Origin of the sequence: Streptomyces radiopugnans (genome assembly GCF_900110735.1) — a bacterium.
GTDB lineage: Bacteria > Actinomycetota > Actinomycetes > Streptomycetales > Streptomycetaceae > Streptomyces > Streptomyces radiopugnans.
The window spans coordinates 115,344-346,029 of record NZ_FOET01000001.1; the positions used below are offsets into that span (position 1 = coordinate 115,344).

At 73.4% G+C, this 230,686-nt stretch carries 183 protein-coding genes, 5 tRNA genes and 3 pseudogenes (2 of these 191 only partly in view); 93 read left to right on the plus strand and 98 right to left on the minus strand.

Annotation, left to right across the window (positions count from 1 at the left end):
* On the minus strand, nt 1-783 hold the 5' portion of the coding sequence (gene ehuB, locus BMY40_RS00505) for an ectoine/hydroxyectoine ABC transporter substrate-binding protein EhuB (RefSeq protein ID WP_093654193.1). 174 nt of this gene lie to the left of the window's left edge; only the first 783 of its 957 coding nucleotides appear in the window; the start codon lies at nt 781-783; its stop codon lies beyond the left edge, outside the window.
* A 133-nt stretch (nt 784-916) separates the two neighbouring features.
* Between ehuB and BMY40_RS00510 the strand changes: the two genes are divergently transcribed.
* Entirely contained in the window at nt 917-1,417 is a 501-nt protein-coding gene (locus BMY40_RS00510) for a DUF3830 family protein (protein WP_093654195.1), read from the plus strand.
* On the opposite strand, the gene BMY40_RS00515 is transcribed toward BMY40_RS00510, so the two are convergent.
* Nucleotides 1,398-2,966, minus strand: coding sequence for an amidase (locus tag BMY40_RS00515; protein WP_093654197.1), 1,569 nt, complete (start codon nt 2,964-2,966; stop codon nt 1,398-1,400). The two genes, BMY40_RS00510 and BMY40_RS00515, sit on opposite strands and share 20 nt — an antisense overlap.
* Entirely contained in the window at nt 2,963-3,985 is a 1,023-nt protein-coding gene (locus BMY40_RS00520; RefSeq protein WP_093654199.1) for a D-2-hydroxyacid dehydrogenase, read from the minus strand. The genes BMY40_RS00515 and BMY40_RS00520 overlap by 4 nt, the downstream gene beginning before the upstream one ends.
* A gap of 236 nt (nt 3,986-4,221) precedes the next feature.
* Here BMY40_RS00520 and BMY40_RS00525 point away from each other — a divergent pair, with 236 nt between their 5' ends.
* The 3 genes from BMY40_RS00525 to BMY40_RS00535 all read left to right on the plus strand — a co-directional run bounded on the left by BMY40_RS00525 (nt 4,222) and on the right by BMY40_RS00535 (nt 7,279).
* Nucleotides 4,222-5,166: a maleate cis-trans isomerase family protein gene (locus BMY40_RS00525; protein WP_093654201.1), complete on the plus strand. Its 945-nt coding sequence runs from the start codon at nt 4,222-4,224 to the stop codon at nt 5,164-5,166.
* Nucleotides 5,167-5,236: 70 nt separating this feature from the next.
* On the plus strand, nt 5,237-6,049 hold the full coding sequence (locus BMY40_RS00530; protein ID WP_177213817.1) for a maleate cis-trans isomerase family protein: 813 nt from the start codon (nt 5,237-5,239) through the stop codon (nt 6,047-6,049).
* 75 nt (nt 6,050-6,124) lie between these two features.
* The gene (locus BMY40_RS00535) at nt 6,125-7,279 is read left to right on the plus strand and encodes an LLM class flavin-dependent oxidoreductase (protein WP_093654203.1); all 1,155 of its coding nucleotides are present in this window, start codon (nt 6,125-6,127) and stop codon (nt 7,277-7,279) included.
* On the opposite strand, the gene BMY40_RS00540 is transcribed toward BMY40_RS00535, so the two are convergent.
* On the minus strand, nt 7,249-9,018 hold the full coding sequence (locus BMY40_RS00540) for a putative bifunctional diguanylate cyclase/phosphodiesterase (protein ID WP_425443044.1): 1,770 nt from the start codon (nt 9,016-9,018) through the stop codon (nt 7,249-7,251). The genes BMY40_RS00535 and BMY40_RS00540 overlap by 31 nt on opposite strands.
* Before the next feature lie 538 nt (nt 9,019-9,556).
* Between BMY40_RS00540 and BMY40_RS00545 the strand changes: the two genes are divergently transcribed.
* Nucleotides 9,557-10,774: a M6 family metalloprotease domain-containing protein gene (locus BMY40_RS00545; protein ID WP_425443045.1), complete on the plus strand. Its 1,218-nt coding sequence runs from the start codon at nt 9,557-9,559 to the stop codon at nt 10,772-10,774.
* Nucleotides 10,775-10,918: 144 nt separating this feature from the next.
* Here the strand turns inward: BMY40_RS00545 and BMY40_RS00550 are convergent.
* The 6 genes from BMY40_RS00550 to BMY40_RS00575 all read right to left on the minus strand — a co-directional run bounded on the left by BMY40_RS00550 (nt 10,919) and on the right by BMY40_RS00575 (nt 16,455).
* A tRNA-Lys gene (locus BMY40_RS00550) sits at nt 10,919-10,992 on the minus strand.
* Complete coding sequence (locus BMY40_RS00555) at nt 10,983-11,639, minus strand: hypothetical protein (protein ID WP_093654209.1); 657 nt, start codon at nt 11,637-11,639, stop codon at nt 10,983-10,985. The genes BMY40_RS00550 and BMY40_RS00555 overlap by 10 nt, the downstream gene beginning before the upstream one ends.
* A gap of 195 nt (nt 11,640-11,834) precedes the next feature.
* Nucleotides 11,835-12,197: a hypothetical protein gene (locus tag BMY40_RS00560; protein WP_093654211.1), complete on the minus strand. Its 363-nt coding sequence runs from the start codon at nt 12,195-12,197 to the stop codon at nt 11,835-11,837.
* 105 nt (nt 12,198-12,302) lie between these two features.
* Entirely contained in the window at nt 12,303-13,580 is a 1,278-nt protein-coding gene (locus BMY40_RS00565) for an AAA domain-containing protein (protein WP_093655618.1), read from the minus strand.
* A gap of 164 nt (nt 13,581-13,744) precedes the next feature.
* Nucleotides 13,745-15,280, minus strand: a complete 1,536-nt coding sequence (locus tag BMY40_RS00570; RefSeq protein WP_093654213.1) for a hypothetical protein — start codon at nt 15,278-15,280, stop codon at nt 13,745-13,747.
* Nucleotides 15,280-16,455: a hypothetical protein gene (locus BMY40_RS00575; protein WP_425443046.1), complete on the minus strand. Its 1,176-nt coding sequence runs from the start codon at nt 16,453-16,455 to the stop codon at nt 15,280-15,282. Before BMY40_RS00575 ends, BMY40_RS00570 begins: the two co-directional genes overlap by 1 nt.
* 337 nt (nt 16,456-16,792) lie before the next feature.
* On the opposite strand from BMY40_RS00575, the gene BMY40_RS00580 reads away from it, so the two are divergent.
* Nucleotides 16,793-17,401, plus strand: coding sequence for a histidine phosphatase family protein (locus BMY40_RS00580; protein ID WP_093654217.1), 609 nt, complete (start codon nt 16,793-16,795; stop codon nt 17,399-17,401).
* A gap of 22 nt (nt 17,402-17,423) precedes the next feature.
* On the opposite strand, the gene BMY40_RS00585 is transcribed toward BMY40_RS00580, so the two are convergent.
* Nucleotides 17,424-18,941 carry an NsdA family TPR-like regulatory protein gene (locus tag BMY40_RS00585; RefSeq protein ID WP_245769766.1) on the minus strand — a complete coding sequence of 506 codons (1,518 nt, stop codon included), beginning with the start codon at nt 18,939-18,941 and terminating at the stop codon, nt 17,424-17,426.
* Between the two features lie 185 nt (nt 18,942-19,126).
* Between BMY40_RS00585 and BMY40_RS00590 the strand changes: the two genes are divergently transcribed.
* The 3 genes from BMY40_RS00590 to BMY40_RS00600 all read left to right on the plus strand — a co-directional run bounded on the left by BMY40_RS00590 (nt 19,127) and on the right by BMY40_RS00600 (nt 21,570).
* The gene (locus BMY40_RS00590; protein ID WP_425443047.1) at nt 19,127-19,522 is read left to right on the plus strand and encodes a hypothetical protein; all 396 of its coding nucleotides are present in this window, start codon (nt 19,127-19,129) and stop codon (nt 19,520-19,522) included.
* Between the two features lie 57 nt (nt 19,523-19,579).
* Entirely contained in the window at nt 19,580-20,458 is an 879-nt protein-coding gene (locus BMY40_RS00595) for a spermidine synthase (protein ID WP_093655622.1), read from the plus strand.
* A 188-nt stretch (nt 20,459-20,646) separates the two neighbouring features.
* Nucleotides 20,647-21,570 (plus strand): FAD-dependent oxidoreductase, encoded by a 924-nt coding sequence (locus BMY40_RS00600; RefSeq protein ID WP_093654219.1) that lies wholly within the window; start codon nt 20,647-20,649, stop codon nt 21,568-21,570.
* A gap of 54 nt (nt 21,571-21,624) precedes the next feature.
* Here the strand turns inward: BMY40_RS00600 and BMY40_RS00605 are convergent, their stop codons facing one another.
* The gene (locus BMY40_RS00605) at nt 21,625-22,167 is read right to left on the minus strand and encodes a hypothetical protein (protein ID WP_093654221.1); all 543 of its coding nucleotides are present in this window, start codon (nt 22,165-22,167) and stop codon (nt 21,625-21,627) included.
* A 96-nt stretch (nt 22,168-22,263) separates the two neighbouring features.
* On the opposite strand from BMY40_RS00605, the gene BMY40_RS00610 reads away from it, so the two are divergent.
* From BMY40_RS00610 to BMY40_RS00620, 3 genes are all read left to right on the plus strand, one after another.
* Nucleotides 22,264-22,971, plus strand: coding sequence for a response regulator transcription factor (locus tag BMY40_RS00610; protein WP_177213818.1), 708 nt, complete (start codon nt 22,264-22,266; stop codon nt 22,969-22,971).
* 91 nt (nt 22,972-23,062) lie between these two features.
* The gene (locus BMY40_RS00615; RefSeq protein ID WP_093654225.1) at nt 23,063-24,481 is read left to right on the plus strand and encodes a HAMP domain-containing sensor histidine kinase; all 1,419 of its coding nucleotides are present in this window, start codon (nt 23,063-23,065) and stop codon (nt 24,479-24,481) included.
* Nucleotides 24,482-24,588: 107 nt separating this feature from the next.
* Nucleotides 24,589-24,801 carry a hypothetical protein gene (locus BMY40_RS00620; RefSeq protein WP_093654227.1) on the plus strand — a complete coding sequence of 71 codons (213 nt, stop codon included), beginning with the start codon at nt 24,589-24,591 and terminating at the stop codon, nt 24,799-24,801.
* Between the two features lie 186 nt (nt 24,802-24,987).
* Here the strand turns inward: BMY40_RS00620 and BMY40_RS00625 are convergent, their stop codons facing one another.
* The 4 genes from BMY40_RS00625 to BMY40_RS00640 form a co-directional block, all read right to left on the minus strand.
* The gene (locus BMY40_RS00625; RefSeq protein ID WP_093654229.1) at nt 24,988-26,439 is read right to left on the minus strand and encodes a GH1 family beta-glucosidase; all 1,452 of its coding nucleotides are present in this window, start codon (nt 26,437-26,439) and stop codon (nt 24,988-24,990) included.
* 76 nt (nt 26,440-26,515) lie between these two features.
* Nucleotides 26,516-27,448 (minus strand): carbohydrate ABC transporter permease, encoded by a 933-nt coding sequence (locus tag BMY40_RS00630; RefSeq protein ID WP_425443048.1) that lies wholly within the window; start codon nt 27,446-27,448, stop codon nt 26,516-26,518.
* Complete coding sequence (locus BMY40_RS00635; RefSeq protein WP_093654231.1) at nt 27,445-28,482, minus strand: carbohydrate ABC transporter permease; 1,038 nt, start codon at nt 28,480-28,482, stop codon at nt 27,445-27,447. Before BMY40_RS00635 ends, BMY40_RS00630 begins: the two co-directional genes overlap by 4 nt.
* 7 nt (nt 28,483-28,489) lie before the next feature.
* Nucleotides 28,490-29,773: an ABC transporter substrate-binding protein gene (locus tag BMY40_RS00640; protein ID WP_093655626.1), complete on the minus strand. Its 1,284-nt coding sequence runs from the start codon at nt 29,771-29,773 to the stop codon at nt 28,490-28,492.
* A gap of 337 nt (nt 29,774-30,110) precedes the next feature.
* Here BMY40_RS00640 and BMY40_RS00645 point away from each other — a divergent pair, with 337 nt between their 5' ends.
* Nucleotides 30,111-31,148, plus strand: coding sequence for a LacI family DNA-binding transcriptional regulator (locus BMY40_RS00645; protein ID WP_093654233.1), 1,038 nt, complete (start codon nt 30,111-30,113; stop codon nt 31,146-31,148).
* A 153-nt stretch (nt 31,149-31,301) separates the two neighbouring features.
* Here the strand turns inward: BMY40_RS00645 and BMY40_RS00650 are convergent, their stop codons facing one another.
* On the minus strand, nt 31,302-33,104 hold the full coding sequence (locus tag BMY40_RS00650) for a glycoside hydrolase family 6 protein (RefSeq protein WP_093654235.1): 1,803 nt from the start codon (nt 33,102-33,104) through the stop codon (nt 31,302-31,304).
* A gap of 727 nt (nt 33,105-33,831) precedes the next feature.
* Between BMY40_RS00650 and BMY40_RS00655 the strand changes: the two genes are divergently transcribed.
* Together BMY40_RS00655 and BMY40_RS00660 are read left to right on the plus strand one after the other, a co-directional pair.
* Nucleotides 33,832-36,690: a glycoside hydrolase family 48 protein gene (locus BMY40_RS00655; RefSeq protein WP_093655628.1), complete on the plus strand. Its 2,859-nt coding sequence runs from the start codon at nt 33,832-33,834 to the stop codon at nt 36,688-36,690.
* Between the two features lie 779 nt (nt 36,691-37,469).
* Nucleotides 37,470-38,072, plus strand: a complete 603-nt coding sequence (locus tag BMY40_RS00660; protein ID WP_093654237.1) for a M23 family metallopeptidase — start codon at nt 37,470-37,472, stop codon at nt 38,070-38,072.
* A gap of 114 nt (nt 38,073-38,186) precedes the next feature.
* Here the strand turns inward: BMY40_RS00660 and BMY40_RS00665 are convergent.
* The 3 genes from BMY40_RS00665 to BMY40_RS00675 all read right to left on the minus strand — a co-directional run bounded on the left by BMY40_RS00665 (nt 38,187) and on the right by BMY40_RS00675 (nt 40,302).
* Nucleotides 38,187-38,259 (minus strand) — tRNA-His (locus tag BMY40_RS00665).
* Nucleotides 38,260-38,414: 155 nt separating this feature from the next.
* Nucleotides 38,415-39,020, minus strand: a complete 606-nt coding sequence (orn, locus tag BMY40_RS00670) for an oligoribonuclease (RefSeq protein WP_093654239.1) — start codon at nt 39,018-39,020, stop codon at nt 38,415-38,417.
* 10 nt (nt 39,021-39,030) lie between these two features.
* A complete protein-coding gene (locus tag BMY40_RS00675; RefSeq protein WP_093654241.1) occupies nt 39,031-40,302 on the minus strand; it encodes a helix-turn-helix domain-containing protein in 1,272 nt (423 codons plus the stop codon).
* A 762-nt stretch (nt 40,303-41,064) separates the two neighbouring features.
* Here BMY40_RS00675 and BMY40_RS00680 point away from each other — a divergent pair.
* Nucleotides 41,065-41,586, plus strand: coding sequence for a universal stress protein (locus tag BMY40_RS00680; RefSeq protein WP_093654243.1), 522 nt, complete (start codon nt 41,065-41,067; stop codon nt 41,584-41,586).
* 257 nt (nt 41,587-41,843) lie between these two features.
* Here BMY40_RS00680 and glmS read toward each other — a convergent pair whose 3' ends face one another.
* The 4 genes and pseudogenes from glmS to BMY40_RS29030 form a co-directional block, all read right to left on the minus strand.
* Nucleotides 41,844-43,670 (minus strand): glutamine--fructose-6-phosphate transaminase (isomerizing), encoded by a 1,827-nt coding sequence (gene glmS / locus BMY40_RS00685; protein WP_093654245.1) that lies wholly within the window; start codon nt 43,668-43,670, stop codon nt 41,844-41,846.
* 100 nt (nt 43,671-43,770) lie between these two features.
* Nucleotides 43,771-44,046 (minus strand): hypothetical protein, encoded by a 276-nt coding sequence (locus BMY40_RS00690; RefSeq protein ID WP_093654247.1) that lies wholly within the window; start codon nt 44,044-44,046, stop codon nt 43,771-43,773.
* 167 nt (nt 44,047-44,213) lie between these two features.
* Nucleotides 44,214-45,140, minus strand: a complete 927-nt coding sequence (locus BMY40_RS00695; protein WP_093654249.1) for a DUF4429 domain-containing protein — start codon at nt 45,138-45,140, stop codon at nt 44,214-44,216.
* A gap of 494 nt (nt 45,141-45,634) precedes the next feature.
* Nucleotides 45,635-46,207, minus strand: a pseudogene (locus tag BMY40_RS29030) (N-acetylmuramoyl-L-alanine amidase); the annotation flags it as partial.
* Nucleotides 46,208-46,572: 365 nt separating this feature from the next.
* On the opposite strand from BMY40_RS29030, the gene BMY40_RS00705 reads away from it, so the two are divergent.
* Complete coding sequence (locus BMY40_RS00705; protein WP_425443070.1) at nt 46,573-49,191, plus strand: SpoIIE family protein phosphatase; 2,619 nt, start codon at nt 46,573-46,575, stop codon at nt 49,189-49,191.
* A gap of 145 nt (nt 49,192-49,336) precedes the next feature.
* On the opposite strand, the gene BMY40_RS00710 is transcribed toward BMY40_RS00705, so the two are convergent.
* The 4 genes from BMY40_RS00710 to BMY40_RS00725 are packed head-to-tail and all read right to left on the minus strand — an operon-like array spanning nt 49,337 to nt 55,282.
* Nucleotides 49,337-50,500 carry an acyl-CoA dehydrogenase family protein gene (locus tag BMY40_RS00710; RefSeq protein WP_093654253.1) on the minus strand — a complete coding sequence of 388 codons (1,164 nt, stop codon included), beginning with the start codon at nt 50,498-50,500 and terminating at the stop codon, nt 49,337-49,339.
* 5 nt (nt 50,501-50,505) lie between these two features.
* Entirely contained in the window at nt 50,506-51,522 is a 1,017-nt protein-coding gene (locus BMY40_RS00715) for a hydroxymethylglutaryl-CoA lyase (RefSeq protein ID WP_093654255.1), read from the minus strand.
* A complete protein-coding gene (locus BMY40_RS00720) occupies nt 51,519-53,636 on the minus strand; it encodes an acetyl/propionyl/methylcrotonyl-CoA carboxylase subunit alpha (RefSeq protein WP_093654257.1) in 2,118 nt (705 codons plus the stop codon). The genes BMY40_RS00715 and BMY40_RS00720 overlap by 4 nt, the downstream gene beginning before the upstream one ends.
* 14 nt (nt 53,637-53,650) lie before the next feature.
* A complete protein-coding gene (locus tag BMY40_RS00725) occupies nt 53,651-55,282 on the minus strand; it encodes a carboxyl transferase domain-containing protein (protein WP_093654259.1) in 1,632 nt (543 codons plus the stop codon).
* A gap of 87 nt (nt 55,283-55,369) precedes the next feature.
* Between BMY40_RS00725 and BMY40_RS00730 the strand changes: the two are divergent.
* The 3 genes and pseudogenes from BMY40_RS00730 to tesB form a co-directional block, all read left to right on the plus strand.
* Nucleotides 55,370-55,966: pseudogene (locus BMY40_RS00730) on the plus strand (SACE_7040 family transcriptional regulator); the annotation flags it as partial.
* 320 nt (nt 55,967-56,286) lie between these two features.
* Nucleotides 56,287-57,444 carry an acyl-CoA dehydrogenase family protein gene (locus tag BMY40_RS00735; RefSeq protein WP_093654263.1) on the plus strand — a complete coding sequence of 386 codons (1,158 nt, stop codon included), beginning with the start codon at nt 56,287-56,289 and terminating at the stop codon, nt 57,442-57,444.
* A 55-nt stretch (nt 57,445-57,499) separates the two neighbouring features.
* Nucleotides 57,500-58,423, plus strand: a complete 924-nt coding sequence (gene tesB, locus BMY40_RS00740) for an acyl-CoA thioesterase II (protein WP_093654265.1) — start codon at nt 57,500-57,502, stop codon at nt 58,421-58,423.
* A gap of 148 nt (nt 58,424-58,571) precedes the next feature.
* Here tesB and erm read toward each other — a convergent pair whose 3' ends face one another.
* The gene (gene erm / locus BMY40_RS00745) at nt 58,572-59,339 is read right to left on the minus strand and encodes an ErmE/ErmH/ErmO/ErmR family 23S rRNA (adenine(2058)-N(6))-methyltransferase (protein WP_218158207.1); all 768 of its coding nucleotides are present in this window, start codon (nt 59,337-59,339) and stop codon (nt 58,572-58,574) included.
* 507 nt (nt 59,340-59,846) lie between these two features.
* Entirely contained in the window at nt 59,847-60,641 is a 795-nt protein-coding gene (locus tag BMY40_RS00750) for a phosphatase (RefSeq protein ID WP_093654269.1), read from the minus strand.
* A gap of 191 nt (nt 60,642-60,832) precedes the next feature.
* Between BMY40_RS00750 and speB the strand changes: the two genes are divergently transcribed.
* Both speB and BMY40_RS00760 read left to right on the plus strand, forming a co-directional pair.
* The gene (gene speB / locus BMY40_RS00755; RefSeq protein WP_093654271.1) at nt 60,833-61,813 is read left to right on the plus strand and encodes an agmatinase; all 981 of its coding nucleotides are present in this window, start codon (nt 60,833-60,835) and stop codon (nt 61,811-61,813) included.
* A gap of 455 nt (nt 61,814-62,268) precedes the next feature.
* Nucleotides 62,269-62,556 (plus strand): hypothetical protein, encoded by a 288-nt coding sequence (locus BMY40_RS00760; RefSeq protein WP_093654273.1) that lies wholly within the window; start codon nt 62,269-62,271, stop codon nt 62,554-62,556.
* Between the two features lie 395 nt (nt 62,557-62,951).
* Here BMY40_RS00760 and BMY40_RS00765 read toward each other — a convergent pair.
* Nucleotides 62,952-63,368 (minus strand): annotated as a pseudogene (locus BMY40_RS00765) (ankyrin repeat domain-containing protein); the annotation flags it as partial.
* A gap of 185 nt (nt 63,369-63,553) precedes the next feature.
* Between BMY40_RS00765 and BMY40_RS00770 the strand changes: the two are divergent.
* Complete coding sequence (locus BMY40_RS00770; protein ID WP_093654275.1) at nt 63,554-67,414, plus strand: ABC transporter ATP-binding protein; 3,861 nt, start codon at nt 63,554-63,556, stop codon at nt 67,412-67,414.
* Nucleotides 67,415-67,471: 57 nt separating this feature from the next.
* Here BMY40_RS00770 and BMY40_RS00775 read toward each other — a convergent pair whose 3' ends face one another.
* Complete coding sequence (locus tag BMY40_RS00775; protein WP_093654277.1) at nt 67,472-67,693, minus strand: hypothetical protein; 222 nt, start codon at nt 67,691-67,693, stop codon at nt 67,472-67,474.
* A gap of 17 nt (nt 67,694-67,710) precedes the next feature.
* Entirely contained in the window at nt 67,711-68,253 is a 543-nt protein-coding gene (locus BMY40_RS00780) for an NUDIX domain-containing protein (protein WP_218158208.1), read from the minus strand.
* 173 nt (nt 68,254-68,426) lie between these two features.
* On the opposite strand from BMY40_RS00780, the gene BMY40_RS00785 reads away from it, so the two are divergent.
* Nucleotides 68,427-69,842 carry a S28 family serine protease gene (locus tag BMY40_RS00785; protein ID WP_093654279.1) on the plus strand — a complete coding sequence of 472 codons (1,416 nt, stop codon included), beginning with the start codon at nt 68,427-68,429 and terminating at the stop codon, nt 69,840-69,842.
* A gap of 128 nt (nt 69,843-69,970) precedes the next feature.
* On the opposite strand, the gene BMY40_RS00790 is transcribed toward BMY40_RS00785, so the two are convergent.
* Nucleotides 69,971-71,095 (minus strand): LacI family DNA-binding transcriptional regulator, encoded by a 1,125-nt coding sequence (locus tag BMY40_RS00790; protein ID WP_093654281.1) that lies wholly within the window; start codon nt 71,093-71,095, stop codon nt 69,971-69,973.
* 118 nt (nt 71,096-71,213) lie between these two features.
* On the opposite strand from BMY40_RS00790, the gene BMY40_RS00795 reads away from it, so the two are divergent.
* From BMY40_RS00795 to BMY40_RS00805, 3 genes are read left to right on the plus strand one after another with little or no spacing between them, the layout of a single operon-like run.
* The gene (locus BMY40_RS00795) at nt 71,214-72,383 is read left to right on the plus strand and encodes a Gfo/Idh/MocA family protein (RefSeq protein WP_093654283.1); all 1,170 of its coding nucleotides are present in this window, start codon (nt 71,214-71,216) and stop codon (nt 72,381-72,383) included.
* Nucleotides 72,380-73,549, plus strand: a complete 1,170-nt coding sequence (locus BMY40_RS00800; protein WP_093654285.1) for a dihydrodipicolinate synthase family protein — start codon at nt 72,380-72,382, stop codon at nt 73,547-73,549. The genes BMY40_RS00795 and BMY40_RS00800 overlap by 4 nt, the downstream gene beginning before the upstream one ends.
* Nucleotides 73,546-74,454, plus strand: a complete 909-nt coding sequence (locus tag BMY40_RS00805; protein ID WP_093654287.1) for a sugar phosphate isomerase/epimerase family protein — start codon at nt 73,546-73,548, stop codon at nt 74,452-74,454. Before BMY40_RS00800 ends, BMY40_RS00805 begins: the two co-directional genes overlap by 4 nt.
* Nucleotides 74,455-74,560: 106 nt before the next feature.
* Here BMY40_RS00805 and BMY40_RS00810 read toward each other — a convergent pair whose 3' ends face one another.
* Entirely contained in the window at nt 74,561-74,797 is a 237-nt protein-coding gene (locus BMY40_RS00810) for a hypothetical protein (protein WP_093654289.1), read from the minus strand.
* A 478-nt stretch (nt 74,798-75,275) separates the two neighbouring features.
* Between BMY40_RS00810 and recD2 the strand changes: the two genes are divergently transcribed.
* Complete coding sequence (recD2, locus tag BMY40_RS00815; RefSeq protein WP_093654290.1) at nt 75,276-77,498, plus strand: SF1B family DNA helicase RecD2; 2,223 nt, start codon at nt 75,276-75,278, stop codon at nt 77,496-77,498.
* A gap of 132 nt (nt 77,499-77,630) precedes the next feature.
* Nucleotides 77,631-78,935: a citrate synthase gene (locus BMY40_RS00820; RefSeq protein ID WP_093654291.1), complete on the plus strand. Its 1,305-nt coding sequence runs from the start codon at nt 77,631-77,633 to the stop codon at nt 78,933-78,935.
* A gap of 515 nt (nt 78,936-79,450) precedes the next feature.
* Here BMY40_RS00820 and BMY40_RS00825 read toward each other — a convergent pair.
* From BMY40_RS00825 to BMY40_RS00850, 7 genes are all read right to left on the minus strand, one after another.
* Complete coding sequence (locus BMY40_RS00825) at nt 79,451-81,295, minus strand: ABC transporter ATP-binding protein (protein WP_425443049.1); 1,845 nt, start codon at nt 81,293-81,295, stop codon at nt 79,451-79,453.
* 101 nt (nt 81,296-81,396) lie between these two features.
* Nucleotides 81,397-81,834 (minus strand): lasso peptide biosynthesis B2 protein, encoded by a 438-nt coding sequence (locus BMY40_RS00830; protein ID WP_093654294.1) that lies wholly within the window; start codon nt 81,832-81,834, stop codon nt 81,397-81,399.
* Nucleotides 81,831-82,082, minus strand: coding sequence for a lasso peptide biosynthesis PqqD family chaperone (locus BMY40_RS00835; RefSeq protein ID WP_093654296.1), 252 nt, complete (start codon nt 82,080-82,082; stop codon nt 81,831-81,833). The genes BMY40_RS00830 and BMY40_RS00835 overlap by 4 nt, the downstream gene beginning before the upstream one ends.
* Nucleotides 82,079-83,965: an asparagine synthase-related protein gene (locus BMY40_RS00840; RefSeq protein ID WP_093655634.1), complete on the minus strand. Its 1,887-nt coding sequence runs from the start codon at nt 83,963-83,965 to the stop codon at nt 82,079-82,081. The genes BMY40_RS00835 and BMY40_RS00840 overlap by 4 nt, the downstream gene beginning before the upstream one ends.
* A gap of 19 nt (nt 83,966-83,984) precedes the next feature.
* Entirely contained in the window at nt 83,985-84,104 is a 120-nt protein-coding gene (locus tag BMY40_RS27365; RefSeq protein ID WP_107436728.1) for a keywimysin-related RiPP, read from the minus strand.
* A 289-nt stretch (nt 84,105-84,393) separates the two neighbouring features.
* Nucleotides 84,394-86,694 carry a heavy metal translocating P-type ATPase gene (locus BMY40_RS00845; protein ID WP_093654298.1) on the minus strand — a complete coding sequence of 767 codons (2,301 nt, stop codon included), beginning with the start codon at nt 86,692-86,694 and terminating at the stop codon, nt 84,394-84,396.
* Nucleotides 86,695-86,780: 86 nt separating this feature from the next.
* The gene (locus tag BMY40_RS00850) at nt 86,781-86,999 is read right to left on the minus strand and encodes a heavy-metal-associated domain-containing protein (protein ID WP_093654300.1); all 219 of its coding nucleotides are present in this window, start codon (nt 86,997-86,999) and stop codon (nt 86,781-86,783) included.
* A gap of 380 nt (nt 87,000-87,379) precedes the next feature.
* Between BMY40_RS00850 and BMY40_RS00855 the strand changes: the two genes are divergently transcribed.
* Nucleotides 87,380-88,693 carry a cation:proton antiporter gene (locus BMY40_RS00855; RefSeq protein ID WP_093654302.1) on the plus strand — a complete coding sequence of 438 codons (1,314 nt, stop codon included), beginning with the start codon at nt 87,380-87,382 and terminating at the stop codon, nt 88,691-88,693.
* Here the strand turns inward: BMY40_RS00855 and nhaA are convergent.
* Complete coding sequence (nhaA, locus tag BMY40_RS00860) at nt 88,680-90,041, minus strand: Na+/H+ antiporter NhaA (RefSeq protein ID WP_093654304.1); 1,362 nt, start codon at nt 90,039-90,041, stop codon at nt 88,680-88,682. The genes BMY40_RS00855 and nhaA overlap by 14 nt on opposite strands.
* Nucleotides 90,042-90,432: 391 nt before the next feature.
* Between nhaA and BMY40_RS00865 the strand changes: the two genes are divergently transcribed.
* The 5 genes from BMY40_RS00865 (at nt 90,433) to BMY40_RS00885 (ending at nt 100,309) form a co-directional block, all read left to right on the plus strand.
* Nucleotides 90,433-91,539, plus strand: coding sequence for a PucR family transcriptional regulator (locus tag BMY40_RS00865; protein ID WP_093654306.1), 1,107 nt, complete (start codon nt 90,433-90,435; stop codon nt 91,537-91,539).
* Between the two features lie 279 nt (nt 91,540-91,818).
* Entirely contained in the window at nt 91,819-92,499 is a 681-nt protein-coding gene (locus tag BMY40_RS00870) for an OB-fold-containig protein (RefSeq protein WP_093654307.1), read from the plus strand.
* Nucleotides 92,500-92,570: 71 nt separating this feature from the next.
* Nucleotides 92,571-94,646, plus strand: a complete 2,076-nt coding sequence (locus BMY40_RS00875) for a flotillin family protein (RefSeq protein WP_093654309.1) — start codon at nt 92,571-92,573, stop codon at nt 94,644-94,646.
* 162 nt (nt 94,647-94,808) lie between these two features.
* Nucleotides 94,809-99,842 (plus strand): DNA repair ATPase, encoded by a 5,034-nt coding sequence (locus tag BMY40_RS00880; RefSeq protein WP_093655636.1) that lies wholly within the window; start codon nt 94,809-94,811, stop codon nt 99,840-99,842.
* Nucleotides 99,839-100,309: a helix-turn-helix domain-containing protein gene (locus tag BMY40_RS00885; protein ID WP_093654311.1), complete on the plus strand. Its 471-nt coding sequence runs from the start codon at nt 99,839-99,841 to the stop codon at nt 100,307-100,309. Before BMY40_RS00880 ends, BMY40_RS00885 begins: the two co-directional genes overlap by 4 nt.
* A gap of 138 nt (nt 100,310-100,447) precedes the next feature.
* Here BMY40_RS00885 and BMY40_RS00890 read toward each other — a convergent pair whose 3' ends face one another.
* Nucleotides 100,448-101,608, minus strand: coding sequence for a GGDEF domain-containing protein (locus BMY40_RS00890; protein ID WP_093654313.1), 1,161 nt, complete (start codon nt 101,606-101,608; stop codon nt 100,448-100,450).
* 214 nt (nt 101,609-101,822) lie between these two features.
* Between BMY40_RS00890 and BMY40_RS00895 the strand changes: the two genes are divergently transcribed.
* The 3 genes from BMY40_RS00895 to BMY40_RS00905 all read left to right on the plus strand — a co-directional run bounded on the left by BMY40_RS00895 (nt 101,823) and on the right by BMY40_RS00905 (nt 104,596).
* A complete protein-coding gene (locus BMY40_RS00895) occupies nt 101,823-102,311 on the plus strand; it encodes an XRE family transcriptional regulator (protein ID WP_177213821.1) in 489 nt (162 codons plus the stop codon).
* Nucleotides 102,312-102,482: 171 nt separating this feature from the next.
* The gene (locus BMY40_RS00900; RefSeq protein ID WP_245769768.1) at nt 102,483-103,334 is read left to right on the plus strand and encodes a phosphate/phosphite/phosphonate ABC transporter substrate-binding protein; all 852 of its coding nucleotides are present in this window, start codon (nt 102,483-102,485) and stop codon (nt 103,332-103,334) included.
* Nucleotides 103,331-104,596, plus strand: a complete 1,266-nt coding sequence (locus BMY40_RS00905; RefSeq protein ID WP_245769769.1) for a ferritin-like domain-containing protein — start codon at nt 103,331-103,333, stop codon at nt 104,594-104,596. Before BMY40_RS00900 ends, BMY40_RS00905 begins: the two co-directional genes overlap by 4 nt.
* A 79-nt stretch (nt 104,597-104,675) precedes the next feature.
* Here BMY40_RS00905 and BMY40_RS00910 read toward each other — a convergent pair whose 3' ends face one another.
* From BMY40_RS00910 to BMY40_RS00970, 11 genes are all read right to left on the minus strand, one after another.
* A complete protein-coding gene (locus BMY40_RS00910) occupies nt 104,676-105,992 on the minus strand; it encodes an SPFH domain-containing protein (protein ID WP_093654315.1) in 1,317 nt (438 codons plus the stop codon).
* The gene (locus BMY40_RS00915; protein WP_093654317.1) at nt 105,989-107,734 is read right to left on the minus strand and encodes an SPFH domain-containing protein; all 1,746 of its coding nucleotides are present in this window, start codon (nt 107,732-107,734) and stop codon (nt 105,989-105,991) included. The genes BMY40_RS00910 and BMY40_RS00915 overlap by 4 nt, the downstream gene beginning before the upstream one ends.
* 616 nt (nt 107,735-108,350) lie before the next feature.
* Nucleotides 108,351-109,463: a DegT/DnrJ/EryC1/StrS family aminotransferase gene (locus tag BMY40_RS00925; RefSeq protein ID WP_093655642.1), complete on the minus strand. Its 1,113-nt coding sequence runs from the start codon at nt 109,461-109,463 to the stop codon at nt 108,351-108,353.
* A 40-nt stretch (nt 109,464-109,503) separates the two neighbouring features.
* Entirely contained in the window at nt 109,504-109,956 is a 453-nt protein-coding gene (locus BMY40_RS00930; protein ID WP_093654321.1) for a nuclear transport factor 2 family protein, read from the minus strand.
* Nucleotides 109,957-109,989: 33 nt separating this feature from the next.
* Nucleotides 109,990-111,165, minus strand: coding sequence for a macrolide family glycosyltransferase (locus BMY40_RS00935; RefSeq protein ID WP_177213822.1), 1,176 nt, complete (start codon nt 111,163-111,165; stop codon nt 109,990-109,992).
* A gap of 49 nt (nt 111,166-111,214) precedes the next feature.
* The gene (locus BMY40_RS00940) at nt 111,215-111,817 is read right to left on the minus strand and encodes a dTDP-4-dehydrorhamnose 3,5-epimerase family protein (protein ID WP_093654325.1); all 603 of its coding nucleotides are present in this window, start codon (nt 111,815-111,817) and stop codon (nt 111,215-111,217) included.
* A gap of 13 nt (nt 111,818-111,830) precedes the next feature.
* Nucleotides 111,831-112,751 (minus strand): glucose-1-phosphate thymidylyltransferase RfbA, encoded by a 921-nt coding sequence (rfbA, locus tag BMY40_RS00945; RefSeq protein ID WP_093654327.1) that lies wholly within the window; start codon nt 112,749-112,751, stop codon nt 111,831-111,833.
* A 153-nt stretch (nt 112,752-112,904) separates the two neighbouring features.
* On the minus strand, nt 112,905-114,365 hold the full coding sequence (locus BMY40_RS00950) for a DHA2 family efflux MFS transporter permease subunit (RefSeq protein ID WP_093654329.1): 1,461 nt from the start codon (nt 114,363-114,365) through the stop codon (nt 112,905-112,907).
* Between the two features lie 40 nt (nt 114,366-114,405).
* The gene (locus tag BMY40_RS00955) at nt 114,406-115,431 is read right to left on the minus strand and encodes an MDR family NADP-dependent oxidoreductase (RefSeq protein ID WP_093654331.1); all 1,026 of its coding nucleotides are present in this window, start codon (nt 115,429-115,431) and stop codon (nt 114,406-114,408) included.
* Between the two features lie 121 nt (nt 115,432-115,552).
* A complete protein-coding gene (rfbB, locus tag BMY40_RS00960; protein ID WP_093654333.1) occupies nt 115,553-116,521 on the minus strand; it encodes a dTDP-glucose 4,6-dehydratase in 969 nt (322 codons plus the stop codon).
* A gap of 674 nt (nt 116,522-117,195) precedes the next feature.
* Nucleotides 117,196-117,271 (minus strand) — tRNA-Arg (locus BMY40_RS00970).
* Between the two features lie 310 nt (nt 117,272-117,581).
* Between BMY40_RS00970 and BMY40_RS00975 the strand changes: the two genes are divergently transcribed.
* The 4 genes from BMY40_RS00975 (at nt 117,582) to BMY40_RS00990 (ending at nt 123,366) form a co-directional block, all read left to right on the plus strand.
* Nucleotides 117,582-119,204, plus strand: a complete 1,623-nt coding sequence (locus tag BMY40_RS00975) for a dynamin family protein (protein ID WP_093654337.1) — start codon at nt 117,582-117,584, stop codon at nt 119,202-119,204.
* A complete protein-coding gene (locus tag BMY40_RS00980) occupies nt 119,201-121,195 on the plus strand; it encodes a GTPase (protein ID WP_093654339.1) in 1,995 nt (664 codons plus the stop codon). The genes BMY40_RS00975 and BMY40_RS00980 overlap by 4 nt, the downstream gene beginning before the upstream one ends.
* 161 nt (nt 121,196-121,356) lie before the next feature.
* Nucleotides 121,357-121,776, plus strand: a complete 420-nt coding sequence (locus tag BMY40_RS00985; protein WP_093654341.1) for a single-stranded DNA-binding protein — start codon at nt 121,357-121,359, stop codon at nt 121,774-121,776.
* A 156-nt stretch (nt 121,777-121,932) separates the two neighbouring features.
* Entirely contained in the window at nt 121,933-123,366 is a 1,434-nt protein-coding gene (locus BMY40_RS00990; RefSeq protein ID WP_093654343.1) for a Cys-Gln thioester bond-forming surface protein, read from the plus strand.
* Between the two features lie 264 nt (nt 123,367-123,630).
* On the opposite strand, the gene BMY40_RS00995 is transcribed toward BMY40_RS00990, so the two are convergent.
* The 10 genes from BMY40_RS00995 to BMY40_RS01040 form a co-directional block, all read right to left on the minus strand.
* Complete coding sequence (locus tag BMY40_RS00995) at nt 123,631-124,896, minus strand: tyrosine-type recombinase/integrase (protein WP_093654345.1); 1,266 nt, start codon at nt 124,894-124,896, stop codon at nt 123,631-123,633.
* On the minus strand, nt 124,896-125,102 hold the full coding sequence (locus BMY40_RS01000) for a helix-turn-helix transcriptional regulator (protein ID WP_093654346.1): 207 nt from the start codon (nt 125,100-125,102) through the stop codon (nt 124,896-124,898). Before BMY40_RS01000 ends, BMY40_RS00995 begins: the two co-directional genes overlap by 1 nt.
* Nucleotides 125,096-126,484 (minus strand): replication initiator protein RepSA, encoded by a 1,389-nt coding sequence (repSA, locus tag BMY40_RS01005; RefSeq protein WP_093654348.1) that lies wholly within the window; start codon nt 126,482-126,484, stop codon nt 125,096-125,098. The genes BMY40_RS01000 and repSA (BMY40_RS01005) overlap by 7 nt, the downstream gene beginning before the upstream one ends.
* Nucleotides 126,485-126,492: 8 nt before the next feature.
* Complete coding sequence (locus BMY40_RS01010) at nt 126,493-126,675, minus strand: hypothetical protein (RefSeq protein ID WP_093654350.1); 183 nt, start codon at nt 126,673-126,675, stop codon at nt 126,493-126,495.
* 95 nt (nt 126,676-126,770) lie between these two features.
* Nucleotides 126,771-127,088 carry a SpdD protein gene (locus BMY40_RS01015; protein WP_093655643.1) on the minus strand — a complete coding sequence of 106 codons (318 nt, stop codon included), beginning with the start codon at nt 127,086-127,088 and terminating at the stop codon, nt 126,771-126,773.
* Nucleotides 127,089-127,116: 28 nt separating this feature from the next.
* The gene (locus BMY40_RS01020) at nt 127,117-127,305 is read right to left on the minus strand and encodes a mobile element transfer protein (RefSeq protein ID WP_093654352.1); all 189 of its coding nucleotides are present in this window, start codon (nt 127,303-127,305) and stop codon (nt 127,117-127,119) included.
* A gap of 2 nt (nt 127,306-127,307) precedes the next feature.
* Complete coding sequence (locus tag BMY40_RS01025; RefSeq protein ID WP_093654354.1) at nt 127,308-127,487, minus strand: hypothetical protein; 180 nt, start codon at nt 127,485-127,487, stop codon at nt 127,308-127,310.
* Between the two features lie 15 nt (nt 127,488-127,502).
* Nucleotides 127,503-128,207 (minus strand): DUF2637 domain-containing protein, encoded by a 705-nt coding sequence (locus tag BMY40_RS01030; protein ID WP_093654356.1) that lies wholly within the window; start codon nt 128,205-128,207, stop codon nt 127,503-127,505.
* An 80-nt stretch (nt 128,208-128,287) separates the two neighbouring features.
* Nucleotides 128,288-129,628 carry an FtsK/SpoIIIE domain-containing protein gene (locus BMY40_RS01035; protein WP_093654358.1) on the minus strand — a complete coding sequence of 447 codons (1,341 nt, stop codon included), beginning with the start codon at nt 129,626-129,628 and terminating at the stop codon, nt 128,288-128,290.
* A 5-nt stretch (nt 129,629-129,633) separates the two neighbouring features.
* Entirely contained in the window at nt 129,634-129,984 is a 351-nt protein-coding gene (locus BMY40_RS01040; protein ID WP_093654360.1) for an SCO3933 family regulatory protein, read from the minus strand.
* Nucleotides 129,985-130,186: 202 nt separating this feature from the next.
* Between BMY40_RS01040 and BMY40_RS01045 the strand changes: the two genes are divergently transcribed.
* Together BMY40_RS01045 and BMY40_RS01050 are read left to right on the plus strand one after the other, a co-directional pair.
* Complete coding sequence (locus tag BMY40_RS01045; RefSeq protein ID WP_093654362.1) at nt 130,187-130,969, plus strand: GntR family transcriptional regulator; 783 nt, start codon at nt 130,187-130,189, stop codon at nt 130,967-130,969.
* A 2-nt stretch (nt 130,970-130,971) separates the two neighbouring features.
* On the plus strand, nt 130,972-131,634 hold the full coding sequence (locus BMY40_RS01050; RefSeq protein ID WP_093654364.1) for a 2'-5' RNA ligase family protein: 663 nt from the start codon (nt 130,972-130,974) through the stop codon (nt 131,632-131,634).
* Nucleotides 131,635-132,227: 593 nt separating this feature from the next.
* Here BMY40_RS01050 and BMY40_RS01055 read toward each other — a convergent pair.
* A complete protein-coding gene (locus tag BMY40_RS01055; protein WP_143071716.1) occupies nt 132,228-132,410 on the minus strand; it encodes a hypothetical protein in 183 nt (60 codons plus the stop codon).
* A 226-nt stretch (nt 132,411-132,636) separates the two neighbouring features.
* On the opposite strand from BMY40_RS01055, the gene ettA reads away from it, so the two are divergent.
* The 3 genes from ettA to BMY40_RS01070 are packed head-to-tail and all read left to right on the plus strand — an operon-like array spanning nt 132,637 to nt 135,479.
* Nucleotides 132,637-134,301 (plus strand): energy-dependent translational throttle protein EttA, encoded by a 1,665-nt coding sequence (gene ettA, locus BMY40_RS01060; protein ID WP_093654368.1) that lies wholly within the window; start codon nt 132,637-132,639, stop codon nt 134,299-134,301.
* A gap of 6 nt (nt 134,302-134,307) precedes the next feature.
* Entirely contained in the window at nt 134,308-134,748 is a 441-nt protein-coding gene (locus tag BMY40_RS01065; RefSeq protein WP_107436729.1) for an acyl-CoA thioesterase, read from the plus strand.
* A complete protein-coding gene (locus BMY40_RS01070) occupies nt 134,745-135,479 on the plus strand; it encodes a DUF8010 domain-containing protein (RefSeq protein ID WP_093654372.1) in 735 nt (244 codons plus the stop codon). The genes BMY40_RS01065 and BMY40_RS01070 overlap by 4 nt, the downstream gene beginning before the upstream one ends.
* Before the next feature lie 121 nt (nt 135,480-135,600).
* On the opposite strand, the gene BMY40_RS01075 is transcribed toward BMY40_RS01070, so the two are convergent.
* The 10 genes from BMY40_RS01075 to BMY40_RS01120 form a co-directional block, all read right to left on the minus strand.
* Nucleotides 135,601-136,005: a globin gene (locus BMY40_RS01075; RefSeq protein ID WP_093655645.1), complete on the minus strand. Its 405-nt coding sequence runs from the start codon at nt 136,003-136,005 to the stop codon at nt 135,601-135,603.
* A 73-nt stretch (nt 136,006-136,078) separates the two neighbouring features.
* Nucleotides 136,079-137,149, minus strand: a complete 1,071-nt coding sequence (locus BMY40_RS01080) for an ABC transporter permease (protein ID WP_245769771.1) — start codon at nt 137,147-137,149, stop codon at nt 136,079-136,081.
* Nucleotides 137,146-137,874, minus strand: coding sequence for an ABC transporter ATP-binding protein (locus BMY40_RS01085; protein WP_093654374.1), 729 nt, complete (start codon nt 137,872-137,874; stop codon nt 137,146-137,148). Before BMY40_RS01085 ends, BMY40_RS01080 begins: the two co-directional genes overlap by 4 nt.
* Before the next feature lie 133 nt (nt 137,875-138,007).
* The gene (locus tag BMY40_RS01090) at nt 138,008-139,201 is read right to left on the minus strand and encodes an FHA domain-containing protein (RefSeq protein ID WP_093654376.1); all 1,194 of its coding nucleotides are present in this window, start codon (nt 139,199-139,201) and stop codon (nt 138,008-138,010) included.
* 611 nt (nt 139,202-139,812) lie between these two features.
* A complete protein-coding gene (locus BMY40_RS01095; RefSeq protein ID WP_107436730.1) occupies nt 139,813-141,168 on the minus strand; it encodes a PP2C family protein-serine/threonine phosphatase in 1,356 nt (451 codons plus the stop codon).
* Between the two features lie 538 nt (nt 141,169-141,706).
* Nucleotides 141,707-143,032: a hypothetical protein gene (locus BMY40_RS01100; protein ID WP_093654378.1), complete on the minus strand. Its 1,326-nt coding sequence runs from the start codon at nt 143,030-143,032 to the stop codon at nt 141,707-141,709.
* 592 nt (nt 143,033-143,624) lie between these two features.
* Nucleotides 143,625-144,674, minus strand: coding sequence for an N-acetylglucosamine kinase (locus BMY40_RS01105; RefSeq protein ID WP_093654380.1), 1,050 nt, complete (start codon nt 144,672-144,674; stop codon nt 143,625-143,627).
* Nucleotides 144,665-145,960 carry a family 4 glycosyl hydrolase gene (locus BMY40_RS01110; protein ID WP_093654382.1) on the minus strand — a complete coding sequence of 432 codons (1,296 nt, stop codon included), beginning with the start codon at nt 145,958-145,960 and terminating at the stop codon, nt 144,665-144,667. The genes BMY40_RS01105 and BMY40_RS01110 overlap by 10 nt, the downstream gene beginning before the upstream one ends.
* Before the next feature lie 86 nt (nt 145,961-146,046).
* A complete protein-coding gene (locus tag BMY40_RS01115) occupies nt 146,047-147,345 on the minus strand; it encodes an ROK family transcriptional regulator (protein WP_093654384.1) in 1,299 nt (432 codons plus the stop codon).
* A gap of 147 nt (nt 147,346-147,492) precedes the next feature.
* Nucleotides 147,493-148,653 carry a mechanosensitive ion channel family protein gene (locus BMY40_RS01120; RefSeq protein ID WP_425443051.1) on the minus strand — a complete coding sequence of 387 codons (1,161 nt, stop codon included), beginning with the start codon at nt 148,651-148,653 and terminating at the stop codon, nt 147,493-147,495.
* Nucleotides 148,654-148,835: 182 nt separating this feature from the next.
* On the opposite strand from BMY40_RS01120, the gene BMY40_RS01125 reads away from it, so the two are divergent.
* Nucleotides 148,836-149,381: an HNH endonuclease gene (locus BMY40_RS01125; RefSeq protein WP_093654387.1), complete on the plus strand. Its 546-nt coding sequence runs from the start codon at nt 148,836-148,838 to the stop codon at nt 149,379-149,381.
* Between the two features lie 88 nt (nt 149,382-149,469).
* Here BMY40_RS01125 and BMY40_RS01130 read toward each other — a convergent pair whose 3' ends face one another.
* Nucleotides 149,470-152,712 (minus strand): beta-N-acetylglucosaminidase domain-containing protein, encoded by a 3,243-nt coding sequence (locus tag BMY40_RS01130; RefSeq protein ID WP_245769773.1) that lies wholly within the window; start codon nt 152,710-152,712, stop codon nt 149,470-149,472.
* A gap of 434 nt (nt 152,713-153,146) precedes the next feature.
* Between BMY40_RS01130 and BMY40_RS01135 the strand changes: the two genes are divergently transcribed.
* The 4 genes from BMY40_RS01135 to BMY40_RS01150 all read left to right on the plus strand — a co-directional run bounded on the left by BMY40_RS01135 (nt 153,147) and on the right by BMY40_RS01150 (nt 156,987).
* The gene (locus tag BMY40_RS01135) at nt 153,147-153,410 is read left to right on the plus strand and encodes a hypothetical protein (protein WP_093654389.1); all 264 of its coding nucleotides are present in this window, start codon (nt 153,147-153,149) and stop codon (nt 153,408-153,410) included.
* A gap of 36 nt (nt 153,411-153,446) precedes the next feature.
* Nucleotides 153,447-155,693 (plus strand): 4-alpha-glucanotransferase, encoded by a 2,247-nt coding sequence (gene malQ / locus BMY40_RS01140; protein WP_093654391.1) that lies wholly within the window; start codon nt 153,447-153,449, stop codon nt 155,691-155,693.
* A 10-nt stretch (nt 155,694-155,703) separates the two neighbouring features.
* The gene (locus BMY40_RS01145; protein WP_093654393.1) at nt 155,704-156,003 is read left to right on the plus strand and encodes a hypothetical protein; all 300 of its coding nucleotides are present in this window, start codon (nt 155,704-155,706) and stop codon (nt 156,001-156,003) included.
* Nucleotides 156,004-156,297: 294 nt separating this feature from the next.
* The gene (locus BMY40_RS01150) at nt 156,298-156,987 is read left to right on the plus strand and encodes an MFS transporter (protein ID WP_093654395.1); all 690 of its coding nucleotides are present in this window, start codon (nt 156,298-156,300) and stop codon (nt 156,985-156,987) included.
* Between the two features lie 32 nt (nt 156,988-157,019).
* Here BMY40_RS01150 and BMY40_RS01155 read toward each other — a convergent pair whose 3' ends face one another.
* Together BMY40_RS01155 and BMY40_RS01160 are read right to left on the minus strand one after the other, a co-directional pair.
* Nucleotides 157,020-157,226 (minus strand): DUF397 domain-containing protein, encoded by a 207-nt coding sequence (locus BMY40_RS01155; protein ID WP_093654397.1) that lies wholly within the window; start codon nt 157,224-157,226, stop codon nt 157,020-157,022.
* Entirely contained in the window at nt 157,223-158,056 is an 834-nt protein-coding gene (locus BMY40_RS01160; RefSeq protein ID WP_093654399.1) for a helix-turn-helix domain-containing protein, read from the minus strand. Before BMY40_RS01160 ends, BMY40_RS01155 begins: the two co-directional genes overlap by 4 nt.
* A gap of 699 nt (nt 158,057-158,755) precedes the next feature.
* Between BMY40_RS01160 and BMY40_RS01165 the strand changes: the two genes are divergently transcribed.
* Entirely contained in the window at nt 158,756-159,490 is a 735-nt protein-coding gene (locus tag BMY40_RS01165; protein WP_093654401.1) for a lytic polysaccharide monooxygenase, read from the plus strand.
* A 120-nt stretch (nt 159,491-159,610) separates the two neighbouring features.
* Here BMY40_RS01165 and BMY40_RS01170 read toward each other — a convergent pair whose 3' ends face one another.
* Together BMY40_RS01170 and BMY40_RS01175 are read right to left on the minus strand one after the other, a co-directional pair.
* Nucleotides 159,611-160,765, minus strand: coding sequence for a methyltransferase domain-containing protein (locus tag BMY40_RS01170; protein ID WP_245769774.1), 1,155 nt, complete (start codon nt 160,763-160,765; stop codon nt 159,611-159,613).
* 560 nt (nt 160,766-161,325) lie between these two features.
* A complete protein-coding gene (locus BMY40_RS01175; RefSeq protein WP_093654403.1) occupies nt 161,326-162,489 on the minus strand; it encodes an endo-1,4-beta-xylanase in 1,164 nt (387 codons plus the stop codon).
* Nucleotides 162,490-162,704: 215 nt separating this feature from the next.
* On the opposite strand from BMY40_RS01175, the gene BMY40_RS01180 reads away from it, so the two are divergent.
* Complete coding sequence (locus BMY40_RS01180; RefSeq protein ID WP_093654405.1) at nt 162,705-163,412, plus strand: AAA family ATPase; 708 nt, start codon at nt 162,705-162,707, stop codon at nt 163,410-163,412.
* Nucleotides 163,413-163,481: 69 nt separating this feature from the next.
* Here BMY40_RS01180 and BMY40_RS01185 read toward each other — a convergent pair whose 3' ends face one another.
* The gene (locus tag BMY40_RS01185; RefSeq protein ID WP_093654407.1) at nt 163,482-163,715 is read right to left on the minus strand and encodes a hypothetical protein; all 234 of its coding nucleotides are present in this window, start codon (nt 163,713-163,715) and stop codon (nt 163,482-163,484) included.
* 129 nt (nt 163,716-163,844) lie between these two features.
* Between BMY40_RS01185 and BMY40_RS01190 the strand changes: the two genes are divergently transcribed.
* Nucleotides 163,845-164,534: a hypothetical protein gene (locus BMY40_RS01190; protein WP_093654409.1), complete on the plus strand. Its 690-nt coding sequence runs from the start codon at nt 163,845-163,847 to the stop codon at nt 164,532-164,534.
* Between the two features lie 195 nt (nt 164,535-164,729).
* Nucleotides 164,730-166,052: a cation:proton antiporter gene (locus BMY40_RS01195; RefSeq protein ID WP_093654411.1), complete on the plus strand. Its 1,323-nt coding sequence runs from the start codon at nt 164,730-164,732 to the stop codon at nt 166,050-166,052.
* A 119-nt stretch (nt 166,053-166,171) separates the two neighbouring features.
* Here the strand turns inward: BMY40_RS01195 and BMY40_RS01200 are convergent, their stop codons facing one another.
* The 3 genes from BMY40_RS01200 to BMY40_RS01210 all read right to left on the minus strand — a co-directional run bounded on the left by BMY40_RS01200 (nt 166,172) and on the right by BMY40_RS01210 (nt 169,522).
* Complete coding sequence (locus BMY40_RS01200) at nt 166,172-167,902, minus strand: TIGR03767 family metallophosphoesterase (protein WP_093654412.1); 1,731 nt, start codon at nt 167,900-167,902, stop codon at nt 166,172-166,174.
* A gap of 239 nt (nt 167,903-168,141) precedes the next feature.
* Nucleotides 168,142-168,900 carry a Clp protease N-terminal domain-containing protein gene (locus BMY40_RS01205; protein ID WP_093654414.1) on the minus strand — a complete coding sequence of 253 codons (759 nt, stop codon included), beginning with the start codon at nt 168,898-168,900 and terminating at the stop codon, nt 168,142-168,144.
* 31 nt (nt 168,901-168,931) lie between these two features.
* Complete coding sequence (locus BMY40_RS01210; RefSeq protein WP_093654416.1) at nt 168,932-169,522, minus strand: DUF1203 domain-containing protein; 591 nt, start codon at nt 169,520-169,522, stop codon at nt 168,932-168,934.
* A 123-nt stretch (nt 169,523-169,645) separates the two neighbouring features.
* Here BMY40_RS01210 and pepN (BMY40_RS01215) point away from each other — a divergent pair, with 123 nt between their 5' ends.
* Nucleotides 169,646-172,225, plus strand: coding sequence for an aminopeptidase N (gene pepN / locus BMY40_RS01215; RefSeq protein WP_093655653.1), 2,580 nt, complete (start codon nt 169,646-169,648; stop codon nt 172,223-172,225).
* A 96-nt stretch (nt 172,226-172,321) separates the two neighbouring features.
* Here the strand turns inward: pepN (BMY40_RS01215) and BMY40_RS01220 are convergent, their stop codons facing one another.
* Together BMY40_RS01220 and BMY40_RS01225 are read right to left on the minus strand one after the other, a co-directional pair.
* Nucleotides 172,322-173,392 carry a TerC family protein gene (locus tag BMY40_RS01220; RefSeq protein WP_093654418.1) on the minus strand — a complete coding sequence of 357 codons (1,071 nt, stop codon included), beginning with the start codon at nt 173,390-173,392 and terminating at the stop codon, nt 172,322-172,324.
* A complete protein-coding gene (locus tag BMY40_RS01225; RefSeq protein ID WP_425443052.1) occupies nt 173,389-173,898 on the minus strand; it encodes a universal stress protein in 510 nt (169 codons plus the stop codon). The genes BMY40_RS01220 and BMY40_RS01225 overlap by 4 nt, the downstream gene beginning before the upstream one ends.
* 150 nt (nt 173,899-174,048) lie before the next feature.
* Between BMY40_RS01225 and BMY40_RS01230 the strand changes: the two genes are divergently transcribed.
* Nucleotides 174,049-174,444 (plus strand): helix-turn-helix transcriptional regulator, encoded by a 396-nt coding sequence (locus BMY40_RS01230; protein WP_093654420.1) that lies wholly within the window; start codon nt 174,049-174,051, stop codon nt 174,442-174,444.
* 51 nt (nt 174,445-174,495) lie between these two features.
* On the opposite strand, the gene BMY40_RS01235 is transcribed toward BMY40_RS01230, so the two are convergent.
* Both BMY40_RS01235 and pepN (BMY40_RS01240) read right to left on the minus strand, forming a co-directional pair.
* On the minus strand, nt 174,496-175,566 hold the full coding sequence (locus BMY40_RS01235) for a hypothetical protein (RefSeq protein WP_093654422.1): 1,071 nt from the start codon (nt 175,564-175,566) through the stop codon (nt 174,496-174,498).
* A gap of 102 nt (nt 175,567-175,668) precedes the next feature.
* On the minus strand, nt 175,669-178,281 hold the full coding sequence (gene pepN / locus BMY40_RS01240) for an aminopeptidase N (RefSeq protein ID WP_093654424.1): 2,613 nt from the start codon (nt 178,279-178,281) through the stop codon (nt 175,669-175,671).
* 257 nt (nt 178,282-178,538) lie between these two features.
* Between pepN (BMY40_RS01240) and BMY40_RS01245 the strand changes: the two genes are divergently transcribed.
* Entirely contained in the window at nt 178,539-179,186 is a 648-nt protein-coding gene (locus BMY40_RS01245) for a mycothiol-dependent nitroreductase Rv2466c family protein (RefSeq protein WP_093655656.1), read from the plus strand.
* Nucleotides 179,187-179,430: 244 nt separating this feature from the next.
* Here BMY40_RS01245 and BMY40_RS01250 read toward each other — a convergent pair whose 3' ends face one another.
* Nucleotides 179,431-180,864 (minus strand): amino acid permease, encoded by a 1,434-nt coding sequence (locus BMY40_RS01250; protein WP_093654426.1) that lies wholly within the window; start codon nt 180,862-180,864, stop codon nt 179,431-179,433.
* Nucleotides 180,865-181,221: 357 nt separating this feature from the next.
* Between BMY40_RS01250 and BMY40_RS01255 the strand changes: the two genes are divergently transcribed.
* From BMY40_RS01255 to BMY40_RS01265, 3 genes are read left to right on the plus strand one after another with little or no spacing between them, the layout of a single operon-like run.
* Nucleotides 181,222-181,824 carry a biotin transporter BioY gene (locus BMY40_RS01255; protein ID WP_093654428.1) on the plus strand — a complete coding sequence of 201 codons (603 nt, stop codon included), beginning with the start codon at nt 181,222-181,224 and terminating at the stop codon, nt 181,822-181,824.
* A 26-nt stretch (nt 181,825-181,850) separates the two neighbouring features.
* A complete protein-coding gene (locus tag BMY40_RS01260) occupies nt 181,851-182,339 on the plus strand; it encodes a ribose-5-phosphate isomerase (RefSeq protein WP_093654430.1) in 489 nt (162 codons plus the stop codon).
* Between the two features lie 25 nt (nt 182,340-182,364).
* On the plus strand, nt 182,365-183,201 hold the full coding sequence (locus BMY40_RS01265; RefSeq protein WP_093654432.1) for an Fpg/Nei family DNA glycosylase: 837 nt from the start codon (nt 182,365-182,367) through the stop codon (nt 183,199-183,201).
* A 61-nt stretch (nt 183,202-183,262) separates the two neighbouring features.
* Here the strand turns inward: BMY40_RS01265 and BMY40_RS01270 are convergent, their stop codons facing one another.
* On the minus strand, nt 183,263-184,492 hold the full coding sequence (locus BMY40_RS01270; RefSeq protein ID WP_093654434.1) for a GNAT family N-acetyltransferase: 1,230 nt from the start codon (nt 184,490-184,492) through the stop codon (nt 183,263-183,265).
* A 113-nt stretch (nt 184,493-184,605) separates the two neighbouring features.
* Here BMY40_RS01270 and BMY40_RS01275 point away from each other — a divergent pair, with 113 nt between their 5' ends.
* Nucleotides 184,606-185,760, plus strand: coding sequence for a PP2C family protein-serine/threonine phosphatase (locus BMY40_RS01275; RefSeq protein WP_177213824.1), 1,155 nt, complete (start codon nt 184,606-184,608; stop codon nt 185,758-185,760).
* On the plus strand, nt 185,753-186,553 hold the full coding sequence (locus BMY40_RS01280) for an endonuclease V (RefSeq protein ID WP_093654438.1): 801 nt from the start codon (nt 185,753-185,755) through the stop codon (nt 186,551-186,553). Before BMY40_RS01275 ends, BMY40_RS01280 begins: the two co-directional genes overlap by 8 nt.
* Nucleotides 186,554-186,572: 19 nt before the next feature.
* Here BMY40_RS01280 and BMY40_RS01285 read toward each other — a convergent pair whose 3' ends face one another.
* Entirely contained in the window at nt 186,573-187,793 is a 1,221-nt protein-coding gene (locus tag BMY40_RS01285) for an acyltransferase family protein (RefSeq protein ID WP_093654439.1), read from the minus strand.
* Between the two features lie 502 nt (nt 187,794-188,295).
* On the opposite strand from BMY40_RS01285, the gene BMY40_RS01290 reads away from it, so the two are divergent.
* Complete coding sequence (locus BMY40_RS01290) at nt 188,296-188,490, plus strand: hypothetical protein (RefSeq protein WP_093654442.1); 195 nt, start codon at nt 188,296-188,298, stop codon at nt 188,488-188,490.
* A 986-nt stretch (nt 188,491-189,476) separates the two neighbouring features.
* Here the strand turns inward: BMY40_RS01290 and BMY40_RS01295 are convergent.
* Nucleotides 189,477-190,214 (minus strand): GntR family transcriptional regulator, encoded by a 738-nt coding sequence (locus tag BMY40_RS01295; RefSeq protein WP_093654444.1) that lies wholly within the window; start codon nt 190,212-190,214, stop codon nt 189,477-189,479.
* A gap of 225 nt (nt 190,215-190,439) precedes the next feature.
* Here BMY40_RS01295 and BMY40_RS27830 point away from each other — a divergent pair, with 225 nt between their 5' ends.
* Genes BMY40_RS27830 through BMY40_RS01315 form a run of 4 tightly spaced genes read left to right on the plus strand, consistent with a single transcriptional unit; the run spans nt 190,440 to nt 193,964 of the window.
* Nucleotides 190,440-191,177, plus strand: a complete 738-nt coding sequence (locus BMY40_RS27830; RefSeq protein ID WP_177213825.1) for a helix-turn-helix domain-containing protein — start codon at nt 190,440-190,442, stop codon at nt 191,175-191,177.
* Nucleotides 191,174-192,610, plus strand: a complete 1,437-nt coding sequence (repSA, locus tag BMY40_RS01305) for a replication initiator protein RepSA (RefSeq protein ID WP_425443053.1) — start codon at nt 191,174-191,176, stop codon at nt 192,608-192,610. The genes BMY40_RS27830 and repSA (BMY40_RS01305) overlap by 4 nt, the downstream gene beginning before the upstream one ends.
* On the plus strand, nt 192,595-192,801 hold the full coding sequence (locus BMY40_RS01310; RefSeq protein WP_093654448.1) for an excisionase family DNA-binding protein: 207 nt from the start codon (nt 192,595-192,597) through the stop codon (nt 192,799-192,801). The genes repSA (BMY40_RS01305) and BMY40_RS01310 overlap by 16 nt, the downstream gene beginning before the upstream one ends.
* Nucleotides 192,801-193,964, plus strand: coding sequence for a tyrosine-type recombinase/integrase (locus tag BMY40_RS01315; protein ID WP_093654450.1), 1,164 nt, complete (start codon nt 192,801-192,803; stop codon nt 193,962-193,964). The genes BMY40_RS01310 and BMY40_RS01315 overlap by 1 nt, the downstream gene beginning before the upstream one ends.
* Before the next feature lie 65 nt (nt 193,965-194,029).
* Here the strand turns inward: BMY40_RS01315 and BMY40_RS01320 are convergent.
* Nucleotides 194,030-194,103 (minus strand) — tRNA-Gly (locus BMY40_RS01320).
* Between the two features lie 113 nt (nt 194,104-194,216).
* Here BMY40_RS01320 and BMY40_RS01325 point away from each other — a divergent pair.
* The 5 genes from BMY40_RS01325 to clpX all read left to right on the plus strand — a co-directional run bounded on the left by BMY40_RS01325 (nt 194,217) and on the right by clpX (nt 198,876).
* Nucleotides 194,217-194,293, plus strand: a tRNA-Pro gene (locus tag BMY40_RS01325).
* 98 nt (nt 194,294-194,391) lie between these two features.
* Nucleotides 194,392-195,792 (plus strand): trigger factor, encoded by a 1,401-nt coding sequence (gene tig, locus BMY40_RS01330; RefSeq protein WP_093654452.1) that lies wholly within the window; start codon nt 194,392-194,394, stop codon nt 195,790-195,792.
* Between the two features lie 254 nt (nt 195,793-196,046).
* Nucleotides 196,047-196,649, plus strand: coding sequence for an ATP-dependent Clp protease proteolytic subunit (locus BMY40_RS01335; RefSeq protein ID WP_177213868.1), 603 nt, complete (start codon nt 196,047-196,049; stop codon nt 196,647-196,649).
* Nucleotides 196,650-196,713: 64 nt separating this feature from the next.
* The gene (locus BMY40_RS01340; RefSeq protein ID WP_093654454.1) at nt 196,714-197,400 is read left to right on the plus strand and encodes an ATP-dependent Clp protease proteolytic subunit; all 687 of its coding nucleotides are present in this window, start codon (nt 196,714-196,716) and stop codon (nt 197,398-197,400) included.
* A 180-nt stretch (nt 197,401-197,580) separates the two neighbouring features.
* Nucleotides 197,581-198,876 carry an ATP-dependent Clp protease ATP-binding subunit ClpX gene (gene clpX / locus BMY40_RS01345; RefSeq protein WP_093654456.1) on the plus strand — a complete coding sequence of 432 codons (1,296 nt, stop codon included), beginning with the start codon at nt 197,581-197,583 and terminating at the stop codon, nt 198,874-198,876.
* 82 nt (nt 198,877-198,958) lie between these two features.
* Here clpX and BMY40_RS01350 read toward each other — a convergent pair whose 3' ends face one another.
* Nucleotides 198,959-199,936, minus strand: a complete 978-nt coding sequence (locus BMY40_RS01350; RefSeq protein WP_093654458.1) for a hypothetical protein — start codon at nt 199,934-199,936, stop codon at nt 198,959-198,961.
* A gap of 132 nt (nt 199,937-200,068) precedes the next feature.
* Here BMY40_RS01350 and BMY40_RS01355 point away from each other — a divergent pair, with 132 nt between their 5' ends.
* The 16 genes from BMY40_RS01355 (at nt 200,069) to obgE (ending at nt 222,462) form a co-directional block, all read left to right on the plus strand.
* Complete coding sequence (locus BMY40_RS01355) at nt 200,069-202,717, plus strand: valine--tRNA ligase (RefSeq protein ID WP_093654460.1); 2,649 nt, start codon at nt 200,069-200,071, stop codon at nt 202,715-202,717.
* A 102-nt stretch (nt 202,718-202,819) separates the two neighbouring features.
* Nucleotides 202,820-204,379 (plus strand): bifunctional tetrahydrofolate synthase/dihydrofolate synthase, encoded by a 1,560-nt coding sequence (folC, locus tag BMY40_RS01360; RefSeq protein WP_093654462.1) that lies wholly within the window; start codon nt 202,820-202,822, stop codon nt 204,377-204,379.
* A gap of 5 nt (nt 204,380-204,384) precedes the next feature.
* The gene (locus tag BMY40_RS01365; RefSeq protein ID WP_093655662.1) at nt 204,385-204,726 is read left to right on the plus strand and encodes a DUF4233 domain-containing protein; all 342 of its coding nucleotides are present in this window, start codon (nt 204,385-204,387) and stop codon (nt 204,724-204,726) included.
* 147 nt (nt 204,727-204,873) lie between these two features.
* Nucleotides 204,874-205,287 (plus strand): nucleoside-diphosphate kinase, encoded by a 414-nt coding sequence (gene ndk, locus BMY40_RS01370; protein WP_093654464.1) that lies wholly within the window; start codon nt 204,874-204,876, stop codon nt 205,285-205,287.
* Nucleotides 205,288-205,571: 284 nt separating this feature from the next.
* Nucleotides 205,572-206,591: a rod shape-determining protein gene (locus BMY40_RS01375; RefSeq protein WP_093655664.1), complete on the plus strand. Its 1,020-nt coding sequence runs from the start codon at nt 205,572-205,574 to the stop codon at nt 206,589-206,591.
* A gap of 129 nt (nt 206,592-206,720) precedes the next feature.
* Nucleotides 206,721-207,725, plus strand: coding sequence for a rod shape-determining protein MreC (mreC, locus tag BMY40_RS01380; protein ID WP_093654466.1), 1,005 nt, complete (start codon nt 206,721-206,723; stop codon nt 207,723-207,725).
* Nucleotides 207,726-207,734: 9 nt separating this feature from the next.
* A complete protein-coding gene (gene mreD, locus BMY40_RS01385) occupies nt 207,735-208,436 on the plus strand; it encodes a rod shape-determining protein MreD (RefSeq protein ID WP_093654468.1) in 702 nt (233 codons plus the stop codon).
* A gap of 49 nt (nt 208,437-208,485) precedes the next feature.
* A complete protein-coding gene (gene mrdA, locus BMY40_RS01390; protein WP_093654470.1) occupies nt 208,486-210,600 on the plus strand; it encodes a penicillin-binding protein 2 in 2,115 nt (704 codons plus the stop codon).
* The gene (gene rodA / locus BMY40_RS01395) at nt 210,597-211,790 is read left to right on the plus strand and encodes a rod shape-determining protein RodA (RefSeq protein ID WP_093654472.1); all 1,194 of its coding nucleotides are present in this window, start codon (nt 210,597-210,599) and stop codon (nt 211,788-211,790) included. Before mrdA ends, rodA begins: the two co-directional genes overlap by 4 nt.
* Before the next feature lie 200 nt (nt 211,791-211,990).
* On the plus strand, nt 211,991-213,919 hold the full coding sequence (locus BMY40_RS01400; protein ID WP_093654474.1) for a TIGR03960 family B12-binding radical SAM protein: 1,929 nt from the start codon (nt 211,991-211,993) through the stop codon (nt 213,917-213,919).
* Between the two features lie 85 nt (nt 213,920-214,004).
* Nucleotides 214,005-214,601 (plus strand): GNAT family N-acetyltransferase, encoded by a 597-nt coding sequence (locus tag BMY40_RS01405; RefSeq protein ID WP_093654476.1) that lies wholly within the window; start codon nt 214,005-214,007, stop codon nt 214,599-214,601.
* A gap of 152 nt (nt 214,602-214,753) precedes the next feature.
* Nucleotides 214,754-215,500, plus strand: coding sequence for a TIGR03936 family radical SAM-associated protein (locus tag BMY40_RS01410; protein WP_093654478.1), 747 nt, complete (start codon nt 214,754-214,756; stop codon nt 215,498-215,500).
* A gap of 414 nt (nt 215,501-215,914) precedes the next feature.
* Nucleotides 215,915-219,946 (plus strand): Rne/Rng family ribonuclease, encoded by a 4,032-nt coding sequence (locus BMY40_RS01415; RefSeq protein WP_425443054.1) that lies wholly within the window; start codon nt 215,915-215,917, stop codon nt 219,944-219,946.
* A 253-nt stretch (nt 219,947-220,199) separates the two neighbouring features.
* Nucleotides 220,200-220,523, plus strand: a complete 324-nt coding sequence (gene rplU / locus BMY40_RS01420; protein ID WP_093654483.1) for a 50S ribosomal protein L21 — start codon at nt 220,200-220,202, stop codon at nt 220,521-220,523.
* A gap of 14 nt (nt 220,524-220,537) precedes the next feature.
* On the plus strand, nt 220,538-220,795 hold the full coding sequence (rpmA, locus tag BMY40_RS01425; RefSeq protein WP_065959305.1) for a 50S ribosomal protein L27: 258 nt from the start codon (nt 220,538-220,540) through the stop codon (nt 220,793-220,795).
* A gap of 224 nt (nt 220,796-221,019) precedes the next feature.
* Nucleotides 221,020-222,462 carry a GTPase ObgE gene (gene obgE / locus BMY40_RS01430; protein ID WP_093654484.1) on the plus strand — a complete coding sequence of 481 codons (1,443 nt, stop codon included), beginning with the start codon at nt 221,020-221,022 and terminating at the stop codon, nt 222,460-222,462.
* Between the two features lie 94 nt (nt 222,463-222,556).
* Here obgE and BMY40_RS01435 read toward each other — a convergent pair whose 3' ends face one another.
* The 3 genes from BMY40_RS01435 to BMY40_RS01445 form a co-directional block, all read right to left on the minus strand.
* A complete protein-coding gene (locus BMY40_RS01435; protein ID WP_425443055.1) occupies nt 222,557-224,722 on the minus strand; it encodes an uS7 family ribosomal protein in 2,166 nt (721 codons plus the stop codon).
* Nucleotides 224,723-224,993: 271 nt separating this feature from the next.
* Complete coding sequence (locus tag BMY40_RS01440) at nt 224,994-226,133, minus strand: CDP-alcohol phosphatidyltransferase family protein (protein ID WP_093654488.1); 1,140 nt, start codon at nt 226,131-226,133, stop codon at nt 224,994-224,996.
* A 242-nt stretch (nt 226,134-226,375) separates the two neighbouring features.
* On the minus strand, nt 226,376-227,533 hold the full coding sequence (locus BMY40_RS01445) for an acyltransferase family protein (protein WP_425443071.1): 1,158 nt from the start codon (nt 227,531-227,533) through the stop codon (nt 226,376-226,378).
* 250 nt (nt 227,534-227,783) lie between these two features.
* Between BMY40_RS01445 and proB the strand changes: the two genes are divergently transcribed.
* From proB to BMY40_RS01460, 3 genes are all read left to right on the plus strand, one after another.
* Nucleotides 227,784-228,902, plus strand: a complete 1,119-nt coding sequence (gene proB / locus BMY40_RS01450) for a glutamate 5-kinase (RefSeq protein WP_093654492.1) — start codon at nt 227,784-227,786, stop codon at nt 228,900-228,902.
* A 262-nt stretch (nt 228,903-229,164) separates the two neighbouring features.
* Nucleotides 229,165-229,557, plus strand: coding sequence for a hypothetical protein (locus BMY40_RS01455; protein WP_093654494.1), 393 nt, complete (start codon nt 229,165-229,167; stop codon nt 229,555-229,557).
* Nucleotides 229,558-229,670: 113 nt separating this feature from the next.
* Nucleotides 229,671-230,686, plus strand: the 5' portion of a protein-coding gene (locus tag BMY40_RS01460; RefSeq protein ID WP_093654495.1) for a glutamate-5-semialdehyde dehydrogenase. Its footprint extends 262 nt past the window's final position; only the first 1,016 of its 1,278 coding nucleotides appear in the window; the start codon lies at nt 229,671-229,673; its stop codon lies beyond the right edge, outside the window.

Below are 230,686 nucleotides of genomic sequence, written 5' to 3' on the forward strand. Positions count from 1 at the left end.
GGCCGGCTCGCCGTCCACCATGGGCTGGAAGGGCTCGGTGGACTCGGCCCGGTCGCTGCCCTCCACCACCAGGCGGACGGTCAGCGAGGTGCCGGCGAAGACGTCCGCCCGGCCCTGCTCGACGGCGGCCAGTCCGGCGACCTGGTCGGGCAGGATCAGCATCTCGTCGCGGGGGACACCGGCGGCGACCGCGTAGTCGATCTCGGCGTAGGCGGTGCCGGTCGCCATCTTGGCGCCCGTCCGGACGATGTCCTCGTAGGTGTTCAGCCCCTTGGGATTTCCCTTCGGGACGATGAACGCGTCGAGCATCACGTACTCGGGGTCGGCGAAGATCACCTGTTCGCAGCGCTGGGGATTGATGTACATGCCCGCGGAGACCACATCGAACTGCTGCGAGCGGAGTCCCGGAATCAGCGAACCGAACTCGGTCGGAACGGGGACGACGTTCTCCACACCCAGCCGATTGAAGATGACCTTCGCGATCTCCGGCGCCTCACCGGTCAGTTCGCCCTGGTCGTTGATGTACCCGTAGGGGACCTCACCGGCGATGCCCACCCGCACGGTGTTCTGGGCCCGGATGCGCTCCAGCAGGTTGCCCTCGCCGGCCTTCCCGGTGGTGGGCACCCGGCTGCATCCGGCCACGCCGATCGTGCCCGCCGCGCCCAGCGCGCCGAGACCCGCCAGCATCGCGCGGCGGCTTATCCCCCGGGCGGGTCTCGTCCGGTTACCGGGGCTTTCCCCGATGCCTGTTTTTCCTGTCTCGTTCCCTTGTGGTGGAGCCATGGGCGCGCCACTACCCCGATCAAAGAAAAATATGCCCGCCGTTTCCGGCCCTTGATGCGGCCGTTGCGGTGTTGACGGCCGGGCCCGGCCGCTGCGTCAGTATTGAGAGGGAAATCGACGGACAGGAGCCGAAATGGCAGACCGTTTCATCGAAGTATCGCTCGACAAGCGAGGGGTGAGCTGCACGGCGAAACTGCTCGACGACCGCGCGCCCGTCACCTGTGACGCGGTGTGGAACGCCCTTCCGCTGGGCGGTGACGTCTACCACGCCAAGTACGCGCGCAACGAGATCTACACGCTCCTGCCGGCGTTCGCCCCGGCCGAACCGCCGCTGGAGAACCCCACCATCACGCCCATCCCCGGCGACCTGTGCTACTTCACCTTCACCGACGTCCAGCTCGGCACCTCCTCCTACGGGTACGAGGCGGAGGCGGGGCACCGGGGCAGGCCGACCGTGGTGGACCTGGCCCTGTTCTACGAGCGCAACAACCTGCTGATCAACGGCGACGCCGGCTGGGTTCCCGGGATCGTGTGGGGGGCGGTGGTGGACGGCCTGGACCGGATGGCCGACGCCTGCCAGGACCTGTGGCGGGCCGGGGCCCTGGGCGAGAGCCTCAACTTCCGGCGGGCCTAGGCACCGGGCCGGACACCGGGCCGGATGCCGGACCGGGCACCGAGCCGGGCGCCGGCTCCCGGCCCGCACCGGACGCGAGCGCCGGGGGCGGCGGAACGTCGGCGGCCCCCGCCTCGTACAGCGCGTGCGCGGCGCGCAGCACCAGCGCGTCCGCGTGCCGCGCGCCCACCAGCTGCACCCCGATCGGCAGCCCGCCGCCGTCCACCCCGCAGGGCAGGGACGCCGCGGGCTGCTGGGTCATGTTGAACGGGTAGGTGAACGGCGTCCAGCCCGTCCAGCGGGTGTACGGCGAGCCCGGCGGCACCTCCCCGCCCAGCTCGAAGGCGGTGACCGGCAGCGTTGGGGTGACCAGCAGGTCGTACTCCGTGTGGAAGGCGCCCATCAGCCGGCCCATCGACATCCGCACGTCCACCGCCGCCAGGTAGTCCAGCGCGCTGTGGGCCGCACCCTGCTCGCACACCTCCCGCAGGCCCGGGTCCAGCAGTGCGCGCCGCTCGGGGTCCAGGTGCTGGGTCACCCGGGCGGCGCCGCTGAACCACAGGGTGTGGAAGGCATCCAGGGAGTCGGGCAGGCCCGGGTCGCACTCCTCCACCCGCGCGCCCAGCCCCTCCAGCGCCTCCACGGCCCGCCGCACCGCCGCCGCCACCTGTGCGTCCACCTCCACCCGGCCGCCGAGGTCGGGGGAGTAGGCCACCCGCAGGCCGGCGACCCCGCCGCCGAGGCCGTCGCGGAAGCTGCCGGGCACCGGCCCGAGCTGCGACCAGTCGCGGGCGTCCGGGCCGGTGATCACGTCCATCAGCAGCGCCGCGTCCCGTGCGTCACGGGTCATCGGGCCGACGTGCGCGAGCGTCCCGTAGGCGCTGGCCGGATACAGCGGCACCCGCCCGTACGTCGGCTTCAGTGCGAAGATCCCGCAGAAGGACGCCGGGATGCGCACCGAGCCGCCGCCGTCGGTGCCCAGACTCAGCGGACCGGCCCCCAGTGCCACCGCGGCCGCGCTGCCGCCGCTGGAGCCGCCCGCGGTGCGCCCGGGGGCGTACGGGTTTCCCGTCGCGCCGTGCCGCGGGCTGTCGGTGACGCCCTTCCAGCCGAACTCCGGCGTCGTCGTCTTGCCCGTGAACACCGCCCCGTGCTCGCGCAGCCGCGCCACCGAGGGGGCGTCCTCGTCCCAGGGACCGTCCGCGGAGACCGTCCACGAGCCGCGCAGCGTCGGGCCGCCGCGCAGCAGCAGGATGTCCTTCACCGACACCGGGACCCCGTCCAGCAGGCCGGCCGGCTCCCCGCGCCGCCACCGGTCGGCGGACCGCCGCGCCTGGTCCATCGCCGCCTCGGCGTCGATGCGGACGAACGCGTTCACCGCCGGCTGGACGTGCTCGGACCGCTCCAGCACGGCGCGGACCGCCTCCACGGGGGTGAACTCCCCGCGGGCGTAGCCCTCGACGAGCCGGGCGGCGGTCAGGGACGTGAGGTCGCAGGGGCCGGCCGGGCGGGCGGAGCCGGCCGGGCGGGCCGGGGCGGTGGATCCGGTCGGGCGGGTGGGGCCGGTCATGGCGCGCTCCTGTCCGGGACGTAACCGAGCTGTTTGTCCACGACGTTGAACAGGGGCTCGCCCGCCGCCCAACGGTCGAAGTTGTCGCAGAACTGCCGGGCGAGGTCGTCGCGCCAGCCGACGGTGTCGCCGCTCATGTGCGGTGACACCAGCAGGCCGGGGACGTCCCACAGCGGACTGCCGGAGGGCAGCGGCTCGTCGGCGAAGACGTCCAGCGCCGCCGCCGCGATCCGGTGCGAGACCAGCGCCTCGACCAGGTCCTCCTGCACCACGTGGGCTCCGCGTCCGACGTTGACGAAACGGGCCGTCGGCTTCATCCGGGCGAAGGCGGCGGCGTCGAACATCCCGGCGGTCGACTCGGTCAGGGGCGCCGCGCACACGACCCAGTCGGCGGAGGGGAGAAGGGTGCCGAGCACTCCACTGGCGTGAATCCGGCCGAATTCCGGATCGCCGGACCGTTCCGTGCGCCCCACGAGTTCCACTTCGACACCCAGTGCCATGAGTGTGCGGCCGATTGCCCGGCCGATGGGACCCGAACCTACGACAATCGCGTGAGTTCCGGCCAGCCGCATTGTCTCCCGGTGCTGCCAGCGCCGCTGCCGCTGCAATTCCCAACTGCCGCGAAAATCCTTGGCCAAAGCCAGGACGAGACCTGCGACGTATTCGGCGATGGGCTGGTCGAAGACCCCCCGCGCATTTGTGATCACCGTCTTCGAGTCGACCAGTTCCGGACAGCTCAGCAGCCGGTCGACCCCGGCGCTCGCGGTGTGCACCCACTCCGGCCGCCGGCCCGGTCCGGGCCAGGCGCGGCGTACGGCGTCGGAGGCGAAGTCCCAGACCAGCAGCACGTCCGCGACCGGCAGCAGGGCGGCCAGCGAGTCCCCGTCGGCGTACTCCACCCGGGCGCGCCCCGAGAGGCGCTCCAGATTCGGCCGGTTCGGCAGGCCGCCGCCGGGAACGCCGGGGGAACCGAGAACGCAGAGAACGGGGACGCCGGCTCGAACAGTCGTTTCTGACATGGGCGGAAAACCGTTTCGCAACGAGGGGGCAACGAGGGCGGGGAAGTATCGGGGCCGGACAGGAAGAGGGCCGGAGCACCGTACGGACGCACGGATGGACGGAAGGATTGACCACGGTAGGGACCTGTAACTACCTTCGTCAACGAAGGCATCTGTCCCGGCGTCCCGGCTGTCCTCCGCCGGCTTTTCCCCCGTCAACGGCCCTTGGCCGCCCCTACCCTCTTCAAGGGGTGCTCATGGATGTCTCGTTCCTCGGCGGTCCGCATCCGCAGCGCGGAGTCGGTGTCGTCGCCCCCTTCGACTTCGCACTCGACCGCGAACTGTGGCGGTGGGTCCCCGACGACGTCTCCCTCCATCTGACCCGTACTCCGTTCGTCCCCGTCGAGGTGAGCCTGGACCTGGCCCGGCTCGTCAGCGAGCACGAGACGCTGCGGGAGGCCGTCCAGGCGCTGTGCGCGGTGGCGCCGGAAGTGGTGGCGTACGCCTGCACGTCCGGCTCCTTCGTGGGCGGCACGGGCGGGGAGAGGGCCATGTGCGCGGCCATGGAACTCTCCGGGGAGGTCCCCTCCCTCACCACCTCGGGCGCCCTGCTGGAGGCGCTGGAGGAACTCGGCGCGCGGCGGGTCGCCGTCGTCACCCCGTACACCCGGTCGGTGACCGACTCCCTGGAGGCCTTCCTGGGCGAGGCCGGGATCGAGGTCACCGGCCGCAGCTATCTGGGGCTGACGCGGGAGATCTGGCGGGTGCCGTACCGGGACGTGGTGGACATGGCCCGCGAGGCCGTGGTGGACGCGCCCGACGCCCTGTTCATCAGCTGCACCAACCTGCCGACGTACGACGTGATCCCGCAGTTGGAGGCGGAGCTGCGGATGCCGGTGCTCTCCGCCAACCAGGTCACCGTCTGGTCGGCGCTGCGCCGCATCGGCAAGGACGCGGTCGGCCCCTACCAGGCACTGCTCGACCCCGTGGCCCGGCGCGGCCCGGCGTCCATGTCGTCCCTGCCGCCCGGGCCGCCCGTGATCCCGGACGGCGCAACGGAGTTGGGGAGCGCCGCGGGGGTGCCCGGGCCGTCGGCCGAACGCGAGCCGGAGCCCGCGGTGGCCGGGACGGAGCCGGAGGCGGCCGAAGGCGCGGAGCCGCCGCCCTTTCCGGACGACCCGGGCGGACTGCCGCTCCTGTGACCCCTCCCCGCGGCCCCACCGCCGCGGGGAGGGGACCACCCCAGAGGAAACCGAGGAAGAGGAGGACCGGATGGACCGGACGGGCCGGACGGAAGAGGCGGAACGGGTGGAGCGGGCGGAACGGACCGCGGACGTCGTCGGTTTCCTCTATCCCGGGCACTCCGCCGAGGACGAGTACCCCCGGCTGGAGGCGATCCTCGGCGAGGTCGCCGCCTCCGTCCGGCTGCCGCTGGTCCACACCGACATCGGCGAGGACGCGCACCGCGTGGACGCGCTGCTGGAGATGGGGTCCACCGCCCGTCTGTCGGCCGGGATCGGGCGGCTGCGCGAGCACGGCGCCCAGGCGGTGGTGTGGGCGTGCACCAGCGCCAGCTTCGTCTTCGGCTGGGACGGGGCGCACGAGCAGGTGCGCGAGCTCTCCTCGGCCGCCGCGCTCCCCGCCTCCAGCACCTCCTTCGCCTTCGCCCACGCCGTACAGGCGCTGAGGGCCGAGCGGGTCGCCGTCGCCGCCACCTACCCCGAGGACGTGGCCGAGCACTTCAGGGCCTTCCTCAAGGCGGCGGGCGCCGAGGTGGTGTCGGTGCGCGGCGCCGGGATCGTCACCGCCGCCGAGGTCGGCACCTGGGGCCGCGAGGAGGTGCTGGCGCTGGCCCGCGCGGGCGACCATCCGGACGCCCAGGCCGTACTGCTGCCCGACACCGCCCTGCACACCGCCGCCTGGCTCCCCGAACTGGAGGCGGTGCTGGGCAAGCCGGTGCTCACCGCCAACCAGGTCACCGTCTGGGAGGGGCTGCGCCTGCTGGACCGCACGGTCTCCTGCCCGGCGCTGGGGGCGCTGTTCGACGGCCGGGCGCTCGCGGAACCGCTGCTCCTGCGGGAATAACGGGCGGGCCGTGCGGGCTGTGCTCTTCCGGCGCGGACGTTCCGCGGCACACGCACCACGAGGAGGCAGCCCGCGATGGACCCGGTCAAGGACGCGGACGCGAGGAACGGCGGACAGGCGGACGGACACGGCGGAGACCCGGTGAGGGGCACCGCGCGGGGTACCGCACCCGTCCCGCTGTCCGTACTCGACCTGGCCACCGTCGGCGCCGGCCGCACCGCCACCGACGCCCTGCGCACCTCCGTGGAGATCGCGAAGCTGGCCGAGAGCCGGGGCTACCACCGGCTGTGGGTCGCCGAGCACCACTCCATGCCCGGGGTGGCCAGTTCCTCGCCCGCCGTCATCCTGGCCCACCTCGCGGCCCACACCGGCTCCATACGCCTCGGCTCGGGCGGGGTGATGCTGCCCAACCACGCACCCCTGGTGATCGCCGAGCAGTTCGGCACCCTGGAGGCGCTCGCCCCCGGCCGCATCGACCTGGGCCTGGGCCGCGCCCCCGGCACCGACGGGGCGACGGCCGCCGCGCTGCGCCGCACCGACCGGCCGCACGAGGCGGCCGACGACTTCCCGCGGCAGCTGGCCGAGCTGATCAGGTTCCTCGACGACGACTTCCCCGACGGCCATCCCTACGCCCGCATCCACGCCGTCCCCGGCCCCGTGCAGGGCCGTGTGCCCGGCGGGGTGCAGCCGGCGGGCCGGCCGCCGGTGTGGCTGCTGGGCTCCTCCGGTTTCAGCGCGCAGCTCGCCGGGAGCCTGGGCCTGCCCTTCGCCTTCGCCCACCACTTCTCGGCGGCCAACACCCTCCCCGCCCTGGAGCTGTACCGCTCCTCCTTCCGCCCCTCGGACGTGCTGGACGAGCCGTACGCCCTGATCGGCGTCTCGGCCCTGGCCGCCGAGGAGGAGAGGGAGGCGCACCGCCAGGTGATGACCGGTGCGCTGTCGATGCTGCGGCTGCGCACCGGGCGCCCCGGTCTGGTGCCCACGCCCGAGGAGGCCGAGGAGTACGAGCGGGGCATGGGCGAGCTGGAGCGCGACTTCGTGCGCGGCTGGCTCGCCAACGTGGTGTACGGCACGCCCGGGCGGGTGCGCGACGGTCTCGACGCGCTGGCCAAGCGCACCGGGGCCGACGAGCTGATGATCACCTCGCAGTCCCACGGGGCGCCGGCGCGGCTGCGCAGCTACGGGCTGATCGCCGACGCCTACGGACTGCCGTCCGTCACCAGCAGCTGACTGATGCGGTCCGGGGGCACCGGCTTGGAGTAGTGCCAGCCCTGGCCGGTGTCGCAGCCGATCCGCCGCAGCCGGTCTGCCTGGGCCGGGCCCTCGACGCACTCGGCGGTGACCGTCAGCCCGAGGTTGTGGGCGAGCTGGACCAGCGAGGTGACGATCGTCTCGTCGGCCGGGTTGAGGGAGCGGGCGGTGCGGAAGCCGCGGACGAACGTTCCGTCCAGCTTCAGCCCGCGCACCGGGAGCCTGCTGAGATAGGCGAGGTTGGAGTAGCCGGTGCCGAAGTCGTCGATCGCGATGCGCACCCCCATGTCGGACAGCGCCTGGAGCGCCTTCAGCGGCCGTCCCGCCGAGCCCATCACCGCCGACTCGGTCAGCTCCAGCTGGAGCAGTCCCGGCGGCAGCCCCGTCTCCTCCAGGATCGCCGCGACGTCGGCCACCAGGTCCGAGTCCCACACCTGCCGCACGGCCACGTTGACGCTGACGTACAGCGGCCGGCCGGGCTGCTCCAGCTGCCAGCGGCGGGCCTGGCGGCACGACTCGGCCAGGATCCAGCGGCCCAGCGGCACGATGGCGCCGTTCTCCTCGGCCAGACCGATGAACCGGTTGGGGGCGAGCGTGCCGAGCCTCGGGTGCCGCCAGCGCACCAGCGCCTCCACCCCGGTGAGCGTCTCGTCGTGCAGGGAGACGATCGGCTGGTACTCCAGCGCGAACTCGCCGCGCTCCAGCGCCGGACGCAGGGTGCTGGACAGCGCCTGGCGGGTCATGCGGTGGGCGTTGCGCTCGGGGTCGAAGAGCGTCCAGCGGGCCTTGCCGTCGGCCTTCGCCCAGTAGAGCGTGGTGTCCGCGGCCTGCATCAGCTCCGTGGCGGTGGTCCCGGCAGCGGGCCGCTCCACCACCCCGATGCTCGCGGAGACCGCCAGCCGCTGCCCGTCCAGGTCGAACGGCTGCTGGAGGGCGGCGAGCACCTGCTCGGCCAGCTCGGTCAGCGGCTGGGTGCCGGTGGACGCCTCGGCGAGCAGGGCGAACTCGTCGCCGCCCAGCCGCGCCACCAGGTGCCCGCCCGGCTCGGCGCACCTGCGCAGCCGGTCGGCGACCGCGTCCAGGAGACGGTCGCCCACCCGGTGGCCGAGGGTGTCGTTGACGGCCTTGAAGCCGTCCAGGTCCAGGTAGCACAGCCCGATCCGGCCGGTGGTGGACTCGGCGAGCGCGGTGGACAGCCGCTCGAAGAACAGGGACCGGTTGGGCAGTCTGGTGACCGGGTCGTGCATCTGCAGATGGCGCAGCCGCTCCTGGAGGTCGCACCGCTCGCTGATGTCGGCGACGGACAGCAGAGCGGTGCCGCGGCGCCGCCCGGACCGTGCGGCGGGCTCGCCGGTGGGCACCACGGTGACCCTGGCCCACACCGAGCGGCCGTCCCCGTGCTTGAGGCGGCGGGTGCAGCTCATGGAGTCGCTGCGCCCCTCCAGCACGGCCTGGCACTCGTCACGGGCCCGGTCGTCGATGCCGAGTCCGGTCAGGGCGGCGACGGGGGTGCCGGCGAGCTCGGCGGCGGGGGAGCCCAGAAGCTGGCCGAGCGCGTGGTTGGCGGCCAGGACGCGCCCCTCGCCGTCGATCAACGCCATCGCGAGGCCGGCGGCCTCGAAGGCGGTGCGGTAGTCCGCCGGGCCGAGGGGAGGGCCGGAGGGGGGGCCGGGGGAGGCGGACGCCCGGAAGCCCGCGGAATCGTCACTCTCGGTCACGGCGGGGGTCGTCGTGCCCGGACTGTCACCCGGTTTCCTGCCCGGTCCGTCGAGTGGTCCATTCACCGATCGCTCCCGCGGGGGACTCGTCTCGTGTAGGTGGCCCGGGCGGCGGGCCGGTGGTCGTCGTGGGGGTGTCCGCCCTGGAAATGTGCCGATCATAGAGGCTTATCGGGCGGCCGAGCCAGTGTCGCGCGGAGTGTTCCGGATCCGTGCGGCGGACTCCTGGGACGCATTTTCGAGCGGCTGATCGTTCCTGCGCGGCAACTTCCCGCAGGCGACCGATGATGACCGATTGTTACGTACGGTGATCCTGTGGGGTCTCACTCGTACGGCTTAGCGGAACGGGGCACGCGGGCACAGGAAGGCACACAGTGGGTGCCGTGCCCCTCCCCGGGGGCACCGTGCCCCGACACCACCGCGGGAGGACGATGTGCGGCTTACGCGCAGGGCCGAGTGGACCGGAGGGGGGCGGAACGAGCCCGTGTTCCGGCCGGGCGGCTCCTGGCCGGGCCCCCGGTCCCGCAGGACCGGGGCGGTGCTCACGGCGTTCTCCGCACTGGTCGGCACCAGCCTGGTCACCGGACCGGTCGCCGTCGCGGCCGGCGCCGACTCCTGCGCCCTGGAACGCACCGCACTCCACCACTCCGAGGGCCTGGACACCTGGAACCCGGCCTACCCCCGGCCCCTGGGAGAGCTCGACGCGCTGATGGTCTTCCTGTCCTTCCCCGAGGTCCGGCCCGCCACCTCGCCCCGCGCTCTGGCCGCCGACTACTTCCCCGACACCTCGGACTTCTTCGAGCGCGCCTCCTACGGAGCGTTCGAGCTGCGCCCGCGCGTGACCCCCCGCTGGTTCGAGATGGCCGCCGACTCGCGGGCGTACGGGATACAGCGCGACTGGGAGCCGGACCTGCGCGGCGCCTACCTCCACGACGCCGTCGCCGCGGCCGACCCGCACGTGGACTTCGGCGACTACGACATCGTCTACCTCGTCGCCGACCCCGACGCGCCGGGCGTGAACTCCGACGCCACCAAGGTCGTCAACCTCGAGGAGCCGATCACCGCGGACGGCGTCGAGCTGCACCGGGTCGTGACGGTCTTCGAGAAGAACCCGCCGGACCGCAACGTCCTCGCCCACGAGACCCTGCACGTCTTCGACCTGCCCGACCTCTACCACCAGCCCGAGGACGGCGACGGCGACTGGGACACCCACGTCGGCGACTGGGACATCATGGGCAGCCAGTTCGGGCTCTCCCCGGATCCCTTCGGCTGGCACAAGTGGAAGCTGGGCTGGCTGGACGGCGGCCGGGTCGACTGCCGGGCCGAGGCCGGCACCAGCCGGCACACCCTGCGGGCGGTCAGCGCGCCGGGCGGCGGCGGGCCGGGCGGTTCCGACACCCGGCTGATCGCGGTCCGCACGGGGCGCGGCGAGGTGCTGGCGGTCGAGGCGAGGGAGCCCCGCGGCAACGACGTCACCTCCTGCACCAGCGGCGTACTGGTCTACCGGGTGCGCAGCGACGTCCCCTCGGCGCAGGGGCCCGTCAAGGTGGTCGACGGCCACCCCGGCACCGGGGCGTGCGACCGCGTCTCGGTGTACCCACCGCTGGCCGACGCGCCGCTGGGCCCGGGGGAGGCCGTGGACGTGGACGTGGACACGGGCACGGTGCGTGTGGAGGTCGTGGACCGCACCGAGCGGGGCTGGCGGGTGGAGGTCACCGTGCGCGGAGTGCCGGGCCCCGGCCCCGGGGCGGTGTGAGCGGGCCCCGGGATCCCGCCGTCCGGGCCCGGGGCCCTGGCCCTCGCCCTGGCGGCCCGGACGGCGGGACCCCGGGGCCGGAGGCCGGTACGCGAGTGCAACGCCGGAAGGCCCCCGCTTCCGCGGAGGCCTTCCGGTTGTCTGTACGCCGCCAGGGACTCGAACCCCGGACCCGCTGATTAAGAGTCAGCTGCTCTAACCAACTGAGCTAGCGGCGCCTGTTGACGTGGTAAACCTTAGCACCCTGGTCCGAGGGAGCGGAAATCGGTTGATCACGGCCGCCGGCGAGCCCCCGGCCGCCCTCGCGGACGGCCCGCACGCAGGCCCACAGCAGCGCCTCGGCGCCCGGCAGCCAGGGCTTGCGGACGTCCGGGGCGACCAGCCAGCGGGTGGTGGGCGGGCAGCCCTCGCCGGGCACCGGCGGAGGGATGGTCACGGCGTCGCCGAGGCCGTAGCACAGGAGCGGGGGGATCGTTTCCGCGGCGCCGTCCGTACCGTCCGCGCCGTCCGTGCGGCCGTCGGTCCCGGTCCCGCCGGCACCCGCCGGGGCGGACGAGCCCCGCCACTCCCGCCAGCGCAGCAGGGCCGGCAGCCGCTGGGCGGTGCCGGGCTCGGCGAACAGGAGCATCCGGCCCGCGTGGAGCGCCACCGGGCCGGTGCCCGGCCCGGAGGTCCACAGCCGGTCCAGCATCCGGCGGCCGAACAGCGTGCCGACGCTGACCACGTCGAAGGCGGTGCCGCAGGGCAGGGTGCTCGGGGCGCCGGGGCGCACCGCCCACAGGGCGTGGACGCTGCGCGGGAAGGCGCTCGAGGAGGCGAGCCACTCGGCTCCGGCAGGGGTCACATAGGCGGCGGGATCACTCATGCCCCCAACATCTACCGGCAACCTGTGTACCGTCCCTGGAAATCCGCGAAAACGGGACGCGGCGCGGCGGCGTCGGGTATCTTCCGCACCCGCATATGCCCCGGGCGTAGCCGTGGCCGCTGCCGTCACCACCTCCGTGGTTCACCGCACCCCGGCCGTCCCGCGCCCGCCACCCCGCGCGTCACCCCCGCGCCGTCACTCCGGGGTGCGGTCCCGCATCAGCTCGCGGCCGAACTCGATCATCTTGCGGGCGTAGTCGGCCGTCCACTCGGCCCGCTCGGCGATCGCCTCGTCCGGCAGCCGGTCGAAGCGCCTGGGGTCGGCGAGCTGCGCCGCCGCCACGGCCTGGAACTCCATGGCCCGGTCCGCCGCCGCGCGGAAGGCCAGCGCCAGTTCGGTGGCGCGGCCCAGCAGCTCGCGCGGATCCTCGATGGACTCCAGGTCGAAGAAGTGCTCGGGGTCCGCGGCGGCGTCCGGCGGCTCGAAGAGCAGCGGTGCGGGGCGCCGATGGCGCGGCTCACCGCCGCGCCGTTCCGGAGCCGGGTTCGGCTCGGGCATGGAGATACCTCCGTCGGTCGTGGGCAGCGTTCCATTGTCCACCCTCGTGCCCGCCCGGCGCGGGTCCGAGCGACCGGCCCCTCCCGGCCGCCCCGTGCGGGGCGCTCACCAGGGCACGGTGTGCTCCGCCAGATGGGCCAGGACCGCGTGGTTGGCCTCCCAGCCGTCCGGGAACTTGACCGTGACGCCGAGCTGGACCGGCTCGGCGGAGGGGTACTCGTCCAGCAGCTCGGGGACGCCCGCCCGGCACACCACCACACAGGCGTGCCGGTGGCGCGAGGCCAGCACGCACAGCCGCCCCGTCTCCAGGTGGAAGGCCGTGGCGTCCGGGCGGCCCGAGAGCGGATGGAGCACCACCGTCACGTCGAACTCCCGGCCCTGGAGCCGGTTGGCGGTGTCCACCGCGACATCCGTCACACCCAGGGAGGCCAGCGCCGCGCGGACGGCCGCCGCCTGGTCGCGGTGGGCGGTGCCCACCGCGATCCTCTCCGCCGTCACCGGGGAGGGCTCCCCGGAGCGCTCGCCGAACGCCTCGCCGCCTCGCTCCAGCAGCCGCCGTACCACCGCCGCCACGGCCGCGACCGCCTCCGGGTCGGTACGCGGGGTGTGGCGGGCGGGCAGCTCCAGCAGCCCCCATCCGGAACCGGCCGCCTCGTCCAGCACCCGGTCCACGCGGGAGCCGTCGGAGGGCACCGTGAACTCCAGGCGCCGCTCGCCCGGCCCGGTGCCGCTGCGGAACGGGGTGTAGGGGTAGAAAGCCCTCGACACCAGCGGCGCGGCCGAGGCGGGCAGCCGCCAGGAGACCGGCAGCCGGTGCACGGGAAGGCCCGGGTTGTGCGCCAGCAGCGTGGCCACGGCGCTGGCCGACGGGTCGTACGACAGCCCCGCCCACTGCTCGGCGCCGACCTGGCTGAACGGGTCGAGCTGGCCGGGATCGCCCACGAACAGCGCCCGCTCGAAGAGCCCGGCCACCGACAGCAGCGCGTCGGAGCGCATCTGGTACGCCTCGTCCACGATGGCCTGCTCCCACGGCCCGGCGCCCCTGACGTGGGCCCACTTGGCGGCGGTGGAGACCACCACGTCCAGCCCGGCCAGATCCGCGGCCTTCGACGACTTCACCACCGACGGGTGGCGGTCCAGCACCGGGGAGTAAGGCTGCGCCTCGCTGCTGTGCAGCCGGCCCACCGGCAGTTCCGGTTCGGCGGTCGCCAGCCGGTCCACGAGGTCGTCGACCTGGGCGTTGGTCTGGGCGACGATCATCAGCGGGCGGCCCGCGGCGGCCAGCTCCCGGGCGGCGCTCACCACCAGCGTGGTCTTGCCGGCGCCGGGCGGCGAGTCCACGACCACACCGCGGTGGGCGCCCGAGAGGACGTCGCGCAGGATCGCGCCGGTCGCCGCGGCGGCGGCCGCACCCGGGTCGGGCGCGGCACCGGTCCCGGACCCGGCTCCGGATCGGGCTTCTGTTCCGGCTCGGGCTTCTGTTCCGGCTCGGGCTTCGGTTCCGTCGAGGGACGCGGTGCCGGCGGGGGCGCCGGCCGGGGTGCCGCTCACAGCAGGTCCTCCGGTGTCACGGGGTCGGGCGCGTCCAGGGCGTCGGGGTCGGGCGGGCCGCCGTGCGTCCACGGCGTCTCCTCCGGGTCCGGCAGGTCCGGCCCGCCGCGCGGCGCGTGCTCGAACAGCGTCCAGCACACCGTCTCGCCCTTCTCCGGCACCGAGCCGGCCTCGGGCTCCCTGCCGCGGCCCATGCCGCCGGTCAGCCGTACCGTCAGCAGCCCCGGCGCGGGGGATCCGGCGAACGTCCCCGGCTGCGGCTTCCCGCTCTCCAGGGCCCGGTGCAGCCGCTCGCCCCCCTCCAGGTGCGGCCGGTCGGCGGTGCGGACGGTGACCAGCGGGCGCGGCATCGGGCGCTTCCCCGACGAGTACGCCATCTCCACCTCGATCACCTCGCCCTCGAACGCCTCCCCGGCCATCCGCCGCTCCGCCATCACCAGCGGGTCGTCCAGCGCCTCCTGGGCGGCCAGCTCCGCCTGGGCCGTCTCCCGGGCGGCGAGCTTGCGGGCCGCCGTCACCGCGTCGTCGCGCCTGGGCTGCGGCGGCTCTCCGGCGCGCACCCGGTCGCGGTGGGCGGTGTAGGACCAGCGGTCCCGCTTCCAGCGGTCCGCGACGTGCGCGCCCGGCGGCAGCGCGCGCAGCAGGTCCAGGCCCTGCCACACCGCGTCCCAGGTGGGCCGCAGCTGGGACGCGACCAGTTCGCGGATCTCCGCCTCGGCACCGGGCAGCCCCGCGTCGTACCGCGCGACGGCCGGAGCCAGCCTGCGGTTGTCGAAGGCCGGATCGGTGGCCGGGCCTGCGGGCGGGGTCAGCAGCAGTCCGTCGCGGTCGCGGGCCAGCTCGGCGCGGAGGGCGGCCTCCGCGCCCGACTCGCCGTCCCCGGCGGTGATCCAGGCCAGCAGGGCACCCAGGTGCTGGTCCTCCAGACGGCTCTGGCCCGTGGCCCAGTGGCGGCCCAGCACTTCGGTGACGGCCAGCAGCAGCGAGGAGCCCGGCACCCGGGCCCGCTCCCCGTAGTGCGTCAGCCACCGCCCCAGCAGCGGCAGCCGGGGCGGGGCGGGGTGGGCGGCCTCCGGGTCCTCCTCGGCGGTGCGGCGGAAGCGCATGGACCGGCCCAGCAGCCGTACGTGGTCGACGCCCGCGGCGCTGGGCACGACGAGCTGCGGCGCGTCCGCGCACAGCTCGACCTCGACCTTCGCCTTCCTCCCCGTCTCCGGGTCGGTCTCGGAGCGCTCCACGAGCTCCACCTCGTCCTGCGCGGACTCCAGATGGGGCAGTACGGCGTCGGCCAGTTCGGCGAGGAAGGCGAAGCGCAGCGTGCGGTCGCGCGGCTGGGGCACGACCAGCAGACGCGGCGCGTCCCGGTCCGTCCCCACCATCGCGCCCAGCGGGGCGCCGGCCTCGCCGGCGGTGGTCAGCGGCACCAGGACCAGGGGCCGCTCGGCCAGGTGCCGGTGACGGACCGTCGCCACGGGCTGTGCCCGGCCCGTGGCGGCGGCCTCGATCCGGGCCAGGGTGGTCACCAGCGACATCAGGACCTCCCCGCGGCCGCGAGGGCCTCGGCCCGCAGCCGGGCCGCGCGGCGCAGCGCGGCGGCGGCCGGGTTCACGGCGGCCTCTTCCGGGGGGCCGTCCGCGGTATCGCGCGCCTCGTCGCGGGCGGCCGCCAGGACCGCTCCGACCGTGGCCAGTCCGCCCAGCTCCCCGCGGACCTCGCGGCCCAGCACCTCCACCGCGCCCCCGCACCGGGCCCGGTCGCGGCAGTGGAAGGCCAGTTCGCAGGTGGACAGGCACTGCGGCGCGTAGGCGGCCGGAACCGACTCGACGGAACCGGCCAGTTCGGCGGGCGGGCGCGCCGGGTCGAAGGTGGCGCCCTCGGGCAGCGCGGCGGCGATCTCCTCCAGCCGCGTCAGCCGGGCGAGCTGCCGCCGGGTGGTGGCGATCTGCCTGCGCAGGTCGACCGCCTCGGCGGTGGGCAGGTTGGAGAAGTCCTTCGGGCAGACCAGCAGCGCACGCTCGTCCACCCGGCCGCCGAGCGCCTTCAGCGCCAGCGCGTAGACGGCCGCCTGCCGGGCCGCGGCGCCGACCTTGGCCGGATCGGCCGAACCGTCCAGGATCGGGAAGGACTTGATCTCCACCACCGTCCAGCGCCCGTCCGGGTGGACCGCCACCGCGTCGGGCTCCAGGTGGACGGGGGATCCGGCCACCTCCAGCCGCACCATCGGGTGGTCCAGCAGCGTCCAGCCGCCGTCGGCCGTCGCCCGCTCCAGCGCCTGCCGGGTGCGCTCCGCGCGCCCGGCGGGGCCGGGCGCCGACAGGTCGGGCACGGACACCCCGCCCGGTTCGGGGGCCGGGCTGTCCGCCGCGGCGGTGCGCGCGTGGACCAGGCGCATCAGTTCGGCGCCGCCGTCCCCCTTCACCCGCGCCTCGAAGGAGTGGCCGCGGACGAACGCGAACTGCGACTGCCCGAAGGGCGCGGGGGAGCCCAGCGCCTCCGCCAGCGCGCCCTTGTCCACCCCGGCGCCGTCCAGCAGCGCCCGGCGGCGGCAGCCCGGGTTGGCGGCCAGCGCGGCGAGCGCCCGCGCGTCCATCGGCCGGGGCGCGACGTCGGCGCCGCGCAGCTCGGCGAGCCGCCGGCGCAGGGCTGTCGTCGGTTGGCTGTCGGAGTTGTGGCTCACCCGCGGAAGTGTGACATCCGCCTGTGACACAGGTGGAGTTGAGGTCGCGCCGAACCGGTGGCGCGGACCGCCGCCCGGCGGCGTACGCGCCGTTGACCACGGCGGCCGGCGGCGGTTCGGCCCACCGCCGAAGCCGTGCGCGGGCGGTCGCGAAGGCCCCCCCGATTCCCGTGGCCGGCCGTACCGCACGACCCGCACGACCCGCACGACCCGCGCGGTCCGGACGGCCGTGCGGTACGGATGCGGGGAGGGGAGGGGAGGACGACACGAGGGGAGCGGCAGGGGGTCGAGCGGCGCGCGGACCTGGCGCGCGATGATGGCCGTGAGCCCGGCGGCGGCGCCGGGAGCCCCTTTCGAAAGGCATGGAATGGCAGCGCGCATCCTCGCGGTCCGGCACGGCCAGACCGCATGGTCCCGGTCCGGGCGGCACACCGGCCGCACCGACGTCCCCCTGCTGGAGGAGGGACGCGGCATGGCGGAGGCGCTGGGGGAGCGGCTGCGCGGCGCACCCTGGGACGGGCTGCCGGACGCCGAGGTCCGCACCAGCCCGCTGTCGAGGGCCAGGGAGACCTGCGACCTGGCGGGTTTCGGGGACCGGGCCGCCGACTGGGACGCGCTGCTGGAGTGGGACTACGGCGCGTACGAGGGGCTGACCCCGGCGGGCATCAAGGAGCGGGCGGGCCAGGACTGGCTCATCTGGCGCGACGGCGTGGTGGACGGCGAGCGCCTGGAGCAGGTCGCCGCCCGCGCCGACGAGGTGGTCGCCTGGGCGCGGTCGGCGGAGCGGGACGTGCTCGTCTTCGCGCACGGCCATCTGCTCAGGGTGCTGGGCGCGCGCTGGCTGGGCCTGGACCCGTCCTTCGCCGCGCGGCTGCGCCTGGACGCGGGAGCGCTGTCGGTGCTGGGCTGGGCGTACGGGGAGCCGGCCGTCGAGAGCTGGAACGACCGGGGCCACCTGGACCTGCCGGGGAGGTGAGGCGGGCCCGATCGGGTCGCCGTCAGGCCGGCCGGGCGCCCTCGACCGGCTCGGTCCGCCCCGTCCGCCCGGCCGGTCCCGTCCGCACTCTCCGCTCGGCCAGGCGGTCCAGGAAGTCCGCGACGGCCGGGACGCCCCGGTGGTGGCGCAGCCGCCGGGCGGTGCCGTCGAGCATCCCGCTGACGCGGGAGGAGCGCACCTGCCCGAGCAGGTCCAGCACCCGGCCCGCGGACCCGGCGGCCTCCTCCACCTCGCCTCCGCCGGCGAGGTCGTCCGCCAGTTCGGCGGTGAACAGGGCGGTGTTGCGGGCGAAGTGCGTGTCCTGGAGGGCCACCGCACGGCGTGCGCGGCGTGCCGCGCGTCCCCAGTCGCCCAGCGCGGCCCAGCACTGCGCCTCCAGCCCGTTCAGTTCGGCCTCGCCGTAGAAGGTCATCCACTCCGGGTCGGCGTCGCAGGCGCCGCGTTCGAACATCGTCCGCGCCCGGCCGATCGACTCCTCGCAGGCCGTGCGGTCGGCGAGGAGGGCCCAGCCGCCCGCCTCGCGCGCCGCCAGCAGCGACAGCAGCCGCGCCGAGCCCAGGTGGCGGGCGATGTGCTGCCCGGCCTGCGCGGCCCGTACCGCCTCCCGGGGGCGCCCGGCGTCGCGGGCGAGGAAGGAGGTGTTGCAGAAGGCGTGCGCCTCCAGGGCGGGGTCCCCGGCCACCCGGGCGATGGCCAGGGCCTCGGCGTAGTGCGGGCGGGCCTCGGAGAGACGGCCCGAGTCATGGGCCAGCCAGCCCACGGAGAGGGCCAGTTCACCGGTCCCGGAGTGCAGCCGGTCGGTGGTCGGCTGCCGCCGGGCGCCCGCGTCCAGCAGGTCGTACGCGGCCCGCAGCGCGCCGCCGGCCCGGCGGTAGAGGCCGTCGGCGCCGTACCGGTCGTCGAACAGCCGGATGTCGCGCACCGTCTCCTCGACGGCCGCGGCCTCGGCCCCGCCGGGCCGGCCGCTCCGGGCGGCGGCCGGGACCGAGACGGCGGCCGGGTGCGCCAGGGACTCCGGGGACTCCAGGCACACCGCCGCCACGGCGGCCGGGCCGCCGGTCATGAACGCGCGACGCAGCACGTCGCTCTCCTCGTCGGTCGGGCGATCGTCCGGGCTGTGGACCGGATCGCGGGTCGGGCAGGGCGGCTCCGAGCGGGTGGAGCCGGGGCGCATACGGGCGTCTTCGGGCGTGCCGGCGGCGTCGTACGCCCCCCGTCCGCGCGCGGTGCGCCCGCGAACCGCCTGACGGGGCTCGAAGCCCAGGTCGGTGAGCGAGTACCCCGGGTACATGTGCAGGAACACGCGCTCGTAGGCGTAGTTGGGGCAGCGGATCTCCCCGGCCTCCACCCGCCCGACGTACCGGGCGTCGCAGGAGACGTTCTCGCCTATCTCCCGGGCCGCCCGGCGGACGGCCGCCGCGAACTCCCCGGGCGAGAGCCGCCCGCGCAACCGCCGGAAGGCCAGATTGGGCTGGCGGCCCGGACCCGCCGGCGCTGAGGGTGACGGTGACGACGCCATGGCCGGGACCGTATCGGCTGCCTCACGGAAGATACGAGATGTTTTGCCGACAAACGGGATATCCAACACGTGATCTGCCATGAACTGCCATCCTTTGCGGCGGCATTGCGCCGTAGCGGTTGACAGACCGGTTCGTTGAGCCTCGTGTAGCGAACGTGGAGGACGACCCAGGAGGAGGTTCCCCCGTGCTGGACACCGGCTGCGAGACCGGCGGCGGCCCGCCGTCCGCCGGAGTGCCGGACGCGCCCTGCGAACTGGTGACCGTGCCCGCGCGGCACGGCCTGGAGGCCGTCGACATCCTGCGCCTGCGCGAGAGCGTGGGCCCGGTGCTGCACGACGGCGCGGGCGGCACCCTCGGCTTCCTGGTGCCGCCCGGCACCGCGGAGGGCTGGGACCTGCCGGGCAGCGTCTGCGCCCCGGCCCACCGCCGCTCCGGCCGCCCCGCCGACCTGCCGCCGGCCGGCACCGGATGGCTGGTGCCCCCGGAGAGCGCGCAGACGGGCACCACCGAGCCCGCGCGGCTGCGCGCCGCGCTGAGCGAGGCGGCCCGCACGATCGCCGCCGCAGAGGGCGGCGCCTGAGGGAGCGGGCGCGGTCCCACGGGGCGCGGGTGGGCCGCACGGGTGATACTGGACCGTGTGGCGAGGAACGGGCGGCGGCGCGAGGGCGGCAGGCGGACCAGGGAGCCGGTGAGCGAGCCGGTCGACGGCGGACTGGCCCAGCTCCTGCCGGACCCGGACCGGCCGCGCGCCTGGACGCTGCTGCTCGACGGCGCACCGCAGTCCCATGTGGACCTCGACGACCCGGCGTACCTGGAGTTCGAGTACCAGCGCAGGATCGGCCATCTGATCGACCTGGCCGCGCCGCCCGGGCAGCCGCTGCGGGCGGTGCACCTCGGCGGCGGCGGGCTCACCCTCGCCCGCTACACCGCCGCCACCCGGCCGCGCTCCACCCAGCAGGTCTTCGAGGCGGACGCCGCGCTGACCGCCCTGGTCCGCCGCGAGCTGCCGCTGGAGGGCGCCTGGCGGATAAGGGTGCGCGGCGGCGACGCCCGCGCCGGGCTCGCCAGGCTCCCCGAGGGCGGGGCCGACCTGATCGTCGCGGACGTCTTCGGCGGTGCCCGCACCCCCGCCCACCTGACCAGCGGCGAGTTCCTCGCCGAGGTCCGCCGTGTGCTGCGCCCCGGCGGACTCTACGCCGCCAACCTCGCCGACGGGCCGCCGCTGGCCCACCTGCGCGCGCAGGTCGCCACCGCCGCCGCGGTCTTCCCCGAACTGTGCCTGATCGCCGACCCCGCCGTACTGCGCGGGCGGCGCTTCGGCAACGCCGTCCTGGCCGCCTCCGACCGGGCGCTGCCCGTCGCGGAGCTCACCCGGCGCGCGGCGGGCGACCCGCACCCGGGCCGGGTCGAACACGGCCGTGCGCTGGCCGACTTCACCGGAGGCGCCGCCCCCGTCACGGACGCCACCGCCACCCCCTCCCCGCGGCCGCCCGCGCGGGTCTTCCACCGACGCTGAAACCCGGCCCCCGAACCCGGCCCCCGAACCCGGCCCCCGAACCCGGCCCCCGAACCCGGCCCCCGGATCCGGCCCCCGGATCCGGCCCCCGGATCCGGCCCCCGGATCCGGCACGGAACCCGCGCCCGGATCCGGCCCCGCGCGGCGAACCCCCGCGCCACACGGGGCTCCGGTGCTGGAATGTCCCCATGACCACCACACCGACCCGCACCGGCGACACCGACCTGGTCGTCATCGGCGGAGGCCCGGCGGGCTGCGCCGCCGCCCGGACGGCCGCGGGCGTGGGGATGCGCTCGGTGCTGGTCGAACCGGACGCCCTGTGCCGCACCCTGGCCCGCATCCCGGCGCTGGACAACGTCCTGGGCGGTTTCACGAGCGGCCCGGAGCTGGCCGGCGCCGTCACGGCGGACCTGGAGCGGACCGGGCCGTGCCGCCTCGAACTCGGCCGCCGTGTCACCCGGATCAGCGCCGGCGACGACCGGGTGACCGTCACCCTGGACTCCGGCGGCCGTCTGACGGCCCCGTACGCGGTCCTGGCCACCGGAGTCGGGCCGCTCCGGCCCGCGGACGCGCCCTGGATCACCGCCCCGGCCGGCCTCGCCCCGCCCCCGCTGTGGGAGGTGGAACCCGGGCGGGCCGAGGGCCGCACCCTGCTCGTCCTCGGCGGCGACCGCCCGCTGGGCACCTTCCTGCGCGCCCACCCGGACACCGGCACCCGTCTGCTGGTGGCCCACCCGCCGGGCGACGACTACAAGGTGGAGGAGATCCGCGACGACCCCCGCGTCACACTCCTGCCCGTCGGGCACCTGGTCCTGCGGACCGCCGGGGAGGCGGCGGTCACGGCCGGGACGACCGGCCGCGACGGCGGGCGGGCCGTGGTCCGCGCGGACGCGGTCGTCGCCAACATCGGCAGCGCCCCCGCCGCCCCGGCCGGCGACCTCGTCCGCGACGCGGCGGGCTACTGCCCGCCGGAGCGCCAGCACCCCCGCGTCCTGGTCGCGGGCGATGTGCGATCGGCCCGCTTCCAGCGGATCATGACGGCCATGGGCTCGGGCGCCGAGGCCGCCCTGCGCGCCTACTACGCCGGCCGGAATCCGCCCGCGGGGACCTGATGCGGCCCGGGCGGCACGCCGTGCGGAGTCCCGCCGCCCCGGCCCCCCGGGCGGTCAGCCCCCGTGCTCGTCGACCGTCACCTGCGGCCGGGAGCCGTGCCAGACGCAGAAGACCGACGACGACTCCTCGCCCCGGCTGAAGGTGACCCGTATCCACCCGCTCTCCTGCCAGACCCGCATCTCCCAGCCGGGATTGGGGGTGGCGGAGACCAGGCCCGCCGAGTCCCGGCCCAGGTCGAAGGCGACCCGGCCCCCGCGCACCTCGCGGCTCTCCACGTTCCCGGACCCGCCGCCGGCGCGCGTGGCGCCCCCGCCCGGCCCGGCGTCCCGGCGGACCCCGCCGGAGCCGCGCGAGACGGAGGGCCTGGACGCCCCGGGGGAGCGGGCGGTCGAGGAGGGCCTGGGCCGCCGGGTGGAGGCGGTCTCCGGCTCGGGGCGCGAGGCGGACGGCGCCGGTGTGCCCGAGGTGATCGGCAGCGCCCGCGGCAGGTCGTACGCGGTGCCCGACACCACGGTGTGCACGCCGAACCAGGACAGGGTCACCGCCGACCCGGTGGCCAGCACCCACGCGCCCGCGTGAACCAGTCCTCGTCGCATCCCGCGCACCCTAGCCGCTTTCGCCGCGCGCTCGCGGCCGTGCCGCTCCGTCCGGTGCCTCCTTGACGTGTCCGCGTATGCCGTAACGTGCCGCCCATGGCACGTGTACTCGTCGTCGAGGACGACCAGTTCGTACGCTCCGCCCTGATCAGGCACCTGACGGAGGCCTCCCACACCGTGCGCAGCGTCGGGACGGCCCTGGAGGCGCTGCGGGAGGTCGCGCACTTCGGGTTCGACGTGGTGATACTCGACCTCGGGCTGCCCGACCTCGACGGGGCCGAGGCGCTGAAGATGCTGCGCGGGATCACCCAGGTGCCCGTGATCATCGCCACCGCGCGGGACGACGAGGCGGAGATCGTCCGGCTGCTCAACGACGGTGCCGACGACTACCTGGTCAAACCGTTCTCCGTGGAGCACCTGTCCGCCCGGATGGCCGCCGTGCTGCGCCGCGCCGGCACGGGCGCCGCGGCGGGTGCGGAGGCGGACCGGGCGATACGGGCCGGGGGACTGGTCATCGACCCGCTGCGGCGGCAGGCCGAACTCGACGGACGCCCGCTGGACCTGACCCGCCGGGAGTTCGACCTGCTGGCCTTCCTCGCGCAGCGCCCCGGGGTCGTCGTACCGCGCAGGGAGCTGCTGGCGGAGGTCTGGCAGCAGAGCTACGGCGACGACCAGACCATCGACGTCCATCTCTCCTGGCTCCGCAGGAAGTTGGGCGAGACCGCGGCCAACCCCCGCTATCTGCACACACTGCGAGGTGTGGGCGTCAAACTGGAGCCCCCGCGGGAGTCCTCGCGGGGGTGAGCCCGGCCGGGGCCGCGGGGCCGTGGAGCCGCGGGGTCGTGGAGCCGCGGGGGAACGGGGCGGTCGCGGGAGAGGAGAGGGGGAGGGGCCCATGAGACGGGCGCTGGTCAAGGTGTGCATCGCCGTGACCGCGATGGTCGTGGTGGCCTTCGCCGTGCCTCTGGCCCTGGTGGTCAAGGAGATGGCCCGCGACCGGGCCTTCACCGGCGCCGAGCGGCTGGCCGCCTCCGTCACCCACCTGCTCGCCGCCACCGGGGGCGACCGGGGCCCGCTCCAGCGCGGGCTGGCCAGCATGCCGGCGCAGGCCGCCGGGCGGATCGCCGTGTACGCGCCCCCGGGCCGGGAGGACGGGAGCGCCGATATCGGTGAACGCCGGGTGGACGAGGGGAGGTTGCGGTCCATCGCCCCGCTGGAGGGGGCCACCGTCGTGCCCGTCGAGGGCGGCTTCGTGCTGCTCCAGCCGGTCGTCACCGAACGGTCGGCCGTCGTCGAGGTGTTCGTGCCCGAGGACGAGGTCACGGGCGGTGTCGCCACCGCCTGGCTCGTCCTGGCCGGTACCGGCCTCGCGCTCGTCGTGGCGTCCGTCGTCATCGCCGACCGGCTCGGCACCCGCATGGTGGGCGCCGCCGAGCGGCTGGCCGGGGCCGCCAGGGAGCTGGGCACGGGGCGGCTGGCGGTGCGGGTCCCGGTGGAGGGGCCCGCCGAACTGCGCCTGGCCGCGGCGGCGTTCAACTCCATGGCGGACCAGGTCGCCCAGTTGCTCGCCAACGAGAGGGAGCTGGCCGCCGACCTCTCCCACCGGCTGCGCACCCCCCTGACCGTGCTCCGCCTCAACACCGCCTCGCTCGGCGACGGCGACGCCGCCGAGCAGACGCGCGCGGCCGTCGCGCAGCTGGAGCGGGAGGTGGACCACATCATCCGCACAGCGCGCGAGCAGCGGACCCAGCCGTCGGACGCGCCGGGCGGCGGCGCCTTCTGCGACGCCTCCGAGGTGATCCGGGAGCGGATGGACTTCTGGTCCGCGCTCGCCGAGGACGAGGGCCGCGAGGCGGAGCTGGCCGGGGTCGGGGAGCCGGTGCGCGTCCCCGTGGCCCGCGCCGACCTCGCCGCCGCCCTCGACGCGCTGCTCGGCAACGTCTTCCGCCACACCCCGGAGGGCACCGCCTTCGCCGTGGACGTCCACCGCGCGGCCGCCGGCGACTCGGTGATCGTGCTGGTCTCCGACGCGGGGCCCGGCATCGACGACCCGGACGCGGCGCTGCGGCGCGGCCACGGCGACGGCGGTCCCGGTTCGACGGGCCTGGGCCTGGACATCGTGCGGCGGGTGGCGGAGTCCACCGGCGGCGACGTGCGGATCGGACGATCGGTGCTCGGCGGGACGGAGGTAAGGTTCCTGCTGTCCTCGGACGGGGGGCACGCCCACGGAGTGAGCCGCCGGCGCGGACACAGGGTGCGACGGGGCGTGCGCCGAAGGTGGCGGTTCCTCAGCCGTTCCGTAGACCGGCCTTAAGGGAGCCATAAGTTCCCGGACACCTGTCCGGAACGGGCGTTTCGCCGGAATCGCTCCCGCTAGCGTGCTCCCTGTCCACGTTCCCCACGGATCGAGGCAGGAGCGCAATGAGGAGCATCGCCGCACAGTGGCGCCGCCCGGGCGGGCGGCGGCAGCCGATCGCCGACGCGGCCGTGGCGGCGATCGTGGCGGCCGGCGGGCTGGTCCTGGCCGGTACGGCGACGGCGGAGCCGGGTCCCACACCGTCCGCCGCTGCGACCGCGCACCCTTCCGCCACGGCGGAGGGGGCGCGGCAGGGCGCCGCGCCGTCTCCTCGCTGACTCCCGGCCCGGTCCCCACCGGCCTTCACCGGCGGGCGGGGCCCCGGCCCGCATGAACCAGCCACCCCCCACGACAGGCGGGGCGCAGCGGTCTCCACCCCCACACCCGCTGCGCCCCGCCCGGTCCCCTCGGACCGGTCTGCCCCGGTCAGGCCCTCCGGTCAGACCGCCCGGCCACCGGGTGCCTCAGTCGGCCACCGGGTCTCCCACCGGCTCCCCCAGGGCGTCCAGCGCCGGGAGTGCGGGCAGTTCGCCGGTCCGGGCGACCTCGGCGTACCACCGGGCGCTGGACTTGGGGATGCGGGCCAGGGACTCGAAATCCACGTACACCGTGCCGAAGCGCTTGCTGTAGCCGTACGCCCACTCGAAGTTGTCCAGCAGGGACCACAGGAAGTAGCCGCGCACGTCGGCGCCGTCGGCGATCGCCCGCTGGACGGTGCCCAGGTGGCTGTGGAGGTAGGCGATGCGGTCGGGGTCGTGGACGGTGCCGTCGGGGGACGGCTTGTCGTCGCAGGCCATGCCGTTCTCGGTGATGTAGAGCGGGATGCCGCCGGTCTCGCGGTGGTAGCGCATGAGCAGGTCGTGCAGACCGGTCGGGTCGATCGTCCAGCCCATGTCCGTGGTCTCGCCCGGGGTCTGGTGGAAGGCGATGTCCTCCGCGGCCGGCCAGGGGGACTGCTCGCCGCCGCCGTGCCCGTCCCGGCGCGGCAGCTTCCGGTCGGCGGAGGCCGAGACCAGGGTGGGGGTGTAGTAGTTGATGCCCAGCGCGTCCAGCGGCTGGTGGATGTCCGCCAGGTCGCCGTCCTTGACGAAGCTCCAGTCCGTCAGGCGCGAGGTGTCCTGGATCAGGTCCTCGTCGTACACCCCCCGCAGCATCGGGCCGTCGAAGATCCGGTTGGCCAGGGCGTCGATGCGCCGCCTGGCGTCCAGGTCGTCCGGGTCGTCGGTGAGGGCCCGGACGGCGGCCGGGTTGATGCTGACGCCGATCTGCGCGCGGCCGGGGAGGGCGGCGCGGAGGGCCTGGGTGCCCAGCCCGTGGGCGAGGTTGAGGTGGTGGGCGGCGCGCAGCACGTCGGCGTGGTCGGTGCGGCCGGGGGCGTGGACGCCCGAGCCGTAGCCGAGGTAGGCCGAGCACCAGGGCTCGTTGAGGGTGGTCCAGCGCTCCACGCGGTCGCCGAGCGCGCCGGCGACCAGGGAGGCGTACTCCGCGAACCGCTCGGCGGTGGCGCGCTCCGGCCAGCCGCCGGCGTCCTCCAGCTCCTGCGGCAGGTCCCAGTGGTAGAGCGTGATCCAGGGGGTGATGCCCTTGGCCAGCAGCTCGTCGACCAGCGAGCGGTAGAAGTCCAGGCCGCGCTGGACGGCGGGGCCGCGGCCGGTGGGCTGGACGCGGGACCAGGAGATGGAGAAGCGGTAGGCGTTGAGGTTGAGGTCCGCCATGAGCTGTACGTCGTCGCGCCAGCGGTGGTAGTGGTCCACGGCGACGTCGCCGGTGTCGCCCCCGAGCACCTTGCCGGGGGTGCGGCAGAAGGTGTCCCAGATGGACGGTGTGCGGCCGTCCTCGTCGGCCGCGCCCTCGATCTGGTAGGCGGAGGTGGCCGAGCCGAACAGGAAGTTGGCGGGGAAGGAGGATTGGCTCATATGGGAGCGCTCCCATCGAAGGTTGTACGGAAGGGGGATGACGTGGGGGGCTGAGAGACGGGGAAAGGGCTGCCGGTCAGCCCTTGACCGCCCCCTGCATGATGCCGCCGACGATCTGCTTGCCGAAGACGGTCAGGATCAGCAGCAGTGGCAGGGTCCCCAGCAGCGCGCCGGCCATGATCACCGACTGGTCGGGTATGTAGCCGCGGCCCAGACCGGTCAGGGCGACCTGGACGGTCGGGTTCTGCTGGGTCAGCGCGATGATCGGCCAGAAGAAGTCGTTCCAGGCCATCACGAAGGTCAGCATGCCGAGCACGGCCATCGCGGGCCGGGCGGCGGGGAAGACCACGTGCCACACGATGCGCAGACTGCTGGCGCCGTCCACCCGCGCGGCCTCGATCAGCTCGGTCGGCAGAGCCTCCAGCAGGTACTGCCGCATGAAGAACACGCCGAAGGCGCTGACGAAGGTCGGCAGGATGACGGCCTGGAGCTGGTTGGTCCACTCCAGCTCCGCGATCGCCATGAACAGCGGTACCACGCTGAGCTGCGGCGGCACCATCATGGTGCCGATCGTCAGCATCAGCAGCAGGTTCCGGAAGCGGAACCGCAGTTTGGCGAACGCGAACCCGGCGATCGTCCCGAACAGCACGGTGCCGATCGCGATGGACCCGGCGACGATGGTGGTGTTGAGCAGTGCCAGGCCCATGTTGGCGTCGGTCCAGGCGATGCCCAGGTTCTTGAAGAGGTTGCCGCCGAACCAGAAGGGCGGCGGCATCTCCGCGAGCCGGGTGTTGTTGCGGGAGGCCGCGACGGCGGTCCAGAACAGCGGGAAGAGCGCGATCGCGGTGACGAGGATCAGCACCGCGTACGTCAGCTTGCCGCCGTGCAGCGTGCCGCCGGCGCCGCCGGCCCGCCCCCGCATGCGGCCGCGGCCGGTGCGGTGGCCCGCCCCGCCGGGCTCGGGCGCCGTCCGCGGGGACGTCGCGCGGTCGGAGTCCAGCACGCTCATGAGCGCCTCCTCGCGGTCTTGCGGCCCAGCTCCCGCTTCTGCATGCCGCGCGAGATCAGCCAGTTGACCAGCGCGATCAGCACCAGGATCAGGAACATCATCCAGGCGATGGCCGAGGCCCGGCCCAGGTGCAGGTTGACCCAGCCCTGCTCGTACAGGTAGAGGCCCAGGGTCTGGTACTGGTGGGCCGGACCGCCGTTCGCGCCGCCGCCGGGGTTGAACAGCAGGGGCTCGCCGAACAGCTGTGTCGCGCCGATCGTCGAGACGACGACCGTGAACAGGATCGTCGGCCGCAGCGCGGGGATGGTGACGTGGACGAACTGCTGCCAGCGCGAGGCGCCGTCCAGCGCCGCCGACTCGTACAGGTCCTTGGGCACCGCCTGCATGGCGGCGAGGTAGATGAGGGTGTTGTAGCCGGTCCAGCGCCAGATCACGATCGCGGAGATCGCGAGGTGGGAGGTCATGCCCTCGTGCCAGTTGACGGGGTCGATGCCGACGAATCCCAGGAACCAGTTGATCATGCCGTAGTCACGGCCGAAGAGCACGACGAAGACGAGGGTCGCCGCGGCCACCGAGGTGGCGTAGGGGGCCAGCATGGCAACGCGGTAGAACGTGGCACCGCGCAGCTTGTAGTTCAGCAGGTGGGCCAGCCCGAGCGCGATCAGCAGCTGGGGCACGGTGGAGATGATCCCGATGCTGAAGGTGTTGCGCAGGGCGTTCCAGAAGAACTCGTCCTCCAGCAGCCGGGTGAAGTTGTGCAGCCCGGCCCACTCCATGTCGGTGGGGGCCGTCAGCGACACCTTGTGCAGTGACGCCCAGCCCGTGTAGAGCAGCGGGAAGAGGCTGAAGGCCCCGAAGAACAGGAAGAACGGGGCGATGAAGCCGTACGGACTCCACTTCACGTCCCGCTGGTACCAGCGGCTGCGGCGTGCCCGCCGCCGGTCCTCGCGGGATGAGGGAACGTGTTTGTGGCGCGGGGCCGCGCCCCCCTGCTTGACGGGGGGCGCGGACACCGGCGAACCGGTAGTGGTCACTTGTTGATCACTCGTCCAGGGCGTTGTCGACTGCCTTGGTGGCCTCTTCCCAGGCCTTGCCGGAGGACAGGCCGCTGCGCTCCATCTGGAGGAGGCCGCTGCGGGTGATGTTCTCCTGGATGACCTGGTCCTTCGGGCCGATCACCTGGGTCGGGATGCCCTCGGCCGCCTTGGAGAAGATCTCACCGATGGGAGCGTCCGAGAAGTACTCGTGCGTGGCCTCGGCGACCTCGGGAGTCTCGTACGACTTCGGGGCGCTGGGGAAGCTGCCGCGCTCGGCGAAGAGCTTGGCCTGCTGGGTGGGAGCGGTCAGCCAGGCGGCGAGCTTGATCGCCTCCTCCTTGTTCTTGCTGCTCTCGGGCACACCGAGGAAGGAGCCGCCCCAGTTGCCGGCCTTGGGCGCGGGAGCGACGTCCCACTTGCCCTTGGCCTTCTCGCCGCCCTTGTCCTGGATGTAGCCGAGCATCCAGGCGGGGCAGGAGAGCGTGGCGAAGGTTCCGTTGTTCATGGCCTTGTTCCACGAGTCCGTGAACAGCTCGTGCTTGTCGGTCATGTCCTCGGAGGCGGCCTCCGCGGCGACGTCCCAGGCCTCCTTGACGTCCGGGTTGGTCTTGTAGACGACCTCGCCCTGCTCGTCGTAGTAGCGGGTGGCGCTGGAGGAGATGGCCGCGTTGTACAGGCCGCTGGCGGAGTCGACCCACTTGACGCCCTTGGGGGCGTCGCCCATGAACTTCTTGCCGGTGTCGAGGTACTTCTGCCAGTCGCCCTCCCACAGCTTCCCGACCGCGTCGCGCTCGGTGGGCAGGCCGGCGGCCTCGAAGTGGTCCTTGCGGTAGCAGATGGCCATCGGGCCGATGTCGGTGCCCAGGCCGATGGTCTTGCCGTCGGCGGTGGTGGCCTGGTTCCACTTCCAGTCGAAGTAGTCGTCCTTGGAGACTCCGCCGGCCTTGGACAGGTCGACGAACTTGTCCGCCTGGGTCTGGACGACCTCGGCGATGTTCGCCACCTCGATGCCCTGGATGTCGGCGAGGCCGCTGTTGCTGGCGAGGCGGGTGAGCAGCTGCGGGTAGTAGTTCTCGTTCCGCTCGACGACGGTCTGCTCGATCTTGACCTTCGGGTTAAGCTTCTCGTACTCCTCGTAGAGACCGGCCTCCTTGAAGCCGAAGGTCCCGAAGAGGCCGACGGTGATGACGGTCTTGCCCTCGCTGTCGGTTCCCCCGGCCTTGCTGCCCGAGTCCTCGTCGCTCGCGCATCCGGCGAGCAGGCCGGCACCGATGGCCGCGGCGGCCATGACGGCCACGGCCCGGCGGGTGGTGCGGGTCTTGCGCACTGCGTCCTCCTAGCGCCCTGACGTTTCACTCCCGGCCGTGGAAGGGTGTGGGGGACCGCGGTGACGGATGGTGCTGCGGCTCGGGTGGGAACGTGTGGCTTCTGTATGGGTCAAGTCCTTTGGGAGCGCTCCCAGGCGTGATGAGTTGAAGAGTCGCGGGTCCCTGGCGCGGGTGTCAAGGGAATGGACACACTGACCCGGCGCAGTTATCCGGCTGTTAGCTTCGGTGGCTGATCGATACTGGTGCAAGGGCCGACCGGCCCTTGCGGTCGAGCCCGTACACGCTGGGGAGGCGGTCATGACAGTGAGCGGAAGGCGGGGCCAGCGGCCCACTCTGGAGCAGGTCGCCGCCTACGCGGGGGTGGGCCGCGGCACCGTCTCCCGGGTGATCAACGGCGCCGCCAACGTCAGCGACCAGACCCGCACCGCCGTCCAGCAGGCGATCGCCGAACTGGGCTACGTGCCCAACCGGGCCGCCCGGGCGCTGGCCGCGGGCAGCACCGACGCGATCGCGCTGGTCATCCCCGAGGCCGAGACCAGGCTTTTCGCCGAGCCGTACTTCTCCGGTATCATCCGCGGCGTCAGCACCGAGCTCGCCGACACCGACATGCAGCTGCTGCTGACCCTGATCCGCACCCCCAAGGAACGCGACCGCTTCGCCCAGTACGTCACCGCCCACCGGGTGGACGGTGTGCTGCTGGTGTCCGTGCACGCCGACGACCCCCTGCCCGACCTGCTGGAACGCATCGAGATGCCCGCGGTCCTCAGCGGCCGCCGCAGCGGCGACGAGTCGGTGCCGTACGTGGACTGCGACAACACCGGCGGCGCCCAGGCCGCGGTGGAGCACCTGATCGGCCGCGGTCGGCGCGCGGTGGCCACCGTCACCGGACCACTGGACATGTACGTCGCCCAGTGCCGCCTCCACGGGTACCGCGACGCGCTGCGCGCCGCGGGCCTGGAGCAGGACGAGCGGCTGGTCGCCGACGGGGACTTCACCGAGGAGGGCGGCCGCCGTGCCATGCGGGAGCTGCTGTCGCGGCGGCCCGATCTGGACGCCGTCTTCTGCGCCTCCGACGTGATGGCCGCGGGCGCCCGCGCAGTGCTGCGCGAGTCGGGCCGCCGGGTGCCGGAGGACGTGGCCCTGGTCGGCTTCGACGACTCGGCCGTCGCCCGCCACATGGACCCGCCGCTGACCAGCGTGCGGCAGCCGCTGGAGGAGATGGGCCGGTCGATGGCCCGGGTGCTGCTGGAGCAGATCGAGGACCGCAAGGCGGGCCGGGACGACCGCGCCGGCCGGGTGCTGCCGACGGAACTGATCCGCCGCGCCTCCTCCTAACCCCCGGACGGTCCCCGGACGGCCCCCGGCCGGTCACGCGGGCACGGTGGCGCTGCGGGCACGGTGGTACCGCGGACACGGCGAAGGGGCCGGTCGGCGTACCGACCGGCCCCCTTTGAGCCGTCCTACCGCTGTCCGGCGATCACTCGGTGATCAGTCGACCGGCGGGTAGGCGTTGCGCAGCAGCTCCTCGAACTGGGCCTGGAACCAGTGGCCGGAGACCGGCGCGCCGGGCAGGGCACCGGACTTGCTGTTGCCGTTGCGGGCGTTGCCGCCGTAGTCCGGGTCGCACATCTGGTCGGCCTTCTTGCCCTCGTCGTTCGGGATGTCCTCGCTGGCACCGTCGGACTCACCCGGGGGCTTGATCCACGCGTAGGCGTCGATGCCCGGAGCGGGCGCGGCCTTCGGCCGCTCACCGAGGCCGGCGCCGGCCTGGTTGCACCAGTTGCCGGTGTGGATCCGGCGGTCGATGCGGCTGCCGTCGACGAAGGCGTCCAGGCTGGTCTTGGCCGCGGGGGCGCTGGGCCGGTTCGGGCCGCCCCAGCCGTTGCGGGAGGTGTCGATGATCACGCCGACGTCGGAGCGGAAGCCGGCCTTGACCGCCTCCTCGCGGAACGCCTGGGCGTAGGTCTGCTCGTCCACGTAGCGGTTCCAGTCGACCCACTTGGACTGGCGGACCGAGGTGCCGTTCACCGAGTCGTTGATGGTGAAGTGCGGCTCCTTGAGGGCGCCGTAGTTGGCGACGTTGGCGGCGAAGCCGGCCACGTGGTCGACCGTGGAGCCCTCGGAGGTGGCGGCCTGGTGGAGCAGCTTGGCGGTGGGGGTGAAGTTGTCGTCCCAGCCGAGCCAGCCGTGGTGGCCGATGTCGATGTAGTTGTAGACGTTCGGGATCGCGCCCAGCTTGGCCAGCGCGTAGCCGACGCCCTTGACGTAGTTGCCGTTCGCCAGCATCGTGTCGCAGTTGGCGGTGGCCGTCGGGCGGCTGCCGACGTTGGTGATCAGGTTCGGCAGCGAGTCGATCTCGACGATGTTGATGATGCGCAGGTCGGCGTACTTCGGGTCCGACAGGATCGCCGCGATCGGGTCGATGAACTCGCGCTTGTACTTGTCGATCTCCGTCGGTCCGAGCTCGCCCTGGGAGGCCAGGGCGGCGCAGTCGCGGCCGGGCAGGTTGTAGGTCACCATCTGGAGCGCGTCGGCGCCCTGGGCCAGGGCCTCGTCGAGGTGGTCGCGCAGGCCCATGGTGTTCTCGCCGGCGGAGCCCGAGGTGATGGCGGCGATGCGGTCCAGCCACACGGCGGTCGGCTGGTTGGCGATCGCCTGGCCGCCGCTCCTGGCGGCCTGCTCGGACCAGTCGGGGTTCACATAGAGCTTGGCGCCCGCGTACGGGTTGTCCACGCGGTCGCCGGGCTCGCCCGAGCCGCCGGTGGTGCCGCCGTCGGTGGTGCCGCCGTTGGTGGCCCCGCCGTTGCTGGTCCCGCCGTCGGTGGTGCCACCGGTCGTGGTGCCGCCGGTGCCGCCGTCCACGTTGCAGGTGGTGCCGTTCAGCTTGAACGTGGTGGGGGCCGGGTTGGACCCGGAGTAGGTGCCGTTGAAGCCGAACTCGGCGGAGCCGCCGGAGGCGAGCGTGGAGTTCCAGGACGGGGCGGTGGCGGTCACGTGCGCGCCGCTCTGGGACACGGTGGCGTTCCAGCCCGAGCCGGCCTTCTGGTTGCCCGCGTAGTCCCACTCCACCTTCCAGTTGCTCAGCGCGGAGGAGTCGTTGTTGGTCACGGTGACCGAGGCGGTGAAGCCGTTGCCCCAGTCGTTCGCGACCTTGTAGTCGACGGTGCACACGGGAGCGGCCACGGCGGTGCCGTGGAGCATGCTGCCCGCGCCGAGCGCGCCGACTACCAGCGTGCCCGCGGCGAGCAACGCCAGCCGGCGCTCACGCGATGGTTTTCTGGTGCCTGTCATGCGATCTTTCCTCTTCCTTCCGGTTGTGCCCCGGGTGACGACGGAGTCCGGCTCCGTGTTGGTTGGGGGGTTGTGGCCATGTCACGGGTGCGAACCCCGGACGGAGAGCTGTCTCCGTCGCGGTGGGGAACGACCGTTGTCGTGGCACGGAGCGTGACCACACTCCGCTCCTGTCCTCCGGCGGATCCGCCCGGAGCGTGCTCCGGGACAGGCGCCGGGGGAGGCGCCGGGGGAGGGCGGGGTGTACGGGAGGGAAACGGGCAGGCCGGCACCGCCGCGAGGGAACGCGGCAGGGAGTGCTGCGGTGCTGTCTAACGCCCGGAGGTGCGGTGGGGGGTGCATGAAGCGGCTCCTGGTCGGTCGAACGCGCCGTCCCTGGCGCACGACTGTGGAAGCGCTCCCACTGGTTGAAGGAGAACGTAGCGCCAACTTCCGGTTGTGGCCAGAGTGCGTTCAGTAATTGGCGGATCGAATTTCTTCGGCAGGGTCATCTCGTTCAGACTCTTGACAGGTGTCATGTCCACCTTGACCCTTGGGAGCGCTCCCACTGGTTTCAGTTCCTCAGCCCGTGCGCCTTCGGGCGCTGCTCTTCCCCACACCCCGAGCCGCGAGGAGGGAACCCCGCATGCGCGTGTTACCGGTACCGGAGGTGCCGCCGAAACCCCCCAGAGGCAGGACCAGGAAACTGCTGGTCGCGGCCACCGCCGCGATCTCCCTGCCACTGGGCATGAGCTCGGCGCTCAGCGGGACGGCCCAGGCCGCGGCCCTCCAGTGCAGCGTCGACTACACGAAGAACGACTGGGGCTCCGGCTTCACCGCGAACGTCACCATCACCAACCGGGGCTCCGAGGCCATCGAGGACTGGACCCTGACCTACGACTACAGCGGCAACCAGAGGCTCCAGCAGGGCTGGAACGGCCAGTGGTCGCAGTCGGGCAGGACCGTCACGGTCAAGAGCCCGACCTACAACACGAGGATCGCCTCCGGCTCGGCCGTCACCGCCGGCGCCAACTTCAGCTACAGCGGCACCAACGCCGACCCGACCTCCTTCTCGGTCAACGGCACCCGCTGCGGCGGCAACCTCTCCGCCCCCACCGCCACTCTGACCAGCCCCGGAGCGGGCGCGGTCTTCTCCGCGGGCGCCACCATCGCGCTGGCCGCCGACGCGCGGGCGACGGAGTCCGGGGCCACCATCGAGAAGGTCGAGTTCTACAGCGACACCGAGCTGCTGGGCACCGACACCACGGCCCCCTACTCCTTCGACTGGGAGGACGTCCCGGCCGGCAACTACTCGATCTACGCCGTCGCCCACGACTCCAACGGGATGTCGGCCGAGTCCACGCCCGTCGGCGTCGAGGTGACCGACGGCCCCGCGGTGGTCGTGACCCCGGCCCAGCTCGGGGTGCGCCAGGGGGAGACCGCCCGGTTCGCCGTGAAGCTCTCCGAGCAGCCGTCCGCGAACGTGACGGCGACGGTGGCGCGCACCGGCGGCAACAGCGGACTGTCCGTGGCGGACGGCGCCTCGCTCACCTTCACGCCCTCCAACTGGGACACCCCCCAGAACGTGACCATCGCGGCCGACGACACCGGCTCCGGAGCGGCGACCTTCACCGTCAGCGCCCCCGGCCACGACGCGGCCGAGGTGACGGTCACCCAGCTGTCCAACTCCGGTGACGCGGGCGAGTACGAGGACCGCTTCCTGGAGCTCTACAACAAGATCTTCGACCCGGCCAACGGGTACTTCTCGCCGGAGGGCATCCCCTACCACTCCGTCGAGACGCTGATGGTCGAGGCCCCCGACCACGGTCACGAGACGACCTCCGAGGCGTACAGCTACCTGATCTGGCTGCAGGCCATGTACGGCAAGGTCACCGAGGACTGGGGCCCGTTCAACGAGTCGTGGCAGATCATGGAGGACTACATGATCCCCACGAAGGCCGACCAGCCGACCAACAGCTTCTACGACCCCTCCAAGCCCGCCACCTACGCGGCCGAGCACCCGACCCCGGAGGACTACCCGTCGGCGATCGACGGCAACGTCCCGGTCGGCAGGGACCCGATCGCGGCCGAGCTGCGCAGCGCCTACGGCACCGACGAGATCTACGGCATGCACTGGCTGCAGGACGTGGACAACGTCTACGGCTACGGCAACGAGCCCGGCAGCGTCTGCCAGGGCGGACCGGAGTCGGACGCGCCGTCGTACATCAACACCTTCCAGCGCGGCTCGCAGGAGTCGGTCTGGGAGACCGTCCCGCAGCCCACCTGCGACGACTTCACCTTCGGCGGTGAGAACGGGTACCTCGACCTGTTCATGGACGACGACAACTACGCCGAGCAGTGGAAGTTCACCAACGCGCCCGACGCCGACGCCCGCGCCATCCAGGCCGCCTACTGGGCCGAGATGTGGGCCGAGGAGCAGGGTAAGAAGTCCGAGATCACCGCGACCCTGTCCAAGGCCGCGAAGATGGGCGACTACCTGCGCTACGCCTTCTTCGACAAGTACTTCAAGAAGATCGGCAACTGCACCGGTCCCACGTCCTGCCCCGCCGGCACCGGCAAGGACAGCGCGCACTACCTGCTGTCCTGGTACTACGCCTGGGGCGGCGCCACCGACACCAGCGCCGGATGGGCCTGGCGGATCGGCAGCAGCCACAACCACTTCGGTTACCAGAACCCGATGACGGCCCACGCCCTGACCACCGTCCCGGAGCTGCGTCCCAAGGGCTCCACCGCGGTGTCGGACTGGGAGAAGAGCCTCCAGCGCCAGGTCGAGTTCTACCGCTGGCTGCAGTCCGACGAGGGCGGCATCGCGGGCGGTGCGACCAACAGCTGGGAGGGCGACTACGGCACCCCGCCGGCCGGCACCCCCACCTTCTACGGCATGTTCTACGACGAGAAGCCCGTCTACCACGACCCGCCGTCCAACCAGTGGTTCGGCATGCAGGCCTGGTCGATGGAGCGCGTCGCCGAGCTCTACCACGAGACCGGCAACGCCACGGCCAAGGAGGTCCTGGACAAGTGGGTGGACTGGGTCCTGTCCGAGGTGACCGTCAACCCCGACGGCAACTACCAGATCCCCTCGACGCTCCAGTGGTCCGGAAAGCCCGACACCTGGAACCCGTCCAACCCCGGTGACAACTCGGACCTGCATGTGACGGTCCGCGACTACACCACCGACGTCGGTGTCACCGCGGCCCTGGCCAAGACCCTGATGTACTACGCCGCCAAGTCCGGCGACGAGGAGGCCAGGACCACCGCCAAGGCGCTGATGGACGCCATGTGGGACCACCACCAGGACGCCATGGGCATCAGCGTCGAGGAGACCCGGACCGACTTCGAGCGGTTCGACGACCCGGTGTACGTCCCCTCGGGCTGGACCGGCACCATGCCCAACGGCGACAGGATCGACTCCGACTCCACCTTCCTGTCGATCCGCTCCTTCTACCAGGACGATCCGCAGTTCAACAAGGTGGAGAGCTACCTGAACGGCGGCCAGGCGCCGACGTTCAACTACCACCGCTTCTGGGCCCAGGCGGACGCCGCTCTCGCCCTGGCCACATACGCGGACCTCTTCGGCGACGAGTAGCCGCCCGAGAGGGGTGAAGCCGGCCCCCCGGTCCGGTCTGGTCGACGGCGGCCGCACCGGGGGGCCTTCCAATCCGCACCACCGGCGGCACCGGCACGAGCGGTGCCGCCGGCCGGTGACGAGCCGGAGCGGTGGTCCGTCCGTCCCCCGCCTCTCCACCGCCCGGCCGCACCCGACGGCCGCGGCCGTCCGCACCGGCACCGGGATCGCCCCCGGCGCCGGTACGCCGGACGGCCGCGGCCCCGTCTGTGCCCCTCCGCCCGCCGTGGAGGCGGGACGCGGTCCGCCCCGGGCCGGCCGCCGGTCCGCCGGCCGTGACCGGTGGCCGGCGGCCGGCCCGGGGAGATCCCGGCCGCGACCACAAACCTCCTGCCGGGCAGGCTCGTTCGGCCCGCGCCGGCCGTCACGCCTCCCCGCGTCCGCCTCGGCAGCCCTCCCCCCGTGCTACCACCGCCTCCCCGCCGCCGTCCTCCCTCCACCCTCCCTCGGCATTCCGGCGCGGCAGGGCCGGAAGGTGACCGTGTGCCAGGCGGCCCGCCGCGGGCGCGGCGGACCGAGGGGGCACCTGCCGGGTGGTTTAGTCCATTCACCTGTAAGGGGATTGTCGCCCGACGGATCGTCCGGAACCGCAACCGCGCCCACCGGAAAGCGGGTTCGCACCCCCGGACCCGGCCGGCGCTACGCCGTTCGGCGGCCCCGGAGGCGGTCGCGAAGATGCGAGAAGGCCCCGGCTGACGTGTCCTCACATCTATGGCACCGCCGAATGGGAGGTCGAAACGATGGCTACACAGGGTGGACGTCGGCAGTGGACGCCGGACCGGCGCGGACTGGTGCTGCGCGGTGCGGCGCTGGCGGCGCTCGGAAGCGTCCCGTTCCTGGCGGGAAGGACCGAAGGGGCCGAGAGCGGGTGGGAGCGGTCGGGCGGCGACGCCGTCCCGGCGGCCTTCTCGGCCGGGCAGGAGGCGGTCCTGGGGCGCTGGGCCCGGCCGGTGGCGGGGGACTACCGGGTCTCGGCCGCCTACGGGATCCCCGGCAACTGGCAGGCGGGCCACCACACGGGCATCGACTTCGCGATGCCCGTAGGCACCCCCGTCTACGCGGTCGGCGCCGGCTCCGTGGTCTTCGCCGGTGAGGCCGGCGCCTACGGGAAGGCGGTGACGGTCAGGATGGACGACGGCTACTACGCCCTCTACGCCCATCTGTCGCGGATCTCGGTGAACGGCGGGGAGCGGGTGAAGGCGGGCAGCGCGGTGGGCAACTCCGGGGCCACGGGCCGGGTCACCGGCCCCCACCTCCACTTCGAGGTGCGCAGCAAACGCGGCTACGGCTCGGACGTCGACCCCGTCGCCTACCTCGCCCGGCGCGGGGTGCAGCTGCTGTGACCTCCGCCACGGCCTTCGGGGCGTGGTTCCCCGCCGTGTTCCCGCGGTGCTCCCGCGACCCGGCGGACGATCAAGGCCCGGCCTGCTTCCGCAGGCCGGGCCTTGATCGTTCAGGGTGAGTAACGGGACTCGAACCCGCGACATCCTGGACCACAACCAGGTGCTCTACCAGCTGAGCTATACCCACCATGACCGGTGCTCGTGGTGCTTTCCGCACCGGCCGATAAGAGTGTACAGGGTCGTGGACCATGCCCGCGCACCTTTGTCCCGCGTGGCCCCGCGGAGGGCTCCGCAGGGCTCTGCGGACGTTCCGCGGACGGTCCGCGGGGGCCCGGGAGCGCCTCAGCCCGCGGCGGGCAGCACGTGCCGGGCCGCGATCCTCCGCGCCGTCTCCGAGTCCGGACCGGGCGCCGGGACGAAGACCGCCTCGCGGTAGTAGCGCAGTTCCGCGATGGACTCCCTGATGTCCGCGAGCGCCCGGTGGTTGCCGCTCTTCTCCGGGCTGTTGAAGTACGCCTTCGGGTACCAGCGCCGGGCCAGTTCCTTGATCGAGGAGACGTCGACGATCCGGTAGTGGAGGTAGTCCTCCAGCGTCGGCATGTCGCGCATCAGGAAGCCGCGGTCGGTCCCGACGGAGTTCCCGCACAGCGGGGCCCGGCCGGGCTCGGGGACGTGTTTCCTGACGTACTCCAGGACCCGCTGTTCGGCGTCCTCCAGCGTGGTGCCTCCGGCCAGCTCGTCGAGCAGGCCGGAGGCGGTGTGCATCTCGCGGACGACGTCGGGCATGGTGTCCAGTGCCTCGGCGGGCGGGCGGATCACGATGTCCACCCCGTCACCGAGCACGTTCAGCTCCGAGTCGGTGACCAGCGCGGCCACCTCGATGAGAGCGTCTTCGGACAGCGAGAGCCCGGTCATCTCGCAGTCGATCCACACCATGCGATCGTTCATGCGCCCCAGCCTACGGGGCCCGGCCGGGCATGCGGCCCCGCTGGGAGGGCAGCCGGGGGGTGTAGGTGTCGGATTCCGGTTTGCCGTGCTCGCCCCGTACGCTCCGCTCCGTCCGGTCGGCGCGTTCCCCCCGCTCCCCCCGCTCCCCTCGGTCCCCCCTCTCCGCGCGCGCTGCGTGGGCCGTGCCGTGCGCGGCGGACTCGGCCGCGGCGTGGTCGGCGCGTGCCTCGGAGGCGCGCTCCCCGTCCCCGCCGCCCTCCGGTCTGCCGGTGCGCGCCCGGTAGGCCGCCCGGTACGCCGCCGGGGACGCGCCGAGCTGCCGCCGGAAGTGGCCGCGCAGCGCGACCGGCGAGCGGAAGCCGCAGCGTCCGGCGACCTCGTCGACCGAGTAGTCGGAGGTCTCCAGCAGCCGCTGCGCCTGGAGCACCCGCTGGGTGATCAGCCACTGCAGCGGTGCGCTGCCGGTCAGCGAGCGGAACCGGCGGTCGAAGGTCCGCCGGCTCATGTAGGCCCGCGCGGCCAGCGTCTCCACGTCGAACTGCTCGTGGAGGTGCTCCAGGGCCCAGGCCACGACCTCGGCGAGCGGGTCGGTGCCGATCTCCTCGGGTAAAGACCTGTCCAGGTAGCGCTCCTGACCGCCGTTGCCGCGCCGGGGCGGTACGACGAGGCGGCGGGCCAGGGCTCCCGCCGCCTCGGCGCCGTGGTCGGTGCGCACCACGTGCAGGCACAGGTCGATGCCCGCCGCGGTGCCGGCGGAGGTGAGGATGTCCCCGTCGTCCACGAACAGCTCGCGCGGGTCGACGTGGACCCCCGGGTAGCGCTTGGCCAGCGTCGGCGCGTACATCCAGTGCGTCGTCGCGGGGCGGCCGTCGAGCAGGCCGGCCGCGGCGAGCACGAACGCGCCCGTGCACAGGCCTATGATCCGCGCCCCCTCCTCGTGCGCCCGCCGCAGGGCGTCGAGGGCCGCCGGGGGCGGTGGCTGGGTGATGGAACGCCAGGCGGGTACGACGATCGTGCCCGCCCGGGAGAGCGCCTCCAGGCCGTACGGAGCGGTCAACTCCAGGCCTCCCGTGGTGCGCAGGGGTCCCTCTTCGCCCGCGCACACCAGAAGGCGGTAGCGGGGAACGCCGGCGTCCTGCCGGTCGATGCCGAAGACGGACAGCGGGATGGAGCTCTCGAAGATCGGGCCGCCGCCGAAGAGCAGTACGGCGACGATCTCGCGGCGGCGGCGCGCGGCCAGCTTGCGCGTCGTCCCAGGGCCGTGCGTTGGCTCCTGGCTCATGGAACTAAGCCCCCCTCAGTCGTCGCGTCCTTCCGGTCCTGCACGTTTCCCCCGCCGTGGTTAGCCAAGATCGAATCTACTGTGTCTGTCGAGGCTGACGGGACAAGTTCACCACTCGCCGCTATGTCGACATGACAACTTGGCGTGAAGCGTTCGATCACGAAGCGTTCCACTCGTCGGCGCCCCTGGGAAGAACGCCTCGCTTCGTGGCCGTCTGTCCGCGGGGTGCACTTGTTCGCCTCGATTCTCCCCGCCCTGGTGGGCGGTGCGGGGTCAGCCTCTGGCAAGTTGTGTACCACGGCTGGAAGTTGGCCGAAAAGCGCAGGGGCTCAGAAAGCAGCAACCGGAGCCTTGAGGGCGTACGCCGCGCACCGGGGGGCGGACTGCCGCCTGAGTCATTCGCCTCCGTGCGCCCCCGCGCCGGTACGGCGGTGACGACCCCGGTGCGGACCTGGCACGGATCTGGCGCCGGCCTGGTGCGGAGCCGGTGCGGGCCGCCCCGCACCGCCGCGGGCGGCGGCGCGGGGCCCGTGCGGCCGGGCCGCCGGAAGGGGATATTCCGGAAGCCCCGGGCGGTCCCGGGAGGGTGCGGAGGAGGGGGCCGGGGGCCGCCCCGGCATTGCGCAACGCTTTCCGCTCCGGCATGCTGCACCGGCAGTGACCGCAGCCTCTGGGCAAGGGGGGAGTGCCGTCGTACCCTCAGGGGTATGGGCTGAGGAACATGCTTCCAGGACGTATTCCTAGGCACACGTGACGTAACCGATGGCTGGACACGAGATCCCCGACCCCGCGGACCGCAAGCGGCTCGCCGATCCGGCGGCGACGCCCCGGGCGGCGGACGAGACGCGCCACTCCTGCGATCCGGCGTTCCGTCACGGGGTCGTGGTGGGATTCGACGGCTCGGTCTCCAGTGAGCGGGCCCTGGCCTACGCCATCGGCATGGCGAAGCGCTCCGACTCCGGGCTGATCATCGTCCACGTCGCCAACCGGCTTCCGACGACCGTGTGGGCGGGCTGCGAGCCGCCGGTCTTCGTCGACGTCCCCGACCACCGCACCGAGGTGCTGGGCCTGGAGCTCGCCTGCGCGGACCATCTGTCCGAGGTCCCCTGGATCCTCGTCGAGCGCGGCGGCGACATCTGCCACGAGCTGGAGGAGGTCGGCTGCGAGTACGAGGCCGACGCCATCGTCGTGGGCTCCACGCACGGCCTCGTCGGCCGGTTCTTCGGCTCGGTCGCGGGCCGCCTCGCCCGCCGCGCGCGGCGCCCGGTCGTCGTCATCCCGTAGCGGCCGCCCGCCGCGCCCTTCCAACTCGCCCCGGAAGAAGGGGAGTCGGCGAATCCACCCCCGCCCGGAGGTGGATTGTGCGCTTGTGACGGGCATACAGACAGCAGCGTGCCGCCGCGCGGGAGGTGACGGTCCCACGCCGCGGCCCACCGCCGGCGTGATGGGCGACGCCGGCACAGGGAGGCGGTCCCCTCGTGCGCCCGGTGGCACGTACGGGGGGACCGCCCGCGCCTTCCGCGGCCGGGAGCGCTCCCGGCCTACTCCACCGTCACGGACTTCGCCAGGTTGCGCGGCTTGTCGATGTCCCGGCCCAGGGCCAGGGCCGTGCGGTAGGCGAGGAGCTGCAGCGGGACGCCCATCAGGATCGGGTCCAGCTCCACCTCGTTGCGCGGCACCACGATCGTGCGGTCGGCCTTCTCCTGCTCGGAGTGCGCCACGGCCAGGATGCGGCCGCCGCGGGCCCGCACCTCCTCCAGCGTGGCGCGGTTCTTCTCCAGCAGCTCGTCCTCGGGCAGGACCGCCACGGTCGGCACGGCGGGCTCGATCAGGGCCAGCGGACCGTGCTTGAGCTCGGAGGCCGGGTACGCCTCGGCGTGGATGTAGGAGACCTCCTTGAGCTTCAGGGACGCCTCGCGCGCCACCGGGTAGCCGCGCACCCGGCCGACGAACATCATCGACCTCGCGTCCGCGTACTCCGCCGCCAGCTTCGCGATCTCCTCCTCCCGCTCCAGGATCTCGGCGATCTGGCCGGGCAGCCTGCGCAGACCGGCGATGATCCGCCGGCCGTCGGCCACCGACAGGTCGCGGATGCGGCCGAGGTGGAGGGCGAGCAGCGCGAAGGCGACGGCGGTGTTGGTGAAGCACTTGGTGGACACCACGCACACCTCCGGCCCGGCGTGCACGTACACGCCGCCGTCGGTCTCGCGGGCGATGGCCGAGCCGACGACGTTGACCACGCCCAGTACCCGCGCGCCCTTGCGCCGCAGCTCCTGGACGGCGGCCAGGGTGTCGTAGGTCTCCCCGGACTGGCTGACGGCGATGTAGAGGGTGTCGGGGTCCACCACCGGGTTGCGGTAGCGGAACTCGCTGGCGGGCTCGGCGTCGGCGGGGACCCGGGCCAGCTCCTCGATCAGCTGGGCGCCGATCAGGCCCGCGTGGTACGCCGAGCCGCAGCCGAGGATCTTCACCCGGCGCACCCCGCGCGCCTCGCGGGCGTCGAGGTTGAGGCCGTCGAGGCGGACGGTGGCGAAGCGGTCGTCGATCCGGCCGCGCAGCACCCGGTCCACGGCGTCGGGCTGCTCGGAGATCTCCTTGTGCATGTAGGTGTCGTGGCCGCCCATGTCGTACGACTGCGCCTCCCACTCCACCGTCGTGGGGACGGCGGAGGTGCGGCTGCCCTCGGTGGTGCAGGTGCGGTAGTCGCCGGCCTTGACGGTGGCCATCTCGCCGTCGTCCAGGGTGACCACCTGGCGGGTGTGGGAGACCAGCGCGGCCACGTCGGAGGCGACGAACATCTCGTGCTCGCCGATGCCGAGCACCACCGGTGAGCCGTTGCGGGCCACGACGATGCGGTCGGGGAAGTCGGCGTGCAGGACGGCGATGCCGTAGGTGCCCTCGATGTGGCGCAGCGCCTCGCGGATCCGCTCCTCCAGCGTCGGGGCCTGCGAGCGGCCGACGAGGTGGGCGAGGACCTCGGTGTCGGTCTCGGAGGCGAACTCCACGCCCTCGGCGGTCAGCCGCGCGCGCAGCTCCTCGGCGTTGTCGACGATGCCGTTGTGGACGACGGCCACGCGGCCGCCGGAGTCCCGGTGCGGGTGGGCGTTCTCGTCGCTGGGGGCGCCGTGGGTGGCCCAGCGGGTGTGGGCGATGCCGGTGGTGCCCGCGAAGCGCTCGGGCAGGCGCGCCTCCAGCTCGCGTACGCGGCCCTTGGCCTTGACCGTGCGCAGGCCCGCGGCCCGGCCGGTGCCGCTGCCGTGGACGGCGATGCCGGCGGAGTCGTAACCCCGGTACTCCAGGCGCTGAAGGCCTTCCAGCAGGAGCGGGGCGGCGTCGCGCCCGCCGATGTATCCCACGATTCCGCACATACGGGGTCCTCAAGGCTCTCGGTCGGTTCGTTCCGGATGCCCGGTCCGCGGGCGCCCGGTCCTTCGGCGGCCGACCGGCGCCGCGGGTGGCGGGCGGCGGTCAGCCGTAGACGATGCGGCGCAGTTGCCGCAGGGAGAGTCCGGGCGGGGCCACCGCGCGGTGCGGCAGTTCGGCCGTGATCCGCTCGAAGATCTCCTGGTTCGCCAGCCCCCGGGACTGCAGCTCGCGGTGGCGGCGGCGCACGAACTCCTCGACCGTCTCGTCGAAGTACGCCAGGACGTCCAGGACCACCCGGGCCGCCTCGCCGCGCCGGAGCGGCGTGGAGCGGACGAGGTGGTCCACGAGGTCGTCATGGGCCGAGGGGCGTTCGAGCACTCGTAGATACTGAGGCCCGCACTCGCCCTTGTGCAAGAAATCTGCCCGATATCGGGCAGGGTCGGGGCCGAAGGGGGGAAGTGGGGCCGAGGCGGCCCGGTCGCCGCTCCCCCTCACCCTCCGCCGCTTCCCCTCGCCTTCCGTCCCCTTCCACCGCTCTCCCGCTGTCAGAAGCGGCGCAGCACGGCCTGCTTGGCCGCGGTGAACTCCTCGTCGGTGAGCACCCCGTCACGGCGCAGCTCGCCCAGTTCGCGCAGCCGCCGCAGCAGGACGTCGTGGTCGGCCCCCTCGGAGCCAGGCCCTGAGCCGTGTTCGGAGCCGGAACCGGAGCCGGCCTCGGACCGCGGGCCGTCCGCGGGTGGCAGGGCGGGAGCGGACGCGGAGGCCGAGGGGTGCGGCAGCCGGGCGGTGACGGCGGCGGCCAGCAGCACCGAGCTGACGTCCTTGGCCTGCCGAACCCCCCACAGCACCAGGCAGTTGGGGTCGTGGTCGGGCTTGAGGACGGCGTGCGAGCCCTTGGGGTGGAAGCGCACGAAGCCGTTCTCCAGCCCGACCGCCGGGGACCACTCCACACCCGCCAGCTCGTGCAGCGCGAACGTCCGCGGTCCGGCGGAGGACTTGCTCCCCTCCGCCACCCAGTTCCAGTCGATCCGCACCCGGTCCCCGTCGAAGGAGGCCGTCCCGTCGGTGCCCTGCACCGTCAGCGGCACCGGCGGGCCGGGCAGCAGGTAGCGGTCGCACGGCTCGGCGACGGGCACCTGCTCCAGCAGCAGGGCGTTGCGCAGCTCGTCCGCGAAGTACTCGGCGACCCCGGCGCGATCCGGCTCCACCTCGAGGCTGTACGGGTCGGCGGCGTCGGGCAGCCGTCCGCCCGCGGCCTGGAGGAGCGGGTCGGCGCCGTGCCGCAGCCGCAGACGCAGCCGGCCGGCCTTGCGGCCGGGCTCGTAGGCGATCCCCGACACCGCCTGCAGCGGCACCGCCACCTCGCCGAGCAGCCTCCGCAGCCTGTGCACGCTCTTGTGGTGCCCGGGCACGATGCGCACCGTGCCGCCGTCGAACGTCCAGTTCCCCGCCCGCTGGAGTATCTCGGTCATGCGGTGATTGTCTCAGCCGCCGGACCGGACCCCCGCCCGTCGGCCCCGGTGCGCACCGGCCCCGGCGTCCGTCAGTCCCAGTAGAGGCCGCGCAGACGCGAGGTGACGATGGTCACCGGGGCGTCGTCGTTCGGATCGGCGGGGTAGTAGGCGGCCTCGAAGCGCAGCTTCTCGCCGCGCGCGATGCTGCCGGAGTGGTGGAAGTCGGCGTAGGTGTTCCCCGGGGTGCCGACGCGCTCGATGATCCCGGACTCCCAGCGGGTGCCGTCCGGCCGCAGGTGGTAGAAGCGGCCCTGGATCGTGGATCCGGCCGGGAGGGCGGCGGTGAGGTGCGCCATCACCTGGTAGCGCGTCGCGCCGGTCAGGATGTCGGTGCCCTTGATGTCGAGGGTCTTCCACTGCCGGGGAGCGAGCCGGATGTCGCTGGTCTGGTACTCGCCGATCACCTTGGGCACGTCGTCCTCCTCACCCCAGTCCCAGCCGGGGTTGTGGTTCAGGCGCTCGCGTACGCGGGCGCGCATCGTGTTCATGGAGAAACCGCGCGGGTCGACCTTGCCGGGCTGCCACTCCAGGTGCCCGATCACGGACTCCGCCTTCCAGCCGTGGTGGCGGCAGAGCGCGGCCGCGGCGCGTTCGATGGCGTCCAGCTGGGCCGCGGGCCAGGGGTCGCGGCCGTCGCCGAGGTTCTCGCACTCGAAGCCGTAGAAGTGGCGGTTGCCGTCGGTGTTCGCCTCGTTGTCCGGGGGGAGGGATCTTTCGGCGATGACGGCGCGCAGGACGTCGTCGTCGCCCATGCCGGCGTGGTTGGCGCGGCCGTGGCCGACCAGGTGGACCCGCCCGTCCTTGGTGATCACGCCGTGGCACAGCGGACCCGGCAGCGTCGAGTAGCCGGTGCGGCAGATCTCGACCGTCCGTGCCGACCCGGAGGTCACGGTGTGGTGGATCATCACGCCGTGCACCGGCCCCCACGGGCCCTTGTGGTTGCGGTTGTGGGTGCGCCAGCTACCGACCTCGACGACTCTGAGCCCCTCTTTCCTGAGCGCGGCGACGAATGCGCTCGCGCCGATGGGAGTAGCCATGTGTGTTCTCCCGGTTACTTCTGGTGAGGTGCCTGTTCTCTTTCCTTACCCACTCCGGCGGGTGCGCCCGAAGGAGTGGCCAAGATTTTTTGAAGCCCTTCCGCGCCGCTCGGGGCCATGGCTCTCCCTGGCCGCGGACGGGGGCTGTTCGCCTCGAAGCGGAGAACAGTGTTAAGAATGGGCATGTGATCGGACTTTCCGACCGATCTCGGGATTCACTGCGCCGACTGCTCGGTGCCCGGCGTTCACCAGCGGAACGGCATGAGGGCGGGAGAACGGAGGGCCGGGATCCCGGGGAGAGGGCGAGACGACCGCCGGAGCGGCACCCCGGCTCACTGCTGGGCGTGCGCAGTCTGGCGGGTCAGGTGTTCGTCCTCCAGGCCGTCCTCGTCCTCCTGCTCGTCCTCGCGGCCGTGGCGGCCCTGGTGGTGCAGGCGCGCAACGACAGCACGCGGGAGGCGCGCAACCGGTCGGTCGCGGTCGCCGAGACGTTCGCGGCCGCGCCCGGTCTGCCCGCGGTGCTCGCGAGCGACGACCCCACCACACGGCTCCAGCCGCTCGCCGAACGGGCCAGGGAACGCTCCGGTGTGGACTTCCTCGTGGTGACGGACACCGACGGGATCCGCTACACCCACCCCATGCCGGACCGGATCGGGAAGAAGTTCGTCGGCAACATCGAACCGGCGCTGCGGGGCGAGGTCGTCACCGAGGAGATCGTCGGCACCATCGGCCCCCTGGTGCAGGCGGTCGTCCCCGTCCGGAACGCGGGCGGCTCCATCGTGGGCCTGGTCTCCGCGGGCATCACCGTCGAGAGCGTCGAGGGCACCGCCGGAGGTCAGTTCCCGCTTCTCTTCGGCGCATCCGCGGGGGCGCTGCTGCTGTCCATGGCGGGCACGGCGGTGGTCAGCCGGCGGCTGCTGCGCCAGACCCGCGGTCTGGGTCCCGGCGAGATGACCCGCATGTACGAGCACCACGACGCCGTCCTGCACGCCGTCCGCGAAGGCGTGCTGATCGCCGGTGCCGACGGCCGGCTGGTGCTCGCCAACGACGAGGCGCGCCGGCTGCTGGACCTGCCTCCGGACGCCGAGGGCCGCCCCGTCGCCGACCTCGGTCTCCCGCCGCCCCTCGGCGGGCTGCTGGCGTCCGCGCGGGTGGCCGTCGACGAGGTCCACATGGCGGGGGAGCGGATGCTGGCCGTCAACCAGCAGCCCGTCGACCGCTACGGATCCCCGTCGGGCAGTGTGGCGACGTTCCGGGACACCACCGAGATGCGGTTGCTCTCCGAGCGCGCCGAGGCGACGGGCCGCAGGCTGCGGCTGCTGTACGACGCGGGCACGGGGATCGGCACCACGCTGGACATGGTGCGCACCGCCGAGGCGCTGGCGCAGGCCGCCGTACCCCGCCTGGCCGACTTCGTCACCGTCGACCTGGCCGAGCCGGTGCTGCGGGGCGAGGAGCCCACCGGCGAGGCGGTGGGCATGCGCAGGGTGGCCGCCGCGGGGATCCGTGAGGTCCCCTCCTTCTACGCCAGGGGAGACCTCATCAGGTTCGTCCCCTCCACCCCGCAGGCGCGGGGCTACGGGTCGGGGCAGGCGGTCCTGGAGGCCGACCTGACCGACGCACCCGGCTGGCAGGCACAGGACCCCGAGCGCAGCCGGGGGATCATGGCGGAGGGCGTCCACTCCCTGATCACGGCGCCCCTCCAGGCGCGCGGCATGGTTCTGGGACTGGTCAACTTCTGGCGCTCCGAGAAGCCCGAGCCGTTCGACGAGGACGATCTGTCCCTGGCCGAGGAACTGGTGGCCCGGGCCGCGGTCGCCATCGACAACGCCCGCCGCTACACGCGCGAGCACACCATGGCCGCCACGCTCCAGCGCAGCCTGCTGCCGCGGGCCCTGCCCGAGCAGGACGCGCTGGACGTCGCCTACCGCTATCTGCCCGCCCACTCGGGGGTGGGCGGCGACTGGTTCGACGTGATCCCGCTGTCCGGCGCCCGGGTGGCGCTGGTGGTCGGCGACGTGGTCGGCCACGGACTGCACGCGGCCGCCACCATGGGGCGGCTGCGGACCGCCGTCCACAACTTCTCCGCCCTGGACCTGCCGCCCGACGAGATCATCGGGCATCTCGACGAACTGGTGAGCCGTAGCGATCAGGAGGGGGACGGCGAGAACGGGACGCCGGACGGCACCCACGGAATGATGGGCGCCACCTGTCTGTACGCGATCTACGACCCGGCCTCCCGGCGCTGTGTCATGGCCCGGGCCGGGCATCCGCCTCCCGCGGTCGTCCGCCCCGACGGCGAGGTGGAGTTCCCCGACACGCCCGTCAGCGCCCCTCTCGGACTGGGCGCGCCGCCCTACGAGTCGGCCGAGATCGAACTGGCCGAAGGCAGCCGGCTGGTGCTGTACACCGACGGGCTGGTGGAGGACCGGGCGCGTGACATCGACGCCGGACTGGATCTGCTGGCGCAGGCCCTGACCGGGGCCGGCCGCTCCCCGGAGGAGACCTGCGACGCGGTGACCGGGGCGATGCTGGCCGGGCGCCCGCGCGACGACGTCGCCCTGCTCGTCGCCCGTACCAGGGCCCTGGCCGCCGACCAGGCGGCGTCGTGGGAGGTGCCCTCCGAGCCCGCCGCGGTCTCCGCCGTGCGCGAGGAGGTCGCGCGGCGGCTGGCCGACTGGGGGCTGGAGGAGACGGTGTTCACCACCGAGCTGATCCTCAGCGAGCTGGTCACCAACGCCATCCGGCACGCCACCGGGCCGGTGCGGGTCAGGCTGCTCAGGGTGGAGCGCAGTCTGATCTGCGAGGTCTCCGACACCAGCAGCACCTCGCCGCACCTGCGCCGCGCGGCGACGACGGACGAGGGCGGACGGGGGCTGTTCCTGGTGGCGCAGCTCTCCGAGAGGTGGGGCACCCGGTACACCGGGAGCGGGAAGGTCATCTGGGCCGAGCAGCAACTGCCCCCGGCCTGACCGGCTCGGCTGACCGGCCCGTCCGGCCGGCAGCCCTGCCGGGTGTGCGGGACCGGGTGTGAGGGGCTGGATGTGCGGGACCGGGGTGGGGCGCCGTCGACGGCGCCCCACCCCGCTTGCCTGCCCGTCGGCCCGGACCGCCCGGTCAGGAGGAGGCGACGCCCAGCTCGCGGGCGATCAGCATGCGCTGGACCTCGCTGGTGCCCTCGCCGATCTCCAGGATCTTCGAATCCCGCCACATACGGGCCACCGGGTACTCGTTCATGAAGCCGTAGCCGCCGTGGATCTGGGTGGCCTCGCGGGCGTTGGTGACCGCGATCTCCGAGGAGTACAGCTTGGCGATGGCCGCCTCCTTCTTGAACGGCTCGCCCGCCAGCAGCCGGGAGGCGGCGTCGCGCCAGGCGATACGGGCGGTGTGGGCGCGCATCTCCATGTCGGCCAGCTTGAACTGGATGGCCTGGTTGGCCCCGATGGGGCGGCCGAAGGCGCGGCGCTCCCCGGCGTACCGCACCGACTCGTCCACACAGCCCTGGGCCAGGCCCGTGGCCAGCGCGGAGATGGCGATGCGGCCCTCGTCCAGGATGCGCAGGAACTGGGCGTAGCCGCGGCCCTCCTCGCCCAGCAGGTTGGCGGCCGGGACCCGGACGTCGGAGAAGGACAGCTCGCGGGTGTCCGAGGCGTTCCAGCCGACCTTGGAGTAGGGCGCGGCGACGGTGAAGCCCGGGGTGCCGGAGGGGACGATGATCGAGGAGATCTCCGGGCGGCCGTCGGGCTTGCGGCCGGTGACGGCGGTGACGGTGACCAGACCGGTGATGTCGGTGCCGGAGTTGGTGATGAAGCACTTGGTGCCGCTGATCACCCACTCGTCGCCGTCGCGTACGGCGGTGGTGCGGGTGCCGCCCGCGTCCGAGCCGCACTCGGGCTCGGTCAGGCCGAAGGCGCCGAGCATCTCGCCCGAGCACAGCCTCGGCAGCCACTGGCGCTTCTGCTCCTCGGTGCCGAAGCGGTACACGGGCATGGCGCCCAGCGAGACGGCGGCCTCCAGGGTGATGGCGACCGAGGAGTCCACCCGGGCCAGCTCCTCCAGGGCCAGGCACAGGGCGAGGTAGTCGCCGCCCATGCCCCCGTACTCCTCGGGGAAGGGCAGGCCGAACAGGCCCATGCGGCCCATCTCGCGCACGATCTCGTAGGGGAACTCGTGGTTCTCGTAGAACTCCCCGATCTTCGGCGCGATGACGTCGTGTGCGAACTCCTCGACGGTGCGGCGCAGTTCCTCGTGCTCGGGGGAGAGGCGGTGGTCAAGGGACATGGCTGTCACTGCTCCTTGTGGGAGTCGCGGGAGACCTGGGTGCCCTGGGAGCCGCGGGTGTCGTGGGTTCCCTGGGAGGAGAGGGCGCGGACCGTGCGGGACGGGCTGGGCCGCCCCAGCCGCTCGGCCATCCACACGCTGGTGGCGGTGAGGCGGCCGAGGTCGACCCCGGTATCGATGCCGAGGCCGTGCAGCATCCACACCAGGTCCTCGGTGGCGAGGTTGCCCGTGGCGCTCTTGGCGTACGGGCAGCCGCCGAGGCCGCCGGCGGAGGCGTCCACGGCGGTGACGCCGTGCCGGAGGGCGGCCAGGGTGTTGGACAGGGCCTGGCCGTAGGTGTCGTGGAAGTGGACGGCGAGGCGGCCGGTGGGCACGCCCGCGTCGTTCAGGGCGGCCAGCAGGGCGGTGACATGGCCGGGGGTGGCCACGCCGATGGTGTCGCCCAGGCTCAGCTCGTCGCAGCCGAGGTCGAGCAGGCGGCGGCAGACGCCGACCACCTGCGCGACGGGCACCGGGCCCTCCCAGGGATCGCCGAAGCACATCGACAGATAGCCGCGGACCCCGGCGCCCGCCTCCTTCGCGCGGGCGGCCACCGGCTCGAACATCGCCAGGGCCTCGTCGACGGTGCGGTTGAGATTGGCCCTGGCGAAGGACTCGGTGGCGCTGCCGAAGACGGCGATCTCGCGGACGCCGAGGGCCAGCGCCCGCTCCAGGCCGCGCTCGTTGGGCACGAGCGCCGGCAGCCGTACGGCGTCGGCGCCCGCCCGGTCGGCGAGGTCGGCCACGGCCGGGAACAGCTCCTCGGCGTCGGCCAGTTGGGGCACCCACCTGGGGTGGACGAAGCTGGTCGCCTCGATGGTGCGCAGCCCGGCGTCGGCGAGCCGGCGGATGAACTCCGCCTTCACCTCGACGGGCACGGTCGACGGTTCGTTCTGCAGACCGTCGCGCGCGCCCACCTCGTGGATGCGGACGCGGTCCGGAAGCCCTTCGGCCGCAACGGCCATGGGCAGACCCTCGATCATCGCGCGGCCTCCTTCTCCGGCCCCGGCTTCTCCGACGGCGCCGGCGAATCGCCGTCCGGCGCGGAGCCCTTCGGCTCGACGACGGCGAGCACCTGGTCCATGGCGACCGTGCTGCCCGCCGTGACGTCCAGCTCGGTGACGACCCCGTCGTAGGGGGCGGCGATGACGTGCTCCATCTTCATCGCCTCCACCACCAGCAGGCTCTGGCCGGCGGTGACCTCCTCGCCGACGGCCGCCTTGACGACGGTGACCGTGCCGGGCATCGGCGCGGTCAGCGCGTCGGCGCCGTGCGCCCCCGCGCCGCCCCGCAGGGCCGCCTCGACCGGGTCGTGGTCGGCCAGGTGCCAACTCTGCCCGTCGCGGCCGAGCCAGCGGCTGCCGCCGAAGCGGGTGTGGGCGAAGGAGTGGGTCATCCCGTCCCAGGTCAGCAGCGCGCGGCCGGATTCCCCGCCGGAATCCCCACCGTCCTGCGGCCGCAGCGCGGCACTCACCGGCTCGGCGTCCCCGACGCGGACCTCGGCGCCGTCGGCCCGCCCGCGCACCCGCACGGCCACCGGCTCATGGCCCGGTGTCCGCAGGTGGTGGACCGTCCAGGCGGGCTCGCCGCCCAGCCGCCAGCCGGTCGGCGCGGAGAACGGGTCCGTCCAGCCGGCGGAGCCGTCCGCGGAGGCGGGGGGCGAAGGCTCCAGAGCGGCGTGCCGCAGCAGAGCCGCCGCCGCGTAGACCTCGTCCGGCACGGCCGACGGCAGCAGCGAGGCGGCGTCGCGGTCCACCAGGCCGGTGTCCAGCTCCCCGGAGACCACCGCCGGGTGGGCCAGCAGGGCGCGCAGGAAGGCGGTGTTGGTGTCCACGCCCAGCACGGTCGTCTCCGCCAGCGCGGAACGCAGCCGCCGCAGCGCGGAGGCCCGGTCCGGACCGTGGGCGATCACCTTGGCGAGCATCGGGTCGTAGACGGTGCCCACCTCGGTGCCCTGCGCGAGCCCGGAGTCCACGCGGACGCCCTCGCCCGAGGGCTCCGAGAGCAGGTGGACGGTACCGGCCGACGGCAGGAAGTCCACCCTCTCGCCGGTGGCGCGCGCCGTCTCCGCGCAGATCCGGGCCTCCACCGCGTGCCCGTTCAGGCGGACGTCCTCCTGGCCGAAGGCCAGCGGCTCGCCGGCCGCCACCCGCAGCTGCCACTCCACCAGGTCCAGGCCGGTGATCAGCTCCGTCACCGGGTGCTCGACCTGGAGGCGGGTGTTCATCTCCATGAAGCAGTAGGCGGCCGGATCGCCGCCGGGGACGATGAACTCCACCGTGCCGGCGCCCCGGTAGCCGCAGGAGCGGGCGGCGCGTACGGCCGCCTCACCCATCGCGGCGCGGGTGGTCTCGTCCAGCAGCGGGCTGGGCGCCTCCTCGATGATCTTCTGGTGGCGGCGCTGGAGGCTGCACTCGCGCTCGCCCAGGTGCACCACGGTGCCGTGGCCGTCGGCCAGGACCTGGATCTCGATGTGCCGGGGCCGGTCGATCCACCGCTCCACCAGCAGGGTGTCGTCGCCGAAGGCGCCGCGGGCCTCGCGCCGCGCGGCGGCGATCTCCTCGGCCAGCAGCGACTCGTCGCGCACCAGCCGCATGCCCTTGCCGCCGCCTCCGGCCGAGGGCTTGAGCAGGACCGGGGTCCCGATCTCCAGCGCCGCGGCGGTCAGTTCGGCGTCGGTCAGCCCGCTGCCGCTGCTGCCGGGCACCACCGGCACCCCGGCGGCCCGCACCGTCTCCTTGGCGCGGATCTTGTCGCCCATCAGCTCGATGGCGTCGGCGGGCGGGCCGACGAAGACCATCCCGGCCGCCTCCACCGCGCGGGCGAAGGCGGCGTTCTCGGCGAGGAAGCCGTAGCCGGGGTGCACCGCCTGGGCGCCCGTCCGCCGGGCGGCCCGGAGCAGCCTCTCGATCGACAGATAACTCTCGGAGGCCACCGCCGGGCCGATCCGCACCGCGGTGTCCGCCTCCCGCACATGGCGCGCGTCGGCGTCCGCGTCGCTGAAGACGGCGACCGAGCGCACGCCCAGCCGCCGCAGCGTGCGGATGACGCGGACGGCGATCTCGCCGCGGTTGGCGACCAGCACCGTGTCGAACATGGAACGCATCCCCCTCACATCCGGAAGACGCCGTAGCCGGGCGCCGCGGGGTCCTTCTCGGGCAGCGGCGCGTTCGCGCACGCGGTGAGCGCGAGGCCGAGCACCGTACGCGTCTCCAGCGGGTCGATCACGCCGTCGTCCCACAGCCGCGCGGTGGCGTAGTAGGCGTTGCCCTGGGTCTCGTACTGCTCGCGGATGGGCGCCTTGAAGGCGTCCTCCTCCTCGGCGCTCCACTCCTCGCCACGCGCCTCCAGCTGGTCGCGCTTGACGGTGGCCAGCACCGACGCGGCCTGCTCGCCGCCCATCACCGAGATCTTGGCGTTGGGCCACATCCACATGAAACGCGGCGAGTACGCCCGGCCGCACATCGAGTAGTTGCCCGCTCCGTAGGAGCCGCCGACGACGACCGTCAGCTTGGGCACCCGGGTGCAGGCCACGGCCGTCACCATCTTGGCGCCGTGCTTGGCGATGCCGCCCGCCTCGTACTGGCGGCCCACCATGAAGCCGGAGATGTTCTGCAGGAACACCAGCGGTATGCCGCGCTGGTCGCACAGCTCGATGAAGTGCGCGCCCTTCTGGGCGGACTCGGCGAACAGGATGCCGTTGTTGGCGACGATCCCGACCGGGTGGCCGTGGATGCGGGCGAAGCCCGTCACCAGCGTCGTGCCGTACTCGGCCTTGAACTCCGCGAACCGGGAGCCGTCGACGACGCGGGCGATGACCTCGCGCACGTCGTAGGGGGTGCGCGAGTCGACGGGGACCGCGCCGTAGAGCCCGGCCGGGTCGACCTTCGGCTCCTCCGCCGGCTCCACCGGCCACGGCAGCGGGCCGCGGCGGGGGAGGGTGGCCACGATGTCCCGCACGATGCGCAGGGCGTGGGCGTCGTCCTCGGCGAGGTGGTCGGTCACCCCGGAGGTGCGCGAGTGGACCTCGCCGCCGCCCAGCTCCTCGGCCGTGACGACCTCGCCGGTGGCCGCCTTCACCAGCGGCGGCCCGCCCAGGAAGATCGTGCCCTGGCCGCGCACGATCACGGCCTCGTCGCTCATCGCCGGCACGTAGGCGCCGCCCGCCGTGCACGAGCCGAGGACGGCGGCGATCTGCGGGATGCCCGCGCCGGACATCCGGGCCTGGTTGTAGAAGATCCGCCCGAAGTGCTCGCGGTCGGGGAAGACCTCGTCCTGCATGGGCAGGAAGGCGCCGCCGGAGTCCACCAGGTACACGCACGGCAGCCGGTTCTCCAGGGCCACCTCCTGCGCGCGCAGGTGCTTCTTGACCGTCATCGGGTAGTACGTGCCGCCCTTGACCGTGGCGTCGTTGGCGACGACCACCACCTCGCGGCCCGACACCCGCCCGATGCCGGCGATCACGCCGGCGGCCGGGGCCTGGCCGTCGTACATCCCGTCCGCCGCGAGCGGAGCCAGCTCCAGGAAGGGGGACCCCGGATCCAGCAGGGTGTCCACCCGGTCCCGCGGCAGCAGCTTGCCGCGCGCGGTGTGCCGCGCCCGTGCCCGCTCGCCGCCGCCCAGCCGTGCCGCGGCGAGCTTCTCGCGCAGTCGCGCGGCCAGCTCGCGGTGCGCGGCCTCGTTCGCCCTCGCCGCCTCTGACGCCGGATCCACGGCGCTGACCAGCGGAGGTGCCTGCTGCATGCCCTTCGAGCCCCCTTGCTCGGTTAGTGAGCGTTAACCTCGTCCATCAGGTTAACGCCCGCTAACCCGGCTGTCTACAATTCCCTCATGACCACCAGGACCGACGCCCCCACCCGCCGAGAGCAGATCCTCGGCGAGGCCGCCCGCCTGTTCGCCGAGCGCGGCTTCCACGGCGTCGGCGTGGACGAGATAGGCGCGGCGGTCGGCATCAGCGGCCCCGGCCTCTACCGCCACTTCGCGGGCAAGGACGCGATGCTCGCGGAGCTGCTGGTGGGCATCAGCGAGCGGCTGTACTCGGGCGGGCGCAGGTGCCTGGCGGAGTCCGGCGAGGCCGGCCTCGCGCCGGGGGCGACGCTGGACGCGCTCATCGGCCGCCACATCGACTTCGCGCTCGACGACCGCGCCCTGATCACCCTCCACGACCGGGAGCTGGACCGGTTGCGCGACAGCGACCGCAAGCTGGTGCGCCAGCTCCAGCGCCAGTACGTGGAGCTGTGGGTGGGCGTCGTGCGCCAGGTGCACCCGGAACTGCCGGAGAAGGAGGCCCGCGCCTCCGTCCACGCCGTCTTCGGCCTGCTCAACTCCACGCCCCACCTGAGCCGCCCCTCCTCGCTGCCGGACCGCGACGCGGCGGCCGCCCTCCTGCACAGGCTGGCCCGCGGCGCCTTCGCCGCGGCCGCGGCGGACGGCGGCGCGAGTGGCGGCGCGGGCGACGACTCCGGCGGCCCGGCGGTCGGCGTGTACCGCGTGGAGGAAGGCGCGGCGGACGGCGTGAACGGAGGCGGGGCGGGCGCCGAGGGCTGAGACCCCGAGCCGGGCCCCGCGCCGGGCCCTGCCCGAGCCCTGCCCGGACTCGCGCCGGTGCCCGCCGCGCGCGTACGACCGCGTATGACACCGCCCACAGCGGCGGACAACCGCCGGAACACCCCTGGACAGCCGATTCGACCCTTCGGTAGCTTGCGTCTGAGCAAGCGCTTAGTTTTCCGGCCCCAGGAGGCGATGACGTGCGTCGCACGGTGTTCAACGAGGACCACGAGGCGTTCCGCGAGACCATCCGCGACTTCATCGCCGCCGAGGTCGTGCCTTACTACGAGCAGTGGGAGAAGCAGGGCCACGTCCCCCGCGAGCTCTACCTCAAGCTCGGCGAGCTGGGCGTCTTCGGCATCGAGGTGCCCGAGGAGTACGGCGGCGCCGGCGAGACCAGCTTCAAGTACAGCGCCGTCATCTCCGAGGAGACCGCCCGCGCCGGCGTCAGCTTCGGCGGCTCCGGTGTCCACACCGCTCTGTGCCTGCCCTACCTGCTGAAGTACGCCAACGAGGAGCAGAAGCAGCGCTGGCTGCCGCCCTTCGTCACCGGCGAGATGATGACCGCCATCGCCATGACCGAGCCCGGCGCCGGCTCGGACCTGGCCGGCATGAAGACCACCGCGAAGCTGTCCGAGGACGGCACGCACTACATACTCAACGGCGCCAAGACCTTCATCACCGGCGGCGTCCAGGCCGACCGCGTCCTGGTCTGCTGCCGCACCGCCCCGCCGACCCCCGAGGACCGCCGCGGCGGCATCTCCATCCTGGTGGTGGACACGAAGAGCGAGGGCTACACCGTCGGCCGCAACCTCGACAAGCTGGGCCTGAAGTCCTCCGACACCGCCGAGCTGTCCTTCACCGACGTCAAGGTCCCCGTCGAGGACCTGCTCGGCGAGGAGGGCAAGGCGTTCTCCTACCTCACCCACAACCTCCCGCAGGAGCGCCTGGGCATCGCGATCGGCGCCTACGCGCAGTCCGCCGCAGCCGTCCGCTTCGCCCACGAGTACGTCAGGGACCGCACGGTCTTCGGCAAGCCCGTGGCCTCCTTCCAGAACACCAAGTTCGTGCTCGCCGACTGCCAGGCGGACGTGGACGCCATGCAGGCGGTCGTGGACCGCGCGCTGGACGCCCTGGACGCCGGGGAGCTGACCCCCGCCGACGCCGCCTCCGTCAAGCTGTTCACCACCGAGACCGCAGCCAAGGTCATCGACAAGTGCCTCCAGCTGCACGGCGGTTACGGCTACATGCGGGAGTACCCGATCTCGCGCCTGTATGCCGACACCCGCGTCACCCGCATCTACGGGGGCACCAGCGAGGTCATGCGGTCCATCATCGCCAAGTCGATGGGCCTGTGAGCGGCCGGGAACGAGGCGGCCGGGCACGGAACCGAGCGGAGGACACGCACCTTCCATGACGAACGACGGCACGGGCGCGGGCGCCGGCCAGGCGCCCCCGTCCGCCCTGCTGGACCTGGTCGGCCTGCTCGACCTGGAGCGGATCGACCGCGACATCTTCCGCGGCCAGAGCCGCCCGGCGGTCGTCCCCCGGGTCTTCGGCGGGCAGGTGGCCGCGCAGGCGCTCGTCGCGGCCTTCCGCACCGTCCCCGACGACCGGCTCGCGCACTCGCTGCACGCCTACTTCCTGCGCCCCGGCGACCCGGCCGCGCCGATCGTCTACACGGTCGACCGCATCCGCGACGGGCGGTCCTTCACCACCCGCCGGGTCGTCGCCGTCCAGCACGGGCAGCCGATCTTCCACCTGTCGGCGTCCTTCCAGGCCGGCGAGGACGGGCTGGAGCACCAGGAGCCGATGCCGGCCGCACCGGACCCGGAGACGCTGCCGGACTCCACCGAGCTGCTGCCGCGCCACGCCCATCTGTTCAGCGACCCCGGCGTCGCCGGCCGCCTCGCCGAGGCGCGGGCGGCGGTCGACCTGCGGTACGTCACCGAACCGCCGTACGCGACGGCCGGGCAGCCGCGCGAGCCGCGCTCCCAGGTCTGGTTCCGCACGGCAGGCAAGCTCGACGGCGACCTCGACCGGCCGGTGCTCCACCTGTGCCTGGCCGCCTACATCTCCGACATGAGCCTGCTGGAGCCCGTCCTCCTCGCCCACGGCCGCGGCGGCTGGACGGTCGGGGACGTGGTGGGCGCGAGCCTGGACCACGCGATGTGGTTCCACCGCCCCTTCCGCGTGGACGAGTGGCTGCTGTACGACCAGTCCAGCCCCACCTCCCAGGCCGGCCGCGGACTGGGCCACGGCCGGATCTTCACCGCCGACGGACGGCTGGCGATCACGGTGATGCAGGAGGGCGTGGTGCGGGTGCCGCGCGGCTGAGGCCCGTGCGGCGGGGCGCCCGTGCGGCGGGCCCGCCCAGGGGTTCCCGCCCGGCCCCGCATCCTCGCCGGCCCCGCGGAAACGCGGGCCCCGGTCCGGCGCGCGGGTGCCGGACCGGGGCGCCGAGGACGTCCCACAGGCCGTTCGTTCAACCCCGTCCCAGTTCGCCGAACAGCACCAGCCACTGACGCGGGGCGACCAGCCCCACGGGGGTGTCCGTGCCGACCCCCGCCGCCGCGCAGGCGGCCCGGACCCGGCGTGTGCGGTGCCGCCGCGCCAGCGTGGCCGCCAGCGAGCCGCCCACCCCGGTGAAACCGTGCTCCACGAAGGCCCGGTAGCCGGGGAGCCGGTCCGGGGGCAGCAGGGGCGTGGAACGGCGCTCGATCCGGAGCGCGGCCGAGTCGGTGCGCGGCACGGGCACGAAGCTCCCGCGCCCGACCCGGCAGCCCAGCAGCCAGTCGTGGCAAGGCCAGCTGAGCACCGTCAGCAGCGGCCAGCGGCCGTAGTCCCCGGTGTGCTTGCGCGCGTACTCCCGCTGGGTGAGCAGCGTCGCGGAGGTCAGCGCGGGGGCGGCCAGGCACCACCGCACGATGTCGGTCGTGCGCGAGTAGGGGATGTTGCCCACCACGGCGAACGGCTCGTGCGGAGGGGAGGCCCGCAGGAAGTCGCCCCGTACGGGGCGGACCTCGGGGCGTCCCGCGAAACGGCGCTCCAGCCGGGCGGCCAGGCGCGGGTCGATCTCGTACGCCACCACCTCGCGGCAGGTACGGGCCAGCGCGGCGGTGAGCGGTCCCTCCCCGGCGCCGGGCTCGACCACCAGGTCGCCGGGGCCGACCCGGGAGAAGCGCACCAGGCGGCGTACGGCGTCGGTGTCGTGCAGGAAGTTCTGGGAGAGCGTGATGCGGCGGCGTGCCACGGGCGAAGTCCTCTGTTCGAGGACAGGCCGGGGCCGGGCGCGGCGGAGCGCGTGCGTGGACGGTTCCACAAGGGTGTGGGCGCGCGGGGCTTCGGGCCTGTCCGGGTCCACGGGAGACACCGGGGCCCGGGCACGCATGCGGAAGGACCGCGCGAGGACGCGGGGAGCGCGGGGGAGCGGGCGCGTACGCGTGACGGCGTACGCGAAGGGCGCGTCCGTACGGAGGGGCGCCCGGGGGCGCCTGCGGACGGCTGCTCGGGGTCAGACGCTCGACGGGTCCCGGCGTGCCGGGGCCGAACGCCGACCGCGCGGGCGGCCGGTCGTCTGCGGACACCAGCCGGAGCGCCGCGCGACGGCGCCCGCACCGCTGGTGATCGCCATGAAGGCTGCGGAACCCATGGCCGCGACGCTAGGTGCCGCACCCGTCGGCGGGCAACCGGATTTACGGGCCGCCGGCAGCCCGCGGGCGCCCGCCGCCGGACGGCCCGGACGCCCCGCCCGCCCCCGCTACGCGGGCGTCAGCCCCGCCGCGTCCAGCAGGTAGGCGGTCATCGGCTCGTAGTAGCGCGGATTGATCACATGATCGTCCAGGGGGACGGTGACCGCGAGGGTGCCCTCCGCCTCGCCGAGGAAGAGCGCCGGGTCGTTGCAGTCGGCGAAGCCGACCGTGGTGATGCCGCGCTGCGCCGCGCAGCCCGCCCAGCCGTGGTCGGCGAAGACCAGGTCCGGCAGCGGCTCGCCCTCGCGCTGGAGGGCGTCGAGGATCGCGGTCATCGGCTCGGGGGAGTGGGTGTGCCACAGCGTCGCCCCGCGCTCGTGCATCGCGATGTCCGCGAGCTGCACCACCACGCCCTGGTCCGCGATCAGCCCCAGCGGCACCCGTACGATCTCGCACCCGGCCAGCCGCAGCGCGTTCGCCACCTTGCTGTGCAGATCGATCAGCGCGCCCGGGTGGCCGGTGGCGAACAGCACCCGGTGGCCGGCCTCCGCCGCCTTGCGCAGCTCGACCGCCGCCCGGTCCAGGGCGGCCACCGTCAGCTCCGGGTCGATGGTGTCCTGGCCCTGGCGGTGCCCGGGGTCGTCGACGACCCCGCAGCGCTCGGCCATCACCGCCAGTACGTCCTGCTCGTCACTCCAGCGGTCGCCCAGCTCCAGGCCCAGCCAGTAGTGCCGGTCGCCGTTGGCGAGCCGGCGGTAGTGGTCCAGGTTGTTCTCGCGCGGAGTGGCGACGTCCCCGGCGATACGGGTGCGGACGAGGTGGTCGATCAGCTCGGAGCGGGAGGGGGCGGCGGTTATCGGCATGGGGGCATTGTCCCCCGAGGGGGCCCGCCGGGCGATCGGCTTCGGCCCGTGGCGCCCCCTCCGTCTCCCGCCGTGCCCGCGCGGTGCCCCGTCGCGCCCGCCGCCTCCTGTACGGGCCGTCCAAAAGGGTGCGGGCGACTGTCGGATCCGTCCATGTCCGCGGGGAAGGGCCCCTGCCTACCCTCGGCCGCATGAGCAGCGACCAGCAGCAGCCCCGCGGACCCGTCGACTCCTCCCGCATCCCGCGCTTCGCGGGCCCGGCGACCTTCGCCCGCCTGCCCCGCCTGGACGAGGTGGGCCGCGCCGACGTCGCCGTCGTCGGGGTGCCCTTCGACTCGGGCGTCTCCTACCGGCCCGGCGCCCGCTTCGGCTCCAATGCCGTCCGCGAGGCCTCCCGCCTGCTGCGCCCCTACAACCCGGCCCAGGACGCCTCCCCGTTCGCGCTCGCCCAGGTCGCCGACGCGGGCGACATCGCCGCCAACCCCTTCGACATCCACGAGGCGGTCGAGACGGTGGAGCGGGCGGCCGGCGAACTGCTGGACACCGGCGCCCGGCTGATGACGCTGGGCGGCGACCACACCATCGCCCTGCCGCTGCTGCGCGCGGTTGCCCGTAAGCACGGCCCCGTCGCCCTGCTCCACTTCGACGCCCACCTGGACACCTGGGACACCTACTTCGGCGCCGAGTACACCCACGGCACGCCCTTCCGGCGCGCGGTGGAGGAGGGCATCCTCGACACCTCCGCGCTCTCCCACGTCGGCACCCGCGGCCCGCTGTACGGCAAGAAGGACCTCACCGACGACGCCAAGATGGGCTTCGGCATCGTCACCTCCGCCGACGTGATGCGGCGCGGCGTGGACGAGGTCGCCGACCAGCTCCGCCAGCGCATCGGCGACCGCCCGCTGTACGTCTCCATCGACATCGACTGCCTCGACCCGGCCCACGCGCCCGGCACCGGCACCCCGGAGGCGGGCGGCATGACCTCCCGCGAGCTGCTGGAGATCCTGCGCGGGCTCGCCTCCTGCAACCTGGTCTCGGCCGACGTGGTCGAGGTCGCCCCGGCGTACGACCACGCCGAGATCACCTCGGTGGCCGCCTCCCACACCGCCTACGAGCTGACGACGCTGATGGCCCGGCGGATCGCGGCCGAGCGGGAGTCCGCGGAGCGGTAGGCCCGGCCCGCACCCTTGGGCCACCGGCCGTCCGGGCGGTGACCCAAGGGGGCCACCGGTGGGACGCCGGCCCCGGGGGACGAGGGAGACGAGGGGGCGCCCCGGCGGTGGGCCGTCCCTCGCGGTGTAACGGTGGTTATTGCGGCTGCAATCGCTTCCGGAGGCGTGGTCGCGGCGCGTCCCCGCGCGGGTTCCGCTGGCCGGGACCCCCTGCTTTTCGGTCACGTTTGGAGCAGTGCGTATCCGGACGTAAGCACAGGGTTTCGAAGCCGGTGAAAACGATCGATCACATCGTCGCTGGTGACCGGCGCGCGCACCCTGTACCCCCGGGGGTTACAGCAGGCTACTGGTTTAACACGCAACGTTACTCGAAATGATCGTCGAAGGTGCATCCGACGATGCTTCCCGACAGACTCACGTTCGCTATCCGTTACACCCCGACGGAAGGACGCGTCATGCGGAACGCGGTGAAGTGCGCCCTGGTGAGCGGCCTGCTGGCCGCGGGCACGCTCGCCCCGCTGTGCGGCGCGGCGCTCGCCGCGCCGGCGCCCCAGGCGCCCTCGGCGCTGGTGCTCGCCACCGCGCCGGAGCGCACGGGGGAGGCGGACGGCGCGGGCGCGCCGGTCTGCGCCTTCGAGGGCTCCGGAAGCCCGGGGGGGTCCGGGAGCCGTTCCACACCGGAGATCCTCTGCGTGTGGCCGGATGCCGCGGAGGGAGACGGCGCGGAGGTGTTCGCCATCTGACGGAACCTTCCGGCGGAAACCGGGGTCCGCACCACCTGGGACCCCACTGAGACGGCCGGTCGCCGTGCACGCCCCGGACAGGCGGCGCGAGCGGTCCGGCGGGCCCCGCGGTCCCTCCTCACCGCGGGGCGGGCCGATCGAGCGGACGGGCGGGGAGCCGGTCCTGTGGGGGGTGCTGGCACGCACCGCCCGTCGACGCCGCGGCCCACCAAGGGCGCGGTCCGGAGAGAATGCCTGGCTCTCCGGGCCGCGCCCCCTGTCGTTCACCGGCCGTCGCCGACGCGGTCCTCACCACCGGCGAACCGGTCCGCCTCCGCGCGCACGGTTGCACGGTCGGCACGCGGCGGCTGCCGGTGCCGCGCCACCGGTTCCTCCGCGGTGAGCCGCCGCCCGCCCTCCTCCGGACGGGGCGCCGCGAGCAGCAGAGCGATCGTCTCGGCGTGGGACTCGCGCAGGGCCCAGTCGAGCGGGGAGAGGCCGGTGCCTCCGTCCTCACGGAGCAGGGGATCGGCGCCGTGGGCGAGGAGCGTCCGCACCGTTCCGGTGTTTCCCCGGCAGGCGGCGGCGCACAGCGGGGTGCCCTCCTGGCCGCGCCCGCTCTCGGTGTCCGGGTGGGCTCCGGCCGCCAGGAGCGCTTCCGCCACTTCACCGTTGCCCTGGACGGCCGCCGCGTAGAGCGGGGTGGTGCCCTCGGCGTCGGCGGTCTCGGCGGGAGCCCCGGCCCGCAGCAGCGCGGTCACCCCCGGGAGGTCCCCACTGCTCGCCGCCCACACCAGTCGCGCCGACAGCTTCTTGCGACGTCGCCTGTTCACGGCCGTCACCCTACGGTCCGGCGCCGGCCGGTGCCGGATCACCACGGAGAACGGGAAGCCCGGTCCGCCTCCCCTCCAGCGGGATGAAATACGGTCGCCCGCGCGTTGGTCCACTGGTGCAGTGGACACACAGGGCGACACACGGTCGCACACGGCGACGCACGGCCAGCGGGAGGTAACCGGAAGTGGCGGGTACGCAGGCGGGGGAGACCGGGAAAGCCGGGGACACGGGGGAGGCCGGCGACGCGCGGCAGCCGGGCTGGGCGCGGCGGCTGACCGCGTACTGCTGGCGGTACCGCCGCAACGTGCTGTTGTCGCTGGGCGCCTCGCTCGCCGGCATGGCCGTGATGGCGCTCGTCCCCCTGGTCACCAAGGTGGTCATCGACGACATCGTCATAGGCGGCGGTGACGGGCTCGGCCTGTGGATCGGGCTGCTGGTCGCCGCCGCGGTCGCGGTGTACGGGCTGACGTACGTGCGCCGCTACTACGGCGGCAGGCTCGCGCTCGACGTCCAGCACGACCTGCGCACCGAGATGTACGACTCCATCACCCGCCTCGACGGGCGGCGGCAGGACGAGCTGTCCACCGGCCAGGTCGTCGGGCGGGGCACCAGCGACCTCCAGCTCATCCAGGGCCTGCTGTTCATGACGCCGATGATGATCGGCAACATCCTGCTCTTCGTCATCTCGCTGGTCGTGATGGTCTCCCTCTCCCCGCTGCTGACGCTGGTGGCGCTGGCCGTCGCGCCCGCCCTGACGTTCATCGCCCGGCGCAGCCGCGACCGGCTCTTCCCCGCCAGCTGGTACGCCCAGGCCCAGGCCGGCGCCGTGGCCGGTGTGGTGGACGGGGCGGTCGGCGGCGTGCGCGTGGTCAAGGGCTTCGGGCAGGAGGAGCAGGAGACCGGCAAGCTGCGCGCGGCCGGCCGCGAGCTGTTCGCCGCCCGGCTGCGCACGGTGAAGCTGAACGCCCGCTACACCCCCGCCCTGCAGGCCGTCCCCGCCCTCGGCCAGGTCGCGATGCTCGCCTTCGGCGGCTGGATGGCCACCCGCGGCCAGATCACCCTGGGCACCTTCGTCGCCTTCTCCACCTACCTCGCCCAGCTCGTCGGGCCGGTGCGGATGCTGACCATGATGCTGACGGTCGGCCAGCAGGCGCGGGCGGGCGTCGAGCGCGTCCTGGAGCTGATCGACACCGAGCCGGCCATCCGCGAGAGCGAGGACGCCCGCGAACTGCCCGCCGACGCCCCCGCCACCGTCGAGTTCGACCGCGTCGGCTTCGCCTACGACACCGGCCCCGACGCGCGGCCGGTGCTGGAGGACTTCTCGCTGAGCATCTCGCCCGGCGAGACCGTCGCCGTCGTCGGCACCTCCGGAAGCGGCAAGTCCACCGTCTCGCTGCTGCTGCCGCGCTTCTACGACGTGACCTCGGGCGCGGTGCGGGTCGGCGGGCACGACGTGCGCGAGCTGACCTCCGCCTCGCTGCGCGCGGCCATCGGCCTGGTGCCCGAGCACAGCTTCCTGTTCTCCGACACCGTCCGCGCCAACATCGCCTACGGCCACCCCGACGCCACCGACGAGCAGGTACGGGCCGCCGCGCGCGCCGCCCAGGCCGACGGCTTCATCTCCGACCTGCCCGACGGCTACGACACCGCCGTCGGCGAGCAGGGCCTGACCCTCTCCGGCGGCCAGCGCCAGCGCATCGCCCTGGCCCGGGCCATCCTCGCCGACCCCAGACTGCTGGTGCTGGACGACGCGACCTCCGCCGTGGACGCCCGGGTGGAGCACGAGATCCACGAGGCGCTGCGCGGTGTGATGGCCGGCCGCACCACCCTGCTGATCGCCCACCGCCGCTCCACCCTCTCCCTGGCCGACCGCATCGCCGTGCTCGACGGCGGGCGGCTGGTGGACGTCGGCACCGACGCCGAGCTCCAGGAGCGCTGCGAGCTGTACCGCAGGCTGCTCAGCGACCCCGACGAGCTGGGCGGCGTCGAACGCGATCCGGCCGGGCAGATCGCCGCGTCCCGGGGCGCGTCCGAGGCGGCGTCCGAGGACGGCGGGTCCGACGGCCGGGTCGACGGCGTCACCCCCGAGCTGTGGATCAGGGAGGGTGACCCGGAGGACACCGCCGCCACCACTCCCGGCGCGCCCGCCCCCGCCACCGGCGGGCCGGGCTTCGCGGGAGCCCTGGCCGGGGTCCCGGCCACCCCCGAGATGCTCGACAAGGTCGCCGCCCTGCCCCCGGCCACCGACGCCCCCGGCATCGACGAGGAGCGCGCCGCCGCCGCCGAGTCCGCCTACAGGTTGCGCCATCTGCTGCGCGGCTTCCGCGGTCCGCTGCTGCTGAGCCTGCTGCTGGTCGTGATCGACGCGGTCGCCGGGCTGATGCTGCCGGTCCTGGTGCGGCACGGCATCGACGAGGGCGTCCAGCAGGCGGCGCTCGGCGCGGTCTGGGCCGCCTCCGCGCTGGCGCTGGTCGTCGTCCTCGTCCAGTGGGCCGCGCAGACCGGGGAGACCCGCGCCATCGGCCGCACCGGCGAGCGGATCCTCTACACCCTCCGGGTCAAGATCTTCGCCCAGCTCCAGCGCCTCGGGCTCGACTACTACGAGCGCGAGCTGACCGGGAAGATCATGACCCGGATGACCACCGACGTGGACGCCCTGACGTCCTTCCTGCAGACCGGGCTGGTCCAGGCGATCGTCGCGGTGCTGACCTTCTTCGGCATCATGGTCGCCCTCGTCGTCATCGACGCGGGACTCGCGCTGGTGGTCCTGGCGACCCTGCCGCCGCTGGTGATCGGCACGGTCTTCTTCCGCCGCCAGAGCATCAAGGCCTACGAGCTGGCGCGCGAGCGCGTCAGCGGCGTCAACGCCGCCCTCCAGGAGGGCGTCGCCGGTCTGCGGATCGTGCAGGCGTTCCGCCGCGAGGAGCGCGACGCGCGCCGCTTCGCCGAGCTCAGCGACGGCTACCGCCGGGCGCGTGTGCGCGGCCAGTGGCTGATCTCGGTGTACTTCCCCTTCATCCAGCTCCTCGCCTCCCTGGCGACCGCCGCCGTGCTGATCGTCGGCGCGAACCGGGTGGGCGGCGGCACGCTGACGGCGGGCGCTCTGGTGGCGTACCTGCTCTACATCGAGCTGTTCTTCGCCCCCGTGCAGCAGCTCTCGCAGGTCTTCGACGGCTACCAGCAGGCGGTCGTCTCCCTGGGCCGCGTCCAGGAGCTGCTGCGCGAGCGGACGACGACGCCGCTGCCCGAGAAGCCGCGCGAGGTGGGCCGGCTGCGCGGCGAGATCGTCTTCGAGAACGTCGCCTTCCGGTACAACGCCGGGGACGGCGCGGACGGGGAGGGCGGCGAGAACGCGCTGTCCGGCGTCGATCTGACGATCCCCGCCGGGCAGACGGTCGCCTTCGTCGGCGAGACGGGCGCGGGCAAGTCCACGCTGGTCAAGCTGGTCGCCCGGTTCTACGACCCGACCTCGGGCACCGTCCGGGTGGACGGCGTCGACCTGCGCGAGCTGGACCTGGCCGGCTACCGCCACCGGCTCGGGGTGGTGCCGCAGGAGTCGTACCTCTTCCCGGGCACGGTGCGCGACGCCATCGCCTACGGCCGCCCCGACGCCACCGACGCCGAGGTGGAGGCCGCCGCGCGGGCGGTCGGCGCGCACGACATGATCGCCACGCTCTCCGGCGGCTATCTGCACCCGGTCGCCGAGAAGGGGCGCAACCTCTCCGCCGGGCAGCGGCAGCTGATCGCCCTGGCCCGCGCGGAGCTGGTGCGCCCCGACATCCTGCTGCTGGACGAGGCCACCGCGGCCCTGGACCTGGCCACCGAGGCGCTGGTCAACCAGGCCACCGACCGCCTGGCGGGCCGCCGCACCACCCTGGTCGTCGCCCACCGCCTCACCACGGCCGCCCGCGCGGACCGGGTGGTGGTCCTGGACCACGGCCGGGTGGTGGAGGACGGCACCCACGCGGAACTGCTGGAGCGCGGCGGGCGGTACGCGGAGCTGTGGCGCACCTACGCGGGCGTGCCGGAGGGCGCGGGGGTGTGAGCGCGGAGGCGTGAGCGCGTCCCTTCGCCGAGCGCGCCCCGGTCGAAGGGAGCGCGCTCAGCGGCGGTCGCGCGGGTGGTCGCGGGCCGTGCGCTCGTTGCCGCGCCGGTAGTTCCCCGTCCAGCGGGCCATCACCTGCTGCGGGTCGCCCGAGTCCACCTCCGCCAGGAAGCGCCGGGCGCGCTCACCGCGCAGGGTGGTGACCGGGCGGCCGTGGTGGGCGACGGTCACCGTGCCGTCGCCGTACGCGTCGTAGGAGAAACCTCCGGGTGCGGGCATACGGGCGACCGTACGGGTCAGGGGCGGCAGAGCGCAGCCAGGTATTCGTCCACCGTCTGCACCACACCGCCCTCCAGCGGCTCGTCGCCCTCCCGCCAGTGGACGGCGGCGATCTCCTCGCCGGGTGTGAACGGGGCCGGGCCGCCGGCCTCGGCGGTGAACAGGGCGCCGTACATCACCCGGCGCTCGGGGCCGAGAGCGGTGCGGGCGAAACCGGCGAACCGCAGCCGCTCCGGCGCCACCTCCTGGCCGCTCTCCTCGCGCAGTTCGCGTACGGCCGCCTGCCGGGGCGTCTCGCCGGGCTCGATCCGGCCGCCCGGCAGCTCCCAGCAGTCGCGCCCGCGCACCCGCACCATCAGCAGCCGCCCCTGATGCCACAGTGCCACCAGGACGTAGCCCACGCGCGCGTCGTCGAAGGCCGCGTCCTCCGGCTCCCGGTGGAAGCCCAGCAGTTCCATCCCCAGCGGCCCGCGCGCCAGCGGGGCCTGCCCGTCCGTCCCGGCATCCGTCCCGGTGTCTTTCCCGGCGTTCGTCGTGCTGTCCGTCGCGGCGTCGGTCATGGCGGTGAGCGTACGCCCGCCGCCGGTGCCCGCGGTACGGGGCCGGGAGCGGCCCGCGGAGCGGTGCGCGGCGGGCGCGGTCCCCGGATTCGGGCGCCAACCCGGTCTGGCGGGCCCGGTGTTGCGCCGGATAGGTTCGCCGCGTTCACGGACAAGCCCATGGGAGGGCATACATGCGCAAGGCGCTCAGAGCCCTGCTGACCCTGCTGGTGCTCATCGGCACCGTCAGCGTCGGCAGCGCGTCGGCGGGGGCCGCCACCGCGGCCGGGACCGACATCGAGGACCGCATCCTCGCGATACCGGGGATGCGCCTGATCGAGGAGAAGCCGGTCGACGGCTACCGCTTCTTCGTGCTGGGCTACCGGCAGCCCGTCGACCACCGCAGGCCCTCGGAGGGCACCTTCGAGCAGCGTCTGACGGTGCTGCACAAGGGCGAGGACCGGCCCACCGTCTTCTACACCTCCGGCTACGGGCTGCGCACCACGCCCTCGCGCAGCGAGCCGACGAGGATGACCGACGGCAACCAGGTCTCCATGGAGTACCGCTTCTTCACCCCGTCGCGGCCCCAGCCCGCCGACTGGTCCAAGCTCGACATCTGGCAGGCGGCCAGCGACCAGCACCGCATCTTCCGCGCCCTGCACCGGATCTACGACGAGGAGTGGATCTCCACCGGCGGCAGCAAGGGCGGGATGACGGCCACGTACTACCGCCGCTTCTACCCGGACGACATGGACGGCACGGTCGCCTACGTCGCGCCCAACGACGTCAACAACAAGGAGGACTCGGCCTACGACGAGTTCTTCGCCACCGTCTCCACCGCCGAGTGCCGCGAGCGGCTGAACGCCGTGCAGCGCGAGGTCTTCGTGCGCCGCGACGAGATCGTGGCCCGCTACGAGGCGTGGGCGAAGGAGGAGGGCTACACCTTCACCACCGTCGGCAGCGCCGACAAGGCCTTCGAGAACGTGGGCCTGGACCTGGTGTGGGCCTGGTGGCAGTACGGGTCGGAGTCCGACTGCGGCCAGGTGCCCGCGGCGAGCGCGAGCACCGACGAGCTGTACGCCTTCGTCGACCAGGTGGCGGGCTTCTCCTTCTACACCGACCAGGGCCTGGAGTACTACACGCCGTACTACTACCAGGCCGGCACCCAGCTCGGCGCGCCGAACTTCGACACCCCGCACCTGGACGGGCTGCTGCGCTACCCCGGCATCTACGACCCGCGCTCCTACGTCCCGCGCGACATCCCGATGAGCTTCGACCGGAAGGCGATGCGCGACATCGACAAGTGGGTGCGCAAGGACGCCGAGCGGATGCTGTTCGTCTACGGCGAGAACGACCCGTGGGGAGCGGAGCCCTTCCGGCTGGGCCGCGGCAGTGAGGACTCCTACGTCCTGACCGCGCCCGGCGCCAACCACGGCGCGAACATCGCCGGGCTGGAGGAGGACGACCGGGCCCTCGCCACCGGCGCCCTGATGCGGTGGGCCGGTCTGGACGCCGACGCGTCGGCGAACCGGAAGGCGGCGCCGCTCGCGCCGTACGACGCGAAGCTGGACCGGGCCGACAAGGCCGACCGGCGGATGCTGCGCCCCTGAGGCGCGACCCCGTACGCGGAAACGGTGGGCGCGACCGGACCTCCGGTCGCGCCCACCGGTGCTTGCCGCCGGCCGGGAGGGGGGCGGCGGCCCGGCCGGCGGAGCCGCCGACCGGCTTGCGGGGAAGGTCAGTCGGTGCGCGGGGCCGCGGTCGAGGCGCGGACCATCAGCTCGGTGCGGACGGTCGCCACGTCCCCGGGAGGCGCCGACTCCCGGCCCAGCGCCAGCCGTCCGGCGCGGGCGCCCGCCTCGTGGAGCGGGATGCGGACGGTGGTCAGGGAGGGGGACGCGTCCGCGCTGAAGGGCAGGTCGTCGAAGCCGGCCACGGAGACGTCCCCGGGGATGCTCAGGCCCGCCTCGCGCAGCGCGGCGCAGACGCCGAGGGCGACGGTGTCGTTGGCGGCCAGCACGGCCGTCAGGCCCGGTTCGCGGCGCAGCAGCTCCAGGGCGCCGTCGTAGCCGGAGGAACGGTCGTACGCGCCGTGCACGGTGAGGCGGTCGGCCTCCGTCAGCAGGTCGCGGCCGTGGTCGCGGTCGTGGTCGGCCAGTGCGGCCCGGTGGCCCTCCAGCCGGTGCCGGGTGGTGGTCCGTTCGGCCGGGCCCGCCACGTAGCCGATGCGGCGGTGGCCGAGGGCGAGGAGGTGCTCGGTCAGGCGGCGGGCGCCGCCGCGGTTGTCGAAGGCCACGGTGAGCGGCGCCCCGGTACCACCCGGCCCGGCGCCCGCGGCGCCCTTCCCGCCGCCCTGACCCCCGTCGCCGCCCGCCTCCGGCAGCGGCGGCCTGCCGCACAGCACCACCCGGGTGCCGGCGGCGGCCAGCCGGCGCAGCCGGGCGGCCAGCGCCTCGGCGTGCCCGGGGTCCTCCACCGCGCTGCCGGTGAGGACGACGGCGGCGGCGCGCTGTCGCTGGAGGAGCATGAGGTAGGTCAGTTCGCGCTCGGGGGAGCCGCCGGTGTTGCACACCACCGCCAGTTTCCCGCCGGCCTTCTCCGGTTCCATCTCCGACTGGACCGCGCTTGCCATGATCCCGAAGAACGGGTCGGCGATGTCGTTGACGAGGACGCCGACGAGATCGGAGGTGGCCGCGGCCAGGGAGCTGGCCGGTCCGTTCACGACGTACTCCAGCTCCTCCACCGCGCGCAGCACCCGGCTGCGGGTGGCCCCGGCCACCGGGTAGTTGCCGCTCAGTACGCGCGAGACGGTGGCCGCCGAGACCCCGGCCCGGGCCGCCACGTCCGCCAGCGTCACTGCCATCGATTCCTCCGGTGCGGTTCTCGTCCGCGGGTGTTGTCTGCGGGTCTTGTCGTGGGTGCTGTGGGCAGGCTAGCTTGCCCTGGGATAGAAAGCGCTTTCTAAAGCGAGAGGGAAGCTCATGACACGCAGGGTCGTACGGATCGCCATGAACGGCGTCACCGGCCGGATGGGGTACCGCCAGCATCTGGTCCGCTCCATCCTCGCCATCCGCGAACAGGGCGGACTGGAGCTGGGCGACGGCGATGTGCTGTGGCCCGAACCGGTCCTCGTCGGGCGCCGCGAGCACGCGCTGAAGGCGCTCGCCGAGCGCCACGGCCTCGACCCCGACGCCGTGAGCTGCGACCTCGACGCCGTACTGGCCGACGAGAGCGTCGAGATCTACTTCGACGCCCAGGTCACCTCCGCCCGCGAGGCCGCCATCCGCAAGGCGATCGCCGCCGGCAAGCACGTCTACACCGAGAAGCCCACCGCCACCGGCCTCGACGGCGCCCTGGAGCTGGCCCGGCTCGCCCGCGAGGCCGGCGTCAAGCACGGCGTGGTGCAGGACAAGCTCTTTCTACCGGGGCTGCTCAAGCTCAAGCGGCTGATCGACGGCGGCTTCTTCGGCCGCATCCTGTCGGTGCGCGGCGAGTTCGGCTACTGGGTCTTCGAGGGCGACTGGCAGCCCGCCCAGCGCCCCTCGTGGAACTACCGGGCCGAGGACGGCGGCGGCATCGTCGTCGACATGTTCCCCCACTGGGAGTACGTCCTCCACGAGCTGTTCGGCCCGGTGCGCACCGTCCAGGCCGTCACCGCCACCCACATCCCGCAGCGCTGGGACGAGCACGGCAAGCCGTACCAGGCCACCGCCGACGACGCCGCCTACGGCATCTTCCAGCTCGACGGCGGGATCGTCGCCCAGATCAACTCCTCCTGGACCGTGCGGGTCAACCGCGACGAGCTGGTGGAGTTCCAGGTCGACGGCACCGAGGGGTCGGCCGTCGCCGGGCTGCGCACCTGCCGCGTCCAGCACCGCTCCGCCACTCCCAAGCCGGTGTGGAACCCGGACCTGCCGGTGACCGAGTCCTTCCGCGACCAGTGGCAGGAGGTGCCGGACAACCACCCCGAGGGCGGGGAGTTCGACAACGGCTTCAAGGCGCAGTGGGAGCTGTTCCTGCGCCACGTGGCGCTGGACGAGCCCTACACCTGGGACCTGCTGGCCGGCGCCCGCGGCGTCCAGCTCGCCGAACTCGGCCTGGCCTCGGCCGCCGAGGGCCGCCGCCTCGACGTACCGGAGCTGAGCCTGTGATCCGCCTGCCCGACGCCTGCGGCGTCCTGCGCGAGTACGCCCCCCGCACCGAGCCCGCGGTGCCCGCCGCCGGGAGCCCGCCGCTGGTCTCCCGCACGGTGTTCTCCGCCGCCCACGTCGTCGCCGACCCCTTCGCGGACACCACGCCCGACGGCCCGGCCGCCGTGGACTGGGACGCCACGCTCGCCTTCCGCCGCCATCTGTGGTCCCACGGGCTCGGTGTGGCCGAGGCCATGGACACCGCCCAGCGCGGCATGGGCCTGGACTGGGCCGCCGCCGCCGAACTGATCCGCCGCTCCGCCGCCGAGGCCGCCGCCTGCGGGGGCCGTATCGCCTGCGGCGTGGGCACCGACCAGCTCACCGGCCCCGCCTCCCGTCTGGACGAGGTCCGCGCCGCCTACGAGGAGCAGCTCGCCGTGGTGGAGGAGGCCGGCGCCCAGGCGATCGTGATGGCCTCCCGCGCCACGGCCGCCCTCGCCCGGAGCCCCGAGGACTACCTGGAGCTCTACGGGCACCTGCTGCGCCAGGCGTCCGAGCCGGTGATCCTGCACTGGCTCGGCCCGATGTTCGACCCGGCGCTCACCGGCTACTGGGGCAGCGAGGACCTGGACGCCGCCACCGAGACCTTCCTCGCCGTCATCGCCGAGCACCCCGACAAGGTCGACGGTGTCAAGATCTCCCTGCTGGACGCGGGCCGCGAGGTCGCGCTGCGCCGCAGACTGCCGGGCGGGGTGCGCTGCTACACCGGCGACGACTTCAACTACCCCGAGCTGATCGCGGGCGAGGACCCCGCGGCCGGCGGGCGTTTCAGCCACGCGCTGCTGGGGATCTTCGACCCGCTGGCGCCGCTGGCGGCCGAGGCCGTGCGGGTGCTGGACACCGGGGACCCGGCCGGGTTCCGCAAGCTGCTGGACCCCACCGTCGAGCTGTCCCGCCACCTGTTCCAGGCCCCGACCCGCTACTACAAGACCGGCGTGGTGTTCCTCGCCTGGCTGGCCGGGCACCAGGAGCACTTCGCCATGGTCGGCGGGATGCAGTCCGCCCGCTCGCTGCCGCACCTGGCGCGGGCGTACGAACTGGCCGACTCCCTCGGGCTGTTCCCCGATCCGGCACTGGCCGAGGCGAGGATGCGGCAGCTGCTGGCGGTCCACGGGGTGGCGGCATGACCGTGTCCTCGGAGTCCTCGGAGTCCTCGGAGTCCTCGGAGTCCTCGGAGTTTTCCGACTCCCCCGGATCCCCCGGCGGCGGCACCGCCCGCTTCTCCATCAACCAGGAGACCGTCAGGCAGCTATCCCTGCCCGAACTGGCCGAGGCCTGCGCCTCGCTGGGCGTCGGCGGCGTCGGCCTGTGGCGCGCACCGGTGCAGAAGTACGGGGTGGAGGCCACCGCCCGTCTGGTGCGGGACGCGGGCCTGACCGTCACCAGCCTGTGCCGCAGCGGCTTCCTCACCGCCGCCGACCCCGCCGCGCGCCGTGCGGCGCTGGACGACAACCGGGCGGCGGTCGACGAGGCGGCCGGGGTGGGCACCGACACCCTGGTCCTGGTCTCCGGCGGACTGCCCGACGGCGACCGCGACCTGTACGGCGCTCGCGAGCGGATCGCCGACGCGCTGGCCGAACTGGCCCCCTACGCGGCCGAGCGCGGGGTCCGGCTGGCCATCGAGCCGCTGCACCCGATGTTCGCCTCGGACCGCTGCGTGGTCTCCACCCTCGGACAGGCCCTGGACCTGGCCGAACGCTTCCCGGCCGAGCAGGTCGGCGTGGTCGTGGACACGTACCACATCTGGTGGGACGACCGGGCTCCCGCGCAGATCGACCGCGCGGGGGAGGGCGGCCGCATCGCCGCCTTCCAGCTCGCCGACTGGTGCACCCCGCTGCCGGCGGGCGTGCTGCTGGGCCGCGGGCAGCTCGGGGACGGCTCGATCGACTTCCGCTTCTGGCACGACCGGGTCGCGGCGGCCGGCTACACCGGCTGGACCGAGGTGGAGATCTTCAACGAGGCCCTGTGGGACCGCGACGGCCGTGAGGCGCTCGCGGAGACGGCGGAGCGCTTCCGCGCCCACGTCCTGTAGGGGCGGAGCCCGCGGGGGCCACCGAACGGACGCGGTCCGCCACCGTCGCGCCGCGGACCGCGCCGGGCCGCCGTCGCCTCCCGTACGACGGGAGGCGACGGCGGCGTCACCGCGCGCCGCCGCGGTCCTGCTCGGCGCCCTCCGCGCCCCTGCCGCCCTCGGCCTGCGAGGGGGTGGCGGCCGGGCCCCCGTCCCCCTTGCCGGCGGCCTTCCCGGAGGCGTCCTCGCTCGCGGCGGACTTCGCCGAGGCGGCCTCGTGCCGCTCGCTCAGCCCGCGTGACTGGTCGATGCCCTCCTCGTCGTCCCGCTCGCCCTCGGCCTGGGATGGCGTCCACCCGCTCATGCGCCGTCTCCTCACTGTCGTCACCGTCGTTCTCCGCCGCTCCCGTCCGCCGGAGGACCTGCCCTGCGGACCGGCCGGGCGGAGTCACCGGAAGCCCCTGCCGGGTACCCAGACCTGTGCCGATTCCACTTCCGGCCCCCGCCGCGGGGATCCGGCGGGGATCCCGCGGGGATCCGGCGGAAATCCGGCGTAAAAAATCATGCTCCGCCGTGCAACCCTTCCGGTCCGTCACGGGTCATAACCGGTGTCGGTCGAACCGGGGAGGGATCTCGGGGGAGGGTGAGACCGGCGGGGGGACACGAGGGGCCGGGCCGCGCAGGCCGGGCCCCTCGTAACATTCCGGGGTGCTCCGCTTCCGGCGTGGCCCAGCTCCGTGCCCGTTCCGAGCCCGCACCGGGCCACCCCGCGCCTGTCCCGTCGCCACGGATCCCCACGGCCGGGATTCCGGTTGTCGGTCCCCGGCGTTACGGTCTGTGACATGTCGTTCCAACCCGCCGTGCTCGAGGCCGTCCTCGAGCGCATCACCTACGCCAACGAGGAAAACGGCTACACGGTCGCCCGCGTCGACACCGGGCGCGGCGGCGAGCTGCTCACCGTCGTCGGCTCGCTGCTCGGTGCGCAGGTGGGGGAGTCGCTGCGGATGGAGGGCCGCTGGGGCTCGCACCCGCAGTACGGCCGCCAGTTCACCGTGGAGAACTACACGACGGTCCTGCCGGCAACCGTCCAGGGCATCCGGCGCTATCTGGGCTCAGGACTGATCAAGGGCATCGGCCCGAAGATCGCCGAACGGATCGTGGACCACTTCGGGCTGGAGACCCTGGAGGTCATCGAGAACGAGCCGGAACGGCTGATCGAGGTGCCCGGCCTCGGCCCGAAGCGGACGAAGCTGATCGGCGCGGCGTGGGAGGAGCAGAAGGCGATCAAGGAGGTGATGGTCTTCCTCCAGGGGGTGGGGGTGTCCACCTCGATCGCGGTGCGCATCTACAAGAAGTACGGCGACGCCTCGATCTCGGTGGTGCGCAACCAGCCCTACCGGCTGGCCGCCGACGTGTGGGGCATCGGCTTCCTGACCGCCGACCGCATCGCACAGGCCGTCGGCATCCCCCACGACAGCCCCGACCGGGTGAAGGCCGGACTGCAGTACGCGCTGTCGCAGTCGGCCGACCAGGGGCACTGCTACCTGCCGGAGGAGCGGCTGATCGCCGACACCGTCAAGCTCCTCCAGGTGGACACCGGCCTGGTCATCGACTGCCTGGGCGAGCTGGCGGGCGAGGAGGAGGGGGTGGTGCGCGAGCAGGTCCCCGACCCGGAGCACCCGGGCCAGCGGGTCTCGGCGGTCTATCTGGTGCCCTTCCACCGCGCCGAGCTGTCCCTGTCGGCCCAGCTGCTGCGCCTGCTGCGCACCGAGGAGGACCGCATCCCGGCCTTCCGGGACGTCGACTGGGAGGCGGCCCTGTCCTGGCTGGCGGGGCGCACCGGGGCCGAGCTGGCCCCCGAGCAGCGGGACGCGGTGAAGCTGGCGCTGACGCAGAAGGTGGCGGTGCTCACCGGCGGGCCCGGCTGCGGCAAGTCCTTCACCGTGCGGTCGGTGGTGGAGCTGGCGCGGGCCAAGCGGGCGAAGGTGGTGCTGGCCGCGCCCACCGGCCGGGCGGCCAAGCGGCTGTCGGAGCTGACCGGAGCGGAGGCCTCAACCGTCCACCGGCTGCTGGAGCTCAGGCCCGGCGGAGACGCCGCCTACGACCGGGAGCGGCCGCTGGACGCCGATCTGGTGGTGGTCGACGAGGCGTCCATGCTGGACTTGCTGCTGGCCAACAAGCTGATCAAGGCCGTGGCGCCGGGCGCCCACCTGCTGCTGGTGGGGGACGTGGACCAGTTGCCGTCGGTGGGGGCGGGCGAGGTGCTGCGCGACCTGCTGGCCGAGGGCAGCCCGGTCCCGGCGGTGCGGCTGACGCGGATCTTCCGGCAGGCCCAGCAGTCCGGTGTGGTCACCAATGCCCACCGCATCAACTCCGGGGTCCCGCCGATCACCCAGGGCCTGCCGGACTTCTTCCTCTTCGTGGAGGACGACACCGAGGAGGCCGGCCGGCTCACCGTCGACGTGGCGGCCCGGCGCATCCCGGCGAAGTTCGGCCTCGACCCGCGCCGCGACGTGCAGGTGCTGGCGCCGATGCACCGGGGCCCGGCCGGCGCGGGCACGCTCAACGGCCTGCTCCAGCAGGCCATCACCCCCGGGCGGCCCGACCTGCCGGAAAAGCGGTTCGGCGGACGGGTTTTCAGGGTGGGCGACAAGGTCACTCAGATTCGCAACAACTACGAGAAGGGGGCCAACGGGGTCTTCAACGGCACGGTGGGCGTGGTGACCTCCCTGAGCACGGAGGAGCAGCGCCTGACGGTGCGCACCGACGAGGACGAGGAGGTGGGCTACGACTTCGACGAGCTGGACGAACTCGCGCACGCCTACGCGGTGACCATCCACCGTTCCCAGGGCAGCGAGTACCCGGCGGTGGTCGTCCCGGTCACCACCGGTGCCTGGATGATGCTCCAGCGCAATCTGCTCTACACGGCCGTGACGAGGGCCAAACGCCTCGTGGTGCTGGTGGGTTCGCGCAGGGCTCTGGGCCAGGCGGTTCGGACGGTCTCCGCGGGTCGGCGCTGCACCGCCCTGGACCACCGATTGCGCGGTACGCCACACCCCGCGTAACTTTCCGGAGGCACTCCGTGCCACCTGCGGGCCTGCTGACCGACCCCGAGTGCACCGCACTGCACCGAATGGGAGACAGTGGGACGAGGACAGGGCACTCGAAGATGAGGCACTACGTCGGTGAGGGATGACGTGAGCGAACACCGTGAAAGTGATGGCGCAGTAGTACTGCGGTACGGGGACGGCGAGTACAGCTTCCCGCTGGTCGGCAGCACTGTCGGTGACAGTGGTTTCGACATCTCCAAGCTGCGCGCCCAGACCGGTCTGGTGACCCTGGACTCCGGTTACGGCAACACCGCCGCGTACAAGTCGGCGATCACCTTTCTCGACGGCGAGAAGGGCATCCTCCGCTACCGCGGGTATCCGATCGAGCAGCTCGCCGAGCACGGCACGTTCCTCGAGACGGCGTACCTGCTGATCAACGGAGAGCTGCCCACCGTCGACCAGCTGGCCGATTTCCGCAACGAGATCACCCAGCACACCCTGCTCCACGAGGACGTCAAACGGTTCTACGACGGCTTCCCCCGGGACGCCCACCCGATGGCGATGCTCTCCTCGGTGGTGAGCGCGCTGTCCACTTTCTACCAGGACAGCCACAACCCCTTCGACGAGCAGCAGCGGCACCTGTCCACCATCCGGCTGCTCGCCAAGCTGCCCACCATCGCGGCGTACGCGTACAAGAAGTCGGTCGGCCACCCGGTGGTCTACCCGCGCAACGACCTGGGCTACGTCGAGAACTTCCTGCGCATGACCTTCTCGGTCCCGGCCGAGGAGTACGACCTCAACCCGGTCGTGACCAGCGCCCTGGACAAGCTGCTCATCCTGCACGCGGACCACGAGCAGAACTGCTCGACCTCCACCGTGCGCCTGGTCGGCTCCTCCCAGGCGAACATGTTCGCCTCCATCTCCGCCGGGATCAGCGCCCTGTGGGGCCCCCTGCACGGCGGCGCCAACCAGTCGGTGCTGGAGATGCTGGAGCGCATCAAGGCCGAGGGCGGCGACGTCGACTCCTTCATCCGCCGGGTGAAGAACAAGGAGGACGGCGTCCGGCTGATGGGCTTCGGCCACCGCGTCTACAAGAGCTTCGACCCCCGGGCGAAGATCATCAAGGCGGCGGCGCACGACGTCCTCTCGGCGCTCGGCAAGTCCGACGAACTGCTGGACATCGCGCTGAAGCTGGAGGAGCACGCGCTGGCCGACGACTACTTCGTCGAGCGCAACCTCTACCCGAACGTCGACTTCTACACCGGCCTGATCTACCGGGCCATGGGCTTCCCGACCACCATGTTCACCGTGCTGTTCGCGCTCGGCCGCCTTCCCGGCTGGATCGCCCAGTGGCACGAGATGATCAAGGAGCCGGGCTCCCGCATCGGCCGTCCGCGCCAGATCTACACCGGTGTCGTCGAGCGCGACTACGTCCCGGTGGAGCAGCGCTGAGCGGTCGTCCGGGTCTCCAGAGCCGCCCGGCGGCGCCTCCGGGGCCACCGGGCGGCTCGGGGCTGCCGCACAGCGGCCCCCGCGGGCCCCGCTCCCGCACCTTCGGAAGGTGCGGGAGCGGGGCCCGTCGTGTGTTCCCGGTGCGGTGGAGCGGTGGAGGAGGCGTGAAGGAGTGTGACGTAGGTCACACTAATTGAGGGGTAACCATTCCGGGGGCTCGTGTGTCTTAAGGGGTGGCGTCGGTACTCCGGCGGAGCCGCCGCCGCCCGCCGTGTTCGTCTGTGGGGGACGAGGACGGTGGTCCGCGCAGGCGGTGTGCCTCGGGGGAGCTTGAGCGGCCCTCCCGCCCGTACACCGCCAGGCAGACACCCGGCCAGGATCCCGTGGGGGGAGTCCATGACCGGGAAAAGGAAGCGCCCCGTCAACGGGCCCGTGGGGGGACTCGTTGCTCGGGGCGCTTCTGCGTGCCGCTCCTGCCGCGCGGCTCGCGGCCTCCGCGGCCCGCACGGTCCTGTCTATGAGGGGCCGGAGGGCTCCTCCACGGCCTCCGCCGCGGCCCGGGCGGGGGAGCGGCCCGCCACGAGCTGTGTGGCGGCGAGCCCGGCGTACAGCGCGTCCGAGCGCAGCAGATCGGCGTGGAGGCCCACCGCGCGCACCCGGCCGTCCTCCATCACCACGATGCGGTCGGCCCGCACCACCGTGGAGAGCCGGTGCGCGATGGCCAGGACGGTGGTCTCGGCGGCCAGTTCCACGACGACCTCGCGCAGTGCCTCCTCGTTGACCGCGTCGAGCTGCGACGTCACCTCGTCGAGCAGCAGCAGCCTGGGCCTGCGCAGCAGCGCCCGGGCGATGGCGATCCGCTGGCGCTCGCCGCCCGACAGCGTCACCCCGCGGTGGCCGACCTGCGCGTCCAGGCCGCCGGGCAGCCGCTCGACGAGGCCGTCGAGCCGGGTGCGCGACACCGCGCGCCGCACCTCCTCCTCGGCGGCGTCCGGGGCGGCCAGCAGCAGGTTCTCCCGCAGGGTCCCGGCCAGTACGGGCGCGTCCTGCTCGACGTAGGCGATCGCCGACCGCAGTTCGGCCAGCGGCCAGTGGCGGATGTCGCGCCCGCCGACTGCGACGGTGCCCGCGTCGTGCTCGTAGAAGCGCTCCAGCAGCGCGAACACCGTGGACTTCCCGGCGCCGGAGGGGCCCACGATCGCCGTCAGACCGCCGGCGGGCACCTCGAAGGTCACACCCCGGTGCGCCGGGGAGCGGCCTTCGAGGTGCCCGCCGTATCCGAAGACCACGTCCTCGAAGGCGACGCCGAGCGGTGACGAACCCCTGGGGGAGGGCGCACCGCCGGGGGACTCCCGCGGCAGCTCCTCCACCTCCCGGATGCGCCGCACCGCGGCCAGCCCGCCGCTCAGGCCCGTCCAGCCGTCGGTGAGCTGGCCGAGCGGACCCATCAGGGCGAAGAGGTAGAGCAGGAAGGCGACCAGCGACGAGACCTCCATCGCCCCGGAGACGGTCCTGGCGCCGCCGACCCCCAGTACGGCGAGGAAGGCGAACTGCATCGCCACGGAGGTCGTGACGTCGGAGACCGAGTTCCACCAGGCCACCGCCACACCGCGCTCGTGGGCCCGCCGCGCCGCCTCGGCGACGGCGGCGCTCTCGCGCTCCTCGGCCCCGCTCGCCTTGACGGTGCGGAACGCCTGCAGCGCGCGGTCCAGCGCCGACCCCATCGCGCCGACCGCCTCCTGCGCCTGGTGCTGCGCCCGCTGGATCCTCGGCATGAGCAGGGCGAGCAGGCCCAGGGCGAGGAGCACGGCGAGGAGGGTGACCCCCAGGAGGACGAGGTCCACGACCGCCATCAGCACGACGGTGCCCAGCAGGACCAGCACTCCGGTGACCGCGTCGGCGATGTTGCGGGAGAGCACGGTGCGCAGCAGCGAGGTGTCACCGGTGGCGCGCGAGAGCAGGTCGCCGGGGGTGAGCCGGTCGACGGCCTCGACCCGCAGCCGCAGCATCCGGCCGACGAGCCGCCTGCGGGCCCGCAGGACGGCGGCCTCGCCGGTGCGCGCCATCATGTACCGGCCGGCCGCCGCGAGGAACGCCCCGAGGAGGACGGCGAGGGTGAGGGCCACCAGCGGGCGGACGGGCGAGCGCCCGTCCGCGAAGGCGTCCACGGCGTGCTTGGCCATCATCGGCATGGCGAGGTCCGCGCCGGAGCCGAGCAGCGACAGCAGCCCCCCGGCGACCAGCACCCGCCGGTGCGGCCGGACCTGCTCCAGGAGCAGCCGCAGCGGGGAGGGGCCGCCGGCCGGTCCCGGCTCCTCCACCCCTTCCGGCCCCGCCGGGACCGCCGCCGCGGGCTCCACGGCCCGGTCCACGGCCCGGCCCGGTGGCCGGACCGCCGCCCGGTCCCCCACAGGGCCCGCCGCCGGGGCCGCCGTGTGATCCGTCGGGGTCTTCGCCTGAGTCACCCGCCCGAGTCACCGCCGTCCCCTGCGCGCACCGTCACCGTCATCAGGGGCCGCAAGCCGTCCGGCTCCTGCTCCCCGACCGCCCTGCCCCCGGCCCGCACCCAGGCGTGCGCGGAGAAGGGCGGCGCGCTGCGCACCCCCGCGCACCAGTCGGGCCACACCCCCGACATCCGGCAGGCCAGGGCGATGGCGACGGAGCGCGGCAGGCAGCCGTACCAGCCGGCGCACCTGCGGCTGGTGGCGACCACCGCCTCGTACACGCGCAGGGTCTCCTCGTAGCCGGCGGGACGGGCGCCGCGGCTGACACGGGTCAGCACCCGGCGCAGCCGTCCCGGACGCAGCCGGCTCAGCACGAGGGCCGCGGCGACGGCCGTGCGCACCCGGACGCCGCCGGGGCCGGAGCCGCGGCGGGGCATGGTCATCTCGGTGGTCACGGCGCGAGGAGCTCCGCCTCGACCAGCCGGCGGGTCAGCTCCGCGACGTCCGCCTCGGCCTCGGCGCGGCCGACGTCGTACTCCTCCAGCAGCCGCTCGACGGCGGCCTCCCCGTCCCGCCCCTGGGCGAGCGCGTGCACCACGACGGCGCCGCACTCGTTCAACTGCCAGTAGGTGCCGCTGCGTTCGTCGAGCAGTACGGCGCCGTACTCGGTGGTGGTGATGGCCACACCCTGTCTGAGCTTCACGAGACTGCCTCGCTCCTCTCGGGATCGCGGTGGTCCTCCCCGGCCGGCCAGGCGTTCTCGGCCGTCCGCAGCCAGGTCTCGCAGGAGACCGTGGAGTCGACCGGGTACCGCTGGAGGACGGGGGAGTACGGGTCGTCGGCCAGCCGTTTGAGCCGGGCGGCGTCGACGAGCCCGCGCCGGGCCAGCAGGGAGCCCTCCCACAGCGCGCGCAGGTCGGCGGAGTGCTCGCGCAGCCCGCGCACGTCGTCGGCCGACATGTGGTCCTTGGTGGTCCGGGCCAGCAGGCGGGCGGGCACCACCTCGCGCATGGCCTCCACCAGCAGCGGCTTGTACCGCCAGGGGACGACCCGGTCCTCGACGCGGACGGCGAGGGCGGCCTCGACCACCCGGTCGTCGTAGAACGGCGCGGCCACCGGGAGGCCCGCGGTGACGCCCACGTCCTCCAGCGCCTGGAAGCCGCGGGCGCCGACCCGGACGGTGTCGAGGTCCGTGTGCCGTCCGGGGCGGGGGCCCAGCGGCTCGGCGTGCCCGGCCGCCGAGCGGAGCTCGTCGAGGATCAGCGCCGCGGCGTCGCCGGTGAGCCAGGGCGGCAGCGACTGCCGGGGCCCCCAGGACAGCAGCGGGCCGCGGTCGGCGGGCGGCTCGCGCGTGACGGCGCCGGCCAGCCAGGCGGCGTACGAGGGGCGGGCCAGCAGGGCGCGCAGGGTGGGCCACAGGGGCCAGCCGTACTGGTGCCGCAGCGCGCCGATCCGGTTCCACGCCTTCAGCGGGCTGCGCGGGAGCAGGTCCCGGCAGGCCGAGGGCAGGCCGTTGAAGAGCTCGTCGCCGCCGTAGCCGGTCAGGTGGTACCGGGAACCGGTCGCGGCGGCGCGGCCGAGCAGCAGGTACGCCCTCGCCCGCGCGGGGGCGACGGGGAAGGGCTCGTCGAGCAGCTCCCGGGCGTTCCCCCGCAGGTCCGCGTAGAACAGCGGGGCGTCGCCGGCCGGGACGACGCGGTGCTCGACGGACCGGCCGGCGACGCGGCGGGCGTCCTCCGCCCCCCGGCGGGCCCACATCTCGTCCTCCGAGGAGCCGTCCCGCGCGGCGACGGTCAGCAGTGCCGTCTCCCGGTCCCCCGCCGCCCGCAGGGCGAGGAAGGCGACGGAGGCGGAGTCCAGTCCGCCGGAGAGTTCGCAGCTGATCCGGGTGTGCCCGGCCAGCTGGGCGCGGACGGAGTCCGCGAGCGCGGTGGCCAGGAGGGGGGCGCCGCGCCGCGCGCCGAGCTCCGGCTCGGGCGGCCGCCACCAGCGCCACACGGTGTGGCGGGGGCCGCCGGGGCCGTCGCGCAGGCTGAGCGCGTACGCCGGGTCGACCTCCTCCAGACCCCGCCACAGGGGGCGGTGCCGCAGCGGGTGCGGGACGAAGTCCAGCAGGCGCAGGGCGAGCGCGGCGTCGTCGATCCCCGCCCCGGTGAGGTGGGCCAGGAGCGCCGGCCGGTCGGAGGCGACGCGTCCGCCGGCGTACCCGGCGTGGTAGACGCGCCGGTGTCCGGAGGCCGTGCCCCGTACGCAGACGTCGTCCCCCACCCGGGAGACGACGTGGTGGAGGCCGGGCAACCGGGTCAGCCGGCGGTGGAGGTCGGCGGTGTCGCGGGCCGGGCCGAGGACGCCGTGGAGGACGTCGTCGGGGACGCGGTACGGGCCGATCAGCACGAGGGCGTCGTCGCCGCGCGTGACCCGGCTGACCTGCCGGAAGGGGAGGCGGAAGACGATCCAGGGACGCCCCGAAGGGTGGGGCACGGTCCCCGCGCCCGCCGTCTCCGCCGGGCGAAGACGCCCGGCCGCGGCCTGCCCTTCGGGCGTGTCCGGGAGGACCGCGAAGAAGTCACGCAGGTGACCGGGCATCTTCTTCACCACGGGACGGTCAGACGAACCGGCGGCTGAAGTACTCCTTGTACTTGCCGACGAAGTAGCCCGCGGTCCTCTTGCGGAAGCTCCCCTGGTCGAAGAGGGCGGGCTTCACATAGGTCTTCTTCTGCTTCATGTCGTGCGCACTCTCCTTCTGGTGGCGGAACATCCGTGTACTGGTGCGAACGTTCACGCACGGTGCACGGTCTGTTGCTGGAGCGACGGACGGGATCACATTCACAGCGGTACCAGCGGGGCCGCAACGCACTTTTGCGCCATCCTCGGCCGGTCGGCGGTGCCCCGGTTTGCCAAAGGAACTACTTAACGCTCATATGACCGACGCCCCGTCCATGCCGTCGGCCGGACCCGGCTGCGGGTCCGGCCGACGGCATGGACGGGGCGGGGGCGGGGGCGACCGGGACCGGTCAGCGGAAGGCGCGCAGCCGGAGGCTGTTGGTGACGACGAAGACCGAGGAGAAGGCCATCGCGGCTCCCGCGATCATCGGGTTGAGCAGCCCGGCCGCGGCCAGCGGCAGGGCGGCGACGTTGTAGCCGAAGGCCCAGAACAGATTGCCCTTGATGGTGGACAGGGTCCTGCGGGCCAGGCGGATGGCGTCCGCGGCGGCGCGCAGGTCGCCGCGGACGAGGGTGAGGTCGCCGGCCTCGATGGCGGCGTCGGTGCCGGTGCCCATGGCCAGGCCGAGGTCGGCCTGGGCGAGGGCGGCCGCGTCGTTGACGCCGTCGCCGACCATGGCCACGGAGCGGCCCTCGTCCTGGAGGCGCTTGACGACGTCGACCTTGTCCTGGGGCATGACCTCGGCGATCACCCGCCCTCCGGAGGCGTCGATCCCCACCTCGTGGGCGACGGCCTCGGCGACGGCCCGGTTGTCGCCGGTGAGCAGGATCGGGGTGAGCCCGAGGGCGCGCAGCCGGGTGATGGCCTCGGCGCTGGTGGGCTTGACGGCGTCGGCGACCTCCAGGACGGCGCGGGCGGCTCCGTCCCAGGCGACGGCGATGGCGGTGCGGCCGCCGGCCTCGGCGTCGTTCCGGGCGCGGGCGAGGTCGGCGGGCAGTTCGATGGCCCACTGCTCCAGGAGCCGGGTGCGCCCGACGAGGACGGCGTGGCCGTCGACGATGCCCTGGACGCCGAGCCCGGGGACGTTGGCGAAGTCCTCCGGAGCGGGCAGTGCGCCGACCCGCTCGGCGGCCCCGATGGCGACGGCCTGGGCGATGGGGTGCTCGGAGGCGTGCTCCAGGGCGCCGGCCAGGCGCAGCACCTCGTCCTCGTCCTCGCCCTCGGCGGCGATGACGTCGCGCAGTTCCATCCTCCCGGTGGTGACGGTGCCGGTCTTGTCCAGGACGATGGTGTCCACGCGCCGGGTGGTCTCCAGGACCTCGGGGCCCTTGATGAGGATGCCGAGCTGGGCGCCGCGTCCGGTGCCGACCATCAGGGCGGTGGGGGTGGCCAGGCCCAGGGCGCAGGGGCAGGCGATGATCAGGACGGCGACGGCCGCGGTGAAGGCCGCGGCCGAGCCTCCGCCGGTGCCGAGCCAGAAGCCCAGGGTGCCCAGTGAGATCAGCAGCACCACCGGCACGAAGACGGCCGAGACCCGGTCGGCCAGCCGCTGCACCTCGGCCTTGCCGCTCTGGGCCTCCTCGACCAGCTTGGCCATCCGGGCGAGCTGGGTGTCGGAGCCGACGCGGGTGGCCTGGACGACCAGCCGGCCGGAGGTGTTGACGGTGGCGCCGGTGACCGCGTCGCCTGCCGAGACGTCCACCGGCACGGACTCGCCGGTCAGCATCGAGGCGTCCACGGCCGAGGAGCCCTCGACCACGGTGCCGTCGGTGGCGATCTTCTCGCCGGGGCGGACCAGGAAGCGGTCCCCGACGGCCAGTTCGGCGACGGGGATGCGCTCCTCCCGCCCGTCGCGCAGGACGGTGACCTCCTTGGCGCCCAGCTCCAGCAGGGCGCGCAGCGCCGCACCCGCGCTCCGCTTGGAGCGCGCCTCCAGATAGCGGCCGAGCAGGATGAACGTCGTCACCCCGGCCGCGACCTCCAGGTACAGGGCGGAGGCGGCGTCGGCGCGGGAGACGGTCAGCTCGAAACCGTGCCGCATCCCGGGCATGCCGGCGTCGCCGAGGAACAGCGCCCACAGCGACCAGCCGAGGGCCGCGGTGGTGCCCACCGAGACCAGGGTGTCCATGGTGGCCGCGCCGTGCCGGGCGTTCGTCCACGCCGCGCGGTGGAAGGGCAGCGCGCCCCACACCACGACCGGTGCGGCCAGGGTCAGCGACAGCCACTGCCAGTTGTCGAACTGGAGGGCCGGGACCATCGACAGCAGCACGACCGGCACCGACAGCGCCAGCGAGACCAGGAAGCGCTGCCGCAGCGAGGCGAGTTCGCGGTCGCCCTCGCTCTCCCCGGCACCTGCACCGGCTCCCGCCCCGGTCTCGCCGCCCTCCGGCCGCTCGGGAGCGGGCGGAGGAGGCGGCTGGGCGGTGTAGCCGGTCTTCTCGACGGTGGCGATCAGATCGTCGACGCTCACGCCGGGGGCGTAGCTGACGCGCGCCTTCTCGGTGGCGAAGTTGACCGTGGCGCTCACGCCGTCCATCCGGTTGAGCTTCTTCTCGACACGGGCGGCGCATGAGGCGCAGGTCATGCCGCCGATGGCGAGTTCGACCTCTTCGGCGGGGGCCTGCGTACCGGACGTCGTGGTGGTGGTCATGCTTTCTCCCGGACGGGGGCCGGACCGTGCCGGCCGCGCGGTCGCGCGGCGGTACGGTCCGACGGTGGCGGTGCGGTCGCGGGTGGTCAGGCCCGGCCGGCGAGTTCGTAGCCCGCCTCGTCGACGGCGGCACGTACGGCCTCGTCGTCCAGTTCGCGGGTGGAGGTGACGGTCACCAGGCCGGTCGAGGCGACGGCCTTCACCTCGGTGACGCCGTCGATCCCGGAGATCTCGCTGTTGACCGCGCCCTCGCAGTGGCCGCAGGTCATGCCGGTGACCTTGTAGGTGGTGGTGACGGTGCTCATGGCTTCCAACTCCCTGGGGTGGGTATTCGTGGGGCGCTCGGGGTGCGCCGGGCCCGATGTCCGATGCCGGTTCCAACTTTATACCCCGCCGGGGTATTCCCTGGGGGGCGGGCCGTTCCGGGTGATCTGTCACCGGCTGTCGCCGGGGCCGGTCGCAGGGGAGTCGGCGAGCACGTCGCCGGCCTTCCGGAACTCGAGGTCGAATCCATCCACCTCCCCTCGGTCCCGACGCGGGCGGAGCGGCCGCCCGCGGCTCCGGCCTGACACGCCTGCCCGCATCCCTGCCCGGGCCGGCCGGGGCAGGGGGTAGGGTGCCCGCCTGCCGGGACCGGCGTACTGCCGGGCCGGTGACAGAGCCCGCGTCCTGGGAGAGTGTTCACGTGGTACTCGTCATGGTGTTCGGAGTCGCGCTGCTCATAGCGGTGCTGCTGTCCGGGCTGGCCGCCCGGTCGGTGCTCTCCACCTCGCTGCTGTTCCTGGTGGGCGGCGCGCTGGTCAGCGACGGCTTCCTGGGGCTGATCCACATCACCCCGGACAGCGACATCGTGGCCACCACCGCCGACCTGGCCCTGTTCGCGGTGCTGTTCACCGACGGCATGCACGTCTCCTTCCCCGCGCTGCGCCGGGCCTGGCGCAATCCGGTCCGCGCGCTCGGCCTGGGCATGCCGCTGGCCTTCCTCGGCGTCGCGCTGCTGGCGCACTTCCTCGTCGGCCTGGACTGGACGACGTCCTTCCTGGTCGGCGCGGTACTGGCACCCACCGACCCGGTGTTCGCCTCGGCGATCGTGGGCCGAGAGGAGGTGCCCGCGAAGCTGCGGCAGCTTCTCAACATCGAAAGCGGGGTCAACGACGGCCTCGCACTGCCCTTCGTCCTGATCCTCATCGCCGCCGCCGCGCCGGCCGGGCACGCCGAGGACGCCGACTTCGCCGCGATCGCCACCGAGCTGGTCCTCGGCCTGCTCTTCGGAGTCCTCCTGCCGCTGCTGGCGAACTGGCTGGTCCGCTTCCGCCTGCTGGGCGCCGAGCCCAGGCTCCAACCGCTGCTGCCGCTGGCCGTCGGTGTGACCCTGTATGCCGCCTGCCACCTCACCCACGCCAACCCCTACCTCGCCGCGTTCTCGGCGGGCGCGGTGATCGCCGCGGTCTCCCCGGAAGCCAAGGAGGCGTTCGAGCCGCTGGGGGAGTCCCTGGCGGAGCTGGCGAAGTTCGCGGCACTGCTGGTCTTCGGCGCCCTGCTGACCCCCCAGCTCTTCGGAGACCTGTCCCTCGGAGGCTACGCGGTCGCGGTCCTGGCCATCGTCCTGATCCGCCCGGCCTCGATGCTGCTGTCCCTGGTGGGCACGGGCTTCGACCGGAAGGAGAGGCTCACGGCGGCCTGGTTCGGGCCCAAGGGATTCGCCTCGGTGGTCTACGGACTGCTGGTGCTCCAGTCGGGCATCCCGCGCGCCGAGGACGCCTTCACACTGATCGCCGTCACCATCGCCTTCTCGATCGTCGCCCACAGCAGTACGGACGTACCGATCGCGCGGGTCTTCGACATCGAGGAACTGGCGGGCATCCCGGGCGACGGGAAGGGGCCGCGCCTGCCGGTGGGCGGGCGCGGCCGGAACGGCGCGGGCGGCGGTGACGACGCCGGAAGCGGCGGCGGCCCGGCGGCCGGAGGAGCCGGGGAGGGCGTCGTCAGCCCTCGCTGACCTCGCGGTCGACCCGGCCGGCGGCGTCCTCGGTGACCCTGCCCCGCGGCCGCTCGTAGACGTCCGGGATGCCGTCGTGGTCCTCGTCCCGGTTCTCCTCCTCCCACAGCCGCTTGTACCGGCCGTCGCGGACCTTGAGGAAGACCGCGGCGGCCAGCGCGGCGGCCAGCGAGCCGATCAGGACCGCCGCCTTGACCTGCTCGGCGACCTCGGCGTCGGCGAAGGCCAGCTCGCCCACCAGCAGCGAGACGGTGAAGCCGATGCCGGCGAGCAGCGCGACGCCCACCACGTCCGCCCACTCCAGGTCCTCGCTGAGCTGGGCTCGGGTGAAGCGGGCGGCCAGATACGTACCGCCGAAGACCCCCAGGAGCTTGCCCGCGAACAGGCCGAGCATCACGCCCAGAGCCTCCGGCTGGCGGAAGGTGTCGCCCAGCGCGTCGCCGGAGACGCTGACGCCCGCCGCGAAGAGCGCGAACACCGGCACCGCGAAGCCGGCCGACAGCGGCCGCACCAGGTGCTCGATCCGCTCGGCGGGGGACTCCTTCTCGGTGGGCCAGCCCTCGCTGCCCTTGGCCGGGATCACCCGCAGCAGCATGCCCATCGCCACACCGGCGATGGTGGCGTGCACCCCGCTGGCGTGCATCAGCGCCCAGATGACGAGGCCCAGCGGCACGTACACGTACCAGCCGCGCACCCGCAGCTTCTGGTGGAGGAACCAGAACACCGCCAGCCCGGCCAGCGCCCCGCCCAGGGCGGGCAGGTTCAGCGCGGAGGTGTAGAAGACGGCGATGACGAGGATCGCGCCGAGGTCGTCGACGATGGCGAGGGTGAGGAGGAAGGCCCTGATGCCCGACGGCAGGTTGGTGCCGATCACGGCCAGCACACCGAGGGCGAAGGCGATGTCGGTGGCCATGGGGATGGCCCAGCCGTCCATCTGGCCGCCGCCCGCCGCGTTGACCGCGACGTAGAACAGGGCGGGCACCACCATGCCGCACGCGGCGGCGACCACCGGGAGCGCGGCGGCCGCCGGGCGCCGCAGCTCACCGAGGAGCAGTTCGCGCTTCAACTCGATGCCGGCGACGAAGAAGAAGATCGTCAGCAGGCCGTCCGACGCCCAGTGCCCCACGGAGAGGTCGAGGTGGAGGGAGGGGATGCCGAAGTGGAAGTCGCGGACGGACTCGTACAGGTCCCCCCAGGGAGAGTTGGCCCACACCAACGCCACCACCGCGGCGGCCAGCAGCAGCATCCCGCCGACGGTCTCGGTGCGCAGCGCCTCCAGCAGGAACCGGCGCTCCTGGAACGACGGCAGCCCGAAGAGGGAGGTGCGCTCTTTGGGGGCGTTGGACATGGAGTGACCTCCCGGGGTCGGTTTCGGGGTACGTGGACAACGTCGCCGACCAGACTTCCCGGCACACCATTAGTGATCTTGATTGTCATACCACCGTACCCACAACCTGCTGTTTCCGCGCAAGAGCGGATCCGTGCACGACTGCGCGGGTACCGTCGGGTAATGCCCGGCAACTCCCGATCCATGTCGGCGAATGCCCCGGCCGCCCCGGTTTCGCCGGTGACGGTGATCACACCGCCCTCCGCCGCGGCGACCGGACGGGATCCTTCCCCGCGGCACGCGCCGCCACCCCTGCCACGGCTGCCCCACCCCTCCCTTACGCTGTGCCGGTGAACCGGCCGTACGGCCCGGGGACGGGCGGAGTGCGGGACGGAAGGGGGCGGTTGCACCGATGAGACGCGGTGGGATCCCCGACTCCTTCCTCGGCGGTTACGCGGAACTGCTCGCCGAGATATCCCGGACCGGGCGGCTGCCGCGCCGCGCCGAGCTGGACACCTTCCGCGAGATGGGCGAGCGGGTCGCCGAGCAGGGCTACGGCCTGCGCGAACTGGTCGGCCTCTACCTCGCCGAGACCCGCCGGCTGTGGGGCGCGCTGCCGGGCATCGCCCGGTCGGCCACGGCCGCGGAGCGGGCCCGCACCGGTGACGCCCTGCTGGCCGCGGTGGAGGCCGCGGTGGCCGCGCTGGGGGAGGGGCACGAGCGGGCCCAGCGGCTGGCGGTGCGGCAGGAGGAGGCCGAACGCCGCGAGTTCGTGGACGACCTGCTCTACGGCCGCAGCGACCTGGGGCGGCTCGCCGAGCGCGCCCAGCGCTTCGGACTGCGGCTGGCCCGCGCGCACGCGGTCGCCGTGGCCCTGGGCACCGAGAAGTACGACGACGTGCACCCCACCGTGCGCCGCATCGAGCGCGAGCTGGTGGGCCGCTTCGGCGAGCGCGACGTGCTGCTCGCCACCAAGGACGGGCGGCTGGTGTGCATCGCGGCCAGCGCGGACAGGTCCGTCCTGCAGGCCTTCGCCCAGCTCGCCGAGGACCCGGGCCCGGGCTACCCCGCCGCCGGGCGGGTGGCGCTCGGCCGCTCCCACAGCGGTCCCAGCGGCGTGGTGCGCTCCTACGAGGAGGCGCTGGGGGCCCTGGACCTCGCCGACCGGCTCGGCCTGGACGGGGTCCGGTTCAACGCGGCGGAGATGCTGGTCTTCCCGGTGCTGCTGCGCGACCGCGAGGCGATGGCCGATCTGGTGCGCACCGTGCTGGGGCCGCTCACCCAGGCCCGCGGCGGGGCCGCGCCGCTGCTGGAGACCCTGTCGGTGTGCTCGGCGGCGGGCTATGTGAACGCGGAGGCCGCCCGCCGGCTGGGAGTGAGCGTGCGGACCCTGTCGTACCGCCTGGCGCGCATCCGGGAGCTGACCGGCTACGACCCCGGCGACGGTCTCCAGCGCTACACCCTGGAGACCGCCGCGATGGGCGCCCGGCTGCTGGGCTGGCCGGAGAAGCCGCTGTAGCCGCTCGCCGGTCCCCGCGGCCGCCGGACCGCCCGGTCGGACCGCTTGGTCGGGCAGCCGCGCCACCGCCACCTCCGCCCGGCTCCGACCGGCCCTGCTCGGCTCTGACCTGCTCTGGCCGGCTCTGCCCGAAGGGCGGGCAACGGCTTCCGCGCCGGTGGTTCCCTCCGGTTGCCGGACGTAAGCACGGCGTAAAGATTGCCGGATCCTGGCAATGTGCGACCCGCTGGCGGACTGTCAGCATGAGGTCACGCCGCGACCGGTACGGGGGTGGAAAAGATGAGCGAGTTCATGCGTGTGGCCATGAGCTTCCCCGCCAATCTGTTCGGGTTCGGACTTGTGGTGGTGCTCGTCTACTGGGTGACGGTGCTGGTCGGAGCGGTCGGCGTCGATGCCCTCGACGGGGGTGAGGGCATCGGCACCGACCACTGCGACCACTCCGCCACCGGTCCCGCCACCGGCCCCGCGGCGGTTCTCGCGGCTGCCGGACTCGGCGGGGCGCCCGTCTCCGTCTCCCTTTCGCTCCTCATCTCGATTGCCTGGTTCGCATCACTGAGCGGCACGGCGACGGTCGAGCGGATCGGCGGGGGAGGCCCGGCGCGCCTGCTGGTCCTGCCCGCCGCGCTGGCCGCGGCCTGGGCGCTGACCCGGCTGCTGGTCCGCCCGCTGGCCCGGCTGGCGCCGCGCGAGACGGGCACCAGCCACCGCGACCTCGTCGGCCGGGTGTGCACCATCCGCACCGGGCACGTCAGCCACCGCTTCGGGCAGGCCGAGATCACCGCCGACGACGGCTCGGCCCATCTGGTCCAGGTCCGCGCCCGGGGCGAGGACGCCGCGGGCCTGGCCGCCGGAAGCACCGCGCTGGTCTTCGACTACGACCCCGACGGCGGCTTCTTCCACGTCATGCCCTGCGACCCCGTACTGGACCCCGGTCCGGGCGCCGGCCGCCCGCCGCGCTGAACCCCCGCGCGCCCGCCGCGGACCCCTCCACCGGACCCCAAGCACACGACCTCACGAAGGACCCCACCGCCATGGACGTCATCTCCACGGGCCTCGGCGTGCTCATCGCCGTGCTCCTGCTCATGGGCATCGCCCTGCTGATCGTGGTCAGCCGCCTGTTCCGCAAGGTCGAACAGGGCAAGGCGCTCATCGTCTCCAAGATGCGCAAGGTCGACGTGACCTTCACCGGCACCGTCGTGCTGCCGGTGCTGCACCGGGCCGAGGTGATGGACATCTCGGTGAAGACCATCGAGATCGCCCGCACCGGCGGCGAGGGCCTGATCTGCCGGGACAACATCCGCGCCGACATCCGCATATCGTTCTTCGTCCGCGTCAACAAGACCGTCGAGGACGTCATCAAGGTCGCCCAGGCCATCGGCACCGAGCGCGCCAGCGACCGGACCACCCTCCAGGAACTGTTCAACGCCAAGTTCTCCGAGGCACTCAAGACCGTCGGCAAGCAGCTGGACTTCGCCGACCTCTACACCAAGCGCGACGAGTTCCGCGACCGGATCATCGCCGTCATCGGCACCGACCTCAACGGCTACAGCCTGGAGGACGCGGCGATCGACTACCTGGAGCAGACCCCGCTCAGGCAGCTCGACGGCGACAACATCCTCGACGCCCAGGGCATCCGCAAGATCACCGAGCTGACGGCCGTCGAGCACGTGCGCACCAACGAGTTCCAGCGCAACGAGGAGAAGGAGATCACCCGGCAGAACGTCGAGGCCCGCGAGGCCGTCCTCGAACTCGAGCGCCGCCAGGCCGACGCCGAGATCCGCCAGCAGCGCGAGATAGAGACCGTGCGTGCCCGCGAGGAGGCCGAGACCGCCCGCGTCCAGGCCGAGGAGCGCCTGCGCGCCCACACCGCGCACCTGAAGACCGAGGAGGCCCTCGGCATCCAGAACGAGAACCGCGAGCGCGAGATCGCCGTCGCCAAGCTCAACCGTGACCGGGTCGTGGCCATCGAGAACGAGCGCATCGAGAAGGACCGCCTGCTGGAGGTCATCGCCCGCGAGCGCGAGACCCAGCTGCGCCGGATCGCCGCCGACAAGGAGGTCGAGGCCGAGAAGCGGGACATCGCCGACGTGATCCGCGAGCGGATAGCGGTGGAGAAGACCGTCGCGCAGCAGGAGGAGGAGATCAAGAAGCTGCGCACCGTGGAGGAGGCCGAGCGCGAGCGCCAGGCCCTGATCATCGCCGCCGAGGCCCAGGCCCAGGAGCGGCTGGTCAAGGACATCAAGGCGGCCGAGGCCACCGAGCAGGCCGCCGGGCACCGGGCCGCCGAGGAGCTGACGATGGCCGAGGCGCGCCGCAAGGCCGCCGAGATGGACGCGGCCGCCGCCGTACGCCTGGCCGAGGGCAGGAAGGCCGAGGCCGCCGCGGCCGGACTCGCCGAGGCCGAGGTCCAGGAGCGGATGGCCGACGCCATCGCCAAGACCCGCCACGCCGAGGCCGAGGCCGAGCGCGAGCTCGCCCTGGCCCAGGCCGACGGGCTGCGCGAGAAGCTCAAGGCCGAGGCCGAGGGGCTCACCGAGAAGGCCGGCGCCATGGCCCGGCTGGACGAGGCGGGCCGGGAGCACGAGGAGTACCGCCTGCGGCTGGAGGCGGAGAAGGAGATCCGCATCGCGGACATCGACGTGCAGCGGCAGATCGCCGAGTCCCAGGCGACCCTGATCGCCACCGGCCTGGAGAACGCCAACATCGACATCGTCGGCGGGGACTCGGTCTTCTTCGACAAGCTGGTGGGCTCCATCGCCGCCGGCAGGAGCGTCGACGGCTTCGTGAACCGCAGCGAGACCGTCCGGGCCATGGCGGGCGGCTGGCTCGACAAGGAGAACTCGACGTTCACGCACGACCTGACCGCCATGACCGCCGGGCTCGGAGCCGCCGGGCTGCGCGACCTGACCCTGGCCGGCCTGCTGGCGAAGCTGGCCGCGGGCGGCGGCCCCGAAGCCCCGGAGCTGGCCTCCCTGCTGGACGCGGTACGCGGCTCGGGCGTCGCAGACCTGCCGCTGTCGGCCCTGGCGGGAGGGGCGGCCGGTACGGCGGGCGGCGCGGCGGTCCCCACCCGCGCCGCCGCGAACGGCGCACCCGCGGGCCGCTGACCCGCACACCGCCGAAGCGCGGCCGAAGCGCCGCCGAAGCGCGCCGAAGAACCGTTGAAGAGACCCGGACGAACGAGGAGTTGAGGGCACGTGGCAACCGAGGCACGCCGGACGCCGGACGCGCGGCCGGACGCGGGCGCCCACGAGGTGCTGCGGGACCGGATGGCGGCCGCGGCGGCGGATCTCGCGGCCCGGGCACGGGCCCTCAACGACCGCCGGGTCGAGGCCTTCGGCGGCGCCGGACTGGAACTGGCGGGCGCCGCCCGGCTGGACACCGGGCGGCCCCGGGTGCCGTGCGACGCGGCGGCCGTCGGCGGGGCGCTGCTGCTGGGCGCCAACCCGCCCGCCGGGCACGGGCGGCCGGAGTCGGTCGCCGACGTGCTCACCCTCCACCGCCTGCGCGTGGAGGACGGCGGCCCGCCCGCCTTCGAGCCCGCCGGGGCGGACGCCGTGCCCGGTCTGCTCGACGACCCCCGCCTCCACCGCGACGTCGAGGAGCTGTTCCGCTACTACCGCCACGCCCGGCTGCTGCGGCTGCGCCGCACCGGACCGCTGCTGCTGGCCGTCTTCTCCATCGGCGAGCGGGCCACCGACATCCGCGTCCTGCGCTGGCGCGCCGAGGACGGCGGCACCGTCGCCTACCTCGACGCCAAGGGCGAGCGCGACCACCTCGACCCCACCGCTCGTTCCGCCCGTGCCGCCCAGGACGTCGTCTGGACGCCGGCCGCCCGCGAGGACCACGTCACCGGACGCCACCCGCATGTGGCGGTCGACGGCGGGACGCTGTACGTGTCGACCGTCGGCGGCGCCCTCACCGTCAAGACCGTCAACGACACCGAGACCGCGGAGGGCGTCCACAGCGAGCCCGTCGAGGACCCCCTGCAGGCCCTGGCCGATGCCGAGATCGCCCACGCCCGCGTCGGCCCGCTCGTCCTGCTGCGCGTCCTGCCGTACAACGAGACCGTCCACCGCCACCTGGTCTTCAACACCCGCACCGGCGAGGTGCTGCGGCTGGACGGCATCGGGCAGGCGTGCCGCCGCCTCCCCGACGACCAGGGCGTCGTCTTCCCCGGCGGCTGCTACCTGGCCGACGCCCCCGCCGGCTCGGCGGCCCGCACCTTCGAGGCGGACACCGAGGGGATGGAGTTCGAGGCGGAGGTGCGCTCGCCCAACGGCGAGGACGTGCTGTACGTCTTCCACGCCCCCTCCCGGGGCCGCTCCCTGCTGCTGCCGTACAACCTCATCCGCAAGGAGGCCGCCGCCCCGATCCCCGCCCTGGGCCACGCGCTCTTCGACGACGGGACCCTGGCCGTGCTGGGGGAGGCGGCCGGCGGGGAGGAGACGGCGGCGCACCCCGTGCGGCTGTGGAACACCCCCTACGCACTACGCCCCCGTGCCGCCGGCCCCGCCGGGGACGGGCCGCTGGCCCGGGTCGGCAACGCCGAGCTGGTGCGCGGCATCTCCGACTGCCTGTCCGTCGTACGGCTGGCCGAGGGGGTGACCGGATGGACGGCGCGGGGGGCGGGCGGAGGCGGACTGCCCACGGCGGCCGCCCTGGAGGCGGTCACCGCCGCCTGCGCCCGTGCCGCCGACCGCCACCACTGGCTGGACGCGCCCGGTCTGGCCGAGGAGCTGGAAGGGCTCGGCACACCGCTGCGGACGCTGCGCGAGGCCGCGGAGCAGGCCGTCGCCGAGTACGCGCGTGTGGCCGAGCTGCGCGAGAGGGCCGCCGCGGCCGTGGAGGAGACGGCCGCGCGCACCACCGCGCTGGTGCGCCGCGTACGGGGTGAGGCGCCCGGCGAGGCGGCCGGCTGGGTCGCGCTCCTGGCCGAACTGCGCCGCGCGCGGGGCGCGGTGGAGACCCTGCGCGAGCTGCGCCACGCCGACCCCGGCCGGATCGACGCGCTCGGCGCGGAGCTTGACGAGGCGCTGGCCGCCACCGGCCGCCGGGCGGCCGCGGACCTCTCCCGCGCGGACGCCTTCGACGGCGTGGGCGCGGCCGTGGCCGAACTGGCCGAGCGCGCCGCCGCCGCGCCCACGGCCGCCGAGGCCGACGCGCTGGGCGAGCGGATCGCCGGGCACGCAGACGGCCTCGGCGCCGTCACCGAGGTGATCGGCTCCCTGGAGGTGGGCGACGCCACCGTGCGCACGGCCGTGCTGGAGCGGATCGGCGAGGCCACGGCCGCCGTCAACCGCGCCCGCGCAGTGCTGGAGGGCCGGCGCCGGGAGCTGCTGGAGGCCGAGGGGCGGGCGGAGTTCGCCGCCGAGACGGCCCTGCTGGGCCAGGCGGTCACCGGCGCGCTGGCCGCCGCCACCACACCGGACGAGTGCGACGAGCAGCTCGGACGGCTGCTGGTGCGCCTGGAGGACCTGGAGTCCCGCTTCGGCGCCCACGAGGACTTCCTCGCCCGCCTGGCCGAGCGGCGCGAGGAGATCCGCGAGACCTTCGCCGCCCGCCGCCAGGCCCGGCTCGACGAGCGCGCACGGCACGCCGAGCGCCTGGCGGTGTCCGCCGCCCGCGTGCTGGAGACCGTGGCGCGCCGCTGCGCATCCCTGGCCTCGGCCGAGGAGGTGGCCGCCCACTTCGCCGCCGACCCGCTGGTCGCCCGGATCCGCGCCACCGCCGAGGAGCTGCGCTCCCTGGGGGACACCGCGCGCGCCGAGGAGCTGACCGCCTCCCTGGCGGCGGCCCGGCAGGAGGCGGACCGCGCCCTGCGCGACCGCGTCGAGCTGGGCGCAGACGGGAGCGGGGGCGCCGGCACCGTACGGCTGGGCCGCCACCGCTTCGCGGTGAGCACACGGCCGCTGGAGGTGACGCTGGTCCCGCACGGCGACGGACTGGCCTTCGCGGTCTCCGGCACCGGCTACCGCGCCGCCGTGCGCGACCCGGACTTCGCCGCCACCCGCGAGTTCTGGGACCAGCCGCTGGTCTCGGAGTCGCCGCACGTCTACCGTGCCGAGCACCTGGCGGCCACCGTGCTGGCGGACCTGCCGCCCGACGCGGCCGGGACGGGGGACACGGACGCCGAAAGCCTGCTGCCCCTGGTGCGCCGGGCGGCCGAGACCGCGTACGACGAGGGGTACGACCGGGGCGTCCACGACCACGACGCCGCCGCGATCCTCGCCCAGGTGCTGCGGCTGAGGGCCGGGGCCGGGCTGCTGCGCTTCACCCCCCGGGCGCGGGCCGCGGCGCAGCTGTTCTGGGCGTACGGCGCGGACGGGGCGGCACGCGCCGCCTGGACGGTGCGCGCCCGGTCGCTGGCCCGCGCCCGCGCGGCCTTCGGCGCGCACGGCGCCCTGGAGCCGCTCGCCGCCGAACTGGGCCGCGCGGCACAGCAGTTCCTGGAGCGCGCCGGGCTGCCGGCGCCGTCGCGCCCGGCGGCGGTGGGGGCGTATCTGGCCGAGGAACTGGCCTTCAGCGGCGGCCGGTTCGCCGTCGGCCCCGCCGCCCGCGCCCTGCTGGACGGCTTCCACGCCTCGCTGGGCGGCGCTCAGTCGGCCCCGGCCGAGGAGTTCGCCGAGGACCTGCGGGCGCTGGGCGGCGGATCGCCGGGGGAGCCGGGGCGGCCGGCGGCCCGCCACCAGCTCGCGACGGCCTGGCTGGGCGCGTACGCCGAGTCCGCGGCCCGGGAAGGACGGGAAGGACGCGAGGACGGGCGTGACGCCGCGCCGTCCCCCGACCTGCCCGAGGCCGTCGCCGTCGCCCTGTGCGGTGACGCGCTGGAGCACCGGGACGTCGACGCCCCGCTGACCGCCGTCGTCACCGGGCTGCTGGGCACCCATCCGCGGATCACCGGCGGCGCCCTGCCGCTGCGCCTGGACGAGTTCCTCGCCCGCACCGAGGAGTTCCGCACCGTCCGCGTCCCGGCACACCGCGCCTACACCCGGCGCCGGGCCGAACTGCTGGGCGCCGAGCGCGAGCGGCTGCGGCTGGACGCGTATGTGCCGCGCGTGCTGCCCGCGTTCGTCCGCAACCGCCTCATCGACGAGGTCTACCTGCCGCTGATCGGCGACAACCTCGCCAAGCAGCTCGGCACGGCGGGGGAGGACCGCCGCACCGACAGCCAGGGCCTGCTCCTGCTGCTCTCCCCGCCCGGCTACGGCAAGACGACGCTGATGGAGTACGTCGCCGCCCGCCTGGGCCTGGCCTTCGTCCGCGTCGACGGCCCGGCGCTGGGCCACCGCACCACATCCCTGGACCCGGCCGCCGCACCGGACGCCACCGCGCGGCGCGAGGTCGAGAAGATCAACTTCGCGCTGGAGACGGGCAGCGACGTCCTGCTCCACCTCGACGACGTCCAGCACACCTCGCCTGAGCTGCTCCAGCGCTTCATCCCGCTGTGCGACGCCCAGCGCCGCCTGGACGGAGTGCGGTTCTCCGACGGCCGGCCGGCCACGTACGACCTGCGCGGCAAGCGGTTCGCGGTGTGCATGACGGGCAACCCCTTCACCGAGTCCGGCGCCCGCTTCCGCGTCCCGGACATGCTCGCCAACCGCGCGGACGTGTGGAACCTGGGCGACGTCCTGTCCGGCCGGGAGGAGCTGTTCGCGCTCAGCCACATCGAGAACTCCCTCACCGCCAACCCGGTGCTGGCGCCCCTGGCCTCGCGCGAGCGCGCCGACACCGAACTGCTGGTGCGGCTGGCCGGCGGCGACCCGACGGCGCGCCCCGACCGCCTGTCCCACCCGTACGCGCCCGCCGAGTTGGAGCAGGTGCTGGGCGTGCTGCGCGGGCTGCTGCGGGTGCGGCGCACGGTGCTGGCGGTCAACGCCGCCTACATCGCCTCCGCGTCCGGCGACGAGGCGGCCCGCACCGAGCCGCCGTTCCGCCTCCAGGGCTCCTACCGCGACACGGGGAAGCTGGCCGGGCGCCTGGCGCCGGTGATGACGGAGGAGGAGGTCGAGGCGCTGATCGACGACCACTACACGGCCGAGGCCCGCACGCTGTCGGCGGAAGCCGAGGCGAACCTGCTCAAACTCGCCGAACTGCGCGGCCGTATGACGCGCGAGCAGGAGCGGCGCTGGCGGGAGGTGAAGGAGGCGTTCCGCGCCCGCGCGGCCCGCACCGGGCGTGCCGCCGGCGCGGCGGAGACGGTTCCGGAGCCCATCCCGCAGACGGTTCCGGAGCCCACCCCGCAGACGGTTTCGGGGGCGGCCCCGGAAGCGGAGGCGGCGGCGGGAGGTGCGGCGCTGTGAGGGGCCGGCTCCGGCGCGATGCCGCCCGCGCCCGGTGGGCCGGAGCGGAGTACGTCCACGACGAGGCGGACCGGGCCCGGGAGAAGGCGAGGGTCGCCGAGGGCCTGGGCCGCGCCGTGTACGGACGCCGCAGGGCGCTGGGCATCTCCCAGGCGGAGCTGGCCTGCCGCGCGGGCATGAGCCAGCCGCAGGTCTCCAGACTGGAGCTGGGCGGCGGCATGCCGACCCTGGCGGTGCTCGCCCGGCTGGCCAGAGCCCTGGACGCCTCCTTCGCGCTCACCTTCGACGGCGGCGAGCCGTGCGTGGTGTTCGAGCCGCTCGCGGGGCCCGCCCTGGCCGATCCGGACCCTGCCGATCCGGCCTCCGCGCATCCCGCCCCGCCCGCCGTCCGGGCCGGTACGCAGTGGCATATGACGATCGCGGAGAGTGGCGCGAAGGCCGGGACAGGTGCGTGGAGATGCTCCTAGAGTGCCGGTATGACCGACAGCCGGGAGGCGCCGGCGGCCGTGCCCCGCCGGCAGCCGGGGCGGCACGCCCCACGCGCCGTACGTGCCGTGCGGGCCCCGCACGCTCGGCGCGGTCCGCTTCCCCCGCGGCTTCCGGCCCTACACGCAGGAGGCCGGTGCGGCGCCCTCCGCCGCCTCGGCCGTCTCCGCCGTCTCGGTGGCCTTCGCCGCCTCCAGCGCCGCACGCAGCGCGCGGATGCTGGTCAGCCGGCGGTCGGCGGCCGGCGGCACGATCCAGTGCAGGCCCGGCGGGCGGGTGCTGGCTGCGTCGGGCACGACGACGTAGGAGCCGCGACCCAGCACACGGGCGCCGGGCAGCTCCCAGCGCTCGGCGGCCCTGGGCGGGATGAGGAAGTACATCCGCGACCGGTCCCAGTCCCCCTCCGGCACTCCGCCCGGGACGCGCCCCTCCGCGGGCAGGTCGGCGATGACCGGGCCGGGCGGCCGGTCGCCGTGGCGCAGCAGCGCGTCGAGCACCCGCAGTCCCGTCCGCCCCGGTATCCGTACCGCGTCCCACCAGGTGCCGGCGGGCACGGCGCGGTGCGTTCCGCCGTACGGCAGCCAGCTCGGCCGGGCGGCGGGCGGTATCGCCTGGAAGGGGCCGGGCACCAGGGCCGCCGGGCGCGGGTCGGGCGTGCCGGGGGCGCCGGCCAGCCGGATGCGGCCGCCTCCCTCGCGCTTGACCTCCCGCAGCGCCACGTCGGAGTCCAGCAGCAGGTCGGACAGCCCGCCCGGGGCGGGGTCGGCCGGATCCCAGACGGCGACGCCGAGCGAGACGGTCTGCCCGGTGATGGTCACGGTGGTGCCGCGGCTGACCGGGGCCGGCACGGACATCTCCCGCACGCCCTGCTGGACGAGCCGGGCCGCGGCCATCGCCTCCTCGGCGCCGGCACCGGGCAGCAGGGCCAGGAACTCGTCGCCCGCGTGGCCTCCGTAGCGCCCGCAGAGCGCGTCCCCGGCCGAGCTCTGGACGGCGCTCCCCACACGGCGCAGCACGCCCGCCGCGGCGCGCAGCACGGCGTCCCCCGCGAGATGGCCGTAGGTGTCGTTGACGGACTTGAAGCGGTCGAGGTCGCCCAGCAGCAGTGCGAGCGGCCTGTGCTGCCGGCGGGCGGAGGCGAGGGCCTGGGAGGCCCTGATCTCCCAGGCCCTCCTCACCAGCAGCCCGGTGAGGTCGTCGGTCAGGGGGCGATGGCCGCCTCCCGGACAGCACGAGGGGGACGGCGCGTGCTCCTCGGTCGTCCTCGGCGCAGTACTCATCGATCCCCTTCTCCCCCGGTCGTGCGGTCCGGCGCATGGGCGGTGGTGAACCTGCGGTTGAACCGTTCATCATTCAACTCAACTGGTAGTTGAGCGAATGCGATGAGTGAGTTTAGGCTCCCGAATGACAGGGCTGTCAACTCCCGCCCACTCGGCAGGAGTTATGATGCGGTGACGGCTCCTGGTCGGTTCCGGTGTGGTGGAGGTGGATGCGGTGTCCGACACCCGCGGGGATCGGACGCTGGCGGAGAGACTCGACCGGCTCTTCGACACCGTCCGCCCGGAGGGCCCCAAGGGCCGCCGGTACACCAACGAGGAGGTCGCCACCGCCGTCAAACGCGCGGAGCCCGGTGTCCGGGTGGGCGGCGCCTATCTGTCCGCCCTGCGCAAGGGAACCAAGAAGAACCCCTCCACCGAGCTCCTGACGGCCCTGGCCCGCTTCTTCGGCGTCCCAGCCTCCTACTTCCTGGACGAGCGCGCCGCGGCCCGGACCGACGCCGAGATAGAACTCGCCAGGGTGGCCCACAACATGGGCGTCAGAAAGCTCGCCCTGCGCGCCCTGGAGCTGTCCCCCGAGGGGCTCGCCGCCGTGACGAGGATCGTCGAGCACGTCCTGGAGAGCGAGCCCGGAGCGCGTACGCGGCAGGAGGAGCAGCCGCCCCCCGGTGCCGCGCCGCCGGACGGCCGGCCCGCCGGGCACTGACCGCCCCCGTTCGCCCGATCCGGTCCGGACCCGCCCGTGCGCCGCGGCCGCGCGGCGACGGACCGACGCGTCCGACGGCCCCTCACGCACCCCCGCACAGGGCGTGGTTGTCCGGATCGTCCCGCACTCCTAGGCTTTGCGGCGATCGCCGTCTTGTGAGGAGAGCGACCCTTGACGCTGCTGATGGGCGCCGTGGCCTACGACCCGAAGACCGTCACCATCTGGACCGGCTTCCGCGCCTGGCTGCGTGCCCGGGGCCTGCCCTTCGACTTCCTGCTCTACTCGCACTACGAGCGCCAGGTCGAGGACCTGCTCGCCGGAAGGCTGCACGCCGCCTGGAACTCACCGCTGGCCTGGGTGCGCGCCGACCGCATGGCGCGGGCGGCGGGCCGGAAGGTGCGCGCACTGGTGATGCGCGACACCGACCAGGACCTCACCTCCGTCGTCGTCACCCGCCGCGACTCGCCCGTCGCCACCCTCGCCGACCTCAAGGAGCGCACGGTGGCCGTCGGGGCGGTCGACTCGCCCCAGGCGACCCTGCTGCCGCTGGAGACGCTGCGCCGGGCGGGTCTGCGCCGGGGTGAGGACTTCCGCGTCCGCCGCTTCGACAGCGGCACCGGCCTCCACGGCGACCACGTCGGCGGCGAGCGGGAGGCGGTGCGTGCCCTGCTGGCGGGCGAGGCGGACGCCGCCTGCCTCCTGGACGCCAACCACCTGCTGTTCGGGCGGGAGGGGACGCTGCCGCCCGGGAGCACACGGGTGCTGGCCCAGACGGAGCCGTACGACCACTGCAACATGACGGTCGCGGACGACGCTCCCGCCGACCTGGCCGAACGGTTCGGCGAGCTGTTGCTGTCCATGTCCTACGCCGACCCCGGGGCACGCCCCCTGCTGGAGCTGGAAGGGCTCACCGCCTGGCGCCCCGGCCGCACCACCGGCTACGCGCTGCTGGAGGCCGCGGTGGGCGAGACGGGCTTCTACGACCCTGCCGGGAGGGTCACCGCGGCGGAGTACGCGCCGTGACCGCGACCGGCTCCGCGACCGGCTCCGGCCCCGGAACCGGCCCCGGGCCGCGGACGCTCCGCCTCGGGACGCTGGGCTTCGACCGGGGCGCGCACCTGCTGGTGCGGCGCGCGCTGCTCGACCTGCGCCCGGGCCAGGAGCTGGCGGTGGCCGGGGACGACCCCGCGCTGCCCGTCCACCTGCGCGCCTGGTGCCGCGCGCACGGCCACGAACTGCGCCTCCCGGACCCGGGCGGGGGGCCGGGCGGGCAGGAGGCCGACGGCGTCCGCGCCCGGATCGTCCGCGGCCGGGCGGATCTCGACCGCTGGTCGGACGCCGAGCGGGCCGGCGGCCCCGGCCCCGGCGGCCTCGTCGCCCGCCCCTCGCCCGCCTGGGGCCTGGCGGCGCGCGGCGCGCTGGTGGAGAGCGGCGGCCCGGCCGGCCCCTTCGACCTGGCGGACCGCGACCACGTCTGGGCCGACGTCACCCCCCACCTCTACGCCCGTGCGGCGGCCGAGCAGTGGGATCCGGGCCGGGCCGTCGACTGGGAGGCGCCCTTCACCCTCCCCGGCGAGGTCGAGCGCGCCGTCGTCCAGGTGATGACCTACCTGGTGGAGAACGAGCAGGCCGCCCTCGTCGTCCCCGCCCGGCTGCTGGCACGCATCCATCCGCACTTCCGCGAGGTCCTCCAGCTGCTGGCCGTGCAGGCGGCCGACGAGGCCCGCCACATGGAGGTCTTCACCCGCCGCGCCCTGCTGCGGGGCGGGGAGATGGGCACGTCCTCGGCCGGTGGACGGGAGTCGCTCGACACCCTGCTGACCGAACCGGACTTCTCCCTGGCCTCGTTCCTGCTCTCCGTGCTGGGCGAGGGCAGCTTCCTGAGCCTGCTGGCCTTCCTGGAGCGCCACGCCCCCGACCCGGTCACCCGCCGCATCACGGCCCTGGCCCGCCGCGACGAGGCCCGGCACGTGGCCTTCGGCGTCGCCCACCTCCACCAGCGCGGTACCGTCGACCCCGCCCTGCGCGGCAGGCTCCGCGCGGCCGTGGAGCGCCGCCACGACGCCCTCACCGACACCTCGGGCCTCAACGCGGACGTCTTCGACTCCCTGGTGGTCCTCGCGGCGGGCGAGTGGAACCCCGAGGCGATCGGCCGGGGCCACGACGCGGTCCTGGCCCTCCAGTCCGAGATGGACGAGGGCAGGCAGCGCCGCCTGGTCCACCTCGGCTTCCCCGCCGACGAGGCGGCCGAACTCTCCGCGCTCCACACCCGCAACCTCATGTGACGCGACGGAAGGGCCGAGACCCCGGAACGCGTCCGTCCCGCCCGCCCGGTGGGAGCCGGGCGGACGGGACGCACGGGGCTCAGCGCTCGCCGTCCACCGCGCCGGCGGACCCGGCACCGCGGTCCACCGGCGGAAGGGCGGCCAGCCGGGGCAGCAGCTGGGCCGTCAGGAGCGTGGACAGCGCCGAGGTGTCACCGCCACCGGCGCCGTCGGTGCGCACCACGACCGGCCGCGGCGCGCTGCCGGCCAGGGTCGCGCCGACCTCCAGGCGGCGGCGGGCCAGTTCGTACTGGAGGACCGCCCGGTTGTCGCGGTACGCCTGGGCCAGCCGGCGCTGGGCGCGCGCCTCGTTCTCGGCGGCGATCAGACCGCTGCGCCCGCGGGTCTCGATCTCGAACCGCACCCGCTGCGCGTTGGTCTCCTGCTCCTCCAGGAGCTGGGCCACCTCCTCGCGCGCCCGGTTCAGGGCGGCCTTCACCTCGACGATGCGCGCGTCGCGCACCTTCTTCGCCCGCTCGATGTCCATCCGGAGGCTGTCGATGCGGCGCTTGCGGGTCAGGCCCCACTCCTGGTCGTACGCGGCGCGCTCCTTGGCGACCCGCTCCCGGGTGGCCAGGTGCTGCTGGTACTGGGCCGGGAGCTGCACGTCGGGGATGTTGCAGCCGGTGATGCGCACCCCGTAGCGGGAGAGCTGGCGGTTGAGCAGCTCCTGCATGTCGGCCACGTCCGAACCCCGCAGGTCGTAGGCCCGTTCGGTGCGCATCCTGCGCGCCCGCTGCCGGATGGCGTCCTGCACCGCGCTGGAGAGCACCAGGTCGAAGTTGCCCGCGCCGATGGTCCGCACGAACAGCACCGCGTCGGTGATGCGGAACTTCAGGAAGAACTCGATCGACCGCAGCGGCACGTTCTCCTGGGTCGGGCAGGCCATCACCGGGGCCGAGTAGGGGATCTCGGTGGCGGTGTCCACCACGAACTCCACCCGCGACCACGGGTGCCACAGATAGTGGCGGCCGGGATCCAGGGTGCGGGTGACCGCGCCGTAGCGGGTCAGGACCCCGTTGGTGCCCTGCTCGATCTCCACGATCGAGGAGCGCCACCACCACAGCCCCCCTGCCAGCAGGGCGAGGACGCCCAGGACGTAGGAGAGCGCGGCCAGGGAGCCGCGGGCGGCGCCGGCCAGTCCCTCGGAGCCGCCCGCGCTCAGCAGTACGCCGGTCAGCAGTGCGAACACCCCGAACCACAGCGGCAGCAGCCACCACAGCCGGCGGCGGTGGCGGGGGATGATGACCGGGACCAGGGTGCCCGCCTCGCCGCCGCGCAGCAGCTGGGCGATCTCGCTCCAGGGGGCCACCGCCTCGGAGATGACCGACCTGCGGGTGCTGGACACGGCGCTCACTGCGCGCCCTCCTCGGTGTCGTCGGACGATGCGGTCGCTCCGGGTGCTCCGGGGACTCCGGTCTCCCCGGGTGCTTCAGGCGCTTCGGGCGGTCCGGGCTCCCCGCCGGGCGCCGCGGGCTCGGCGGGGTCCGCGAGGTCCGCGGCCTCCACGCCCCCGGGAGCCGCGGTGCTTCCGGCCGGCACGGTCGGCCGCTCCTCCTCCAGCAGGGCGCGGATCTCCTCCTGGCGCCGTTCGATGCGCTCGGAGACCTCCCCCAGCCGGGCGCGGACGGCGGCCATGTCGGCCTCCGTGAACAGCTCCGTGCCGTGCTCGCCGATCATCTCCCGGGCCAGCCGCAGGAAGTCGACCCCGGCCGTTCCGTCGGACTCCTGCGCGCCGCCCACCCGCACCAGCTGCGGCAGGTGGTCCGCCACCTGCTCCAGGGTGTCGAGCATCTGCTGCCGGTAGCGGTACTCCAGGATCTCCGGTGCCTCGGCGGCGGTCACCGCGCGGATGTCCAGGGCCTGCGCCTCCAGCAGCGCGGCGTTGGCCTTCGCCTCCGACTCGGCCTGCACGTAGCGCTGCCGGGCCAGCGCCTGGGCCCGGTTGGTCTCCCGCTCCACGGCGGTGTCCATCTGGGCCTGGTACTGGGCGATCTCGGCCTGGATCGCGGAGAACGTCTCCTGGAGGGTGGCCAGTTCCTTGGTGAGGTCGCCCTCGTCCTGCTCCTTGCGGAGCTGGAGCGCGTACTCGTGGGTGTAGGCCTCCTTGGCGACCCGCACCATCTCCGGGGCGGCCAGGTCCATGCGGTAGTTGCGGTCGGAGGGCTCGGCGTGCGTGATGTTGGCGTTGGTCAGCTCCACCGCCGGCTGGAACTGCTGGTTGAGCTGCTCCAGGAGCCGGCCGGTGTCCTCGCCGACCATGTCGTAGATGCCGGCGGCCTCCTGCTCGTAGATCAGGCTCCGGATGGTCTCGCTGACCGCGTTGCTCAGCTTCTCCTCGAAGCCGCGTACCGCGCCGAGGGTGTAGACGAACTCCACCGGGTCGTTGATCCGGAACTGGATGAACAGGTCGATCGACGCCTTCACCCCGCTGCGGGTGGGGGCCTCGCGCACCGGCGCGTTGAACGGGTACTCGCGGGTGGTGTTGAGGATGTACGACACCCGCTTCCACGGGTTCAGCAGGATCACCCGGCCGGGGCCGACCACCTGCTCCAGCTTCCCGAAGCGGGTGATCAGCGCCTGGCAGCCGTCCGGCACCATCACCATGCCCTGCCGCCACCAGACGAAGACCACCGCCGACACCGACAGCACCCAGTAGTGGATGCCGAAGAGGGGGTTGGTCAGCGCGCTGCCGCCCGCGGCGGACACCACGGAGGAGCCCACCGCTCCCACCACCAGCAGCATGAGCACCGGGAGCATGCTCAGCAGGGAGCGTCCGCGCGGGAGCACCATCGGGCAGATGACGTGCACCGGCACGCCGTCCTCGCGCTGCTGCTCGCTGCGGTTGAGCGCCTCCCCGGCCTCCACCAGCGGAACGGTCCGCTGCGTCATCACGGTGGCGATGGAGCCGCCGCCCTGCTCCCGCGCGGCGGGGAAGTCGGCCGGGTCCATGCCGTCCTGCTGTGAGGGGCCGCCGCCTTCGGTGTTCCCGCCGCCTTCGCCGCCTCCGGTCCCGCCGCGCCGTCGCCGGCGCAGCTCCTCCTCGGCCACGGCCCGCGGATCAGCCCCCTGGGCCACCGTCTGTGCGATTCTGCGCATGTCCTGGGTTCGTGCCACGTCTGCCCTTCGCCGTCTCCGGTCGCGTTCGTCCCGTACGGGTGTTCCACCCCATCTCACAACACGCGGCCCGCCGCAGACGGACACGGGGCCCGATCGTGACCCGGACGGGACCTTCCGGGCCGCTCGTGGCGGCACCGGCCCGCCTTCGGGAACGAGGGCGGGGGCAGGGCGGAGACGGATCGGTGCCGCCACGTGGCCACCTTGCGGCGCGGTGGCCCGTGACGCGCCTACGGCACCGGCCTCACGGTGCGAGGGCGGTCGGCCTCAGCAGCGCGGCCGGGCCCAGGACCACGGGGAGCGCGTACCACCACCGGCGCAGGCGCCCGTCCTCCACGAGCCCCCCCGGGCCGGCAGCGCGCAGGCGCCGGTGACCGGCAGCGCAGGCCCCGCGGTGATGCCGGAGTGGGCGGCGGCGTCCGGCTCCCACGGGTTTGGCGGTCCCGGCCGTGTACGCCAGCAGGACGAGAGGGCCGCTGCACGCGTGGTCGAGCCCCTGCCGGGCGCAGATGGCCACCCCCGCACCCCTGGACACGGGCGAGGACGCGGGGCAGCGACCGCCTGCCCCGCGTCCTCGCCCACCCGTGTCCGCCGGCCGTCACCACCCGGCCTTGACGGTCTTCGCGATGTGTGCCCGGTCCTCGTCCGACACCCACCAGCCGACCGGCAGGGCGATCTGGCGCTCGGCGACGGCGTCGAGTCCCGGCAGCAGCGCCTGGGAGCCGCGGGTCGCGGTGTAAGTGTCGTTGCGGTGGTGCACCTCGCTGGTGGCGATGCGAGCCTCGGCCAAGCGCCGTGCGAAGGCGTCGCGGCCGTCCACCTTGACCGAGTAGTACCAGAACGACGGGTCGCGGTCGCCGGCGCGCTCCGTCAGCTCCAGGCCGTCCACATCGGACAGTTCGGTGTCGTAGAACGCCGCGTTCTCCCTGTGCCTGGCGAGGAGGTCGTCGACGATCTCCAGGTTGGCCAGTCCGATGGCCGCGTTGATGTCGTTCATGTTGAACTTGAAACCGTACTCCGGAATGTCGTTCTTGAACCGGGCTGCCCCGCCGTCGCGGTCGATGCCGTACCAGCGCAGCAGTCGCGCCCGTGCCAGCAGTTCGTCGTCGGGCAGCACGATCAGACCGCCGTCCCCGGAGGTCAGGTGCTTGACCGCCTGGAAGCTGTAAACCGCGATGTTTCCGTGCCCGCCGAGAGCCACACCTCGGTAGGTGGCGCCCCACGCGTCGGCGCAGTCCTCCACGACCCGGGGGCGTACGCCGTGGACGCGTTCCGCCTGGTCGAGCACACGGCGCAGCCGGTCCAGGTCGACGGGGTAGCCACCCCAGTGCACCAGGACGATCGCCCGGGTCGACGGAGTGATCTTCCGGGCCAGGTCGTCCAGGTCCATGTTGAGGGTGGCGGGATCGGTGTCCACCCAGCGGATGCGCATCCCGTTGGCCAGGATCGGCCAGTTGGTCGCGGTGCAGGTCAGCGCCGTCGCCAGGACCTCGCCGTCCCGCCCGGCCTCCGTCGCCACCAGGTGCAGGGCCAGGTGCAGTCCCGACGTGGCGCTGTTCACGGTCAGGACCCGGGGGTTGTCCAGCCGTTCGGCCAGGGCGCTCTCGAACGCGTCGACCTTCGCGCCCTGCCCGATGTACCCGCTGTCCAGGACGTCACCCACCAGGGCTGCCGCCTTGTCGGACATCGCCACCTTGAAGAGGGGGATCATGCCTCCCACCCCCCCGACTCCCTGCGGGTGCGGCGGAGCCTCACTTGTAGTCACCGTCCGTCTCGACGAAACGGTTGCGCACGAGCCACGTGCCGTCGACGCGGACGAGCTCGTCGTCGCAGAGGGTGTGGTGGCGGAAGTGCACTTCGCCGCTCAGCAGGGTTCGGTTCGGGGTCACGTAGACCATGACGTAGCTCTGCGCGCGGACGGTGTCGTCACCGAGCCGCTCCACGGTCAGCTGCCCCATCCAGTGCCGCAGGACGAGCCCCTCGTGCAGGCCGGTCTGCCTCTCGATCGCTTTGACCAGCATGTCCCGGCCGACCAGGGGGTCGGGCATGTCCGCCGCCTGGAACACGCCGTCCGGGGTGAAGGTCCGGGCCCACTGCTCGCCGTCCCCGCGGTCGAGGATCTTGAGCTGAAGGGCGTAGAACTGCTGGATCTCCAGGTACAGGTCGCTCGGGACGAGCGTGGTGGCGAGGTCGTGCGAGTTCATCGTCTCTCCTGGTTGTCGGTGTCTGAGCAGTGGTCATTTCGCCGCGGCGCGGAGGTGGCCGAGGATCGTGTCGGCCGCGCGCTGGGCACCGCCGGCCTTTCGCATGTGCTCGCGCATGTCGTCCAGGTTGGTCCGTATGACGGGGTCGGAGGCGACCGCCAGAACAGCCTCCCGGAGGGATTCGGGGGTGACCTCCTCGGGACGCAGCACCTGGCCCAGGCGCAGCTCGCCGGTCCGCGCGGCGATCATCTCGGAGTCGCCGTTGTGCGGTACGGAGACGAGGGGCACCCCGGCGTACAGGGCGTTCATGGTGTTGCCGGCGCCGCCGTGGCATACGAACGCGCCCGCGTGCTCCAGCACGGCCTGGAGGGTCAGCCAGGTGTGGATCTCGGCGTTGGGCGGCAGTTCGCCCACCGCATCCAGGTCCACCCCGGGGCCCGCCGCGATGACCACGTGCCACGGCAGCCCCTCGAACGCCTTGGCGCACATGGCGAAGAACTCGGGCTGGGTGTTGAAGGTCGTGCCCAGGGAGATCAGGACGACGGGCTTGTCGTTGGACGGCCTCCAGGTGCCCTGCAGGTCGCTCCGCCGCAGCGTGATCCCGGCGAACGTGTACCGGTCCTCGGGAAAGGACTCGCCCTCGGACTGGAACTCGCGCGGCATGAAGGAGATGTTGTGCGCGGCGTCCGCCATCAACTCGTCCAGCGGGACGTCCCGCAGCCCGTGCGCGTCGGCGAACGCGCGCAGCTCACGCGTCAGCTCGCCGAACATCCCCTCGGCGGCCTCCTGGGCGTCGGAGAAGTACTGGCGGGAAATGAGGACGGGGTAGAGCTGGATACCCGGCACGCCGAGCTTGCGTGCCATCACCCGGCCGAGGAACTGCATGGAGATGTCGTAGACCAGGCAGTCCGGCGCGTCGTCGCCGAAGTACTCCTCGAGCACCGGTGCGGTGGCGGCCGCCTCCCGGACCGCGCCCAGCAGCACCCGCGCCAGCCAGTCCTCCGCGCCGGTCGGGGCAATGGTCCGAGGGTCGATGACCGAGGTGTACGGGATGACGTCCGCGCCCGTCGAGGCGATCCGCTCGGCGAAGTCCCCGGCGGCCAGGTAGCTGACCCGGTGGCCGCGCTCGACCAGCTCCTCCACGACGCCCAGCGTCGGGGTGATGTGGCCCGCCGCGGGGATGTTCAGGAAGGCGATGTGTCTCTTCACGTGGTTCCAGCTCCTGGAGTCGTCGGCTTGCTCGGGGATACCGGCCGCGTCATGCGCGCGGCCCTGACAGGGCCTCGGCACGGAGGTCCGCGTAGGAGGGCAGTACGCCCAGGGCTTCCGTCTGCGCCAGCGTCGGTGCGGTCCGGTCCTTGTCGGACAGGACGATGTCGTCCATGGCGGGCCACGGCAGGGCGAGGCGCGGGTCGAGCGGGTCGATCGATATCGCCTTCCCCGGGGTGTAGACGCGGTCGCACATGTAGGCGACCACCGCCGTCTCGCTGACCGCCGCGAACCCGTGCCCGAACCCCGCGGGGATGTACACGGCGCGCCGCCGGACGTCGTCCAGCGGGATCGCGACGGACGCGCCGTACGTCGGGGAGCCGACCCGGACGTCCACCACCATGTCGACGATCGACCCGCTCACACAGGTGACGTACTTCGCCTCTCCCGGCGGGGCGGCGGTCAGGTGGATCCCGCGGATCGTGCCGCGCCGCGAGACCGAGCAGTTGACCTGCGCCACTTCCATGAGGCGCCCGGTCGCCGCGTGCAGCCGCTCGCCGACGAACAGCTCCACGAACGCCCCGCGCGCGTCGCCGTGCACCTTCGTCTCCACGAGGTGGACACCGTCCAGGCCGAGCTCTTCGAAGATCATCGGGTTCCCTTCCTCAGCCGACGGCGCCGACACCGGCGCCGGCCGGGACCTTGTTCTGGATCTCCACTCCCGCGGCGTCCGGCAGTCCCACCAGGTACTCGCCGTAACCGCTGGGCATGAGCGGCTTCGCCAGCTCGCGGAGCCGGTCGCTGTCTATGAACCCGCGGCGCCAGGCCACCTCCTCGACGCAGCCGATCTTCTGGCCCTGCCGCTCCTCGACCACCCGCACGAACTCCGACGCCTGGACCAGTGAGGCGAACGTCCCGGTGTCGAGCCACACGGTGCCCCGGTCGAGCACGGTGACGTTGAGTTCGCCCCTGCGCAGATACGCCTGGTTCACCTCGGTTATCTCCAGTTCGCCGCGCAGGCTGGGCCGCAGTGAACGGGCGATGTCGACGGCCCGGTTGTCGTAGAAATAGAGACCGGGCACCACGTACCGCGATTTCGGGTGCGCGGGTTTTTCCTCGATGGAGCGGACCCGCCCTTCGAGATCGAAGTCCAGAACACCGAAGTCGCTCGGATTGGCCACCGGGTAGGCGAAAATGTGCCCGCCGTCCGGAGAGGTGTGGGTCTTCAACTGATCGCCGAGGCCGACCCCGTGGAAGATGTTGTCGCCGAGGATCAGCGCCACCGGCTCGTCCGCGATGAAGTCCTCGCCGATCAGAAGCGCCTGGGCGATGCCTCCGGGTACGGGCTGGGTCGCGTACCTGATGCTCAGGCCCAGGTGCGAGCCGTCGCCCAGCAGCCGCTCGAAGGACATCCGGTCGGACGGCGTCGTGACGACGAGGATGTCCCGTATACCCGCCAGCATCAGGGTGGACAGCGGGTAGTAGATCATCGGTTTGTCGAAGACCGGCATGAGCTGCTTCGACATGGCTTGGGTGATCGGCCACAGGCGGGAGCCGGTTCCGCCGGCCAGAATTATGCCTCGCATGCTTCGGAAGCTAGTGAAGCCGCCTATAGGGGCTGTCGAGGCCGGGTGGGCCCGGGCCGCGTCGTCCCGGGGGCGCGGGGGCGGGCAGCCGGAACCGCGCAGGCCCGCCCGGAAGAACCGGACGGGCCTGCGCGGCGGCCTGGAGGAGGACCGTCAGATGTTCTCCTTGCCGCCGGGCACCCCGCCGGGCACCGTGCGGGGCACCGCTGCGGCCGCCGCCAGGCTCAGCACGAGCAGCACCGCGGTCGCCAGGAAAGCGACCCCGTAGCCGGAGGCGAACGCGTGGACGTCGGGGGGACCGCCGTCGGCGACCTGCGCCGTACGCCACTGGGCCAGGGCGACCATGACCGCGAGGCCGGCCGCACCTCCCAGGGCCTGGGAGGTGTTCAGCACCCCCGAGGCCAGCCCCTGCTTGTCCTCCGGCACCCCCGCCGTCGCCGCAGCGGCCACGGAGGTCACCAGGATGCCGAGCCCCAGACCGAACAGCAGGCTGGGCCCCAGCAGATCGGCGATGTAGGAGGCGCTCTCGTCGGCCGCCGACTGCCACAGCAGTCCGGCGATCATGGGGAAGAGCCCCACCAGCATCAGTGGACGGGGACCCGTCTTCGGCCCCACGACCGAGGAGGCGGCGGCGCCCACGAACGCGCAGAGCGTCAGCGGCAGGAAGACCAGCCCCGTCCGTATGGCGCTGTAGTGCAGCACCGACTGGTACAGCAGCGTCAGGAAGTAGAAGGCCGTGGGCAGGGCCGCCCCCAGCGCCAGCATCGTGACATTGGCTGCCCACACCGAGCGGTTGCGGAACAGACTCAGCTCCATCAGCGGCTGTGCCGCCCACTTCGCCTGGTCCAGCACGAACACCGCCAGCAGCACCACGCCGATGACCAGCGAGGCGACGATGCGCGCCGACCCCCAGCCGTAGCGCTGCCCCTCGGCGAGACCGTAGACGAGCGCGGCGATCCCCAAGGTGACCGACAGCGAGCCCAGCACATCGAGCTTCGTGCCCTCGCGGGTGCCGATGCGCGAGGTAGTGGCCACCGACACCACCGCCATCCCCACGATCAGCAGGCACAGCGGCACGTTGATGAGGAAGACCCAGCGCCACGACATCCATTGGACGATCGCGCCGCCGCTGAGCACGCCGATCGCGCCGCCACTGCCCGAGGCGGCACCCCACAGGGCAAGCGCCTTGGCCCGCTCCACCGGCTGGGTGAACGTCGAGCTGAGCACCGCCAGCGAGGCGGACGCCATGATCGCGCCGCCGAAGCCCTGGCCCGCACGGCCGATCACCAGGGCCCCTGCGTTCGGTGCGATACCGCCGACGAGGCTGAACACCGTGAACACCGCGAGGCCGACCAGCAGCATGCGCCGGCCGCCCAGCAGGTCCACCATACGTCCGGCCAGCAGCAGGAATCCGGCAAACGGAATCAGATAGCCGTTGTATACCCAGGTCAGGCTGCCCGGTGTGAACTGCAGATCCTGCTGGATGGACGGGATGGCGACGTTCACGATCGATGCGTCGAGGATCACCGTCAACTGGGCGAGGCAGCACACCGCGAGGACGAATCCGGCCCGGCGGGGCTTGGCCGGCGCCGCCGGCGTCATCTGGTCGATCATGGAAGAGGACCCCTTCCCGGGAGCCGCTCGGTGCCGGCCATCAGGAGATCTTGACGAGCACGTTGCCCTTGTAGGCACCGCGCAGCAGGTTGATGAGCGCCTCGGGCGCGGCCTCCACGCCGCCCTCCACCACGGTGTGGGGCAGCACGATCTTCCCCTCCTGGAGCCACTGCGCGAAGTGCTGGTTCCACGCCTGGATCTGCTCCGGCGTGTGGTAGGTGGAGAACGGCTTGATGACGATCTGCCGGATGATCCCGGTCATGATGTCCAGCCGGGGGAACGCCCCCTGCGCGTCACCGGTCTGCGCGGAGACCGCGCCGCCGAGCGCGAACCGGGCACCCTGCGCCGCCACCTGCACGGCGGCCTCGAAGTGCTCACCGCCGACCAGGTCGAAGAACACGTCGATCCCGTCGGGAGCCAGCTTGGCGAGCTGCTCGGCCACCGGGCCGTCCTTGTAGTTGAACGCGGCGTCGTAGCCGAGCACCTCGGTCAGGTAGGCCACCTTCTCGGCGCTTCCGGCCGAGCCGATGACCCGCTTGGCCCCTCGGGCCTTGGCGATCTGGCCGGCCAGCGAACCGACACCGCCCGCCGCGTTCGACACGAAGACCACGTCACCCTCGCCGACCTCCGCGACGTCGGCGATGCCGTGGTACGCCGTGATGCCCTGGTTCAGGAAGTACTCCAGACCCGGGTACCAGGCGGGCTCGACCTTGAAGTACTGGCCGGCGGGCCCGGTGGAGTACTCGGTCCAGCCGTCCAGGTGCTGGACGGTGTCGCCCACGGCCAGGTCGGGGCTGTCCGAGGCCACGACCACGCCGATCGCGCCGCCCCACGGCCGCTCGCCGACCTTGTAGCCGGGCATCATGGGCAGCCCGGGGTCCTCGGCCATCAAGTCCCGCATCACGGCGGTCACCTGGAGATACCGGTTGTGCACCACCACGTTGCCGGCCGTGGGCGCGGCGGCCTCCACCTCGGCGACCTCGAAGTCCTCCCTCGACGGCTGGTCGGTGACGTAGCGCGCCAGGCGCACTTCCTTGCCGGTCTTCGGCAGAGTCTGGGCAGTCATGGGTAATCCCCTTCGGTTCATTTCTTCATTCATTTCGATGCGGCTGAGGCCTGCACAGCCATGCGGCCGCGCCACGGCATTCGAGGATCCCTCGGACGGGGCCCGAAATCCGGTCAGCCCCTCACCCGTTCCACCAGGACATGTTTTCCCGGTACCACTCCACCGTGTCCTTGAGGCCCGTCTCGAACGGTTGCTCAGGGGCGAAGCCCAGTTCCTCCCGGATCTTGGTCATATCCAGGGAGTACCGCTGGTCGTGGCCGGGGCGGTCGGCGACCCGTTCGACCATCTCCCAGTCGGCTCCGCAACTTTCCAACAAACACGCGGTCAGTTCCCTGTTGGTCAGCTCCGTGCCGCCACCGACGTTGTAGACCTGGCCGGCCCGGCCGCCACGCAGCACCAGGTGGATGGCCACGCAGTGGTCCGCGACGTGGAGCCACTCGCGGACGTTGGCGCCCTCCCCGTACAGCGGGACACGGCGGCCCCGCAGAAGGTTCGTGACGAAGCGCGGTATGACCTTCTCCGGATTCTGGTACGGACCGTAGTTGTTCGAGCACCGGGTGATCACGGCGTCCAGACCGTGGGTCCTGTGCGCAGCCAGCACCAGCAGATCGGAGGCGGCCTTGGACGCCGCGTAGGGTGAGTTGGGCGCAAGCGGCTGCTCTTCGGTCCACGAGCCGACCGGGATCGATCCGTAGACCTCGTCGGTGGACACATGCACGAAACGCCCGACACCGTGCCGGCGGGCGGCGTCCAGCAGTACCTGTGTGCCGAGCACGTTGGTCGACACGAAGTCGCGGGCGTCCTCGATGGACCGGTCCACGTGTGACTCGGCGGCGAAGTGAACGATTGCATCGTGCCCGCGCACCGCCTCGCCGACCAGCTCCGCAACGCGGATGTCACCGCGGAGGAACGAAAACCCGGGATGCCCGGCGACCGGTGCGAGGTTCCTCATGTCGCCGCCGTGGCCGAGCACATCGAGCACGGTGACCCGGGCACCGCCCGCAGGGGTCCCCGGAAGCCTGCCGGACAACAGAGCCCTGACGTACTGCGATCCGATGAACCCCGCGCCACCGGTGACGAATATCCGCATGCGACGGATGGTAGGAAAGCGGGCTTGAGGCCGGGTCGAGCCGTAACGGCGGACGAGACCGGCCGGACCAACCCGTGGTCCGGACCTCTGTCACGGCCGCGACCCGGGGTCCTCGGACCGGGGGATCGCAAAGTGTTCGGTGTAACGCCCGATCGAGGCCGCGCCGTAACCGCGCCCACGGCTCGGCCCGGACGAGCAGGCCCGGTCGCCTGCGGGCAAGCGCGTGTACGGCTGCCGCCGCACCTGCCTCACGGCGTGGCTCGGCAAGGGCGTACCCCCGGCCCGGGGCGCGGAACGGGCGGGCAACGGCGCACCCGTACTCCTCGCCATCCACGCGAGGTGCATCGCCGGGCAGCCGACCGGCCCCCCGACGCGGATCTGCGACATCCGGTACGTCCCCCGGGCGGGGCAGGGCGGATGCGGCCGAGGGCGGTGCGGGACTCCGCGCAGGTGGGTCCCGCACCGCCCTTCGGTGTCGCCCGGTAGGGGCGTTTCGGGTGCATTTGGGTGAGGGAAGCCGGGGGCGCATGGGGGACAGGCACCCGTGGAGGCCCGGTTTCGGCCGGTGCCGGCCGGACTCCCGCGCCTTCCGCCGAGGCGGCTCACGCTGGGGTTCCGGGAGGGTCGGACACGGTACGACCAGGCAGAACGCGGCCCACCCGACGTGACGTCAGTGGCGCCCCCGGCAGGACTCGAACCTGCGGCCAAGCGCTTAGAAGGCGCCTGCTCTATCCACTGAGCTACGGGGGCTCAAGCGGTCGCGGACGGACGGCGGAGCGCCCCCGGGTGACCTTGCCGCGACAAGGATAGGGGCCCGGGTGCATCCTCCCGGTTGCTTCACGTCCGCGACACCCTGTGGAGGTTCAGTGAAGCGGTCCCGATAATCGCAGGCGAGTACGAATCATGCACCGGTTTGAGCGCCCGACGGGGCGGGTGTTGTGCAGTCGTTATGCCCTACGCCCCCGATGTGGCGCGGGCCACAGGGGTCAAAACACCCTGTTCTAGCCCTAATGCACTTCAAAAACCATTCGAAATTGGGCATTCTGCGCATGTGGCGATCTTGGAAGCTAGGACCGAACTGCTCGATGCGCTCACCACGCTGCGTGACCGCGTCGCCGCAGCCCGCTTTCCGCTGCCGCTGCCCGGGGCCGAGCGCGCCCGCCGTTCCCGCAGCGAACTGCTCGCCCAGCTCGACGACTACCTGGTGCCCAGGCTGCGCGCCCCCGAGGCGCCGCTGCTCGCCGTCGTCGGCGGCTCCACCGGAGCCGGGAAGTCGACCCTGGTCAACTCGCTCGTCGGACGCCGGATCAGCGACGCGGGGGTGCTGCGGCCCACCACGCGCACACCAGTGCTGGTCTGCCACCCCGCCGACCAGCACTGGTTCGCCGGGCCCCGCGTACTGCCCCGGCTGAGACGGGTCTGGACGCCGCGGCGCGACGACTGCCGGGCCGCGGAGGACGGGCCGGCCGCCGTCCCCGACGACGACCACGCGGCCGACGACGCCGACGCCCCGCCCGCGCTCGCCGTGGAGACCGCCGAGGCCGTGCCCGTCGGGCTCGCCCTGCTGGACTCGCCCGACATCGACTCCCTGGTGACCGCCAACCGCGAACTGGCCGCCGAGCTGTTCTGCGCCGCCGACGTCTGGATCCTGGTCACCACCGCCTCCCGCTACGCCGACGCGATCCCCTGGCACCTGCTGCGCAGCGCCCGCGAGTACGACGTGACCCTGGCCACCGTGCTGGACCGGGTGCCCCACCAGGTCGCCGAGGAGGTCTCCCGCCAGTACACCGCCCTGCTGGAACGGGCCGGCCTCGGAGACGTGCCCTGCTTCACCGTTCCCGAACTGCCCGAGTCCGCGCGCGGCGGCTCCGGGCTGCTGCCCGCCACGGCCGTGGCCGAGCTGCGCGACTGGCTGCTCCACCACGCCGGGGACCCCGCCGCCCGCGCGGTCGCCGCAGGCCGGACCGCCGCCGGAGCCCTGGCCTCGCTGCGCTCCCGCGTCTCCGGGCTCGCGGGCGCCGCGGCGGCCCAGCACGCCGCCGCACTGCGGCTGATGCGGCACATCGACGGCGCGTACGAGCGGGCCGGGGCGCGGGTGCGGCGGCAGATCGACGACGGGGAGCTGCTGGCGGGCGAGGCCCTCGCCCGCTGGCGCGGCTTCCCCCGGGACAGCGGCGGCGACGAACTCCTGGACGCCTTCGCCGACGGGCTGTCGGCCCTGCTGCGCGGTGCCGTCGGCGACGCCGACGAGGAGGCGGCCGACGCCTGGCGCCTGGAGCCCGGCGCCCCCGAGTGCGGCCGCGCCGACGAACTGGTCGCGGAGCGGATCGACCTCCTGGCACGGCGCTGGCGGCGCTGCCTGGAGGAGATCGCCGACGAGGAGCTGCGCGCGGCCGAGGGCGGCTGCCCGCTGCCGGCCGAGGGGATCGCGGCCCTGCTCGCCGCCGCCCTGCTGGGCGGGCGGCGCGCGCGGGGCGCGGACGAGGCGCTCGCCTGCGCACTGGGCGCGGCCGTCGCGGCGCGGCTGCGCGAGCGCGGCGAGCGGCTGCTGGAGGACTGCCTGGACCGCGTGCTGCGGGGGGAGCGCGGCTACCGGCTGGTGCCCCTGAGGGACCTCGACGCCACCCCCGACCAGCAGGTGGCCCTGATCGCCGCGCTGTCCGTACTGCAGAGGAAGAGGTGATCGCGGTGGGCGTGGACGTCCGCACCGGCGGCGGCCGGATCTGGGACGACGGGCTGATCGCCCGCAGGGCCCGCGAGGGCGGCGGTGTACGGGAGGAGGCGGAGAGCACGCCGTTCCCCGCCGGGCCGTTCGACGGCGCCCGCGGCGACCGGCTGTTCGACGGCGCCCCCGGCGGCCGTACGGGCGGTCGGGAGGAGTGGTGGGACGGCGGCCGCGCCGGCGGCACACGGGCGTACGCCGCACCACCGGGCACCGCGCCCGAGGAGGAGGCGCTGCGCGAACGGCTGCGCGCGCTGCGGGAACTGGTCGGCCTCTCCCGCACCCGGCTGGACGGCGAGGTGCTCGCCGAGGCCGGCCGGATCCTGGACGAGGTCACGGCGCGCGGCAGGCTGTCGCGGGCGTACACCACCGTGGCCGTCGCAGGGGCCACCGGCAGCGGCAAGTCGATGCTGTTCAACACGCTCGCCGGGGTCCAGCTCTCCGAGACCGGACTGCGCCGCCCCACCACCTCGGTGCCCGTCGCCTGCGTCTGGGAGACCGAGTGGGACAGCGGCGCCGACGGCCTGCTGGAGCGGATGGGCGTGCCGCCCCGGGCCCGGCGCCGGGTGCAGCCGCGCGACCCGGCGCTGCGCGGCCTGGTCCTCATCGACCTGCCCGACCACGACTCCGCGGCCCCCGGCCACCGCGAGCAGGTCGACCGGATGCTGCGGCTGGTGGACGCGGTGGTTTGGGTGACCGACCCGGAGAAGTACGCGGACGCGGTGCTGCACGAGCGCTATCTGCGGCCCCTGGCGGGCCACGCCGAGGTGACGTTCGTGGTGCTCAACCAGGTCGACCGGCTGCCGGGCGACGCCGTCGACACCGTCATGGACGACCTGCGGCGGCTGCTGGACGAGGACGGCATGGCCCTCGGCGAGCACGGCGAACCCGGCGCGACCGTACTGGCCCTGTCCGCGCTCACGGGCGAGGGCGTCGGCGAACTCAAGGACTCCCTGCGCGAGCTGGCCTCGGGGCGGCGGGCGGCGGCGCTGCGGCTGTCGGCCGACGTGGACGGTGTGGTCGCCCGGCTCCGCCCGGTCTACATGGCCGACACCCCGCAGGGGCCGGCCGGGCTGACCGAGCGGGCGCGCGAGGAGTTCGAGGACCGGCTGGCCTCCGCGGTGGGCGCGTGGGCGGCGGGGCAGACGGCCGAACGCCTCTGGCTGCGCCACGCCGAACAGGCCTGCGGCACCCCCTGGGCACGGCTGCTGCGCTGGTACGAGACGCGGCGCGGACGCGGGGAGAGGGCCGCCGTCCCGGCCGTGCCCGGTGCCGGGGACGGGGACGGGGGCGGGACCCCGGTGCCGGAGACGGCCGCGGTGGCCCGGCCCGTACTGGCGCAGGCGGTACGGGCACTGGCCGAGGAGGCGTCGGCCGGGCTGCCGCAGCCGTGGGCCCGCTCGGTGCGGGACGCGGCCTGGCGCGGCGCGCTGGGGTTGCCGGAGGCGCTGGAGGACGCGATCGCCTCGGCCGCGGACGAGGGCGGGGAGGGCGGCGGCGCCATGGGCGCGGGTGGAAGCGGCGGGAGCGGTGGGGGCGGGAGAAGGTGGCGGGGGACGTGCGGAGCGGGGGGTGGTGAGGTCCGGCCGCCGAAGCCGCGCTGGTGGACGGTGGTGGCGTGCGCGCAGTGGCTGATGCTGGCCGTCCAGTTGCTCGGCCTGTACCTGCTGGTGGACCTGATCGCCGGAGGACCCGGGTGGGGCGGCGTCTGGCTGCCGGTGACGCTGCTGACGGGCGGTGCGCTGGGCGGCCCGCTGCTGGCCTGGTGCTGCCGGATCGCGGCACGGGGGCCGGCGCGGGCGTACGGACTGGAGGAGGAGCGCGGGCTGCGGCGGCTGGCGACCGGCTGGGGCCAGGCCTGGGTGCTGGAACCGGTGGCCGCCGAGCTGCTGCGGTACCGGGAGGTGCGCGAGCAGTACGTCATCGCGGCGGGAGGCACGGACCGGGCCTGAGGGCGGTCCCGGTCCTGGAAACCCCCTTCGCCGTCACCCGTCCGGGTGGCCGGGTTGTCCACAACCCGGCGGTACTCCACAGGCCGCGGCGGACATCCGCGCGAGCGGGCAGCATCGGGCCCGTACCGGGGGCGAACGGGAAGAGAACGGGGGCGGCCCGGATGAACGAGACGATGGTGACGGTGGTCGGCAACGCGGCGTCGGCGGTGGAGGCCAGGACGACGGCGTCCGGCCGTCCGGCGGCCCGGCTGCGGCTGGCCACCACGGTGCGGCGCTACGACGAGCAGCGGGGCGGCTGGACGGACGCGTACACCGGCTTCTACACGGTGTGGGCGTTCCGGGGGCTCGCGGAGAACCTGGCCGCCTCCGTGACCGTCGGCGAACCCCTGCTCGTCCAGGGGCGGTTGCGAGTGCAGCAGGGCGAACGCGACGGGAAGCGCTGGACGTCGGTGGAGATCGAGGCGACGGCGGTGGGGCACGACCTGGCCCGCGGCACATCGTCGTTCCGCCGCGTCGTGCGGGCCGTTCCCACCGGCGAACCGCCGCCCAGTCCATGGGACTTACACGCAACCGGCCGGTAACTGCCCTTATGTCACGGCGAGTACGTTCCTGCGGCATTCCCTGATAACGATTGGGACTCGGAGTGTGTAACGTCCGGTATTCCTGGGGACCGAGTTCGGATTGCTCCCTACGATCACCCCCTGAGACACGGGGGTTGACGAGGGGACGACCAGACCATGATTTCTGTACGCGGACGGGGTCCCGCCCGTTTCGCCGCCGCTGCGATAGCCACGGGCATGCTGGCGGCAGGAGCGATGGCCGGCGCGGGGACCGCCGTCGCAGACGAGCTGACCCCGCACAAGGGTGGAGCGACCGCCACGCTGGGAGGCCTGAACAAGGACCGCTCCCACCTCGCCATCTTCCACGACGATGGTGACAAGCAGATCGGTGCCGGCCTCTTCGACATGACGGTCGACGGCGGCGGCGCCCTGCAGACCTACTGCATCGACATCAACACCGGGACGCGCAAGGAGGCCAAGTACAAGGAAGCCTCCTGGGCCGAGTCCTCGCTCCACGACAACGAGAACGCGGGCAAGATCCTCTGGATCCTGAAGAACTCCTACCCGCAGGTGGACGACCTCGCGGCGCTCGCGAACAAGGCGGGTGCCGAGCAGCTCACCGAGAAGACCGCCGCCGCGGGCACCCAGGTCGCGATCTGGCGCTTCTCCGACGACGCGAACGTCTCCGCGAAGGACGCGAACGCCGAGAAGCTCGCCGACTACCTGGAGAAGAACGCCCAGAACCTGGCCGAGCCCACGGCGTCGCTCACGCTCGACCCGCCGGCCGTCTCCGGCAAGGCCGGTGAGAAGCTCGGCCCGATCACCGTGCACACCAACGCGCAGGAGGTGACCGTCGCGCCCGGCGCGGAGGCCACGGGCGCAGGTGTGAAGGTCGTCGGCAAGGACGGCAACGTGGTGACCTCCGCCAAGGAGGGCGACCAGCTCTTCTTCGACGTGCCCAAGGGCACCGAGCCCGGCACCGCCTCGCTGACCCTGCAGGCCAGCACCGAGGTCTCGGTGGGCCGCGCCTTCACCAGCGTCGACCCGAAGAACCCGAGTCAGACCCAGATCCTGGCCGGTTCCAGCGGCTCCAGCGTCAGCGCCACCGCGACCGCGACCTGGGCCAACGAGGGCCCGATCCCGGCCGTGACCGCCGAGAAGAACTGCGCCAAGGGCGGCGTGGACGTCACCGCGACCAACGAGGGTGACGAGCCGTTCTCCTTCTCCCTCGCGGGCAAGGAGTACGAGATCCCGGCCGGTGGCTCCGAGACCGTGACCGTCCCGGTCCAGGAGGACCAGGAGTACAACATCACGATCACCGGCCCGAACGGTTTCAAGGAGACCTTCACCGGCACCCTCGACTGCGAGACCGCCGAGGTCACCACCGGCGGCAACGGCGGCGAGGAGGAGAGCCCCAAGCCCTCCACCGAGCCCAGCCCGGCCACCGTCGGCGGCGACACCGGTGACACCGACGGCAACCTCGCCGAGACCGGCAGCAGCAGCACCACTCCGATCATCGCGGGCGTCGCCCTCACCCTGGTGGTCCTCGGTGGCGCCGCCGTCTTCTTCCTCCGGAAGAAGAAGCCCGCCACGGCCGGCTCCAACGACTGAGCCGTCGTCTCACCCGGCTCCACCGGTCCGGGCGTGATCGCATGATCCGCCCGGACCACCCGGCCGTGTGCCGCCGCACCTCCGCGGCGGCACACGGCCTTTTCACGGCGTTCACGGCGTTCACGGCCCCGGGCCGTGACGCAGGTCGCCCCGGTACTCGTTTTCGTCCCAGCGCGGCGGTGCGGCAAGATGGGGTGTAACTACCGCATCCAGAGCATGAAAACGGCCCCCTACCAGCGGTTTCGTTGCCAGTAGGGGGCCGTCTCATGCAGCCTGGGCCGTCTCTGGGCCGTCACCGGTTCTACCGGCGGCCCGGTACATGGCACTGATGGCCCGGCGGGCACGCTCCTCGCTGCTGGGCATCAGGTGGGTGTAGACCCGGAGCGTGAACCCTGGATCGGAGTGACCGAGGTAGGCACTCAGAGCCTTGATGTTCTCCCCGGCGTCCAGGAGCACTGAGGCGTAGAAGTGGCGGAGTGCGTGCATGCCGTGCTCCCGAGCCGCTTCGTACCGCTCGCCTTTGGCCGGCACCGGGATGAGCCCGGCCGACGCGAGCGCAGGCTTCCAAACCCGGTCGTTGAAAGCGTTGCTCCACAGCGCTCCACCTTGGAGGCCGGTGAACACCAGAGCCGCAGTCACCTTCGGGCCGTCCGGCCGGAGCCAGGGCAACGTCACCTCCACAGGCGGGAAGGCGCGCATGTGTACCGCGAGAGCCCTGCCCACCTCCCGATCGAGCGGCACATCCCGCAGCTTCCCCCGTTTCGGGGGAGCGAAGACCAGGGCACCCCGTACCTTCTTGACCTGCTGGCGGACGTGCACCCAGCCACCAAGGAGGTCAACCGCATCCACGGCCAGGCCGAAGACCTCACCCTGCCGCAGGCCGCAGCCGCCGCCCACATCCACCATCGCCCGGTAGCGCTCAGGCAGCGCAGCCCGCACGGCGAACACCTGCTCAGGGGTCCACGGACGCACACGCGTGGGAGCTGCCTGCGGAGCCTTGACCGACCGAGCCCGGCACGGGTTCTTGGCCAACAGGCCATCATCTACGGCAGCGTTGAGCACGGCCGACACGTTCTCAAAGATTGACCGCCGGTAGGACGCCACCGGCAACACGTCTTCCAGCCGCTTCCCCCAGTCGCGGATGTGCTCCGGTTGGAAGGAGGCCAGCGGGCGGGAACCGAAGTACGGGAAAGCATGACGCCGCAACCGCCCTTCCACAGCGGCCTGACTGGTGGCGTCAGTCGTCAGCGAGGCCAACCACCGCTCTGCGTACTGCTGGAAGGTCGTTCGGCCCGCACGAGGATCGACGTACTGCCCCCGCGTCATGTCGGCCTCGACGTTGGCGAGCCAGGCTTCCGCCTTGCGCTTGGCCTTGTCGGGGAAGGACTGACTCTTCTCGGTGCCGTCCGGGGCGACGTACCGGGCGCGGTAGCGCAGACCCTTGCCATGGCGGGCGGTCCTGACCTTGACCGGCTTGCCGTTCGGGCCGGGCACGGTCTTGAACCAGCGGTCTTGGATATGTCCGGCCATCAGGCAGCCGCCTCCATCTGCTCGGCCACCCAGCGGCGCACGTCTTCGGGGTCGAAGCGCAGATGACGGCCGACCCGGAAGCCGCGGGGACCGGTGCGCTTGCGGCGCCACTGGTAGACCGTCTCCACCGGCACGCCGAACAGGTCGGCCACGTCCAGCGGCGTCAGGTACCGCTCAGGCAGGGAACGACGCGCCACGCTCACCACTCCTCCCCGTGCGCTTCGAGGTCGGCCAGGGCCTCACGGGCGATCTCCCGGTTGGCCCGGAGGTCACGGGCGATGGAGGCCGCCAGCCACGACTCCCCCGGGGTGTGGCCGTGCCCGGCATAGGTCCAGTGGGCAAGGACGAGGGTGGAGCCCTCCGCTCCGTCGCCCAGGTCGGGCAGGCCGCGCTCTTGCCTCTCCTGGCGGGCCCGGTAGTCGGCACGGGCCTGGCGGAGCGCGCCGAGGGTGGTGGAGTAGCGGCGGGACTTGGTGGAGAAGTGGCCCCGGAAGCCGAGCATGTGCGCCCACTCGCGCAGCTTCCGATCCGGGTAGAGCCGGTGCAGATCGAGGCAGGCCGCGATCAGCCGCTTGGGATGCTCGGGCACGTCCAGCAGATCAAGGGCCTCGGCGTTGCCGATCCGGTGATCCACCGTGCCGGTCGTCTCGGCCGCTTTGGTGGCGTACTTGGCGACGTAGGAGGCGACGGCCTGTTCGGTGATCTCGCCGCCGTCGAAGGCGCCGATGGGCTGGATGTCGAGCTGGGTGCCCCAGCGCAGGACGCGGGCGGGCTGGGTGCCGGCGGCGGGCACGGTGACGGCGACGCGGGCGGCGGCGGCGCGGATAGCGTTGGTCAGCAGCTCCACGGTGGCCCACCGGGGCGGGGCGGAGTCGGGTCCGTCGGGGCCGTCGAAGCGGATGACGGCGTGGAAGTGAACCGCACCGCGCCTCTGGTATTCGGCGACCTTGCCGAAGGCCACCCGCAGCACCTGGTGGCAGGCTTTCTGGGTCCGTCCGGTCTGGCGGGCGACTTCCCGGCGCAGGTAGATGGTGAAGTAGCGCCACAGCTCGGAGGCGTGGTTGTTCCACAGCACCGCCCCGGCGTAGTCGTAGGTGTCGGGGTCGAGCGGGGTGCCCAGCTCCGGGGCGCCCTCGCGGTGGCGGGCACCGCAGCGGCATCGGCCACGGGCGGGCCGGTTGTGCACCGGGCCGAAGGACGGTGCGGTGAGGGTGGCGAAGACGCGGGGGTGGTCGCGGACGGTCTCGGCCACCCCCTTGGAGCGGTCGCCGGTCAGTCCGGCGCGGATGAGGTGAAAGGTGTCTCCGGCGTAGGTCCAGGCGCAGGACGGGCAGCGCGAGGCGCGGCGGTTACCGCAGGCCACCCGCAGCCGCCCGCCGGGCTCGCCATCGGTGGAATAGGCGTGCAGGACGGTGCCGGTGGTGCGGTCGAGGGTCTTGGTGGAGCCGGTCAGGTGGATGGGGTCGGCGCAGCCGCCGGTGCGGCGCACCTGCTCTTGCCAGCGGTCAAAGCCGGGGGACCCGGCCACCCGCAGGAAGTCCTGCCAGGTGATCGGGTCCACCCCCGCCAGCGTGGCGGCGTCGGTCATGGGCGCGGTCACCGCCCGGCGCGGACCAGGGCCGCAGTGCGGGGGGCGTGGCCGGTGCCTCGGCAGGCCGGGCAGACCACGCGGACGGTCACGCGGGTGCCGTCGCGGTGGTGGGTGCCGGTGGTGATGGCCACAGTGGCGAAGCCGTCACAGTCGCGGCAGATCGGCCGGTGCGGAGCGTGCTGGGGCATGATGAGGTCCTCTCTTTCGGATCTGCGGATCTGGAAGGGAAAGGAGGCGTCCGGGGCGGCGGAGACTTGGCGGTTGAGGCCGCCCCGGAGGCCGTTCAGCGGCGGTGCTGGTTGTTGAGCAGGGAGCGCAGGACGACCGCGCAGACCGCGACCGAGGTGGCGGTGACGGCGACGGCCAGGAGCATGGAGACCAGCACCGTGCCGATCACCAGGACAGCGGCGGTGCCACCGGCGGCGACGGCGACCAGGGCGCCGGGGGTGAGCTGGAGGATCGGCCGGGACGGCACCGGAGCCGGGACCGGGGCGGGTGCGGTGGCCGGGGCCGGGTCGGCGGGGGCCAGCGGCACGGCCGGGGCTGCGGGCGTGGCCGGAGTGGTGTAGGTGTCGGGCGGCGGGTAGGTGGGGCGGAACATCGACATCGCAGGTTCTCCCTTCCGGAGGTCAGGCGGTGCAGCGGTGGGTGCGGGCGGCCAGCTCGGCGGCCGAGCGGCTGTGGTAGTCGGCGGAGAAGCCGCAGCGCGGGGCGGTGCAGGCGGCGGTGTGCTTGTCGCGGCCCCGGCCGTCGTAGTAGGTGCCGACCTGGACCGGGCCGACGCGGAGCACGTCACGGAAGCGGTTCGGGCGCGGCATGATCACTCCTTCCGGTCCGCGTTGGGGTCGGGGTAGTCGGCCAGGATGCGGGCCGCCTCGTGCGGGTCGGTGGTCTGCTGAGCGGCTTCCTCGGCGCACAGCCGGGCCAGGCTGGGGCGGCCGGTGGCAGCCATCTGGTCGGCGTAGTCGAGGAGTTCGGATCGGATGGGCTTGTCAGGCATGAGCAGTCCTCCTTGTCAGGTGAGTTGGGCGGCGATGGCGTCGGCCATCGGGGCGGGCACCCCGAGGCGGGCGCGCAGGGTGTCGGGGTCGATGGGCGTACCGGTGCGGGCGCGGTGGGCGTCGGCGACCTTGCGGGCGTGGTCGACCAGCGCGGCCGGAACCGTCACCACCGGAGCCGGAGCCGATTCGGGCACCGGAGCAGCGGCCGGGGCCGGGGCGGGGTCGAGTTCGGGGACCGGGTCCGGCTCGACAGTCGGGGCGGCCGGGTCCGGTGCGCGTTCGACGACCGGGGCGGCCGGGTCCGGCGCGGCGGCCGGCATGTCCGGCTCCTGCTCCGGGGCGGTGTCGGGTGTGGTGTGGGCCAGCAGGGTGCCGCCGAAGAAGGCCAGCGCGGGCCATCCGGCCACCAGGATGCGCAGCCAGGCGGGCACGTCGGTGAGGTCCAGGAGTCCGGCGGTGGCGACGTTCGCGCCGAGCGAGGCAGCCAGGGCGATGACGAACCAGCACCAGGCCGAGCCCGCCGGAAGGTCGGCGGCTTGCAGGGTGCGGATGCGGTGCCAGGCGGCGACCAGCAGCAGATCCACCGAGATGGGGTAGGCCCAGGCTTTCCAGCCGTCCTGCCCGGCCGCCGCCGCCAGATCGTGTAGGTGAGCAAACGACAGCGCTCCGGCGATGACGGCCTGGATCAGCACGGCGTCGAGGCGGAGTTTGGTGCGCACGGGTAGCACCTCCTTTCAGGCATGGCAGGGGTAGGGACACGGCGCGAAGACGGTCGCGCCCACCGATGGAGAGAGGAGTGTTAGTCGGTGACCGGAGCCGGTTTGACCAGCGACGGCCGCTCATCCGCGTCCGGGGTGGCCGGGGCGGTGGGCCGCCAGGCGGCCAGGGCCGGAAGGTCGGGGGTCAGGTGGGCGAAGGTGCGGCAGACGGCCGCCGCAGCGTCCGGGGCGATCTCGACCGTGCGGATACGGGACCAGGCGCCGGAGGCGTCCCCGGCCACGGCCAGGCCGGGCCGGTCCGGGGCGATGGTGGTGGCCACCGGGATGGCTTCGGGGGCGATGTCGTTCAGCCCCATCTCGGCGGTCTGCTTGTCGTTGACCCGGTGCACCACCCGGCCGGTGAGCTGGGCGCGCAGCAGGGTGGCGCCCCGTCCCAGGTCGGAGCCGAAGCGCTGGCCGCAGATCTCCAGGTAGATGCCGACCGCGCGGGCCATCTGGGCGAGGCGCACCAGGCGGGTGACCATCTCATCGCGGCGGGCCTCGTCCTTCTTGGCGGCGACCAGGAACAGTTCGGCCACCTCATCCACCAGCACCACCACCGGCACCGGCCGCGCCTCTTCGGGCAGGTCCCAGATATCGGAGACACCCCGGTCGCTGAGCAGGTCGAAGCGGTCCTCCATCACCGCCACCAGGGCGGCCAACAGGCCGGACGCCTCATCCGGGGTGGTGGCCAGGGCCGAGAGCCGTGGGGAGAAGCGGCGCTGCTCCACCCCGCGCTTGCAGTCGATGCCCACCAGCGCCACCGGCCGCCCGGCCAGCGCGGTGATCAGGTTGCGCAGATACATCGACTTGCCCGACTGGTTCGCGCCCAGCGTCAGCGCGTGCGGAATGGCCCGGTAGTCGCGCACGAACGCGGTGCCGTCCTCGCGCAGCGCCACCGGCACCACCAGCGCGTCGGTGGGTAGGCCCCGGCGCGGCATCCGCACCCGCTTGAGGACGTCGTAGCCGGTCATCCGCAGCTCCACCACACCGGGCTTGACCTCGGCCACGTGGACGGCGTGCACGCCCCAGGCGTGGCGCAGCCGCACCGAGGCCGCCGCCACATCGGCCGGTTCCAGCCCGGCCGGAAGCCGCAGCCGCACCCGCAGCCCCGTCGCGCTGGGCCTCACCCGCACGATCCGGGGAGCCACCGGGCGGACCTCCCGGCGGGCCACCGTCCGGGTCAGGAAGGCCCGCGCCTGGGACGGGGTGACGGTCAGCCCGCACACCTCCATCGTGGCCGCATAGGTCAGGTGCAGCCGCCCCCAGGCGACCGGCAGCCCGGCCAGCAGCCAGAAAAGGGCCGGGAACCGGCGGCGAGCGAGCAGCCCGCCACCGGCCACCACGGCGACCACCAGCACCACAGCGGTCAGATTCGACACGGCGCTCAGCCCTGGACCGTCGCCGGAACGAGCGGGGTGATGGCCACCGCGCGGAAGGAGATGCCCTGCCGCTTCTCGCCGTTGAAGACGTTCTCCCACTCCCGCGCCTTGAGCCCGGTCACTCCCACCGGCGCCCCGGTGGTCAGCTCCCCGGTGATGCCGGTCTCCAGCACCGTGACCTTGTCCAGCAGGTTGGCCTCACCGTCGTCCACCACCATCAGGCCCACCGTCATCAGCTTCGCGCCGGTCTCCGGGTCGGTGGCGATCTCACCGGTCCGCCGGTTCGCGATCTTCGGCTGCGGGGCGGTCGCCACGATCACCGCAGCGGTCGACAGGTCGATCTTGAAAGACGCCATGACAGGACTTCCCTTCGGAACGAGGGGGACGGCACCACAGACAACAGGCACACGTCACCCGGTGACCTCTTGTCCTCTTTAGGACTCCTCGACCATAGCGCCTTGTCCTCAAGTCCTCAATAGGACTAGAGGAGGGGTCATCGGCTCTCTACCGAATCGAGCAAATTCGCTAGATTGTCCTGTTGAGGACAGGAGGACAGTCGTGGCTGAGTCAGCGGCCAGAGCGCCGAAGTACCACCGGGTGGCGAACGCCCTGCGCCAAGCGATCCAGGAGGGGGCCTACAAGCCAGGCGAGAAGCTCCCGACCGAGGACCGGCTAGCGCAGCGGTACCGCATGAGCGTGCCGACGGTTCGCCAGGGACTGAGCGTCCTCGTAGCGGAAGGGCTGATCGACCGGCAGCACGGCAAGGGAACGTTCGTCAAGGACGAGCAGCCCAAGCTGCGCAAGTCCCGGAACCGATACGGACGAGCCCGCCACGACAACCAGCTCCTGACCCGCGACCTCCGCCACTCGATTGTTTTCGCCGGTCGGGCATCAGCTCCCGCCCACATCGCCAAGGTGATGGGGGCCGAACCGGGTACCGAAGTCGTCATCCGCCGGCGCCTGCTCTCCGACCCTGAGACCGGCCGCCCCGAGGAGCTGGGAGCCAGCTATCTCCCGGCGGACATGGCCGCGGGGACCTACCTGGAAGAACCGAAGGTCGTCCCCAAGGCACTGTTCCTGTGTGTCGAGGAGATCAGCGGGAAGCGGTACAGCCGAGCACAGGACTTCTGGCGTTCCCGCATGCCCACGGCCGAGGAGGCAACCGCGCTGGAACTGCCTACCGGCATGCCGGTGATGCACGTCGTTCACGTGGCCCGCGCCGAGGATGACGAGATCCTCGAAGTCTCAGAGTCGGTCTGGCCAGCAGACCGGATCGTCGTCGTAGACGAGTACCCCATAGAGCAGGAAGCCGCTCAGCCCGACGCCCCCTCGGAGGTCTGACCATGGGCTACGCCGACCTTGCACCCGGCACCCACGCCGACCGGATGCGCGACCACTGGTGGTGGCGGCCGGGGTGGCGTGTCGGACAGCGCGCCTATACCTGGCACATCACCTTCGAGGGCCAGGAGCAACTGCACCGACTCGCCCGACACCACCAGAACACGTTGTCGGCAGTTCCCGGTCTGGACCTCGTCCCGCTGGAGTGGCTGCATCTCACGATGCAGGGAGTTGGTTTCGTGGGAGACGTTGAGCCCTCGGAAGTCTCGCGCGTCATCGCAGAAACCCGAACCCGGCTGGCGCAACTCCCGGGGGTGGCACTCACCTTCGGCCCGCTGATCGTTGCTGATGAGGCGATCGTGCTACCCGCCGAGCCCGAGAGCGCGGTCAAGGATGTCCGGACAACCATCCGGGAGGGCATCGCGGCGGCACTGGGGTGGGAAAGGGTGGGGGAAGATCCGGACCGCTTCCGACCGCATGTCAGCGTGGCTTACAGCAACACCGATCACGACACACGGCCGCTGGTCGAACTGTTGGAACAGAACCCAGCAGAGCGGGTGACCGTTGAGGTGCCCGCAGCATCGTTGATCGTGATTCACCGGGACCAGAAGGTCTACCAGTGGGAGACCGTCGAGGAAGTGCCGATCGGCCAGAGGCACAGCCTGTAGGCCGAGCAAGCTGTTACGGGTTTCTCTACCTCATCAAGGCTCGCTGCGCTCGCTGTCCGGCCGCCGAACCGCAGCGCCAGCACACCGAGCCGCACCACGACCCTGCCCGCCACTGTGTCCGACTGGCCCCGACCAAGGGGCGACCACAACGGCCGGCATCCAGGACCGGCGGAAGCAGGCAGGGCCGTGCACAGCACACCAGGGACACGAAGACGCGTCCCACGGTTCCCGGCCTCCACGTCTGCCAAGGGCAGTCTTGATCCCACAGGGATCAGGTGCCGCGCACAGCGCGGCGGCGCCGGGCCGGGCGCCGCCGCGCTTGGCCCCTCCTCGTCTTCGCCGCCGGGGCCGCGCGCCGTCACCCGCCCGCGCCCGCAAGGGGGCGAAAAGACCAGGCCGGGGCTGGGGGCGGTCGGCTCCACGGCTTTACCCACCTGCCCGGTCCGGGACCCGCGTCGGGCACGACCAGGGGGCCACTCGGACACATTGCGGGCAGGTCCAAAGCCTGCCCGAGTTGCCAACCAGCGTACGGCCCCCTGATCATGCCCGACCCCAGCCCAGGCAGGACACCGGCCAAACCCGCTCCACCGACCTCAGACGTCGGCCCGCTCCTGGCGCAGCAGCGCGTTCCGCTCCTTGAAGAACCGGACCAGGGAGATGCCCGCAATCATGAAGATCGTGACCAGTACTTGGAAGAGGCGCCAGTCCAAGAGCACCCCGGCCGTGATCACGATGCCGACGTTGACCGATTGCAGAGCCAGGTACTGAAAGATCAACTTTCGCATGGTCATGGTCCCCCGCTCTGCCCGTGCTGGGCCGTCTCTGGGCCGTCAGAGGGCGGCCGACGGTGACCAACGATGACAGGCGACCACGGGAGCGGTCTAGCGGATGCCCAGGTCAGGGGCGTGATGGAGGTCGCTGACCAAGTCGTTTTCGTCCCAGCGCGGGGGTGCGGCAAGATGGGGTGTATCTGCCCACTCCCTGATTGCCGGACGGTTTCTCTTGGCTGAGTACATCTACACCATGCGCAAGGCGCGTAAGGCGCACGGCGACAAGGTGATTCTCGACGACGTCACGCTGAGCTTCCTGCCCGGAGCGAAGATCGGTGTCGTGGGCCCCAACGGCGCCGGAAAGTCCACGGTGCTGAAGATCATGGCCGGTCTGGAGCAGCCGTCCAACGGCGACGCCTTCCTCGCCCCCGGCTACAGCGTCGGCATCCTCCTCCAGGAGCCCCCGCTGGACGAGTCCAAGACGGTGCTGGAGAACGTCCAGGACGGCGTCGCGGAGATCAAGGGCAAGCTCGACCGGTTCAACGAGATCGCCGAGCAGATGGCGACCGAGTACACCGACGAGCTGATGGAGGAGATGGGCAAGCTCCAGGAACAGCTCGACCACGCGAACGCCTGGGACCTGGACGCCCAGCTGGAGCAGGCGATGGACGCCCTGGGCTGCCCGCCCGGCGACTGGCCCGTCACCAACCTCTCCGGTGGTGAGAAGCGCCGCGTGGCCCTGTGCAAGCTGCTGCTGGAGGCCCCCGACCTGCTGCTGCTGGACGAGCCCACCAACCACCTGGACGCCGAGTCCGTGCTGTGGCTGGAGCAGCACCTGGCCAAGTACGAGGGCACCGTCGTGGCCATCACCCACGACCGGTACTTCCTGGACAACGTCGCCGAGTGGATCCTCGAGCTCGACCGCGGCCGCGCCCACCCCTACGAGGGCAACTACTCCACCTACCTGGAGAAGAAGGCCGCCCGCCTGAAGGTCGAGGGGCAGAAGGACGCCAAGCGGCAGAAGCGCCTCAAGGAGGAGCTGGAGTGGGTCCGCTCCAACGCCAAGGGCCGCCAGGCCAAGTCCAAGGCGCGTCTGACCCGCTACGAGGAGATGGCCGCCGAGGCCGAGAAGACCCGGAAGCTGGACTTCGAGGAGATCCAGATCCCGCCGGGCCCGCGCCTGGGCAACGTCGTGGTCGAGGTCGAGCACCTGCACAAGGCGTTCGGTGACAAGGTCCTCATCGACGACCTGTCCTTCACCCTGCCGCGCAACGGCATCGTCGGCGTCATCGGCCCCAACGGCGCGGGCAAGACCACGCTGTTCAAGATGATCCAGGGCCTGGAGGAGCCGGACTCCGGCACCATCAAGATCGGCGACACGGTCAAGATCTCCTACGTCGACCAGGCCCGCGCCAACATCGACCCCAAGAAGACGCTGTGGGCCGTCGTCTCCGACGAACTGGACTACATCAACGTCGGCCAGGTCGAGATGCCCTCGCGGGCCTACGTCTCCGCGTTCGGCTTCAAGGGCCCGGACCAGCAGAAGCCGGCCGGGGTCCTCTCCGGCGGTGAGCGCAACCGCCTGAACCTGGCGCTCACCCTCAAGCAGGGCGGCAACCTGCTCCTGCTCGACGAGCCGACCAACGACCTCGACGTCGAGACCCTGTCCTCGCTGGAGAACGCGCTGCTGGAGTTCCCCGGCTGCGCCGTGGTGGTCTCCCACGACCGCTGGTTCCTGGACCGCGTGGCCACCCACATCCTCGCCTACGAGGGCGAGAGCAAGTGGTTCTGGTTCGAGGGCAACTTCGAGTCGTACGAGAAGAACAAGGTCGAGCGCCTCGGCCCGGACGCCGCCCGTCCGCACCGCACCACCTACAAGAAGCTGACGCGGGGCTGAGAAAGCGTGCGCCACACATTCCCCTGCCCCCTGCGCTGGTCCGACATGGACTCCTTCGGGCACGTCAACAACGTCGTGTTCCTGAGGTACCTGGAGGAGGCGCGGATCGACTTCATGTTCCGGCTCGCCCGCCAGGCGGCGTCGGGGGCCTTCACCGGCGGCTCGGTGGTGGCCAGGCACGAGATCTCCTACCTGCGCCCGCTGGTGCACCGGCACGAGCCGGTCGTGGTCGAGCTGTGGGTGACCAAGGTCGGTGCCGCCTCGCTGACGGTGGAGTACGAGGTCAAGGACGGCCCCGGCGAGGGGGACACCGTCTACGTCCGCGCCTCGACGGTCGTGGTCCCCTACGACCTGGAGCGTGAGCGTCCGCGACGGCTCTCCGACGAGGAGAAGGCCTTCCTCAAGGAGTACCTGGACGACAGCGCGACGGGGACCGCCGCCGCATGAGCGGACAGCCCCCACACCTGGTGTTCGCCGACCCCGGGGAGGCGGCCGAGCTGGCCGCCCTCCTGGGCCGGCTGCTGCGCTGGGAGAAGGCCGCGGCGGTACGGTTGCGGGCGGCCGGGGACGGCGTCCTGGGCGTCTTCGCGCGCCCGGCCCGCTTCGAGGTGCTGGCCGTGCGCACCGCCCGGCTGGCCGAGCCGGCGGAGCTGGACGCGACGGTCTCCGCCGGAGAACTGCTGGAGGGCGTCGACGAGGCGTCCGGATCCGTCTCCGTGCCCGCGGCCGTGACCGGCCCGCCCTGGGCCGGTCTGCTGCCGCCGCGCGGCGGCTGGCGCCCGGTGGGCGAGCTGCCGTACGAGTCGGTGCGCGCGGCGGCCGCGTCGGTGGTCGCCGAGTTCAGGCGGCGCAGCGAGGCGCTGGCGCCCGGCGAGCGCACCCGCGAGGCGCTGGACGCGCTGGCGGAGGAGATCTGGTCCCGCCCCCTGGGCGGCGGTACGGGGCTGCCGCTGCGCGCCGTGCACGCCGCGCAGGCGCTGGGCATGCTGCGCTCGCGCGGCCCGGTCCTGGCGGCCGGCCCGCAGGGGCCGCCGCCCGTGGTGGGCGGGCGGGACGGCGCCGGCACGGTGGCCGTGCTGGCCGCCGGCTCCTGGCTGCGGCTGCGCACCCCGTACGGCTCCGTCGCCGTGCGCGGCGCCGGAAGGGGCGGGCCGGGGCTGAGCGTCACCCCGTTGTGAGGGCGTCCGTGAGGACGCCTCCGCGGGTGTCCCGCGTGGAGAACGCGGACGGAGCCCCGGCCCGGGGAAAGGGCCGGGGCTCCGGTGCGTGCGGGTGTGCGGGTGCGTGCGGTGCGGAGGGTCAGTCCGGGGTGTTGACCATCGAGGCGGCCGCGTAGACCAGGTAGTCCCACAGCTGCCGCTCCTGCTCGGGGGCCAGGCCGAGTTCGTCCACGGCGTCGCGCATGTGCCGCAGCCAGGCGTCGTGGGCGGCGCGGTCGACCCTGAAGGGCACGTGCCGCATGCGCAGCCGGGGGTGTCCCCGCTGCTCGCTGTACGTCCGGGGCCCGCCCCAGTACTGCATCAGGAACAGCGCCAGCCGCTCCTCGGCCGGACCGAGGTCCTCCTCCGGGTACATCGGCCGCAGCAGCGGGTCCCCGGCGACACCCTCGTAGAACCGGCGCACCAGCCGCCGGAACGTCTCCTCGCCCCCGACCTGCTCGAAGAAGGTCTGCGTCTGCACGTCGCCACGCGGAATCTCCATCACGCCCCCCATGGTCGCAGATGCCCGGCCCGGGACTTCCGGGTTCCGGCCGGACCCCGGGGGCGGTGGGCTCCCCTCAGGCGTCGTCCCAGCGGAAGAGCCGGGCGGCCACGGCCGTCAGGACCGCCGCGAACAGCAGCAGCCCGCCCATGACGGGCAGTGCCGCGCCCCAGGACTGGCCGCGGGAGAGGACGTCCTGCATCGCCTCGTTCAGATACGTCAGCGGGAAGACGCCGGAGACCGTCTGGATCCAGGCCGGCGCCATGTCCAGCGGGAAGAAGGCGCCGGAGAGGAAGGCCATCGGCAGGATGACGACCTGGGCCGCCCCGTTCGCCGCCTCCTCGGTCTTCGCCCAGGCGCCGACGACCAGCCCGATGGACATGAAGGCCAGTGTGCCGCACACCACCAGCGGCACGGCCAGCCACCAGTCGCCGCTCAGCTCCAGGCCGTAGTACGGGACGGAGGCGACACCGAGGAAGACCGCGGTCTGGACGAGGGCCAGCGCCACACTCACCCCGACGCGGGCCGCGATGACCGTGCCCGCGCTCACCGGGGCCAGCCACAGCCGCCGCAGGATGCGCTTCTTGCGCCAGTTGACCAGGGTGAACGCGGAACCGAAGACCGCGCCCATCGCCACCGCCCAGCCGAGCAGGCCCGGGGTGAGGAACTGGATCGCCTTCAGCGACTCGTCCTCCACCTGGCGGGTGGTCAGCCCGTAGGCGGGCGGCTGCCCGGTCGCGGCGATGTTGGCCTGCTGGACGACGGAGTCGACCAGTGCCCGCGCGTTGCCCGCCCGGACCCGGTCGGCGGCCGAGTAGCGCAGCCGCACCTCGTCGCCCTCCTGCCAGACGACGGCGTCCACGTCGCCCGCGCGGACCTCCTCCAGTGCCTCGTCCCGGTCGTCGGACCGCCTGATCTCCAGGACCTCCTCCAGCCCCTCGCGCGCGTCGCGCGGCAGGGAGTCGAAGACCTCGACCCGGCCGACCTGGACGATCTCCGCCCGTGCCGTCGCGTCGTTCTTGAACAGCGCGCCGAACAGCACCAGGAACATCAGCGGGAAGACCAGCATGAAGAAGGCGGCCGTGCGGTCCCTCAGCAGGCCGAGGGCCATGGCCTTGGACAGGCTGGTGAAGGCCTCGGCGCTCACTGGCGGTACTCCCGTCCGGTCAGCTGGAGGAAGACGTCCTCCAGGGAGGCGGCGCCCAGTTCCCCGACCAGTTCGGAGGGGGCGCCCACGCGCAGCACGCGGCCGTGGTCCATCACCGCGACCCGGTCGCACAGCGTCTCGGCCTCGTCCATGTAGTGCGTGGTGAGCACCACGGTGCGGCCCTCGTCGTTGATGGCGCGCAGCAGGTCCCACAGGTTGCGGCGGGCCTGCGGGTCGAGGCCGGTGGTCGGCTCGTCCAGGAACACCAGCTCCGGGTCGTGGACCAGCGCGCAGGCTATGGACAGCCGCTGTGCCTGGCCTCCGGAGAGCTTGTTCTCGCGGGTGCCTGCCTTCTCGGTCAGGCCGACGGTCTCCAGCATCGCGTCGGCGCGCTCGGCCGGGACGCCGTAGAGGGAGGCGAAGGTGCGGATCTGCTCGCGGGCGGTCAGCCTCTCGAAGAACGCCGAGGCCTGGAGCTGGACGCCCATGCGGCGCAGCAGCTCCGGATTGCGGGGGAAGGGGGACTCGCCGAGCAGCCGGACCGTCCCCTCGTCCGGTCTGCGCAGGCCCTCGGTTATCTCCAGGGTGGTGGTCTTGCCCGCGCCGTTCGGTCCGAGGATGCCGTAGAACTCGCCGCGTTCGACGGTGAGGGACACCCCGTCGACGGCCTGTACGTCCCCGTACCGCTTGCGCAGCCCCTCGACTGTGATCGCGGCAGTGGTCATGAGGCGGAGGCTAGTGCCGGAACATCACCTTCCGGCACCCATGGCGGTCCTGGTCGTCCAAGCCCGTGGACGAGGGCCTGTTCCGGACTCCGGTGGTGGAACCCGGAACAGGCCGGGTGCTCGGAACCGGGTGTCAGCCCCGGTGGAGGGTGATCGTGGTCCACGCGCCGACGTGCACCCGGTCGCCCTCCTGGAGCGGGACGGGGACGAACGGCTGGATCGGGTCCTCGGCGCCGTTGATGGTGGTGCCGTTGGTGGAGTCCTGGTCGACCACGGACCAGCTCCCGTCGGGCTGCTGCACCAGCACCGCGTGCTGGTGCGAGACCCCCGGGTCCTCCGGAGAGCGGCCCAGGTCGATGTCGGGCGACTCGCCGGTGGAGTGGCGGCGGCGGCCGATGGTGACCTGGGGGCCGCTGAGCTGGACGTGCTGCTCGGCGGTGTAGGCGGGCATGTTGAGCCCGGCCGCCTCGGGGCCGCTGCGCCGCATCATCGCGGTGAAGTACTCGTGGTCGGGCCCGACCGTCACCGCCCAGCTCGCGGGCTGCTGCTGGGGCGGCGGCCCCTGCTGCTGCGGCGGCTGCTGGTGGGACTGCTGCTGCGGCTGCTGCTGGGGGTAGCCGTAGCCGGGTTGCTGACCGTACGGGGGCTGTCCGTGCTGCGGCTGGGCGTGCGGGGGCTGCCCGTGCTGGGCGGGCTGCGGCTGTCCGCCGTGCGAGGGCGGCGGGAGCGTCCAGTCGTCACCACCGCCTCCCTGCGGCTGCCGGGGCGGCTGCGGGGGCTGGGGAGCCGGAGGCTGCTGCGGGTAGCCGTAGCCGGGCTGCCGGCCGTAGTCGGGCTGTCCGTGCTGCGGCTGGGTGTGCGGGGGCTGTCCGTGCTGCGGCTGCCCGTGGTGCTGGGGAGGGGCCATGGGCTGCTGGTGCTGAGGCTGCTGCTGCGGCGGGGCGGGCGGGGGCGGCGGGCCGGGCGGGCCCTGCGCCTGGAAGCCGGGCGGCAGGTTCAGCCCGCTCATGCTGCCGCCGGGCATCTGCTGCGGCGGGGCGGGCGGGGGCGGCGGGCTGTAGGCGGCGGGGGAGTGCGTGAGGAAGCTGTACCGGCACTCCTCGCAGACCGGGGACTGCCCCTCGCGGGGGGTGCGGCACTGCGGGCACAGCTCGCCCCGCATCGCGGGGTCGCCCCCGGGGCCGGGGTAGCCGTAGCCGCCCCGGCCGGGCATCGGGGGCGGCGGGACGGCGCCGGCGGGCACACCCGGAGCGGAGGCCATGCGGTTGCCGCACACCTCGCACCAGTCGTCGGCCGCCGACTGATGGCCGTTCGGGCAAGTCGGCATGTCGGTCCTTCCCCCTCCGTGCGGCTCCGTGTCGCGTCGCTCGGTCGTTCGCTTCTCCGCGCGTCCCGGCTTCCGGGCCGCACGTCCGGTGGTCCGGTCGGCCTCGAAGGACCACCGCCGTCAGCGGAACAGTACCGGGCGAGGGGCCGGTCACGCCCACCGCCTTCTCCACCGCCTCCGGGGCGCGACCGCCCGCCGGCGCGTCCGTCCACCGTCCGGAGCGGCTCGGGGAGGCGGGTGACGCGGGGGTGCGCCGGGGGGAGGCGCGAAGGGTTCCGCCTACGTGTCCTTCGGTGCGCCCGGCCCCGTTCCCGCCCGGCCGGAACCGCTGTGACCTGCGCTTCGACCGCCGGGCGGCGGGGGCGGAACCGGCCGCGCGCGGTCGGCGGACCGCTCCCCGCGCCGCTGTCGCCGGGTGCCGAGGGACGGTACGCCGGCCGGAGCGGAGAGGCGGCCCGGTGATCTGCGCCACCTCCGGTGCCGCCCGCGGCCGTCCCTCCCGGCGGCACCGGCCGTCCGCCGAGGGGCACTCGTTCCGGTTGCCGCCCGCGACGAGGCGCGGTACGCCCGATCCGGCGAAGGCGCGGTCCCGGCCAGGGGCGGGCGGTGCGTCAGCCGGTCACGACCCGGCCGGAGCCGGACGGCGCGGGGAACGGGAGCACCGCCACCGTCACGTTGTCGTGCCCGCCGCCGTCCAGCGCGTGCCCCACCAGGTGCCGGGCGGAGCGCATCGGGTGGGTGCGGGCGTCGGCCGGGACGGCCGCGGCCATCTCCTCGGCGGACTCGGCGTAGTTCCACAGCCCGTCGGTGCACACCACCACCACGCCCGGCCGGTCCGGGGCGAACGAGGCGGTGTGCGGGTCGATCTCGTAGGCGTCCGCGCCCAGCCACCCGGTGATGGCGTGCGCCCGGGCGTCCGCGTACGCCTCGGCCTCCTCCATCAGGCCCGCCGCCACCATCTGGGCGGCCCAGGAGTCGTCCTCGGTGAGACGGGCGGGCGCGGTGGAGCGGTCCTCGGGGACCCAGTAGGCGCGGCTGTCGCCGATCCAGCCGACGGTGAGGAGGTCCGCGGCGACCACCGCGCCGACGATGGTGCAGGCCGGGGCGTTCTCCACCGGGTCGTGTGGCTCCGGGGCCAGGGCGTTGACGGCCTCGGAGGCGGCCACCAGGGCGTCGTGCATCGCCTGCCGGGGGTCGGCGCCGCGCGGCAGGGACCGCCGCATCGACGCGCACGCGGCCTCGGCCGCGGCGGCGGAGGCCTCGTCCGGGCGGGTCGCCGACGACACCCCGTCGCAGACGACGGCGATCACGGCCGGGGAGCCGTCCGGCAGGGAGGCGTCCGAGACGGCGAAGGAGTCCTCGTTGCGGTGGTGGCGCAGCCCCCGGTCGCTGACCGCCGCCACCCCCTCCGTCTCCTCCTCCATGTGGTCGCGTTCGCGTGGCTGGGCGTGGCCGCAGTGCTCGCAGCGGCTCTCGGCGTCGACGGCGCCCGTGCCGCAGGCGACGCACCGCTCCTCCCCGCCGCCGGCCGCAGCGCCGCCGTGGGCGCCGGCCGGGAGCGGGCTCTCGCGTGGATCCGGCGCCGACGGGCCGGCCTGCGCGGCGTCCCCGGCCTGCCCGGCCTGCGCGGCGGGGGGCGCGGGAGGAGCGGCGGGCGCGGGCGGCACCGACGGAGGCGGCGGCACCTGCGGGGCGGGGGGCGGCAGGAGGAAGTCCGACCCGTCCTGTACGGCGCCCTGCACGGGGTCCTGTACGGCGGGCGGGACCGCTGGGGGCGCCGGCGGGGCGGGGGGCATGGGCGGTACCGGCGGCGCTGCCGGAGGCGGCGGGACCAGGGGCGGGGCCGAGGGCTGCGAGTCGCCCGTCCCGGCCGCCGGATCGGCGCCGCACGCGCCGCGGTGGAGATCACCGTCCTCCAGCGGCTCCTGGCACCGGGGGCAGAGGGAGGGGCGGTCGGGCTGCGGCATGGTCACCGGGTTCCTTCGATGATGTCCCGGCCTCCGGGCCGGGGTGGGGACGCCTCCCGTCGGCGGGAGGGAGTCGGACTTCTGCGGGCAGGACGGGGAGGGGCGAACCGTCTTCAGTGTGGTTCGCGGCCGGACCCGGCGGCGCGTTCGGCCTCCGGGCGGTGGACGGCCTCGGAGCCGAGGGACCTGCGGGCGGACCCGGCCCGGCCGGCCGGCCGCCCGCGGAGGTCGGCGGGAGGGCGGGGCGTGATGCGTGTCGTCTCGTCCATGGCTCCGGGTCGGGATCGGGGTCGGGGTCGGGGGCGTCGCGGTGTTCCGAAAGTGGTGGGAGGACGCCGTGGTGGCACCGGAGGTGCCGCAGAGCGCGGGGCGCGGCTCCTGCGTCGCCGGCGCCCGGCCGCTCCCGGAAACCGGGCGCGTACCCGGCCTCCGGCACACCGCCGGGTGTCCCGGTGGTCAAGCGTTCCCGACGCAGCGCGTCCAAACCCGTCCTCCGCGGCCGCGCCGGCCGGCGCACGGCGGCCGGAGGCCCTGCGGTTCACCGCAACTCCCCGTCTCCACGCGCCGGTTCGCCACCGGCCGGTCCGCCGTCCGCCGGTCCGCCGGGCGGCACCAGTGCCTCCAGCGCCGCCTCCCGGTAGCGCAGCACCGCCTGCTCGGCCGCCCGCAGGTCGCACGGGGCGCTCCACAGCAGCCGCCGGGCGGCGTCGTACCGCTCCGCCAGCAGCGGATCGTCCGCCATCCCGCGCCGCGCCACCCGCGCGCGGTAGGCGTCCAGCCGGCCGCGCAGCTCCGCCCGTACCGCCAGCGGCGCGGTCACGGCGGTCAGCGAGGCGCGGGCCCGCTCCAACTCCTCGTCGGCGCGCTCCTCCAGACTCTCCAGCAGCGGCGACAGCCGGTGCCAGCGGGCGTGCCGCCGGTGCTCGGCGGCGGTCGCGAGCTGCTCGTACAGGGCGGTCGGCGGCCCGCTCACCGCGGGCACCTCCACCGCCGCGATCTTCGCCAGCACCTCGCCGCGCGCCGTCCGGGCCTCGGCCAGGGTGCGGTCGGCCCGCGACAGCACGTCGCGCAGCCGCATCAGCCGCTGCTCGGCGTCCTGCCGCACCTGGAGCACGGCGTCGATCTCGCGCCGGACGTCCTCCAGCGCGCGGGCCGCGCGGTCGTACCGGACGGTGTCGGGGCGCCCGCCGCCGGGGGCCGAACTCCCGCCCGCCGACACCCAGAAGGCCAGCGGGTCGGCGACCACCTCGGCACGCAGCGCGGTCAGCTCCGCGGTGGTGCGCTCCAGGTCGTCGCCCGCCGGATGCTCCCCGGGGCGCACGCCCACGGAGTGCGCCAGGGAGCGGATGCGCTGGAGCTCGGCGGAGAGCATGTCTATCCGGGCGGGCAGCGCCGACCACACGGAGTCGGCGGCGGCGACGGTGTCGAGGGCCTGGGCGTACCAGCCGTTCATCCGGGCCACCAGCTCGGCCAGGGTGATCCGTTCGACGGAACCGGAACCGGAACCGTCGGCGGCGGGGACGGCGACCGCCGGGCCGCGCAGCCGCTCGGTCAGTTCGGCGAGGTCCTCCGGCGCCGGCCAGCGGCTCCTGCCGCGCAGTTCGCGCGCGGAGTCCAGTGCCGCGGTGAAGGCGTCGAAGTAGGTCCACAGCAGCGAGACGGCCTCCTCGGTCCGCGCCCACCGCTCCTTGGTGGTCCCGGTCAGCTCGGCGCCCTCCAGCAGCCTGCGTCCCGCGTGGTCCTGGAGCGCGTACAGGGAGGTCTCCACCGCCTCGTGCTCCGCGCCGAACCGCGCCAGGGCACGGTCCACCTCCTCCCGGGCCATCACCGGTCCGCCCGGTTCGGCAGCCCCGTCGTCCCCCATCGGTCACCTCACCGCTCGTGTCGTCTTCGCGTCCGTGCTCGCTTCCGGCGTTCGCTCGGTCCCGGTGGGCCGGGGCCGGCCGGGAGCGCCGGGTCCGCTGCTTCCATCTTGTCGGCCGGACACCGCCCGTGTACGGCCATCCGCGGACTGCCCAGCCCACTCGGGCGGTACTCCTCCGGCGCCTTGTTGACGCGGATCACCGGATCACCGGATCCCCGTCCCCTCTCCCGCCCCTGCCCCCGTCCCCGGGCCCGTCGCGACGCCGCGCGGCCCCCGGGCCGGGAGCCCGCCGGCGCTCCCGGCCCGGACGGTACGGCGCGAGGACCCGGGCGCGAACACAGGCGGGGCGGGCGGCAGGGGGCGGCGGGGGAGGGACGACCGGCGGGTGTGCCAATGTTCGGGACCCCCCTCGGCCGCCGGCGAACAGGGCCCGCGCCCCCGTGCGTCGGGAGGCGGAGGAGCCCGGTCAGCAGTATGACGGCCGAGAGCCGTGACGGCACCGCTCCGGCGGGATCTTGTTCGGATCGCGACCCCTCCCGGGCGTGCGATCCCCGGCGCGCGTGCACCCGGCGCACGTGCACCCGGGCACGTCTCAGGCGCGCGCGGTGTGGCCGGCGTAGTGGGCGCGCAGCCGGGCGTACGGGGCGGGGCCGGCCCCCAGCCGGTCCAGGGCCAGCAGAGCGGCGCCGAGGACCGGGGGAGCGGTGACCACGTGAACGGTGGCCAGCGGCGCGCGTTCGGCCAGCAGGGCCAGCAGACGGTCGTGCAGGAGAGGATGCCGGGCGGCCGCGACGCCGCCGCCCAGCACCACCGGCGCCGGGGTCCCCAGCAGGTCCAGCCGCTCCAGCGCCACCGCGGCCATCACCGCGATCTCCTCGGCCTGCCGGTGGACCAGGGAGCGGGCCACGGCGTCGCCCCCGGCGGCCACCGCGAAGAGGACGGGCACCAGCTCGTGCCTGCGTTCACCCGGCAGATCGCCCAGGTGGAACGCCTCGATCAGCGCGTACATGCTGGGCAGCCCGAAGTGCGCGGGCAGCGCCCGGGCCAGCTCGGTGTCCCCGCCCCGGCCGTCCTCGGCGCGGGCGGCGTGCCACAGGGCCTCCTCCGCCAGTCCTCCGCCGCCGCCCCAGTCCCCGGAGAGGCGGCCGACGGCGGGGAAGCGGTGGACACGGCCGTCGGCGGCGACGCCGGCGCAGTTCACGCCCGCACCGCACACGACGGCGACCCCGTGCCGGGGTGGTCCGTCGTCGGGCAGGCCCGCGCGCAGGAGCGCGAAGGTGTCGTTGGCCACGCGGGTGGTGCGCCCCCAGCCGAGGGCGCCGATCCGCTCCGCCAACTCCCGTTCCTCGCGGGGCAGGTCGGCGTTGGCCAGGCAGGCCGACACATGCTCGGCCAGGGGGACGCCCGCCCGCGTGTCCGGTCCCGCCGCCTCCAGGCCCGCCGCGTCCAGGCCCGCATCCCGCGCCGCCCGGGCCACCGTCCGCGCCAGCGACGCGACGGCCGCCCCGGCCCCGACCGCCGGCGGCCGGAAGCCGCCGCCGCGCGCCGAGCCCAGCACCGTCCCGTCCGCCGAGACCAGCACCACGTCGGTCTTGCTGTTGCCCGCGTCGACGGCCAGCGCGGCGGCGGGGGTCAGGCCCATGCGAGGTACTCCCGGTTGTGCGCGAGCAGACGGTCCGTCAGCTTCTCGGCGAGGGCGTACCGGCCGACCAGGGGGTGGGCCAGCAGCGCGGCGAACACCCGGTCCCGGCCGCCGCGCAGGGCGGCGTCCAGCGCCAGGTGCTCGTACGCCGTCACGGCCGAGATCAGGCCGGTGTGGAGCGGGTCCAGCGGCGGTACGGGCAGCGGCTCCGCGCCCGCCGGGGAGACCGCGGCCGGGACCTCGACCACCGCGTCGTCGGGGAGGAAGGGCAGTGTGCCGTCGTTGCGGACGTTCACCACCTGCGCACCTCCGCCCGTACCGCCTGCACCGCCCGTGCCGCCCGTGCCGCCGCCGAGAAGGGCCGCGGCCAGGGCGACGGCCGCCTCGGAGTAGTAGGCGCCGCCGCGCTTGGCCAGCAGCTCGGGCTTGGTGTCCAGCGCCGGGTCGGCGTACATCTCCAGCAGCCCGCGTTCCATCGCGGCGACCTCCGCCGCCCGCGGGGGCCGGTCGCGCATCTCGGCCACGACCTCGTCGTGGGTGTAGAAGTAGCGCAGGTAGTACGAGGGCACGGCGCCCAGCCGGTGCAGGAGGGGCTCGGGCAGCCGCAGGTCGGCGGCGATCGCCGCGCCGTGCCGGGCCAGCAGCCCGGGCAGCACGTCCCGCCCCCGCGGCCCGCCCAGACGCACCCCGAGCTCCCAGGTGAGGTGGTTGAGCCCGACGTGGTCGAGGTGGACCTCCCCGGGCTCCACCTCCAGCAGCGCGGCGAACTTCCGCTGGAGCCCGATCGCCACGTTGCACAGGCCCACCGCCCGGTGGCCCTCGTTCAGCAGCGCGCGGGTGACGATGCCGACCGGGTTGGTGAAGTCGATGATCCACGCGCCGGGGTTGGCGCGGCGCACCCGTTCGGCGATGTCCAGGACGACGGGGACGGTGCGCAGTGCCTTGGCCAGTCCGCCCGCCCCCGTGGTCTCCTGCCCGACGCAGCCGCACTCCAGCGGCCATGTCTCGTCCCGCTCGCGGGCCGCCTGGCCGCCCACGCGGAGCTGGAGCAGCACGGCGTCGGCGTCCGCGACGGCCGCGTCCAGATCGCCGGTGGTGGTGACGGCGGCCGGGTGGCCGGCGCGGGCGAGCATACGGCGGGCGAGACCGCCCACCAGCTCCAGCCGGTCCTCGGCGGGGTCGGCCAGGACCAGCTCGGTGACCGGGAGGGCGTCTCGCAGCCGGGCGAAGCCGTCGACGAGTTCGGGGGTGTAGGTGGATCCGCCGCCCACCACTGCGAGTTTCACGGGACTGCCTCCTGGGGCCTCGGGAGCGGTTGTCGAAGTGCCGGGGATCGGGGTGCGGGGGTGCGGGGGGCAGGCTCGGCGGGGTGTCAGCGGGAGGTGTCGAACACCTCGTCGCGGGTGGTGGCCAGGGCGCTCTCCAGCGCGCCGCTCAGCACGGGGTCCCCGGTGACGGCCCCGAGGACCAACCGAGGCCGGGGAGCCGCGAGTTCGGCCAGCTCCCGCTGGACCAGAGCGCGCAGCACCTCGCCGCCCGCGGCGAGCACGCCGCCGGACAGCACGATCAGCTCCGGGTCCAGAACGGCGACCAGCGCGGCCAGCCCGGTCGCGAGCCCGGTGGCGGCACGCCGCAGCAGCTCGCCGTACGGGCCGTCACCGCCGTCCTGTCCGCCGCCGTCCTGTCCGGCCTCCGGGCCGGCCCGCTCCACCGCGCGGGCGAGCAGTTCCGCCGCCGCCTCGCCGTCCCGGCCGGAGGGGGGCTCGATGCCCAGCTCGCGCGCCGTCCGCAACAGCGCCTGCGCGCCGGCCAGTTCCTGGAACCCGCCCCTGTTGGCGCGGGCCACCTGCCGGACCAGTGGGGCGCCGGGGACGGGCAGGAAGCCGACCTCGCCCGCGCCGCCGGTCCAGCCGCGGTGCAACCGCCCGCCCAGCACCAGCGCGGCGCCCAGGCCCTGCTCGTTCCAGAGCAGGACGAAGTCGTCGTGGCCCCGGGCGGCGCCCAGGCGCTGCTCGGCGACGGCGGCGAGGTTGACGTCGTTGTCGTACTCCAGCGGCATCGGCAGCGCGGCGGCCAGCTCCTCCAGCAGGTCGGGGGAGTGCCAGCCGGGCAGGTGGGAGGCGTAGCGCAGCCGTCCGGTGCGCGGGTCGAAGGCGCCGGGGGTCCCGATGACGACGCGGTGCAGCGCGGACCGGGTGAGCCCGGCCGCCCCGGCGGCCCCGTCCACGGCGGCCACGACCTGCCGCACGACCGGCCCGGCGGGCTGCCGTCCGGACGCCCCGGACGCCCCTGACGCCCCTGACGGTCCCGGAGCCCCGGAGCGCCCCGGCGCGGGCACCTCGAAGGAGCCGACGGTACGGCCGGTGATGTCGGCGACCGCGGCACGGATCCGGGTGGCGGTGACGTCGAGCCCGGCCACGTGCGCCGCGGCCGGATCGAGCGAGTAGAGCTGGGCGTTCGGCCCCGGACGGCCCCGGCTGGCGCCGGTGACCCGGACCAGGCCCGCGGCCTCCAGACGGGCCAGGAGCTGGGAGGCGGTCGGCTTGGACAGTCCGGTCAGCCTGCCGATGCGGCTGCGCGAGAGCGAACCGTGCGCGAGCAACAGTTCGAGGGCGGCGCGGTCGTTCATCGCGCGCAGCACCCGGGGCGTCCCCGGAGTGGTCCCGGTCATGGGCCCCTGCCCTTCCGTGGACTGTAAGGAAGGTTTCCTGTCCTGTCGCCGGGACACTAGAGCCCGCCTCCGGCCCACGTCAACGGACGTGCCGGAGGCGGGCTCCCGCGCCGTTCGTGCCTGCCCGCCGCGCTCCGCGACCGCGCCCTACGGCCGGGGTCCGCCGGCGCCCCCGGCCCGCCCGAGGCCCCCCGGCTCCTTCGCCAGGCCCCTGGCCGGGTCCTTCAGGGCGTCCTTCGCCGGATCCACCGCGTCCTTCACCGCGACCGGCCCCTTCGCAGGATCCTTCGCCGGCCCCTTCTCCAACCCCCTGGCAGGTCCCTTCTCCAGCCGGGTCCGCCCGTGCCCCGGCGCGTCCGGCTCCCCCTCCAGCCTCCGCAGGGCCGCCAGCGACTCCTCGTCCACCATCCGGATGCCCCGCGCGTCCAGCGCCCGCTTGATCCGCCAGCGCAGCTCGCGCTCCACCGGCAGCGCCTTGCCCGGCATCGTCTTGGCCGAGACGCGGATGACCATGGTGTCCAGCGTCACCGAGTTCAGGCCCAGCACCTCCACCGGCGCCCACAGGACCTCGTCCCACGGCGCGGAGGTCGACATCTCCTCGCCGGCCGAGGCGATCGCCGAGCGGACCTCCTCCAGGTCCTCCTCGGAGCGGACCTCGACGTCCAGGGCGGCCGTCGCCCAGCCCTGGCTCAGGTTGCCGACCCGCTTGATCTCGCCGTTGCGCACGTACCAGATCTCGCCGTCGTCGCCGCGCAGCTTGGTCACCCGCAGCCCGATCTCCAGGACGGTGCCGGTGGCCTCGCCCGCGTCGATGCGGTCGCCGACCCCGTACTGGTCCTCCAGCAGCACGAACATCCCGCTCAGCACGTCCGTGACCAGATTGCGGGCGCCGAAGCCGATCGCCACGCCCGCCACACCGGCGCTGGCCAGCAGCGGGGCCAGGTCGATGCCGAGGGTGGACAGCACGATCAGCAGCGCCGTCCCCATGATCACGAATGTGGTGACGCTGCGCAGCACCGAGCCGATGGCCTCCGTGCGCTGGCGCCGCCGCTCGGCGTTGACCAGCAGACCGCGCAGCGCGTTGCCGCTGGCCTCGGCCTCGGCGTTGCGGTTCATCCGGGCGATCAGCCGTGTGATGGCCCGTCTGACCACCGAGCGCAGTACGACGGCGATGACCAGGATCAGGGCGATGCGCAGGCCGATGGCGAGCCAGGTCCCCCAGTTCTCCTCTATCCAGCCGGCGGCGTTCGTGGCGGTCTCGTGCGCCTCGTCTACGGAATCCACCCACAACACACTAACGGGGGACACCCCGTCGAACAGGCCGCATCACCCGGGGTAGCGGCGGCACCAGGCGGGGGAGGAACAGCGTGTGGTCGAAAACACGCTCAGCGCGTTACGCGATCGTGGTGGCGCCGCCACCGGGGCGCGGGACACACTGGGGGAGATCGTCCCGGCGCGAGCCACGCGCCGCCGACGTACAAGGAGGCACCGTGCCGCACGTCCTGGTCCTCAACGCGTCGTACGAGCCGCTCGGCGTCGTACCGCTCCGCCGCGCGCTCATACTCGTCCTCAACGGCAAGGCGATCAGCCTGGAGGACTCCGGCGCCCTCATGCACAGCGCGACCCAGGCCATACCCGCCCCCAGCGTCGTCCGTCTCAAACGCTTCGTGCGTGTGCCCTTCCGGGGCACGGTGCCGCTCACCCGCCGCGCCCTGTTCGCCCGTGACGGCGGCAGGTGCGCGTACTGCGGTGGCGTCGCGACCAGCGTCGACCACGTCGTCCCGCGCAGCCGCGGCGGGCAGCACTCCTGGGAGAACGTCGTGGCGGCCTGCCGCCGCTGCAACCACGTCAAGGCCGACCGCCACGTCTCGGAGCTGGGCTGGCGGCTGCGCCACCAGCCGGCCCCGCCGAGTGGTCTGGCCTGGCGGATCATCGGCACGGGGCACCGGGACCCGCGCTGGCTGCCGTATCTGCGCCCCTACGGCGCGGACGACGCCCTCGCCCGGATCGAAGGCAGGACGACGACACCCGCCTGAGGTCCGGGCTTCCTCCGTACGGGGCCGGTGACGGCCCCGTATCCGGTGCGCCCGCCCCTCCCGCTCCCGGCCCCGCTCCTCCCGGCTCCTAGTCCCGTTCCCCCTCCGGCTCCAGCACGGCGTAGGCCTCCACCGACCACAGCGAGACACCGAAGCGGGTCGCCCGCTCGTCGGCCACCACCCGCACGTAGCGGGTGCCGGCGGGCGCGTCCATCCGCACCGTCTCCCGGCCGCCCCGCCCGTCGCGGACGGTCGCGGCCGTGCTCCAGTCCCTGCCGTCGGCGGAGACCTGGACGCGGTAGCGGGAGGCGTACGCGTCCTGCCAGTGCAGCCGCACCTCGCCGATCCGGGCCGGGCGGTCCAGCTCCACCCGCAGCCACTGGCCGTCCTTCGACGGGGAGGACCAGCGGGTCTCCGGATCGCCGTCGGTGGCCGCCGAGGCGGGGAAGTCCTCGGTCTCGTCGGCCGAGGAGGCGGTCCGCGCGCCCCGGGCCAGGTCCGGCCCGCCGGTGGGCGGATAGGCGCGCACCGTCAGCGTCCGCCGCAGGCTCTCGCCCTCGGCGGTGAGGGTGACCGGGATCCGGTACGTGCCCGGCCGCACGTCCTTCCCGGCGCTGATCTCGATCTCCGGGGTCGCCGGCACACCGCGCTGGAGCGTGACCCGGCGCGGGGCCCGCACCGTGAACCCCTCCGGCGCCCGCACGGTCAGCCGGCCGCGCACGTCGGTGGGCCGGTGGCCGGTCAGCCGGGCCCCTACGGCGGCGGGCTCGCCGCCGATGACTGCGTTGGCCTCCTCGCGGGAGAGCTCCAGCCCGGCGCCGGGCGAGTCCGAGTACCAGGGCGTCAGCTCGTGGATCACCGGCGCCTTCGAGCCGTCCTGCCAGGCCAGCCGTACGGCGTCCGCCCGCAGACCGCCGGTCTCCACCTCCGTCCAGCCCCGGTCGGAGAGCATGCCGAGCCGCCTCCAGCCCTCGCCCGGCACATGCGCCTCGACGGCGGCGCGGGTGTCCGCGCCCGGCTCGGACTGGACGGTGACGGCCGCCAGGGAGCGCGCCCGGGGCAGCCGCAGCACCAGCTCGTCACCGCTGCCGTCGCCCTCGCCGTCTCCCGCGCCGGGCCTCGGCTCCTCGGCGGCGCGGAAGGCCGTGGCGGGGTCGCCGTCGGCGGCGTTCTCCGGCGGGGAGCCCGGCAGCGGCGCGGGGCCGCCGCGCACCCGCTCGCCGGAGCGCTCGGCCTTCTCCGCCCCGCCGCGCGCGCCGGACCAGTCGTCGGCGGCCTTCAGCGCCCGGTCCACGAAGGCGGGCAGCACGTCCTCACCGACCGTCACCCCGCTCCCGCGGGCCTCCGCGCGCAGCCGCTGGAGCTCCAGCCGCGCCTTCCAGGCCCCGGCGCCGTCCCCGCGCCGCTGGGCGGCCAGCATGTCCAGCGCGTGCCGGCCGGCCCGCCCGTAGCGCGCCAGCTGCCGCACCCAGGGGCGCATCTCCTCGCTCAGGGCGCCGCCGGCGACGCCCGCCAGGTTCTCCGGGGAGTCGTGCAGGACGGCGAAGGCGCCGCGCAGCCGGTCGGACGCGGCGGCGAACTCCTCGTCGTCCTCGCCCGCGCGGGCCTTCCAGAAGGCGTCCAGCAGCGGGGTGAGGTAGGCGGACTCCTTCTCGTCGAGCACCGAGGAGGAGTTGTTGGCGGCGAGGGCGTGCAGTGCCTCGCGGGCCCGCTTCCCGGACTCCCCGGACGCCGCGGACTCCCCCGGCTGCCCGGATCTCCCGGACTCCTCCGTCCCGCCGCCCGTCGCCGCCAGGTCCTCGACGGCCGCCCTCCAGGACTCCTCCGGCCGGTAGCCGCGCGGGTTCCAGGCGTAGTCGGCGACCGTGAACAGCGGCAGGCGCGAGGCCGTCGCCTGCTCCATCGCGTTGGCCAGCAGCGCGGCCGAGCGGTTGGCGACGGCCGGTTCCCGGCCGGTGTAGGGGCCGAGGAAGACGCGGTCGCCGGCGTAGTCGTTGACCGGGTAGTTGTCCATGGTGACCAGCGGGTGGCGGAAGACGGTGCGGGCCTGGGCCAGCTCGCCGCCGGTGATGGTGGCGGGCACGACCCCCACCCCCGTCCAGGCCACCTCCACGTCCGCGTCCAGCTTCTTCGCGAGCGTGTTGCGGTACTCGGTCGGGCCGTCCTGGTAGAACTCCGTCGGCAGCACCGACAGCGGCACCGCGTCGCGCCCGAAGCCGTACCGCCGCGCCAGGTGCGCCGCCACCTCGTTGGCCAGCTCCGCGTGTGCGGTGGCCGCGGCCTGAGGCCCCGTGCCGTAGCGCTCGGCGTCCGCGTCGCAGTGCCACTCGGTGTAACTGGCGTCCTCGAAGCGGAGCTGGAACGCCCGCACCCCCAGGGCGGCCATGGCGTCGATCTTGCGCAGCAGGGCCCTGCGGTCCTCCCCGGAGGCCAGGCACATCGACTGCCCCGGCGAGACGGCCCAGCCGAGCACCACGTGGTTGCGCCGGGCGCGCTCGGCGAGCTCGCGGAACTGCGCGCGCCGCTCGGCGGGGTAGGGCTCGCGCCAGCGCGACTGGCGGAACGCGTCGTCGCCGGGGGCGTACAGGTAGCGGTTCTGCTTGGTGCGGCCCATGAAGTCCAGGTGGGCCAGCCGCTCGTGGTGCGGCCAGGCCTCGCCGTAGAAGCCCTCCGTCGTGCCGCGCACGGGAGAGGCGGGCCAGTCGCGTACAACGGCCCCGGTGATCCGAGCCCCGCCCTCGCCGGTGGTCACCAGCTGCCGCAGCGTCTGCGCGGCGTGGAACAGCCCGTCCGGGCCGACGCCGGCCAGCGCCACCGTGCCGCCCGGCCCGTCCACGCCGTCGGCCCGGCCGGCCGCCAGCCGGTAGCCGCCCGCGGGCAGGTCGCCGCGCTCGGGTGCGCCCAGGGCGCGCAGCGCCCGTTCGGCGGCCCTGTCGCCGGCGCGCACCACCAGCCCCCGGGTGTGCGCCTCCTCGCCCGGGCGCACGGTGCGCACCTCGTGCGCCCCGGCCGCGCGCAGGACGTCGCGGACGGTGTCGAGGGCGTACGGGTCGGCGTCCTCGTCGGCGACCAGCAGCACCTCCCGGCCGACGGGCACGGACGGACCGCGCGTGCGCAGGGACTGGGGGCGCGGCCACACACCGGGGGCGCCCTCCAGGCGGACGCGGTCGTCCGGGCCCGCGGCCTCCCGCGCGGGCTCCTCCGCGGCCCTGTCCTGGGGCGGGGCCGAGTGTGCGGCCGGTGCGCCGCCGAGCAGTCCGCCGAGGACGGCCGCGACCAGTGCCGTCGCACCGGTCCGGCGTGTGGCGCGGCCATGCGTCGCGTGGTTCACGTCTTCCTCAGGCCCCTCTCGACCCGTTTCCCGGCCCGTTGCCCCCGCCCGGTTCCCCGCTCCGGCCCGGAGCGGCTCCCCGGCCGGGCAACGGGCCCGCCGATCGGTGACGAGCCCATCACCGCCGTGGTGAGGGTGTCAACGACAGGGGCCGAAGTGCCCGGTTTGTCGACCGGTGCGGCCGAGGCGGGACGGGCCGGGGCCGGGCGCCCGGCCGTACGCGCGACCGGACGGCCGGCCCGCGGGGAGGCGGTAAATCTTGGCCGAGATGCCCGCTTTGCTCGAATGCCCTACGCTGACAGGCGCGTCACACCGCGAAATCATCGGCGGCAAGCATGTGAGCCATGTCACGTTTATGCCGCCGAAAGTGTCTGGGATCCGCCTCAGTGGGTAGGGCCCTGATGTCCGACCGACAGCAACGAACGGAGGCCTCCGTGGCCGCGTCCGCTGAACTCCTCGCCCCCCTCCCCCTGTTCCCCAAACAGGGGCAGGAGCCGATCGACCTGTCCGGAGTCTCCGACCCCGACTCCGGCCTGGACGGCTCCTGCTCCTGGGACTACGCCGAGACACCGCTGACCAGCGAACCCCCGCTCGCCGACGCCGCCCCGCTCACCAGTGAGCCGCCGCTGGCCGCCGAACTCCCGCTGACCAGCGAACCGGCCGGGGTGGGATACGGAACGGATTCCGCGGAGATCTAGGCCCCGGAGAGCCCAGGGAGAGCGGAGGGAGTTCCCATGAGCCGACTGGCGCGACTGGCCGCGGCGCACGGAGTCTGCACCTCCTACGACCCGGCCCCGGGCCGTACGATCCGGGTGCCCGACGACACGATCGTCGAAGTGCTCGCCGCACTGGGCGTCGACGCCTCCACCCCGGACGCCGTACGCGACGCCCTGGCGCGCCACGCGCGCGAGGAGGCGGCCCGGCTGCTGCCGCCCACCGTCGTCGTACGCGCGGCCTCCCGCGGCGACGCCTCCCGGCCCGCCGTGTCCCAGCCCGCCGTCCGCGGCGGCGTCCCCCCGCTCCCCGACGGCACCGCGCTGAGGGTCGAGACGGAGGACGGCCGCACCCTGGACTGGGGGACGGATCCGGACGCCGACGGCGAGCGGCTCCCCCTGGGCTGCCACACCCTCCACGCCGAGGCCCCCGGCGGCCGCACCGCGAGCGCCGCCCTGATCGTCGCCCCGGACCGCTTCCCGGCCGTCCGGGGCCGCTCCTTCGGCCTGCTCGTCCAGCTCTACTCGCTGCTGTCCTCGCGCTCGTGGGGCATGGGCGACCTCGCCGACCTCGCCGACCTCGCCGCCTGGTCCGGGCGCGCGACCGGAGCCGACTTCATCCAGCTCAACCCCCTGCACTCGGCCGTGCCCGCCGCCGACGGCGAGAGGGTGGACCCCTCCCCCTACCGGCCCTCCTCGCGGCGCTTCGCCGACCCGGTGCACCTGCGGATCGAGGAGATCCCCGAGTACGCCTACCTGCGCGGCGAGGCCCGCGCGAAGGCGGACGAGCTGCTGACCCAGGCCGCCGAACTGCGCGAGGCCACCCTCGCCAAGGACGGGATGATCGACCGCGACGCGGTGTGGTCGCTCAAGCGCCGCGCCCTGGAACTGGTGCGCACCGTCCCCCTCGGCCCCGGCCGCCACGTCGCGTACTGCGACTTCCTCGCCGAGCAGGGCCAGGACCTGGAGGACCACGCCGTCTGGTGCGCCCTCGCCGAGATCCACGGGCCGGACTGGCGCTCCTGGCCCGCCGGCCTGGACGACCCCCGCTCGGCCGCCACCGCCCGCGCCCGCGGCGAACTGCTGGACCGGGTGGACTTCCACACCTGGCTGGCCTGGCTCACCGACGCCCAGCTCGCCCGCGCCCAGCGCACCGCCCGCGACGCGGGCATGTCCATCGGCCTGGTGCACGACATGGCCCTGGGCGTCCACCCCTCCGGAGCGGAGGCCTGGGCGCTCAAGGACTTCCTGGCCACCGGCATGTCCATCGGCGCCCCGCCGGACGCCTTCAGCCCCCACGGCCAGGACTGGGGCCTGCCGCCCTGGAACCCGGGCGCGCTGGCCGCCTCCGGTTACGCCCCCTACCGCACGCTGCTGCGCGGGCTGCTGAGGCACACCGGCGGCCTGCGCATCGACCACGTGATGGGCCTGTTCCGGCTGTGGTGGATCCCCGAGGGCCGCCCGCCCACGGAGGGCGCCTACGTGCGCTACGACGCCGAGGCCATGCTCGGAGTGCTCGCCCTGGAGGCGTACCGCGCCGGATCGGTCGTCGTCGGCGAGGACCTGGGCACCGTCGAGCCGGGCGTGCGCGGGGAGCTGGCCGGGCGCGGCGTGCTGGGCACCTCCGTGCTGTGGTTCGAGCGCGACTACGACCACATCCGCACCCCCAACCACGAGACCCCCCAGCCGCTGGAGCCGCAGGACTGGCGCGCCGACTGCCTGGCCACCGCCACCACCCACGACCTGCCCAGCACCGCCGCCCGGCTCAGCGGCGACCACGTACGGCTGCGCGACGGCCTGGGGCTGCTGGCGGGCCCGCTCGCCGAGGAGCAGACCCGGGACGCCATGGAGACCGCCGAGTGGATCTCCCACCTGACCCGTCTGGACCTGCTGCCGGAGGGGCCGGGCGAGGAGGAGAGCGAGATCAGGGGCCTGTACCGCTTCCTGGCCCGCACCCCCGCGAAGATGGTCGGGGTCTGGCTGCCCGACGGTGTCGGGGACCGGCGCCCGCAGAACGTGCCGGGCACCTGGGACCAGTACCCCAACTGGCGGCTGCCCGTCGCCGACGGCGACGGCAGGCCCGTCACCCTGGAGGAGCTGGTCACCTCGCCCCGGATGCGCGATCTGCTGGAGACGGTGTACGAGGAGCTGCACGGGCCGCGCGAGCGCCGCATACCGGCACCCGGACAGCACGGAGGGCAGCACGAGGAGAGCCACGCCGAACCCGAAGACCACCCTGGACGCGTGACCTCCGGAGAGGTTCGCTAGCGTTGACTCCGTGGACAACAAGGTCAAGGTCAACGAGAACGTCAGGAGCGCCGGCACCGCCGTGCGCGCCGGATTCGTCACCGCCCTCACCGCGCTGACGCTGCTGGTCGCCTCCCCCTCCGCCCTCGCCCTCTACCGCGACGACGGCGACGACCCGGGCACCGGCCTGAGCGTGGTCGAGACCCTCGGCCTGTACGTCGTGGCGCCCCTCGCCCTGTTCGCGATCATCGCCGCGCTGGTGATGGTCGGCGACAAGTCCTCGCGCCCGAGCGGCCAGATCAGCGGCCGGCAGGAGCCCAACCGCGGCTGATCCGCGGCCCGCCGTCCCCGGCGCATCGCGGCGGGGCTCCGGGCGGCGGACCGGCCCTCCACCGGGCTGCCGGTGACCGGCCGTGTGATCGGCCCGGCGAACCGGCCGCCGATTGGCCCTGCCGGGAGGACCGGACGGCTCCGTAGCGTCACGGCATGACCCTGCGGACACGGCCGGCTCCGCCCCGGCGGCCTGGCCCTCCACCTCGACACCGCCGCCGCGTACCGCGCGGTCCTGGCGGCGGACGCGCTCGCCTTCCTCGCCGCCGCCCTCGTCCTGACGCGCCTGCCCGCCGTGCCGCCCACCCCGCCGGCGGCGTCCGGCACCCCGCGACTGGCCGTCCTGCGCGACCGCCCGTACGCGCTGATCACCGCGCTCCACGCGGCGCTGCTGCTGTACATGCCGCTGCTCAGCGTCGTCATCCCGCTGTGGGTGGTGCAGCGCACCGAGGCCCCGCGCTGGACGGTCGCGGCGCTGCTGATGCTCAACACCCTCGGCGTTGTCGCCCTCCAGGTCCGCGTGGCGCGCGGGGTGCGGGACCTGCGCACCGCCACCCGCCACATACGCGCCGCGGGCGTGCTGATGCTCGTCTCCTGCGCGGCCTTCGCCCTCACCGCCGTCCCCGCCTCGCCGTGGACGGCCCTCGCGGTCCTCCTGGCGGCCGCCTGCCTCCAGGTCCTGGGCGAGACGGCGCTGGCCTCCGGTGCCTGGGAGATCTCCTTCGGCCTCGCCCCGGAGGGCCGCCAGGGCCAGTACCAGGGCTTCTTCGGCACGGGAGCGGCCATCGCCCGCATGCTCGGCCCGCTGCTGCTGACCTGGCTGGTCCTGGGCGGCGGCCCGGCGGGCTGGCTCGCCCTGGGCGCGGCCTTCCTCACCGCCTCCTGGGCCATGGGCCCGGCGGTCCGGTGGGCGGCGGCCTCCCGGCCCGCCGATGCCGCCGCTGTCTCCGCCTCCGGTCCGGAACCGGCCGCGACCGCGCCGTAAGGCGCGGTGGCGCGCGGGCCCGGCGCGGGCCGTCAGAGCATGCCGCCCTTGACCGCCGTCACGAAGGCTGACCAGCCGGCGTTCGGGAAGACCAGCGCGGGCCCCTCGGGGGCCTTGCTGTCGCGGACGGGTATGACGCCGGGGAAGCCGTCGGCGACCTCGACGCAGGCTCCTCCCTCGCCGTTGCTGTAGGACGACTTGCGCCAAGCGGCGGCGCTCGGGCCGTGGTTGGTGCTCATGGTGTCTTGTAGTCCTTCGCGACCGATTCGATCAGGGCAAGGGACGCCTTGGGTGCGAGGGCGGCGGCCCTGACGTGATCGTAGGAGCGGTTGAACTTGGCCACCAGCGCCGGTTCATCGATGAGTTGGCCGGTGTGAGCACCTTCGGTGTAGGCAACGGGCGGGGCCTCGTTCGACGTCATCAGAATCGTGGTGCCGTACATCAACGGGTGCGGCCCAGCCGAGTATGGGACCACCTGCACGATGACGCGCTTGTGGTGGAGTCCCAAGTCAATAAGGTGGTTGAGCTGGTCGCGCATGACCTTGGGGCCGTCGACAGGCACGTGAAGTGCGGCCTCGTGGAGGATCGCCCACACCTCCGGGGCCTCGGGGTTGTCCAGACGCCGACTCCGGTCCATACGACCGGCTACGAGTTCGCGCACCTCGTCATCGTCCGCGTAGGGCAGCGTCGCTTGCGTGAGGCCGCGTGCGTAAGCCTCGGTCTGCAACAGCCCGGGCACCAGCACCGGCGAGTACTCGCTGATCGTCGCCGCCAGCATCTCCAACTCCACCACGTCCGCGAAGTAGTCCGGATAGCGGGACTTCCGGGCCAGCCGGCACAGGCGCTGCAGGTGTTCGCCGGTGCCGAGGATCTCGTCGAACAGCCTGGAGGTGTCCGGCTGCGGGCGGCGCACCGCCGTCTCGAACTGGCCGACGTAGGTGCCGGAGCAGAAGGCGCGCTCGCCGAGCTGGGACTGGGTGAGCCCGGCCGCCTCGCGCAGGCGGCGCAGTTCCGCGCCGTAGAAGGTCATGGGTGAGGCGTACGGGTCGAGTTGCCTGGGCTCGGTCATGGCGGGATCCCCCTGTCACGGAACGGGCATGCGGGTTTGGACTGCCGTTCCACGCAAGCACACAGAGTGACCGGAACGGCGTGTTCGGCGAAGGATTCCCCCGAAGGGGTGCCAGGCCCCCACGGCCTTGCCCAACAGTGGAAGTGCGGGCCGGAACGGGCCGTATGCGCGGCCTTCGCCGAGGTTGCCCGTCACCACACGGGCCCCTGTACCGATGAACACTCCCGCCGGCACCGCCCTGCTGGACGGCCTCCTGAGCCTCCGCCCGCCGGAGCCCGCCGATGAAGGGCGGGGCGGGGAAAGCGCCGGACGTACTTCCAGGTGGGACCGGGGGCGTTTCGCGAAGCCGCCGTCGGCGTCGGCGCAGGCAGGCGGGGACTGTGGTGGGGCCCGAAGTCGGGGGTGCTGTCCGGCAGTTCGCTTGGTCCAACCCCTTGACCGAGGGCGGTCCGCCGCTAAGGTCTAGACCTGAGCACCTCAGGTCTAGACCTCAGGTCAGCCTCTGTCCTCGTCCCACGGCGCTGTCCGTGTGAGGGCACGGCGCGTGGACGGCGACACCTCTCGCGGCATCCGGTGTGTCCACGCTCCCGCGCCACCCGGCGGGGCGGTGCGACCGGCACGGCGTGCGCGCCGTACCCCACCCGGTCGCACCGGGCTTCCGGGTGGCGGCCTCGACGACACCGAAGAAAGTGGAATGGCATGAACACGAAGAAGCGAGTGGCCCTTGCGCTCGGCGCGATGGTCGCCCCCCTGCTCGCCGTCAGCCTTCCGGCGGGTACGGCCAACGCCCACGGCTGGGTGACCGACCCCGGCAGCCGCCAGGACCAGTGCGCCGAGGGCGTCGTCGACTGCGGCCAGATCTCGTACGAGCCGCAGAGCGTCGAGGGGCCGAAGGGGCTCAAGAGCTGCAGCGGCGGCAACCAGCAGTTCGCCGAACTCGACGACGACAGCAAGGCCTGGCGGGTCACGCCGGTCGGCTCCTCCCACACCTTCACCTGGAGCCTGACGGCGCGCCACGCCACCGACACGTGGCAGTACTTCATCGGCGACCGGAAGATCGCCGAGTTCGACGGCAACCGTGCTCAGCCGCCCTCGCAGGTCAGCCACCAGGTGAACTTCGGCGGCCTCACCGGCCGTCAGAAGGTCCTCGCGGTGTGGAACGTGGCGGACACCGCCAACGCCTTCTACGCCTGCATCGACGTCAACATCGGCGGCACGGGCGGCGGCGACGGCGGCGGTGACGGCGGCGGCGACGGAGAGCCGGGCGCCTGCGCCTCGCCGAACTGGGGCGCCGGGAACGTGTACACCGGCGGCAGCACCGTCACCCACGAGGGACACACCTGGCGCGCCAAGTGGTGGACGCAGGGCGAGGAGCCCGGCACCACCGGCGAGTGGGGCGTCTGGGAGGACCTCGGAGCCTGCGCGGCCGCCTGACCCGGTGACCGCGTGACCACGTGGTCTTGCGGCCGTGTGACCGCGGCCGGGCCGGCGCGCGCCCCTACGGGCGCGCGCCGGCCCTCTCCGTTTTCCGCCGCGTGTGCGCCGCGTGCGCCTTCAGCCGATGACGCGGCCGGGGTCGCGCAGCCAGATCTCCTGGCGGCCGTCGCGGGTGACCGTCAGGCCGAACTCGCCCTGTCGCGGGCAGCCTTCGGCCTCGTACGCGCGCCAGGCGGCCTCCACCCGGTCCCACAGGGAGGCGGGGCCGTACTGCCAGACCTCGAGCGGGCCGCAGCCGTCCCCGGTCCGGCCGTACCCGGCCGCGGTGGCGGCCGAGCCGTCGCGGCCGGTCAGCCAGACGCGGCGGACACCGCCGTCCTCGTCGGCGTACGTCATGGTGATGTCCGGCAGCCGGGCGAACGCCCAGGCGCAGAAGCCGGGTTCGGTGATCCGGGCCGGGTCCGGGCCGGTGGCGGAGCGGCGGCCGGTGGCGGAGTCCACCGGCAGGGAGGGCAGCCGGTCGGCGCGCAGCGGCATGAACCACGCCCGGCCGGTGAACGTCCCCTGCGCAAGGCCGCCGTCCTGGACGGTCAGGGACACCAGCCCCCCGGACCACACGTCCCGGTGCAGGGGCACGACGATCCGCCCCCCGGGCACGGTCTGCGCCACCCACGCCCCCGGTACGCGCAGCACCGAGCACGTCGCCAGCACCCGGTCGTACGGCGCGCCGCGCGCCCACCCGGCCGCGCCGTCGCCCCACACCACCCGGGGCGCACGTCCGGCCGAGGCCAGCGCCTGCCGCGCCCGTTCGGCCAGGGACGGGTCCACCTCGACGGTCACCACCCGGGCGTCGCCGAGGCGGTGGACGAGCAGGGCGGCGTTCCAGCCGGTGCCCGTGCCGATCTCCAGCACGCGCTCGCCGCCGTGGCCCACCTCCAGCTCCGCGAGCATCCGCGCGACGAGCGACGGCATGGAGCTGGAGGAGGTGGCCTCGCCGGGGCCGCCGGCCGTTCCGTCGTCTAGCTGGGTGACCACCGGCTCGTCGGCGTAGGCGAGTTCCCACCACGTTCCGGGCTCCCCGGCGCGGTGGACGGGGACGTACCCGCCCGCGCCGTACCGCCAGATCCGCTCCGGCAGGAAGCGGTGGCGCGGCACCGCTTCGAAGGACGGCCGCCAGTCGGGGGTGAGGGCGCCGGAGGCCGAGAGGCCGTCCAGCAGACGCCTGTGGTGCCCCTGCCACCGCTGCGCCGTGTCCGCCGCCGTACCCGTCACCGCGTTCACCGCCGCTTGGGCTCGGTGGGGCCGCCGTCGGGGGAGGGCGGCCGGGGCGGCGGGTTCCACGGCCTGATCGGCGCCGGCTTCCCCGCGTGCTTGCTCCTCGTGCCGTCTGCCATGCGCGGTCCTTCCGTTCGTCGTGAGTGCGTGACGGAGGGAGACGCTAGAGATCACCCGGCGTGCCGGGAAGGTGACCGCGGTCAGCGGTCCGGGAGTTGGGTGACGGTTTCCCGGGGCCCGTCCCGGCGCATTCCACCTGCGGGTTCGTGAGGTGTGCAGCACGGCTGCCGAGCCGGTTCCCCTACCGGACGGCCAACGCGGCACGTCGCGCTGTGCGTAGAGCCGAACGCGATCGGCGACACGGCACGCGGAAAGGCGCCGCGCCCATGTACGACCTCCCCGCCGCCCCGCCCGCCGGTGCGGGGCGGCGGGGGTGAGCCGGAAGCGGCCGGGCCCGCCACCGCCCGGAGAGGGGCGGTGGCGGGCCCGGCGGGGGATCCTCAGGCCGCCCACCGCATGCGGTCGGCGGCGGGCGGACGTCCGGCGGCCGGACGCGCTCAGCGGCGCTTCCAGCTCTCCTTCCACTGCTCCCACTTGGCGTCCTTCAGAGAGGACCGCAGGGCGTAGAAGGCGGGCTTGCGCTCGAAGTCCTCGGTCATGACCGTCGCCGAGCCCTCGCCCTGGAAGAACACCGGCACCCAGGAGTACTTGTCGGTGAAGCCCCAGATGGTGAAGGAGTTGCACTCCTCGACCGCCAGGCACGCCTCCAGCACCCGCTGGTACCAGTCGGCCTGCTGCTTCTGCTGCTCGGCGGTGGGCACGCCGCTCTCCGGCAGGTCCATGCGGATGTCCAGCTCGGTGACGGCCGTCTCCAGGCCGAGGTCGTCGAACCGCTGCAGGTTCTGCTGGAGGTCGCCCGGGAAGCCGTAGCGCATGCTCAGGTGCGCCTGCACGGAGAAGCCGTGCACGGGCACGCCCTGCGCGAGCAGCTCCTGGCTGAGCTCGTAGTAGGCGTCGCTCTTGGCGTTGTCGCTCTCCACGTTGTAGTCGTTGAAGAACAGCCTCGCCTCCGGGTCGGCCTCGTGGGCCCAGCGGAAGGCGTCGGCGATGATCTCCGGTCCGAGCTCGCGGATCCAGATGTTGTCCCGGGTGCGCAGGTTGCCCTGGTCGTCGAAGATCTCGTTGGCCACGTCCCACTGCTGGATCTTGCCGGCGTAGCGGCCGACGACGGTGGTGATGTGCTCGCGCAGGATCTCGCGCAGCTCCTCCTTGGAGAAGTCGCCCTGCTCCAGCCACTCGGGGTTCTGGCTGTGCCACAGGAGCGTGTGGCCGCGCACGACCTGCCGGTGGCGCTCGGCGAACTCGACGATGGCGTCGGCCGCCCCGAAGTTGTAGGTGTCCCGCTCGGGGTGGATGAACTCCCACTTCATCTGGTTCTCGGGGGAGACCGAGTTGAACTGCTGCCCCAGGATCTTCCGGTACTTCCGGTCGTGGGTGAACGGGTCCGGGTAGTCCTGCTCGAGGTGGTGGCCGCCACCCGCCACGGCGGTGCCCACGTAGAACCCCTTGGGAGCGGCCTCGCGAAGCCGGTCGAACTTGGCGTTGGAGTGGGGCGCGGCCTGCTGGTCTGCGGGCGGGGCGGCCGTGGCCGAGGTCACCACCAGGGGCAGGGACAGTGCGGCCGCGGTGAGTGCGGCGGTGGCGATGCGGATGGGTCTCATCGGAGGGCTCCCATTTTCGGTCGACCTTTTCAAAGTTTCCGGAAAGTTTCCGGACACTTGGTTCAGGGACGCTAAGGGCCGTTCGGTCGGGGCGTCAATACCCGTGCACCGCCGTGTTGGCCGCCGCCGTCCCGCGCACCGGTGTGCCGGGTGGGACGCAAGGGGGTGCGGACGCGGGGGGCGCGGGGACGCATGGCGCGTGGCAGACTCGGCGCATGATCGTCGAACGCGCGTACGCACACGTGGAGTCGTACGACGACGGGGAATGGCCCTGGTCCCTCCCCTGCGTACGGATGCTCCTCACGGACGGGCTGCGCTTCACCGCGCCGGTGACGTTCCTGGTGGGCGAGAACGGTTCGGGGAAGTCCACGCTGGTCGAGGCCCTGGCGGAGGGCTTCGGCCTGGACCCCTGGGGCGGCTCGCACGACTGGCGCTACGCGAGCCCGCGCGCCAAGTCGGAGCTGGGGGAGCGGATCCGGTTCGACGCGGCGCCGCGCGGGCGGCGCATGCTCGGAAGCTGGTCCGCCCGCACCGGGTTCTTCCTGCGGGCGGAGACGGCGCTGGACGCGCTGGAACGGGAGGGGTTCGCGCCGGATTCGGTCAGCCACGGCGAGGGCTTCCTCGCCGCGTTCCGGGGGAAGTTCCTGAGACCCGGGCTGTATGTGATGGACGAGCCGGAGGCGGCGCTGTCGTTCGCGTCCTGCCTGGAACTGATCGGCCACATCGACCGGTTGGCGAGGAGCGGCGGCCAGGTCGTCTGCGCCACCCACTCACCGCTGCTGACCGCACTGCCGGGCGCGGACGTCATCGAGGTCGGCGACCACGGCCTGCGCCGGACGACCTGGGGCGAACTCGCCCTGGTCGACCACTGGCGCCGCTACCTGGCCGACCCCGGGGCCTACCTGCGGCACGTCCTGGACTGAGGACCGCCCCCCCGGGCGCTCCCCTGGCGCTCTCCGCGGCGGGCCGGCACGCCCGGTGGGCGGCCGTGCCTAGTGGGCGACCATCCCGTGCTCGGGCCAGGTGCCGGAGGTGCGGTGGGTGCGGGCGATCCTGCGGACCGTGGCGAGGAAGCCGAAGGTCTCCCTGCCGTCGTCCGGTTCGGCCCCGTAGGTCGCCTTGTCCAGGGTCATGGCCCGGTCCATCTCCTCGGGGTGCCCGCCGAACGCGTAGCGCACGGTGGAGGCGTCCTCGGAGAGCTTGCGGTAGTAGACGAGTATCGCCATCGGCGCCGTTCCTCCCGAGCTTCCCCCGGCATCCTGGCCCACCGCCGGGTCCGGCACAACGCCCTTTCCACCCGCCCCGCCCGCCCCGGGCCGCGCGGCTGTCGGTGTGACATGCGAACATGCCACGCCATGGATCTGTCCTCGCTCATCGCACGGCTCACGCTCCCGCCGTCGACGGACTCCGGCCGGCCCGCCGTGCCCGCGCCCGTCCCCGTCGACTGGGACGCGGTCGAGAGCTGGCTGGGGCTGGGGCTGCCCGCCGACTACAGGGCGCTGGTCTCCGCCCTCGGGCCGCTGGACGTCGGCGAGCACCTGTGGCTGCACACTCCGTGTGTGCGGGAGGGCGGATACGACTACGGGGACTGGCTGTGGGAGACGCACCGGGAGTGCCGCATCTCCTCCCGCCGGGCCATGCGGCGGGAACCGCCGCCGTTCCACCCCGAGCCCGGCGGGCTGCTCGCCTGGGGCGAGACGAGGGGGAGCGCCCGGCTGCTCTGGGACACCGGGGCGTCCGGTGACCCCGACCGGTGGCCGGTCGTCGTGTTCGACGCGGAGGCCGCCCGGCGCGGGAGCGATCCGTGGCACGACTGCGGGACGACGCTGACGCAGACCCTGGCGGTCCTGCTGACCACCGGGATCCGGATGCCCGGCGGCAGGGCGCTCGGACCGCTGCCGCCCACCGCGCGCCGTACCGCCTTCCTGGTCGGCGCCCGCCCCTGGAGGCCGCCCGCGCCTGCGCCCGAGCCGGTGCCGGAGAGGGCGCCCGGGGAGCGGTACGCCGCGCCGCGCCCACCGGGGCCGGAGGACCGCGGGCACTGACGCGGCCCTGTCCAACCCGGCCCTGTCCAACCCGGTCCTGCCCGGCCCGTAACGCCGCCGCGGGGCCCGCGCCTCGGCGCCCGCCGTCGGGCGTCACCGCCCGTGAGCTCCGCATCACCGTCATGGCCTGCGGGTTCACGGGTATCCGGGCTGCGGTGCCGCCCGGTACGGCGACGCGGCGGGAAGGACTGTGCGGTGACGATCGGTGACGGCGTGTTCACATGGCTGGGGGTGGCGGCGCTGGGCGCCGCCGTGCTGCCGCGCGTGGTGGCCGGGCGGCGGCCGCTGTCGCTGCCCCTGGTCTTCCTGCTCTGCGGCATCGGCGTGTACCTGCTGCCGCTGCCGCTGCCCACCGTCGACCCGGTGGACGACCGGCTGCTGGTGGAGCACGCCACCGAGATCTGCGTGATCGTCTCGCTGATGGGCGCCGGTCTGGCCCTCGACCGGCCCGTCGGCCTGCGCCGCTGGGCCGCGACCTGGCGGCTGCTGGGCGTGACGATGCCGCTGACCGTGGTGTGCACCGCCGGCGTGGCGTGGTGGCTGCTGGACTGGCCGCCGGCCGCCGCGCTGCTGCTGGCCGCCGTCCTGGCGCCGACCGATCCGGTACTGGCCTCGGAGGTGCAGGTGGGCGAGCCCACCGAGGAGGAGCACGACGAGGACGAGGTGCGGTTCGCCCTCACCAGCGAGGCCGGCCTGAACGACGGGCTCGCCTTCCCCCTGACGTACGCGGCCGTGGCGCTGGCCGCCGCCGCGGGCGCCGGATGGTCGGCCGACTGGGTCGGTTCGTGGGCGGTGGAGGACCTCGCGTACAAGTGCGTGGTCGGCGTGCTGGGCGGGCTGCTGGTCGGCCGGCTGCTCGGCTGGCTGTTCTTCCGCGCGCGCTCGAAGGTGCTGCGCCTGTCCCACCACCGGGAGGGCTTCGTAGCCCTGGGAGCCACATTCCTGTCCTACGGGGTGACCGAGCTGGCCGGCGGCTACGGCTTCCTCGCGGTGTTCACCACCGCCTGCGCGATCCGGGCGGCCGAGCGCGCGCACGGCTACCACAGGGTCCTGCACGACTTCGTGGAGCAGATCGAGCGGCTGCTCACCGTGGGGCTGCTCTTCCTGCTGGGTGCCTTCGTCGCACTGGGCGGCCTCGCCCCGCTGACCTGGCGGGGCGCCCTCGTCGCGCTGGCGGTGCTGCTGGTGGTCCGGCCGCTGGCGGGGTGGGCGGGCCTGCTGGGCGGCGGTATGGAGCGCCGGGAGCGCTGGGTGGTCGCGGGCTTCGGCATCCGGGGGATCGGCTCGCTGTACTACCTCGCCTACGGGCTGGGGCAGACGGACTTCCCGGTACCGGCGGAGGAGCTGTGGGCCGTGGTGACGTTCACCGTACTGGCCTCGGTGGTGCTGCACGGCGTCACGGCGGGCCCGGTGATCGACCGGCTCGACCGGCTGCGGGGCTCCGCGGGGACCGCGTCCGGCTCCGAGGAGGAACGGCGGCGCGAGGACGGGCCCTTCCCCGGCCGGTCCGCCGCATGACGGGCCGCATGACGGGCCGGACGGCGGTTCGGCCGACGGTTCGGCCGGCGCGGAACAGGGGTCCTCCTCCGCGTCGGCCGCCGCACTTCCCGCCCCCGGCGGTGCCCCCGCCATCCCCCTCAGGGGCGCCGCAGCAGCAGCTCCGTGTTGCGGTCGCCCGCCTTGCCGGTCAGGGCCGTGCTGCGGCCCGGGGCGTTGAAGGCCAGTTCGCGGTAGAGCGAGGCCAGGCCGGCGGGGGAGAGGTCGCCGGGTTCGGCGGCGTAGGGGGCCGCGGACTCGACGCAGGTGGTGAAGAGGGAGAGGGTGCCGTCGCCGTTGTCCGTCAGCTCGATGACGCGGGCGAGCTGAGGGTGGTCCACGTGCGAGGCGGTGGTGATCTCCCAGAAGTGGCCGTGCGGCACGATCCGGTTGCGGTGGCTGTGGCCGTTGATCCAGGCGATCACATTGGCGTGCCGCCCCAGCAGCGCGGTCAGCTCGGCGCCGCCGACGGTGACGGAGTCGCTGTAGTGGTGGCTGAAGACCAGCACGCGGTCGTCGCCGTGGCGGGTCAGCTCGCGGTCCAGCCAGCGCAGCTGGGCGGGGCCGATGTGGCCCCGGTAGTCGCCGTCGGGGTTGGTGGTGTCCAGGCTGACGCCGAGCACGCCGTCGGCGACGCGGAAGGAGTAGTACAGCCGCCCCTCCTCCAGGGCGGCCCGGGTGTAGCCGTGGCCGGCCGGGCCGGGACCGGTGTACGCCGGGTCCAGGTGCGCCGCGGCGTACTCCCGGGCGGTGAGGGGCGCGCGGGAGGGGTCGGGGGTGACGGTGCGCGTCCTGCGGGCGTGGGCGCGCAGCAGTTCCCTCAGCGCGGTGCCCCGGGTGTCGCGGCCCCTGCGCACCGATCTGTGGAGCGCGGCGGCCTCGGCCTCGGGCAGCTCGTACAGCTTCCGCTCACCGGTGGCCAGGTCGGTGAAGTACGCGCTGCCCGCGAAGTGGCCGCCGTGGAGGTCGTCGTGGTTGCCGACGGTGGAGTACCAGGGGATGGCCAGGCCGGGGCTGGTGAGCCGCCGGATCGCGGCGTCGAGGAAGCCGTCGAGGCGGGGGAAGCCGTACCGGCCCCGGTCGGTGTCGTCCGCCCCGCCCTCCGGGTGCCAGTACAGGGGCAGTCCGGAGTTCTGCACTCCCTCGTAGCGCAGCGGGTCGCCGGTGTTGGGGGTGATGCGGCCGCCGCTCATCGCGGTGAGGAACCACTCCGTCTCGGCACGGCAGTTGTTGTCGGTGTTGTCCCCGGTGGTGATCGCGAAACCGAGCGGCGCGCCGGTGGCCGGGCCGCCGCGCAGCGAGTTGATCCGCTCGACCATCGAGACCAGGCCGTGCACCGACAGCGCCTCGTGCGGGCGCCAGGCGCCGGGCTTCCCGGAGCGCATGTACTCGAAGCGCAGCGGGTGCTGCACGTCCGTGACATGGGTGTCGGTGAGGTGGACGAAGGAGGCCAGGACGGTGCGCCGGTCCTCGCGCGCCCCGCCCGCGGCGGCCAGGTCCTGCCGTACGACCCGCTCCCAGCCGCGCCCCTCGCCCAGCCGCCGGTAGCCGGCCGCGCCGCGCGGCGCGGCGGTGCTCTCCAGCGTGGTCCCGGCGGGGGAGGGGACGGCCGGGGCGGTGGGCGAGGGGGACGGGGAGGCGGGCGGGGAGGGAGGGGCAGCGGTGGGCGCGGCGGCGTCGGCCGGTTCCCCGCCCCCGCCGAGGGCCACCCCCGCCCCGGTGGCGACCGCGGCGGCTCCGGCGGCGGCGAGCAGGGTGCGGCGGTCGAGGACACGGCGGTCGAGGGCGCGGTGAGGGGTGGTGCGGCGGGCGGGCTGGCTGCTGCGGGACATGGGCGTCTCTCCCCGGATGCGAACGCGGCGCCTTGGGACGGGGCGTTCCCCCGCCCACCGGGATCGTCGGCAGCCGCGGTGACCCGCGTTCCAACGGCGCGCGAACGTCCGGCACCGAACAGCGCTCATGGATCACCGGGGGCCGCGTCCGCCATGTCCCGCTCGTCGTGCGTTCACCGGGGAGGCCGGGAGTTCACCTCCCGGCCTCCCCGTCGCCTCCCCGCCTCACGTCCTCCGGCTCACCCCTCCGGGGCCGCCTCCGGCCGCGAACCGCCCTGTGCGGCCGCGAACGCGGCCAGCGCCTCGGCGACGTACGCCTCGGCGGCCGCCTTGGTGACGCCCAGGCCGCTCAGCGGGCCGTCGCCGTCCTCCAGTTCCAGCAGCGCCAGCAGGACGTGCTCGGTGCCGACGTGGTTGTGGCCCAGCCGCAGCGCCTCGCGGAAGGTGAGCTCCAGCGCCTTCTTCGCCCCCGCGTCGAACGGGACGAGCTCGGGCGCCTCGCCGGCCGCGGGCGGGAGCGCCGCGGTGAGGGCCTCACGGGCCGCCTCCGCCGTCACGCCCTGTGCGGCGACCGCCTTCGCGGCGAGCCCGTCCGGCTCGCTCAGCAGGCCCAGGCCCAGGTGCTCGGGCCGGATCTCGGCGTGGCCCGCCGACTGGGCCTCGTTCTGCGCCGCCACCACGGCGTTCCTGGCCCGGGGGGTGAACCGGCCGAACCCCTGGGCGGGGTCCAGGTCCGGTGCGGAGCCCTTGGGGACGAAGCGCTTCTGGGCGGCCTGCTTGGTGATGCCCATGCTCCGGCCGATGTCGGTCCAGGAGGCGCCCGAGCGCCGGGCCTGGTCCACGAAGTGGCCGATCAGGTGGTCGGCCACCTCGCCGAGGTGCTCCGCGGTGAGGACCGCGGTGGACAGCTGCCGCAGGACGTCGGACTCGGTCTGCTTGATGCCCTCGATCAGGTCGTCGAGGCGGACGGTGCCCGTGAGGGGTGTCGGATTCTCCATGCGTCAACCGTAGGTTGACGATGCCAAGCCGTCAACCCGAAGTTGACGATTCTCGGTCGACCGCCTCCACGGGCCCGCGCACCTCGAACTGGAAACAGCCGTACTCCACCGCCCGGACATGGACCAGCGCCGTCTCCGGATCGGCGAACGCCTCGTCCAGCGCGGCGTCGAGGACGGCGGTGGCGTCCGTCCCCGGATCCCCGGGCAGCTCGACCAGCAGTCCTCCGGCGATACGCCCGCGGGCGTCGTAGCGGCGCAGGACCCGCCGTACCCCCGGCCGCGCGAACGGGTAGCCCAGCGCTTCCCGGAGGCCGGGCCCGCCGCACTCCGCGGCGTGGACGAACACAGGGCCCTGCTCGTCGTACGCCCCCGGATCCGCCCCCGTGCGGGCCGCCCACCGCCGCAGCGGCGCGTACGTCACCAGGGCGATCCGCTCGCCGGGCCGGGAGAGCCGCAGGCAGCAGCGCAGCGGGGCGCCGCCCTCGCCGTCGGCGAACGGCAGGGCCGGGCGCCCGGCGTCGTCCTCCGCGCGCAGCCGCTCCAGTACGGGCGGGGGTATGGGGAGGGGGCTGTGGCGGGGTGGCCGGACAGGGGCGTCGAGGGGAGTGCCGTAGGTCGTCATGCTCCCACTGTCGCCCCGTATCGCCGCAGGTACCGGCGGGAAACGGCCATCACGTTCCCCGGGGCGGGCGTGCGAGGATGGCCGGAAAACCGAGAGTCCGGACACACGAAGGAGATGACGCAGGTGCCTGGTACGAACCTCACGCGCGAAGAGGCGCGGGAGCGGGCCCGTCTGCTCGAGGTCGACTCGTACGAGATCGAGCTCGACCTCTCCGGCGCGCAGGAGGGAGGAACCTTCCGCTCGGCCACCACGGTGAGGTTCGACGCGCGCGAGGCCCGGGAGAGCTTCATCGACCTGGTGGCCCCGGCCGTGCACGAGATCGTCCTCAACGGCGAGTCCCTCGACCCCGCCGAGGCCTTCGCCGACTCGCGCATCGCCCTGCCCGGCCTGGTCGCCGGACGCAACGAGCTGCGCGTGGTCGCCGACTGCGCGTACACCAACACCGGCGAGGGCCTGCACCGCTTCGTCGATCCCGTCGACCAGCAGGCCTACCTCTACACGCAGTTCGAGGTGCCCGACGCCCGCCGGGTGTTCGCCTGCTTCGAGCAGCCCGACCTGAAGGCGTCCTTCGCCTTCACCGTCACCGCCCCCGAGGGCTGGACGGTGATCTCCAACTCGCCCGCTCCCGGGACCGGGGGGCCGCGCGACAACGTCTGGCGCTTCGAGCCCACCCCGCGCATCTCCTCCTACATCACCGCGCTGATCGCCGGCCCGTACCACTCGGTGCACAGCAGCTGGGAGGACGGCAACGGCCGCAGCGTCCCGCTGGGCGTCTACTGCCGCCCCTCACTGGCCGAGCACCTGGACGCGGACGCGATCTTCGAGGTCACCCGGCAGGGATTCGACTGGTTCGAGGAGAAGTTCGACCACCCCTACCCCTTCGCCAAGTACGACCAGCTCTTCGTCCCCGAGTTCAACGCGGGCGCGATGGAGAACGCGGGCGCCGTCACCATCCGCGACCAGTACGTCTTCCGCTCCAAGGTGACGGACGCCGCCTACGAGGTGCGGGCCGAGACGATCCTGCACGAGCTGGCCCACATGTGGTTCGGCGACCTGGTCACCATGGAGTGGTGGAACGACCTGTGGCTGAACGAGTCGTTCGCCACCTACACCTCCATCGCCTGCCAGGCCGCCGCACCCGGCAGCCGCTGGCCGCACGCGTGGACGACCTTCGCCAACTCCATGAAGACCTGGGCCTACCGCCAGGACCAGCTCCCCTCCACGCACCCGATCATGGCCGAGATCCGCGACCTGGACGACGTCCTGGTCAACTTCGACGGCATCACCTACGCCAAGGGCGCCTCCGTCCTCAAGCAGCTGGTGGCCTACGTCGGCGAGGACGCCTTCTTCCGCGGCGTGCAGACGTACTTCAAGCGGCACGCCTGGGGCAACACCCGCCTGACCGACCTGCTCACCGCCCTGGAGGAGACCTCCGGCCGGGATCTGAAGACCTGGTCGAAGGCGTGGCTGGAGACGGCCGGCATCAACATCCTGCGCCCGGAGATCGAGGTGGACGCGGACGGCGTCATCACCTCCTTCGCCGTGCGCCAGGAGGCCCCGGCCCTGCCCGCGGGCGCCAAGGGCGAGCCGCTGCTGCGCCCGCACCGCATCGCCGTCGGCTCCTACGAGCTGGAGGACGGGAAGCTGGTGCGCACCGGCCGGATCGAGCTGGACGTGGACGGCGAGCGCACCGAGGTGCCCGAACTGGCCGGCGCCCGCCGCCCGGCGGTGGTCCTGCTCAACGACGACGACCTGTCCTACGCCAAGGTCCGCCTCGACGAGGCGTCCCTGGCCACCGTCACCGGCCACCTGGGCGACTTCACCGAGTCGCTGCCGCGCGCCCTGTGCTGGGCCTCGGCCTGGGACATGACCCGCGACGGCGAGATGGCCGCCCGCGACTACCTGGAGCTGGTGCTCTCCGGCATCGGCAAGGAGTCCGACATCGGCGTGGTCCAGTCCCTCCAGCGGCAGGTCAAGCTGGCCCTGGACCTGTACGCCGCCCCGGGCTGGCGCGAGAGCGGCCTGCTGCGCTGGTCCGAGGCCGCGCTGGAGCGGCTGCGCACGGCCGAGCCCGGCAGCGACCACCAGCTCGCCTGGGCACGGGCGCTGGCCGCCACCGCCCGCACCGACGAGCAGCTCGGCCTGATCGCCGGACTGCTGGACGGCAGCGAGGAGATCGAGGGCCTGACGGTGGACACCGAGCTGCGCTGGGCCCTGCTCCACCGCCTCGCGGCCACCGGGCGCGCGGACGCCGACGCCATCGAGGCCGAGCTGGGGCGCGACCGCACCTCGGCCGGCGAGCGGCACGCGGCGGCGGCGCGGGCGGCCCGGCCGACGCAGGAGGCCAAGGCGGAGGCGTGGGCCTCGGTCGTGGAGTCCGACAAGCTGCCCAACGCCATGCAGGAGTCGGTCATCGGCGGCTTCGTCCAGACCGACCAGCGCGAGCTGCTCGCCCCGTACACCGCGAAGTACTTCGACGCGCTCAAGGACGTGTGGGAGTCGCGCAGCCACGAGATGGCCCAGCAGATCGCGGTCGGCCTCTACCCGGCCCTCCAGGTCTCCGAGGAGACGCTGCGGGCCACGGACGCCTGGCTGGAGTCGGCAGAGCCCAGCGCGGCCCTGCGCCGCCTGGTGACCGAGTCGCGCGCGGGGATCGAGCGCGCCCTGAAGGCGCAGGCGGCGGACGCGGCGGCGGCCGTCTGACGCTCCGGGAGCCCCGGAAGGGGGGCGGTGCCCGCGCCGGAAGCGCGGGCACCGCCCCCCTTCGGTGCTTCCCGGGGGCTCGGCCTCCCGGACTTCTCAGCCGGACGGGATGCCGCGCGGTACGGCCGTCTCCCCGGAGGCGTCCCCGCCGCCCCGGCCGTCTCCGTCGTCCGCGCCGTCCCCGTGGTCATCGCCGCTGCCCCCGGCCCCGGCCCCGGTTCCGGTCCCGTCTCCGCCCCGGGAGCGGGTGGCCGCCAGGGACCAGCCGATCGAGACGGCGATGGTGGCGGCGATGACCCCGAGGGTGACGGGGATGGGGAGCTTGCCGACGGGGGTCTCGGACAGGATCAGCTTGACGCCGGCGAAGACGAGCAGGAACGCCAGCCCGTAGTGGAGGTAGGTGAAGCGCCGCAGCAGCCCGGACAGGCAGAAGTACAGGCTGCGCAGGCCGAGGACGGCGAAGGCGTTGGCCGTCCACACCAGGAAGGTGTCGGTGGTGATGGCCAGGACGGCGGCGACCGAGTCGATGGCGAAGATCAGGTCGGTGGCCTCGATCGCGACGAGGGCGACGAACAGCAGGGTGGCCACCCGGCGGCCGTCGATCCGGACGAAGAAGCGGTCTCCGTGGTAGCGGGAGTCGGTCGGAACGACCTTCTTCACCAGCCGTACGAGCGGGTTGCGGTCGGGGTGCACCTCCTCGTCGTGCGAGAAGGCCATCTTCCAGCCGGTCCAGATCAGGAACGCGCCGAAGAGGTAGGCGGTCCAGAAGAAGACCTGGAGCAGTTCGGCCCCGACGAAGATGAACACCAGCCGGGCGACGAGCGCGCCGATCACGCCCCAGAAGAGGATCTTGTGCTGGTAGGCGTCGGGAACGGCGAAGAACGAGAAGACCAGGGCGAAGACGAAGACGTTGTCGATCGAGAGGGCCTTCTCGATCAGATAGCCCGCGTAGTAGGTGCCGGCGGTGTCGCCGCCCTGCCAGGCCCACAGCACGAGGCCGAAGCCCAGGCCGGCGGCGATCCACACCGCGCTCCAGGCCGCTGCCTCGCGGAAGCCGATCACATGGTTGTCGCGGTGGGCGAGCAGGTCGACGGCGAGCATCGCGGCGATGCCGAGGGTCAGTGCGGCCCACACCCACAACGGGACGGCCAGGGACGGATCGTTCAACGGGATCGGGTTCCTTCCGTCGTCCGAGGGGCCGCCCGGCCCGACGGGCCGGGCGCGGTGCCGCGCAGGGGGGTCCAGGGCGCGGGGCCCGCCGTGTGCACCGGCGGGCCGCCGTGGAGGGCGGCGGCCTCCCGCAGTGAGCCGGCGTCGGCACCGGCGGGGCCCGTACGGGCGGCGACCACCGCGTCGCAGCGGTTCCGGCGGGTCAGGGCGACCACCCCGGCGGCCGTCCGCAGCCGTGCGCCGCGGCGCGGCGTCAGACGGTGGGCGGCGGGGATGTGGCCCAGGCCGGCCCGCCCGACGCGGGGCAGCACCCTGGCCAGGACGGCGGCGCCCGCCTGCCCGGCGGCCCGGTCGTCCACGTGTGCGGGCAGTACGGCCACCAGCAGCAGGGGCGCCCGGTGGAGCCCGGCCAGGCGTACGGCGTCGTCGACGACGGCGATGTCGTCGAGGCGGTCGGTGAGGACGGCGGCGATCGGTCGGGGCGGGAGGTGCGGCATGGTCACGGCGGATCCGCCTTCCTGCGCGGAAACGGTCATATGCCCCAAGGGTCACCCGAAGAGAGAAGCACGTCAATAATTACGCGAAAAATTCTTCGCTAATCATGGAACGCCTTTCGGGGGTGACACACGAAACGCGGATCGTACGATGGGGGCATGACCGCCTCCCCCTCCCGCGGCGACCGGTGGACCTTCCTCACCAACCACGCCCGCGTACTCCTGCACATCGCCCGCGACCCCGAGGTCCGGCTGCGGGACGTCGCGGCGTCCATCGGCATCACCGAGCGCGCGACCCAGGCGATCGTCGCCGACCTGGAGGCCGCCGGGTACCTCAGCCGCACCCGGGTCGGCAGGCGCAACCGCTACACGATCGATCCCACCGTCGCCCTCCGTCACCCCTCGGAGGCCGACCACCCCGTCGGTGACCTGCTCGACACCTTCCTCCACCGCGAGGATCCCCCGGCCGCCCCCGCCTCCCGTGACACGGCGGCCCGGGAGGGGGAGAGGCGGGAGGTCTCCGGCGCCCGGCGGCCCGAGGACCTCAGGACCTGACGGCCGGAGGGTCTGGCGGCCTCGGGTGTCCGAGGGCCCGGGGCCCGGCACTCACCGAGGCAGGACCTCCACGTACGAGGCCGGCCCGCGCTCGGGCGCGGTCATCAGGGCGGTGCGGACCACGGCGGCCTGCTGCGCGGGCCGGTCGCGGAGCGCGGCCGCGGTGACGTGGACGACCGTGACGCCCTGGCCCCGCAGCCGCTCGCGCTTGCGGGCGTACGTCGGCGGGCGTGTGCTCCCTTCCGCGCCCGCGCCTCCCTGCGCGCCCGTGCCGTCGCGGAGGTCGATCTCGACGGCCACGGCATGCTCCGGCCAGTAGGCGTCCACACCGCCGAGGTGGTGGCCGCCGGGCAGCCGGAGGTCGACGTTCCAGCAGGGGTCGGGCAGGCCGTGGGCGCGGACCAGGCCGTACAGCAGGCTCTCGGCCACCGACCGGCTCTCGGCCAGCAGCGCGTCCACGGCGTCCGCCAGGTGCGGGCGGCCCAGCAGCCGGGCCCGTACCAGTTCGCGGACGACGGCCCGTGCCTCGCAGTGGCCGCCGCGCACCGCCTCGGTCAGCATCCGGCGCACCGTCACCGCGTCGCCGGTCCGGGCGGCGGTGTCGGCCAGGGCGCGGGGCACGGGGGCCACGGGCAGGCCGGTGACCTCCTCGGCCTCGGGGAGGGAGCGGGTGCGCACCACACGGGCGCAGCCGGCCGGACGCAGCCGCCGGGTGTGCGGCACCAGTACGTCGATGTGCTCCAGGGCGGACAGCGGGGGCGTGGAGGAGAAGCCGTGCAGGGCGAGCGCGGCGGGCCCGGTGATCACGGCCTGCGCCTCGCGCGCGGCGGGAGGGGCGGCGGGAGGGGCGGCGGGGCCGGGAGAGACCTGCCCCGGTACGCGCTCGGGCCCCGCCGCGTACAGCAGCACCGCGTGCAGTCGCTCCTCGCCGGTCGGCGGCCCGGAGTGCAGCAGGTAGACGCCGGGCAGCGGCATCTGCCAGGGGCCGCCCGGCCGGCAGCGCTCGTCGGCGGTGGCGGCCGACACGCCGCGCTCGCGCAGCGTGCGGGCCGTCACCACCCGGCGGCGTACGTGCGACAGACGGCGGACGGGGCGGGGGGACACGGGGGTGTCGTGGCTCATGTCCCCGCGATTCCCGCCCGCGTTCCGCCCGCCAACCTCTGTTACACGCCTGTCGACGAACGCGGACGAGCCCGTCCTAAAGTACGGGCGTTCGAGCGCCGATCAGCTCGCCGCCGCATGGGCGGCCGCGTCGCAGCGCTGCGCCCGCAGGGCCCGCGCCATGTCGTCGCGGGCCTCCAGCACCAGGCGCCGCAGCGCGGGCGCGGCGTCCTCGTGCGCGGCCAGCCAGGCGTCCGTCTCCGCCAGCACGGCCCGGTTGTCCTGGAGCGCCGGGAACAGGCCGCGGACGACCGACATGCCGATCTCGATGGAGCGCTCGGCCCACACCCGCTCGATCACCTCGAAGTACCGCGGCGCGTACGGCGCCAGCAGCTCCCGCTGCCCCGGCTGGTCGAAGCCCGAGATGGTCGCCTCCACCAGCGCGTTGGACAGGCGGTCGGAGTCCACCACGTCCGTCCACGCCCGCGCCTTGACCTCGGCCGACGGCCGCGAGGCCAGGCAGCGCACCTGGTGCCGCTTGCCGGAGGCGGTGTCGTCGCGGGCCAGTTCGGCCGCCAGCCGGCCCTCGTCGGCCAGTCCCCGGGAGGCCAGCGCCTCCAGGAAGGTCCAGCGCAGCTCCTGGTCGACCTCCAGCCCGTCGATCCGGGCCGTCCCCTCCAGCAGCCCGTCCAGCATCCGCAGGTCGTGCTCGTCGTGCGCGACGGCCGCGAAGAACCGCGCCCACGCGAGCTGGTGGTCGCCGCCCGGCTCGGCCTGCCGCAGATGCCGCAGCGCGCCCTGGGCGAGCAGCCGTGCGCCCTCCTCGCGCCACTCGGGCGCGACGTAGTGCACCAGGGCGGTGTGCGCCCAGGCGTGCAGCATCTGCACCACGCCGATGTCGGACTCCCGGCCGCCGAAGCGCAGCACCAGGTCGAGGAAGTCGCGGGCGGGCATCAGCGCGTCGCGCGTGAGGTTCCACAGGGCCGACCAGCACAGCGCGCGGGCCAGGTTGTCGGAGACCGAGCCCAGGTGGGAGCGGAGGGTGTCCAGGGAGGCCTCGTCGAAGCGGACCTTGCAGTACGTCAGGTCGTCGTCGTTGACGAGGATCAGCTCGGGGCGCTCGGCGCCCGTCAGCTCCTCCACAACCGTCCGCACGCCGGTGACGTCCACCTCCGCGCGGGCGTAGCGCTCCAGCGCGCCCCCCGCGCTCTGCCGCCGGTACAGCCCGACCGCCACCCGGTGCGGGCGCAGCACCGGGTACTCCTCGGCCGCCTCCTGGACGACCGCCAGTTCGGTGATCCGGCCGGCGGAGTCGTAGACGGCCTGCGGGGTGAGGGAGTTGACCCCGGCGGTCTGCAGCCAGGCCCGCGCCCACTCGCCCATGTCCCGCCCGGAGGTCTCCTCCAGCACCGACAGCAGGTGCTCCAGCCGCGTGTTGCCCCACTCGTGGCGCTTGAAGTACCGCCGCGCGCCCTCCAGGAAGGCGTCGCGCCCCACGTACGCCACCAGCTGCTTGAGGACGGAGGCGCCCTTGGCGTAGGTGATGCCGTCGAAGTTGAGCTTGGCGTCCTCCAGATCCCGGATGTCGGCGGTGATCGGATGGGTGGAGGGAAGCTGGTCGGCGCGGTAGGCCCAGGACTTGCGGCGGTTGGCGAAGGTGATCCAGCCGTCGGTGAAGCGGGTGGCCTCCACCATCGAGAAGGAGCCCATGAAGTCGGCGAAGGACTCCTTGAGCCACAGGTCGTCCCACCACTCCATGGTGACCAGGTCGCCGAACCACATGTGCGCCATCTCGTGCAGGATGACGTTGGCCCGCCCCTCGTAGGAGGCGTCGGTCACCTTGCCGCGGAAGACGAACTCCTCGCGGAAGGTCACACAGCCCGGGTTCTCCATCGCGCCGAGGTTGTACTCGGGCACGAACGCCTGGTCGTACTTGCCGAACGGGTACGGGTAGTCGAAGTGGTCGTGGAAGAAGTCCAGGCCCTGCTTGGTGACCTCGAAGACGTTCTCGGCGTCGAAGTGGCGGGCCAGCCCCCTGCGGCACAGCGCGCCCAGCGGGATCACCAGCTCGCCGCCGCCGGGCAGCTCGCGCCGGTAGACGTCGGTGACGTGGTGGTAGGGGCCGGCCACCACGGTGGTGATGTACGTCGAGATCGGCTTCGTCACCTCGAAGCGCCAGACGGCCGCGTCCTCCCCGGCCGCCTCCGGCTCGCCGGTGCGCGCGCCGTTGCTCAGCACCGTCCACCGCGCGGGGGCGGTGACGGTGAAGGCGAAGGGCGCCTTCAGGTCGGGCTGCTCGAAGTTGGCGAACACCCGGCGGGCGTCGGCCGGTTCGTACTGGGTGTAGAGGTAGGTCTCGCCGTCCTCGGGGTCGACGAAGTGGTGCATCCCCTCGCCGGTGCGGCTGTACGCGCACCATGCGTCCACGGTCAGGGTGTTCTCGGCCTCCAGGGAGTCCAGCGCGATGCGCGTGCCGTCGAACACCTTGTCCGCGTTCAGCTCGCGGCCGTTGAGCGTCACCGAGGCGACCGCCGGGGCCAGCAGGTCGGCGAAGGTGGAGGCGCCCGGCTCGGCGCAGCGGAAGCGGATCGTGGTGGTGGAGCGGAAGGTACGCGGGCCGTCCCCTGGGTGGGGCCCGACCGCGGAGCGCAGGTCGAGCGCGACGTCGTACCCGTCCACGGTCAGCAGCCGGGCACGCTCCCGGGCCTCGTCACGGGTCAGATTCTCACCGGGCACGGCGTGACTCCCTCGTCTCGCGTCTCGACATCGGAGGGCCAGGATTTCATGCGCCCGCGCACCGGCGCGCGGGCGGTCGACCGGTCGGTCGGACGGGCCGGGGTGAGGCAGGGGCGGGCGGGAATCACCGCACGGCTCCCGGGCGTTCCCGTTGGGCACCCCGGCGGCCGTCCGCGCGACGGCCGCCGTCCGTGCGCGCCCGCCCGCGGGAAGACGTCCCGCACATCCCGTACGACCCGTACGACGAGGAGATCCGCATGTCCGAGACGCCCGAGACCGCGACCAGGACCCCGGCCGACTTCTGGTTCGACCCCATCTGCCCGTGGGCCTGGATGACCTCCCGCTGGATGCTGGAGGTGGAGAAGGTCCGCCCGGTCGAGGTGCGCTGGCACGTGATGAGCCTGTCGGTGCTCAACGAGAACCGGCTGGACGAGCTGCCGCAGCAGTACGTCGACCTGATGGAGGCCGGCTGGGGCCCGGTGCGCGTGCTGACCGCCGCCGAGCAGAAGCACGGCCCCGAGGTGCTCGGCCCGCTCTACACCGCCCTGGGCACCCGCTTCCACGACCGGGGCCTGCCCAACGAGCGCGCCACGATCGTGGACGCCCTGAAGGAGGCCGGTCTCCCCGAGGACCTGGCGGACGCGGCGCACACCGACGCCTACGACGAGCGGCTGCGCGCCTCGCACGAGGAGGGCATCGGCCTGGTCGGCCAGGAGGTCGGCACGCCGGTGATCGCCGTACCGGGCCCGGACGGGAGGCAGACCGCGTTCTTCGGGCCGGTGGTCACCCCGGCGCCCAAGGGCGAGGCCGCGGCCCGGCTGTGGGACGGCACGCTGATGGTGGCCTCCACCCCCGGCTTCTTCGAGCTGAAGCGGACCCGTACGGAGGACCCGAAGTTCGACTGAGCCCGTTCCCGCCCACCGTTCCCGTCCGCCTGCGGGAGCCTTCCGTCCCGCCTGTCGCCCGTGAGACGCGGAGGCCGAGAAGACGATCGCGGGGGCGGCAGGCGGCACGGAGGACGGTGGGGCCCGGCGCGGCGGGGAGGCCGTGCGGTGCGCGGGCCCTCCGGCGCCCTGCCTTGTTGCACATTATGTGCAACAAGGCAGGGTGGGCAACAGTGGCGCACCGGGGCGCACGCGGACGCGGCGGCTACCCCTCGCGCGCCGTCTCGGCGGCCCTCGCCGCGGCCCGCCGCTGCCGCACCAGCCCGGCCGCCGACAGGGCCAGGGTGAGCCCGGCGGTGAAGGCCAGCTGGGTGCGGGTGTCGCCCTCGCGCAGCATCAGCAGCAGCACCGCGGCCACCCCCGCCAGCGACAGCCAGGTCAGCGCGGGGAACAGCCACATGCGCACCACCAGCCGCTCCGGCGCCTCCCGCTCCAGCCTGCGGCGGGTGATCAGCTGGGAGACGGCGATGAAGCCCCACACCACCAGCACGGCGGCGCCCACCATGTTCAGCAGCCAGGCGAAGACGGTGTCGGGCCACCAGAAGCTCAGCAGCACGGCGAAGAAACCGAAGGCGGCCGAGGCGAACACCGTCCGGCGCGGCACCCCGCCGCTGACCCGCCCCAGGAAGGCCGGGCCCTCGCCCCGGGCGACCAGGGAGTACGCCATCCGCGAGGCGCCGTAGATGTTGGCGTTCATGGCCGACAGCAGGGCGACCAGCACCACCACGTTCATGACCTCGGCGGCGGCCGGGACGCCGATGTGGTCCAGCACGGCGGCGTACGGGCCGGCGAGCACCGACTCGTCGTCCCAGGGGATCAGTGTGACGATCACCGCGATCGAGCCGACGTAGAAGACGGCGATGCGCCACATCGCCGTGCGCACGGCCCTGGCCACGCCCCGCACCGGGTCCCGCGACTCGGCCGCGGCGATGGTCACCGTCTCCAGTCCGCCGTAGGCGAAGACCGAGGCCAGCAGGCCGACGACCAGGCCCTCCGTGCCGTTGGGCAGGAAGCCGCCCTGCCCGGTGAGGTTGTCCAGGCCGGGGGAGGGGGTGCCGGGCAGCAGGCCGAGGACGGCCACCAGGCCCAGGACGATGAAGAGGACGATCGCGGCGACCTTCAGGGCGGCGAACCAGAACTCGTACTCGCCGAAGTTCCGCACGGCCAGCAGGTTGCTGCCGGTGAACGCCGCCATGAAGACGGCGACCCACAGCCACTGCGGCGTGCCCGGGAGCCAGCCCGCCATGATCGTCGCCGCGCCCAGCGCCTCCACGGCGACGGCCACGCACAGCAGCACCCAGAAGATCCACCCGGCGGTGAAGCCGGCCCACGGGCCGATGGCGCGCTCGGCGTGCACGGAGAAGGAACCGGAGGCGGGGTGGGCGGCGGACATCTCGCCGAGCATCCGCATCACCAGCATCACCAGCAGCCCGGAGGCGGCGTAGGCCAGGACGATGGACGGGCCCGCGGCGGCGATGCCCGCGCCGGAGCCGACGAAGAGGCCGGCGCCGATCACACCGCCGAGTGCGATCATCGACAGATGGCGCTGCTTGAGGCCGTGGGAGAGGGCGGAGTGCTCGGTGCCGCCCGCCTCCCGGCGGGGGGAGGCGGTGGTCGTCAGATCGGGCGTGCCGGACATGGGGAAGGTGCCGTCCAGGGGGTCGGGGGGAAGCGGAGCAGTTGGTTCCGCACCCGGTCAGTGTGGGCGCCCGACCCGGCCCGCGGCAACGCCCCTCGCCCCTCTGTCCGATATCCGGACACCTTGGTCACTCCGCGTTCACACCGGCGGCGCGCACCGGCCTTGTCCTCGCGGGTGCCCCGCCGGGGCCGGGGGAAAGCGGCGCCGGCCGGGGCGCACGGCCGCCCTCCGGCCCTCCTCCAGCCGCCTCCCACAAGCTGGACCGGCCCTTCTTTGTCGCCAATCTCACGGGGGCTCCGGGGCTAACGTCGGTTAACGTCGGGGCGTCCCCGAAGTCCTCACGAGACCGGAGCCGTGATGAGCACCTCTGCCACCGCCACCGTCCGCCCGGGCGCCGTCCTCGCCGACGTCCTGCCCGCCTCCACCGCGGCCCGCGCCCGCCTGCGCGACGCGGCGCTGGTCCTCGGCGGCGCCGCGCTCACCGGTGCGGCCGCGCAGCTCGCCGTCCCCGTGCCGGGCTCTCCCGTCCCCGTCACCGGCCAGACCTTCGCCGCCCTGCTCCTGGGCGCCGGCCTGGGACCCCGTCGCGCCCTGGCCTCCATGGGCCTGTACGCCGCCGCGGGCGTGGCCGGGATGCCGTGGTTCGCCGAGGGCGCCTCCGGCGCCGCGATGCCCTCCTTCGGCTACATCATCGGCATGCTGCTGGCCGCCGTCGCCGTCGGCGCCCTGGCCCGCCGCGGCGGGGACCGCGGCGTGCTGCGCACCGCCGGGACCATGGCCGTGGGCACCGCGATCATCTACGCCGTCGGCGTCCCCTACCTGGCGCTGGCCACGGGCATGTCCGTCGGCCAGGCCGTCGCGGCCGGCCTGGTGCCCTTCCTGATCGGTGACGCGCTCAAGGCGGCCCTGGCCATGGGAGCCCTCCCCGCGGCCTGGAAGCTGGTCGGTCGCAAGTCCTGAGCCGGCCCTGAATAGACTTCCGTCCCATGCGCGTGTACCTCGGCTCCGACCATGCCGGCTACGAACTGAAGAACCACCTCGTCCAGTGGCTGAAGGAGGCCGGGCACGAGCCCGTCGACTGCGGCCCGCACATCTACGACGCGGCTGACGACTACCCGCCCTTCTGCCTGCGTGCCGCGGAGCAGACCGCCGACGACGAGGACTCCCTGGGCATCGTCATCGGCGGCTCGGGCAACGGCGAGGCCATCGCCGCCAACAAGGTCAAGGGGGTGCGGGCCGCACTGGCGTGGAGCGTGGAGACCGCCAGGCTGGGCCGGGAGCACAACGACGCCAACGTCATCAGCGTCGGCGCCCGGATGCACACCACCGAGGAGGCCGTCTCCTTCGTGCAGGCCTTCCTCGACACCCCCTTCTCCGGCGACGAGCGGCACATCCGCCGCATCGACATGCTCTCGTCGTACGAGCGGACCGGGAACCTCCCACCCGTTCCCGCCCACCACCCCCAGCAGGACTGAACCCCGCGAGGACCGATCCGCACCCGTGCCAGAAGGCCACACCATCCACCGGCTGGCCGCCGACCTCGACGAGAGGTTCGGCGGCCGGCCCGTCCGGGCATCCAGCCCCCAGGGCCGCTTCGAGGCCGGGGCCGCCCTCGTCGACGGCCGGACGATGGGCGGCGCCGACGCCCACGGCAAGCACCTCTTCCTCGGCTTCCCCCGTTTCGGGGAGGAGGCCGGCGGCGAGTGGATCCACATCCACCTCGGCCTGTACGGCTCCTTCGCCCTCGGCCGGGGAGCGCCCCCCGCCCCCGTCGGGCAGGTACGCCTGCGCCTGGCCACCGCCGAGGCGCCCCTGGCCCACGCCGACCTGCGCGGCCCCAACACCTGCGAACTGCTCACCGGAGCCGAGAAGGACGCGGTCACCGGCCGTCTGGGTCCCGACCCGCTGCGCGCCGACGCCGACCCCGAGCGGGCCTGGGCGCGGATATCCCGCAGCCGCACCACGGTCGCCGCGCTGCTGATGGACCAGAAGGTCGTCGCGGGCGTCGGCAACGTCTACCGCGCCGAGGTCCTCTTCCGGCACAACATCGATCCGTACCGGGCGGGCAGGGACCTCACCCGGGCCGAGTGGGAGGCGGTCTGGGCGGACCTGGCCGGGCTGATGCGCGAAGGCGTGCGCGACAACCGCATCGACACCGTACGGCCCGAGCACACCCCCGAGGCCATGGGCCGGCCACCGCGCGTGGACGACCACGGCGGTGAGGTGTACGTCTACCGCCGGGCCGGGATGCCCTGCCACGTCTGCGGCGAGGAGATCCGCACCGCGCCGCTCGCCGCCCGCAACCTGTTCTGGTGTCCCGGCTGCCAGAAGCCCTGACCCGCCGCCGGACCCGCCGGACCGGCCGCGTTCGCCGGGCCCGCCGGGTGCGCCCGAGCCGTCAGAAGCCGTGCGGCAGCCACGGCGCGACGGGCCAGGCGAACGCGGTCGCGGCCCCGGCCAGCGCCCCGGGACGCAGCTCCCGCACCCGTCCGGCGCCCGCCAGCGCGGCCAGGGACGTCCCGCCCAGATAGGCCTCTCCCAACTCCCGCGGCCCCAGGGCCAGTTCGGCGGCGTCACCGGTGCGCTCACAGGACGCGCCCGAGGCGTCGCCGGTCAGCCGCCAGCGCCCCGTGTTCCAGGGGCAGAAGGAGTCCTCCACCTCCAGCACCACGTCCACCGGCGCCGCGTAGCGGCGGGCCGCCAGCGCCGCGCCCACCTCCACCGGGCGCAGGTGCAGCAGATCGCGCAGGAGAAGCCCGCACCGCCGGACGTCGCTGACCATGTGGAGCAGCGGGTCGTCCACCGGGCGGGACTTCGCCTCCACCGCCGAGGTCAGGTCGATCCCGAACAGGAAGCGCCACAGCGCCGCGTACGCCGCCGGGTCCAGCGCCTCCAGATCGTGCACCACCACCGTGCCCTTCGGCCCGGCCGCGTCCCACTCCGGCTTGACGGCGTAACGGGCGTATCCGCGCAGCCCGCCGTCCGCCTCGGCCAGCACGCAGCGCAGCGCCGACGCGCCCTCCCGCCAGCCCTCGGGGTCCAGTACGCCCTGCCGCTCCCAGCCCGGACGCCGCTCCAGCATGCCGGGCCGGGAAGGCACCCGGCGGGCGTACAGCGCCTCGCACTCCTCCAGCGCCGCGACCGGATCGGCGTTCCGCAGCCGGACCCCGTCCGTACCCGGCGGCACCTCCAGACGCACCCTGGCGGTGTCGATCCGGGCGCGCACGTGGCGGGCGGCGACGCCGTACCCGAAGCGCCCGTAGATCGCCGGCTCCGAGGCGGTCAGCACCGCCAGCGGCTCCCCGGCCGCCCGCACGTCGTCCAACTGCCGCCGCATCATGGCGGTCAGGATGCCGCGCCGCCGGTGCGTGGCGGCCACGCTGACCATCGTCAGCCCGCCGGTGGGCACGATCGCGCCGCCGGGCACCGACATGCGGAAGGAGAGCGTGCCGGCCGTGCCGACGATCTCCTCCCCGTCCCGGACGGCCACCGACCGCTCGAACTCCGTCAGCTCCCGCCACAGCGCCCGGGCCTCGGGCGGCTCGGACTCGCCGAAGGCCAGTTCGAGCTTCCCGTACCAGTCGTCCCATTCCCCGGGACGCAGCGTCCGCAGATCCGTACTCGTCATGCGCCCATCCCTATCAGGCGGGTGGAGACGGGGCGACTGTTTATCGAACACCGTTTCAGGTCCGCCATGCCGGGAATCGACGGACCCCCGAACGGGTGGATAAGGTCCCTGACATGGCAGGTCGCACGGGCAAGACCCCTCCCGCGCCCCGGTTGTACCAGGCCCGCAAGGCCGTCCACCGGGTCCGCACCGTCCTGCGCCGCTCCGCCGTCGACTACTTCCGCGGCGAGGGGTCCGACTGGATCGCCTTCGCGGCCCTGCTCGCCACCGTACCCGCCCTCGCCTACGCCACCGCCGCCGAGCCGCTGTGGTTCGCGCCCGAGAGCCTGGTGCTGCCGGTGATCGCGGGCGGCCTGCTGCTGCGCCCGGCCAGCCTGCTGGTCCTGTACGCCGCCGCGGCCGGCGCCCTGATCGTGGAGGCCACCGTGCTCGGCCCGTACACGGCCGGGCCCGGCCGCGTCACACCGGGGACGGTCCTGGTGGTCGGCGCGGTCGGGCTCTCCGGGCTGCTGATCGCCCAGTTCCGCAGCCGGGTCGGCGTCCCCTGGCGGCGCGGCAACACCATGCTGTTCGACCTGCGCGAGCGCATCCGCGTCCAGAGCAAGCTGCCGAAGCTGCCCGCGGGCTGGCACCGGGAGATGGCGCTGCGCCCGGCGGGCGGGCAGTCCTTCTCCGGCGACTTCGTCGTCGCCACCCTCACCGGTCCCGACCGCCGCACCCTGGAGGCCGTCCTCACCGACGTCTCCGGCAAGGGCATGGACGCGGGCTCCCGCGCGCTGCTGCTGTCCGGCGCCTTCGGCGGGCTGCTGGGCTCCCTGCCCCCGCACGCGTTCCTCCCGGCCGCCAACGACTACCTGCTGCGCCAGGACTGGCAGGAGGGGTTCGCGACCTCCGTCCACCTCGTCCTCGACCTCGACAGCGGCGACTACGAGCTGTTCTCCGCGGGCCACGTCCCGGCCCTCCAGCTCAACGCGGGCAGCGGCCGCTGGGAGGAGAAGAACGCCGATGGACCGCTTCTGGGCGTCTACGACGGCGCCCGGTTCGACGCGGTCAAGGGCAGCCTGCGCCCGGGCGACGTTCTGATGCTCTTCACCGACGGCCTGGTGGAGACCGCCGACCGGGAGCTGGCCGAGGGCATCGACCGGCTGACGGGAGAGGCCGACCGCTATGTCGTCGCCGGCTTCGAGGGAGCGGCCTGGCACCTGATCGAGGCCGTCGCCCGCGACGTCAACGACGACCGGGCCCTGCTGCTGATCCGCCGTGACTGACGGCGCGGCGACCGACGGCCCGGCCGGTGCGACCGGCGGGGGCGGCGCGGCGGGGGCGCCGGGCACGGCGGGCGGGGTCCCGCGGTGGCCGGTCACCGAGGCGGAGGCGGTGGCCGAGCAGGAGCGGATCCGGGCCGCGGCCGACCCGGTCGGCCCGGGACCGGCGCCGGGGCGGGCACGCCGCGTCGCCGGGGTCGACGTCACCTACGACGAGGAGAGCGACCTGCTGGTCGCGGCGGCCGTGGTGCTGGACGCGGAGAGCCTGGAGGTCCTGGAGGAGGCGGTCCACACCGGCCGCAGCCGCTTCCCGTACATCCCCGGGCTGCTCGCCTTCCGCGAGCTGCCGCCGGTGCTGGCCGCGCTGGAGAAGCTCGGCACACCACCCGATCTGGTGGTCTGCGACGGTTACGGCTACGCGCACCCCCGGAGAGCCGGGCTGGCGGTGCATCTGGGCGTGCTGACCGGGCTGCCGTGCTTCGGTGTCGCCAAGTCGCCCTTCGCCTTCGACCACACCGAGCCGGGGCCGCGGCGAGGCGACGCCTCACCGCTGCTGGACCGGCGGTCCGTCCCGCCCGAGACCGTGGGCCGCGCGCTGCGCACCCAGCCCGGCGTCAGGCCGGTGTTCGTCTCCGCCGGCCACGGGATCGGCCTGGACCATGCCTGCGCCCACACCCTGCGTCTCGCCCCGCGCTACCGGCTGCCGGAGACGACGCGCGGCGCCGACGGACTCAGCCGCAGGGTCCTGAGGGAGATCAGGGAGGGCCTGCGGGAGCCGTACGGCGCCGCGGAGTGACGAGCCCCGTGCGGGGCGGTCAGCGCGCCCCGGCCGTCTCGGCGGGCTCCGCCGTCCTGGCCGTCTCGGCGGGCTCGGCCGGCCCGCCGGACCCCGCGGGTCCGGCGGTGCGCTGCCGGGCCGCCTCGGCGGCGTCCCGCTTGAAGATCCAGTCCATCCTGGGCTCCATCGCGAACCGGAACGTCCGCCGCACCGGCGAGCTGCACAGCACGGCCGCCAGGGCCGCGGCGCCGACCGTCAGCACGACGATGCCGGCCGGCGTGGTGATCCACGGAAACGCGTCGTACCACTCGAAGATCCGCGAGGCCTGCACCAGGAAGCCGTGCAGCAGGTAGGCGTACAGCGTCCCCGCGCCCAGCGCGGTGAACCACATGTGGCGCCGGGGGACCCAGGCGAAGAAGCAGGCGGACAGCACCAGCGAGCAGGCGAACATCGCGAGGTTCATGGCGATGCCGATCCACCAGGGCACGCCGAGTTCCTGACCACTGCTGTTGTGGTAGAACCACTCGAAGTTCATCCGGGGCCCCGACCAGTACGCGAAGACCAGTGCCGCGGCGGCCACGGGCACGCTCAGCAGCCGCACCCCGCGCTGCCGCACGCGCTCGAAGTGCTCGGGCCGCAGGCAGAGTCCGAGCACGAAGAACGGCAGGAGCTGCAGCACCCGCTGGAGGTCCAGGTCGTTGCCGATGTCCGGTGAGACGGAGGCCAGAAGGGCGATGCCCAGGGCTATCGGCAGGGGGCGGCGCAGCGCCTTCCACAGCGGGGTCGTCAGCCGCCACACGAACAGCGCGATCAGGAACCAGGTCAGGTACCAGGGATCGAGCAGGCTTATGGGGTGGTCCGGGGAGTCCGCCGCCTTCCTGAACAGGCTGTAGGCAGTCTCGAAGATCAGATACGGCACGAGTACGCCGGTCACCAGCCGCCGCACCCGGCCCGGGCGCATGTCGAAGCTGCGGGAGAAGTAGCCGGAGACGATGATGAAGGCCGGCATGTGGAAGGCGTACACGAAGTTGTAGGCCGCCAGCACCGCCCGCGAGTCGTCGATCACGGGCCGCCAGGCGTGCCCCACCACGACCAGCGCGATCGCCAGGAACTTGGCGTTGTCGAAGAAGGCGTCCCGCTGCTTGGCTCCTCCCGTTCCGCTTCCCGGCCCGGGCCGGACGGCCTCCGGTGCGGACGGTGCGGTCGCGCCGGGTCTGGCGGGAGGGAGCGGGGAGCGCTCATGGCCGACGTGGAACATCTGCCGCACCTTAGTGGGAATCCATCCGGAGGTAAATCCGGGGAGGTCTCACCACCCCCGGAGCGGGGAATTGCGGCCGGTGCGCCCCGGGCGGCGGGCAGACGGGAGACTCTTCTGCCGTATGTCCGTTAAGTTCCATTTGCTCGCAATTCCCTTCCGCCTATATCGGACTTATCCCCCAAGGGGGTGCTGCTCTTTCCCGCGGAGTGTTTCTCCGTGCGGCGCGGGCCGCGGCGTCACCGAATTCCAGTGGTGAAGTTATTGGGAATGTTCTCGGCAGCCCCGATCCGAAACACCGGTGTGTGCTGCACCGATCCGGCCGGCGCCCGGTGAGGTGCTCCGGCCGGCCCGCTCGGCTGACACGCCCGGGGCCCGTCGATCCTCCACCTGCCTCCACTGACGCGGCAGTTGGTGGCACGATGGTCACGCCGGGGACGCGGTGGAGGGTCCCCGGGCCGGCGCGGCCGGCGCAGAGGCGTTGCGACCGAGGGTGTGATCAGTTGTGGCCATTTCACTGTCTGTGGTGCTGCTCTTGGCGATCATCATGGTCGTTCTCATGCGCAGCGGCTCGCTGAAGGCGGGGCCCGCGCTCGTCGCGATCCTCTTCGGCTTCTTCCTGGCCTCCACGGGCATCGCCCCGTCGATCAACCGCTTCCTCGACTCGCTCGCCGAGTCGATCAACCAGATCACTTTCTGAGCGGCGCCCCGGACGACCGCCTCGCCCGGGGCACGGAAAAGCGGAAAAAGAGCGTGAAAACGGAGAACGGCCCGGTCCTCACCGAGGACCGGGCCGTTCTCCGTTCGGAGCGGGCGACGGGAATCGAACCCGCGTAGCCAGTTTGGAAGATCGCGTACGCACTGCCGCTCTGACCTGCGGGTTCGCTGACCTGCGCGGATGCTGGCGCGGGTCCGTGTCGGCCCGTCAGTCCCCGTGAGTCCCCCTGCGTTCGGGCACGCAGAGGGCACGGGTCGGCTTGGTGCTAGAGGCGCGCCAAGACCAGGGCTGCGACCCCCGTGAGGGCCGTGATCAGCGTTGCAACAGCCACGATCACCTCGGGCCGTCCGCTACCCGAGTGGAGCCGAGTGGAGTCGAGTGAAGCCGAGTGGAGCGTTGTGTACTTGCACGCGTGCAAGCTACAGTGCACACAAGAGGGTGCGTAGAAGTGTCCGCGTTCGTGGGCGCACATAGGCATACCTCCGAAGTTGATGACCCGTGTAGGGCGCCAGGATCCGGCAAGATGCGAGGCGCCCGCACGGGCTCTTTGCATGTCGTCGGCCAACGATAGCAGGACCCTTCTTGCCAACTGCCCGTTACGTGGGGCGGCTTGACGTGGCCGGTGTGGAGAGGCTTTGGGCGGGAGCTGCCTTGGGGCGAGAGATCGGGGCCCGTACGCTGGCCGCGAATCGGGCTGGCTCCTGGCCTGCCCGCAATAGCCCGATGTGGGCCCCGATCTTCGAGGCTCGCCCCAAGGTGGCTGCCTAAAGCCTCGGAGCGCCGGCCCCCAGCCACGTCCGTGGTTCTCTCCCTGGCGTGCTCGGTCAGCCGCGCGACCGGCGGACGCCGGGACGGAGCGGGGCGAAGACAGGAGCGTCGGCCCGGCGGGGAGCCGGGTCGCGCGCGGCGAGCGGAGCGAGCCGCCTTGATGAGGTAGAGAAACCTGTAACAGGCTCGTGTCCTGCTGGTCAGTCCAGCGCGTACTCGGCTGAGAGTTCTCGGCCAGCTCCCAGGAAGTCCAGGGCGTACTCGGTGACTTCGCCGTTCTGGTCCCAGTAGCGGTTGGTCATGGTCAGGGCTGGTGTGCCTGCTTCAAGACCGAGGACGGGCGCGGCCTCCTCGGTCACAGGACGGATCGCGACGACATCACGGCGGCGCACTGTACGGCGGCCAGTCCGGTCCTCGATCAGTCCGAACGTCATCTTTGGCAGCGGCTCGGTCGACAGCAGCTCGGGGGCCGCGTCTGCCAGCTCGCGGGAAAGCCACGAGGTCGAGAGGGTGACGACGCCCTCATCGTCGAGGTACACCCGGCGACGCTGGACCACCTGCGAACCTGCTTCGACACCAAGGGCTTCTGCAACCTCGTCCGTTGCGGTGACAAGCAAGGCGTCCAGGATCTCCACGCGCTCGCCTGGGCGGAAGCCGCTGCCGGTGGCGCGCATCATCTGGAGGCGGTCCGGGCCGGTGGTCTGCTTCTGCCTGATCGAGACGAACGTGCCCTGGGACGAGGACCTGACGTAGCCCTCGGTGCGGAGCTGTGAGAGGGCCTTGGCTGCGGTGGCTGTGGCTACAGACCAGTCCTTCGAGATCTGAGCGACCGAAGGCAGCTTCTCACCCTCGGTCAGCACACCGTCCAAGATCTGCTGCCGAAAGTGGTCTGTGATCTGCACATACGGCGGTGCCGCACGCTGCACCCGTGGTGCCATTCTTCCCGCCTCCTTCGATCGCGTCCTAGTACGCATACAGGATACCCAGGAAGCGCCCTTGCTATCGCGTGCTAGCTCGCGTATACATGACGCAAGCTAGTACGCGAAGTCTTCGCACTGTGTAGAGGCGACGCGTCGAGTTTGAGTGCAGACAGCACGGAGGGCGGCGCGTCTACCGCCAAGCAGCTCGCCGCCCTCCTCGTCCCTCAAAGGGGAGGTTCCATCATGCCGGAACGTGTGGGCTCGACGGCAGTGGCGAACGAGCGGCTGCGGGGCGCGCTGATCGACGCGAACATCACGATCGATGCGCTGGCCGGTCGGCTGGGAGTGGATGCCAAGAGCGTGGAGCGGTGGATTCGGCTGGGCCGCACCCCGCACGCGAGGAACGCGCACGCGGCGGCGAAGATCCTGCACGCCGACCCGTACCACCTGTGGCCGAGCCTGGAGCGGCGGCACCAGGCCGTCCCGGTGCCGCGCGATGAGATCGTCACCTGCTACCCCACACGGGGCGCGGTGCCGGTGGAGCTGTGGCGCACCACCGTGCTGGGCGCGGTCGGCGTGATCGACCTGGCCGTCTCCAACCTGCTGTTCCTGGCCGATGCGGTGTGGGACCTGGAACGGGTGCTGGCCGACAAGGCGGCGGCGGGGGTGCGGGTGCGGCTGGCGGCTCCGGCCGAGGGCACCGCGCGGGCCACCCTGGACGACATCTTCCCCGCCCTGGCCGCCGTGCCGGGGGTGCGGGTGGTGGAGCACCGGGGGTTGCGGGCGGATGTGTTCCGCGCCGATGACGACCTGCTGGTGACCACCCCGGTGGACGGGCTGACTCCGGCGCTGGCTCCGGTGCTGCATCTGCGCCGCCTGGGCTCGGCTCCGCTGACCGGCGGCTACTTGACCGCGCTGGACCACATCTTCGCCACCGCCGAGCCGTGCGCCCCCTCCCGTCTGCGGGCGGTGGCCGCGTGACCGCCTTCCCCGCCGCCCCCGACACCCTGACCGCTGCCGCCACCCGGCTGGGCACCGATCCGCTGACCGTGGCGGACCTGCTGCGGGTGGCCTGCGCGCCGGGCTTCGAACGCTGGCAGGAACAGGTCCGGCGTACCGGCGGCTGTGCGGCTCCGATCCATCTCCAGGGCTGGACGCACGTCAAGGACAAGGCCACCGGGCAGACCCTGTACGCCTACTCCACCGAGGCCGAACCGGGCGGCCGTCTTCGGGTGGCGTGCGGCAACCGGCGGGCCTCGCGCTGCCCGTCCTGCGCCTGGACCTACGCCGGGGACACCTACCACCTGATCCGGGCCGGGCTGGTCGGAGATGACCGCAAGGGCGTGACCGCGTCGGTGCGCACCCATCCGAAGGTGTTCGCCACCCTGACCGCGCCGTCCTTCGGGCCGGTGCACAACCGCCCCGCCTCGGGCCGGTGCCGCTGCGGTGCGGTCCATGGTGAGGGCGCGGCCGAGCTGGGCACGCCGCTGGACCCCGAGCGGTATGACTACGCCTCGGCGGTGCTGTGGAACAACCACGCTTCCGAGCTGTGGCGGTACTTCACCATCTACCTGCGCCGCCAGCTCGCGAAGCTGGCCGGGATCACCCAGGCCGCGTTGCGGGACGCCTGCCGGGTCTCCTTCGGCAAGGTCGCCGAGTTCCAGCGCCGGGGCGCGGTGCACTTCCACGCCATCGTCCGCCTGGACGGCCCCGGCGGCCCCGACACCGCCCCTCCGGCCTGGGCGACGGTCGAGCTGCTGGACACCGCGATCCGCCAGGCGGCGGCCCGGGTGCGGCTGGAGGTGCCGCCCGCCGGCCCTTTTCCCGCCCGCATCCTGCGCTGGGGCGCGCAGGTGGATGTGCGGCCGGTCGGCACCGATGACGGCTCCGAGCTGGATGACGCGGCGGTGGCGGCCTATGTGGCGAAGTACGCGACCAAGGCGGCCGAGACCACGGGCACGGTGGACCGGCGGATCGGGGAGCTGGGCGAGCTGGACCGCGTGCCCGGCCTGCCCGCGCACACCCGGCGGCTGATCGAAGCCTGCTGGACGCTCGGCGAGCACTACCCCGGCCGGAAGCTGCGCGAGTGGGCGCACATGCTCGGCTTCCGGGGCCACTTCTCCACCAAGTCCCGCCGCTACTCCACCACCCTCGGTGCGCTCCGCCAGGCCCGCGCCGACTACCGCGCCCGCCAGGAACGGGCTGAGCGTGGCCTGCCCGACCCGGACGGCGATCCGGAGGGCTCCACGCTGGTTCTCGCGCACTGGACGTATGCCGGGCACGGCCACACGCCGGGGGAGTCGTGGCTGGCGGCCTCCATCGCCCGCGACCTCCGGCTCAACCGGGAGATCGCCCGCGAAGAACTCGCAGACCTTGAGACCCAGGGGGAGGACTCGACATGGAACGGCTGCTGACCGTGGAGCAGGTCGCCGAACGGCTCGGCACGACCGTGCGCTTCCCGCGCCGGTTGATCGAGGAACGCCGGATCACCTTCGTCAAGGTCGGGCGACACGTCCGCATCCCGGAGTGCGAGTTGGCGGCCTTCATCGCGGCCAACACGGTTCGGCCGACCCGTCCGGCTCCGGCCGTGAGGAGGGCTGCCTGATGGCGGGCAAGCGTCGCCAGTTCGGCCGAGTCCGCAAGCTCCCGTCCGGCCGCTATCAGGCCCGCTACGTCGGTCCTGACGGCGTCCTGCGGCCCGCGCCGCACACCTTCCGGACCAAGCGGGACGCTGACGCCTGGCTGGCCGATGTGCAGACGGAGATGCGCCGGGGCGACTGGCACGACCCGGACGCCGGTCGGGTGGCCTTCGGCGACTACGCCTCGACGTGGATCGCTGAGCGCGGGCTGACCACTCGGACGACTGAGCTGTATCGGTCGCTGCTGCGGCTCCACCTCGCGCCGGCCTTCGGGGCTGTCGCCGTCGCCGACATCTCGCCCGCGGCTGTCCGGCGCTGGCGCGCTGATCGGCTGGGGGCCGGTGTCGGTGCCTCCACGGTCGCCAAGGCGTACGCGCTGCTGCGGGCCGTGCTCACCACTGCCGTGCAGGATCAGGTGATCCGCCGGAACCCGTGCCAGATCAAGGGCGCGAGCACTCCGCCGACTCCGGAGCGGCCGACTGCCACGGTCGCCGAGGTGTACGCCATCGCGGACGCCCTCCAGCCGCGCTACCGGGCGTTGGTGCTGATGGCGGGCTTCCTCGGGCTGCGCTGGGGTGAGCTGGTCGGCCTGCATCGCCGTGACGTCGACCTCGACGGCCAGGCCGTGCGCGTCCGCCAGGCCGTCGCCGAGCTGACCAACGGGCAGCGCGAGATCAAGGCTCCCAAGAGCGCGGCGGGCAAGCGCACCGTCGCCATCCCGGCCGTGATCGTCCCGGATCTGCGGTGGCACTTGGAGCACTTCGCCGAGCAGGGGGCGCACGGTCGCGTGTTCGTCGGAGCGAAGGGCGCGATCCCTCGCCGGAACCACTTCAACCGGCTGTGGCACAAGGCGTGCGACAAGGCCGGGGTCAAGGGCCTGCGGTTCCATGACCTGCGGCATACCGGCAACACCCTGGCCGCCTCGACCGGAGCCAGCACGCGGGAACTCATGGCCCGGATGGGGCACAGCACGGCCCGCGCCGCGCTGATCTACCAGCACGCCAGCGCCGAGCGGGACCGGCTGATCGCCGACTCCGTGAGTGCTCTGGTGAGCCGTTCTCGGCGGCCTTCGGGGGCACGCGAGAAAGATCACGGAAGTGAGGGGCACGCGGGGGACACGGAGGGTTGAAACCGCCCTCGGAAGCACTCGGGGCCAGATCGGAGGATGACCCTCTGACCTGGCCCTGAGTCATATGGAGCGGGCGACGGGAATCGAACCCGCGTAGCCAGTTTGGAAGACTGGGGCTCTACCATTGAGCTACGCCCGCAGCGCCGCCGTCGTCCACGGGGCAGGCAGATCATACAGATCGCAGCCGGCCGACCGTGAACCGTGTGCGGCACGCTCCGCATCGTACGGCATGTACTCTACGTGTCGCACGGACGGGGTGTGGCGCAGCTTGGTAGCGCGTCCGCTTTGGGAGCGGAAGGCCGTCGGTTCGAATCCGGCCACCCCGACCACGTACTATGAAAGACGCGCCTGTCTGTGTCGTGTCTGCGTGCGGGGCGCCTCACAAGAAGTACGAAGTCCCAGCAGTCAGCCCCCAAGGAGACCGACCGTGAAGAGCGCCGTGGAGACCCTGAACCCCACCCGGGTTCGGCTCACTGTCGAGGTGCCCTTCGAGGAGCTCAAGCCCAGCCTCGACGCGGCGTACAAGAAGATCAACCAGCAGGTCACCGTGCCCGGCTTCCGCAAGGGCAAGGTTCCCGCCCGGGTGATCGACCAGCGGTTCGGCCGGGGTGCGGTCCTGGAGGAGGCCGTCAACGACGCGCTTCCCAAGCTCTACCAGGACGCCGTCAACGAGGGTGAGCTGAGCCCGCTCGGCCAGCCCGAGGTCGACATCACCGAGCTCAAGGACAACGAGCTCCTGGCGTTCACCGCCGAGGTGGACGTCCGCCCCTCCATCGAGATCCCCGACTACTCCGGCATCGAGGTCACCGTCGACGCCGTCGAGGTCACCGACGAGGACGTGGAGAAGTCGGTCGAGCAGCTCCGCGAGCGCTTCGCCTCCACCACCGTCGTCGAGCGTCCCGCCGCCGAGGGCGACGTGGTCAAGATCGACCTGGAGGCCAGGGTCGACGGCGAGGTCCTGGAGGACGGCGTCGCCAAGGGCATCGACTACACCATCGGCTCCGGCGAGCTGCTGGACGGCATCGACGAGGCCGTCACCGGCCTGGAGGCCGGCGGTTCCGCGACCTTCACCTCCGAGCTCAAGGGCGGTTCCGCCGCGGGCCGCGAGGCCGAGGTCAAGGTGGACGTCACCTCCGTCTCCGCCCGCGAACTGCCCGAGCTGGACGACGACTTCGCCCAGCTCGCGAGTGAGTTCGACACCCTCGAGGAGCTGCGTGCCGACAGCCGCAAGCGCCTGGAGCGGATGAAGAAGTACGACCAGGCCACCCAGGCCCAGGAGAAGGTGCTCGACGAGCTGATCTCCCTGGTCGAGGTCCCGATCCCGGAGAAGCTCCTCCAGGACGAGATCAACACCCGCAAGCACAACCTGGTCAACCACCAGCTCGCGCAGCTCGGCATGGACCTCGCGACCTACCTGAAGATGCAGGAGAAGTCCGAGGAGGAGTTCGAGACCGAGCTCAAGGAGCAGGCGGAGAAGGGCATCCGGACCCAGTTCATCCTCGACGAGCTGGTCAGCAAGGAGAAGCTGAACGTCAACCAGGAGGAGCTCACCGAGCACCTCATGCGGCGCGCCCAGTCCTCCGGCATGAGCCCCGACCAGTTCGCCCAGGCCGTCGTCGAGGGCGGCCAGGTGCCGATGCTCGTCGGCGAGGTCGCCCGTGGCAAGGCCCTCGCGGTCGTCGTCGAGGCCGCCAAGGTCACCGACACCAACGGCGAGACCGTCTCCATGGAGGACGAGGAGGACGAGGAGTCCGCCGAGACCGCCGACGCCTCCGCCGAGACCGCCGGTGAGCCCGCCGAGCAGGGCGGCGAGAAGTCCGAGGGCTGATCCGCGGGGCCCCGCCCCACGACCGGCCGAACGGGCCCGCACGCGACACCGCGTGCGGGCCCGTTCGCGTACGGCGGAACACGCCGACCCCACCTGCGGGAACGCTCCCTGCGCTAACAGCGAACAGTTCTCGGACCGGGATGGCGCAGTCGGACCCGCGCGTTAGGGTCCAAGTACAGACGAAGACCCCAGAGACGGCCCTGCGGCAGACCGCGGCCGTCCGTATACGAGCAGGTGGACACGTGACGCTTCCGATGCCTTCCGCCGCCACCGAGCCGACCATCGGTGGCCTCGGCGACCAGGTCTACAACCGGCTGCTCAACGAGCGGATCATCTTCCTCGGCCAGCCGGTCGACGACGACATCGCCAACAAGATCACCGCTCAGCTGCTCCTCCTGGCCGCTGACCCGGACAAGGACATCTACCTCTACATCAACAGCCCGGGTGGCTCGATCACGGCCGGCATGGCGATCTACGACACCATGCAGTACATCAAGAACGACGTGGTGACCATCGCCATGGGCCTGGCCGCCTCCATGGGCCAGTTCCTGCTGAGCGCGGGCACCCCCGGCAAGCGCTTCGCCCTGCCGAACGCGGAGATCCTCATCCACCAGCCCTCCGCGGGCCTGGCGGGCTCGGCCTCGGACATCAAGATCCACGCCGAGCAGCTGCTGCGCACCAAGAAGAAGATGACGAGGCTGTCCGCGCTGCACACCGGCCAGAGCGAGGAGCAGTGGACCCGCGACGCCGACCGCGACCGCTGGTTCACCGCCCAGGAGGCCAAGGAGTACGGCCTGATCGACGAGGTCTACGGCTCCGCCACGCAGCTTCCGGGCGGCGGCGGTACGGGCGCGTGAGCGCCTGACGTCCCGCAGCTCGACACCGCAGCCAGTCCATCTCTCCAGAACGGTGTACAGCCACATGAACAGTCAGCACAGCTTCCCCGGGGCCGGGATCCACGACCGCCTCGAGGCCCGCTACACCGGGCCGTCGGCCGAGTCCCGCTACGTCGTTCCGCGCTTCGTGGAGCGCACCTCGCAGGGCGTGCGGGAGTACGACCCGTACGCGAAGCTCTTCGAGGAGCGCGTGATCTTCCTCGGTGTGCAGATCGACGACGCCTCCGCCAACGACGTCATGGCGCAGCTGCTGTGCCTGGAGTCGATGGACCCCGACCGCGACATCTCCGTCTACATCAACAGCCCCGGCGGCTCCTTCACGGCGCTGACGGCCATCTACGACACGATGCAGTTCGTCAAGCCGGACATCCAGACCGTCTGCATGGGCCAGGCCGCCTCCGCCGCGGCCGTGCTGCTCGCCGCCGGCACCCCCGGCAAGCGGATGGCGCTGCCCAACGCGCGGATCCTGATCCACCAGCCGTACAGCGAGACCGGCCGCGGCCAGGTCTCCGACCTGGAGATCGCCGCCAACGAGGTGCAGCGGATGCGCACCCAGCTGGAGGAGATGCTCGCCAAGCACTCCAACAAGCCGATCGAGCAGATCAGCCAGGACATCGAGCGCGACAAGATCCTCACCGCCGAGGAGTCGCTGGAGTACGGCCTGATCGACCAGATCATCTCCACCCGCAAGACCTCGGTGGGGCTGGGCTGAGTCCGCGGATTCTCCCGAACATTTCCGCCCCCCTCGGGTCGAGTCGGTCCGAGGGGGGCCCATTCAGGGGGCCGGGCAAGGTACCGTCATAGGGGGTCCGGGGGCCGCCCCCGCCAAGGCCCAGAGCAAGCACCCGGGTTCGCGGAACTCGACGGATCCCAGGCGAAGGAGAAGCACCTCGTGGCACGCATCGGTGACGGCGGCGATCTGCTCAAGTGCTCGTTCTGCGGCAAGAGCCAGAAGCAGGTGAAGAAGCTCATCGCGGGGCCGGGCGTCTACATCTGCGACGAGTGCATCGACCTCTGCAACGAGATCATCGAGGAAGAGCTCGCCGACACCTCCGAGATGCGCTGGGACGAACTGCCCAAGCCGCGTGAGATCTACGAGTTCCTCGAGGGGTACGTCGTCGGCCAGGAGGCCGCCAAGAAGGCCCTCTCCGTCGCCGTCTACAACCACTACAAGCGGGTGCAGGCGGGCGAGAACGGCGGTTCGCAGGGCCGTGACGACGGCATCGAGCTGGCCAAGTCCAACATCCTGCTGCTGGGCCCCACCGGCTCCGGCAAGACACTGCTGGCGCAGACCCTCGCCCGGATGCTGAACGTCCCCTTCGCCATCGCCGACGCCACCGCCCTGACCGAGGCCGGCTACGTGGGCGAGGACGTCGAGAACATCCTGCTGAAGCTGATCCAGGCCGCCGACTACGACGTGAAGAAGGCCGAGACCGGGATCATCTACATCGACGAGATCGACAAGGTCGCCCGCAAGAGCGAGAACCCGTCGATCACCCGCGACGTCTCCGGCGAGGGCGTGCAGCAGGCGCTGCTGAAGATCCTGGAGGGCACCACCGCCTCCGTGCCGCCGCAGGGCGGGCGCAAGCACCCCCACCAGGAGTTCATCCAGATCGACACCACGAACGTGCTGTTCATCGTGGGCGGCGCCTTCGCCGGCCTGGAGAAGATCATCGAGTCCCGGGCGGGCGCCAAGGGCATCGGTTTCGGCGCCACGATCCGCTCCAAGCGCGAGATCGAGGCCAGCAACCAGTTCGAGGACGTCATGCCCGAGGACCTGGTCAAGTTCGGCATGATCCCGGAGTTCATCGGCCGTCTGCCGGTCATCACCTCCGTCCACAACCTCGACCGCGAGGCCCTGCTGAAGATCCTGGTCGAGCCGCGCAACGCGCTGGTCAAGCAGTACCAGCGGCTGTTCGAGCTCGACGGCGTGGAGCTGGACTTCGACCGCCCGGCGCTGGAGGCCATCGCCGACCAGGCGATCCTGCGCGGCACCGGGGCGCGCGGTCTGCGCGCGATCATGGAGGAGGTCCTGATGTCGGTGATGTACGAGGTGCCCTCGCGCAAGGACGTGGCGCGTGTGGTGATCACCGAGGACGTCGTCCACTCCAACGTCAACCCCACCCTGGTGCCCCGCTCCCGCGGCGAGCGCGAGCAGGGCCAGGGACCGCGCGAGAAGAGCGCGTGACGTCGGCCCGCACATGCGGAAGGCGCCCCGGCGGGAACCCGCCGGGGCGCCTTCCGCATGTGCGGGCCACAGGCCTCGCCGGTTACCCGATCTCCACACGCACGTCGCTGCGGAGCCTGGCCGCGGCTTCGGCGGCTTCGTCGAGCGAGAAGTTCTTGCCTGTCGCGAAAACGGCCATGTCGTTCAGGGCCACATAGCCAAGGGTGCTGTGATCGCCCCAGATGCAGAAGGGCATGCTGATGGAGCCACCGCTCAGTTCGGACGTGCCCTCACCGGACAGCTTCATCTCCTGGCACTTCATGACGGCGCCCTCCAGCCCGGGGGGACTCACCTTCCTGGGCTCGCCGGCCAGCTCCGCCGTACCGGCGTTCCCGTCCTCGCCCAGACCGGGGTCCTCCCGGGCCGACTCCTCCGCTTTCGCGAACATGGCGTCGACGACCGCCTCGGGGTTCTCGACCTCGCCCCAGACCCCGCTGAAGCTCAGAAGCTTCTGGGACAGAGGATCGTCTCCGGAGACGTAGGTGGCGGAGGCACTCTCGGGGTCGCTCACCCCGAGTGCTTCGGCTTCCTTGAGATTCTCCGAGCCCAGCGGGCCCTCGTCCGTCTCCTCCGGGTTCTTCTTGTACTCGCCGCCCAGAACCGTCGCGGGCGTGATCAGCTTGTACCGCTTGCCGTCGTCGGCGATGTCGCTGCCGCCGCCGTCGGAGAAGACGAAGTAGCCGCCCACCGCCAGGCCGACGACCGCGAGGACGGCCACCAGGGCGCCGATCGTCTTGCCCTTGCCGCCGCCGGGCGGAGTCGGGGGCATGTACCCGCCGGGCTGCTGCGGGTAACCCGGCTGTCCCCAGCCGTCCTGCTGGGGGAAGCCCGGCTGCTGCGGGTGGCCGTACCCCGGCTGCGGGCCTCCGTACCCCGGCTGCCCCTGCGGCGGCATGCCCGGCTGCTGCGGGTGGCCGTACCCCGGCTGAGGGTTTCCGTACCCCGGCTGAGGGCCGCCGTACGGCGGCTGCGGCTGCTGACCGTACGGACCGGGCTGCGGCGGCGGCTGGTTGTGACTCACGCTGGGGCTCCCCCTTGGTCAAACACGTTCGCGAATGGGCCGTCCCATCCTGGCGGACCCCGGAGCTCCCCCGTCACCCGGACCCCCAAACCGGTTCGAGACCGCCGCACGGCCGCCCGTACACTGGCCGTCGTGACCGAGAACACTCAGCAGAGCCCGACCCCCGCGGGGGCGGAGCCGTCGAACAGCGCCCATGCCGACCTGCCGACCCAGTACGTTCCGGCCGAGGTGGAGGGGAAGCTGTACGAGCGCTGGGTAGAGCGCGGTTACTTCGAGGCGGACGCCAAGAGCGACAAGCCGCCGTACACGATCGTCATCCCGCCGCCCAACGTCACCGGCAGCCTCCACCTGGGCCACGCCTTCGAGCACACGCTGATCGACGCCCTCACCCGCCGCAAGCGGATGCAGGGCCACGAGACGCTGTGGCAGCCGGGCATGGACCACGCCGGCATCGCCACCCAGAACGTCGTCGAGCGCGAGCTGGCCAAGGAGGGCAAGTCCCGCCACGACCTGGGCCGCGAGGCGTTCGTCGAGCGGGTGTGGCAGTGGAAGTCGGAGTCCGGCGGGCAGATCTCCGGCCAGATGCGGCGGCTGGGCGACGGCGTCGCCTGGTCGCGTGAGCGCTTCACCATGGACGAGGGGCTCTCCCGGGCCGTCCAGACGATCTTCAAGCGGCTCTACGACGACGAGCTGATCTACCGCGCCGAGCGGATCATCAACTGGTGCCCGCGCTGTCTGACGGCCATCTCCGACATCGAGGTGGAGTACGCCGACCAGGACGGCGAGCTGGTCTCGATCCGCTACGGCGAGGGCGAGAACTCCATCGTCGTGGCCACCACCCGCGCCGAGACGATGCTCGGCGACACCGCCGTGGCCGTCCACCCCGACGACGAGCGCTACGCCCACCTCGTCGGCACCGAGATCGAACTGCCGCTCACCGGCCGGCGCATCCCGGTCGTCGCCGACGAGCACGTGGACCCCGAGTTCGGCACGGGCGCCGTCAAGGTCACCCCGGCGCACGACCCGAACGACTTCGAGATCGGCCGCCGCCACGACCTGCCGAGCATCACGGTCATGGACGAGCACGCGATCATCACCGCCCACGGTCCGTTCCAGGGCCTGGACCGGCTGGAGGCGCGCTCGGCGGTCGTCGGCGCGCTGCGCGCCGAGGGGCGCATCGTCGCCGAGAAGCGCCCCTACGTCCACTCCGTCGGCCACTGCTCGCGGTGCAAGACGACCATCGAGCCGCGGCTGTCGATGCAGTGGTGGGTGAAGGTCGGCCCGCTGGCGAAGGCCGCCGGCGACGCGGTGCGCGACGGCCGCGTCACCATCCACCCCAAGGAGATGGAGTCCCGCTACTTCGGCTGGGTCGACAACCTCCACGACTGGTGCATCTCCCGCCAGCTGTGGTGGGGCCACCGCATCCCGATCTGGTACGGCCCCAACGGCGAGACCGTCTGCGTCGGCCCGGACGAGGAGCCCCCGGCCGGCGAGGGCTGGCACCAGGAGACAGACGTCCTGGACACCTGGTTCTCCTCCGGCCTGTGGCCCTTCTCCACCCTCGGGTGGCCCGAGCGGACCGAGAGCCTGGAGAAGTTCTATCCGAACTCCGCCCTGGTCACCGGCTACGACATCCTCTTCTTCTGGGTCGCCCGGATGATGATGTTCGGTCTCTATGCGATGGACGGCACCCCGCCGTTCAGCGAGATCGTGCTCCACGGCATGGTCCGCGACGAGCACGGCAAGAAGATGTCGAAGGCGTTCGGCAACGTCGTCAACCCGCTGGACTGGATGGACAAGTACGGGTCCGACGCCGTCCGCTTCACGCTCGCGCGCGGCGCCAACCCCGGTGTCGACGTCCCCATCGGCGAGGACTGGGTCCAGGCGTCCCGCAACTTCGCCAACAAGGTCTGGAACGCCACCCGCTTCGCGCTGATGAACGGGGCCACGGTCGAGGGCGGCCTGCCCGCGCCCGAGGAGCTGTCGGCGACCGACCGCTGGATCCTCTCCCGGCTGAACACGGTCGTGGCCGAGGTGGACGCGTACTACGACGACTACCAGTTCGCCAAGCTCTCCGACCTCCTCTACCACTTCGCCTGGGACGAGGTCTTCGACTGGTACGTCGAGCTGTCCAAGACCACCTTCGCCGCGGGCGGCGACGCGGCCCGCGCCTCCGCCCGCGTCCTGGGCGAGGTCCTGGACACCACGCTGCGGCTGCTCCACCCGGTGATGCCGTTCGTCACCGAGACCCTGTGGACGACGCTGACCGGCGGCGAGTCCGTGGTGATCGCGGACTGGCCCTCCGACTCCGGCTTCCGCGACACGGCGGCCGAGCAGGAGATCGCCACCCTCCAGCAGGTGATCACCGAGGTCCGCCGCTTCCGCGCCGACCAGGGCCTCCAGCCCGGCCAGCGCGTCCCGGCCCGCCTCACCCTGGAGGGGACGGAACTGGCGGCGCACGAGGCGGCCATCCGCTCCCTGCTGCGCCTGCAGCCGGCCGGTGAGGACTTCCGGGCCACCGCGTCCCTGCCGGTGGCCGGGGCGAAGGTGGAGCTGGACCTGTCCGGCGCGATCGACTTCGCCGCCGAGCGCAAGCGCCTGGCCAAGGATCTGGCGGCGGCGGAGAAGGAGCTGGCGCAGACCACGGCCAAGCTCGGCAACGAGGGCTTCCTGGCCAAGGCTCCCGACCACGTGGTCGCCAAGATCCGCACCCGCAGGGAGCAGGCCGAGGCGGACATCGCCCGGATCTCCGCCCAGCTGGAGGCACTGCCGCAGGCCTAGGAGCCCCCGCGAGCGGGTAGGAAGACGGATACGACGAGAGAGCGGTGGCCGCCGCGCCCGGGCCGGGCGCGGCGGCCACCGCCGTCTCCGTACACTGAAACGGTGAGTGAGCAGCCCCCGCACGACCCGCACGAAGGCCCCGGCGACGCCTCCGGTGAGGAGGGAGAGCACGGCGATCCCCTGGAGCGGTTCGACGAGATCATCGACGCCGAGACCGACCGCGACCCCGATCTCGCCGTGATCGAGGCCGGCAGCCGTACCCTGCGCACCCAGGCCGGGCCGGCCGGCGGCGACGAACTGCCGACCCGGCCCGAGGACCCGGAGCTGGACCGGGCGCTGCGGGCGGTGGAGGCCGAGCTGGTGGGGCGGTGGCCCGAGACGAAGCTGGAGCCGTCCCTGGCGCGGATCGCCGCGCTGATGGACGTGCTCGGCGAGCCGCAGCGCTCCTACCCCTCCATCCACATCACCGGCACCAACGGCAAGACCACCACCGCCCGGATGATCGAGGCGCTGCTGGGCGCCTTCGACCTGCGCACCGGGCGCTACAGCAGCCCGCACGTCCAGGCCATGACCGAGCGGATCAGCCTGGACGGCGCGCCGATCTCCGCCGAGAGGTTCATCGAGACGTACCAGGACCTGCGGCCGTACGTGGAGATGGTGGACGCGGCCCAGGAGCACCGGCTGTCCTTCTTCGAGGTCATGACGGGCATGGCGTACGCGGCCTTCGCCGACGCGCCGGTGGACGTGGCGGTCGTCGAGGTCGGCATGGGCGGGAGCTGGGACGCCACCAACGTGATCGACGCGTCCGTCGCCGTCGTCACCCCGATCGCCCTGGACCACACCGACCGGCTGGGCGAGACGCCCGAGGCGATCGCGGGGGAGAAGTCCGGCATCGTCAAGCGGGGCGCCACGGTGGTGCTGGCCCAGCAGCCGGTGGAGGCCGCCTCGGTCGTACTGCGCAGGGCCGTGGAGGTGGACGCCACCGTCGCCCGTGAGGGCCTGGAGTTCGGCGTCGTCTCCCGCGAGGTCGCCGTCGGCGGGCAGCTGCTGACGCTGCGCGGCCTGGGCGGGGAGTACCCGGAGGTCTTCCTGCCGCTGCACGGCGCCCACATGGCGCACAACGCCGCCGTGGCGCTGGCGGCCGTCGAGGCGTTCTTCGGCATCGGCTCCCGGCACGCCCGCACCCTGGACGTCGACGCCGTCCGCACCGCCTTCGCCTCCGTGGCGTCCCCGGGACGGCTGGAGGTGGTGCGCCGCAGCCCCACGGTGGTGCTGGACGCCGCGCACAACCCCGCGGGCGCCCAGGCGACGGCCGCCGCGGTCACCGAGGCGTTCGGCTTCAGCCGGCTGATCGGTGTGGTCGCCCCCAGCGCCGAGAAGGACGTGAGGGGGGTGCTGGAGGCCTTCGAACCGGTCTTCGCCGAGGTCGTGCTCACCCGCAACGCCACCCCCCGCGCCATGGACGTGGACGAGCTCGCCGCACTGGCGGTTGAGGTCTTCGGCGAGGAGCGCGTCCAGGTCGAGCCCCGGCTGGACGACGCGCTGGAGGCGGCCATCACCCTGGCCGAGGAGGAGGGCGAGTACTCCGGCGCGGGCGTACTGGTCACCGGCTCGGTCTTCACCGTCGGCGAGGCCCGGCTGCTGCTCGGAAAGGACAGGTGACGGCGGTGCGTACGCTCTGCGCGTCCACGCTCATCGGCGAGTTCCTCGTCATCGGCTTCGCCTCCCTGGTGGCGACGCGGCTGGGCGGACTGCCCACGGGGACGGTGTGGGCGGTCGGCGGCACGGCGATGGTGCTGTGCCTGCTGCTGTGCGGGATGCTCGGCAGGCCCGGCGGGCTCCGGCTCGGCTGGGCGCTGCAGATCGGCCTGATCGCCTCCGGCTTCGTCGTCCCGGCGATGTTCTTCCTCGGCGCCGTCTTCGCCGGGCTGTGGTGGGCGTCCATCCACTTCGGCCGGGTGATCGACGAGGCGAAGGCCCGTTCCGCGGCGGGGGCCGGCGCCGCCTGACCGGTCCGCGCTGCCGGCCCGCGTGACCGGCACCGCGTGAGCCGGCGCCGCACGACGGGTGCCGACGGAGCGCGGGAGGGCTCCCTGTAGCCTCTGAGCACTTGTGAGAGCCCGTACACACGTGAAAGCCCCAAGGAGCAGCCGACCATGAGCCAGCGCACCCTCGTCCTCCTCAAGCCCGACGCGGTCAGGCGGGGCCTGATCGGCGAGATCGTCGGGCGCATCGAACGCAAGGCCGGCTGGACGATCAGCGCGATGGAGCTGCGCACGCTGGACCGCGCCACGCTGGAGCGGCACTACGCCGAGCACGTCGGCCGCCCCTTCTACGAGCCGCTGCTGGAGTTCATGGCCTCCGGTCCTTCCGTGGCGATGGTCGTCGAGGGCGAGAGGGTGATCGAGGGCGTGCGCGCCCTGGCCGGTCCGACCGACCCGATCGCCGCAGCGCCCGGCTCCATCCGGGGGGATTTCGGAACGATCGTGCGTGAGAACCTTGTCCACGCCTCGGACTCCGAGGAATCCGCCGAACGGGAGCTGAAGATCTTCTTCCCCTCCCACGGCTGACGGCGTGTCAGAGACGCGAACCTCTTGACCTGGGGCGATCGATGGAATTCGATCGCCCCACGTGAATTCGCCCTCCACACGGGGGAACGAATCACCCGGACGCGACGTCACCACATACGGGGATGACCCGCGTTCCGCCGACAATGACGGAGGAGGAACCCTCTCACCGCGTTCGAAGGAGCGCGACTACGATGGAAACTTCTCCGGGCCCCGCAGCGCACGCTGTCGTCCTCCCCTCACATCGCTCCAGTCGGAAGGCCTGACGTATCCTCATGGCGAACAACATGTCGTTCATCGGCCGTGACATGGCTGTCGACCTCGGGACCGCCAACACGCTGGTGTACGTCAGGGGTCGCGGGATCGTCCTCAACGAGCCATCGGTCGTCGCCATCAACACCAACACCGGCGGAATCCTCGCGGTCGGCGCCGAGGCGAAGAAGATGATCGGCCGCACCCCGGGCAACATCGTGGCGGTCCGCCCCCTCAAGGACGGGGTGATCGCGGACTTCGAGATCACCGAGCGGATGCTCCGCTACTTCATCCTCAAGATCCACAAGCGGCGCTACCTCGCGCGCCCCCGGGTGGTCGTGTGCGTCCCCTCCGGTATCACCGGTGTCGAGCGACGCGCGGTCATCGAGGCGTCCACCCAGGCGGGCGCCCGCCAGGTGCACATCATCGAGGAGCCGATGGCGGCCGCCATCGGCTCGGGGCTGCCGGTCCACGAGGCGACGGGCAACATGGTCGTCGACATCGGCGGCGGCACCACCGAGGTGGCCGTGATCTCCCTCGGCGGGATCGTCACCGCGCAGTCCATCCGGGTGGCGGGCGACGAGCTGGACAACGCGATCATCCAGCACATCAAGAAGGAGTACAGCCTCCTGCTGGGCGAGCGCACGGCCGAGAGCATCAAGATCACGATCGGTTCGGCGTACGACATGGAGGAGGACGAGCACACCGAGATCCGCGGCCGCGACCTGGTCAGCGGGCTGCCCAAGACCGTGGTCATCTCGGCCTCCGAGGTCCGCAAGGCCATCGAGGAGCCCGTCAACTCCATCGTGGACGCGGTGAAGACCACCCTCGACAAGTGCCCGCCCGAGCTGTCCGGCGACATCATGGACCGCGGCATCGTCCTCACCGGCGGCGGCGCCCTGCTGCGCGGCCTGGACGAGCGGCTGCGGCGCGAGACGGGCATGCCCATCCACATCGCCGAGGACCCGCTGGACTCGGTGGCGCTGGGCTCGGGCAAGTGCGTCGAGGAGTTCGAGGCGCTCCAGCAGGTGCTCGACGCCCAGCCGCGGCGGTGACGCCGGGCCCGGCCGGCCCCCGCCGCGCCGCCTCCGCCCGGCCGCCGGACGGAGGCAGCGGGCGGCCCGGGGAGCCGGGCCGACACCACGGTCAGACAAGTCCAACAAGGGAAGGCACGGCCGTCGCACGTGAGGGATACACGAGAGAGCCGGCTGCTGCTCGTTCTGCTGGTCGCCGTCGCGTTCGCACTGATCACGGTGGACATCCGCGGCGGTGAGCGATCGCCGCTGGACGGGGCGCGGCAGGTGACCGCGTCCGTCCTCGGCCCGGTGGAGAGCGGTGTCGCCACCGCCGTCGACCCCGTCGGCAACGCCATCGCGGCCGTACGGGACTCCGGCGAGCGCTACGACCGGATCAGCGTACTGGAGCAGGAGAACGCCGAACTGAAGCAGAGGCTCGCCGCCTCCGACCGCGACAACGCCCGGGTCAGGCAGCTCGACGACCTGCTGAGGACCGCGGGCGCCGGGCAGTACGGCATCAAGGCCGCCCAGGTCGTCGGGATCGGCGCCGCCCAGGGCTTCTCCTGGACCGTCACCATCGACGTCGGCCGCGCCGACGGCATCAGGCGCGACATGACCGTGATAAACGGCGACGGACTCGTCGGCCGGGTCACCACCGTCGGACCGAGCACCTCCACCGTGCTCCTGGCCAACGACCCCGACTTCACCGTCGGCACCCGGATGGAGGGCACCGGCGAACTCGGCTTCGCGGGCGGCCGCGGCGACAGCGCGCTGACCGTCCAGCTCCTCAACAGCAAGGCCGAGGTGAAGAAGGGCGACCGCCTGGTCACCTTCGGCTCCAGCAACGACCGGCCGTTCGTGCCCGGCGTGCCGGTGGGCGAGGTCATCCGGGTCGATCCGCACAGCGGCGGTCTCACCCGGACGGTGCGGGTGCGGCCGTACGTCGGCTTCACCAAGCTCGACATCGTCGGCGTCGTCGTCAGGCCGCCGCGCACCGACCCGCGTGACGCGGTCCTCCCGCCCAAGCCGAAGGACCGGCCCGCCCCGACGGTCACCGTGACCGCCGACCCCTCGGCCGCCGCCGATCCCTCCGCCGGCCCCTCGGCGGGCACCGGCCCCTCCGCGGACGCCGCTCCCTCCGGGGGCGCCACCCCCAGCCCTTCCAGGAGCTGACCGACAACGATGCACCCCAACCGGATCCTGCTCTCGATCGCGCTCGTCATCGTCGCCCTGGTGGTCCAGGTCAGCGTGCTGGCCCGGCTCCAACTGCCCGGCGCCGTACCCGACCTGCTGCTGCTGACCGTCCTCGGCCTGGCGCTGGTGTACGGCCACACCGGTGGCGCCCTGATCGGCTTCGCGGCCGGGCTGCTGGCCGACCTCGCGCCGCCCGCCGACCACGCCGTGGGCCGCTACGCCCTGGTGCTGTGCGTCATCGGCTACGCCGCCGGCCTGACCAAGCCGGAGAACGGCCAGCACCGCTCGGCCACCGTTCCGATGCTCGTCGTGGCCGGTGCCGCCCTCTCCTCCACCCTGCTCTACGCCGGCGTCGGCGCGCTGGTCGGCGACACCGCGGCCCGCCATGTGGGCCTGGGCCTGCTGCTGACCACGGCCACCATCTACGACCTGCTGCTCGCGCCCTTCACCGTCCCGGTGGTCATGGCGCTGGCCCGCCGTACCGCACACGACCCGCTCGCCGACACGGCCGGCAGCGCCGGCGACGGCGCCCGCACCTACGGCGGACTGCTCGGCTCCGGAGGGATCGGCGGACTGCGCGGCCGCACCGGCCGCCTCGGCGGCCGGGCGGGCGCCGCCCGCCGCGGTGGCCTGGCGGCCCGGATGTCCAGGAGCGGAACGGGGCGGATCAAGGGCGTCAAGCGACTGTGACGGCGGCGACTGTGACGGCGGCAGCGACTGTGATTGCGACGGAGACGCAGTGAGCAATATTCCCGAGACCGGGCGCACCCCCCGGGTCACCATCCGGCTGGTCGCCATCCAGATCCTGGTCTTCTCCCTGATGCTCACCCTCGGCGGGCGGCTGTGGTACCTCCAGATCCGCAACGGCGAGGAGTACGCCGAGAAGGCCGCGGGCAACCATGTGCAGCAGGTCGTCCAGCCCGCCGTGCGCGGCGCCATCCTCGACGCGCGCGGTGTGCCGCTGGCCGACAACGAGACCCGGCTGGTGGTCTCCGCCAGCCGCACCGAGCTGATGAAGATGGACGACGGCGGCAAGGCCGTCCTCACCCGGCTCGCCGACGTCCTGGACATGACGTACAAGGAGGTCTCCGAGAAGATCCGCCTGTGCGACGCCGAGACCCCGCAGCCCTGCTGGAACGGCTCCCCCTACCAGCCGATCCCGGTGACCGACGAGGCCACCACGCAGCAGGCCCTCCAGATCCGCGAGCGCCAGGAGGACTTCCCCGGCATCACCGCCGAACCCGTCGCCGTCCGCCGCTACCCGGCCCCGTACGGCGCCCGGACCGCTCAGGTCCTCGGCTACCTCTCGCCCGTCACCGACGAGGAGATCGCGCAGACCAAGGACACCGACTCCCCGCTGCTCAGCTCCGACCAGATCGGCCGCTCCGGCCTGGAGCGCCAGTACGACACCGCGCTGCGCGGCGACGCGGGCGTGACGCGCTACAAGGTGGACAACCTCGGCCGCGTCATCGGGGAGGCCGAGAACGACAAGGGCGAGCCCGGCTCCTCCCTCGTCACCAGCATCGACGCGCGCGTCCAGGCCATCGCCGAGAAGGAGCTGGTCAAGGCGATGAAGGAGGCGCGCAAGCAGCACGACCGCAACACCAACCGCAACTACGAGGCGGACGCGGGCGCGGTCGTGGTGATGGAGGCCAAGACGGGCCGGATCGTGGCGATGGCCTCCGCGCCGGACTACGACCCCAACGCCTGGGTCGGCGGCATCTCCGCCAAGGACTACGCCAGGCTCACCGGCAAGAAGTCCAACTACCCGCTGCTCAACCGGGCCATCCAGGGGCAGGCCGCACCCGGCTCGATCTTCAAGGTGATCCCGACCGCCGCGGCCGTCAAGGCCGGCTACGACTTCGACGGGCGCTACAACTGCTCGTCCTCGTACAGCATCGGCGGCCAGGTCTTCAAGAACTTCGAGTCGCAGAACCACGGCATGATCGACCTCGGCCGCGCGCTGGAGGTCTCCTGCGACACCGTCTACTACGCCCTGGCACACCAGGAGTGGAAGAAGGACGGCGGCGCCAAGCCCAAGAAGAACCCCGACGACTGGTTCTACAAGATGGCCCACGAGTTCGGCCTCGGCAAGCGCACCGGGATCGACCTGCCCAACGAGGTCACCGGCCGCGTGCCCGACCGCAAGTGGAAGCAGGAGTACTGGGAGGCCAACAAGGACGCCTGGTGCAAGTACGGCAAGAAGGGCGGGGACTACGTCGAGCAGATCGCGTACGAGAACTGCCTGGAGGGCAACAGGCTGCGCGCCGGCGACAGCGTCAACTACTCCATCGGACAGGGCGACACGCTGGTGACGCCCATTCAGATGGCGGTCGTCTACGCGGCCCTGAGCAACGGCGGCACCATGTACGAGCCCACCGTCGGAAAGGCCGTCATCAGCCCCGACGGCAAGAGCGTCGAGGAGATCGAGCCGGAGAAGCGCGGCAGGCTGCCGATGGACGCCAAGACCCTGCGCCAGACGGACAAGGCGCTGGAGGGCGTGGCCACCCGCGGCACCGCAGCCTGGCGCTTCGCCGACACCGGCTGGCCGCAGAAGGAGATCCCCATGCACGCCAAGACCGGTACGGCCGAGGTCTACGGCAAGCAGACCACCTCGTGGTTCGCGACCTACACCGACGAGTACGCGATCGTCATGACGATCTCCCAGGGCGGTACCGGCTCCGGCGCCTCCGGCCCCGCGGTGCGCGCGATCTACGACGCGCTGTACGGCGTGGGCGAGGACGGGAAGATCGACAAGAGGAAGGCCCTGCTGCCGAAACCGCAGAAGAAGCTTCCCGGGATCAACCCGGACGGCACCATCGAGGCCCTGCGCCAGAAGGGCTTCAAGCCGTGAGCACCCACTCCTACACCGGAAAGCCCTGGCAGGAGCGCTCCGCATGGAGCAGGCTGACGGCCCGTGACTCCGTCCTGCGCCGCCTGGACTGGACGCTGCTGCTGGCCTGCGTGGCGCTGTCCGCCCTCGGCTCCCTGCTGGTGTGGTCCGCCACCCGCAACCGCACCGAGCTGAACGAGGGCGATCCGCAGCACTTCCTGTGGCGCCATCTGATCAGCCTCGCCATCGGCGTGGCGCTGGCCGTGGGCACCGTCCTGCTCGGCCACCGCAGGCTGCGCGGTGCGGTCCCGGTGCTGTACGCGCTGTCGGTGCTGCTCACACTGCTCGTGCTCACCCCGCTCGGTGCGACGATCAACGGCCAGCGCGCCTGGCTGGACCTGGGCGCCGGCCTGTCGCTCCAGCCCGCCGAGTTCGCCAAGATCACCATCATCCTGGGCATGGCTATGCTGCTCGCCGCCCAGGTGGACGCGGGCGACCGGCTCCACCCCGACCACCGCACGGTGGTACAGGCCCTCGCGCTGGCCGCGGTACCGATCGGGATCGTCATGCTGATGCCCGACATGGGCTCGGTGATGGTGCTGGTCGTGATCGTGCTGGGAGTGCTGCTGGCCTCCGGCGCGTCCAACCGCTGGATCATCGGCCTGCTGGCCGCGGGCGGCGTCGGCGCGGTCTTGGTCTGGCAGCTCGGCGTGCTCGACGACTACCAGATCAAGCGCTTCGCCGCCTTCGCCAACCCCGCGCTCGACCCTTCCGGCGCCGGCTACAACACCAACCAGGCCAGGATCGCCATCGGCTCGGGCGGCCTCTACGGAAAGGGGCTGTTCGAGGGCAGCCAGACCACCGGGCGGTTCGTCCCCGAGCAGCAGACCGACTTCGTCTTCACCGTCGCGGGCGAGGAGCTGGGCTTCCTCGGCGCGGGCCTGATCATCCTCCTGGTGGGCGTGGTGCTGTGGCGCGCCTGCCGTATCGCACTGGAGACGACCGAGCTGTACGGCACCATCGTCGCCGCCGGGATCATCGCCTGGTTCGCCTTCCAGTCCTTCGAGAACATCGGGATGACCATGGGCATCATGCCGGTCGCCGGCCTGCCGCTGCCCTTCGTCAGCTACGGCGGCACCTCGATGTTCGCGGTCTGGATCGCCATCGGGCTGCTCCAGTCGATCCGGGTGCAGCGCCCGGTGTCCGCCTGAGCCCCACGCCCCGGTCCCCGACCGTGCCCGCGTAACGGCCGCCCACGATACGCGGGCACGGGGCCCGTCCCGGCAGGCGTTACGCTGGATGGTCACTCCCGTCCGCCGGCCAGGCGGTACGGCGCCGGCCGCACGGCCGGCCGCTGAAAACCAGTAAATCCGGCAAACCCGGCGAACCCCAGCATCCGAGGACACCACCCATGCCTGTCGAGTCGGTCTTCCCGCGCCTGGAGGCCCTCCTCCCGCACGTCCAGAAGCCGATCCAGTACGTCGGCGGAGAGCTGAACTCCACCGTCAAGGACTGGGACGCCTGCGATGTCCGCTGGGCCCTGATGTACCCCGACGCCTACGAGGTCGGTCTGCCCAACCAGGGCGTCATGATCCTCTACGAGGTCCTCAACGAGCGCGAGGGCGTGCTCGCCGAGCGCACCTACAGCGTCTGGCCGGACCTGGAGAAGCTCATGCGCGAGCACCGGGTCCCGCAGTTCACCGTGGACGCCCACCGCCCGGTCGGAGCCTTCGACCTGTTCGGCGTCTCCTTCTCCACCGAGCTGGGCTACACCAACCTGCTCACCGCCCTCGACCTGGCCGGCATCCCGCTTCGGGCGAGGGACCGCGGCGTGGACCACCCGGTGGTCGTCGCAGGCGGACACGCCGCCTTCAACCCCGAGCCGATCGCCGACTACATCGACTGCGCGGTCATCGGCGACGGCGAGCAGGCCGTACTGGAGATCACCGAGATCACCCGGGCCTGGAAGGCCGAGGGCCGCCCCGGCGGCCGCGAGGAACTGCTGCTGCGCCTGGCGAAGACCGGCGGCGTGTACGTCCCCGGCTTCTACGACGTGGAGTACCTGCCCGACGGCCGTATCGCCCGCGTCGTACCCAACCGCTCCGGCGTCCCGTGGCGGGTGTCCAAGCACACCGTGATGGACCTCGACGAGTGGCCCTACCCCAAGCAGCCCCTGGTGCCGCTGGCCGAGACCGTCCACGAGCGGATGAGCGTGGAGATCTTCCGCGGCTGCACCCGCGGCTGCCGCTTCTGCCAGGCGGGCATGATCACCCGCCCGGTGCGCGAGCGCTCCATCACCGGCATCGGCGAGATGGTGGAGAAGGGCCTGAAGAACACCGGCTTCGAGGAGGTCGGCCTGCTGTCGCTGTCCTCGGCCGACCACAGCGAGATCGGCGACATCGCCAAGGGACTGGCCGACCGCTACGAGGACGACAAGATCGGCCTGTCGCTGCCCTCCACCCGGGTGGACGCCTTCAACATCGACCTGGCCAACGAGCTGACCCGCAACGGCCGCCGCTCCGGCCTCACCTTCGCCCCCGAGGGCGGCAGCGAGCGCATCCGCAAGGTCATCAACAAGATGGTCTCCGAGGACGACCTGATCCGCACCGTCGCCACCGCCTACGGCAACGGCTGGCGCCAGGTGAAGCTGTACTTCATGTGCGGTCTGCCCACCGAGACCGACGACGACGTGCTCCAGATCGCCGACATGGCCGCCAAGGTCATCTCCAAGGGCCGCGAGGTCTCCGGCTCCAACGACATCCGCTGCACCGTCTCCATCGGCGGCTTCGTGCCCAAGCCCCACACCCCCTTCCAGTGGGCGCCGCAGCTGTCGGCCGAGGAGACCGACGCCCGCCTGGAGAAGCTGCGCGAGAGGATCCGCGCCGACAAGCGCTACGGCCGTTCCATCGGCTTCCGCTACCACGACGGCAAGCCCGGCATCGTCGAGGGCCTGCTCTCGCGCGGCGACCGGCGCGTCGGCGACGTCATCCGCGCCGTCTACGAGGCCGGCGGCCGCTTCGACGGCTGGCGCGAGCACTTCTCCTACGACCTGTGGATGGAGTGCGCCGAGCGCGCGCTGGCCCCCCACGGCGTGGACGTCGACTGGTACACCACGCGCGAGCGCACCTACGAGGAGGTCCTGCCCTGGGACCACCTCGACTCCGGCCTCGACAAGGACTGGCTGTGGGAGGACTGGCAGGACGCCCTCGACGAGACCGAGGTCGAGGACTGCCGCTGGACCCCCTGCTTCGACTGCGGCGTGTGCCCGGCGATGGACACCTCCATCCAGATCGGCCCGACGGGCAAGAAGCTGCTGCCGCTGACGGTCGTGAACAAGTAGCCGCCCGCCGCGCGGCGTACGCGCCCCGCCTCCGGCCAGGGGACACCCGCTGGCCGGAGGCGGGGCGCGCTGACACACTGGCCGCATGCCCGAGCTGATCCTCCCCGACCCGCGTGTCCACGCCTCCTTCCTGGAGGCCGTGAAGGAGTTCGAGGCCGAGGGCCGGGGCGGGCCGGAGGACAACTCGATGGTCGGCCGCGACATCCTCCGGTACGGCGGGCGCTGGCACGATCCGGAGGTCTTCGCCGCGTACGCCGCCGCCGTCCGTGCCGACGCCGACGAGGACAGCCCGCGCCCCGAGGGCCACGTCCCGTGCACCACCCTGTGGTGGGCCGAGGGCGACACCTACCTCGGCCGCATCGCCATCCGCCACCGGCTCAACGGCTTCCTGCTCGACTACGGCGGCCACATCGGCTACGACGTCCGCGCCTCCGCCCGCCGCCGCGGCCACGCCACGGCGATGCTGCGCGCCGCTCTGCCCGTCGCGCACTCGCTGGGCATCGACCCGGTCCTGGTCACCTGCGACGACACCAACACCGCCTCCCGCCGCGTCATCGAGAAGTGCGGGGGTGTCTTCGAGGACCGGCGGGGGAAGAAACTGCGGTACTGGATCGCCACGGGACCGGCCGCGCCGCGTGCGCCGAGTGCCGGGCCGGGAGAGGGCGGAGCCGCCGGCGAGTAGGCTGGTGGGTAGGTACGGGCCTACCGGCCCCGCACCGGCGGGGACGGCCCGGCCGCCAGTGTTCGACCGAGGGGCGCTCGTCGCGCCACCCCGCAGCAAGGAGAAGGATCCTGGGCAAGCGACAGCCCGAAGGCCCGCCGCCCGCACCCGCGGTGCAGCGCATCCGCCTGCGTTACACCAAACGCGGCCGCCTCCGGTTCACCAGCCACCGCGACTTCCAGCGCGCTTTCGAGCGGGCGCTCCGCCGGGCCGAGGTGCCCATGGCGTACTCCGCGGGCTTCACCCCGCACCCGAAGGTCTCGTACGCCAACGCGGCGCCGACCGGCACGGGCAGCGAGGCCGAGTACCTGGAGATCGCCCTCACCGAGCGGCGCGACCCGGAGGTGCTGCGGCGGCTGCTCGACGAGTCGCTGCCCGACGGACTCGACGTCGTCGACGCGGTGGAGGCGCACACCAGCGGTTTCGCCGACCGTCTGACGGCCTCCCACTGGGAGCTGCGGCTCGACGGGGTGGAGCCGGAGGAGGCGCGCAAGGCGGTGGAGGTCTTCCTCGCGGCGGACTCGGTCGAGGTCCGGAGGCAGACGAAGAAGGGCATGCGCACCTTCGACACGCGCGCCGCCGTGGCCTCGCTGGAGGTCGCCCCGACCGGGTCCGATAGGCCCGGCGACGGTCCCTGTGCGATACTGCGCCTGGTGGTACGGCACCTGACACCTGCCGTACGACCCGACGACGTCCTGTCCGGCCTCCGAGCTACGGCCGACCTGGCGCCGCCGGTCCCCGCAGCGGTGACCAGGCTGGCGCAGGGGCCGCTCGATGAGGAGACCGGCACGGTGACCGATCCGCTTGCGCCCGACCGCGACGCAACCCCCGCCGCGACGGTGCCGGACGGCACCGCGTAAGGCCGACGCCGCCGCGCCGCCGATGTGCGAGGCACCAGGGAGCCACCCGGGTCCGGCCGTCAGGCAGGCGCATCCACCAGCAGACTTTCGCCGTAGCCGGGCCCGAAGGCACGGAACCGGCGAGCGAGACGACAGCTCCCGTGCGGCGCCCGCGCCCCGGACAGCGGCCCGCGCACATCACGCGGAGCCCAACCGGACCGAGGCACGGCGCCCGGGAGCGTGAACGGGAGAACCGCCCGCATGCGCGAACCCATGGAATCCGCAGAATCCACATCCGCGGAGAACACCGAAACCACGCCCACAGCGTCCCCCGCGACCGGTACAGGGGCGGAAGCAGGACAGGGCGGCCCCAGCGACACGCTGCCGCCGCGCCGGCGCCGCCGCGCCGTGTCCCGGCCGGCGGGACCGCCCGCGGTGGCCTCGGCCGAGCCCGAGGTCGTCACAGCGGCGGTCGCCGCCGCACCGGCCGGGGAGCCGTCGGCGCGGACCGCGGAGCCCGCCGCCGCGTCCGAGCCCGCCGCCGAGCCCGCACCTGAACCGGCCGCCGAGGCGCAGGCCGCGCCCGCGCGCCCCCGGCGCCGCGCCGTACGCCGGGCCTCGGCCCCGGCCGGCCCGCCGCAGGCGGCCGAGACGGTGGTGCCCGCGGAGCCCGCCGCCGAGACGGCCGAGGCACAGGCCGAGCCCGCCGGTGTGCCCGAGCCCGCCGCGGCCGAGGAGCAGCCGGCCCCGGCGCGTACGCGTCGCCGTGCCACCCGCCGGGCCTCCGCCCCCGCGGGCCCGCCGCAGACGGCCGGAGAAGGTGCGGAGCAGGAGGAGTCCGCGCGGCGGGAGCCCGCCGCCGAAGCGGCGGAACCGGCCGAGTCCGCGGAAGCGGCCGCCGAGGAGCAGCCGGCACCCGCCCGTGCCCGGCGGCGTACCCGCAGGACCGCCGAGAAGCCCGCTCAGCAGGAGTCCGCACAGGAGGAGCCCGCAGCGGAACCGGAGCCCGCCGCCGAGGCGCCGGCCGCCGAGGCGCCAGCCGAGGCCCCCGCCGAGGCCCCCGCCGAGACCGGGCGCCCCGCGAGGACCCGGAAGCCCGCGAAGGCCAAGGCGAGGGCCGGCAAGCCCGCGGAGGCGGAGGAGTCCGCACAGGAGGAGCCCGCGGCGGAACCGGAGCCCGCCGCCGAGACCGAGCCCGCCGCTCCCCGGCGCGCCCGCAGGAAGCCGCCGATGGCGCCGATGGCGGTGTTCCAGGCGCCCGTGTTCGCCGAGCCGGTCTTCCAGACCCCGGAGACCGCGGCGGCCGCCGCCGCTGCCGAGTCCGCCGAGGACGAGGAGGAGCCGGAGACCTCCGAGGAGTACGGGACCGGGGCCGGGACCGGCGGCAGTGCGGAAGCCGAGCGCGAGGAGCGCGCCGCTGCCCGCCGCCGTCGCCGCCGCCGCAGGGGCGGCGAGCCCGCCGAGCAGGAGGAGCGGGACGAGCAGCCCGCCGCCGGGAGTGCCGGAAGCGCCGAGGAGACCGCAGAGGCTCAGACCGGGACCGGGACCGGGGCCGGAGCGGCCGAGGACACCGGCGAGGAGGACGAGGAGACCTACGGCCGGGGCGAGACCGACGAGGGCGAGGAGCGTCCCTCGCGCCGCCGCCGCCGTGGTGGGCGCCGCCGCCGTCGCGGCTCCGACGCCGAGGCGTCCGAGGACGCCGCCGAGGGCGAGGAGGACGACGAGGCCCGCGAGAGCACCGGGGAGAGTGGGGGAGCGGCCACCGAGAACGGCCGGGAGGACGGGGAGCGGGACGAGGAGGCGGAGGAGCACCAGGGCGCCTCCAGCAGCTCCTCGCGCCGCCGTCGCCGGCGCCGCCGCCGCAGCGGCGAGGCCGAGCCCCAGGCCGCCGAGGCGGCTCCGGACGACCCGGAGCGCACGGTCGTCAAGGTCCGCGAGCCGCGGAAGAAGAAGGACGAGCCGTCCGAGAGCGCCGACGGCGTGCAGTCCATCAAGGGCTCCACCCGTCTGGAGGCCAAGAAGCAGCGCCGCCGCGAGGGCCGTGAGCAGGGGCGCCGCCGCGTCCCGATCATCACCGAGGCCGAGTTCCTGGCCCGCCGCGAGGCCGTCGAGCGCGTCATGGTCGTCCGCCAGAGCGGCGAGCGCACCCAGATCGGGGTGCTGGAGGACGGCGTCCTCGTCGAGCACTTCGTCAACAAGGAGCAGGCCACCAGCTACGTCGGCAACGTCTACCTGGGCAAGGTCCAGAACGTCCTGCCGTCGATGGAGGCCGCCTTCGTCGACATCGGCAAGGGGCGCAACGCCGTCCTGTACGCCGGTGAGGTGAACTTCGAGGCGCTGGGCCTGTCCGGCGGTCCGCGCCGCATCGAGACCGCGCTCAAGTCCGGCCAGTCCGTCCTGGTCCAGGTGACCAAGGACCCCATCGGCCACAAGGGTGCCCGGCTGACCAGCCAGGTCTCCCTCCCCGGCCGCTACCTGGTCTACGTGCCCGAGGGCTCGATGACCGGCATCAGCCGCAAGCTGCCGGACACCGAGCGGGCCCGGCTCAAGCAGATCCTCAAGCGGATCGTCCCCGAGGACGCGGGCGTCATCGTCCGCACCGCCGCCGAGGGCGCCAGCGAGGACGAGCTGCGCCGCGACGTTGAGCGGCTCCAGGCGCAGTGGGAGGACATCCAGAAGAAGGCCCGCAAGGGCGGCGCGCCGACGCTGCTCTACGGGGAGCCGGACATGACCGTCCGCGTCGTCCGCGACATCTTCAACGAGGACTTCTCCAAGGTCGTCATCAGCGGTGACCAGGCATGGGAGACGATCCACGGGTACGTCTCGCACGTCGCGCCCGACCTGGCCGACCGGCTCCAGCGCTGGACCTCCGAGGTGGACGTCTTCGCCACCTACCGGATCGACGAGCAGCTGATGAAGGCGCTGGACCGCAAGGTCTGGCTGCCCAGCGGCGGATCGCTGGTCATCGACCGCACCGAGGCGATGGTCGTGATCGACGTCAACACCGGCAAGTTCACCGGCCAGGGCGGCAACCTGGAGGAGACGGTCACCAGGAACAACCTGGAGGCGGCCGAGGAGATCGTGCGCCAGCTCAGGCTGCGCGACCTCGGCGGCATCATCGTGATCGACTTCATCGACATGGTGCTGGAGTCCAACCGCGACCTGGTCATGCGCCGCCTGCTGGAGTGCCTGGGCCGTGACCGCACCAAGCACCAGGTGGCCGAGGTCACCTCGCTGGGGCTGGTCCAGATGACGCGCAAGCGGGTCGGCCAGGGGCTGCTGGAGTCCTTCTCCGAGACCTGTGTGCACTGCAACGGCCGGGGTCTGATCGTCCACATGGACCAGGTGCAGACCCAGGGCGGCGGCGGTGGCGGCAAGCGCGGCAGGAAGAAGGGCAAGGCCGCGGGCCAGCAGCCCGAGACTCCCGTCGAGGCGCCTGCCGCCGAGGTGCCGGCCGAGGCCCCGGAGGAGGAGCCGGCGGCCGAGACGCCCGCAGAGGTGGCGGCGGAGGCCGCCGAGCCCGCGGCGCTGCCGGAGCCGGAGTTCGTCCCGGACGAGGAGCTGTACAGCAGCGCCGCCGAGGCCGAGGAGGCCGCCCGGCGCGGCCGCAGGCGGCGGCGCGCCGGCGGCCGCAAGGTGTCGGCTCCGGCGGGTCCGCCGAAGGCGGCTGCCGAGGTGGAGGCCGCGGTGACGGTGGTTCCGGCCGCCGAGCAGGCGCCGCAGGCGCCTGCGGAGGAGCCCGCCGAGGCCGTCGTGCCCGAGGCCGTCGTGCCCGAGCCGGCTGCGGAGGAGGCCGCGGCGCCCGAGCCGGCTGCCGAGGAGGCCGCGCCGCGTACCCGGCGCCGTGGTGCGCGCAAGGTGTCGGCTCCGGCGGGTCCGCCGAAGGCGGCTGCCGAGGTGGAGGCCGCGGTGACGGTGGTTCCGGCCGCCGAGCAGGCGCCGCAGGCGCCCGCGGAGGAGCCCGCCGAGGCGGCCGAGCCCGTGGAGGCCCCGGTCGAGGCCGCTCCGCCGGCCCGTCCCCGCCGCCGTGTGGTGCGCCGTGCGGCCGCTCCGGCCGGCTCTCCCGAGGCGGCCGAGATCACCGAGCCCGCGGTCCCGTCCGCCGGGCCCGCCGCGGAACCGGAGCCCGCCGCCGAGGCGCCGGCCGAGGTCCCCGCGGAAGCCTCCTCGGAGACCGCCGCGGAGACCGCCGCGGAGACTCCCGCGGAGGAAGCCGCCCCGGCGAAGAAGGCGGCCCGCAAGACGGCGAAGAAGGCCACCGCCAAGAAGGCGACGGCGAAGAAGGCCGCCACCAAGACCGCCGCCAAGAAGGCGACGGCGAAGAAGGCCGCCACCAAGACCGCCGCCAAGAAGGCGACGGCGAAGAAGGCCACCGCCAAGACCGCCGCCAAGAAGACGGCCGCCCGCAAGACCGCGGCGGCCGAGCAGCAGAGCCCGTCGTCCGTCTCGGCCCCGGCCGAGGAGTGACGGACCGGATCGGCCCCGGACGCCCACCGGCGTCCGGGGCCGGTTTGACCCCCCGCGACAAAGCCCCGTAACCTTGACCGTCGCGGCGTGTCGATGGACACGCCAGGCTCCTGAGCAAATCCCTCCACGCACTCCGCGAGGTGTCGCGTGAGCGCGAGGAGAGGCCGCTCAATCCACTCGGATCCGCACGGGCCACGCCCGTGGCGAGCGGCTGGCATCAGGGGCTCCACCCACGAGCGAGAGAGAGTTCCGCGTGTACGCGATCGTGCGCACCGGCGGCCGCCAGCAGAAGGTGTCCGTCGGCGACGTCATTGAGGTTGACCGTATCTCCACCAGCAAGGTCGGCGACAGCGTCGAGCTCTCGACCCTGCTCATCGTCGATGGCGACGCGGTCACCAGCGACCCGTGGGTCCTGGCCGGTGTGAAGGTCCACGCCGAGGTCGTGGACCACCACAAGGGTGCCAAGATCGACATCATGAAGTACAAGAACAAGACCGGCTACCGCAAGCGGATCGGTCACCGTCAGCTGCACACCGCGCTGAAGATCACCGGTATCGACGCCCCGGCGACGAAGTAAGGGACTGAGGAGAGATGGCACACAAGAAGGGCGCATCGTCCACTCGGAACGGTCGTGACTCCAACGCCCAGCGGCTCGGCGTGAAGCGCTTCGGCGGTCAGGTCGTCAACGCGGGCGAGATCCTGGTCCGCCAGCGCGGCACCCACTTCCACCCGGGCTCCGGCGTGGGCCGCGGCGGCGACGACACCCTGTTCGCGCTCGCCGCCGGTGCGGTGCAGTTCGGCACCTCCCGCGGCCGCAAGGTCGTGAACATCGTCCCGGTCGCCGAGTAACCACCGGCTCCGGTACGACCCGCAGCACCCTCCGAGGGCGGACCGCCTCCCGTCCGTACGTGTCCCGCGCGTACGGACGGGGAAGCGGTTCCGCCCTCGGCGCGTTGCAAGAAGTCGTGGAGGGCGGCCCGCCGCGCGCCGCGCCGCCGCACCGGTGCGGCACCCCGGCGGTCCGCACCCCGCAATCAGCACACCCCTCGAACACCAGCCTGGAGGCACCCGTCATGACCACCTTCGTGGACCGCGTCGAGCTGCACGTCGCCGCGGGTAACGGAGGCCACGGCTGTGCCTCCGTCCACCGTGAGAAGTTCAAGCCGCTGGGCGGCCCGGACGGCGGCAACGGCGGCCGGGGCGGCGATGTGATCCTCGTCGTCGACCAGTCCGTGACCACGCTGCTGGAGTACCACCACACCCCGCACCGCCGGGCGACCAACGGCAAGCCCGGCGAGGGCGGCCACCGCTCGGGCGCGGACGGCAAGGATCTGGTGCTGGCCGTCCCGGACGGCACGGTCGTCCTGGACCGGCAGGGCAACGTGCTCGCCGACCTCGTCGGCCAGGGCACCACCTTCGTCGCCGGACGCGGCGGACGCGGCGGCCTGGGCAACGCCGCGCTGGCCTCGGCCCGCCGCAAGGCGCCGGGCTTCGCGCTGCTGGGCGAGCCGGGGGAGACCCGCGACATCGTCCTGGAGCTGAAGACGGTGGCGGACGTGGCCCTGGTCGGCTACCCGTCGGCGGGCAAGTCGTCCCTGATCTCCGTCCTCTCCGCCGCCAAGCCGAAGATCGCCGACTACCCCTTCACCACCCTGGTGCCCAACCTGGGCGTGGTGACGGCCGGCGCGACCGTCTACACCATCGCCGACGTGCCCGGCCTGATCCCCGGCGCCAGCCAGGGCAAGGGGCTGGGACTGGAGTTCCTGCGCCACGTGGAGCGCTGCGAGGTCCTGGTCCACGTGCTGGACTGCGCGACGCTGGAGTCCGAGCGCGACCCGGTGACCGACCTCGACGTCATCGAGGCAGAGCTGGCCCAGTACGGCGGCCTGGACGGCCGTCCGCGCGTGGTGGTGCTCAACAAGGTGGACATCCCCGACGGCCAGGACCTGGCCGACATCATCCGCCCCGACCTGGAGGCGCGCGGCTACCCGGTCTTCGAGGTCTCGGCCGTCAGCCGCAAGGGGCTCAAGGAGCTGTCCTACGCCCTGGCGGGGATCGTGGAGGAGGCGCGCGCGGCCAGGCCGAAGGAGGAGGCGACCCGTATCGTCATCCGCCCCCAGGCCGTGGACGACGCGGGCTTCACCGTCACACAGGAGGGCGACGGTTTCTTCCGGGTGCGCGGCGAGAAGCCGGAGCGCTGGGTGCGCCAGACCGACTTCAGCAACGACGAGGCCGTCGGCTACCTCGCCGACCGGCTCAACCGCCTCGGTGTCGAGGACGAGCTGATGAAGGCGGGCGCCCGCGAGGGCGACGGCGTGGCCATCGGGCCGGACGAGGACGCGGTCGTCTTCGACTGGGAGCCCTCGGTGGCCGCGGGCGCGGAGATGCTCGGCCGCCGTGGCGAGGACCACCGCATGGACACCCTCCGCCCGGCCGCCCAGCGCCGCCGCGACCGCGAGGCGGAGCGCGACGAGGCCCTGCGCGCGTACGAGGACTTCGACCCCTTCGAGGAGTAGGAGCGGCGCGGTACGGACGGCGAAGCGGCGGTGGCCCCGTCCTCTCCCTGGAGAGGACGGGGCCACCGCCGCTTCGCGGCTCACCGGCCGCACGTCAGGTGGTGAGTGAGTTCTCCGGGTCGCTGTGGTCGGGCTGCTCCTGCACGGCCTCCGCGGCCTCGGCCGCCTCCGCCGCCTCGGCGGCCACCCGCGGTGCCGGAGCGTCGTCCGTGCGCAGGGCCATCAGCTCGCGGCGCCTGTCAGCCTTGGCGCACAGCGCCGCGACCGCCCGGTCGAAGCGGACGATCGACGGCGGATCGGCCGGCCCCAGCAGGTGCACCTTCAGCTCGGCGCGGGCCCGCGCCATGGTGTCCCGGGACGGGTCCCGGACGGAGTCCAGCAGGGCGGGCACGCCGGCCGCGTCGGGGGTGAGGATGGTGGCCGCCCGCACGGTCGGCAGGCCGGCCCTGAACTCCTCCTCCGCCAGACCGCTGGTGTTGGCGACCGCGTACGGCTTCTCACTGGCCAGCCAGTCCGAGACCACGCTGGAGACATCGCTGATCAGCAGGTCGGAACGGTTGAAGCAGGTGTACAGGGCGGGCCGCGGCCCGGTGATCACCAGATGCTCCCACTCGGGGAAGGACGCCCAGTAGGCCTCCTCCCAGGCGGCCGTCGCGGCCGCCACCGCCGCCTCCCGGTCCCCCCCGGGCGTGGACTGGAGCAGCATCCGCTCCATCTCGTCCGCGCTCGGCCGGAACGCCGTGGTGGTCAGCTCGTCCAGCGCGGCGGTGCGGCGGGCCAGCTCGGCGGCGGCCTCCGGACCGGGGCGCGGGCCGGAGCGCCGGGCGTTGGCCTCGGCGATCATCTGCTGGATGCGCTCGTTGGCGCGGGCCGCGCGCGGGTCGACCGAACCGGTCATCGGGTGGGGCTTGTACAGCAGCCGCACCTTCGGGTCCGCCAGCAGGGCGCGGACGATGTTCTCGCCGGCCAGGATGACCGAGGTGTTGCCGGGGTCGTCGGTCCAGCCCTCCCAGGTGGGCGCGTACAGCACCGTGACGGGGCCGTCCGCGGCCGGGGGCCCGGCGTAGTGGCGGATCGGCGCGAGCTGCGGTCGGCCGACCTCCACCACGTCGCGGTCGTCGACGCCGATGTCCGCGAGCCGGTAGCGGTCCCGGGCGGCCCGGCCCGCGACCCACACCTCGTCGTAGGCCTTGGCGTAGGGGTTGCAGCTGGAGAGCTTGTCGCTCTCGCCGTGGTTGATGAAGGCGTGCTTGATCGACGGGATGCGCAGCACCTGCGAGGTCTTACCGGAGTTCGCCGGGTGCAGCATCATCTTGAGCGAGGAGTGCTCCAGCCGCATCAGGTGCGCGACCTTGGGGATGCACACGATGGGCACGTCGGTCGCGTCGATCTTCTGCACCATGAACCGCTCGCGCAGCACGATCAGCGGCCTGGCCTCCAGCGCGGAGAGCGTGCTCAGCCACATGTTCGCCTGGTAGGCGGAGGCGGCGCCGCCGGAGAAGTACATCGCCACCGTCGGCCGGTACTCGGCCAGCCAGCGGTCCAGCCACTCCAGCGCCTGCTGCTCGTTCGCGGGCTGTGCGCCCGGCCGCAGCCAGGCGGCGAGCCGCAGGATGCCGCCCAGGTGGAGGGCCAGGGTGACGCCCACCCCCAGCAGGCCCCACAGGGCTTCGGCGGTCAGGGCCGAGGCCATCAGCCCGGCCGTGGCGGGCAGGGCGAAGTACAGCAGCCGGCGGCTGGGCTGGCGGGCCAGCAGCCGCGGCGGCGCGGAGGACAGCCGCAGGGCGGACGCGTCGATGTTGCGGGTGACGAAGGGGAGGGTGCGCCGGCGCCTGATCAGCAGTGCGACGGCCTGGCAGCAGAAGTGCAGGAAGTAGCCGGCCAGCAGGGCCAGGGCGAGGGGCTGCTCCTCCAGGGGATCGATGCCCGGCAGCCGGACCAGGCCGACGACGATCAGCGCGTCGCGCAGCAGCTGGCGGGCGGTGACGTCGAAGCGCAGCCTGCCCAGTGCGGCGACCAGCCGGGGCTGCCGGTGCACCAGGTACAGGTCGAGCAGAAGGCCGACCGAGGAGCCCGCGACGAACAGGGCGGTGTTCGCCAGCAGCGCGCCCAGCAGCTGTGCGAGGAGGGCCGCGCCCAGCAGGACGGAGAGGGCCAGCGCGTGCTTCACCGAGAAACTCGGGGGGGCGGGCCGTGCGGTACCTCCCTTGGGCCGTTGCTTACCGCGGAAGAGCCTCAGGACTGGGAACGAGGCGGACATCAGACAGGTCACGCTCCAGGAAGGGACGTCATACGTGTCGTCTCGCCTACCGCCCACCCCCTGCCTACCGGGCCTCCCGGCACCGCTCCCCAACGGCGATCGGCATGCGACGGAGTGTTCGACGACCACTCGGTGATGCGTTTGCGGCGCTCATCCTACGGTTATCGCGGCGGTGTCCTCGCGCGGTGCCCTCGCGCAACGCCGGGCGGGGCGGTGAACGAGGGGCCGGCCCCCCGTTCACCGCCCCGCCCGGCGGCGTGCGTACCCGTCCCTACCGGCCGCCGACGGCGGTGCCGTCGCGCGACGGCAGGCTCTCTCCGTCCGGGCCGCCGGGCTGGGCCGGGATTCCCGGAGCGGTGCCGGAGGCGGTCTCGGGAACCTCGGGGACCGGGTAGGAGGCCAGGGTGCGCTCGAAGTCCCTGGTGGACAGCAGCAGCTTGTAGATGATCGCGAGCTCGAACACCATCAGCAGGGAGCCCGCCGCGACGGTCACCGGCATGATCGCGCCGAGGACCGGGCCCACGATGAAGACGGCCATCTGGAACTCGATGCCGCTCACCAGGTGGGTGCGGATGCGGTGCCGGAGCAGGAAGGTGCGGAAGCGGCCGCACCAGGGGAACCGGCTCTTGAACTCCACGTGCAGGTCGATGACCTTCTTCTCCCGCGGCCGGGCCCCCTCGCCGCTCCCGGCTCCGGTGTCCGGGCCCTCCCGGCCGGGGTCGTCGTCGAGGTCCGCCGTGGGGTTCTCACGGAGGAGGTCCTCCATGAAGGCGATCCCCTGCTCCTCGTCGCCGTCGTTCTCCCGTTTCCGCTCCCGCTCCCGTTCGCGCTGCTCCAGCTCCTGGTCCCGCTCCAGTTCCTCGGCGGTCATCAGGGCCCTCGCCGCCCGCCGGCTGGCCTTGGCGCGGGCCCTGATCTTCTTGCGCATGCTGTGGCGCACCTTGAAGATCTGGAGCGCGTCCAGGTAGCGCAGGGCGTCCAGGAAGACCACGACGAGGGCCAGCCAGACGTACGCCACCTCCCCCGTGCGGGAGTACTGGCCGCCCATCAGGGCGACGGCGCAGATCAGCACCCGCACCCGGTCGAACACGTAGTCCAGCCAGCCGCCGAACTCCGAGCCCTTCCCCGTGAGCCGGGCGAGCTTGCCGTCCATGCAGTCCAGGATGAAGCTCAGGTGGTAGAGCCCGGCCCCGATCAGCAGCCACTTCCAGTCGCCGCGCGCGAAGCAGGCGGCGGCGGCGAGGCCGAGGAGGAGCGCCCCCCAGGTGATCTGGTTCGGCGTCACCCGGGTCCACTTCGCCGTCCACCGGACCAGCGGCGTGGCCACGGGGTCGACGAGCAGCACCGTCCACCAGGCGTCGCGCTTCTTCTCGGTGAGGCGGCGCACTTCGGAAAGGGGGGGTATGTCCATGTCTGGTCGGCAGTCCTCGTAGGCGGTCGGGAAGTGGGCCGGAGCCGATCGGCGTCCGGGGGAGCCCGTCACCCGGACGTTCCGCGCAACCCTCGCAAGGCGCGCAGAGCACACGCAGCCCGAAGATTGGGTTACCTGCGGGTGCAATCGATCTGAACCGCAAGTTAAGACACATGGGATGACCGAATGGTTGCCCTCGATTTCGGCCACGTGCCCACCGGACGACCGGGGAGGCTTCCGGCTCAGGCGCCGGGCGCCGCGGTCCGCCGGTCCCGGCCCGCCCGCGCCGGGGGCTCAGGGGCGAAGAACCACTCCAGCCGCGGCTCCATCGCCCAGCGGAAGGCCCTGACCACCGGGGGCGTGGTCAGGGCCACGGCCACCGCGGCCGCGACCGCGGTGACGAGCAGGACACCCGGCGCGCTGTTCACGAAGCCGCCCTCGTACCAGTCCCAGTAGTGCGCCCCCTTGGCCAGGAAGCCGTGCAGCAGGTACGCGTACAGCGTCCCGGCGCCCAGCGCCGTGAACCAGGTGCGCCGGGAGGGCGTCAGGCTCAGGAAGGCGGCGCTCAGCAGCAGGGAGCAGCCGAGCATCCCCAGCGTCATCAGCACCCCGGCCCAGCCGGGAGCGCCGAGCTCCTGGGCCGCGTAGCGGTGGTAGAACCAGTCCGGGTTCATCCGGGGCACGGTCCAGTAGGCCGCCAGGGCGCCCAGCGCGAGGACGGCCGGCGCGAGCAGCCGCAGACGCCGGTCCCGCAGAGCCTCGAAGTGGCGCCGCTCCAGGCGCAGGCCCAGCACGAAGAACGGCAGGTACTGGAGCACCCGCTGCAGGGCGAGGTCGCCGCCGATGTCGGGGGAGGCCGTGGCCGCGGCGGCCAGGACGACCGACACGGTGAAGGGGTACCGCAGCGCGCGCCACAGGGGAGCGGTCAGCCGCCAGATGAACAGCGCCATGAGGAACCAGGTCAGGTACCACGGGTGCAGCAGGGTGATCCTCGGTTCCTCGCCGGTGTTCCAGGCGCGGAACAGGTTGAGCGCCGTCTCGAAGACGACGTACGGCACGGCCACCCCGGTGACCAGCCGCCGGATCTGGCGCGGCCGGAAGGAGAAGCTCCGGGAGAAGTGGCCCGAGACGATGGTGAAGGCGGGCATGTGGAAGGCGTACAGCAGCAGATAGCCCGCCGCCACGGCCCGGCTGCCGTCGCGCAGCCCCTCCCACGAGTGCCCGACGACGACCAGCACGATGGCCAGGAACTTGGCGTTGTCGAAGAACGCGTCGCGCTCCCGGGACCGTCTGCCTCCCTCCGCGCCCGGGGTGTCCGGCGTGTCCGAGGCGGTCGAGGCGTCCGGGCGGCCCGGAGTGTTCGGGGAGGCGACGGCGGGGGAGACCTGGCTCACGGGGATCCTTCCCTCCGGGTGACGGAACGGATATGTCGGATGATCTGGCGAGAGGACGCCCGTCAGTCTCCGGCGGCTCCCGGCGGAGCGCAAACGCCGCCCGGCCCCCGTTCCGCCCATCGGGCGCACCGTCCGGCCGTCGGAACGGGCGGGCGGGCCGGGCGGGGGCTCGCGTAGATTGCGGAGCGACCGGACGAGAGAACGCATACAGGGGACGGCGCAGGTGGCAGCGGCAGAGCAGGGCGTTCGGCGGGACGTGCGAGACGCCCGCAGGATCGTGGTGAAGATCGGGTCGTCCTCGCTGACCACCGCCGCCGGCGGGCTGGACGCCGACCGGGTGGACGCGCTGGTGGACGTGGTGGCCCGGCAGCTCGGCGCCCCGGAGGACGAGGACAGCAAGGAGATCGTGCTGGTCTCCTCCGGCGCCATCGCCGCCGGACTGGCGCCGCTGGGCCTGGAGAAGCGCCCCCGCGACCTCGCCCGCCAGCAGGCCGCCGCCAGCGTCGGCCAGGGGCTGCTGGTGGCCCGCTACACGGCCTCCTTCGCCCGCTACGGCCGGCGCGTGGGCCAGGTGCTGCTGACCTCGGACGACACCAGCCGCCGCGCGCACTACCGCAACGCCTACCGCACCCTGGACCAGCTCCTGGCCATGGGCGCGGTGCCGATCGTCAACGAGAACGACACCGTCGCCACCGACGAGATCCGCTTCGGCGACAACGACCGCCTGGCCGCGCTGGTCGCCCACCTCGTCCGCGCCGAGCTGCTGGTCCTGCTCTCCGACGTCGACGGCCTCTACGACGGCAACCCGGCCACCCCCGGCACCTCCCTCATCCAGGAGGTGCGCGGCCCGCACGACCTGGACGGGGTGGAGATCGGCAGCGCCGGGAAGGCCGGGGTCGGCACCGGGGGCATGGTCACCAAGGTCGAGGCGGCCCGGATCGCAGCCGGGGCCGGCGTCCCCGTGGTGCTCACCTCCGCCACCCGCGCCGCCGACGCCCTCGCCGGGCGGCCCGTGGGCACCTACTTCCACCGCACCGGCCGCCGCTCCGCCGGCCGGCTGCTGTGGCTGGCCCACGCCTCCGCCCCGCGCGGCGCGCTGGTGCTGGACGACGGCGCGGTACGGGCCGTCGTCGAGCGGCGCACCTCGCTGCTGCCCGCCGGGCTGGCCGGGGTGGAGGGCGAGTTCTCCGCGGGCGACCCGGTCGAACTGCGGGACGCCGCCGGGCGGCCCGTCGCCCGCGGACTGGTCAACTTCGACGCGCGCGAGATCCCCCGGCTGATCGGCCGCTCCACCCGCGACCTGGCCCGCGAGCTCGGTCCCGCGTACGAGAGGGAGGTCGTCCACCGCGACGACCTGGTCCTGCTGCGTCACTGACGGCACCCTCGGGTCAGCCTTTCAATGGGCACCTTCCCGAAAACCGCCACACGGCGGCTCGAGTACTGGTCCACTTCTGTGGGAGGGCCGCTCCGGGACGGCGGCCCACCGCGTGACCGCACGAGCGCAGTCGCCCGAGCGCGGTCACGCGAGCGCAGTCATGAGTTCGGCACCACACGGGAGGCCGCCGGTGAGACGACTGACCAGCGTCGACTTGGGGTACCCCCAGCGAGGCGACGGGGCGGGGAGCCCCCTGCGGGGCATGGCGGAGCCGGGTTCCCGCCGCAGCGGGGAGGACGGCCGCTCCGGCGGCGCCTCGCGCCTGTGGCACGTCACCCTCAGCGTCTCCGGTGCCGAGGCCCCGCTGAGGGACGTCAGGCGGGCGCTGGAGCGGCTCGCCCACGACCACCCCTTCCTGCTGGCCGGCCGGTACGCCAACGACCACGCCGAGATCCGCTACTGGGAGGAGGCCCGCGACCTCCACGACGCCGCGGCCGTGGCGCTGCGGCTGTGGGGCGAGCACCGGGCGTCGGCGAAGCTGCCGCCGTGGGAGATCGTCGGGCTGGAGGTCATCGGCCGCGAGACCTACCACCAGCGGGTGGCCGAGGGCTACGGCCCGCACCCCGCCGTACCGGCGGGCGTCCACCCGTTCTGACACCGCACCGGTGTGCCCGGGCGGCGGTCGCGCGCGGCGTGCCCGGGGCGCACCGCCCGTCTCGTACTGCGGACCCCAGGATGGACGCCGCCCGCCCTGGCTACGCTGGGAGCATGAGCAGCGCATCGCAGACCTCGCCCGTGATCGACACCGCCCGCCGCGCCAAGGAGGCGGCCGCCGCGCTCGCCCCGCTGCCGCGCACCGCACGCGACGGTGCGCTGCTCGCGATCGCCGACGCCCTGGTGGCCCGCACCGGCGAGATCGTCGAGGCCAACGCCGCCGATGTGGACAGGGCCCGCGCCGCCGGAACGGCCGAATCCGTCGTCGACCGGCTCACCCTCACCCCCGAGCGGATCGCCGCCATCGCCTCCGACGTGCGCGACGTGGTGGCCCTGCCCGACCCGGTGGGCGAGGTGGTGCGCGGCTCCACGCTCCCCAACGGCCTGGAACTGCGCCAGATCCGGGTGCCGCTCGGCGTGGTCGGCATCATCTACGAGGCCCGGCCCAACGTCACCGTGGACGCCGCCGTGCTCTGCCTGAAGGCCGGCAACGCGGTGCTGCTGCGCGGCTCGTCCTCCGCGTACTCCTCCAACACCGCCCTGGTCGCCGTGCTGCGCGACGCCGTGGCCTCCGCCGGGCTCCCGGCCGACGCCGTCCAGCTCGTGCCCGGCGAGAGCCGTGACAGCGTGAAGGAGCTGATGCGCGCCCGCGGCCTGGTGGACGTGCTGATTCCGCGCGGCGGCGCCTCCCTGATCAAGACGGTCGTGGAGGAGTCCGTCGTCCCGGTCATCGAGACCGGCACCGGCAACTGCCACGTCTACGTCGACGAGCACGCCGACCTCGACACGGCCGTGGAGATCCTGGTCAACTCCAAGGCGCAGCGCCCCAGCGTCTGCAACGCCGCCGAGACCGTGCTGGTGCACTCCGGCATCGCCGACGCCTTCCTGCCGCGCGCCCTGGCCGCGCTGGAGAAGGCCGGGGTGACCGTGCACGGCGACGGGGCCTGGGCGAAGGCGGGCGAGGCCGAGGGCGTGGACGTGGTGCCCGCCACGGAGGAGGACTGGGCCACCGAGTACCTCTCGTACGACATCGCCGCCGCCGTGGTGCCCTCCCTGGACGCCGCGGTGGA

Coding starts and splice junctions, on each gene's coding strand:
- BMY40_RS01270 (WP_093654434.1), bottom strand. CDS start 184,492: ATGACGAGTACGGATCTGCGGACGCTGCGTCCCGGGGAATGGGACGAC.
- BMY40_RS01105 (WP_093654380.1), bottom strand. CDS start 144,674: ATGGGCCTGACCCCCGCCGCCGCGCTGGCCGTCGACGCGGGCAACAGC.
- BMY40_RS00750 (WP_093654269.1), bottom strand. CDS start 60,641: ATGCCGATAACCGCCGCCCCCTCCCGCTCCGAGCTGATCGACCACCTC.
- BMY40_RS00710 (WP_093654253.1), bottom strand. CDS start 50,500: ATGTCCCTTGACCACCGCCTCTCCCCCGAGCACGAGGAACTGCGCCGC.
- BMY40_RS00680 (WP_093654243.1), top strand. CDS start 41,065: ATGGCTGGACACGAGATCCCCGACCCCGCGGACCGCAAGCGGCTCGCC.
- BMY40_RS00645 (WP_093654233.1), top strand. CDS start 30,111: ATGACAGTGAGCGGAAGGCGGGGCCAGCGGCCCACTCTGGAGCAGGTC.
- BMY40_RS01180 (WP_093654405.1), top strand. CDS start 162,705: ATGATCGTCGAACGCGCGTACGCACACGTGGAGTCGTACGACGACGGG.
- recD2 (WP_093654290.1), top strand. CDS start 75,276: ATGTCGTTCCAACCCGCCGTGCTCGAGGCCGTCCTCGAGCGCATCACC.
- rfbB (WP_093654333.1), bottom strand. CDS start 116,521: ATGCGGATATTCGTCACCGGTGGCGCGGGGTTCATCGGATCGCAGTAC.
- BMY40_RS00810 (WP_093654289.1), bottom strand. CDS start 74,797: ATGAGCGGGTGGACGCCATCCCAGGCCGAGGGCGAGCGGGACGACGAG.
- BMY40_RS00555 (WP_093654209.1), bottom strand. CDS start 11,639: ATGAGTGATCCCGCCGCCTATGTGACCCCTGCCGGAGCCGAGTGGCTC.
- BMY40_RS00675 (WP_093654241.1), bottom strand. CDS start 40,302: ATGAGCCAGGAGCCAACGCACGGCCCTGGGACGACGCGCAAGCTGGCC.
- BMY40_RS01025 (WP_093654354.1), bottom strand. CDS start 127,487: ATGCCTGACAAGCCCATCCGATCCGAACTCCTCGACTACGCCGACCAG.
- obgE (WP_093654484.1), top strand. CDS start 221,020: ATGACCACCTTCGTGGACCGCGTCGAGCTGCACGTCGCCGCGGGTAAC.
- BMY40_RS01185 (WP_093654407.1), bottom strand. CDS start 163,715: ATGGCGATACTCGTCTACTACCGCAAGCTCTCCGAGGACGCCTCCACC.
- BMY40_RS01020 (WP_093654352.1), bottom strand. CDS start 127,305: ATGCCGCGCCCGAACCGCTTCCGTGACGTGCTCCGCGTCGGCCCGGTC.
- BMY40_RS01405 (WP_093654476.1), top strand. CDS start 214,005: ATGCCCGAGCTGATCCTCCCCGACCCGCGTGTCCACGCCTCCTTCCTG.
- BMY40_RS00890 (WP_093654313.1), bottom strand. CDS start 101,608: ATGAGTACTGCGCCGAGGACGACCGAGGAGCACGCGCCGTCCCCCTCG.
- BMY40_RS01235 (WP_093654422.1), bottom strand. CDS start 175,566: ATGAGCCACGACACCCCCGTGTCCCCCCGCCCCGTCCGCCGTCTGTCG.
- nhaA (WP_093654304.1), bottom strand. CDS start 90,041: ATGTCCAACGCCCCCAAAGAGCGCACCTCCCTCTTCGGGCTGCCGTCG.
- BMY40_RS01255 (WP_093654428.1), top strand. CDS start 181,222: ATGAGCACCTCTGCCACCGCCACCGTCCGCCCGGGCGCCGTCCTCGCC.
- rfbA (WP_093654327.1), bottom strand. CDS start 112,751: ATGCGAGGCATAATTCTGGCCGGCGGAACCGGCTCCCGCCTGTGGCCG.
- BMY40_RS00850 (WP_093654300.1), bottom strand. CDS start 86,999: ATGAGCACCGTCACCACCACCTACAAGGTCACCGGCATGACCTGCGGC.
- BMY40_RS00560 (WP_093654211.1), bottom strand. CDS start 12,197: ATGCCCGAGCCGAACCCGGCTCCGGAACGGCGCGGCGGTGAGCCGCGC.
- BMY40_RS01175 (WP_093654403.1), bottom strand. CDS start 162,489: ATGAGACCCATCCGCATCGCCACCGCCGCACTCACCGCGGCCGCACTG.
- BMY40_RS00515 (WP_093654197.1), bottom strand. CDS start 2,966: ATGACCGGCCCCACCCGCCCGACCGGATCCACCGCCCCGGCCCGCCCG.
- BMY40_RS01375 (WP_093655664.1), top strand. CDS start 205,572: ATGTCGTTCATCGGCCGTGACATGGCTGTCGACCTCGGGACCGCCAAC.
- BMY40_RS01285 (WP_093654439.1), bottom strand. CDS start 187,793: ATGTTCCACGTCGGCCATGAGCGCTCCCCGCTCCCTCCCGCCAGACCC.
- BMY40_RS00610 (WP_177213818.1), top strand. CDS start 22,264: ATGGCACGTGTACTCGTCGTCGAGGACGACCAGTTCGTACGCTCCGCC.
- BMY40_RS00585 (WP_245769766.1), bottom strand. CDS start 18,941: ATGGCGTCGTCACCGTCACCCTCAGCGCCGGCGGGTCCGGGCCGCCAG.
- BMY40_RS00695 (WP_093654249.1), bottom strand. CDS start 45,140: ATGACCGAGATACTCCAGCGGGCGGGGAACTGGACGTTCGACGGCGGC.
- BMY40_RS00880 (WP_093655636.1), top strand. CDS start 94,809: ATGGCGGCCGCGGCGGCGGATCTCGCGGCCCGGGCACGGGCCCTCAAC.
- BMY40_RS00620 (WP_093654227.1), top strand. CDS start 24,589: ATGAGGAGCATCGCCGCACAGTGGCGCCGCCCGGGCGGGCGGCGGCAG.
- mreD (WP_093654468.1), top strand. CDS start 207,735: ATGCACCCCAACCGGATCCTGCTCTCGATCGCGCTCGTCATCGTCGCC.
- BMY40_RS00625 (WP_093654229.1), bottom strand. CDS start 26,439: ATGAGCCAATCCTCCTTCCCCGCCAACTTCCTGTTCGGCTCGGCCACC.
- BMY40_RS01230 (WP_093654420.1), top strand. CDS start 174,049: ATGACCGCCTCCCCCTCCCGCGGCGACCGGTGGACCTTCCTCACCAAC.
- BMY40_RS01160 (WP_093654399.1), bottom strand. CDS start 158,056: ATGACCGAGCCCAGGCAACTCGACCCGTACGCCTCACCCATGACCTTC.
- BMY40_RS00525 (WP_093654201.1), top strand. CDS start 4,222: ATGGATGTCTCGTTCCTCGGCGGTCCGCATCCGCAGCGCGGAGTCGGT.
- BMY40_RS00615 (WP_093654225.1), top strand. CDS start 23,063: ATGAGACGGGCGCTGGTCAAGGTGTGCATCGCCGTGACCGCGATGGTC.
- BMY40_RS00580 (WP_093654217.1), top strand. CDS start 16,793: ATGGCAGCGCGCATCCTCGCGGTCCGGCACGGCCAGACCGCATGGTCC.
- BMY40_RS00520 (WP_093654199.1), bottom strand. CDS start 3,985: ATGTCAGAAACGACTGTTCGAGCCGGCGTCCCCGTTCTCTGCGTTCTC.
- rpmA (WP_065959305.1), top strand. CDS start 220,538: ATGGCACACAAGAAGGGCGCATCGTCCACTCGGAACGGTCGTGACTCC.
- BMY40_RS01250 (WP_093654426.1), bottom strand. CDS start 180,864: ATGTCCGGCACGCCCGATCTGACGACCACCGCCTCCCCCCGCCGGGAG.
- BMY40_RS00955 (WP_093654331.1), bottom strand. CDS start 115,431: ATGACTGCCCAGACTCTGCCGAAGACCGGCAAGGAAGTGCGCCTGGCG.
- BMY40_RS01200 (WP_093654412.1), bottom strand. CDS start 167,902: ATGTCCCGCAGCAGCCAGCCCGCCCGCCGCACCACCCCTCACCGCGCC.
- BMY40_RS00950 (WP_093654329.1), bottom strand. CDS start 114,365: ATGATCGACCAGATGACGCCGGCGGCGCCGGCCAAGCCCCGCCGGGCC.
- BMY40_RS00875 (WP_093654309.1), top strand. CDS start 92,571: ATGGACGTCATCTCCACGGGCCTCGGCGTGCTCATCGCCGTGCTCCTG.
- BMY40_RS01260 (WP_093654430.1), top strand. CDS start 181,851: ATGCGCGTGTACCTCGGCTCCGACCATGCCGGCTACGAACTGAAGAAC.
- BMY40_RS00775 (WP_093654277.1), bottom strand. CDS start 67,693: ATGCCCGCACCCGGAGGTTTCTCCTACGACGCGTACGGCGACGGCACG.
- BMY40_RS00865 (WP_093654306.1), top strand. CDS start 90,433: ATGAGACGCGGTGGGATCCCCGACTCCTTCCTCGGCGGTTACGCGGAA.
- BMY40_RS01315 (WP_093654450.1), top strand. CDS start 192,801: ATGGCGGGCAAGCGTCGCCAGTTCGGCCGAGTCCGCAAGCTCCCGTCC.
- BMY40_RS01070 (WP_093654372.1), top strand. CDS start 134,745: ATGAGCGGACAGCCCCCACACCTGGTGTTCGCCGACCCCGGGGAGGCG.
- BMY40_RS01310 (WP_093654448.1), top strand. CDS start 192,595: ATGGAACGGCTGCTGACCGTGGAGCAGGTCGCCGAACGGCTCGGCACG.
- BMY40_RS01085 (WP_093654374.1), bottom strand. CDS start 137,874: ATGACCACTGCCGCGATCACAGTCGAGGGGCTGCGCAAGCGGTACGGG.
- BMY40_RS01165 (WP_093654401.1), top strand. CDS start 158,756: ATGAACACGAAGAAGCGAGTGGCCCTTGCGCTCGGCGCGATGGTCGCC.
- BMY40_RS00845 (WP_093654298.1), bottom strand. CDS start 86,694: ATGACCACCACCACGACGTCCGGTACGCAGGCCCCCGCCGAAGAGGTC.
- glmS (WP_093654245.1), bottom strand. CDS start 43,670: ATGTGCGGAATCGTGGGATACATCGGCGGGCGCGACGCCGCCCCGCTC.
- BMY40_RS00915 (WP_093654317.1), bottom strand. CDS start 107,734: ATGCGCAGAATCGCACAGACGGTGGCCCAGGGGGCTGATCCGCGGGCC.
- BMY40_RS01190 (WP_093654409.1), top strand. CDS start 163,845: ATGGATCTGTCCTCGCTCATCGCACGGCTCACGCTCCCGCCGTCGACG.
- repSA (WP_093654348.1), bottom strand. CDS start 126,484: ATGACCGACGCCGCCACGCTGGCGGGGGTGGACCCGATCACCTGGCAG.
- BMY40_RS00985 (WP_093654341.1), top strand. CDS start 121,357: ATGAACGAGACGATGGTGACGGTGGTCGGCAACGCGGCGTCGGCGGTG.
- BMY40_RS01400 (WP_093654474.1), top strand. CDS start 211,991: ATGCCTGTCGAGTCGGTCTTCCCGCGCCTGGAGGCCCTCCTCCCGCAC.
- BMY40_RS00535 (WP_093654203.1), top strand. CDS start 6,125: ATGGACCCGGTCAAGGACGCGGACGCGAGGAACGGCGGACAGGCGGAC.
- BMY40_RS27830 (WP_177213825.1), top strand. CDS start 190,440: ATGCCGGAACGTGTGGGCTCGACGGCAGTGGCGAACGAGCGGCTGCGG.
- BMY40_RS00925 (WP_093655642.1), bottom strand. CDS start 109,463: ATGATCCCCCTCTTCAAGGTGGCGATGTCCGACAAGGCGGCAGCCCTG.
- BMY40_RS01015 (WP_093655643.1), bottom strand. CDS start 127,088: ATGTTCCGCCCCACCTACCCGCCGCCCGACACCTACACCACTCCGGCC.
- BMY40_RS00725 (WP_093654259.1), bottom strand. CDS start 55,282: ATGCAGCAGGCACCTCCGCTGGTCAGCGCCGTGGATCCGGCGTCAGAG.
- BMY40_RS00655 (WP_093655628.1), top strand. CDS start 33,832: ATGAGCTCGGCGCTCAGCGGGACGGCCCAGGCCGCGGCCCTCCAGTGC.
- tesB (WP_093654265.1), top strand. CDS start 57,500: ATGACGAACGACGGCACGGGCGCGGGCGCCGGCCAGGCGCCCCCGTCC.
- BMY40_RS01455 (WP_093654494.1), top strand. CDS start 229,165: ATGGCGGAGCCGGGTTCCCGCCGCAGCGGGGAGGACGGCCGCTCCGGC.
- BMY40_RS01095 (WP_107436730.1), bottom strand. CDS start 141,168: ATGCCGCAGCCCGACCGCCCCTCCCTCTGCCCCCGGTGCCAGGAGCCG.
- BMY40_RS01205 (WP_093654414.1), bottom strand. CDS start 168,900: ATGGAGAATCCGACACCCCTCACGGGCACCGTCCGCCTCGACGACCTG.
- BMY40_RS00760 (WP_093654273.1), top strand. CDS start 62,269: ATGCGGAACGCGGTGAAGTGCGCCCTGGTGAGCGGCCTGCTGGCCGCG.
- BMY40_RS00840 (WP_093655634.1), bottom strand. CDS start 83,965: ATGCCCGGTCACCTGCGTGACTTCTTCGCGGTCCTCCCGGACACGCCC.
- BMY40_RS00660 (WP_093654237.1), top strand. CDS start 37,470: ATGGCTACACAGGGTGGACGTCGGCAGTGGACGCCGGACCGGCGCGGA.
- BMY40_RS27365 (WP_107436728.1), bottom strand. CDS start 84,104: ATGAAGCAGAAGAAGACCTATGTGAAGCCCGCCCTCTTCGACCAGGGG.
- speB (WP_093654271.1), top strand. CDS start 60,833: ATGAGCAGCGACCAGCAGCAGCCCCGCGGACCCGTCGACTCCTCCCGC.
- BMY40_RS01050 (WP_093654364.1), top strand. CDS start 130,972: ATGGGCTACGCCGACCTTGCACCCGGCACCCACGCCGACCGGATGCGC.
- orn (WP_093654239.1), bottom strand. CDS start 39,020: ATGAACGATCGCATGGTGTGGATCGACTGCGAGATGACCGGGCTCTCG.
- BMY40_RS01040 (WP_093654360.1), bottom strand. CDS start 129,984: ATGGCGTCTTTCAAGATCGACCTGTCGACCGCTGCGGTGATCGTGGCG.
- malQ (WP_093654391.1), top strand. CDS start 153,447: ATGAGCCGACTGGCGCGACTGGCCGCGGCGCACGGAGTCTGCACCTCC.
- BMY40_RS01335 (WP_177213868.1), top strand. CDS start 196,047: ATGCCTTCCGCCGCCACCGAGCCGACCATCGGTGGCCTCGGCGACCAG.
- BMY40_RS01245 (WP_093655656.1), top strand. CDS start 178,539: ATGTCCGAGACGCCCGAGACCGCGACCAGGACCCCGGCCGACTTCTGG.
- BMY40_RS01010 (WP_093654350.1), bottom strand. CDS start 126,675: ATGCCCCAGCACGCTCCGCACCGGCCGATCTGCCGCGACTGTGACGGC.
- BMY40_RS01090 (WP_093654376.1), bottom strand. CDS start 139,201: ATGCCGACTTGCCCGAACGGCCATCAGTCGGCGGCCGACGACTGGTGC.
- BMY40_RS00510 (WP_093654195.1), top strand. CDS start 917: ATGGCAGACCGTTTCATCGAAGTATCGCTCGACAAGCGAGGGGTGAGC.
- BMY40_RS00570 (WP_093654213.1), bottom strand. CDS start 15,280: ATGTCGCTGGTGACCACCCTGGCCCGGATCGAGGCCGCCGCCACGGGC.
- BMY40_RS00720 (WP_093654257.1), bottom strand. CDS start 53,636: ATGTTCGACACGGTGCTGGTCGCCAACCGCGGCGAGATCGCCGTCCGC.
- BMY40_RS00780 (WP_218158208.1), bottom strand. CDS start 68,253: ATGACCGACGCCGCGACGGACAGCACGACGAACGCCGGGAAAGACACC.
- BMY40_RS00995 (WP_093654345.1), bottom strand. CDS start 124,896: ATGGCCGGACATATCCAAGACCGCTGGTTCAAGACCGTGCCCGGCCCG.
- BMY40_RS00940 (WP_093654325.1), bottom strand. CDS start 111,817: ATGATCTTCGAAGAGCTCGGCCTGGACGGTGTCCACCTCGTGGAGACG.
- BMY40_RS01295 (WP_093654444.1), bottom strand. CDS start 190,214: ATGGCACCACGGGTGCAGCGTGCGGCACCGCCGTATGTGCAGATCACA.
- BMY40_RS01275 (WP_177213824.1), top strand. CDS start 184,606: ATGGCAGGTCGCACGGGCAAGACCCCTCCCGCGCCCCGGTTGTACCAG.
- ndk (WP_093654464.1), top strand. CDS start 204,874: ATGAGCCAGCGCACCCTCGTCCTCCTCAAGCCCGACGCGGTCAGGCGG.
- BMY40_RS00650 (WP_093654235.1), bottom strand. CDS start 33,104: ATGACAGGCACCAGAAAACCATCGCGTGAGCGCCGGCTGGCGTTGCTC.
- BMY40_RS00715 (WP_093654255.1), bottom strand. CDS start 51,522: ATGATCGAGGGTCTGCCCATGGCCGTTGCGGCCGAAGGGCTTCCGGAC.
- BMY40_RS00790 (WP_093654281.1), bottom strand. CDS start 71,095: ATGGCAGTGACGCTGGCGGACGTGGCGGCCCGGGCCGGGGTCTCGGCG.
- BMY40_RS00785 (WP_093654279.1), top strand. CDS start 68,427: ATGCGCAAGGCGCTCAGAGCCCTGCTGACCCTGCTGGTGCTCATCGGC.
- BMY40_RS00870 (WP_093654307.1), top strand. CDS start 91,819: ATGAGCGAGTTCATGCGTGTGGCCATGAGCTTCCCCGCCAATCTGTTC.
- BMY40_RS01435 (WP_425443055.1), bottom strand. CDS start 224,722: ATGTCCGCCTCGTTCCCAGTCCTGAGGCTCTTCCGCGGTAAGCAACGG.
- BMY40_RS01115 (WP_093654384.1), bottom strand. CDS start 147,345: ATGACCGGGACCACTCCGGGGACGCCCCGGGTGCTGCGCGCGATGAAC.
- BMY40_RS00930 (WP_093654321.1), bottom strand. CDS start 109,956: ATGAACTCGCACGACCTCGCCACCACGCTCGTCCCGAGCGACCTGTAC.
- BMY40_RS00605 (WP_093654221.1), bottom strand. CDS start 22,167: ATGCGACGAGGACTGGTTCACGCGGGCGCGTGGGTGCTGGCCACCGGG.
- BMY40_RS01440 (WP_093654488.1), bottom strand. CDS start 226,133: ATGGACATACCCCCCCTTTCCGAAGTGCGCCGCCTCACCGAGAAGAAG.
- BMY40_RS00530 (WP_177213817.1), top strand. CDS start 5,237: ATGGACCGGACGGGCCGGACGGAAGAGGCGGAACGGGTGGAGCGGGCG.
- BMY40_RS01155 (WP_093654397.1), bottom strand. CDS start 157,226: ATGAGCACCAACCACGGCCCGAGCGCCGCCGCTTGGCGCAAGTCGTCC.
- BMY40_RS00600 (WP_093654219.1), top strand. CDS start 20,647: ATGACCACCACACCGACCCGCACCGGCGACACCGACCTGGTCGTCATC.
- BMY40_RS01210 (WP_093654416.1), bottom strand. CDS start 169,522: ATGACGACCTACGGCACTCCCCTCGACGCCCCTGTCCGGCCACCCCGC.
- BMY40_RS00805 (WP_093654287.1), top strand. CDS start 73,546: ATGACCGTGTCCTCGGAGTCCTCGGAGTCCTCGGAGTCCTCGGAGTCC.
- BMY40_RS01340 (WP_093654454.1), top strand. CDS start 196,714: ATGAACAGTCAGCACAGCTTCCCCGGGGCCGGGATCCACGACCGCCTC.
- BMY40_RS00630 (WP_425443048.1), bottom strand. CDS start 27,448: ATGAGCGTGCTGGACTCCGACCGCGCGACGTCCCCGCGGACGGCGCCC.
- BMY40_RS00640 (WP_093655626.1), bottom strand. CDS start 29,773: ATGGCCGCCGCGGCCATCGGTGCCGGCCTGCTCGCCGGATGCGCGAGC.
- BMY40_RS00990 (WP_093654343.1), top strand. CDS start 121,933: ATGATTTCTGTACGCGGACGGGGTCCCGCCCGTTTCGCCGCCGCTGCG.
- BMY40_RS00795 (WP_093654283.1), top strand. CDS start 71,214: ATGACACGCAGGGTCGTACGGATCGCCATGAACGGCGTCACCGGCCGG.
- BMY40_RS01100 (WP_093654378.1), bottom strand. CDS start 143,032: ATGGGGGACGACGGGGCTGCCGAACCGGGCGGACCGGTGATGGCCCGG.